Genomic DNA, 227,222 nt, shown 5'->3' with positions numbered 1-227,222 from the left:
GGCAGCAGGACGACCAACTGCTGCGCGTCCGCCGGGAGTTCGAGCGTCTCGCGGAGCAGGTGGAGTGCGCAGCCGGACGGGTGGTCGAGGCGGAGGGTCCCCCGTCGCGGAACCACGTGCCGGTTCAGGCGACGCGTGAAGTCGGGTCCGGCGGCGGACGCGAGTTCCGTGGTGAACCACTCGTAGTTCCCCACGGTCGGTCCGAGCCACAGGTCGAAGGCCTGCTCGTCCGCGACGTCGTCCCAGTCCGTGAAGAACGTCCGGGCGCGGGGATCGGTGAAGACGTAGCGCGTGAGGTTCGGTGTGTCGGCGTCGAGCAGTCCGGTCCCGCGTACCAGCGACTCGTAGCCGCTGGTGTGGGCGAGGACGTCCCCAAGTCGGTTGGTGACCAGGGCGATTCCGGGTTCGAGGAGCCGGAGCGTCCGCAGGATGGACGGACGGACCTCGCGGAGCGGTGGCCCGGGTCGCGTGTGGGCGGAGCACTCGCCGCCGGTGATCTTGGTGAGGTGGCGGAGATGGTCGCGCTCCGACGGGTCGAGGCCGAGCGCGTCGGCCAGGGCGTGCACCACCGCCACCGAGGGATTGCGGTCACGGCCCTGCTCGATGCGGGTCAGGTACTCGACACTGATGCCGGCGCGCGCCGCGAGATCCGAGCGCCGCAGCCCCGGTGACCGGCGACGGCCGCGATCGGGCAGCCCCAGCGACTCGGGCTGAACGCTGTCCCGCTTGGTCCGGATGAAATCCCCCAACGGCGAACCCATGGGGGGAGTTTACGGCGCTGCCCGCTCGTCGCGGAGTGCTCGGAGTGGCCCTGCGGGGGCCAGCCTGAGCACGGTCTGGCTGGGAGCGCGAAGCCGTCCGATCGTGGTGGGCATGGAGAACAGACCTCAGCTGGTGATCATCGTCGGAAGTGTGCGGGAAGGACGGTTCGGCCCGGTCGTGGCCTCGTGGGTGGCCCAACAGGCCGCTCTGCACGGTGTTTTCGAGGTGGAGGTCGTCGATCTGGCCGAGACCGACGTCCCGTTGGCGCTGCCCGCGGCCTCGCCGAAGCACGCCGGTGACGACTACCCGCGCCCGGCCGGGATGGCTGCGCTGACGTCGGCGCTGACGAACGCCGACGCGTTCGTCGTGGTGACGCCGGAGTACAACCACAGCTATCCGGCATCGCTGAAGGCGGCCATCGACTGGCACTTCACGCAGTGGGCGGCCAAGCCGGTGGCCTTCGTCAGCTACGGCGGTGCCGCGGGCGGCCGGCACGCGGTGCTGCACCTGGAGAACGTGCTGACCGAGCTGCACGCGGTGACGGTCCGCGACGGTCTCGCCTTCCCGAACTACTTCACCTCGTGGCAGGACGGCCGTCCGCTCGATCCCGCATCCGCCGGCTACGCCCGGACCGTGCTCGACCAGCTGGCCTGGTGGGCGGTCGCCCTCCGGTCGGCGCGCGAGGCGGTTCCCTATCCGGGGTGAGGTGTCTCGGCCCTCGCCTCAGGTGCCGGATCGCTCGGCTGCGCCGCGGCCGCCAGGCTGGGCTGGAGGCGGCGGGCCGCGTTGAGGTGGTCGGCGGTCCAGATGATGCGGACCGCCGTCGCCGTGGCGTGTCCGTCGTCGCCGCGCAGATCGCGGCGCAGGGAGTGGACCAGGCGTGCCTCCTCGTCGGGGTCGCGGGACAGCGGCGCGGGCACGGCGGTGTGCCGGCCGAGTCCCGCGGCCAGGTCCCGGTACCAGTCGGCCAACCGGCCGACCGTGTCGAGCAGCGTGAGCCGGGCCTCGGAGCGATCGGGTTCCATCCGCTCCTCTCCGCCGTTGCGCTGCCACAGTTCCAGTACCGCGTCCGAGGCGAGCCGCAGTCCTACGACCCCGGTGACCAGGGTGGTCATGTCGGACAGGCGCACCGGCTTGGCGCCTCGTTCGGCGAGGTAGCTGCGGAAGGCGTCGTCGAGCCGGCGGGCCGCGGCGGCCGCCTGCCGGCCCGCCTCCACCGGGGCGTCGGTCGGAATGCAGCCGATGCTGCAACGGCTCGCCGCGTACTCCACCGTGTCGGCCAGGTAGCGCGCACTTTCGGTGTACGCCGCCGACAGCGCCCGGTCGACGGCGGCCGCGGCGCCCCGCGGCCAGAAGAAGAGGCCCACCAGGACGCTCACCCCGCAGCCGAGGGCGATGTCCTCGATCCGCAGCAGCACGATGTGCCAGTCGGGGTTCTGGCCGATGTTGAACAGGATGACGAGGGTGACGGTGAAGGCCGCCTGCCCCGCCGCAAACGAGATGGCGGCGGGGGCGATACCCGCGATGAGCACGGCGACGGGGAGCAGGAACCAGAGCACGGTGCTGTGGTGCCCGATGAGCTGGAGCAGCCCGGTCCCGATGAGCGAACCGACCAGCGTGCCGCCCAGCGCCCGGAGCGCGTTCTGCCCGGTGTTGAGCGCGTTGGAACGCAGCACCGACAGGGTTCCCAGCAGGATCCAGAACGAGTGCTGGACACCCGTCGCGTTCGCCAGGGCCACGGCGATACCGAGGCCGAGGGCGCCCCGGAGGCTGTTGTGCAGCCAGACCGAGCGCGGTTCCAGGTGTGCGGCGGCGCGCTCGACGGCGGACGCCAGCGGCTGTGTCAGTGCGCCGGGTTCCGTGCCCAGCAGCCGCTGGGGCCAGCTGCGGCGCTCGGCGGCCGCGGACAGGTCCACGTTGCCGGCGATCTGGAGGGTGGCGAACCCCAGTTCCTGGGCGCGGAAGGACAGGTCGAGGGTGGCGATGAAGGCGCTGACCTCCGACTCCGTGCCGGGTTTCGGCCGGTGCACGGGCAGTCGCTGGGTGGCGCGGGCTTCCATGCCGTCCATGGCCTTACGCAGGTTCGCCAGGGCGGCACGGAGCGCGTCGGGCGCGTCGCGCGGGGCGTCGAGGATGTCGGCGGCCTCGTCCAGGGCGGTGGCCGCCGCACGCCGTACGGCATGCGCGTCGGCGTCGCAGGCCTGGGGGTCCGCCGATGGGGGGCCGCTGTCGGCCACGATGGCGCTCAGCCAGGTCAGCTCGTCGACCAGCCGGACCAGTGCGCGGGAGCCTGCGGACAGGCCGGTGGGGCGGTAGAGCGTGGCGTCGAAGGCGGTGCGCAGGTCGGCCGCCGCCTCTGCGGCCTGGCCTGCGGTGACCGCGCACTGCCGGACGGTGGGCGCGTCCGGACCGCCGGCCAGCCAGGAGGCGTCGGTACGCAATTGCGCCGCGGCCGCGCGGCAGACCCGGGCGGCGGGTGCGCTGAGCGGGTCCGCGGCGGGCCGGGGCCACAGCAAGGAGATCGCGAGCATGGCGGCCGCCGCCGCGAGGCCCGCTCCGGCGAGCCGGTCGGGCAGCTGTGACAGCGGGGCGGGCGAGGTCACCGGGAGGATGAAGGCCAGCAGCAGCGCGGTCGTCGCGCCCGCGAGAACGGAGCTGACCACACCGGAGAACAGCACCAGGAAACCCACCACGACCATGGCGGTGACCGCGAGCCAGGTCGCCCGGGACGCCAGCGTGCCGAGGCAGATGAGCACCGCCCAGGCCACCGCCAGGCCCACGTGAGCCCGCAGGCGCTGCACCATCGGGCCGGTGAACTCCACCAGCAGGAGCATGGAGAACGAGCCGAACGCCGCGTAGGTCGCCATCGTCGAGGACTTCAGAACCTGACTGCACAGGGCGAACAGGGCGGGCATCACCAGCGCGGTACGAGCGGCCCTGCGCGTCGCCGCGAGCCCCGGATCATGGTCGCGCAACCAGGTGGGGATCCGCCCGGCCAGGGCGCGCCACGGTTTCTCCATACGCCTGCGCACCTCCGGTCGGCACAGCACCCACACACCCCGCCGATCACGAGTATCCGCCATTCGCGGTTCCCGCACACTGCGCTCTCGCACCGGATCGAGTCCGGTCGCCGGATCTCGGACCGCGGCAGGTCGGTCACGGTTCGATGACGAAGGCTCGTGGGGTGTGCGCTGGGCGGAGGTCCGGGGCGTGGGGGTGGTGGGACGGCGGTCGGGCTCGCTCCGCAGGCGCCGACCAGGCCGTCCGGCCTTCCCTCCGAGACAGAAGTGAGGACCAACCAGCCATGCAACAAAGGAAGTTGGCGTACGGCGCTGCCGGCATCGCCGCCGCAGGACTGTGCGCCGTGCTCGCCACGACGGCACTCGCCTCGCCCGGCCACGGAACCACGGCACAGGCCAAGCCGCAGACCACGCATCAGTCGCAGACGACGGCCAAGGAGTCCGCCGAAAAGGCGAAGGCGTCCTCCAGTGCCGGGACCAAGTCCCGGATGTCGGAGGAGAATCGGCTCCTCCTGAACATACAGAGGGAGATCAAGGTCACGACCGGCAACCCGACCGCCGCCCAGGTCGTCGAGGCCGACAGGTTGGTCGGGCAGTTGAAGGCGAAGGGCAAGGCCACCGCCGCGCAACTCGCCTGGCTGTCGCTGACTCCCGGTCAGAAGCGTGTGGAGGCCGCACCGGTGGGCGCGAACTGAGTGAAACGCGCAAGCGGCGGTGACCGAGGACAGCAGACCGGCGTGACGGACTTCGAGGAGTTCTACGAGTCGTCGTACGCGCGACTGGTCGGTCAGCTGTTCTCGGTCACCGGCAGCCTCGAACAGGCCGAGGACGTCGTGCAGGAGGCGTTCATCCGGGCCCTGGACCGCTGGCCCCGGATCCAGGCCTACGACGTGCCGGAGCTGTGGGTACGCCGGGTCGCGATCAACCTCGCGGTGAGCGAGATCCGGCGGTTGCGCCGACGCGCCGCGGCCCTGCTGCGCCTGGGTGCCCAGCGCCCGCAGCCCCAACTCACGCCGCAGACCGCCGAAGTCGCCGAGTTGCTGCTCCGGGTCCCGGTGAACCAGCGCCCCGTGCTGCTGCTCCACGACGTACTGGATCTGCCGATCGACCAGGTCGCCGGGCAACTGGGGCTGCCGGTGAGCACCGTGCGCGGCCGGCTCGCCCGCGCCCGCGCGAACCTCGCCCGCCATCTCGCCGCCGATCCGGAAGGAGCTCTGTCCCACCATGGCCGACGCTGAACCCGCGTCCGAGCACGGTCTCCGCCACCTCGTCGAGGAGGGCACCCGGGCCGCGCGGCGGCCCCCTCTCTCGGACCTACGGCGCCGCGCCCGCCGCCGCCGTACGTTCCGCGAGGTCGCGACGGTCACCGCCGTAGCGGCCGCGGTCGTGGCCGTCTTCCCTCTGGTGGCCTCCGTCGACCGTTCCGGAACCAGCACTCCCGGTCCGACGGCACCCCACTCAGCCTCCCCCAGGTCCCTGATCGCCACCCCGACCGAGACCGTGCCCGGCGGCACCATCACCCTGACCGGCACGGGCTGCGCTCCTGGGAAGTCGGTGTCCTTCGGGATCCGTTGGGACCGCGGTGCGAAGTTGAGCCTCTCGATGGAGGAACGGAAGACATCACCGGGACAACCACAGACGACAGCCACGGCTGCCGGGACACATCAACTGGCCTCGGTCGACGCGCTCGCCACCGGCTCCTTCGAGGCCAGGGTCAGGATCCCGACCAGCCCTGTGATCAACAAGCCCACGCTGTGGGCCAGTTGCGGGACCTCGACTTCGTCCCGCCAGCTCACCCAGTACGTCTCGATCGTCGTCCGCGACCCCAACTAGCCCCTATCGGCTCCCACTTGCGCCCGCTGCGGCGAGGAGGGCGACTGTCTCGGGATGGGAACCTCTGCGCGCCCAGTCCAGGGGCGACCAGCCCGTACCGTGGTCTTCCCGAACGTTCGGATCGGCGCCGCGGGCCAGCAACTCGCGCACGGTGTCGGTGTGCCCCCAACACGCGGCCGCGCACAACGGCGTGCCCTCCGCGCCGGTTCCGCCGCTCTCGGTGTCGGGAGAGGCACCGGCCGACAGGAGCAGCCCGGCGATCGAGGCTTGTCCGTTGACCGAGGCCACGTAGAGAGGGGTGGTGCCTTCACTGTCGGCCCGTTCCGGGTCGGCTCCCGCACGCAGTACCGCGGTCACAACGGCGGTGTCCCCACGCTGAATTGCTCCGAAGAGACGCCTGGAGAGCTTCTTCCGCCGCCGCTGGTTCATGGCCCGAGACTAGGGTCGGCCGCGCGCCCGGGCCACTCATATCCGCGGCGCTTCACCTCGCACGGCGGACGGGGTGATGATGGCGGCCATGACACTGTCGACGGCGTTCACGAAGTTGTTCGGTGTGCACCACCCGATCGCGTCGGCGCCAATGGGCGGATCGGCCGGCGGTGCGCTGACCGCGGCCGTCTCTCGCGGTGGCGGACTGGGGCTGCTGGGCAGCGGCAACGGTGAACGTGCCTGGCTGGCCCGCGAGTTGGCCATCGTCGCCGAGCACACCACGAAGCCGTGGGGCATCGGCTTCCTCACCTGGCAGATCGATGTCGGCGCGGTCGAGCACGCGCTGGAACACCAACCCGCCGCGGTGATGCTGTCGTTCGGGGACCCGAGCCCGTTCGCCGAACGCGTCCGCCGGGCCGGCACCGCGTTGATCATCCAGGTCACCGATCTGGAAGAGGCGAGGCGCGCGGTCGACCTGGGCGCCGACGTCATCGTGGCGCAGGGATCCGAGAGCGGCGGACACGGAGCCCGGCACGGCCGTTCGACGCTGCCGTTCGTGCCGGTCGTCGTGGATCTGGCGGCACCCGTACCCGTGCTCGCGGCGGGCGGGATCGCCGACGGCCGGGGTGTGGCCGCCGCGCTCGCCCTCGGGGCCGCCGGGGCGCTCATCGGCACCCGCTTCCAGGCCACGGCCGAAGCCCTGATCACCCCGGCGATCGCCACAGCCATCGTCCAGGGGCACGCCGAGGACACCGAGCGCAACCGCGTCCTCGACATCGCCCGGGGTTCCAGCTGGCCGTCGCAATACACCGCCCGCACGCTCGGCCATCCCTTCCTCGACGCATGGCGCGGCCGGGAGGCCGAACTCGCCGCCGACCCCGACGCCGGACGGGACTACCAACTCGCCCTGTCCCGGGGCGAGATACCCGCGCTGCCCATCTGGGCCGGCGAGGCGGTCGACCTCATCGACGACCTGCCGTCCGCCGCCGACCTCGTCAACACCCTTGCCACGCAGGCCGAGGACGCACTCGCCCGCGCGGGCAGGGGTTGAGGGGCGACGGGTGAGGACATTCCTGGTCGCCGTCGCATCCGGCGCACTCCGCCTCTACGCGGGTTACCGAACTCACCGCGCAGACACGGCAGTTGATGGCACTTCAGGTATGCGGGCGAGGATCTGGATGCCCGTCGACTCATGTCCGTTCATCGTGGGCACCGCGATGGTCCGGGTCGCGAGGGTTTCGAAGCCGCTCAGCAGGGTGGTGAGCCATGCGCGGGAGTGGTGGCGACACACGGCACCATCGCCGGTCTTGAACACGCCGTAGCGGTCGTAGCGGCGGCGGTTGCGTTCGTCGTCCTGGAGGAGCAGGTCACTGAGGTAGAGGATTCCGCCGGGCTTGAGGACGCGGTGCAACTCGGCGATCAGGCGGAGTTGGGCCTCGTCGGCGGGGACGCAGGTCAGCACGGCGAAGAGCAGCACCGCGTCGAAAGCCGCGTGCGGGGAGGGCCACGCCGGGGGCGCGTCCAGGGTGGTGAAGTGGAGGGTGGGGTGCAGGTTTCGGGCTCGTTCGATCATGGCCGGTGAGGTGTCGGCGCCCGTCAGGTCGGCGAAGCCGTGCTGTTGGAGTTCCGCCATGGTGCGGCCGTAGCCGCATCCGTAGTCGAGAATCGCGGCGCGTCTGCTGAGCCCCTCCAGCCAGGGCGGATGGAGGGGATGGGTGAAGGTCTTCGTTGCCGCGGCCGCGTCCCAGTAGGAAATCTGACTGTCCGGGTCTGACACGACGTATGCCTTTCTGGGCGGCCCGCCCCGCGCATGGTCCGTCCAGAGCGCGTGGCGTCATCCCGTCAGACGCCGGCGAGCAGACCGGCCAGCGGTGCCGGGACGTGTTCGGGGTCGAGGGCCTCGGTGAGGACGCGGCCGTAGTGGATTTTGCGGCCCTTCTTCGTGCCGAGGAAGCGTCTGAACTGCTGCCGCGGGTCACGGCCTCGCTGGGCGGGCTGGCGCAGGAAGGTGGTCAGGGCGCGCTGGTCGCCCTCGGCGCGGACGAGTTCCTCGACCCGGGTCACACCCAGGACGCGGATCAGCTCGTCCTCCAGGTCCACAGCGCAGACGAAGAAGCTCTGCTCGCCCGCGCCGGCGCGGGCGAAACCCCGGGCGTAGTAGGGGCGTTCCGCCTCGTCGCACAGTCCCGTGAGGCGGAGGCCGAGTCCGGGCGGGCCGAGGAGCCGGGCGTAGTGCCCGACGCTCATCGCGCCGCCGATCGACAGGACGCAGACCCCTTCGGCGGCCAGGTCCCGGCCGCGGCTCGCCGCCAGCGCGTTGACTGCGGCGACGTCGCTGGGTCCTTCGAGCAGGACGGCCGTCCGGACGGGCAGCCTTGCGGCCAGTTCGCGCGCGGAGTCGCCGGGACCGCCCGTCGCCCATGCGGTGACCGCGTCCCGGAACGCCTCCATGTCAGTCATGACACGAGTCTCGGTCCGTCCCGCCCGCATCGCGAGGGAATTAACGGCGGGACGTCGATCTCAGTCCTCGCCCGCGCCCAGCACATACAACCCCGGAAGGTTCACCACGATCGCCTCCTGCGTGCTGCGTGCGATCACCACCACGGCCTCGTCCGCGGGGTCCGGGTTCTCCTCCCGGTGCGGTACGAACGGCGGGACGAAGATGTAGTCCCCGGGCGAGGTACGCAGACGTACCTCTTCGGGTTCGAGGCCTGTGTCGTCGAGGAAGACGAACTCGGGGTGTCCGCTCACCACGTAGATGGCGGTCTCGGACTCACCGTGGTGATGGTCGGAGGACGACGTCGAGGGTGCCACGTGGGTCTGGCCCATCCAGAGTTTCTCGGAGCCGACGGTCTTCCCGCTCACCGCGGCGAATCTGCGCATGCCGCCGCTCTGCGCCGTGTCGCCGTCGAGGGCGTCGGCGCGGACGTGGTGCAGGCGGCTGCGCAGGGGGGCGGTGGACTGCCCTGCGGCGTCGTGGAGATGGGGGTGGAAACCTTCGCCGGGGGTTGTCAGCGGCTCGCTCATGGTGGGGGACGCTAGAGCCGCCCGGAAAAGGATGTCAAGAGGTGTCCATTGTCCTTCACCTGCGGCAATGTTCCCGCAATGTATGAGGAGAGGTGGGAGGGGAAGCGGCGGAAACCCTCGTCGCGGGGCCCGCGTCGGGCATTATGTGCGTATGCATATCTCCGCGAAGGCGGACTACGCCACGCGGGCTCTGCTGGAGCTCGCCCGCGAACCTGCCCGTCCGCTCACGTGCGAGGCGATCGCCTCCTCGCAGCAGATCCCGTTCCGGTTCCTGAAGTCCGTGGTGGGCGAGTTGCGCAGAGCCGGCCTGGTCCGCAGCCAGCGTGGCTGCGAAGGCGGGTACTGGCTGGGCCGGCCCGCCGACGAGATCACGCTCCTGGATGTCTCCCGGGCCGTGGACGGCGAGCTGATCACCCTGCGCGGTGAACCGCTGGCCGGACTCGACTACCCCGGCCCCGCCTCCGGTCTGCCCGGGGTGTGGCGCCGGATCGAGGCCGAGGCCGCCGCCGTCCTGAGCGGCACGAACCTGGCCACCCTGCTGCCCGCCGACGCCGGACAACAGCACGCGCCGGACGGGCAGTTGACCCGCCAGGGAGCCGCATGACGGGCCCGGACCAGCACCCCGCCCAGGCCGCCGAGGTCCTCGAAGTCGTCGAGTACACCGACCCCTTGTGTCCCTGGGCCTGGGGATCCGAGCCCGTCTTCCGCCGGTTGCGCGCGGCCTTCGCGGGACAGGTCCGCTGGCGCCGCGCGTACTGCATCCTCTTCGACCACGACGACGACCCCGCACCCGACCCCGCCGCGGAAACCGCCTGGTACGCGCGCTACGTCGAGGACATCAGCGCCCACACCCACGCCCCGCGGGCACGTCGCCTGAGCCGCGTGGCCGCGAGTTCCTGGCCGGCCTCCCTGGTCGCCAAGGCGGCCGAGGCGCAGGGTGCCGACGTGGCGGACCGGGTGCTACGGCGGCTGCGGGAGAGCGTGTTCGTGCTCGGCGAGCCCGCGGACACCTCCGGGTCGGCGCTGTCGGTGGTGTCCGGCGTACCCGGTCTCGACGTTGGTCGGCTCGCTGCCGACGCGGCGTCGGCCGACGTACTGGAGAGCGTGCGGGCCGACCGTGCCGAGGCGCGCAGACCGGTCGAGGACGTGCTGTCGGTGCGTGCCGACGGCTCGCCCCATCCCGGTGCCGCCAAGGAGACTCCGGACGGTCAACTCCGGTACGCGCTGCCGACGTTGCTCCTGCGCACCGCCGCCGGACATCGCGCCGTACCCGGCTGGCGGCCGTACGAGGAGTACGTCTCCGCCGTCGCCGAACTCAGTCCCTCGCTGCTCCCCGCGCCCACGGCGCTGGACCCGGCGGAGGCGCTCGTGCGGTACCGGACCCTGACCGAACCCGAGCGCACGTCGTTGACCGACGGCGGCCTGTGGCCCCCGGCCGGTGCCGTCCGGGTCGACACCGGCAACGGGCCGCTGTGGCTGCACCCGGAGGAGGCCGCGGCACATCCCGCCGTGACCCCCGCCCCTTCCTCCCGCCCCTGACAGGCCTCTGATCAGCGGTCAGGGACCGTCCCGCCCAATGAGACACCAATTGGTGTCCATTGACAGCCTCGGACGGCTGGCCCCAGGATGTGCAGCATGCTCACGACGCACCCCGGTGTGGTGTGCCGCTACGTGGACCTGCGGCGCACCTGCAGCGCTCTCTGTCGCTGACCCGCCGACCCCGGCCCACAGGCGCCTGACCCCGCTCCCGTAGCCACCGGCATTCCGCCGACTCGCCGCCCAGCGCCGTCTCTTCGCGCCCCCTCGCGTCTCCTCGCCTCCTCTGCCTCCCTCCGTGTCCCGGGCCCTCCCCCGCGATCCGCCGACGCCTCCTGCCCTGGGCCCGGCATGCCCCCGTGCGCATCGAAGCCGCACCGGCATGTCCGCCGCCCCGGTCTCCGCGGTGTCCGGCCCCCGGGTGTGCCGCCCTCGCTCCCTTTCCGCTGCCCCGGCGCGGCCGGGAGCCCTCGAAGAAAGAAACGAAGATGTCCGGACGACTCACGCCCCGCAGCCGTCGGGCGGCCTTCCGCCCCGGCAGACTGCGCGCCGCCGCCCTGGGTACCGCCCTCGCCACCGTGCTCGTCCCCGCCCTCAGCGCCTGCGGCGGCGACGCCTCGACGGCCGGCGGCAGCGCCACGCTGAAGTGGGCCTCCTCCTACTTCCCCGCCCACTGGGACCCGGTCGTCAGCGGCAGCGGCGCCCAGTTCCGCGAACTCGCCCTGGTCTACGCCTCGTTGACCCGTACGGATGCGACCGGCAAGGCCGTGCCCGACCTGGCCAAGAGCTGGGAGTACAACGCCAAGGGCGACCAGATCACCTTCCACCTGCGCTCCGGCCTCAAGTTCAGCGACGGTACGCCGGTCGACGCGGCCGCTGTGAAGGCCGCCATCGTGCGCGCCCAGAAGCAGAAGAACTCGGCGCTCTTCGGCGACCTCACCTCCATCAAGTCGGTGGACGCCGACGGTCTGGACGCGGTGCTCCACCTCAGCCAGGTCGACTATCAGATCCCCCAACTCCTCGGCGAGCGCGTGCTCCAGATCGCCAGTCCGAAGGCGGCCGCGTCCCCGACGAAGCTGGACCAGAGCCCGGTCGGCGCGGGCCCGTTCATCGTCACGCAGCTCGTCCCGGGCACCAAGGTCCTGCTGAAGAAGAACCCGGACTACTGGGACGCCAAGGACATCCACATCGACAACGTGGAGCTGACCTCGGCCCCCGACGCGGCGACGGTCGTCTCCGGACTCCAGACCGGCGTCTACAACTTCGCCGACATCACCCCCAGCCAGGCCGAGGCCGCGAAGAAGGCCGGGCTCGACGTCTTCGTCCAGCCCGGCTTCAACGCCAACAACATCAGCCTCAACGTCAACAAGGCGCCGTTCAACAACGCCAAGGTCGTCGACGCGGTCCGCTACGCGATCAACCGCCAGGAGTTCGTGGACAAGCTGACCTTCGGCTACGGCTCGGCGACCAACCAGCCCTTCCCCAAGGGCTATGTGGCCTACGACCCGCAGTCCGCGAACGACTACGCCTACGACCCGGCCAAGTCGAAGCAGCTGCTGTCCGAAGCCGGTTACAAGGCGGGCCAGATCAAGCTGGACCTCGTCATCCCGGCCGAGGATCCCCAAGCGGAAATCGTCCAGGCGCAGTTGGCGAAGGTCGGCATCACCGTCGACATCAAGGTGGACAAGAACTGGGCCACCCCGTTCTTCGCGAAGAACCTGACGCTCTCCATCTACGGGACGACGGGGCGCGACTCCGCCGCGCAGACCCTCACCGCGCACTTCGGTCCCAACGGCCCGCTCAACCTCAGCTCGCCGTACGAGCCTTCGGGCTTCGAGGCGGCCATCGCCAAGGTGCGCCAGACCCCGCTGGACTCGCCCGACTACGCGAAGGTCCTCCAGGCGGCGACCCGGGCCGGCCTGCAGAGCAAGGCGCTGGTCTTCACGTACTCCTCGCCCAACCTCATCGCGAAGAGCAAGTCCATCTCCGCCCTGCCCAAGAACCCGGCCCACATCGACTGGACCGGCGTGACCATCGGCGCGAACTGACGCTCCCTCAACACCCGTTCCACAAAACGTCATTGCAGGTCACTACAGGTCACTACAGAGAGGGGGCAAGCCATGACGACGACGGAGGCACCGGCCACACCACCCGACGTCCGTCACCGGGTCGCCACGACCGGGACGCGGCACACCGCGGGCCGCGTCCTGGTCACCCTCGCCCGGTCGATCGCGATCTTCGTGCCCGTGTTCCTGGTCGCGACGTTCGTGACGTTCGCGCTGCGGTCGCTGAGCGGGCTCAGCCCGGCGCGGATCCAGCTGGGCGAGGAAGCAACTCCCGAGGCGGTAGCGAGAGTTGAAGCACACTGGGGCCTCAACCGGCCCTTCCTCGTCCAGTACGTGGACTGGCTGGGCGGGGTCCTGCACGGGCAGCTCGGCACCAGCTGGACCAACGGCGCCGACATCTCCACCCTGATCGGCCTCGGCCTGGGTGTGAGTCTGTCGGTAGCCATCTTCGCGCTGATCATCGGCGTGGTCGCGGGCTTCGGCCTCGGCACGCTCGCCGCGCTGCGCCGTACGACCTGGATCGACCGCGCGATCACGGGGTTCGTCACCGTGATCTCGGTGATGCCGGCCTTCGTCGTCGGCATCGTGCTGGTGGCGATGTTCGCGGTCGGGCTGCATGTGTTCCCGTCCGCCGGTTACGTCCCGGCGGCGCAGGGGGTCGGGCCCTGGCTCGCCCATATCACCCTGCCCGCCGTCGCGTTGAGCTTCGACGTCATCGCCGACGTCGCCCGTCAGCTCCGTACGAGTCTCATCGCGGCCTATCGCGAGAACTACGTGACGGGCGCGGTCGTACGGGGACTCAGCCCACGCCGGATCTTCTTCGGGCATGTGCTGCGCAACGGCCTCGGCCCGGCGCTCGCGACGCTCGGCCTGAAGTTCCCCACGCTGGTCGGCGCCTCCGTCGTCACCGAGTGGATCTTCGGACTCCAGGGCTTCGGCCGGTTCGCGAACGACTCCGCGCAGGCCGGTGACGTACCAGCCGTGCAGGGGGTCCTGGTCGTGTCGATCGTCCTGGTCGTCGTCTTCAACCTGATCGTCAACCTGGTGCTGGCGCGTGTGACGCCGGCGTCCCAGCGGGGGGTGTGACCATGGTGCGCCGCGTGCTCTCCCTGACGTCCGGCCGGATCGCCCTGGTGATCCTGACCGTGATCGCCCTGCTCGCCGTCCTCGGGCCGCTCATCGCGCCCGACAACCCGCTGGCCACCAGCACCGACACCCTCGCCGACGCGTCGGGCGCGCACTGGCTCGGCACCGACTACCTCGGCCGCGATGTGCTCAGCCGGTTGCTCGACGGGTCCCGGGTCAGCGTCCTCGGCTCCCTCGAAGTCGCCCTCACGGCACTGGGAGTCGGGGCCATTCCCGGCATCCTCTCGGTGTACTTCGGCCGGGTCTTCGAGTGGGTCACCCTCCGGCTGACCGACACGCTGGTCGCCCTGCCGTTCCTGCTGTTCGCCGTCGCCGTGGTCGCACTGCTGGGCAACGGGATCACGCAGGCGATGCTGGTCACGGGGGTGCTGGTGTCCCCGCTGTTCTACCGGGTGGCCCGCGCCGCCACGCTGGCGGTGGCCCGATCGCCGTACGTCGAGGCCGCGTTGATCTCCGGGGCGTCGATCGGCTGGGTCGTCCGCCGGCACGTCTGGGTCAAGGTGCTGCCGCCGATCGCGGTGGCCCTCGCGCAGACCATCGGCGTCGGCTTCGTCATCGTCTCGACGCTGACCTTCCTGGGGATCGGCGTCCAGCCGCCCGCGCCCACCTGGGGCGGCCTGCTCGCCTCGGACCTCGGCTATCTCACCCAGAAGCCGTGGGCGCCGGTGGTCCCCGCCCTGCTGATCATGGTCACCGTCTGGGCCTGCAACCTCCTCGCCGACGCCATCCGTGACGTCTCCGGCGAGGCGGGCCGCGCCCTCGTCAACAACCGCAAGGCGCGCGCCAATCGCCAGGCCGAGACCGACTCCGACCTCGCCCACGTTCACGCCGGAGGTGCGTGATGGCCAGTCTCTCCACGAAGGTCCTGACCCAACCCGCGGCCTCGAACGCGCCGGAACCCGTCCGCCCGGTGGCCGTCCCGTCGACGCCCGTGCTGTCCGTACGCGACGTGCGCATCAGCGACCGGGCCGCCGGCCAGGAGATCGTCCACGGCGTCGACTTCACGCTCACACCGGGCAAGGCCGTCGGCATCGTCGGCGAGTCCGGCAGCGGCAAGACCCTCACCTGCCGGGCCACCCTGGGCATCCTGCCCGCGCACTTCGAGGTGACCGGCGGCTCGATCGAGATCGACGGCCAGGACATCTCCGGCCTCTCGTCGGCGCAGTGGACGGCACTTCGCGGCGCCACGATCAGCGCGGTCTTCCAGGACCCGGCGTCGTACCTCAACCCCTCGATCCGCGTCGGCGCCCAGATCGCCGAGGTCCTCAAGGTCAAGAAGGGCCTGAAGCGACGCGAGGCACGCCGCCAGGCGATCGACCTGCTCCACGCGGTGCAGCTGCGCGACCCGGAGCTGGTCTACACCCAGTACACCTACGAACTCTCCGGAGGCATGCTCCAACGCGTCCTCATCGCCGCCGCGATCGCCGCCGACCCGCGCATCCTCATCGCCGACGAGGCCACGACCGCGCTCGACGTCACCGTCCAGGCGGAGATCCTCGACCTGCTGGCCGACCTGCGCGAACGCACCGGCCTCGCCCTCGTCCTGGTCTCGCACGACCTGGCCGTCGTCGCCCAGCTCTGCGACGAGGTCCTCGTCATGCGGCAGGGCGAGGTGGTCGAACAGGGCCCGACGCACGAGGTGTTGCACAACCCGCGGCACGAGTACACCCGGCTGCTGATCGCCGAGCACGAGCAGTACGGCCTGGACAAGTTCCTCGCCGCGGAAGCCGTGGAGCCCGCTGTGAACAAGGCCGAGGAGAACTCATGAGCGGCCAGCCCGCCGGACCCGTCCTCGAGGTCACCGACCTCGAAGTGCACTACGGCCTGCGCCGCCGCCGGCGCCGTGCCCTGCACGATGTCTCCCTGAGCATCGCCCCGGGCGAGACCGTCGGCATCATCGGCGAGACCGGCTCCGGCAAGTCGACGCTCGCGCGGACCGTACTCGGCCTGGTGCGCGCCTCGTCCGGGTCGATCGTGATCGACGGCGAGGAGGTGAGCGCGTACGGCCATCGACAGTGGCGCGCGCTGCGGCGCCGGGGCGTGATCCAGTACGTCTTCCAGGACCCGCTGCGCAGTCTCGACCCGGACGTGACGGTCGAGGCGTCCCTGGCCGAACCCCTGCTCATCCAGGGCGTGTCCAGGCAGGAGGCGGCGACCCGGGTGCGCGCGTTCCTCGACCGGGTACGGCTCTCCGCCGAGCTACTCGACCGGCTGTCCGGCGAGTTGTCGGGCGGCCAGCGTCAACGGGTCGCCGTGGCACGGGCGTTGGTCACCGAGCCGCGGCTCGTCATCCTCGACGAACCGGTCAGCGCGCTCGACTCCGCCAACCGCGTGCAGATCCTCCAGATCCTCAAGGAACTCCGCGCCGACGGCGTCGCCCTCGTCTTCATCTCCCACGACCTCGGATCCGTCGCCGGGGTCGCCGACCGCATCGCCGTGCTGTACCAGGGCGAGTTGGTCGAGGTCGGCGCCACCGCCGACGTCATCAACGAGCCCCAACACCCGTACACGCGCCTGCTCGTCCGCTCCGCGCCCACTCTGCACAGCGCGGCACCGGACCGGGCCGAACGCGAAGCACTGCGCGCCCTCCTGCACGCCTGACACACCCTCAGCTCCCCCTGAACTCCCCTGAACTTCCGCTGACAGAACAGGAACAGCCATGTCCCGCACGCTCCACCTCGCCCTGCACCCCTACGGTGTCGGCGGTCCCGGCCAGCACGGTCTGTGGAAGGACCCGCGCGTCGCGAAGAACGCCAGCATCGACATCAACTACTACATCCGGCTGGCGCAGGCGGCCGAACACGCCCTGTTCGACGCCCTGTTCATCGTCGACAGCCAGTTCATCAACTCCACCTACCCGGCGCACTACCTCAACCGCCTGGAACCGCTGACCCTGTTGTCGGCCGTCGCCACCCACACCAAGCACCTCGGCCTGGTGGGCACGGCGAGCTCGACGTACAACTCGCCCTTCAACCTCGCCCGCCGCTTCGCCTCGCTCGACCACATCAGCGGCGGCCGGGCCGGCTGGAACGTGGTCACCAGCTTCGACACCGGCACCGCACGGAACTTCGGCCTCGACGAGCACCTCGACTACGCCACCCGCTACGGCCGTGCCCTGGAGTTCGTGCAGGTCGCCCGGGGGCTGTGGGACTCCTACGAGGACGACGCGTTCCCGGCCGACGTCGAGCGGGGCGTGTTCCTCGACCCGGCCAAGCTGCACGAACTCGACCACGCGGGCGAGCACTTCAAGATCGCGGGCCCGCTGAACCTCTCCCGCTCCCCGCAGGGCCAGCCGGTGATCTTCCAGGCCGGGGTGTCCGAGGAGGGCCGTGATCTCGCCGCGCAGGTCGCCGAGGGCATCTTCGCGCCCGGGGGCACCCTGGAGTCGGCGAGCGACTACTACGCCGACGTCAAGAAGCGCGCGGCTGCCTACGGCCGTGACCCCGAGCACGTCAAGATCCTCATCCACGGCGGCCCGGTCGTCGCCGGCACCGACGAGGCGGCCCGCCGTCGCGAGCGGGAGATCTTCGAGGAGGACGACGACTTCGCCCGCAACCTCGCGCTGCTGGGCCGGTCCTTCGGGGCGTACGACTTCAGCGTGCACGACCTGGACGCGCCCTTCCCGGACGTCGCCCACCTCGCCGAGAAGGGCGGACGCACGGGCGCCACGCAGCTCATCGCGCGGGCCAAGGCCGAGAACCTGACCCTGCGTCAAGTCGCCGAGTCCGTCAACCAGTTCCGACAGTCGCCGTTCGTCGGGGACCCGCGGACGGTGGCCGACACCATCCAGCAGTGGTTCGACGCGCGCGCCCTCGACGGCTTCAACCTCGCCTTCCGCACCGAGGAGGAGCTGAACTACTTCGTCGACAGCGTCGTCCCGCTCCTGCAGAAGCGCGGCCTGTTCCGCACCGAATACACGTCCGACACCCTGCGCGGCAACCTCGGGCTGCCGATCCCGGCCAACCGCCACTCCCGCGAGCGCCAGCTCGTGAACGACTGAGGGCCGCGCGATGACCGAACTGACAGAGGCCTCGCGATGACCGAACTGTCGGCGACGGGGGGCCGCGACGTCCACACCGTCCGCTTCCCCGCCGCCGCTCCCCCGGCGAGCGTCGACGTCCTCGTCGTCGGCGCCGGCCCGGTCGGCCTGGCGGCGGCCGTGGAACTGACCTCGCGGGGCGTCGAGGTCGGCGTCGTGGAGCGCGCCCCGGCCGCGACGCTGGTGCGGGCCGGCGCGATGGGCCACACCCCGCGTGTCGTGGAGCATCTGCGGCGCTGGGGACTGCTCCAGCGCGTCCGGGACGCGTGGACGTACCCGCCGGAATGGCACCGGGGAACCCGGCTGGTCACCTCGCTCGCCGGGCACGAGCTGGTGCCGGTGCCCGCCCCGTCGTTCACCGACAGGGGAAGCGCCGCCGGGCACTCGGCGGACGAGGCGCTGCGCCGCCCGCAGACCGTCTTCCAGCAGGTGTTCCTCGACCACCTGACGGAACAGGGCGTCAGCGTGTCCGGCGGCTGGGAGCTGGCCGGTCTGCGCGAGGACGCGGACGGCGTCGACGCGGAGGTGGTGGAGGTCGGCTCCGGCCGCTCACGGACCATCCGTGCCGCCTACGTCCTGGGCACCGACGGAGGCAGCAGCACCACCCGCCACCTGGCCGGCATCTCCCGTACGGGCGAGCACGCCACCGAGAAGCGGCTGCGCCTCATCGTCCGCACCGGCGACCTCGCGGACCGGATCGGACCCGCCCCGAGCGCGACGAACATCGTCGTCAACGCCCGCGCCTCCGGCTTCCTGGCCGCCGTGAGCGCGCGGGAGTGGCGGGTGTACGCCGGACCGTACCCGCTCGAACACGAGCCCACCGAGGGTGAGTTGCTGGACGTCGGGCGGGCGGCGTTCGGCCTGGACATCGACCTTGAGCTGGTGTCCGCGACGACCTTCTACCACGCCACCCGGATCGCGGAGACGTTCCGCCGCGGCCGGGTCCTCCTCGCCGGTGACGCCGCCCATGTCCGCACGCCCGGCGGCAACTTGGGCGAGGGGATCGGCGATGTCGTCAACCTGGGCTGGAAGTTGGCGGCGGTGCTCGGCGGCCAGGCCCCGCCGAGTCTGCTCGACTCCTACGACCAGGAGCGCCGCCCGCACAACTGGCGTGTCGCCGAGCACGCGTTGGAGCGCGCGCGGCGCACCCAGGCCACCCTCGCCGAGATCCGGGCCGGCGGCATTCCCGACGACGCGGACCTCGGCGAGGACGCGGTACGGCGGCGGGCAGAGATCGGCGCGCGGCTGCGCCGGGACCGCTTCGGCAGCGACGGGGTGGCCTTCGACGAGCGGTACAACGCCTCGGCGGTCATCCGGTACGAACCCGGCCAGCTCGACGACGAACAGCCCTGGCGCGCCGACGTGTACGAGGACGACCCGCGACCGGGCCACCGCGCCCCGGACGGTCCCGTCGACCCGAGCGGCGGCACGCTCTACGACCGTCTCGGCACCTCGTTCGGCCTGCTCGTCCTCACCGAGGACCGGACCGTCGAGCGGGCCTTCGTCGCCGAAGCCGCCGCGCGTGGGCTGCCGTTCACGATCGTCCATCTCACCGACCCGGCGGCGCAGGCGGTGTACGGCACGGCCAACGTCCTGATCCGCCCCGACCAGCACGTCGTCTGGCGCGGCACCCGGCTGCCCGACGCGGGCGCCGCCGCCGTGCTCGACCAGGTGCTGGGGCACGCCGGGGCGGCGGCCGAACCCGCACCGGTTCCCGTCACCACCGCCGCCTGACACCGAAAGGCCATCACCCCATGACGAGCGAGAGACCACGCTTCCGGCTCGGTTTCCTCACCCACGTCCAGGGCCGCGACGACGACATCGCCCGCACCTACCGCAACGCCCAGGAACTCTTCGTCGTGGCCGACGAGTTGGGCTTCGACGTCGGCTGGGTCGCCCAGCACCACGTCCCCGGCGGCGGGGGCGGACTGTCCTCGCCGTGGACGTTCCTCGCCCACGCGGCGGCCCGCACCACCCGCATCCGGCTCGGCACCGCGATCACCGTCCTGCCGCTGGAGGACCCGGTCCGGCTCGCCGAGGACATAGCCACCGTCGACACGCTCAGCGGCGGCCGGGTGGAGTTCGGCGCGGGCAGCGGATCGAGCGAGGTGGAGTACGCGGCCTTCGGCAAGGACGTGGCCCACAAGCGCCAACTCACCAGCGAGAACCTCGACATCGTGCGCCGGGCCCTGGACCGCCGCGAGGTGGGCACGCCCGGCTTCCGCATCCAGCCCCGGCCCGGCGACTTCACCACCCGTGTCTGGCAAGGGGTGTTCAGCGCGCAGGGCGCCGAGTACGCGGCGCAGGGTGGCTCGAACCTGCTCCTCAACCGGGCGGCCTACGGCTTCGACGCCCCCACCGACGAGGTCCAACGCCCTTGGGCGGACGCCTACTTGGCCGCCTGGGAGCAACCGCACCGGCCACGCATCGGCCTCTCGCGCTTCGTGTTCCCAGCCAAGGACCGGCGCACCGCGCTCGCGGCGATCGGCGACGACGTCCACGGGGCCGCACAGCGCATGGCGGAGCACGGCGCCTTCCCCAAGGGCCTCGACCAGGACGATGCACTGCGCCGCTTCCACTCCTTCTACGGCCATCCCGACGAGATCGTCGCGGCGCTCGGGCAGGAGCGGGTGCTGCCCGTCGCGACGGACCTGATCACCCAGTTCAACCCCGCCGTCCCCGACCACGACGCCGCCGTCCGCGCCCTCGAACTCATCGCGACCGAAGTGGCACCCGCGCTGGGCTGGAAGCCCGCGCGGGCGGCCGAACCCGCATCCGCAGGAGTGTGACATGACCCAGTACAGCGACTACTTCGGCCCCGAGGGCCTCCTCGTCCGGGGCACGGTCCTCGTCGTCCCCGGCCGCGGCGAGACCCGGGCGACCTACGCCCGCTTCGGCAGGCGCCTCGCCTCCGACGCCTACCGGGTCCGCGTGATCGACGCCCCCGACCTCGACAGCGAGGATCTGACCGCTCTCGCCGCCCGCATCACCACCGCCGCCGAGGACACGACCGCCGAGGACGGTGTCGTGCGGCCCCTGATCCTCGTCGGAGCCGACTCGGGCGCCGCCGCCGTGGCCGCACTGCTCGGCCAGGAAACAGTCACCCGGCCCGACGCCGTGATCCTCGCGGGCCTTCCCGACCGCGCCCCCGCCGTCACCGCCACCGCTGGCACCTGGGACGAGGAACTCGACGTCCGCACCTCCTGCCCCGCCCACCGGGGCCTCCTCACCCAGGACGCCGAGGTGCGGCGCGGCTCGCTCGACGACGCGGTCCCGGAGGCCGTGCTCACCGCCGCCTACGACAGTGCGGCCGCCGTGCCGGTGCTGCTGCTCGTGGGCGACTCCGACCCGCTCGCGGACCACGAGGCGCTCGCGCACACCGCCAAGTCCCTTACCCGGGCCAGGCTTTCGGTCGTGCACGGCGCTCACCACGACGTCCTCAACGACCTCCAGCACCGGTCGGTGGCCGCCGAGGTCGTCACCTTCCTGGAGACCCTGCGCAACGAACTGCGGCCGCTGATCACGGTGCGGTCGAGCGCCTGGTGAGCACGCCTGCGCCCACCCGGTACTCCGTCTGAACCCGACCTCGAAAGGTCCCGTCATGGCCTCGATCCTGTCCGTCTCCGGCAGCCCCTCCCCCACCTCCCGCACCACCCGACTCCTGCGTCACCTGGACGACCGGCTCCGTCTCCAGGGCCATGACGTGACCCCGCTGGAGGTGCGCACCCTGCCCGCGCAGGCACTGCTGGGCGCCGACTTCGGGCATCCGGCGATCGCCGCCGCCACGGCGCTGTTCGAGCAGGCGGACGGAGTGGTGATCGGCACGCCGGTCTACAAGGCCGCCTACTCGGGCCTGCTGAAGTCGCTGCTCGACCTGCTCCCGCAGTACGCGCTGACCGGCAAGACGGTTCTGCCGCTGGCCACCGGCGGCAGCACGGCCCATGTCCTGGCGATCGACTACGCGTTGCGTCCGGTGCTGAGTTCCATGGGGCCCTCGCACATCGTGCCGGGCTGGTTCACCCTCGACAAGGACATCACGGTCGGCGAGGACGGCACCCTGACCGTGGCACCCGCCACCGCCACCGCGCTGGAACAGGTCACGGACCTCTTCTCCAGCGCGCTGGGCGGCCGTACGGCGGTGCTCGCGTCCACCGCGTGATCCGTACCGGGGGCCGGCGTGGTTGTGGCAGTCGTGTTTCAACTCCCCACGTCACGCTGGTTCCCGGGCACCGGCTGTGGTTCTCTCACTGCATGACCGTGCTCGTGACCCGCCGCCACGTCGACTACGTGCGTGTCACCACCACGGCGTGTTCCACCGTGAGCTGACGTCCCGCTCCCCTCTCTCCTCCTCGCCGCACCCCGCTGTCCGCCGCCCCGCCCGGGCGCGGTGCACAGCCCTGCGGTCCTCGACCGCGCACGCACCCCGCACACGTACGCCGCACCAAGGGAGAACCATGAGCCAGCCCATCGACTCCGTCACCGGGGGTCACACGCCCGAGGACGAACCCGCAGGTCCCGACACCTCGGCCTGGTCGTTCGAGACCAAGCAGGTCCACGCCGGTGCCGCGCCGGACCCGACGACGGGGGCGCGGGCGACGCCGATCTACCAGACCAGCTCGTTCGTCTTCCGCGACACCCAGCACGCCGCCGACCTGTTCTCGCTGGCCGAGCCCGGCAACATCTACACCCGCATCCACAACCCCACCCAGGACGTCTTCGAGCAGCGCGTCGCCGCCCTGGAGGGTGGAGTCGCCGCGGTGGCCCTCGCCTCCGGACAGGCCGCGGAGACCCTCGCGATCCTGACCCTGGCGTCCGCGGGCGACCACCTCGTCTCCAGCACCTCCCTGTACGGCGGCACGTACAACCTGTTCCGCCACACGCTGCCGAAGTTCGGCATCGAGGTGTCCTTCGTCGACGACCCGGACGACCTCGACGCCTGGCGGGCCGCGATCCGCCCGAACACGAAGGCCCTGTTCGCGGAGACGCTCGGCAACCCGCGCGGCAACGTCCTCGACGTACGGGGCGTGGCGGACGTCGCGCACGAGGCGGGCGTCCCGTTGATCGTCGACAACACCGTGCCAACTCCCTACCTCTTGCGCCCGATCGAGCACGGCGCCGACATCGTCGTCCACTCGGCGACGAAGTTCCTCGGCGGGCACGGCACCACGATCGGCGGTGTCGTGGTCGACGGCGGCACCTTCGACTTCGGGGCACACGCCGAACGCTTCCCCGACTTCAGCGAGCCGGACCCCAGTTACCACGGCCTGCGGTACTGGCCGGCGCTCGGCCCCGGCGCGTTCGCCATCAAGCTGCGCGTGCAGCTGCTGCGCGACCTCGGCCCGGCGATCGCACCGCACTCCGCGTTCCTGCTCCTCCAGGGCGTGGAGACGCTGAGCCTGCGCATCGAGCGGCACTCGTCCAACGCGCAGGCCCTGGCGGAGTGGCTGGAGCAGCGCGACGAGGTGGCCGCCGTCCACTACCCGGGACTCGAGTCCAACCGCTGGTACGAGGCGGGGCAGCGCTATCTTCCGCGCGGTGCCGGTGCGGTGCTGGCCTTCGAACTGCGGGACGGGGTCGAGGCCGGCAAGCGGTTCGTGGACGCCGTCGAACTCTTCAGCCATCTCGCCAACATCGGTGACGTACGCAGCCTCATCATCCACCCCGCGTCGACGACCCACAGTCAGCTGGACGAGGCCCAGTTGGCGGCGACCGGCACCTCGCCGGGGCTGGTGCGGCTGTCGGTCGGCATCGAGAACCTCGCCGATCTGAAGGCCGACCTGGAGGCGGGGTTCCGCGCGGCCAAGGGCGCGTCCTGAGCACCGTACCGACGCCGTCACCGGTCCCTCTCCCGCCGGCCTCCGGGGCCTGGCGGGAGGGGGACCCGCCCGGGCGCCGCAAGTGGCACACCCGGGAGAAGCCCCTCGCCCTGGAGGCGGGCGGTGAACTGCCCGGCGTACGGCTGGCGTTCGAGACCTGGGGACGTCTCGCACCCGACCGCTCGAACGCCGTGCTGGTGCTGCACGCGCTCACCGGCGACAGCCATGTCGCCGGACCCGCCGGGCCGGGTCACCCCACCGCCGGCTGGTGGGACGCGCTCGTCGGACCGGGCCAAGTCCTCGACACGGAACGCTGGTTCGTCGTCGCACCGAACGTCCTCGGCGGCTGCCAGGGCAGTACCGGACCGTCCTCAATCGGCCCCGGCGGCCGGAGTTGGGGCGGGAGCTTCCCCTTCCTGACCCAGCGCGACCAGATCGCCGTAGAAGTCGGCCTGGCGGACGAACTCGGCGTCGAGCGCTGGGCGTTGGTGATCGGCGGCTCCATGGGTGGCATGCGCGCGCTGGAGTGGGCCGTGACGTATCCGGAGCGGACGGACGCGCTCCTGCTGCTCGCCACCACCGCCGCGGCGAGTGCCGAGCAGATCGCGTGGGCCGACATCCAGCTCCACGCGATCCGTTCGGACCCGCACTGGCACGGCGGCGACTACCACGGCACCGGCCGGGGTCCCCACGAGGGACTCGGCCTGGCCCGCCGCGTGGCCCATGTCACCTACCGCAGTGAACCGGAGTTGGCGGTCCGCTTCGGCCGTACGGCGCAGGGTGCGGAGGACCCGTGGAACGGCGGCCGGTACCAGGTCGCGTCGTATCTCGACCATCACGCCGCCAAGTTGGTGCGCCGTTTCGACGCGGGCAGCTATGTCACCCTCTCCGAGGCCATGAACAGCCACGACATCGGCCGCGACCGCGGAGGCACGCGTGCCGCGCTGCGCCGGGTGACCGCGCGGACACTGGTCGCCGGAGTCGACTCCGACCGGCTCTATCCGCCGTACCAGCAGGCCGAGTTGGCGGCGGGGATCCCGGCCGCGGACCGGCTCCGGGTGATCGAGTCGCCGTACGGCCACGACGGGTTCCTGATCGAGACGGAGCAGGTGGCCGCGCTCGTGCGTGAACTCCTGCGCTAGCGGCCCGAGTTCACAACCGCCCTACCGCCGACGCCACGGCAACGCCTCCTGGTCGTCCCCGGCGGCCTCCTCGCGGTGGAGCGCCGCGTTGATCGCCTCGCCGATCTCCGCGAACTGGCGTACCTGCTCGGGAGTGAGCGCGTCGAAGACCGCGCGGCGTACGGCCTCGACGTGGCCGGGGGCCGCGCGTTCCAGGAACTCGCGTCCCTGCGCGGTGAGCACGGCGAGTTGGCTGCGCCGGTTCTCGGGGTCCTCGTGGCGGTCCAGGTAACCGGTCTCCTGGAGGCGGGTCACGGCGTGGGTGAGCCGGCTGCGGGTGATCTTGAGGCGCTCGGCCAGCTCCGACATGGTCAGCCTGCCCTGCGGAATCGAGGAGAGGTGGGCCAGCAGGATGTAGTCGGCGTGCGTCATCCCCGCGTCGCGCCGCAGCTGACGGTTCAGGTGGTCGGACAGGAGCGTGGAGAACTCGACGTAGGCGAGCCAGGCCCGCATCTCCTCGGCATCCAGCCAGCGTGGAGTCGTGGTCATGGTCGCACTGTAGTCACCGCCGTTTGAACCTTCACACCGCCCGGCCGGGCGAACTCGCGCTGATCCAGTCGGTGACCTGCCGCACGTACTCCCGATACCCGGACCGCGCGGCGGACACGACCGCGGCGACCTCCCCGGGCTCCGCGTCCAGACACAGCTGCACCAGGACGTGGTGCGGTCCGTCGGCCGGCGCGAGGGCGGCCGCCAGTTCGGCGTCGATCAGCCCGGCCCGCTCCGCCGCGCCGAACGAGGCAGCGGGTGTCCTCGGCGGCGCTTCGCTCAACACCCCTTCGCAGACATGCCGGTTGATGGCGAAGGCGAGGTCGTCCAGAAGGGCCAGGACGCGCTCGACGGCCAGTCCGGTGCCCGGGTCGTCCGCCAGGCGCGCGCTGTCCAGCCGTCCGAGCGACTCGAGTTGGACGACCGACTTGCGCATCGTGATCAGCCGGTGCCCGATCGCCGCCCGGTCCACGCTCACCGGCGCCGTCCCCGCACTCGATGTGGTCATCAGCGCAGCGTGCCACTCCGGAGCCGGGACCACGCGGCCGATTCCGTCTGGTGGGACACGCGATGGACGACCGCGGAGGGCGGCGGGACAGTCGTTCCCCGTGGCCAACCGGGCCGATCAGGACAAGGGGGTGCCGAGTGCGATCGTTGAGTGACCTCTTCCGCAACTTCATGCAGCTCGGATACGTGACCGACGACATCGACGCCGCGGCCGCGTTCCTGGAGTCGAGGCTGGGGACGGTCGAGTGCGTCAAGCACTTCAAATCGTCGCTCGGCGGCGGCCTGCCGCCCACCGGTGCCGGCGACCCGCGCGGCACCTTCGTCGTGGTGGACGGGGTGCCCGCCGACGAGTGGGTCATCGACGTCGCCCTGGTCAACGCCGGTCCGACCAACCTGGAGATCATCCGCCCGGTCGGCGGCATGGTCGACCTCTATCGCGGCGCCGTCAGGCCCGGGGAGCCGGCGACGCTGCATCATCTGGGCTTCCGCGTCGACGACTTCGACGAGGCCTCCGCGATCGTCGCCGCGAGCGGCAGGTCGTGGAAGCAGTACGGGGACAGCGGTGCCATCCGCTTCGGGTACCTCGACATGACGGCCGAGCTGGGGCACTTCGTCGAGGTCATGGAGCTCGACGAGGCGGCCGCCCAGGGGTTCGCGCACCTTGAGGCGGCGTCGAACGCAAACCGTGACTGAGTGCACTGTTCTCCTTCGGTACGGCCCGCTTCCGCATCAGCCGACCGTGTCCGCCCGATGCCCGACACTTCACGAGAGGGACCCTCATGAGCGGCGAAGGCACAGCTGATTCCTACGACGTCATCGTCGTCGGCTCGGGCGCGGGGCTGGTCGGCGCGTACGCCGCGGCCTCCCGTGGGCTGCGCACACTGGTGATCGAGAAGACGGAGTACGTCGGCGGGACCACGGCCTATTCGGGCGCCGGGATCTGGCTGCCCGGCAACGCGGCCGAGCAGCGCGCCGGTGTCGAGGACGGCCCCGACGTCGCCCGCCCCTACCTCGACGCGATCGTCGGCGACGACTCGCCGGCCGCGCTGCGGGAGGCCTTCCTCCAGGCCGGTCCCGTCCTGATCGACGAGTTGGAGAAGAACCCGCGGTTCGGCCGGTTCTTCTGGCAGGGCGTGCCCGACTACTTCGCGGGCCGCCCCGGGAGCCTGCCCCAGGGCCGCACGGTCTTCCCCGAGAACCTCGACCGGTCCGAACTCGGCGACCTGGAACCGCTGGTGCGCAGGCCGCTGTGGACGGAGCGCTGGGGAGTGGAGGTCCCGTCGGAGATGATCGGCGGGCAGGCCCTCATCGGCCGCGCCCTGCTCGCGTTCATGGAGACAGGCAACGGAACCGTGCGCACGAACACCCCGCTGGAGCACCTGATCGTCGAGGACGGCGCCGTCGTCGGCGTCGAGGCCCTGAGCGAGGGCGAGCCGGTGACCTTCCGTGCCGGGCGGGGCGTCCTGCTAGCCGCCGGCGGTTACGAGCGGAACGGCGCGCTGCGTGAGCGGTTCCAGCCCGGGGTCACCGACGAGTGGACCCAGGGCTGCGAGGGCAACACCGGCGACGCCCTCACCGCGGGCATCGACATCGGCGCCGCGACCGACCTGCTCGACGAGTCGTGGTTCGCGCCGGGCCTCGTCGTACCCGACACGCGCCCGGTGTTCTACACGTCGGTGTGGAGCGGCATCTGGGTCAACTCCGCCGGACAGCGCTACCTCAACGAACGTCTCCCCTACGACCGCGCCGGCCACGAGATGCTCAAGGCGCACCGGTCCTCGCACGTGTCGCACCTGCCCACGCACTGGGTGTTCGACCAGCGCCAGCTCGACAACAAGCGGGCGTTCGCGGGGCTGCCGGTCGCGCCGCAGGTGCCCGGCTGGTTCGACGTGGAGAAGTTCCTCGCCGCCGGTGTGCTGAAGCGGGCCGACACGCTGGAGGAGCTGGCGGAGCTGATCGGCCTGCCCGCGGGTGCGCTCACCGAGAGCGTCGAGCAGTTCAACGGGTACGCGCGCAACGGCAAGGACGAGCAGTTCGGCCGCGGTGAGGATCCCTGGGACCTGATGATCACGCACATGGCGGGGGCCCACACCGACGGGCCCAACCCCTGCCTGGGCGTGATCGACAAGCCGCCGTTCTACGCGGCCACGATCGTGCTGTCCGACCTGGGGACCAAGGGGGGCCTGAAGACGGACGAGCACGCGCGCGTGCTGCGGCCTGACGGTTCGGTGATCTCCGGTCTGTACGCGTCGGGGAACACGATGGCGCCGATGTCCGGCCGGATCTACCCGGGCGCGGGCGGTCCCGTGGGTTCGTCGATGGCGTTCTCCTACATCGCCGCCGTCGACATGGCCGACGCGAGCCGATAGGCCCGGCCCTCCTCAACTCCCTCTCGGAGCAAGGCTCTTCGAGAGGGAGTCGGGCGTTCAGGCGGACTCGGTCGAGTGACCGGGGAACAGGGACAGCGCGGGGTCCAGGGCGACGGCGGCGTTGTTGACCGCGGTCGCCACCTCGCCGAAGCCGACGGACATCAGGCGGACCTTGCCGGGGTACGCGGTGACGTCGCCGGCCGCGTAGACCCGGTCGACGGTGGTACGCATCCTGGTGTCGACGACGATCGTGCGCCGCTCCAGTTCGACGCCCCAGTCGGCGAGTGGTCCGAGGTTGCTGATGAAGCCGAGGGCGGCCACGACCGCGTCCACCTTCAGCACCCGGGCCTCCTCCTCCCCGTCGACCCGCAGGTGCGCCTGGCGCAGCAGGTCGTCCCCGGTGAGGGTCGCCACCTGCGCGTTGGTGACGATGTCGACTCCGCAGGCGTGCAGTTCGCGCACGCTCGCCGCGTGGGCCCGGAACGCACCGCGCCGGTGCACGAGGGTCACCGAGCGGGCGATCGGGTGCAGGGCGAGGGCCCAGTCGACCGCGCTGTCCCCGCCGCCGACGACAAGGACGTCGCGGTCGGCGTGCTCGGCCGGGTCCGGGACGAAGTAGCTCAGCCCGCGCCCGAGGAACTCCTCCCCGGCCGGGAGGGTGCGCGGGGTGAACGTGCCGATCCCGGCGGTCAGTACGACCGCTCCGGCGTCGACGGTGGTGCCGTCGGAGAGGGTGACCTGGGGGCGTCCCTCGGGTGTGTGGGTGAGGTCGACGGCCTGGCGGCCGAGGAGGTAGGCCGGGTCGAACGCGTCGGCCTGGTCCTTGAGGGCGGTGACGACGTCGCGGCCCCGGGTGCCGGGGACGGCGGCGATGTCGCGGATCTCCTTCTCCGGGTAGAGCGCGGTGATCTGGCCGCCGCACTGCGGCAACGCGTCGACCAGGACGGTCCGCAGTCCGCGGAAGCCCGCGCAGTAGGCGCCGTAGAGCCCGATCGGGCCGGCTCCGACGATGAGGATGTCTGTGGTCACGGTCTCGGCCACGGGCCGGCCTCCTGGGGAGAGTGGATCGGGGCGTGCCGCGGGGGCGGTCGGCCGGCTGAGTGTAGGGCCGGTCCGAGCAGGGCTGTTGGCGCAGGTCCCGGCTGATGGGACGGGCGGTGGACGGCCCCGGACGCCGAGTGGAGAGTCGTTCTCACCGCCACCGCGATGACGGCACGGCGTCCACGGGGACGAGGAGGGTGACACGCGTGAGCGATGAGGTGCGGGTGTGGATCGATCAGAAACTGTGCACGGGTGACGGTCTGTGCACCCAGTACGCCCCCGATGTCTTCGAGTTCGGCGACGACGGACTGGCCTACGTCAAGAACGGCGAGGACGGGGAGCTGCTGACGCCCGAGGGCGCGCAGGCCGATGTGGCGGAACGGTTGCGCCTCGATGTGATCGACGCCGCCGACGAGTGCCCGGGCAACTGCATCCACGTGGTGCGGCGCGCCGACGGGACGGAGGTCGCCGGCCCCGACGCCGGCTGACGTCACCTTGCGGCCGTCTGGAGCCGTACACGCATGTCGAGTGGAGGAGTGGTTGTCGGTGTCTGCAGTGGTTGAGCCCCGAGTGGACCGTCGAGTGCCCTGGTTCGAGGGCGATGTGCCCGCCGAGAAGGTGCCGGAGAAGTACCGGCTTTCGCGTGCGTTCGTGCCCAAGGGCCGTTATCTGGACGCCGAGTTCCTCAAGCTGGAACTGGAGAAGGTGTTCACGCGCGCGTGGTTGCTGGCCTGCCGCCTTGAAGAACTGCCGGGTGTCGGGTGTTTCGTCGAGTACGAGATCGGTGGTCATTCGATCCTGGTCGTGCGGGAGGGCAAGGACTCGATCCGCGCCTATTTCAACGCGTGCCGGCATCGCGGTACGCGGCTGGCGCGGGGCCGGGGGCGGGTCGGTTCGCTCATCTGCCCCTTCCACGGCTGGCGTTGGAACCTGGACGGTTCGATCAGGCTGGTGCTCGACCGTGAGGAGTTCGTGCCGCGCTCCGACGACGACCTGGGCCTGGTGCAGGTACGGGCGGAGCAGTGGGGCGGGTTCGTGTTCATCAACATGGACCCCGACGCGCAACCGCTCCTCGAATACCTCGACCCGATCCCGCGGATCTTCGCACCGTTCCAGTTCGAGAACATGCGCTACCGGTGGCACAAGAGCGTGCTGCTGCCGTGCAACTGGAAGACAGCGCTGGACGGATTCCTCGAGGCCTATCACGTGGCTGGGACGCATCCGCAGCTCTACCGCTTCGACAAGTCGAACACGAACATCGCCTCGATGAAGGAACTCGAGAACCGGATGTGGGCTCCCACGACGGTGTACGAGCGGCACGCCCACTATTCGAGCGTCGGCCCGAAGAAGAAGGACACCGCCAAGGACCCGGCCAACCGGGGCACGGGGGGCGTGACCGACGAACGGCTCTCCGTGGCGCTGAGCGTGCAGTACATCGCCGACGACATGCGCGGCCTGGAGAACGAGCGGAGCTGGCGGGCCGCGGAGGCGCTGAAGACGGCGGAGGTGCCGGAGGGGATGACCGCCGGTCAGTACTACCTCCAGCTGTACAAGGAGTTGTCGCTCGCGGAGGGCTACGACTGGCCGGACATCACGCCCCAGCAGTGGGCGGAGGCCGGTACGGCGTGGAACGTGTTCCCGAACACGATCCTGCTGCCCAACCAGGGTTCGGTGTTCGGCTACCGGGCGCGGCCGAACGGCCTGGACCCGGACAGCTGCCTGTTCGAGATCTTCAGCCTGGACCAGGTCCCCGTCGCCGACTACGACAAGAAGCGGGACTTCCAGCCCCAGTTCTTCGAGGACTTCCGTGAGGCCGACCTCGGCGAGATCTTCACGCAGGACCTGATGAACGCCAAGGAGGTGACCGTGGGCATGCACTCCCCCAGCTTCGACGGGCACCGGCTGAGCGAGGAGCAGGAGATGACCGTCTACAACCACCACCGGGTCGCCGACCGGTTCCTCTGGACCGACTGACCCGTCCGATCCGTGGTCCCGGCCCCCAGGGGCCGGGACACGATCATGTCGAGGGCCTACCGCCGGACCCAGCCGACGTCGTGCCAGTACGTCTCCAGCTCCCGCACCGGCTTGGGCCAGGTCTCGATGTAGGTGACGCCCTCGGGTCCCGCCGTCATCGTGTACGGCGTGCCGGCCCGGCTGAGGAAGACGTCCCCCGGGCCGACCCGCACAGTCTGCGGCTCGCCCGACTCGTAGTGCTCGATGTGGTACTCGCCGGCGAAGACGAAGAGCATCTCGTCGACGTTGTGGTGGTGCCGGGGCACCGTGAAGTCCGGGCGTACGCGCAGCGGGTTGCGGTTGAAGTGCGGTACGTCGATGGGTTTGGTGGTCACCCACATCGCCCCGTCGAACGTCGCCGCGAAGTCCACGGGCGCGTCCCGCAGCAGGCCGCCGTCGTTCCAGAAGTACTGGGGATGGCCCTGCTGCTCCAGGCCCATCGGAACCCAGTCCGCGTCTTCCACCAGATCACCGAATGTAAGAGTCACGCGGCGACCGTACGCACGCCCGGATGCGGTGTCGTGGAGAGGTTCCGCTCATCGGGATTCACGTATGACACCTCCCGGCCCGGTCCCCACTATCGGGGCATGGGAATCGAGTTCTTCAATCTGCTGTCGGACGAGGGCTGGATCGAGCTGCCGGTCGACCAGTCCGCTCCCACGTATCTGTGGCACGAGGGCGGTCTCCTGGCCGACGCTCCGGTCGACATGGAGCAGACCTTCAAAGGGAACATGTGGTGGTCGACGAAGGTGGACCCGTCGTTCAACCTGAACGGCCTGCGGTGCGCACCGGGCTTCGCGGTCCCCCGCCACCACCACAACCTCGACGAGTTGATCATCGTCTTCGGCGGCGCGTTCCATGTCGCCTGGGGCAAGGACGGGGAGGAGGGCAGCCGGACCGTCGGTCCGGGCGAGTTCTGGATCAGCGAGGCCGGAACCCCCTACCTCATGACGGCCGGTCCCGAGGGCGTCACCTACGTCGAGACCTGGCCGGAGCCGATGGCGAACCTCGAGACCTACTGGCACGACGCGGGCTGGGTCCATCGCGGTCACTGACAGCACACCCGCCTATTTCGGCCCCTCATTCCTGGCGCGATGCCGGAAGAGGGGCCGACTGCTTGGACAAGTCCCGTACGACCCATTCCAGCAGGCTTGAATTACGGATACTCTTCTTGCCAGCGGCCGCTGCTCACGAGGATGGGCCGCCCCTCTCCCCTTCATCGGAGCAAGGTCCCTCTCGTCGCCGGTCGTGAAGTCCTCGGCATGCCGACCGGCATGGTCTGCCGCGGCGCGCCCGGCCTTCGTGCCGTTCGGCCCCCGCTCGCGGCTCTCTCTTCACTTTCTCGGACGGCGGCGCCGCCGCGGCTTCGGCCCACGGCGCGGCCGGTCGCTGATCGCAGCGAGTGCCGGGCACTCGCCGACACGTTGGGACGCAGACATGATCGAGTCGGTCGGACGAGCCTTCTCCTCACCCCGGTCACGAGCGTCGGTCGCGCTGGTGTCGACCGCGGTCCTGCTCGCGGGATGCGGCAGCGGCGGTGACAGCACGACCGCCGCCGCGGGCAGCACGAAGATACCGGCCGCGCTGGCCGGCGCCTTCCCCGGGAAGAAGGCCACCGGCGCGCCGGTCAGGATCGGCCTCATCACCAACGAGGGCGGCTCCGCGATCAGCCAGCCCGAGACCAGGGAAGCCGCCCAGGCCGCCATGAAGTACGCCAACGCCGACCTCGGCGGAATCGCCGGCAGGCCGATCGAGTTCGTGATCTGCAAGACCAAGGAGGAACCGGCGACCGCGCGGGACTGCGCGAACCAAATGGTCGAGCAGAAGGTCGACGCGGTCGTCCTGACCAGCAGCGGCCTCGGCGACTCCATGGTGCCGATCGTCACCCAGGCCGGCATCCCCTGGACGACCGCCATCGCCGCCAGCAACTCCGAGGGCACCACCGCCAACGCCTTCTCCTGGACCGGCGGTTTCCCGACGACCATGACGTCGATGGCCGCGTACGCCAAGGACAAGGGGTACAAGAAGGTCGCCGCGTTCGTGATCGACGCGCCGGCCGCGGTGAGCGGCATCGAGGCCATCGGCAAACCTGTCTTCGCCAGAGCCGGGGTCGGCCTGCAGATCGTGACGGTGGCCGCGGGCACACCGGACGCGTCTCCGCAGGTGAGCGCCGCGCTACAGAACAAGCCCGATGCCGTCGCCGTCGTAGCGGATCCGACGGTGTGCACCTCGGTGCTCCAGGCGATGGGCACGCTCGGCGCCGGCATCGCCCGGATGACCGTCCAGTCGTGTGTGTCCCCCGAGGTCGTCTCGGCCGTGGGCGCGGGCATGGACGGCGTGCAGGTCTTCAGCAGTTTCGACGTGGCAAGCGACGACCTCGAAGCCCAGCTCTACCGCCAGGTGATGAAGGAGTACAGCCCCGGCACCTCGGCCACGGGATACGCGGCGATCGGCTACCAGGGCGTGCTCGCCCTGGTGCGCGCCCTGCACGGCCTGACGGGCACGGTCACCCCGAAGACGATCACCGCCGCGCTGCACTCGGCGAAGAACATCGTCCTCCCCGCCGGCCACGGCATCACCTTCACCTGCGACGCCAAGGCGGTACCGGGGCTGCCGTCGGCCTGCTCGGCCAAGGAGGTCACCGGCACGGTGTCCGACGGGAAGTTGGGACAGATGCGGGTCGTCGATCCCAGCCCGTTGTTCGCACGGTAGACGCGGCAGCCGGAAGGGACGGTCTCACCGATGAGCCAGTACGTCGTGTTTCTGTTGCTGGGACTGGGAAGCGGTGCGGTGTTCGGCGCGCTCGCGCTGGCACTCGTGCTCACCTTCCGCAGTTCCGGGATCGTCAACTTCGCCACCGGGGCGGTCGCGTTGTACAGCGCGTACACCTACGCGTTCCTGCGCCAGGGCGAGTTGCTGGTGCCGCTGCCGGGCGTGGACAAGAAGATCGGGCTCGGCGGTCCGCTCGGCCTCTTCCCCGCGGTGGTCATCTCCCTTGTCCTGGCTGCCCTGTTGGGGGTCGCGCTGTACGGGCTGGTGTTCCGGCCGCTGCGGACCGCGCCGCCGGTGGCGAAGGCCGTCGCCTCGATCGGGGTGATGCTGGTGATCCAGGCCGTGCTCGCCGCGTCGGTGGGTACGGGGGCGGTGTCGGTCAGGGCCATCCTGCCCAACGACCCGGTGTCCTGGGGCGGTTCACTCATCCCCGGCGACCGGCTGTGGTTCGCGGCGGTGATCGTCGTACTGACCGTCGTCCTGGCGCTGGTGTTCCGGCTGACCCGGTTCGGTCTGACGGCCCGGGCGGCGGCGGAGTCGGAGAAGGGCGCGCTGGTCAGCGGGTTGTCGCCGGAGCGGATCGCGGTGGCGAACTGGGCGCTCAGCTCGGCCGTCGCCGGTCTGTCCGGCATCCTGATCGCGCCCATCGTGCCGTTGGTCCCGGTCTCCTACACGCTGTTCATCGTGCCGGCCCTGGCGGCGGCCCTGGTCGGCAACTTCACGGCGCTGATCCCGGCCGTGGGAGCCGGTCTGGTCATCGGGATGCTCCAGTCGGAACTGCAGTTCCTGCAAGGGAAATGGTCGTGGCTGCCCCAGGCCGGGCTGGCCCAACTGGTGCCGCTGGCCGTCATCCTGGCCTACCTCGTGGTCCGCGGCCGGCCGCTGCCCACCCGTGGCTCGCTGATCCAACAAGCCTTGGGCCGGGCGCCACGGCCCGACCGCGTCCTGATCCCGGCCGTCGTGAGTACGGCCCTCGGTGTCATCGTCCTCTTCGCCACCACCGGAAGCATCCGCGCGGCGGTGATCACCTCGCTGACCCTGGCGGTGATCTCGCTGTCGCTGGTGGTCGTCACCGGGTTCGCCGGGCAGATCTCGCTGGCGCAGCTGACCCTGGCCGGGGTCGGCGCGTTCAGCCTGAGCAGGCTGAGCGTCGAATGGGGTGTCCCCTTTCCGTTCGCCCCGTTGCTGGCGGCCTTGGCGGCGACGGTGATCGGGGTGGTGATCGGGCTGCCCGCGCTGCGGATCCGCGGCCTGCCGGCGGCGGTGGTCACGGTCGCGCTCGCGGTGGCCCTGGAGGCCTTCTGGTTCCGCAACACCCAGTTCAACGGCGGCCTGGGCGGCTCGAAGGTGCCCTCGCCCCGCCTGTTCGGGATCGACCTGGGGATCGGATCGGGCGACGACTATCCGCGCATCCCGTTCGCGTTGCTGTGTCTGGTGGTGCTGCTGGTCGTCGGCCTGGGTGTGGCACGGCTGCGCCGCAGCAGGCTCGGCGCCGCGATGCTCGCCGTGCGCGCCAACGAGCGGTCGGCCGCGGCCGCGGGGATCGACGTGGCCCGTACGAAGATCGTGGCCTTCGCGATCGGGGCGTTCGTCGCCGGGCTCGGCGGCGCCCTGCTCGGCTACCAACAGACCGTCGCCGACGCCGAGATGTTCACCGCGATCGGCGGTCTCGGCCTGTTCGCGACCGCTTACCTGGCCGGCATCACCTCGTTGTCCGGCGGTCTGGTCGCGGGGGTGATGGGCGCCGGCGGTCTGCTGCCCGTCCTCCTGGACCGGGCCCTGTCGATCGGCGAGTGGTACGACGTGATCATGGGCGTCGGTCTCGTCCTCACCGTGATCACGAACCCCGAGGGCGTCGTCGGCCCGGCGCACGAACTGACGGCCCGGCTACGGCGCGGACGCCGCCCGGCCACCGCCGACGACGCGGACACCGACGGTCTCACCGAGACCGCGCCGGCCGCTCGCCCACCGGTCCCCGATCCGGGCGAGGTGGTCCTCGCGGTGCGCGATGTGGGGGTGCGCTACGGCGGTGTGGTGGCCGTGGACGCGGTCTCCTTCGAGGTGCGCTCGGGCGAGATCGTGGGCGTGATCGGCCCGAACGGTGCCGGGAAGACCACCCTCCTCGACGCGATCAGCGGGTATAGCCGCAGTACGGGAACAGTCGAGTTCGACGGCCGGGTGATCTCGTCGCTGAGGCCGCACCAGCGGGGCCGGGCGGGCCTCGGGCGCACCTTCCAGGGCATCGAGCTCTACGAGGACCTCAGCGTGGAGGAGAACGTCCTGGTCGGGGAGGCGGCGGCCCTGCACGGCGGCGACCATGTCGGCACCGTGCAAGGGGTGGAGCTGCGGAACCGCCTGTTCGAGACGCTGCACCTGAGCCGCTTCCGGGCCCAGCCGGCGCGCGAACTGTCCCAGGGCAGACGGCAGTTGGTGTCCATCGCGCGCGCCCTGGCAGGACGGCCCCGGATGCTGCTGCTCGACGAGCCCGCGGCCGGCCTGGACAGCACCGAGAGCCGCTGGCTGGGCGACCGACTGCGAGCCGTACGGGCCGACGGCGTGACGGTCCTGCTCATCGACCACGACATGGGGCTGGTGCTCGACGTGTGCGACCGCATCGTCGTCCTGGACATCGGAAAGGTCATCGCGGACGGAACTCCCGCCGAGATCAAGGCAGATCCACGGGTCGCCACCGCCTACCTCGGTGCGACGCACGTCGATACGGACCAGGTACGCGGGGAGGTCGTCCAGTGACCAGGCAGGAACTGCTGACGTGCGAGGGCGTGGACGCGGGCTACTCCAAGGGACGCCCGGTGGTGCGCGGCTTCGACCTCACACTGCTCCCCGGCGAGGTCACCGCCCTGCTGGGACCCAACGGAGCTGGAAAGACAACCCTGTTGATGACCCTCGCCGGACTGCTGCCTCGCCTCGACGGGTCCGTAACGCTCGACGGCCGGGCGATCCGTAGCAGGCGGGCGCGTGAGGCCGCCCGACGGGGACTGGTCCTCGTACCCGACGACCGGTCGCTGTTCACCCAGCTCACCGTGCGGGACAACCTGACGCTCGCCCGGCGGCGTCGCGGCAGCACCGTGGACCAAGTGCTCGACTTCTTCCCGGCACTGGGAAAACGGCTGAAGGTCGCGGCCGGGATGCTCTCCGGCGGGGAGCAGCAGATGCTGGCGCTGGGCCGGGCCATGATCCAGGACCCCCGGGTGCTGCTCGTCGACGAGTTGAGCATGGGGCTGGCCCCGGTGATCGTCGAGGAACTGCTGCCGGTCGTCCGGCGGATCGCCGAGGACAGGGGCACGGCGGTCGTGCTGGTCGAGCAGCATGTCCGGCTGGCCCTCGACGTGGCGGACCGGGCGGTGGTCCTGGTGCACGGGGAAACGGTGTTGAGCGGGTCCGCCGCGAGGCTCGCGGCCGATCCCGGTCTGCTGGAGCGCGCCTACCTCGGCGAGCAGGCGCCGGACCCTGTCCCGTGACCGTCCTCCTGATCTCCCTGATCGGGACGACGAGGATGCCTGCGGAACCGTCCCGCCGCCTCACGCCCCGGTGCCGAGCCGGTGAGGACGGCTGTCACCACTTCCGTTCGGGACCGCAGTCCCGTGCGGGCGAACAGCCGGGACAGCCGGTTGGCGACCGCGTCCTCGGTGAGCCGCAGCACCGTGGCGATCTGCCGGTTGGTCAGGCCTTCAGCGATCAGGGTCGCGAGCAACTGCTCGCTCTCGACGGTGGCTTGCCGCCGGCCGGGCACGCTGATCCCGGCCGCGCGCAGGGCGGCCCGGGTGTGGAACCGCTCCAGTACGGCACCGCTCTCACCGAAGAGTTCGTACGCCTCGCGCAGCAGTGCGGGTGGGCCGCCGCCCGCGCCGACGGCGGCGACGAGGGTCACCGCCGTCTCGAACGGCTGGCTGCGCGAGCGGGCCAGTACGACGGCCTCCCGCGCGTTCTCCCCGGCGGTGACGGGACGGTCCGGCCGCAGGACCCGGGCCGATGCCGTGAGATACCTGAGCCGGGTCCGTCCGGAGCCCGTCCGGTCGGAGATCCGTTCCAGGCGTTGAAGGCAGGTGACCGCCTCGGCCGTGCACCCCGATGCCGCGAGCAACTCGACGAGGGAGGCCCAGAGTTCGTCGGTACCGGCGATCTGCCCGTGCGCCTCCGCCGCCTCCAGTCCGCGCCGCAGCGTCTTCTCGGCGCCGGCCGGATCACCGAGGGTCCGCAGCAGCTCCGCTTCGCATGCGTCCAGTGAGTACTCCGGCGGGCCCTCCCCCTCGGCGCGCACGCTGTCGATCAGGCGGCGGGCGCTCGTGACGCGGCCCCGGGCGAGGAGGATCGCCGCGGTCCGCGCGGGAACCACGTAGTGGTCGATCGCCGCCGTGTGGATCCCGTTGTTCGCCAGCATCCAGCGGGCCGGTTCCAGCGCCTCGTCCCACTCGCCCCGGAGGTGGTGCCGGAGGAACTGGCTGTGCCGGGGCAGGAGTTGAGGGGCCAGGCCCTGAGCCGCGAGGAGGGTCTCGCCCGCGTGCAGGTCGCCGCCGTTGAGCAACTCGTCGAACTTCGCGACGGTCAGTGTGTACGCGTGGTCGGGGCCGATGTGCGGCGCTTCCGGAAGGGCCAGTGAGCGTCTGAACCGCTCCGGCCGGCCCAGCGCCAGTTCCGCCGCGGCCCGGAAACTGCCGGGGTTGGCGGCGGCACGGACGTCGGTGTTCCATACCGGTTCGGTCCGTACCAAGAGGTCCAGCGCCTCACGCCATCTCGCCAGCAGACACAGGGCCAGCGCCCGGCCGGTGGTGGCGGCCAGGAGCGGCAATCGCAGTTCGTCCCACCTCTGTTCCGTGGCCAGTCGCGAAAGTGCCCGCCAGTCAAGGTCGTTGGCCGTCGCCACGGTGAACAGGGTGGCGGTCTCCTGGAGTTCGAGCCGACCGAGAATGTCCGGGCGGTCGCGCAGGATCGACTCGGCGATGGTCCGCGCGGTCCGGAAGTCCCCGGCGAAGTAGGCGGCGACGGCGTACCGCTGAAGGGCCGGGACCCGGTCGGCGGGACGCTCGACAAGGTGGCCTGCCGCCTGGCACCAACGGAGCACTCCCCTGCCCTCGGAGTCGGGATGCAGACGCTCCGCCGCGGCCGTCAACTCCCTTACCGCACGGCCCCGTTCGACCAGAGTCCCCGCTTCCGCGATCCGATCCGCCCGGTAGGCCACCACGTCCGCCTCGTCGAGCCCGACGATCGTCGGCGGTCTCGCCCCCGCGTCCTCGTCCGCCCACAGTGTCTCCACGGCGGACGCCGACAGCCGACTGCGCTCCAACGGCCCGAGCCGCTCGCGGAGCGCATGCGCCACCAGCGGAACCCCGAACGTCCACCCTCGTGCCGTACCGCCGTCGGCCCCGGGCAACTCCTCGACGATCCCCGCACCGGCCAAGTCCCCTACGGCGGCCCGGACTTCGCTGACGGACAGCCCGACCGACCCCGCGATCAGCGCCACGACCCGCGCGCCGAGGGGCCACAGGACACTGAGGGCGCCCGCCACCGTGCGGCACGGTTCGCCCAGCACGTCCAGCGCCCGGATGAACCGGTCGCCGTCCGACAGCACCGGCGTCGGCGCCCGCGCCCCGACGAAGGCATGGCCGTCCGCGACCTTGATCGCCCCTTGCCGTGTCCACCCGGTGAGCAGGGCGTCGACCGCCCCGGGCAGCCCGTGGGTAAGGGCGCGCACGCGCCGGACGAGACCGGTGTCCGGGGTCGCCCCCAACCGCCGCGCCACCATGGCGACGGTCTGCTCGACCCCGAGGCGCGTCAGCACGATCGCGCGAGCCCCCTGAGCGGCGGCCAGCGCATCCACGGTTCGACCGACACGGTCCCGCCATAAGACCTGGCTCTCGTCTACGACCCTCCCGGCACCGGATGCACTTCCGCCGCACCCCACGGCCGAGGCCAACAGCCGCACACCGGACGCCACCCCGGTGAAGTCCGTCCCGCCGAGCAGGGCCAGCGATTCGGCGTCGGCGTACTGAAGGTCGTCCAGCACCACGACCACCGACACGGCCCGCGCCAGAGCGGCGCGCAGCAGTACGGCCATCACCGCCCCGTCGCGCCGCCCGGCCGCACGCAACGCCTCCGCGGGCCGACGCTCCTCCAGCACCATGACGAGCCGCAGCGCCAACAGAAAGGGCCGCGCACCGTCACCGGGAACGCAGCTCACGGAGCGCACCAACTCCCCGTCCCTGCGCAGTCGTTGGGCGATCGCGTTCATGAACACCGTGCGCCCGGAGCCCCGTTCACCCCGGACCAGGACAAGTCGCGGCCCGTCCTTGTCCGCCAGCAGACCGTGCCCCTCGTCCAACTCCCGCTCGCGACCGACCGGACAATCACCGACAGCCGTCCCACCGCGCACCAGCCACGGCTTCCCGGACGGAACGGTCATGGTCCACCGCACTCTCTTCATCGACCTGACCCGGGTGTTCCTGGCGCCCCCGGTCGGCCTCGTGTTCGAAAACCGACCCCACATCCACATTATGATCACATTCACATGACCGTTTCCGTCACACGGCCGACCCCGCACACCATCACCAACTCACCTGCTCCCGTTGGCAGTTCACGCTCGGAACACCGACCCCTGAAAGGAGTGGACGTGCAGGAAGGAGACCCCGTCATCGGCAGGGACAGCGAACTCCGCAACATGACACGGACGTTGCTGTCCACCGGCGCCTCGGCCCGCACCCTCCTGGTCGTCGGTGCACCGGGGACGGGCAAGACCACCCTGCTGGAACAGGCCAGGCGAGCGGCGGCCGAGGAAGGCACCCATGTCCTACGGCTGCGCTGTCACGACGGGGAGAGCGCGCCCGGCGCGGAGGCGCTGGCCGACGGCGTCCATGCGGTGCTCACCAGGTTCCACGACCGCCGCAGCCCGGTCCGGGTCGGCGCCGTCCGCCGGATCCGGCTCCAATCCACCGGCCAGGAAGGCGAGTTGGCGCTGCTGTCCGTCCTGAGTGAGATCCTCACCGACGCGGCGGCCCGTATCCCCTTCGCGGTGGTGGTCGACGACGTCGACCGGATGCCGCACCCCACGGCGTCCGCCCTCGGCCTGCTGCTGCGCGTCTTCCGCCCGGCCGGCGTACCGATGGTGATGGCCGGCCGACCGGTCCGCCCCACCGCCGACGGTGCCTCCCCGCTGACGGCCGCTGCCGACCGGCTGCTCGAACTCCCGCCGCTGCGCCCCGCGGACATCGAGGCCCTCGTCGTACGGCGGCTCGGCCGCCCGGTAGAGCCGGCCCTCGTGACGGCGGTGCTGGCCGCGCTGGGCCCCATGGCGGGCACCCCCGCGGCCGTACTGTCCGTGCTCGACGCGCTGGACGAGCACGGCGACCTCCTGGAACTCGACGGCCATGTGTGCCTGACCGAACCGGAGCGCGCACTCCGTCTCACCACGGACACAACGGAGTTGAGCCGGCTCTGCTGGCCCGGCTCCCCGCCGGACAGCGACGGTCTGGACGCCGCGGCGGCGGTGGCCCGCAGTGTCGAACACGCCGAGGTGCGGCTGGACGATCTGCTCCGGCTGAAGCCGGGGGGACCGCGCCGGGCCGGTCTCGTCGACCGCGCGGTCACCCCGCTGGTCAGGGACGGGACGCTGACCGTGGACAAGGACGGCCGGATCGCGTTCGCCGTGCCGGCGCTCGCAGCGGCGCTGCGCACCCTGCCCACCCGCCATGACGTGTCGTCGCTGCACGCCCTGATCACCCGGTCGTTGACGGACCGGCTCGGCGCGGAGACGGCGGGCAGCTGTTACCCCCGGCTGGCCGAACATGTGGCGGCCGCCGGGGCCGAGTTGGACGACACCCTCGCGGTGGACGTGCTGCTCGCGGCGGCCCGTGCGGACGCCAGGTCGGACTGGCCCCGATCGGTGCGCGCCTACGCGTCCGCGCTGCGGCGCCTGCCGCCGTACGACCACCGGACACCCCAAGTGCTGCGCGAGTCCGCCGAGTTGAGCCTGCGCCACGCCGACCACACCAGTGCGCTCGCGCTGGGCGAACCGCTGCTCGCCCACCTGACCGCGGCACCGGCCGGGGCGCGCGACCGGGGCTCGCTGGACTTCGTGGCCGAGGTGTGGGCTCTGGCGGCGCTGCACGAACACCGGTCGCCACACCTCGACGCCGTCCGGAATCCGGCCCCCGCCATAGCCGAACTCGCTGAACTGGCCGGGCCGTTCGGGCTCGAACCCACGCCGTCCCGGCCACGGCGTGAGACGCACCGGGCGGCGGCCGCCGGGGCGCCGAAGGGATCCGGGCCGCTGCCGTCCGGCCCGGAACTACGGCTGCTGGCAGCCGCCGCGGGCAGCCACGACGGACTCTCGGCCGCTCTGCGCACCCTGCCACCCGATGCGGACGGCACCCCGGACCTGGACGGGCTGCGGAACGCTGCCGTCCACGCGGACCTGGCCGGTGCCCTGGCCGCCGTGCTCGGTGACCGGTACACCGGGGCGGGGAACAGCACCGCCGCCTGGTACCACGCCATGGTCCGCGACTACCTCGACGGCGACTGGGACCAGGCGCTGGTTTCCGCCCGCCGGATCGAGGCGCACGGCCGGACCCGCGGAACGACGGCGGGCGCCGCACAGCCCGCCCGGGCACTGGCGGCCGAAATCCATTGCACGCGCGGGGAGTTGGACCTCGCCCGGTTCTGGATCGAGCTGATTCCCGAGGCCGTGTCCCACCCGTTGGTCGCCTGGGCCAGGCTGGGCGTGCGGTACTGGTCGGGCCGGCGGGAGGAGGCGCTGGCGGCGGCCCTCAGGGACGTACGACGGGCTCGCGAGCAGGATCTGCACGCGGGCACGGAGAAGGTGCTGCTGCGCTATATGTCCTTCGCCCTGGTGGCGGGCCTGCCCCAGGCCATGCCCCAGGCGCTGGACGAACTGGAGGCGCTGCACGCGATGGTGGGTTCTCCCACGACGCGCGAGGCGGTGCTCATCGGGCGCGGGCTGGTGCACGGCGACGCGGACAGCGCGCTGGCGGCCCTGCGGTCGGTACGCGCACGGGGCGACGCCTACTTGGGTCTGCTCTGCTGTCTGTGCCTCATGGAGATCGGCGACGAGTCCGGTCCGTGGCTGGCCGAGGCCTCACGGATCGCGCAGTCGCTGGGGATCGGGCGCGCCACCCGTACGACGCTCGGGCACATGACGCGGCGGCGGACCTTCGGACTGCCGAGGACGCGTCCGGCCAGGGACGGGTTCGGTGAGGAGGACGTCCGGCTGGCCACGATGGTCAGCGACGGGGCGACCAACCGGCAGATCGCGGCCCGGCTCGCATGGAGCGAGAAGACCGTGGAGCGGCGGCTCAGCGGGCTCTTCCGCCGTACCGGGTGCCGCTCCCGGGTGGAACTGGCCGCGGCCTGGCTGGACGGCAGCCTCGCCCGCCGCGTTCCGCTGCCGGACGGCACGCCCGCCAGGGCCGGCGGTCCCGTGCCGGGCCCGGGCCGAGCGCGGCGGCCGTGACGGAGGTGGCTGCGGGCCGCCGGCCCAAGGGCGTTGTCCGCCGGGTCAGTTGAGACGGGCGGCGTGCGTGTCGACGGGTACACCGAGGCGGCCGGTGAGCAGGGAGCCGTCGGGTTTCACCTGGAGGTTCCACTCCAGGGCGGGGATGTAGCCGAGCACCAGCAGCGCGTCGGTCCCGCGCAGCGGAGTGTCGCCCCAGCGCTCGTTGCGGTACTGGGCGGCGGTGACCACGAAGAGCCGCCGGGCGTGGCTCCCGGAGTTTGCCGCACTCCGGTCCCTGCCCATGTGCAGGGTCTCCAGGGCCGACGGTCCCCTGCGCTGTCCGGGCAGCTTGCTCTCCCCCACGGCCAGTGCCTCGCCCCGGGTGGCCGCGGTGTGCAGGCGGGCCGATCGCGCGCCCAGCCCGTCGGTCACGGAGGGAGTGGCCGCCGAGCCCACCAGGACGACCGTGGCGAGGGTCCCGACCGGCCCCGAGACCACCTCGGAGATGAGCGCCTGCGCCAGGAGCAGGACATCGTTGTCGTCCCCGGTCAGGGCGATCGGCCCGCTCAGCCGCGAGAGGTCGACCAGCATGCGCTCGCCTCTGTGGAGGCCGAGTGTGACCGTCAGGGAGTACGGATGCGTGGACCCGTCGCCTCCGTCGCCCCCTCGCCGGAGCCTCGCCGTGTCCACGGACCACTCCTTCCCGGAGATGTCCGCGGTCCAGGGCGCGGGCGCGTCGTCGTCCGCCTCGGCGAGCCGCAGGGTCAGCCGCTCCCCCGAGTGGACGACGACGTTGATGTCCGGCAGCGGGCGCCCGCCCTGCTGACGCCCCGCGGCCACGGCCCGCAAGCCCACCGCGACCGTTTCGAGCACCTTGCGGCTGGCGCCCGACAGCGCTGAACGGGCCTGCCCCGAGGAGGAGTTGCGCCTCCGCCGGAAGAGCACGACCCCGAGCAGGAACAGGCCGAGCCCCACGCACAGGGCAATGGACGCGATCATGCGGCCACCTTTGTTGCTAGAAGTTGTCAGAGACAGACACCGGCCCATGGGGGCGCCGGCCGTCGGCGTTCCACGCCGACGGCGAAGCGGACCGATGTCCGAAGGGCGCGAGAACGCGCTTCCCCCGGCATCGTCGCGCGCCCCCCGTTTCCGGTGAAAGGCGAAACCGCCAACCTTGCCGGTCCGTACAGGGAGTTGGGGGAGATCATCCGCCCCGGACCGTCGTCACGTCGGGGACGCCCCGGCGACTCGCGCCAGGTTTCCCTCCCGCTCGCGCGCGACGGGCCGTTGGCGCGGATACGCGGTCCCGGCCGGTGTCACCATCGTCCTCCCGCACCACATGAACGACCGCGATCGCGAGTTGGGGGGCACATGCCTCAGCAAGTCCTCGGCGAGAGCCTGCGCGTGGCGATCCACGCCCCCGCCCCCTTGATCCGCGCCGGACTGTCCGGCTTCGTCGCCATGGAGCCGCGGCTGCGCGAGGTGCCGCGGGACAGGATCCGGGAGGCCGACGCGATCGTGGTCGCCGTGGACGTGGCGGACGCCTCCGTCCTGGACCTGCTCCCCAGCCTGAGCGACCACCCGGGCGCACGCTTCCTGGTGGTCGTCAGCGAGCGCTGGCAGGCCGACGTATCGACGGCCCGGCACCGGGGCGTTCGCGCCGTGGTCTGGTGGGACTTCTGCAGCCCGGACGTCTTCGTCCGCACGGTACGCGCCGTGGCGGGCGAGGACGGAAACGCGGCACCTGCCACCCGGGCCGTCGCCCCTGCCCGGAACCGGGCTCCCCTGAGCACGCGCGAGGTGGCCGTCCTGCGCCTGATCGCCGAGGGAAGACAGTGCGACGAGATCGCGACGGAACTCTCCTACTCCGAGCGCACCGTGCGATACATCCTCTACGGCGCGATGAAGCGCCTGCGGGCCCGCAACCGCGCCCACGCCGTCTCGTACGCCATACGGGCCGGACTGATCTGAACCGCCGTAACATCGGCCTCCTGCACCGGAGTTGACGGAGGAGACACCGATGAACCTGGGCAGCCACCTCACTCAGCGCCTCCTGCGTCTTCCCCCGCCCCTCACCCGTGACGTGGCCGTCGACCACGATCTCCGGGTGCCGATGCGGGACGGGGCCGTCCTGCTGGCCGACCGCTGGAGGCCGAGGTCCGGTGGCGACGGGCTGCCGACCGTGCTCCTGCGGATCCCCTACGGCAGGGCGGGCGTGGCCGCGGGGCCGATGGTCCGGCCGCTGGCCGAGCGCGGATTCCAGGTGCTCATCCAGAGCACACGCGGGACCTTCGGCTCCGGCGGCACCTTCGACCCGATGCGCGGCGAGCGCGAGGACGGGCTCGACACCGTGGACTGGGTGATCGGGCAGCCCTGGTTCGGCGAGTCGATGGTGCTGTACGGCATGAGCTACCTCGGCTTCGTCCAGTGGGCCATGGCCGACCAACTCCCGCCGCAGGTAAGGGCGATGATCCCGGCGGTGTCGGAATCGGCGCTCAGCCTGGAGTTCCTCCGCGAGGACGGGTTCTCCCTGGAGACACCGTTCGGCTGGGGCGTCATGGTCGCCGGACAGGAGCGCCGGTGGGCGATACCGCGCCAGCTCCTGGAGGCGAGGCGGGTGCGCCGCGCCATGTCGACACTGCCGCTCGGCGAGGCCGACCTCGCCGCCATGGGGCAGCGGTCCGCCTACATCCAGGACGTCCTCGCCCACGACGCCGGCGCCCCGCGATGGGCGCGGCTGGACCACAGTCACCGGGTGGCCGGTGTCGCCGTACCGGTGAGTTCCGTCGGTGGCTGGTACGACATCTGCCTGCCCGGCCAACTCCGGGACCACCAGGCCCTCCAGGCGGCCGGGCGGCAGGCGCGGCTCACCGTCGGCCCGTGGACGCACACCGCCCGGGGTGTGGGTGTCACGGCGGTCGGCGAGACCCTCGGTTTCGGTCTCGCCCACGCCCGCGGCGAGCGGCCGGCGGAGCACGCCCCGGTCCGCCTGTTCGTCATGGGCGCGGAGACCTGGCGCGACTTCCCCTCCTGGCCGCCGCCCGGATACACACCGCGGCGCTTCCACCTCCACCCGGGCGGCGCCCTGTCCACCGACGAGCCGGGCGAGTCCGCGCCGGACGGCTATCGCTACGACCCGGCGGACCCGACTCCGGCCGTCGGCGGGGTGCGCCTGGCCCTCGGTGTGAGGGGCGGCCCCGTCGACAACACCGGACTCGAAGCCCGGCCGGACGTCCTGACCTACACAACTGCCGTACTGGACAAGGACGTCGAGGTGATCGGCGAGGTCGGCGCCGAGATCTGGTTCCGCTCCAGCCTGCCGTTCGCGGACGTGTTCGTCCGGCTGTGCGACGTGGACGCCAAGGACCGCTCGACCAACGTGTGCGACGGCCTGGTCGGTCTGACCGGCGCCGACCGGACCTCCCGCGCGACGGTACGGCTGTGGCCGACGGCCCACCGCTTCCGGCGCGGTCACCGCATCCGGGTCCAGGTGTCCAGCGGTGCCTTCCCCCGCTACAACCGCAATCCGGGCACCGGCGAACCCAGGGCGACAGCCACGACTCTCCGCGCCGGGAACCAGGAGGTGTTCCACGACCCGGAACACCCGTCCGCGATACTCCTGCCGGTCCGCCAGGCGATACGGAAAACGGCTCGGCCGAGTGAGAGATCGATAATGGACTAGACATGAGTGGACTAGACAATTAAGCCGCTTCAACTCCCCCGTGATGCCGCTGAATACGGCATCACAAGACCCGGCCGGTCTCGGCGCAAATTGCCCCACCGAGACCGGGCCGACATGGCGACTACCCAAATGTCATATGCCTCAAGGCGTTTATACCTCCAAGGTGGACTCGAGGCGCTTGAGGTTATGCCTCGCGAGCGCCAGATTGCTGCGCTCACGGTCCAGCGCGAGATACAGGAAGAGCGAGCCGCGTGTGCTCGCCAGCGGCCGGATCAGGTGGTACTGCTGGCCGAGGGTGATCAGGATGTCCTCGATGCGGTCGTCCACGTTGATGGCCTTCAGCGTGCGCTGCTTGGCCCGTACGACCTCGGTGTTGCCCGCCCCCGCGACCTCCAGGTCGAGATGCGGCCCGCCGCCCAGCGCCCCCAGCGTCATGCCGCTCTCGTAGTCGACCAGGGACACCCCCAGGGCCCCGTCGATAGTCATCGCTTCCTTGAGCGTCGCCTCAATGTTCACGTGGTGCCTCGTTCCCCTCACCCCGGCGAGATTCGGCATCTCGCCACGAAAACGGTCTCAATGCGAACCGTGCGGGTAACAGACAACACCATCTTTGGTCAGAGTTGCGATAGTTGGCAAATAAAGTAGTCTGCTCGCCGGAGTGACTGAAGGGGGGACCTTTGTCATCGCTCGACGCCGTACTGGGCCGCGCCCTGACCACGCCCGGCATCAGCGGAGCCGCGGTACTCGATGCCGTCACCGGCCTCTCCTATGCGGAGTCGGGGGATATGAGTGCCAGTCAGGACTCCTGCGAAATAGCGGAATTGGCCCGCACCCGTCTCATTCGGGCAGGCGCGTCAGGGGAGTTGGAGAGCGTCATCGTGACGACCTCCACCCGGCATCTCGTGACGATCCAACTCCCGCGGCAGGGCGACCCCTTGCTGCTGTGCGCGACCGTCGACCGCGACCGCACAAACCTCAGCTCGGCGCTGCGCGAACTGAGGCTGCACGCCGACGAGTTGCTGGCATGACGGAAGGCACCGAGGAACCGCTCGCCGACTCTCGCAACGTTCCCGCCCTGTTGGCGGCACTCCGGAACCGACGGCGCTCCTGCACCGTGGTCGTGACCGGCACCCCCGGCGGCTCCATCCACGTGCGCAACGGCCTCGTGGTGGCCATGGAGACCCCTGGCGCACCCGGCATCGAGGGACTGCTGCTCAGGTCGGGCCGCATCGGCGAACAGGCGTGGTCGGCGGTCCGCGCCTCCGACACCACCCATGAACGCCTCGCCGCCGAACTCGTGGGCCGCGGACTCGTCGGCGCCGGAGAGCTGGAGGTCATCAGCCTCGGCGCGCTCTTCGACGCCGCGTTCGCGCTCTCCCTCGCCGTACCCGACAGCTGGGAAGTCACCGCCCCCGTACCGGTGTTGTACCGCAACGCCGGCGTCACCCCCGAGCGGCTCCTCGGCGAAGTGTCCCGACGTATCAACTCCCTTGCCACAGAACCCGGTTCGGTCGCCGCTCTCGCCCGCACCCGGATGCGGCCGGCGTCCACCGCACACCTCCCCGAACCCGCCGACAGGCTCCCGGCCCGGCACCGAGCCGTCCTGGCCGCCGCGGACGGACGCCGGACGGCGAGGGACATCGCCTTCGCCCTCGGCCGGGGTCTCTTCGCCGTCATGATCGACCTACGACACCTGCTGGACCTCGGCCTCGTCCGACCGCACACCCCCTCGCCGAACGGCAGGCCGAGCACGGCGGCGCGCATCGCACCGTCCGCCGTCGCCCCCTCCGCCCCCGACTCCGCGTCGCTCCCGCGTCGCCTCCCCGGCCGGAACTCCGCGCCGGCCCACCGTCCCCACGACTGAACCGCCTCCCGCAGCCACGTCCCCACCGGGCTCCCCTCCTGCCTCGTTCTCCCACCGCCTGCACGCAAACAGGAAGAAGACGCCATGAGCGACCCCGTGACCGACCTCCTCATCGCCCTGCGGGACAACGTGATGGGAGTGACCGAGACCACGCTGGCCACCAGTGACGGGCTCGTCGTGGCGAGCGACACGACCAAGACCCACCCCGAGTCCATGGCCGCGGTCGCGGCGGCGACCCTCGCCCTCGGCCACCGCCTCGCCGATCAGGGCGGCACCGGCCACCTCCGCGAGATCAGCGCCACATGCAGCACGGGCCACGTGATCGTGACGGCCGTAGGAGAGCGGGCGCTGCTGGCCGTGGTCGCGGACGACGGTCTGGACCAGGCGGCGTTCCGCCGGGAGATCCCGGCCGTCGCGGCGGAACTGCGGCGGCATCTGGACGAGGACGTGTAGCCGGGCTGGTCGAATGCGCCGGTTCCCGATCGACGTGAGAGTGGAAGCAGCAGTACCTCCACGACTCAGGAGCACCATCGTGACCGTGACCGCGGATCTGGCCGTCTCCCTCGACGGCTACATCGCCGGCACCGGCGTGACCATCGACAACCCGGGCGGCGACGGCGCCGAGCCGCTCTTCGAGTGGATCCACAATCTGGCGAGCTGGCGGGAGCGCCAGGGCATGACCGGTGGGGAGGAGAACCGCGACTCCGAGTTGATGCGGGAGTGGTTCGACGCGACCGGGGCGGTCGTGATGGGCCGGATGATGTACGACACGGGTGAGGAGTTCTGGGGCGCCGACCCGCCCTTCCGGACCCCGGTCTTCGTCCTGACCCACCGCCCTCGGCCGACCCTGGTCAAGGAGGGCGGCACCACCTTCACGTTCGTCACGGACGGCATCCACAGCGCCCTCGACCGGGCGAAGGCCGTCGCCGGGGACCGGAACGTCGACATCGCGGGCGGTGCGAGCACGGTGCGGCAGTACCTCGGGGCGGGGCTCATCGACGAACTCCAGCTCCATGTGGTGCCCGCTCTCCTCGGCGCGGGCCTGCGGCTCTTCGAAGGCCCGGGCGCGGGACCGCAGCGCGTCGAGCCGGTCAGGGTGGTCGAGACTCCGCTCGCCACGCATCTGAAGTACCGCTTCGGCAAGGCCGGAGAATGACCCCTGATGGGAGGGGTGTCACTCGACCGTCTCCTCCAACGCGATCGGGTCGCCCACCCGGACCGTCCCGGCCTCCAGTACGTCCAGGTACACGCCGAGGCACGAGAGCCGGCCGAGGTCGAAGACCGGGATGCGGTGCTCCCGGGCGACCGCGCACATGAGGCCGGGGTCCGGCGGGAGTTCGTCGTGGCCGAGGGTGGGGATCACGCAGCGCGGTGTGGGCACGAGCACGCGGAACAGCGCCTCCCCCACGCGCAGGCGTGACCCCACCCAGCCGTCCTCCGGAAAGCCGGGCCCGCCAAGGGAGTTGACGACCAGGTTCGGCCGGAAGCGACGCGCGTCGAAGTCCCCGGAGGGATACACACTGCGCATCCGGTCCAGAGCGGCCGTGGTGACGAGGTGAACCTGGCCGAAGTCGAAGAACGTCCCCGGCGCGACCCCGCCCGTCGTGATGCTCTCCCCGGTCGCGTCTACGGTCGCCGACTCCCGTACGACGTCCGGGACTCCGCCCTCGTACGCGGGCACGGCGCGCTCCAGTCGGCTGTGCTCCGGTACGACGCCGGAGACGGACACCTGCCGGCCCAGCAGCTTGGACAACTCCGCGTCCAGGTCGGGGTCTTCGACCGCCAGGGCGGTGCCGTCCGGCAGGACGACCCGGACCACGCCGGAGTCGTCGAGGCGGCTGCGGCAGCGCAGCAACTCGCCCCACTTGCGCGGGTGTTTGGCGCTGCCCACCGCGCCCGTGCCGTCGAGGACGGCGTACACCCGGTCCCCGGAGAGCCCGTTCTCCGTGACCGCCACGGCGATCACGGCCTCGCCCAGCATCGACTTCACCGGATACCGGTACAGCGCTGTCACAGTCCCCATGGATCAACTATCGCCGAACCAACTGCCGTCAGAGGGTGAGCAGTTCCTCGTAGAAACCGCCGAACTCCCGCTCCCGGTCGATGAGATGGATCTCCAGGATCCAGTGGCAGGTACGGCCGGTCTTGTCGGTGCGGCGCATGGGGGTGTCGTTCTCGGGGGTGACGTACGACTCGACGTGCGCGCCCTCGATCGTCTCGTGCGGGAACTCGCCGACCAGGTGCCCCGCGTGCCAACCGCCCAGCTCCCAACCGGCCTTGTCGGCGAGGCGGGCGACCTCGGTGTACAGGCGGGCGCCGGTGATGTCCGGGGTGTTCTCGAAGAAGCGCCGGCCGGCCGCGAACACCTTGGGCAGGTCCTCGCGCAGCCGGTGCTTGACCGGGTCGTCGCCCAGGACGAAGGTCCGGCCGAAGTCGGCCTCGTACTCCTCGAAGATCGGCCCGAAGTCGGCGAACACGATGTCGTCCGCGCCGATCACCCGGTCCGGCGGGTTCTCCTTGTACGGCGCGAGCGTGTTCGGCCCCGAGCGCACGATCCGCTTGTGCCAGTGCCGGGTCGTACCGAACAACTCGTTCGCGAGGTCGCGAACCCGGTCGCTGACGGCCCGCTCCCCCTCACCGGGCGCCACGAGCCCACGCTCCTCGACCTCCGAGAAGAGCAGCGCGGCCTTGGCCTGGGCATCGAGCAGGCGTGCGGCCCGCGTGGGTTCGTCATCAGCCATGGGGCGAACCTAGCCAGCTAGATCGTTGTCGGCAATGTGATTCTCCACGGCGGGCTCGCTCCACTCGGTGATGCGTGACGCGCGGGCCAGGAAGTGGTGCGGGGCGTCCTCGTAGCGGGACAGGTCCCAGCCGGCCGTGCACAGGGCGGGGCGGAGGTTCTCCTCGGCGAGCGGGTCGTCCGGGTCGAGGGCGCGGCCGTGGCGGGCGGCCCGTTCGGCGCGGCCGGAGGGGTGGAACAGGAGCAGGGTGCCGCCTGCGGCGGTGACTCGGGCCCATTCGCGCAGGGCCGTCGCCGGGTCGGGTACGTGGTTGATCAGGCCCGCGCTGAAGACCGCGTCCACGGCTCCGGTCGGCAGGGGCAGCCGGCAGGCGTCAGCCAGGAGCAGGCACCCGTCCGTGTCGCGGCCTTCGCGGAGCGCGGCGGTGAGCATCGCGGGGGTGACGTCGATGCCGACGACGAGGCCCGCGTCGCCGACCTGTGCACGCAGGGCGGGCAAGGCTCGGCCGGTGCCGCAGCCCAGGTCCAACACCCGCTGTCCGGGCCGGAGTTCCATCCGCTCGACGGCGGCCGCGTACCGGGGGCCGTCGTCCGCGAACCGTTCCTCCCAGGTGGCCGCCCGCCGGGTGAAGAAGGCGCGGGTCGCCGTCAGTTCGGCGCGGGTCGCGACGAAGGCGGCGAAGCGCTGGAACACGCCGTCGCGGTGGCGGGCCAGTACGGCGAGTTCGGCGGGCGCGTTCTGCACGACTCCGGGAGCGGTGGCCGCTTCCTCCGGGAACGCCTCGGCGAAGGCACCGACCGCCGCCTCGTCCACCTCCAGATGGAACTGCATGCCCCACGCCGAACCGCCGACCCGGAACGCCTGCACCGGGTACTGGTCGCAGGAGGCCAGCAGCGTGGCCCCCACCGGCAGGTCCATCGTGTCGCCGTGCCAGTGCAGCACCCGCAGCCGCTCGGGAACGGCACCGAACAGGGCATCGGCGCGCGCGGCCTCCGTCGTCCGTACGGCGGCCCAGCCGACCTGCGTCCCGTTGCCGGGCCGGGCGACACCACCGGCCGCGACGGCCAGCAACTGCGCGCCGAGGCACACGCCCAGCACCGGCACCTCGGCCTCCAACGCGGCGCGCAGCAGGGCGAGTTCGGCGCCACGACTGGGGAAGTCCTCGTAGGCGGCCATCGCCCCGCCCATCACCACCAGGCCCACCAGACCGTCGGCCGTGTCCGGCACCGGGTCGCCCGCCCAGGTCCGGCAGACCCGGGTCGGCAGCCCAGCGGCCTCGATCGCGGTGCCGATGGCGTAGGGGCCTTCCTGCGGTGCGTGCTCCACGATCTGGATCACGGGCCACCACCTCCCGCACGACCGTACCCGGACGGCGGCGGGACCGAAACGCGGATGCGAGGGAACAGGTCGAGGTCACCTCGTATCTGCCAGCTGATTCTCCTCATCGCCCCGGCATGCGCGCATCCCACCTACAGAACCGCCGGATGCCGATGCCCGCCGTCACTGTTCGCGGGTTCCTCGGATTTGCGAGGACGAAGCAAACTCGCAGGTGGCGGATGCGACGGGGTCTGTGACGGGTACGGCGGAAGCGGCTAGCTTGTGGACGCACAGTCGGTGATAAATCCGGCAATCCAGACCTTCCCTCTTCTCTGTGAGGCGTTCCGTCATGAGCTTGAGCATCCGCAACCAGATTCCCGGCACCGTCACGGCCGTCACCTCCGGCGCGGTGATGGCGACCGTGAAGGTGCGCCTCGACGGCGGCCAGGACCTCACCGCGGCGATCACGCTGGAGGCCGTGAAGGACCTGGGGCTCGCCGAGGGTACGGCCGTGCGCGCCATGATGAAGTCGACCGAGGTGGCGCTCGCCACGAGCCGGGTGGAGGGGGTGTCCATCCGCAACCAGCTGCCCGGCACGGTCAGCGATGTCGCCACCGGCGGGGCGATGGCCGTCGTCAAGGTCACCGTCGACGGGGGCGAGCTGACCGCGGCGATCACGAAGGACGCGGTCGGCGACCTGGGCCTGCGGACCGGTTCGCCGGTCGTCGCGCTGATCAAGTCGACCGAGGTGTCGCTGGCGACCGTCTGACGCGGGGACTCCACGGTTCGGCGACGCGCTCACGCGCACCGGGACCCGGCGTCGGTCCCGTCGCGCGTGAGCGCCTACGCTGCTCGGGGAAGGTAGCCGTAACCAGGAGACCAGCGGAGAAGGGGCGTCACCCGTGGCAAGCGACCGACACAGTACGGCCGAGGCCGCCGCCGACGATTCCCGTCCCGTTCCGCCCGGCCAGCGTCATGTGCACGGCTGGCCGGTCTCGCACTACGGGCCCGTCCCCCGGTTCCGCCCCGAGCGCTGGAATCTGCGCGTCCATGGCGCCACGGCCGACGGTGCCGAGCGCATCTGGACGTTCGACGAGCTCGCGCCGCTGCCGCATGTCACGGTCCTAGCCGATCTGCACTGCGCGTCCGGTCCGACCTCCACCGACCACGAGTGGTACGGCATCCCCGCCGCCACCGTCCTGGAGCTGGTGCCGCCCGCGCCGGAGGTCACGCACGTCATGGCGTGGGCGGAGTACGGCTATTCCACGAACCTCCGCCTCGCCGATTTCACGGCCGCGCAGACCCTGCTGGCGACCCACCACAACGGCGAGCCCCTCACCGCCGAACACGGCTTCCCGCTGCGGCTGGTGGTGCCGCATCTGTACGGCTACAAGAGCCCCAAGTGGCTGCGCGCCATCGAGTACCTCACCGAGGACCGGCGCGGGTTCTGGGAGGAGCGCGGCTACCACAACATCGCCGATCCGTGGAAAGAGCAGCGCTACTCCTACCAGGAGCAGGACGACGAAGAGGCGCAGCCGCCCGGCCGTTAGGCCGAAACCCGCCACGCGGCTCGACAGGCACGACACGTAGCCTCGTCCGCATGGTTACGCATCGTTTTGTCGACGTGAACGGCATCCGTCTGCACATCGCCGAGCAGGGCGAAGGCCCCCTGGTGATCCTCCTGCACGGCTTCCCGGAGTCATGGCACTCCTGGCACCACCAGATCGGCGCGCTGGCCGACGCGGGTTTCCATGTGGTCGCCCCCGACCAGCGGGGGTACGGCAGCAGTGACCACCCGGACGAGGTCGACGCGTACACCATCTTCCATCTGGTCGGCGATGTCGTCGGTCTGATCCAGGAGTTGGGCGAGGAGAAGGCGTACGTCGTCGGGCACGACTGGGGTGCGCCGGTCGCGTGGCACACCGCGTTGCTGCGGCCGGACCTGGTGCTCGGGGTGGCCGGGCTGAGCGTGCCGCCGCCGTACCGGGGGACGCAGCGTCCGATGGCGATGATGCAGGAGATCTTCCAGGGCCGCTTCTACTGGAACTACTTCAACCAACCGGGCGTCGCCGACGCCGAGTTCGCGAGGGACACCCGCACCACGCTCCGCAAGTTCCTCTACTCCGCCTCTGCCTCGGCCTCCCCCTCCGGCGAGATCATGCAGCCGCTGGTCGACCCCGAGAAGGGCTGGCTCGCCGCCATGGAGGACCCCGAGGTACTTCCGGAGTGGCTCACCGAGGAGGATCTCGACACCCTGGCCGAGAGCTTCTCCAAGGGCTTCACCGGCGCCCTGAACTGGTACCGCAACCTCGACCGCAACTGGGACCTGACCGCGCCCTGGAACAACGCCGTCGTCACCCGCCCCGCCTTGTACATCTTCGGCGACCGCGACCTCGTCCCCGCGTTCCCGGGCGCCCGCGACATCATCGCCCAGCTCCCGAACTTCATGCCCAGCCTGGTCCGCCCGCCCATCGAGCTGTCGGACTGCGGCCACTGGACCCAGCAGGAACGCCCCGCCGAGGTGAACGCGGCGCTCATCGACTTCCTGACGACCTGCGAGCGCGATGCCGGCGGCGGGGCCTGACCGATCGTGATCGTCCGGGCCGAGTGACCTGATCGGAAGGTCGGGCGGGGAAACCCGCTCGACCCGGTCAGCTCCGCGAGGAGATCCTTCGGGAATGGAGTTCCTCTGCTATCACCGCGACCGGCCCGGTTCCCTCGACCTGCGCGACGAACTGCTGGAACGGCACTGGTCCTACATGGACCGGTACGCCAAGGAGATGATCGCCCGGGGCCCGACGCTCGCCGGCGACGGTGACACCCCCACCGGCAGCGTGCACATCCTCGACCTGCACGACCCGGCCGCCGCCCGCGCGTTCGCCTTCGACGAGCCGAACTATCAGGCGGGCGTGTACCGGGACGTCCTGCTGCGCCGGTGGCGCAACACGCTGGGCCGCACCATGTGGGACTTCCCCGGCGGCCGGACCGGCGGCAACCGCTACCTGGTGCTCGGCTTCGGCGCCGGGCAGGCCGTGGACCTGGCGGTGCCGCCCGGCCGGGACGACGAACTGATCGCGTACGGGCCCCTGTTGTCCGACGACGGCACCGCCTGGCTGGGCACGGCGGCGTTGCTCCGGGCACCGGACCCGGAGACGGCGCGCGCCGTGCTGACCCGGGACCGGTATGCCGACATCGAGGTGCACGACTGGCAGTTCGGCGGGCGTCCGGCCTGAGCCGCTGGACACCATCGCCGTCGCCGCATTCCGTCAGTTCATCAACTGACGCCTCGGTCATCGGAGTTCGCGCCTACGGTGTCCGCGGTCGGCTGAGTCCGCCGACCGCCAGCAGCTCCTCCCACGTCTCCAACGCCGTGGCCTCGGCGTCCGGCGCACCCAGCAGCCGGGCGCCCGCGGCGGCCATGGCCGTACCGTGCTCGGCCCACTTGTCGAGGTGGCCCTGGAGGACCGCCCGGTTTCCCGGGTCCGCGTCGGTCAGGAATGTCAGTAGGGCCCGGGTCCAGCGGGCCGCGCGGTGGGCGTCGCGGCCCAGGTCGTCGGTGATGAGGGAGTCGAGGGGGACACCGACGGTGTCGAGGCGGCGGGCCAGGCCGTGCAGGAGGACGGCGTCGGCGACCGGTTTGACCACGAGCTGGAAGGCGACCAGGGCCACGTCCCAGTCGTAGGCGACCAAGGCTTCCTCGGTGGCCCGACGGAACGGTTGCCAGTCCGGGTGGTGTTCCCAGGTCGTGCGTTCGGCGAGGCCGAAGGCGCGGTCGGGGTGGGTGCGGGCGAGTTGGGTGGTGCGGTAGGCGAGGAGCTGGACGCGGCGGAGCTGGTCGGCGGTCTGGAAGGCGGCGCAGGTGGCGATGTAGCTGCCGGGGGCGAGTTGCTGGAGGTAGGCGGAGAGCATCTGCTGGCCGTGGACGAGATAGCGGGCCGGGGTCACGGCCAGTGCCAGCAGGTCGAGTTGACGGGCCGTCAGGCGTTCGTCGTGCTGTTCCTTGTCGAAGCGTTCGAGCAGGCCCTCGACGTACGTCTCGCGGTCGTCCTGCATCGCGACATAGCTGCCGTACGTCACCCGGTCGGGATCGCGGAAGGCGTCCCAGTCGGGCACGGTCAGCGCCATGCCGTCGCGGTGCTCGCGCAGCCAGCGGTTGCCGTGCGCCTCGGGCGGGAGTTCCAGCGGGGTGGCGCCCATGGTGTGGTTCATGCCGTGGGTGAGAACCTCGTACTCGCCGGGCCGGCGGCCCAGGTCGCCGAAGGCGCTCCAGGTGCGCAGGCGGGTCGCGCGCTGCCGGTCACGCTGCTGTGCCATGGCTTCTCCAGACCTCGTCACTCGCTGTTGAACCACATGTATTCCTGCGACCGGGACCGCATCCGCCCTTTGAAGGAGGGCATCTCGATCTCCAGGGCGGAGAGTTGGAAGGTTCCGCCGAGGTGTTCCTCCAGGCTGCGCCGGGTCAGTCGGCACTCGTGCGGGGTGTGGACGCGGACGTAGTCGTCGCGGTCCACGACGTACACGTCCCGGTCGGGGTTGTCGTCGGACACCGCCTCGATGACGGCGTCCGCGAGCGGCCCGGAGCGCAGCACCGGGCCGACGAGGACGGGGTCGAGCGGGGCGTCGCCGTCGAGTTCGTAGACGGTCATGGGGTGGGTGCCTGCCTTTCGTCGGACGGGCGGCGGCTGACGTACACCTGGCCGTCGGCGATGCGGGTGGCGTGGCGTACGAGGCAGGAGCCGCGCGGGTTGACGCCCCGGCCGGTGCGCACGTCGAACTCCCAGAGGTGGAAGGCGCAGGTCAGGAGGGTGCCGTCGAGATCGCCCTCGGCGAGGGACTGCCGTTGGTGCGGGCAGGTGCTCCGGTAGGCGAGGTAGTCGCCCTCGACGCGGATCAGCAGGATCTCCGTGCCGTCGACCTCGAAGGGCTCCATCTCGCCGTCCCACAGGGCGTCTTGGGAAGCCACCGGCACATAGTCGGGGGCCTCCTCAGTCACGGAATCGCACGTCCAGCCATTGCAGGGGCAGCAGGGACAGTTCGCCGAGTGTCACGGACGGGTCGATCTTCCGGTCGTCGAGATACACGTCGTACGACGGGACGCCGGGCGGAGCCGCCACCCGTCGCCCGACGCTGTGCACGGCCACCTTCTCCGCGACGGTGTCCATGGTGTCGTCGGTGTCGACGGCCACCAGGTGCGGGATGAAGTCGCCGACCAGTCTGCCGACGATGGGGAACAGTGCCATGTGGGTGAATCCCCTTACGCGGTGGGGTCGTTGGCGTACTCGCGTGCCCAGCGGTAGCCGTCCGTGTCGTCGCCCATGACATCCGGAGTGAGGCCCATCCACGCGAGTGCGCCGGGCAGGTCCATGGGCTGGATGTCGCCGCCGATGAACCGGTCGACGACCGTGCGATGGCCCGCGTACCGCTCGGGTTCCTGCTCGAAGCACCACTTGGAGATCTCGCTGTCGAAGTGGTGGATACGGCCGTCGCGGACGAGGGAGACGGGGTTCAGCCGCTCACGCGACATCGCGGTGCCGAGGGGCAGTTGGGTGACGCTGCACAGCGCGGGGAGGGTCTCGGGGAGGGTGCGGTCGATGTGTCCGGCGTTGATGTTGCGGATGACCTCGTCCCACAGGACGCCCCAATTCTCCTCCCACTGGGGGTACTTGTCGTTCAGCCAGGCCCGCTCGTCCTTCGACACACCGGCGCTGGTGTTCCAGAAGAGGGTGGGCCGGTAGAACCACAGGCCGAGTTGCATCGCGTGCTGGCCGTTGTCGAGGGAGTGGAGGAAGTCGTCCCAGTACCACGGGCGCTTCAACCCGTAGTCCTCCAGCACCCGTTCGTGCTGGTCGACGATCCATTCCAGCATGAACTCCTTGTAGGACATCTTCCGTTTGTCGAGCGGCGTGTAGTAGTCCATCGCCGGTCCGGTGAGGGTCTGGAAGATCCGGGAGGCGCGCCAGAACGCCACGTCGACGATCCGCTGCGCGCGCTGCGGGTCGTGGGCCATCACCACTTCCAGGGTGGGGAAGCCCTGTTGGGCGTGGCGGGCCTCGTCGGTCTGGATGGAGGAGAGCAGGTTCGACCAGTTGACGTCGCCGGCGGCCATCGCGTCGGAGGCGAGGGCGACGAACTGGATGTTGCTGAAGCCGTGTTCGAGGGTCAGGTTGGAGGCGAGGCAGGCCTCCACACAGTCGGCGCCCAGCATGATGTCGTCGAAGAGGCTCTTCGCGGCGACGACCGCCCACTGGTTGGTGTGGTACGCCTTCTGCGCCCAGTCGAAGCGGGTGTCGTGTTTCAGCAGGGCGTGCGAGAAGCGCAGGCTGAGCTGGGTGTGCCGGGTCTCGTCGAGCAGTCCGAACACGCCGAGGTTGCGCCACTTCGGGGAGGGGGCGAAGCGGCAGAACCGGCTCTGCATGGTGACGGCCATGTACTCGACCATCGTGATCAGTCCCATGTGCATCTGCGAGGCGGCGACATGGGAGGCGGGCAACTGGTCGTAACTCCCGGCCCGCTGAAGGGCGTTGCTCACCGCCTTCACCCCGGACTCCTTCTCGCGCTGGACGCGCACGTAGTCCCGGTACGAGACACGGAACGGCTCCTCCCAGGCGTCCCACGCGTCCTCGGGGATGCCGTCGGCGCCGGTCCACTCCGGGGGAAAGGCGGCGGCACGGTCCACGTACGAGAAGGTCCAGTCGAGGTCGCGCGAGGTCTCGTACCAGTCGTCCTGGGTGAGAAGCATGCGGATCACATCCTGATGGATTGGTGCGCGGGCTGCCTCGTAGCCGCATTTTCCACCGGCATACCACCCGCTGCCAGCAGAACGGGGCACATGTCCGACAATCGCCCATGGCGCTGACGCTACGTCAGGAATGTTCAGCGCAGAGCTATTTGGAAACTCCCGCCGCCGTCACGACAACCTCCCGCGAGGGCCGCCCCGTTACCTGTGCGTGCACCCCAACCTTTCCACGACCTCATCCCACGAACGCCCTCCCCGGAGGCAGTTCGCCCTGTCGGCCCTCGTCGCGACCGCGGTCGCCGCCCTGCTGGTCGGCTGCTCCTCCTCGACGGATCCCACGGTCGCGAAGGCGGTGGGCGCGGACTCGACGGCGAACTCGGCGGCGGGGACGTCGAGTTCGGCGGGCCCTTCCGGGGAGAGCAAACCGGTCTACTCGTACAAGAAGGCCGTACGGGAGACCGTCTGGGTCGACACCGGGCGCGACGACGACCGCGACGGGAAGAGCGACCGGGTGGCCGTCGACATCGTGCGCCCCGCCGAACCCGCCGCCAAGGGCCGGAAGATACCGGTCATCATGGAGGCCAGCCCGTACTACTCCTGCTGCGGCCGCGGCAACGAGAGCCAGAAGAAGACCTACGACGCCAAGGGGCAGCCGGCCGGCTTCCCGCTCTTCTACGACAACTACTTCGTCCCGCGCGGCTACGCCTTCGTCGCCGTCGACCTCCCCGGCACGGGCCGTTCCGACGGCTGTACGGACGCCGGCGGCCCCATCGACATCCAGTCCACGAAGACGGTCGTCGACTGGCTCAACGGCCGCGCCCACGCCTACACCACGCACACCGGCACCACCCCCGCGAAGGCGGGCTGGACCAACGGCAACACGGGGATGATCGGCAAGAGTTGGGACGGCAGCATCGCCAACGGGGTCGCCGCGACCGGCGTGCGGGGCCTCAAGACGATCGTCCCGATCAGCTCCATCTCCTCCTGGTACGACGCCTACTTCTCCCAGGGAGCCGGGCTGGTCGGCAACGCGCCCACGCCCGGCGCGCTGATCCGCACCGTCGAGAACGATGCCACCGGCCTCCGCTGCGCAGCCGTGAACAAGCCGCTCGGCGACGCGGCCGCCAAGTCCGGTGACTGGTCGGCGATATGGGCCGAACGCGACTACGTGGCGGACGCGAAGAAGGTGACGGCGAGCGTCTTCGTCGTGCACGGCCAACAGGACCTCACCGTCCGCACCAAGAACGTCGGCCAGTGGTGGGACGCCCTCGCCAACAACGGCGTCGAGCGCAAGATCTGGCTCTCCCAGACCGGCCACGTCGACCCCTTCGACTACCGCCGTACGCAGTGGGTGGACACCCTGCACCACTGGTTCGACCACGCACTCCTCGGCTACGACAACGGGATCGACCGCGCGCCGATGGCCGACATCGAGCGGACCCCGGACCACTGGACCACGGACGCGGTCTGGCCGCCGAAGTCCACAACTCCCGTACGCCTCAACCCCGTTCAGGGCACACAGGCGGGCGTGGGCACGCTCAGCACGAAACCCGGAAGCGGCGGGACGGCGACCTTCACCGACGCCACCGCGAAGTCCGAACTCGACTGGGCCGCGCACATCGACCAGCCGACCGGCGAGAAGGCGGGCTTCGTCACCCAGCCCCTCACGAAACCACTGCGCGTGTCCGGCGCCTCGCAGGTGACCCTCACCGCCACCTCGACGACGGCGACCGCGAACCTGTCGGCGGTCCTCGTCGACCTTGGCCCGGCCACCATCCGGGCCTACGACACCGCCGGTCTGGGCGTCTCCACGGTCTCCGGAACGTCCTGCTGGGGAGCGAACTCGGCGCAGGACAGCGGCTGTTACAAGAAGACGGCCGCCAAGACGAAGCACGTCACGAGCACCGTCTTCAGCCGGGGCTGGGCGGCACTGGGCACCGCCGCCGACGCGCACAAGGTCCAGCCGCTCACACCCGGCAAGCCGTACAGCCTCACCCTCACGCTCGCGAGCGTCGACCACGTCGTCCCGGCCGGCCACCGGCTGGCCCTGATCGTCGCGGGCACCGACTGGGGCATCGCCAACCGCGCGGCCGACCGGCCGACGATCAGCGTCGATCTGGCGCACACGTCCCTAAGCCTGCCGGTCGTCGGTCAACCGGGCCTGCCCGCCGCGTAGTTCGCGAGGCAACGGACCCGGCGGAGGGCCGCCGCTCCGGGGATTCCCGCTGGGAGGTCCTGCCTCCCAGCAGAGAGGAAACCAGTCGTGGCACCGGCACCGTTCACCGACGCATGCTGGCTGTCCGATGAACCACAACCGTCCCGGACCGGGCCCCCTCACCGTCACCGTCCTCGTCTTCCCGGGCGTCCGGCTGCTCGACGCGACCGGCCCGATCGAGGTGTTCGCGTCGGCCAACGAGTTCGGCGGGCGCTACCGGGTGCTGCTGGAGACCGGAGGCGACTCCCTGCCGGTGGTGGCGCGGCGCACCGGGTTCGGCTCGGCCGAGTCGCTCCGGAGGGCGTTCGTACGGCAGTTGGGGGTGACGCCGGGTGCGTTCCGGACGAGCTTCCGGACGACCGGTACGGGCACGGACACCGACTTGAGTACGGCTGTCGCGAACACAGAACAGGACACGCACGCATGACCCCGAACGACCACCTCCAACTCGACTGCTTCAAGCCGGAACTCGTCGTCATCCCGTGCGGCAGCCGCAAACTGGACCGTCCCGCACGCGCCGCCGACCTGTACACCGGCTCGTACCACCGCGCATGCCGCCAGGCCGCCGACGCGCTGCGACCGGAGCGGCTGCTGATCCTCTCCGCGCGGTACGGCCTGCTCGACCTCGACGACGTGGTCGAGCCGTACGACACCCCGCACGGCGGGTCGGACGCCGTGACGTCCCAACTCGTCCTGGAACAGGCGACGTCGCGCGGCATCGTGCTCCTCGACCCGGTCGTCGCCCTCGGCGGCGCCCGGCACGTCGCCCTCGTCCACTCCGTCTGGCCGCACGCCCTCACCCCGCTGGCCGGAACCCGAGGCATGGGCGAACAGATGGCCCGCCTCGCGGCACTGCGCAAGGGCACGGTCAACTAGCCCGCTCAGCCATGGGAGTTGCTCAGCTCACGGGGCGCCGAAGGGGCGGTCCGGGTGACGGCGACATGGCGCAGGGATCCGCCGGCCACCACGATCCAGGCCAGCACGAGCAGCACGTAGAACACGACGGCCGGCCAGACGAACAACACCGAACCGGTGCGCGCGGCAAGGGAGTTGGTGGCGGTCACCAGCGCGCCGAACGGGAAGACGAACGACCACCAGGTGGGCGCGAACGGCAGCCCGGCGCGGATCGTCCGTGCGGTCAGGGCGGTGGCGAGCGCCAGCCACAGCAGGGCGAAGCCCCACACCAGGATTCCGCCCAGCAGGGCGAGGGCCTCGGCGCCCCGGGCGTAGAGCGCGGGCAGTGCGCTCGGTGCCGCCGTGGCGAGCGCGCCGAGCGCGGTCACCGAGCGCGGTCACCGCCTGGCCCAGGGCCCCGAGGCCGATCCACACCGTGGGCACCATGGCACCGGTGGGCGCGTCGTGGTGCACGAGGCGGCCGTAGAGGATGGTCAGGACGAGCAGGGCGGCGACGAGGCCGAGGCCGAGCATCGCGTAGCAGGCGAGGAGCAGGGCGAGCCGGAGTTGGCCGGGCGGGGTGTGCGGGACGAGGAGGGCGCCGGTCGCGGCGGAGACCATCGGGGGGACGATCGGCATCAGCCAGCCGCCGAACGCCGCGTCCGGCGCGAAGCGGTGCCGGGTGACCATCAGGTACGGCACCGTGCACGCGGTGGCGAGGCCGAGTGCGGTGCCGAGCGCCCACAGCACCCGGTCCACGTCCAGCGCGGCGTCGAGCCCGATCACCCGCCGGCCGAGCAGCAGTGCCCCCGCGCCGACCGTGAGCAGGGCCATCGGCGGTGCGCCGAAGAACTGCGCCACGACCGGATCCGCCGCGTGCGACCGCAGCGCCCGGTCCCGGAGGTACCCGACGGCCAGCAGGACCAGCAGCAGTACGGCGCCGGCCCAGACGACCGTGGCGGCGGTCAGCAGCCCGGGGAGGCTCCGCGGGAGGGTGACCGCCGCGTCGGCGACGATGCCGGTGCCCATCACGGCCGCGAACCAACTGGGGCTGAGGGACGGGCGGGTTGAGCTGGGGGCCGTGGGCGAGGATGTGGAGCGGATCATTGCGCCAACGTAGGTCGGGGTGGGGGCGGTGTTGCCGGTCGTGTCCTGATGCGAGGGGGACTTGGCGGATATCGAGGGGACGGCCGAGTCCGCAGGCCAGGTCGGCGTCTCCCGGTGGGTCCGGCCCGCGTGAACCGATCGGTCCCGGGTAGGAAACGGGCTCGGACGTGGCCGGACGAACGGTCACGCCGTGCACGAAGGGACGGTTGGGACATGGCGTTGGAACAGGCCGCCGAGGACGCGGTGGACGCGCTCGTCGTGAACGACGGGCGTGTGCTGCTGGTGGATGTGCAGGGTGGCTGGAGTCTGCCGTCCGGTGTTCCCGAGGAGGCCGAGACGGCGCAGGCCGCCGCCGCGCGGGCGGTGTACGAGCTCACCGGTTTCCTGGTGGACGGAACGAGCCTTCTGGAGTCCGGGTCCGGGGGTGCGGCGGCCGTGGTGTGCCAGCTGCTGAGCGACGATCCGTCGGGGGAGGCCCAGCTCACCGCGGGGCAGCTGCGCTGGGCGTCGTTCGCCGACGCCATCGCCGTCGGGCTGCCGGCGGCCGTGCGCACCTACCTGGAGGGCCATACCCCCGTGTAGGAAACACCGGCTCCCGTGCGTGGTACCACTGGTACCGTGGACGTCATGCCGAACACGCCGAAGGCCATGAACCTCCGCTTCCGAGACCCCCGGCAGCGCGCGGCCATCGAGGCCGCCGCCAAGCAGGCCGGGGTCAGCCTGCAGGAGTACATCCTCTCGGCCGCCTACGCTCGCGCGACGGCCGTCGAGGAGCGGTTCCTCGACGGCTTCAAGGAGTCGATGGCGCGCAGTGGCGCGGCGTTCGCGGCCGAGCCCGGCAGCGCTGATCCCAGCGCCGAGCAGCGGGCGGCCGAGGCGGACGCCCTTCGTGAACTCGAGCGCCAGGAGCAGGGGCACGTCGCGTGACCGAGCCCGAACCACCGCTCGCGCTCGACGTCACCTTCCTGCTGCACGCCGCCGAACTGCTCGACCGCGATCCCCAGGTCGACGACTACGGCCCGCTCTATGCCGCTGCCGCCCGGGTGGACGCCCGCGCGATGGAGCGCGACATCTACGGCTCCCTCCACCTCAAGGCGGCGGCGCTGCTGCAGACCCTGGCGAAGCTGCCGTGTCTGGAGCACTCCAACGAGGCCTTCGCCTGGCACGCCACCGAGGCCTATCTGATCCTCAACGGGCGTCGCCTCGACTACCCGCCCAAGGCGGCGGTGGCACTCGTCCGCGACACGGCGTCCGGGGAGCTGGGCCTGGCCCGGATCGCCCGTCAGCTCCGCGACTGGACCGCCGCCTGAGCACACGCGGCCTTCGGCTCTCAGGCCGTCGCCTTCCGGATGCGGGCGAGCAGGGTCCGTAGCTGCGCCCGGTCCTCCGCGTCCAGCTCGGCCGTCGCCTCCGCTAGCGCGAGGCCGTCGATCTCCTCCGCCTCGCGGTGGCACTCCCGGCCCTTGTCGGTGAGGCGCAGCAGGAAGGCGCGACGGTCGTGCGGATGGCGGACGCGCTCCACCAGTCCGTCGCGTTCCAGGCTGTCCACGATGCTGGTCGTGGTCCGGGCCGCGACGCCCGTCATCTCGCTCAAGTCCCGCATACGGAGGGGCTGTTCGGCGTGCGCGAGCATCCGCAGGGCGCGCAGCCTGGCGACCGAGGCACCGCCTGCACGCAGCCGGGTCTCGACGAACTGGCGCAGCTGGTGCGTCGTCTCGTAGAGCTCGTCGACCAGGATGTCGCTGCTGCCGTGCACTGCCATGGCGTTCCCCGTTCCGTGGTGAGGGCCGATTGTACGAGCCCCGGGCGGCTTCAATGAGCACTCACATAGTGAGTATGCTCAGCATGTGCTGCCGTTCCGACGCCCTCCCGTCCCCCTCGCCCCTCGTCTTCCCTCTCCGGACCTCCGCCGGCTCCGCCTCCGCCGCCCCGGCCAGCGTCTCGTCGTCCCCGTGATGTGCGTCTGCGTGACGTTCATAGCCATCGTCGACGGAGCGATCACGACCGTCGCGCTCCCGTCGATCGCGCGCCAGTTCCACCTGACGACGGCCGCCCTGGACGGGGTGGTCGTGGTCTATCCGGTCTGCCTGGCCATGGCCATCCCCGCCTCCGCCTGGCTGGTCGAACGGTTCGGCGCCAAGCGGGTGCTGCTCACCGCGCTCGGCGCCTTCCTCGTCTCGTCACTGCTGTGCGGCGCGGCGGCCGGCCTCGGTCAGCTCGTCGCCTCCCGCGCGGTGCAGGGCCTGTCCGCCGGAGTGCTCTTCCCGGCCGCGTCCTCGCTGCTCTTCAGCACCTTCAACTCCTGGGAACAGGTGCGGATCTCGCGGTACATGATCATCCCGCAGCAGATCGCCCCGGCCGCCGCGCCGATGCTCGGCGGCCTGCTGGTGGACCATCTGTCGTGGCGCTGGGTGTTCTACGTCAACCTGCCGCTGGGCCTGCCCGCGGTGGTGTTCGGGGCGCTGTTCCTCGCCGGGCACCGCGGCCACCGACCCGGCCGATTCGACCTCACCGGGCTGCTGTTGAGCGCGGCGGCCATGGGCGGCGTGATGTTCGGCGTCTGCGAGGGCCCCAACCGCGGTTGGTCCTCCCCCTCCGTCGTCACCGCCCTCGCGCTCGGCGCGGTGCTGCTCGCCGCCGCCATCGCCTTCGAACTGCGCGTCTCCGAACCGCTGTTGAAGCTACGGCTCTTCGCGGACCGGCTCTTCCGGGACACCAACCTGATCAATCTGGTGGGCCTGGTGCCGATCCTCGGCGCGATGTACCTCGGGCCGCTCTTCCTCCAGCAGGGGCAGGGCCGTTCCGCGCTGGAGTCCGGCACGAGCACCTTCCCCGAGGCGTTCGGTGTCCTGCTGACCGTCCAGGTCGCCGGGATCCTCTACTCCAGGGTGGGCCCCCGCGTCATCATCGGCTCGGGCCTGGCCATGGTGAGCGCGGTCCTCCTGCTCCTCGCCACCTGCGACCAGGACACCGGCCTGTGGACCTTCCGCGGCTACATGTTCCTGCTCGGCATCGGCATGGGCGGCGTCTTCATGCCGACCACGGTGGCCTCGCTGGCGACCCTCTCCCGCAAGGACCTGGCCCAGGCGTCCACGCTCAACACGGTCGTACGGCAGACCGGCGGCGCCTTCGCACCGGCGGCGGTGACCACGGCCCTGGTCCTGAGCACCCCGACGGCAGCCGCGGCGAATCCGCCCATCTCCGCCTACCAGCATGCCTACTTGACCCTGGCCGCCCTCGCCGCGGCGACCGCCGTCTTCGCCTTCACGATCCCCGACGGGGCGGCCCGTGCCGCCGCGCGAGGCACCACGGCGTCGGGCGGCGGAAAGGCTCCGGCTCCGCTACGACACCACGAGGAGGCGCACTGACCCGCATGGCCCCGGCCGCACCTCTCACGGACCGACCGGCGAAACCGACCAGGATTCCCTGGAGTTGAGCACGGCGGTCGTGCACCCGGCGAGCTCCTTGTACCCCTGCGACACAGCCGTCGCGCGCTCCACGGGCACCGGGCCGCCGATCTCCTCGGCCAGGGCGATGATCTTCTCGGGACCCAACTCGCGGTTGGCCAGCACCAGTTGGTTCAGCGGTTCGCGGCGCAGGCTCTCGTACCGCTCCAGAGCCCGTACCGGATCGTCGTGCCGCGAGAGTGCCCAGGCCAGGACACGCGCGTCGACGATCGACTGGGAGCCGCCGTTCATGCCCATGGGGTACATCGGGTGGGCGGCGTCGCCGACCAGGGTCACCCGGCCGAAACTCCAGCGCGGCAGCGGGTCCCGGTCCACCATCGGGTACTCGTGGATGTCGGTGGAGCCGCGGATCAGCTCGGGCAGGTCGACCCAGGGCAGCTCCCACCCGGCCAGCCCGGCCAGCGCCTCGTCCGTCGGGATCCGGCGGTTGAAGCGGTCGGGTCCCACGCCGGACTCCGGCCGGCGGATCTCCAGCACCCAGTTCATCAGCGTGGGTCCGCCCTCGACCGCCGGGTCGGCGACGGGGTAGGCGACGAACTTGTCCCCGGGCCGACCGCCGGCCACCACGATCGCCCGCCCGCCGAGGATGTGCGGGTACCGGCTCATGCCCCGCCACATCCGCACGCCGTTCCCGCGCAGCGGCCCCTCGCCGGGGTGGAGTTGGGCCCGTAGCCGGGAGTCGATGCCGTCGGCGCCGACGAGGACGTCGGCCTCGATCACGACGGGCGCACCGGTGTGCCGGTCCCTGAAGTGCGCTGCCACGCCTGGCTCTTGACGCTCGAACGGCTCTTGGTGCCCAGAGCGTTCACAGCGCTCGAAGCGTTCGAAGGCCATGCCGGTGCGGACCGCGTCGGGCCCGATGCGCGTGCGGACCGCGTCGAGTAGCAGCATCTGCAACTTGCCGCGGTGGACGGAGTATTGGGGCCACCGGTAACCGGCCGCCAGACCGAGCGGCTCCTCCCAGATCCGGCGCCCCTGACGGTCGCAGTAGACCAGCCGTTCCGGCGGCAGCGCGATGGCGTCCAGGGCGTCGCCGAGCCCGAGTTCGGTGAGTTCGCGTACGGCGTGGGGAAGCAGGTTGATGCCGACGCCGACCGCGTGCAGCTCGCGGGCGGACTCGCAGACGAGCGGAGTCAGCCCCGCGGCGTGCAGGCTCAGGGCGGTGACGAGACCGGCTACTCCGCCGCCCACCACGACGATCTTCACGTGTTCTCCCTTTACGTTCAGGGCCCTACGGCCGCGCCAACTCGGCCTGGCCAGTCGGCTGTTGGGCAGGCGCGAGAAGAACGTCTCTCAGCCGCGGACTCCGTCGCCAGCTTATCCGGAGGAATCACCTCCAGGTAAGATGATGTTGTTGCGCGGCGGCTTGATCCCGCTCGGAACAGCACCGTCCGTCACGGATCAGACGCCAGAGAGGGCACCCCGATGACTCACCGGAACAGCCGGGACCACTTACCGCGGAGCGTCACCGAGGCCGTCGCCCAGGCCCAACTCATCCATGTGGCACAGGAGGTGACCTCGGTCGTCGCGGCCCACGTCGAACAGACCGAGCAGCAGCGGACGTTGGCCGAGCCGAGCGCCAAGGCCCTGCGCGAGGCCGGGCTGTTCACCCTCGGTACGCCGCGCCGCTACGGCGGCCACGGCGCCGGTGTGCGCACGGCGGTCGACGTGTGTGCCGAGCTGGCCGCGGGATGCGCGTCGAGTTCCTGGCTCGTCGGCATCGCGTACGGGGCCGCGCTGTTCGCCTCCCAACTGCCCGACGCCGTCCGCACCGCGGTCTGGGAGGCGGAGCCCGATGCCCTGCTCTGCGGGGCCGCCAATCCGTCCGGTTCGGTCACGGCGGTACCCGGCGGCCTCGAACTCAGCGGACGGTGGCCGTGGATATCCGGCATCGACCATGCGGCCTGGGTGCTGCTGGGCATCGTCCGGGAGGACCGCGGCCGGCCGGAACGCGGACTGGCCCTGGTCCCCGCGTCCGAGCTGACCGTGGCGGACACCTGGCACATGGCCGGCATGCGCGGCACCGGGAGCCGGACCGCGCTGGCGCACCAACTCTTCGTCCCCGACGAGCAGTTCGTGTCGTTCGCCGAGATCGCCGACGGCATCGGCGTCCAGCGGCACCCGGGCGAGGCCCGGGTCGTCTTCCCGCTCTCCATCAATCTGCCGCTGGTCGGCACGGGCGTAGGCATCGCCCGCGGCGCTCTGGAACTGGTCGTCCGGGACCTCGCGGGCGGAAAGCGGTCGGTCTCGCCGCTGCACTCCCACACGGCGGAGGCGGCGCCCCACCAGCTGAACGTCGCCCAGGCCGCCACGCTGATCGACACCGCCAGACTGCACGTTCGGCGCGCGGCCGACGAGATCGACGAGGCCGCACGCGAGGGACGGCGCCCCGACCTGGAGACCCGGGCACGGCTGAGGATGGACGGCAGCCACGCGATGCGCTGCGCCCGCGACGCGGTCAGCCTCCTCCTCGACACGGCCGGCGCCGGCAGCTTCTCCGACGACTCACCGTTGCAACGCGCCTGGCGCGACATCGGGACGGCCTCCCGCCACGCGGCGCTGAGCGTCGAGACCAGCCGGGAACTCTACGGCCGCGTCCTGCTGGGCCGGTCCCTCCCCCACACCGACGTCGTCTGACCCCCGAACCGATATACCGACGTGCCGACATATCGGTGTACCGACGCACAGACGTCGTCCGATCCCGGCACCGCACAGCGAAGGAGACCCGAACCGGTGGGTGCACCCCGACCGTCAGCAGATCCGACCCGCCCGGCAGCGGACCGCAAGGTCGCCCTGGTGACCGGCGCCGCCCGCGGCATCGGTGCCGCCATCGCCGCCGAACTGCACCGCCGCGGCCTGCGCGTGGCGCTGCTGGACCAGGACGACACCGGCGCGCGGGCCCTGGCCAAGTCCCTTGATCCTGAAGGGGATTCGGCCATCGCGGTGCACGCCGACGTCAGCGACCCCGAGGGGACCGAGCGCGCCGTGCGGGCGGTGTCCTCGGCGTGGCACAGCCCCGACGTGCTGGTCAACAACGCGGCGCGGACGGCGCCCGGCTCCGTGTGGGACGTCGATCTCGACGAGTGGGACGCGCTCATGGCCACCAATCTGCGCAGCGTCCTCGTCCTCACCCGCCTCTGCGCACCGGCGATGCGGGAACGCGGCTGGGGCCGGGTCATCAACCTCGCGTCGCTCGCGGGGCAGCAGGGCGGACTGGTCGCCGGCCCGCACTACGCGGCGGCGAAAGCGGGCGTCCTGGTGCTGACCAAGGTCTTCGCCCAGGAACTCGCTCCCCACGGCGTCACCGTCAACGCCGTCGCTCCCGCGGCCGTACAGACGCCCGTGATGGACGATCTCCCCGCCGAGGCGTTGCGCCGCGCCGCCGACCGTATCCCCGTGGGCAGGTTCGGGCGGCCGGAGGAGGTGGCCTCCCTCGTGGGGCATCTGGCCGGGGAGGACACCGGATACATCACCGGCGCCACGCTCGACGTCAACGGCGGCTTGTTCATGAGATGACAATGGGGGCGAGCACAAAGTTCCGAGGTCGGAAGGGAGAGGCGTATGGACGGGGACGGGCTTCCTGTGTCGCGTCCGGCCGAGACGCTCATCGGCCGTGATCACGACCTCGGGCTGGTCCGGGGTTTCGTCGACGAGGCCTTGGTCGCCGGCGGGGCGCTGCTGCTGTCCGGGGACGCCGGGGTCGGCAAGACGGTGTTGCTGGACGCCGCGGCCCGACAGGCTCGCGGCGCGGGCGCGCGGGTCGTGCGTGCCGCCGGTGTGGAGTTCGAGAGCGCGATCAGTTTCGCGGGTCTCCACCAGGTCCTTCAGCCGCTGCTGTCCGGACTCGACCGCCTGACCGATCCGTACCGCACCGCCCTGAGCGTCGCGCTGGGCCTCGACCAGGGCACGCCGTCCGATCAACTGGTGCTGTCGAACGCGGCGTTGACCCTCCTCGTCCAAGCCGCCGAGCAGCGCCCCTTGCTGGTTGTCGTCGACGATCTCCCGTGGCTGGACCGCGCCAGCGCCGTGATCCTCGGCATCGTCGCCCGTCGCCTCGCTGGCAGCCGGGTCGGCTTCCTCGGCGCCTACCGGTCGGGGGAAGGAAGCTTCTTCGAACGCGGCGGAGTCCCCCATCACGACGTACGGCCCCTCGATACGACGGCCGCCGCGGCGCTGATCCAGGCGCACACCCCGACCCTGGCCCCGCGCGTACGCGAGCGCCTGCTGGCGGAGGCGCAGGGCAACCCGCTCGCCCTGCTGGAACTGCCCGACACGCTCACCGCCCCGCAGCGCTCCGGAGCCGCGGTGCCCGAGCTGCTGCCGCTGAGCCGCCGCCTCCAGGCCGTGTTCGCGTCCCGCGTCGAGACACTCCCCGCGTCGACCCGGCTGCTCCTCCTGTACGCGGTCCTGGACGGCACCGGCGACCTGCGGGTCCTCACGTCGGCCACGTCCGAGCGGACCGGCATGGAGGATCTGGCGCCCGCGGAGCGGGCCGGACTCGTGGACGCGACCACCGGCCGGCTGGTGTTCCGCCATCCCCTCACGCGCTCCGCCGTCGTGGAACTCACCACCAGCGAGCAGCGCCGCGAGGTGCATCGCGCTCTGGCGGAGTACTGGTCCGACCGCCCCGAGCGACGCGCCTGGCACCTCGCCCATGCCACGGTCGAGCCCACCGAGGAGGTCGCGAGCCTGCTGGAGGCGGTGGCGCGCGACAACGTGCGGCGCGGTGACGCGGGCGGTGCCATCGCCGCGCTGCTGCGCGCCGCGGAGTTGAGCCCGCGCGGCTACGAGCGCAGCCGCCGGATCGCGGAGGCGGCCTATCTCGGCGCGGATCTGACCGGCGATCTGCGCGATGTGCCCCGGCTCCTCGAAGAGGCCCGGCTGGCAGACGGCGGACGGGCGGGACCGTTGGTCGCCGCGGTCGCCGCCGCCCACCACATCCTCCTCAGCGGCGAGGGCGACCTGGACACCGCCCACCGGCTGCTCGTCGGCGCGATCGACATGCAGCACCAGCCGTACGACGCCGCCGATCCCACCATGATCGACGCGCTGTACACCCTCGCCTGGCTGTGCCAGAGCAGCCAGCGCACGGAACTGTGGAAGCCGCTGCAGCGGGCGCTCGGCCTGCTGAAACCGGGGATCCCGGACCAACTCGCCCTGACCCTCAGCACGATGGCCGACCCGGCGCGCACGGCACCGCCCGCGCTCGGCAGGCTCGACGAGGCAATCGCCTCCCTCGACCAGGAGGCCGACCCGGTCCGGATCATCCGGCTCGCCATGACGTCGCTGTACGTCGACCGGTTGCCCGCGTGCAGGACGGCGCTGCGGCGCGTGCTGCGCGACGGTCGGGACAACAGCTCGCTCACCGTGGAGATCCAGGGGCTGGTGTACCTGGGCCGGGACCATTTCGCGGCCGGTGAGTGGGACGAGCTGGAGGCGCAGGCCACGCAGGGCCGGGATCTGGGCGAGGCCCACAGCTACCAGCTGCTGTCGACGGAGTTCCTGTACCAACGCGCGCTGGTCGCCGCCGCCCGGGGCGACGAGACCGCCGTCAAGGCCCTCACGGACGAGATGACCCTGTGGGCGACACCGCGCGGTGTCGGCTCCTACCTGTCGTGCGCGTCGCATGCGCGGGCGCTCGCGGCGCTCGGCCAGGGCCGGTTCGAGGACGCCTACCGGCACGCGTGCGCCATCAGCCCCGCGGGGGAACTCGCCTCGCACGTTCCGCCGGCCCTGTTCGTCGTCATGGATCTCGTCGAGGCCGCCGTCAGAACGGGCCGCGCCTCGGAGGCAACGGCCCACGCGGCGGCGGCACTTGAGGCCGGCATCGCCGCGATCTCGCCCCGGCTGGCCCTGCTCGTGAAGGCGTCGGCGGCGATCGCGGCCGTGGACCAGGAAACGCTCGGTCTCTTCGAGGAGGCGCTCGCCGTGCCCGGCACCGAGCGCTGGCCGTTCGAGCTGGCCCGGGTCCGGCTCGCCTACGGCGAACGCCTGCGCCGGGTGAAGGCCACGACGGAGGCGCGCGCCCAACTCGCCGACGCCATCGAGACGTTCGAGCGGCTCGGTGCCCGCCCCTGGACAGCCCGGGCGGGCAACGAGCTGCGGGCGACCGGCCTGTCCGTGGGAACCGCCGGAGTCAGCGGACCGGCGTCACTGACACCCCAGCAACGGGAGATCGCCCTCCTCGCGGCGGCCGGTCTCACCAACAAGCAGATCGCCGAACGCCTCTTCCTCTCCCCGCGCACCGTCGCCGCCCACCTACGCCAGCTCTTCCCGAAGCTGGGCGTGGCCTCCCGCGCCGCGCTGCGCGACGCGCTGGCGGACCTGCCGCCCGACTAGAGCGGCGAGGGCGTTCAGAAGATGCCCTGCCCCGGAACCAGGATCCCCTTCGGGTCGTACGTCTTCCTGGCCTCGACGAACCGCTTCCACACCGGCCCGAAGTGCCGCTTCCAGTCGGCGTGTTGGAAGGGGATCGAGCCGACCGGGTACTGCGTGCCACCGGCCGCCTGGACCGTCTCGTACGCGGACCGGTTGGCGGCCAGCAGTCGTTGTACGGTCGCCGTGTCCTCGGGCGGCGCGGCGCGCAGGACCGCGAACAGGTAGGGCATCGGGTCGTCCGGCATGCGCAGCAGCGGGGCATGGAGGTGCTCGCGGAGCAGCGGGTACAGGAGGACGACACCGGGTCCGAGGTCGGCCGGGGTCAGCGCCTCCAGCAGCGCGCCGGCCACCTCGGCGGTCCTACGGCCCGGCATGACCAGGTTGAGCCACGGGTGGGCGTAGGCCCACAGCCCCGCTTCCTTCAGCGCGGCGACGGAGGCGGCGAGCCGGTCGAGGAAGTCGTAGTAGCCGAGGTCGGTGATCTGGGCGCCGGACGCGACGTAGCGCAGACCCCGCAGGAGGACGGTGTCGTCGGGGGTGTCCCCCACCGGCGGCCCGTAGGCGACGGCCTCGATGGCGAACTGGTTGAAGGCGCCGGCGGTGTCCGCGCCGACCTGGCCCTCCAGATAGGCGAACCGCCCCTCGGTGGCGAGGAGTTGCTGGTCGTCGAGGAAGGTCTGGAGGTCGTCGTACGGCAGAAGGTAGTGCCGTACGGTCTCCGGGGCCGGGACCAGGCGCAGGGTGGCGCCGACGATCACCGCGCACTGGCCCAGACCGGCGAGCACGGCGTGGAAGAGGCCCGGGTGGCGGGTCGGGGAGCAGCGGAGCAACTCCCCTGCTCCGGTGACGACTTCGAGTTCGAGGACGTTGTCGACCTGCGCGCCCTGCTGGTGGCTCTGGCCGCCCAGGCCGCCGACGGAGAGGGTGCCGCCGACGGAGAGTTCGAGGTAGTCGGTGAAGACGGGCGGGGTCAGACCGTGGGCAATGGCCGCCTTGGCGACGTCGCTCCACTTGGCGCCCGCGCCGACCGTGACGCGTGAACTCCCCGTCCGTACCGGGCCGATGGAGGCGAGCGGCTCGGTCTCGATGATCAGGCCGCCCTCGACCTGCGCCTGTCCGTTCGTCCCGTGGCCCTGTCCGCGCGGGGCCACCTTGAGTCCGTGCGCATCGCAGAACCGCACCATCGCGACGACGTCCCGCACGGAGCCGGGCCGCAGCACCGCGGCCGGACGCCGGTGCACGATGTGCCCGAAGTCGTCGGCGTCGGCGCCGAGCGAGGCGTCGTCGGTGAGGAGCGTCCCGTCCAGATGAGGGAGGCCGGTGAGCGGCCGGCCGGTGTCGGTCACCGCCCAGCTGCGGCTGAAGGGATCGAAGCCGATCACCACGGCTGAGCCTGCGACCAGGCCGCGCAGAGCGGTGCGTCGAGACGGGGTGCGGGGCATGTGGTCCTCCTGAGACCGTCCGTGAAACGATCAACGACGGCTCAGTCTAGGCACGTTGGGGCCCGGAGAAGGGTTCCGTCCCGGCGAGTTCCCCCACCGGTTCGGCGCCTCCCGCGACGGCCCGGCCTCGCTAGTCATCGCCCTGGCTGCCCGGGTTCAAGCCCCGGCGCCGCTTCTTGGCGGAGGCGCGCAGGAGTTCACTCGCGGTGAGGGTCACGGTCGCCACGACACGGGCCCAGCGGGGCCCGCCGCGCTCGGCCCAGACCACACATGCGCACCCGCCGACGACGAGGACCAGGACACCGAGCAGCACTACGACGATCATGTTTCCCACCCCGTGGTTCGTACGGTCCGATGACACGTACGTTCCCGGTCATCTTCTCAGGCGCGGACGCGTCGGCCCGGGTCACCCCTCCCGCATCCACGCCCGCGTGCCGAACGAGGCGCAGGCCCGTGAGGCCACGACGGCCGCCGCGCGCAGTGCCTCGGCGAAGCCCTGCGAGGTCAGGCGGTCCCCCGCGAGGTGGTAGGCGAGCGCCCCGTGCAGGACGTCACCCGCGCCCACCGTGTCCGCCACCTTCACCGACGGCACGTCCACCGCGCCTTCGCCGTCCGGACCCGCCCAGACAATGGGGTCGGCTCCCCCGCTCATCGCCGACCAGACGACCCCGTGTTCCCGCAGGAAGCTCAGCGTGTCGGCTGCCGTGCTCGTACCGGGTGGATGGAAGTCGGCCGAGCAGACGGCCACGTCGATGAACGGCAGCAGGTCCTGGGTGCCGGGCTTCCAACTGCCGCCGTCCAAAAGGGTCTTACGGCCGAGGGCACGCGCGGAGCGGGCCGCGGCGACGGCCAGTTCCGTGTGGTGGCCGTCGAACTCGACGAGGTCGCAGGCGGCCACCAGCGCGTCGAGGTCATCGGGCGGGGCTAGCCGGTGTGCCGTCGCGTTGGTCGAGGCGACGGCGCGTTCTCCGGTGGACGCGGTCACCAGGACGGAGGAGACGGCGGGCGGCTCCACCGAGTCGGCCGCCAGGTCGGAGACAGTCACGGCCAGCGCGTTCAGGTCGGCCGTCACCCCAACTCCCAGCGCGTGGGCGCCGATTGCGGTCAGGAGCGTGGCCGAGCCGCCCAAGTGGCCGAAGGCGACAGCCGCGTTGGCTGCCGGGCCGCCCGCGGCGACCACTTGCTCCCGAGCCGTGAGTTTCTCGTTCGAGCCCGGTGCGTGGTCCACGAGCTGGATAACGTCCAGGGTGCACAGTCCGACGAACAGTCCTGTGGGGCGTCCTCTCTTCACCGACAGCCTCCTCGCGCGATTTACTAACAATTGGTTGAGCAGTCCAGGCTGATAAATCTACTGTTAGTAACCATGAAGGTGAACAGCCCGAACGACACCACCCGGCTCGCGTCCGAGCTGCGGCTCGCCGTCGGCCGGCTGACGCGGCGCCTGCGTCAGGCGCACGCCGTGGGGGACGTGTCACTCTCCGGAGTCTCGGTCCTGGCCCGGCTCGCCCGCGACGGCTCCGAATCGCCGACGTCCCTCGCCGAGGCCGAGCGGGTGCGTCCGCAGGCGATGGCCAGCACCCTCGCGCTGCTCGAACAGCGCGGGCTGGTCCGCCGTAGCCCCGATCCCGCGGACGGGCGGCGGAGCATCCTGGCGATCACGGACGAGGGACGCTCCGTGCTGGCCGAGCGGCGCTCCGCGTCGGTCCACCGGCTCGGGGCCGTCCTGGACGAGTTCACCGCGGAGGAGCGCGCGACCCTCGCGTCGGCGCTGCCCCTCCTCGACCGACTGGCGGAGCGACTGTGACCGAGCGTGCGCACATACCCGGCGACGGACAGGGGAACGGGGGCGGACGGCCGTCGCTGCTGAGCACCGTGCGCTCGGGGCGTCGCAAGGACACTCCGCCGGGGCCGAACTACAAGTGGGTCGCGCTGTCGAACACCACGCTCGGCGTGCTCATCGCCACGATGGACGCCTCGATCGTGATCATCTCGCTGCCCGCGATCTTCCGCGGCATCGGCCTCGATCCGCTCGCGCCGGGCAACATCGGCTATCTGCTCTGGATGATCCTCGGCTATCTGCTGGTCTCGGCGGTGCTGGTCGTCGTACTCGGCCGACTCGGTGACATGTTCGGCCGGGTGAAGATCTACAACATCGGCTTCCTGATCTTCGCGTGTGCGTCCGTCGCGCTGTCCCTGGACCCGTTCCGCGCGGGGGCGGGGGCGATGTGGCTGATCCTGTGGCGCGTCGTGCAGGCCTTCGGCGGTTCGATGCTCACCGCCAACTCGGCCGCGATCCTCACCGACGCGTTCCCCGCCCGGCAGCGCGGAATGGCTCTCGGCATCAACCAGATCACCGCCCTGGCCGGCCAGTTCCTCGGTCTGCTCGCCGGTGGGCTGCTGGCCGTCGTCGACTGGCGCGCGGTGTTCTGGGTGAGCGTGCCGATCAGCATCACCGGCACGATCTGGTCGTACCTGAGCCTGCGCGAGACCTCGGCGGGCCGCCCCGGCCGCATCGACTGGCTGGGCAACCTCACCTTCGCGGCAGGCGCCGGCATCCTCCTCGCGGGCATCACCTACGGCATCCAGCCCTACGGCGGCAGCGCCACCGGCTGGGGAAACCCGTGGGTGCTCAGCGGCCTGATCGGCGGCGTCGTACTCCTGCTGATCTTCTGCTACGTCGAGACACACATCGCCGAACCGATGTTCAACCTGGCCCTGTTCAAGGTGCGTGCCTTCGCCGCGGGCAACCTGGCCGCGCTGCTCACCGCGATCGCGCGGGGCGGGCTGCAGTTCATGCTGATCATCTGGCTGCAGGGCATCTGGCTGCCGTTGCACGGCTACGACTACGAGGACACCCCGCTGTGGGCGGGCATCTTCATGCTGCCGCTCACCGTCGGCTTCCTCATCGCCGGACCCGTGTCCGGATGGCTGTCGGACCGGTTCGGCGCCCGGGCGTTCTCGACCATCGGGCTGATCGTCGTCGCGCTCTCCTTCCTCGGGCTGCTCGCGCTGCCCATCGACTTCGACTACGGCATGTTCGCGGCGCTGCTGCTGCTCAACGGGCTTGGCCAGGGCATGTTCTCCGCGCCGAACACGTCGTCCATCATGGGCAGCGTGCCGAGCGAGTACCGGGGTGTCGCCTCGGGCATGCGCTCCACCTTCCAGAACTCGGGCACCGCCCTGTCCATCGGCGTGTTCTTCTCCCTGATGGTGTCCGGGCTCGCGACCTCGCTGCCCAGGACGCTGAGCCACGGACTCCAGATACACGGGGTCCCGGCCGGCGCGGCCGAGCAGGCGGCGTCGCTGCCTCCGGTGAGCACGCTGTTCGCGACGTTCCTCGGCAACAACCCCATCCAGCACCTGCTCGCGTCCAACGGAACCCTCGACCACGTCACCGCCGCCCAGCGCGCCGTCCTGACCGGCCACACCTTCTTCCCCCAGCTGGTCTCGGGCCCGTTCCACCACGGCCTGACCATCGTCTTCAGCGTCGCCGCGGGCATGGCCCTGGTCTCCGCGGTCGCCTCGGCCCTGCGCGGCGGCCACCGGCCCGACCCGGAACCCGGACCGTCACCGGCGGACCTGCCACCGGCCCCGGCGGAGACGCCCGAGAGGTCGCAGGCGGGGCCGAACGGGGCGTCGTAGAAGCCGAGTTGGTACGACGCGCCCGGTCTGCCGGAGTGGTCAGCGGTTCAGGTGGGCGAGTACCAGGTTGGGGTCCTTTGCGGTGACGTAGGCCGCGCTCAGGACGTAGGCGGTGTCGCCGCGCAGGGCGATCGACGTGGGGTTCTGCAGGCCGTCGGCCGCGGTCAGGACCGTGGTGGGGCTGCCGTGCGGCTCGACGAGCACGACCTCGCTCGAACCGTTGAGGGTGGCCAGCAGCTGGTCGCCGCGACCGGTGAAGGCGAAGTCGTCGATCCCGGGCAGGCCGGTGACCTCGGTCCGAACCCTGCCCGCGCGTCCGTCCCGCAGGACGGGGATGCGCAGGACGGTGCCGCGGTCGAGGTTCGTGACCCAGAGCGCCCCGCCCCGGATCTTCAGGCCGTTGGCGCCGAGGAAACCGGTCGACGCCAGTTCGGGTGCGGTGGACCAGGCTGTGGGTGTGCCGCCGGAGACGGGCACCTTCCAGACGGTGCCGCGTACGGAGTCGGTGGCGTAGAGAGTGTGCGAACGGGCGTCCAGGGCAAGGCCGTTGGGCAGTCCGTCGGCGGGCAGCGCGGCGATCCGCTCCGGCGTGCCGCCGAGGCGCAGCCGCCATACGCCGGTGAGGTCGGCGGTGCCGGTGGCGTACAGGAAGTACAGGGTGCCGTCGTGGGCCCGGACGATGCCGGTGGTCAGGGCGAAGCCCAGGACGGGGGTGTGGACCCCGCCGTCCGCCGGTGCGGGGAGGGTGGCCAGGATCCGCGTGGTGCCGTCGGGCGAGAGGCGCGCGATCTGGCGGGCGGCGGCGAAGGTGACGTAGGCGCTGCCGTCCGGAGCGAGGACGACGTTCTCCGGCGTCTGCCCCTCGGCCAGGTCGAAGTGGCGCGCGATCCGGGCATCGCTCAGCGGCGCGGAGACGGCCGAGGCGGGAGCCGGGCCGAGCGTCACGGCGGCGGCCGCGACGACGGCGGCTGCGGACAGGGCGGACTTGGTGAGCTTCTTGAGCATGGGTCGGTTCCTTGGGGTGAGTCGGTTCTGTGGTCAGTGGTTTTCGGGCATACGGCAGCGACGTGCCGACGCGGTGATGCGGTGAGCGGGCGCGACGCCGTGAAGTGCGCCTGGTGGATGGGCCGTTGACGAGCGTGGGGGTCAGTCGATGGCGGCCCGGGCAGGGGTCCGCGCCGACTCGGCCGGTACGGCGGCCTGGGCCAGCAGGGTCAGTGCCGCCCGTGCGGACGAGCCCGCCGGGGTGGTGGCGACCACGACGCTGGTGCCGCGCCCGAGACCCAGGGTCTGCTGTACGACCGTCAGCGGGCCCACCAGAGGATGGCGCATCTCGTACGACGCGAGCATGTGCGACTTGACCCGGTGGTCGGCCCACATCGCGGCGAACTCGGGGCTCTTGGCGCTCAGTTCACCCACCAGCGCGTGCAGCGCCGCGTCGTCGGGGAACCGGCCCGCCACCAGACGCAGGTGCCCCACCACCGCCCGGGCCTTGCTCGGCCAGTCCGTGTACAGGTCGCGTGTGTGCGGGTCGAGGAACACCAGCCGGGCCATGTTCGGCCGCTGGGCCGGCCGGTCCGGGGCATCGGGGTCCACATGACCGGCGAACAGCGCGTGTCCCAGGCGGTTCCAGGCCAGCACGTCGCCGCATCGGCCCAGCAGGAGCGTGGGCGCGTCCCCCAGGACGTCCAGCAGTTGGGCGTGTTCTTCCGTCACCTGTTCCGGCGCGGGCCGCCGGCCCCGCGGGCGTTGCCTGCCCGCGCGGGCCAGGTCGTGCAGATAGCGCCGCTCGGGCTCGTCGAGCCGCAGGGCGAAGGCCAGCGCGTCCAGCACCTCGGGCGAGGCGCTCGGCGCCTGTCCCTGTTCCAGCCGCGTGTAGTACGAGACGCTCACCCCGGCGAGCAGCGCCAACTCCTCGCGCCGGAGCCCCGGCACGCGCCGCCGCTCCCCGTACGTGGCCACCCCGACATCCTCAGGACGGAGGTGGGAACGCCGAGCCTGCAGAAATTCCCCGAGCTGCGTTTTCCCTTTCACGAAACTCAGTATGGTCAGCGCTCGCGCCCGCAGCCTGACCCAACTCCGGGTAGGCAACGGCGGGTCCGGCTCGCCGAGCCGTTCGGCACGCGAGCCGCACCTGTCACTCCGCGTGAGGAGGATTGACATGGACTCTTTGTCGATTCGACAGTGTCCGTGTGACTTCCTCCGCGGTCCGGCCCGACGGACATCCGCTGCGCGTGCTGTGCGAATCCCTGCTGTCGCGCATCGAGGAGCTGAGCGTCGTCGTCACCGACGACATCAGGCGCGAACTCCCCTCGTACGCGGCGTTCCCGCTGGACGAGCAACGCCGGACCGTACGCAGCCGGCTCCTGGCCCTCCTGCGGGGTCTCGCCCTGGATGTGGATCCGACGGCCGAGCAACTGCTGGAGTTCCAGTCCGAGTCACGCAGGCGGGCTTACTACGGCCTGCCCGTCCAGGACGCGCTCGCGACCTTCCACATCGGCGCCCGTCGGCTGTGGGACGAACTGCGCGCCGCGGCGCGGGGTACGGCGGCCGAGGACACATCGGTCGAGCTGGTCGCGCCCCTGTGGGCGTGGGTGCAGTCGGTGAGCGGCGTCGTCGCGGACGCGTTCGCGGACGAGGCCGGGTCACGGTACGGGCGCGAGGCCGGTCTGCGGCAGCGCTTCCTCGAACTGCTCCGCACCGGCGGGGCACCCCGCGAGCACGCCGCCGAGATCGCCCGTGAACTCGGATTCGACCCCGACGGCGACTTCCGCGTCCTGTGCACATCTGCCGCCCCGTGGGCCGCGCAAGGACACCTCGGCCTGCTGCAACGTGCGGCACGGCAGCTTGCCGGAAATGTCTCCTGCGGCCTGAGCGGGCAGCTCATGGTCGCCGTCACCCAGCGGGTCGATCCGGGCGACCTGGCCACCCGCGTGATCAACCTGGCCGGCGACGACGCGCGCGTGGGTATCGGTCTCGACCGGTCCGGGCTCGACGGCGCGGAGATGAGCATCGCCGACGCGGAGCGCGCCCTCGCCGTGGCCGAACGCGGCGGCCGCGCCACGTCGTTCGAGGACGTCTGGCTCCAGGCGAGCCTCTTCGACAGCCGGGAGCGGCTGCACCCCCTGTTCACCGAGGTCCGCCGAGTCACCGGCGAACAACCCCAGTTGGCGGAGACGGTGATCGCCTTCGCCGACTCCGGGTCGTCGCTGGCCCGGGCCGCCACCGCCCTCGGGATCCACCCCAACACCGTGGCCTACCGGCTCGGCCAGTGGCACAAGCTCACCGGCGCCGATCCGCGCACCTTCGCCGGACTCCTCCGCTCGGTCGTCGGCATCACCGGCTGACGGCGACTGTGGATTCCACAGAAATCCGCCCCATGACTCCATGATCACGCCGAAGACCGTCAACCGGTCGCTTCCTACACTCCGTTACTGCGGACTGGAGAAATCCCAGAGCAAGGAAACGGACCAGGAATGACTCAGAAGCACCCAAGTTCCTACGTGATGGGAAATACGTCCCAGGAGGCGGACAGGCTCGGCATACAGGCTTCGCTGTACGACAGCCACACCGAACATCTGTTGAGAACGGCGGGCCTGCGGGAGGGAATGCGCGTTCTCGACGTCGGCTGCGGTACCGGCGAAGTGTCCCTGGCCGCCGCGCGCGTGGTCGGCTCAAGCGGTCGGGTTCTCGGCGTGGACATGGACCCCGGCGTCCTGGAACGTGCACGGGAGAACGCGGCCGCGTTGTCCCCCGGGAATGTCACCTTCGAGCAGGGCACACTCCCCGATCTCGACCTGTCCGAGCCTTTCGACGCCCTTGTGGGACGACTGATCCTGATTCATCTCGACGATCCGGTGGCGACGGTGAAGGGACTGACACGGTTGGTGCGGCACGGTGGCGTCGTCACGTTCCAGGACTTCAATATTTCGCGGACACGCGCCATACCCGCGGTACCCCTGGTGACGGAATCCGTGGAGTGGATCAGCGCGGCGCTCCGAGAAGGCCGCCGCGACCCCGACATGGGCGAGCAACTGGCCGAAGTACTACGGCTTTCCGGGCTGACCGACCCCAGTGTGGCGGTCGCCGTCCCCACCGGCGGCCCCGACTCGGCGGCGGTGACCCTCATCGCCGAATCGGCGCGCAGCCTCCTGCCGGTGATGGAGCGCGCCGGCATCGCCACGGCCGAAGAGGTCGACATCGACACCCTGCGGACCCGCATGGCCCGCGCGTGCACGGATGTGCGGGCGACGGTGTACGTCCCGGAACTCGTGGCCGCATGGGCCGAGGTGCGATAGGGCCTGCCTGTAGGGCAGTTCGGCATCCGTGATCCGCAGGCGTCCGCGGCGGCTCCCGGCGTACGGCCGCCCGGGACGGGGCCCGGACGACCGCAAGCGGTGTCGACGTCGGATCACCAGGACGTACGGCCCTGCGCCGGCTCGGCCGGCTCCCGCGCCGGGAACACGGAGTCGCCGCCGAACAGCGGGGCGGGCGCGGGCTCCGACGTCTCCGCCCCGGTCTCGCCGATCATCATGTCCGGGTCGAACATGACGATCACGGCGGCGACCAGGAGGACGAGAAGCGGACCGGCGAGCATGACGAGGAGGAACGCGACCAGGTCGGCGGAGGACTGCGAGGACCCGGCCACATTGGTGAGGTGGACGGAGACCGCGGCCATGCCGGTGTAGTGCATGCCGGTCACGGCGACACCCATCACCAGGCTCGCGCCGAGGCTCGCCCACAGCGCGTGGATGGAGACCGCCGCCCACAGCGCCGCGGTGGCGGCCGCGACGGCGATCACGATGGAGAGCGCCACGGTCACGGCGTCGTAGTGGAGGGTGCCGTTCGTGTGGATGGCGGCCATCCCCAGGTAGTGCATGGCCGCGACACCGAGCCCGGTGACCGCGCCGGCCACACCCAGGTTGAGCGGGGATCCGCCGCGGTACCCGACGAGGAACACCCCGACGGCGACGACGGCGATGGCCACGCCGAGGCTCAACAGCGTCTTCGTGGCGTCGTAGTTGACGAGCGCGCCCTCGACGCTGAAGCCGATCATGGCGATGAAGTGCATGGTCCATATGCCGCAGCCGATCGAGACGGCGCCGAGCGCCAGCCAGCGGGCTCTGTGCTGCGGGCGGCGCAGCGAACGGGTCGTGCAGCGCAGCCCGAGGGCCGCTCCCAGACACGCCATCAGATAGGCGGCGATGGGGGTCACCGCGCCGTAGTAGAAGTCGGAGACGGTGGCAGCGGCGGCTGTGACGGTCATGGACGGTTCCCTTCACGTACGTGACGGCAGGCGGCACCGCAGTCGCGGTGTGCCGGCACGGTGACGCGGCGCACGCTCCCGTCCGGCGGACCGCTGACGATTGCGGTTCCTGCCGGGCGCGGGCCTCCGGTCAGGAGGGGCGCGGGAACAAAGGGTGCGCTACGGCAGGGGCGCGCGCGGATCGACCACTCCCGCCCCTGCCGCACGTTCGTACCGGCTCGGCCGGGCGGACCTGCACGAGCGCGCGGACATCCTGCTGAGAAGCTCAGGACACGGGGAACCGAACGGTCGACTTCAAGCCACCAGGCCGAGTTGTGCATGATTCAATCACGCCACTGACACAATTCCTACACAACCTGGATGGGTGTTAGCCGAATCGATACTTCGCCACCACTGCCCACAAAGGCCACCACTACGGCGAGTTCGGCTGCCGCGCCCCCAACGCCCTTCGCGCAGGCCGGAGTTGGCGCGGAGGGTCTCTCCGGGGACAAAGGGTGTGTTCTCCAAGGAGACGACGGCGCCCATGACACCGCCGCCTTCAGGCCGACGCGCTCACGCCCCATGAACCGCGCATACCGGTCCGGCCGGTCCGGGTCCTCGGCGCCGGTGCACGCCTCGCTCCACGGCACGGCGGTCGCCACCCTGCGCTGAGGCCGCGGCGCTCAGGCACCGACGTACGCCGCCAGGTGCTCCCCGGTGAGCGTCGACCGGGCCTCGACCAGGTCGGCAGGCGTCCCCTCGAAGACGACCTTGCCGCCGTCATGGCCCGCGCCGGGGCCGAGGTCGATGATCCAGTCGGCGTGGGCCATGACCGCCTGGTGGTGCTCCACGACGATGACCGACTTGCCGGAGTCGACCAACCGGTCGAGCAGGCCGAGCAGTTGCTCGACGTCGGCGAGGTGGAGGCCGGCGGTGGGCTCGTCGAGGACGTAGACGCCGCCCTTCTCCGACATGTGGGTGGCCAGCTTGAGGCGCTGGCGTTCGCCGCCGGAGAGGGTGGTGAGGGGCTGGCCGAGGCTGAGGTAGCCGAGGCCGACGTCGGCGAGCCGGGTCAGGATCCGGTGCGCGGCCGGGGTGGCCGCCTCGCCCGCGCCGAAGAACTCCTCGGCCTCGGTCACCGACATCGCGAGCACCTCGCTGATGTCACGGCCGCCGAAGCGGTACTCCAGCACCGACGCGTCGAACCGCTTCCCCTCGCAGTCCTCGCAGGTCGTGGCCACGCCGGCCATCATCGCCAGGTCGGTGTAGATGACCCCGGCGCCGTTGCACGTGGGGCACGCGCCCTCGGAGTTGGCGCTGAACAGGGCCGGCTTCACGCCGTTGGCCTTGGCGAAGGCCTTGCGGATCGGTTCGAGGAGTCCGGTGTACGTCGCCGGGTTGCTCCGGCGCGATCCCCGGATGGCGCCCTGGTCGACGGAGACCACGTTCTCGCCGGCCGGGATCGACCCGTGCACGAGCGAGCTCTTGCCGGAGCCCGCGACACCGGTGATGACGGCAAGCACGCCGAGCGGGATGTCGACGTCGACGTCCCGGAGGTTGTTCGCCGCGGCACCCCGGATCTCCAGCACGCCGGTGGGCTTCCGTGTCGACTCCTTGAGCGAGGCCCGGTCGTCGAAGTGCCGGCCGGTGATGGTGCCGCCGGTGCGCAGACCCTCGACGGTGCCCTCGAAGCAGACGGTGCCGCCCGCCGTACCGGCGCCGGGGCCGAGGTCCACGATGTGGTCGGCGATCGCGATGGTCTCCGGCTTGTGCTCCACGACGAGCACGGTGTTGCCCTTGTCGCGCAGGCGCAGCAGCAGGTCGTTCATGCGCTGGATGTCGTGCGGGTGCAGTCCGATGGTGGGCTCGTCGAAGACGTACGTGACGTCGGTGAGCGAGGAGCCGAGGTGGCGGATCATCTTCACGCGCTGCGCCTCACCGCCCGACAGCGTGCCCGCCGGCCGGTTCAGCGAGAGATAGCCGAGACCGATCTCGACGAACGAGTCGAGGGCCTGCTGCAACGCGGTGAGCAGCGGCGCGACCGACGGCTCATCGAGGCCGCGCACCCAGTCCGCCAGATCGCTGATCTGCATCGCGCAGGCGTCGGCGATGCTGATGCCCTTGATCTTCGACGACCGGGCGCCCTCGTTGAGCCGGGTGCCGTCGCAGTCGGGGCAGGTGGTGAAGGTGACGGCCCGGTCCACGAACTCCCGGATGTGCGGCTGCATGCCCTCCCTGTCCTTGGCGAGCATCGACTTCTGGATGCGCGGGATCAGACCCTCGTAGGTCATGTTGATGCCCGCGATCTTCATCCGGGTCGGCTCGCGGTGCAGGAAGTCCTGCAGCTCCTTCTTCGTGAACCTGCGGATCGGCTTGTCGGCGTCGAAGAAACCCGACTCGCTGTAGAGCCGGGAGTTCCAGCCGCCGCCCGTGTAGCCGGGCACCGTGATCGCGCCCTCCGCAAGGGACTTGGAGTCGTCGTAGAGCTGGGTGAGGTCGAGGTCGGTGACCGAGCCGCGGCCCTCGCAGCGCGGGCACATGCCGCCGGTGATGCTGAAGCTGCGGCGCTCCTTCACCTTCTGTCCGCCGCGTTCCATGGTGACCGCGCCCGCGCCGCTGATCGAGGCGACGTTGAAGGAGAACGCCTTGGGCGAGCCGAGGTACGGCTTGCCGAGGCGGCTGAAGAGGATGCGGAGCATGGCGTTGGCGTCGGTGGCGGTGCCGACGGTGGAGCGGGGGTCGGCACCCAGCCGCTGCTGGTCGACGATGATCGCGGTGGTCAGCCCGTCGAGGACGTCGACCTCGGGGCGGGCGAGGGTCGGCATGAACCCCTGCACGAAGGCGCTGTACGTCTCGTTGATCAGCCGCTGTGACTCGGCGGCGATCGTGTCGAACACGAGCGAGCTCTTGCCCGAGCCGGAGACACCGGTGAACACCGTGAGCCGGCGTTTCGGGATCTCGATGCTGACGTCCTTGAGATTGTTCTCGCGCGCCCCGTGCACGCGGATCAGGTCGTGGCTGTCGGCAGCGTGCGGCGCGGACGACCGCGTGTCCGTCCTCGTGGCCTTGCTCATCGTGCCTTCCCTCCGTCTGTGCCGGGCCGCCGACAGTCGCTCGGCGGTCATCGCCCGGCTCGATCTAACCAAGCTTCGAGCGGTACGTCCGCTTCCGGCATCGATGCGCGGTGACGTCCATGGCGGTCACGCTACGGGCGATGCGTGGCCTCGCGCTTCTCGAATCCTGACCGGTCCGGTCGCCTCCTGCGCTGGTACACGTGCCGCAGATGACGGCCCAGCCCCATCACGGCCAGCGCGGCGACCAAGCCCGTCACACCCCGCCAGCCGAACCGGTCGTACGTGCGCACGCCGAGCCAGGAACCCGCGCTGCCGCCGAGGAACGCGCAGGTCATGTAGGCGGTGTTGATACGCGCCCGGGCCTCGGGCCGCAGCGCGAAGATGCGGGCCTGGTTGGCGACCTGGCCGGACTGGACGGCCACGTCGAGCAGCAGCATGCCCGCGGCCAGGACCAGCAGCCCGGTCGTGCCTCCCCGGTAGGCGGGCACGAGCACCGCCGCCGACGCGATCGTGCCGAGCATGGCGAGGAGGGTGACCGTGTCGGGACCCCTGCGGTCGGCGAGGCGCCCGGCGAGCGGCGTGCTGAACATGCTGGCCGCGCCGACCAGTCCGAGGACGCCCACCGTCTGGGCGCCCATGCCGTACGTCGGTCCGGTGACAAGGAGAGTGAGCGTGGTCCAGGCGGCGCTGAAGCCGGCGAAGACGGTGGCCTGGTAGAGGCAGGAGCGGCGGAGGTCGGGTTCGGCGCGCAGCAAGCTCAGGGGCGCGGCTATCAGGGACGGGTAGCTGTGGCGCGTGGACGGTGTGGTGACGGGGACGACCCGGGAGAGGATCGCGGCCAGGGCCAGGACGATCACCGCGGCCACGACGTACGGCGCCCGCCAGCCGAACCTCTCGCCGAGGGTGCCGCTGAAGGTGCGGGCCAGGAGGATGCCACCGATCAGGCCGCTGAGGAGGGTGCCGGTGACGGCTCCGCGGCGTTCGGCGGGTACGAGTCCGGCGGCCATCGGGATGATGATCTGCGGCACGACGGTCGTCACGCCGGTGACCGCGCTCGCGGCGACGAGCAGCGGGAGCGAGGGCGCGGCGCTCGCGGCGAGCAGTCCGGCGGCGGTGAGCACGAGCAGGGTGACGATCAGAGGGCGGTGCGGGAGCCGGTCGCCGAGGGGGACGAGGAGGAAGATGCCGGCCGCGTACCCGAACTGGGCCGCCGTGACGACGAGGGCGGCCGAGCCGGTGGAGACGCCCAGGTCGGCGGCGACGAGCGAGCTGATCGCCTGCGGGAAGTAGATGGTCGAGACGCCCACACCACAGGCGAGGGACAGAACGAGGATCACCCAGCGGGGCACGGACACACCTCACGTGAGAACCGGTTTGACTGGTTCGGGTGACGGTAGCAGGCGAGCCCGTCCCACGGCACCACTTAAACCGGTTCTACGGGAGTAGGGTGGACCCGTGCCAGCAACTCCCCGCTTCCGCCAGGGCGCCGGCCGCCCCTGCCTGGACTTCGTCCGCACCCTGCGCCACCGCGGCTCCCCCGGCGTGGTGGAGGAACTCCCGGACGCCGAGGCGTTGTTGGCGTGGGTGCGGCAGTGCGGTCCTTGTACTGACGCCACAGGGCAGCCCGATTCCGCGTACGCGCGTGAGCTGCGGGAGGCCGTCCACGCCCTGATCACCGCCGCGCGAGCCGACCGGACGCCCGACACCCACTCCCGCGACCTGGTCAACTCGGCCGCCGCGCACCCCGTCCCCGTGCCGAGCCTCGACCCGGCGGGACACCTCGCCTGGCGGGCCGACGACCCCGTCCGGGCCACCCTCGCCCTCGTCGCCCGCGACGCCCTGGACCTCGTCACCACCCCGTCGCTCACCCGCCTCCGCAACTGCGCCGGCCAGAACTGCGGCGCCCTGTTCCTGGACACCTCCCGCCCCGGAAACCGCCGTTGGTGCTCCATGGGCACCTGCGGAAACCGGGCCAAGAAGGAGACGCTGCGCGGCAGGACGGTCTGAAAAGGGGGTGGGAGAGAACTTGTTCACCTCCCCGCAACCGCCTTTGGGATCCACATCCTTAAAGTGTGGATCCTCATGGCAGATCCCCCCCAGACGATCCCCGCGCAGGCGAGCCCCCACTCCCGCAGGCGTTCATGATGCACTCCCGGAACGGATCACGCCCATGCGCCAGCCGCCCCACCCGCACCCCTCATGACCCGCCACGGCGTACGCAGGATCGTGCCCCTGCTGCTGGGCTGGGAGGAGCTCCCCAAGTCCGTCTCCGTGCACGGCGCCCCGTACGAGGAACGGCTGCGTGAACCCGTACCGGCCGTGCTCCTGGAGTGCGACGGCGGCTGGCTGCTGCTCGACACCGGCTTCAACACGGCACTGATCCGGGACCCGGCCCTGCGCCGCCGCTTCTACGGCTCCCCCAACTACCGGCCGATCCTGCCGGGCCCGGGCGAGCCCCTGGAGGAGGCACTCGACGCGGCCCGCATCCCGATGGACGCGATCCACGCCGTGGCCCTCAGCCATCTGCACGCCGACCACGCGGGCGGGCTCAAGCACTTCGCGGGGCGGGTGCCGGTGCACGTACAACGCGAGGAACTCGCCTACGGCCTGTCCGGGCGGCCGGAGGTCGAGCGGCACTCGATCTTCCGCGTCGACTTCGACGACCCGCGCATCGACTGGCAACAGGCCGACGGGGACGTCGAGTTGGCCCCCGGTGTGACCGCCGTACTGACCGCCGGGCACACCCCCGGGCACCAGAGTTTCGTCGTCGACCTCGCGGACGGCGGCGGCTTCGTGTTCGCCTTCGACGCCGCCGATCTCACCGAGAACATCGAGCACGAGCGCCCGATCGGCGCCTCGATCGGTGTCGACCCGGCGAGCACCCTCGAACCCATCCGCCGCCTCAAAAGCATCGCGACGGAACGCGGTTACGAGCTCATCCCCGGTCATGACCCCTTGGTCTGGCCGGAGTTGATCCGACGCATGGGCCGACCGAGCGCATAGCCGGCATCGACCGGCGCCAGACCCGCGGCCCGGTTCACACGCCTTTAACACCCGGGACACGAGAGGGACTCTGTGGCCCGTGAACATGTTTTTGGATCCAATCTCGACACTTTGAGATCCATTATTCGAGGATCGGTGCCCAAGGAGGCCCACATGCCGGACCAGTCAGCTGGATCGTCCTCACCCGGCTCCGCCCCGTCGACGGCGTCGCGCCGCACCATGCTCCGGGGCGCCGGGCTCCTCGGCGTGGGAGTCGGCTTCGGGCTCCCCGCCCTGCTCAGCGCCTGTGGTGCCGCGGCCGACGACGCCAAGGGAAGCAGCAAGGGCGGCACGCTGACCCTGGCCATCGACGCCACCAGCGCGGTCAACGACCCGTCGTTCTACACCTCGTTGGGCGACTGGATGGCCGTCGACTGCATCTGCCGGGGCCTGACCTTCATCTCCTTCGAGACGAACGAGCCCACCCCGGACCTGGCCAAGAGCTGGACGATCTCCGACGACCAGCTCACGTACACCTTCGCCCTGCGCGAGGGCGTCAAGTTCCACGACGGCACCACGCTCACCTCGGCGGACGTCCTGGCCAGCCTGGGGCGGCAGTTCGACGAGAAGGACAAGACGCTCCCCAAGGGCGCCACCCGCCCGCTGTCCGACCTCGGCGCGAACGTCGCCTCGCTGACCGCCCCGGACGACATGACCGTGAAGATGGTCCTCAAGAAGCCGGACCGCACCACCCTCGGCCAGCTCTCCGACATCGGCGGCCGCATCATCTCGAAGGCCGCGCTGAAGAAGTACGGCGCCGACATCGGCAAGCACCTCGTCGGCACCGGCCCGTTCGCCTTCTCCGCCGCCACCTCCGGCCAGTCGATCACCCTCACGGCCTTCGACGACTTCCGCCTGGGCAGACCGCCGGTCGACCGGCTGGTGCTGCGCCAGGTCCAGGACCCGTCGACCATCGTCAGTTCCCTGCTCAGCGGCGACATCTCGGCCACGCAGTTCACCCCGTACTCAGCCGCCGCGCAGCTGCGCAAGGACGACTCGGTGACGGTCTACAAGACGCCGTACAACGCCAACGCGATCCTGATGATCGACGCCCGCCGCGTCCCCGAACTCAAGGTCCGCCAGGCCATCAACCTCGCGATCGACCGCAAGTCCATCCTCGACCAGGCCTTCTACGGCGTCGGCGCGCTGCCCGGGGGCTACGCCATCCCGCCCGCGCAGAGCGGCTACGACACGAGCCTCGCCGACCTCAGCACGCAGGACACGGCCACGGCGAAGAAGCTCGTCGCCGAGGCGGGCGCGGGCGGCCGTCGTATCCGGCTCATGGCGGCGAGCGACTCCTGGCACCCGAAGGCCGCGCAGATCGTCGCCCAGAACCTGACCGACGTCGGCTTCAAGGTGGTCACCACCTCCGTCGACCCGGCCACCTATTTCACCCGGCTCCTCGACGGCAAGGACGACTACCACGACCTGATGATCTGGGAGCGCAACACCTACGTTCCGGACGCCAACGACATGGTCGGCGCCATGGCCAGCCCCACCGGTCTCTACGGCGCGACCATCACCGGCATGGACACGCTCAAGGACGCAGCCTCGCTCCAGGCGGAGCTGGACACGGCCAAGAACCTTCCCCTCGGCGCCCAGCGCACGGCCGCCTACACGAAGATCCAGCGCCGTTGGGCCGAGGACTACATGGTGCTGTCGATGCTGGCCTGCTTCGCCAACCTCGTGGTGAGCGGCTCAAAGGTGAAGCACATGAACACGGCGGCACTGGCCAACCACCGCTGTTACATGGAGAAGGCCAGTGTCTGACACCACGACCGCTCCACCACCCGTGGCGACCGTGGGGCCTTCTTCGTCCCCGTCCATCGGGCGGATGGTCCTCGCCGCCTGGCGTCGCCGCCGGTTGGCGCGGTCCTGGCCGGCCGTGCTGTCCTGGCTCGTCCTCCTCGCGCTGGTGCTGATCGCCGTCGCAGGACCCCTGTTCGTGCAGGCGGACCCGCTACGGCAGACGTCGTCGGCACTGCTGCCCATGGGGTCGTCCGGCCATCTGTTCGGCACGGACGACCTGGGCCGGGACGAGTTCGCCCGACTCGTGCACGGCGCCCGGCCGTTGCTGCTCGTGGCGTTCGCGGCGACCGCGCTCGCGGCGGTCGTCGGCACCGGGATCGGGCTCGTCGCCGGGTACTTGGGCGGTGTCGTGGAGCAGGTCCTGATGCGGATCGTGGACCTCGCGCTCGCGTTCCCGTCCATCCTGCTGGTGATCCTGCTCGTGGCGGCAGCGGGACCGGGCACGGTCAGCCTGGTCTTCGGCATCGGCGTGTCGCTCGCGCCCGGTCTGGCCCGACTCGCCCGCGCCCTGACGGCCCGTGAGGCGGCGCGTGACTACGTCGTCGCCTCCAAGCTGGGCGGCACCCGCACCCCGCGCATCCTCGCCCGCGAACTCCTCCCGAACATCGCGGGCCCGATGCTCGCGCAGGTCGTGATGACGCTGTCGATCGCGGCGGGTTTCGCCGCCGGTCTCTCCTACCTCGGCCTGGGCATCCAACCGCCGCAGCCCGACTGGGGCTACATGGTCCAGGCGGGACAGGAGTTCCTCTACACGGCACCCCGACTGGTCGTCCTGCCCGCGACGTTCACGCTCCTGTTCGTCGTCGCCTGCAACTTCGTCGGCGACGACCTGCGCGACGCCCTCGACGTACGGGGGCCGGCATGACCACCGCACTGCTCCCCCTCCCCCGCCCCAAGTGGGCAGCGGGAACAACCCTGTTGTTCCTACGACGGCTCGCGGTCATCCCCGTCGTCCTGTTCGCGCTGGCCAGCCTGGTGTTCCTCGCGATGCGCCTGCTCCCCGGCTCACCGGCGACCTCGCTCGCGGCCGGCGGCAACAACCTCTCGGCGTCCGAACTGGCCGCGAACGAGGCACGCGTCAACAAGGCACTCGGCCTCGACCGACCGCTCCTGGCCCAATACGGCAGCTTCCTCAACGACTTGGTACACCTACGGCTCGGCACCTCGTTCTACGGCTCCAACAGCATCCTGGGCCTCCTCGGCGACGCGCTCCCCGCCACCATCGAGCTGACGCTCGCGGCGATGACGATCGCGGTCCTGCTCGGGGTCGTCACCGGTGTCATCGCCGCGCTGCGCAAGGGGAGTTGGATCGACAACTCGACCCGGGCCGTGGCCACGGTGAGCTTCTCGCTGCCCTGGTTCGCGCTCGGTGTCCTCGGCATCGTGGTGTTCGGCGTGTGGCTGCGCTGGCTCCCGGTGCTCGGCCGACTGCCCAGCTCGCTGGACTACAACCCGACCACCAACTTCGTTCTCCTGGACGCGATTCTGCAGAACCGTCCCGAGCTGGTGTGGCCCTGGATCCAGCATCTGATCCTGCCCGCCGTCACGTTGGCGCTCTCGATGGCCGGGTTCATCACCCGCATCGTGCGCGCCTCCGTGCTGGAGGTCCTCGACGACGACTTCGTGCGCACCGCCCGGATGAAGGGCCTGAGCGAGGGCGTGGTGATCCGCCACCACGTTCTCCGCAACTCCTGGCTGCCCATCGTGACCGTCCTCGGGCTCCAGTTCGGCTCCCTGCTGGGCGGTTCGGTGATCACCGAGACGGTCTTCTCGTACGCCGGTGTCGGCCGCCTGCTCGTGCAGGGCGTCCTGCAACGCGACTACCCCGTCGTGCAGGGCGCCGCGCTAGCCATCGCTCTCCTCTTCACCCTGGTCAACCACGCGGTGGACCTGCTGTACACGGTCCTCGATCCGCGGCTACGGAAAGGATGACCCGCATGGACATCGTGCTGGTCCACGGCGCCGGCGGACGGCCGACGACCTGGTCGGCGGTGCAGCCCCTGCTGGCAGCCCGCGGCCACCGGCTGTTCACCGTCACCAACCCGATGACCTCCCTGGAGGACGATGTCGCCAACACGGCGGCTGTGTTGGAGGAGACAACGGGCCCGGTGCTGCTGGCCGGGCACTCCTACGGCGGCGCGGTCATCAGCAACGTCGGCCGCGACCCGCGGGTCAAAGGCCTTGTCTACATAGCCGCGTTCGGGCCGGACGAGGGCGAGACGGTCAACGGGATCGTCGAGCGGTACGAGGAGGCCGAGATCTCCAAGTACATGCGGCGCGGCCCGAACGGCGAGTGGAAGTCCGAGACGAGCGAGGCGTTCTGGGCGGAGATAGGCCCCGATCTCTCGCCGGAGCAGCGGGCCGTCGTGGAGGCGGAAGGACGCAAGGCCGACAACCTCATCTTCACGCAGCCCACCGGTGTACCGGCCTGGCGCACGCTGCCCAGTTGGTACCTGGTCGCGGACGACGACCGCACGCTCCGCCCCGAAATCCAGAACGACATGTCGGCCCGCATGAAGGCGACCGTCGAGCACGTGCCGGGCAGCCACTACACAACCCTGGTGTGGCCGGAGCGCGTCGCCGACCTGATCCACACGGCGACTCTGTCCGTGAGCTCTGGCTCATGACGTCCACGTCCGTGCTCGAAGTCCGGGATCTGCGCGTCCAGTTCGACGTGCCGGGCGGCCGACTGCCCGCCGTGGACGGCGTGGACCTGACCCTCCGCCAGGGCGAAGTCCTCGCGCTGGTGGGCGAGTCGGGATCCGGGAAGTCGGCGTTGTCGATGAGCCTGGTCGGCCTGAACCGCGGTCCGCGCACCCACATCAGCGGCGAGGCGACCTTCAAGGGCCGTGACCTGGTGGCCGCGTCGGAACGGGAGTTGCGCGGTGTGCGCGGCAAGGACATCGCGGTCGTCTTCCAGGACGCCCTGGCCGCGCTCAACCCGCTCCACCGGGCGGGCGCCCAGGTCTCCGAGATGATCCGTGCCCACCGTGATGTGACACGGGGTCAGGCGATGGACCGGGCGGTGGAGTTGCTCGGCGAGGTTGGTATCGCCGGCCCGGACCGCACGGCCCGCGCCTACCCCCACCAGCTCTCCGGGGGCATGCGCCAACGCGTGATGATCGCGATGGGCCTGGCCAACGACCCCGCCGTACTGATCGCCGACGAGCCCACCACCGCACTCGACGTCACGATCCAGGCCCAGGTACTCGCCGTCCTCAAACGCGTCCAGCGCGACCACGGCACCTCCGTGCTGCTGATCACCCATGACCTGGGAGTCGTGGCGGAGGTCGCCGACCGGGTGGCGGTGATGTACGCGGGCCGGATCGTGGAGCAGGGGTTGCGCGAGGAGGTGCTGTTCCACCCCCAACACCCCTACACCATGGGGTTGTTGGGCTCGGTGCCGCCGATCGACGGTCCTGTCGTACGACGGCTGCCGACCATCGCGGGCAGCCCGTTGACCGGGGTGGACCGGCCGGCCGGGTGCGCGTTCGCTCCCCGGTGCCCCTTCGTCCACGACGCGTGTTCCGAGCGGCCCGTGCTGCGGCAACGGCACGGCGAGGACGGCCACTTGGACGCCTGTGTTCTGCCCTCCCCCGCCCGTGCCACGGCCCGCTCCCAGGGAGGCATCGCATGACCGCCGCGCTCATCCAGGCCCGCGAGCTGCGTGTCGAGTACCCGGGCCGGGCCGGCGGTCGGGTCAGGGCGCTGCGGGACGTCGACCTCGACATCCTCCAGGGCGAGACCCTCGGTCTGGTCGGCGAGTCGGGGTGCGGCAAGTCCACGCTCGGCCGAGCCCTGTTGCGGGTGATCGAACCCGCCTCGGGCCGGATCGAGTTCGACGGTACCGACCTCACCCGGATGCGGGGGCGCCAACTGCGCCGGACCCGGGCCGAGTTGCAGATGGTGTTCCAGGACCCGTTCGGCTCGCTGAACCCGCGCCGCAGGATCGCCGACATCGTCGCCGAACCGCTGCTGCGGTCACGCGGCGCCACCCGAGCCGAGGCCACGAAGGCGGTGGCCGAACTCCTCGACCTCGTCGGTCTCGGCGCCGAGGCCGGCGCGCGCAGGCCGCACGAGTTCTCCGGCGGCCAGCGTCAACGCATCGGCATCGCACGGGCGTTGGCATCGTCACCGCAGTTCGTGGTGGCGGACGAGGCGGTCTCCGCCCTGGACGTGTCGATCCAGGCGCAGGTTCTGAACCTGCTCTCCGATCTGGTCCGCGACCGCGGCCTGACGATGCTGTTCATCTCGCACGACCTGGGCGTCGTACGGCACATCGCCGACCGTATCGCGGTCATGTACCTCGGCCAGATCATCGAAGTCGCCTCCCGTGACGCCTTCTTCGCCGCCCCCGCACACCCGTACAGCCGGGCCCTGCTGTCCTCCGTTCCTGTCCTACGGCCCGGCGAGACCCGTGAACAGCAGGTGCTGGAGGGCGAGTTGCCCGATCCGGCGAACCCGCCCGAGGGCTGTCTGTTCCGCACCCGGTGCCCGATCGCCACGGAGCGGTGCCGGACCAGCGCGCCCGAGTTGCGCGAGATCGCGCCGGGCCGCAGTGTGCGCTGCCATCTCCCCCTGGTCTCCAGCGAGCAGCACGTCGCGAGTAGCGAGTAAGGACGAACCGCCTTGATCATCGACGCGTACAACACCACTCAGGACGTCCGCGGCCGTTCCGACTACCTCACCGGCGCCCGCAAGGGCCAGGCCCCGCCGCCGTACAAACCCTTCGAGCCGCGCCGCATCCTCGACCGGATGGACGCGGCCGGGGTGGACATGGCGATGGTGTGCTCGCTCGCGCAGCGCATCGAGAACGACTTCATCGCCTCGCTGGTGACCTCGTACCCGGACCGGTTCTTCGGCTTCGGGCAGGTGATGCCGCAGGCCGACGACGCGCTGGACGAGATCGACCGGATGGCCGACGCGGGTCTGGTGGGGCTGAAGCTGCACCCGAGCCTGCACGGCTACCACGTCGCCGACCACGGCCTCCTCGACCCGGTCTTCGAGGCGTGCGCGCGGCGCGGGCTGCTGGTGCTGATCAACGCTCTCGACGACGCGTTCTGCGCGCCGCTGGCCATCGAGGAGATCGCCAAGGACCACCCCCAAGTGCCCACGATCATCGCGCACATGGGGGCCGTGTGGAACGTGCCCGAGGCGATCATCGTCGCCGAACGGCAGCCGCACGTGTACCTGGAGACGTCGGCGACGCTGATGAGCGACGTGAAGCGGGCCTACGCACGGCTCGGGCCGGAGAAGATCCTGATGGGCAGCGAGTGGCCCGGCTCCGACTTCGATCTGGAACGCATGAAGATCGCGAAGGCGGTCGAGGACGAGAAGGACCGGGCGCTGGTCGAGGGCGGCAACATGGCCCGGCTGTTGGGGCTGACGGTATGAGCGCCGTGAACGTGCGGCCCGTGTCCGTACCGGCGTCGATGAGCGAGGACGACGTCGAACTCCTCGCCGTCGCCCAGCACTTGCTGGCCAAGGTATGGCAGTCGGGCCGCCACGAGGTCGCGACCGCGCTCCGTACCGCGGACGGGCGGGTCCATACCGGGGTCCACGTGGAGGGCTCCTGCCGGCGCAGTTCGATCTGTGCCGAGGGGGTCGCCATGGGCACCGCGCGGGGCGCCCTGCCCGCCGGGGCGGAGCTGAACATCACGTCCGTGGTGTCGGTGCAGATCAAGCCGGCGGGGTGGTTCCGGATCATCGCGCCGTGCGGGGTGTGCCGCGAGCTGATCAGCGACTACTGCCCGGACGCCACCGTGTGGGTCACCACGGTCGACGGGGACAAGCCCGTCCCGTTGCGCGCCCTGGACCTGCTGCCGGAGAAGAGCCGACGCCGATGGTGAACGCCGTCGTTCCCGAGAAGGGTCCACGCCGATGACGAACGCCATCGGTCCCGAGGAGAGGAGAACCATGTCGTCCGTCTTCGTCACCGGTCCGTCCGGACGAACCGTCCCCACGGGCCTCGATGTCCCCGAACTGGCAGCCCAGTTGGGCGGTTCCGGATCGCCCGTGCTGTGGGAGGAGCTGACCTGGGCGGAGGCCGAGTCCACGGCCGCGGCCCAGGACGCCGTCATCATCCCCGTGGGCGCCACCGAGCAGCACGGCCCGCACCTCCCCCTCGCCGTGGACACCCGGATCTGCGAAGCGGTCGCCCTCGGCGTCTCCGCCCTGACCGGCGTGCCCGTCGTGCCGCCCCTGAGCTTCGGGGTGTCCGCGTCGCACGGCGACTTCGCCGGGACGGTGGCCCTGCGGCCGGAGACCATGATCTCCGTCGTCGAGGACGTCATCGACTCCCTCTACGCCTCCGGGGTACGGCAGTTCGTGCTGCTGAACGGGCACATCTGGAACAACGGCGCGCTCGATGTGTCGGCGGAGAAACTGAGAGTCCGTCATCGGGACGCTCGGGTAAGGGCGTTGGGGTACGTGACGATGTACCCGGGGCCCGAGGTGGACGGACATGTCACCTACGGCCGGGCGTTGATGCACGCCAACTTCTTCGAGACGTCCGTGATGCTGCACCTGGCGCCGGAGCTGGTCCGGATGGACCGGGCGACCTCGCACGTCGACGTCGACTCGTTCTGGGACTACCGCATGGACCAGGTCAGCGAGACCGGGGTCTGGGGCAGGGACGTGACCGACGCCAACTCCAAGCACGGCGAGGCGGAGTTCGACCGCTGCGTCCTGACCACAGCCCGGGCGGTGTCCACGGCGGTGCGCGAGCCGTGGCCCGACCCCACTCACCGTCCCGGACGCCAGGCGTGAAGGAGAGCAAGGTGGACCCCAGTATCGACATCCCGCACCTGCCGGACTGCGAGCCCATGCTCATCGGCGGGGAGTGGACCGCGGGCACCGGGACGGAACGCATCCCGGTGCTCGACCCCGCCACCCGGGAGCAGCTCACCACGGTCGCGCAGGCGGGCCCCACGGAGGTGTCGGCGGCGGTCGAGGCGGCCAACACCGCGCACCGCGACCGCCGTTGGCGCGGACTGCCGCCCCGGCAGCGCCGTGACGTCCTGCTGCGCCTCGCCGACCTGGTGGAGCGCGACGCCGAGAAACTGGCGGTGCTGGACACCCTGGACAACGGCAAGGCCATCGAACGCGCGCGTGGCGATGTGGAGTTGGGGCTGCAGGCCATCCGCCACTTCGCGGGCACTCCGCCCCGGCTGGAGGGCACCGTGCACGCGGCCGGTCCCGACCGGCATGTGTACAGCGTCCGCGAACCGGTGGGCGTGGTGGCGGCCGTACTGCCGTGGAACTTCCCCTTCATGATCGCGGCCTGGAAGCTCGCCCCGGCCCTGGCCGCCGGTTGCACGGTCGTGGTCAAGCCGGCCGAGCAGACCCCGCTCACCGCGCTGCGGCTGGCCGCGCTCTGTCTGGAGGCGGGCGTGCCCGAGGGCGTGGTCAACGTCCTTACGGGCGACGGGCGTACGGGTGCGGAGCTGGTCGCCCATCCCGGTGTCGCCAAGGTGTCCTTCACCGGGTCGACCGAGGTCGGGCGGCACATCATGGCCGCGGCGGCGCCGTCGTTGAAGCGGCTCACGCTCGAACTGGGCGGCAAGTCGCCCAACATCGTCTTCGCGGACGCCGATCTCGACGCGGCCGTGCCGAACGCCGTCCGCGCGGTGTTCGGGCACTCCGGGCAGATGTGCACGGCGGGCAGCAGGCTGCTGGTGGAGCGCACGATCGTCAAGGAGTTCCTGGACCGGCTGGTGCCGGCGGTGGAGGCGCTGCGGATCGGCCCGGGGTTGTCGGGCGGGATCAACATCGGTCCGCTGGTGTCGCAGGAGCAGTACGACCGCGTCACGGGTTACGTCGAACTCGGGCGCGCCGAGGGCGCCGAGGTGGCCGTGAGCGGTGAACTCCCGGACGTCCCCGGCTGGTTCGTGCCGCCGACGGTGTTCACGGAGGTCACCCCCGACATGAGGATCACCCGGGAGGAGATCTTCGGCCCGGTCGCCACGATCATGCCCTTCGACAGCGAGGAGGAGGCGATCGCGCTGGCCAACGACAGCGAGTACGGCCTCGCCGCCGGTGTCTGGACCGGCAGCCTGGCCCGCGCCCATCGCACCGCCGCCGCGCTGGAGGCCGGGACCGTGTGGGTCAACACGTACAACGAGTTCGACCCCGCCGTGGCCTTCGGCGGGATGAAGCAGTCAGGCCTCGGCAGGGACCTCGGCGACGCCGCCGTCGACGGGTTCACCGAGCTCAAGAGCGTGACGATCGCCCTGTGAGCGCGCCCGTGACGGCCGGAACGGCCGCCTCGCCCACGAACCCCGCGCCCCCGCGCCCCCTGAACGTCGCGGCCGAACGCGCCCGTACGCCCGGCTCGTTCACCGGCCACCACTTCAACTCGGCGGGCGCGGCCCTGCTCGCCAACGGCACCGTCGAGGCGGTCATCGACCACCTCCGCGCGGAGAGCCTGTCCGGCGGCTACGAGGCCGCGAAACACGCGGCTCCCGCCCTGGAGGCCGTCTACGCGCGTACCGCCGAACTCCTCGGCGCGCGGCTGGAGGAGGTCGCCCTCGTCGAGAGCGCGACGGCCGGCTGGCAGCGGGCCGTGTCGGCGCTCCGACTGCGGCCCGGCGACCGGGTGTTGGCCGCCCGCTCCAGCTACGTCAGCAGCGCCCTGCACCTGCTGTCGGTCGAACGCGACCACGGCGTCCAGGTGGAGCTGCTGCCCAACGGCCCTGACGGAGCGGTGGACTTGGAGGCCCTGGAGGCCGCGTTGCGCGCGGGACCGGCCGCGCTGGTGACGGCCGCGCATGTCCCGACCTCCTCCGGGCTGGTCGAACCCGCCGCCGCGATAGGCGCGTTGGCCGGTGCCCACGGGGTGCCCTACCTGCTGGACGCGACCCAGTCGCTCGGCCAACTGCCGGTGGACATGGGCGCCATCGGCTGCGACCTCCTCATCGGAACCGGCCGCAAGTTCCTGCGAGGCCCACGCGGCACGGGCCTGCTCGCGGTACGCCGCCCCCTCCTGGACCGGCTCGCCCCCGAGGCACCCGATGTCCGGGGCGCCCGCTGGACCGCCGAGCGCAGCTGGGAACTGGTCCCGGACGCCAAACGCTTCGAACTCTGGGAAGCCGCCCACGCGTTGCGCCTCGGCCTCGGCGCCGCCCTGTCCGACCTCGGCACCCTCGGCATCGACACCGTCGCCCGCCACCTGGCCACCCTCGCCACCTCACTCCGGGAACGCCTCTCCGCACTGCCGGGCGTCCACATCACCGACCCACCGGCCGCGGGCGGTGCCATCGTCACCTTCGTGGTCGACGGCCTGGACGCCTCCGAGGTACAACGTCAACTCACGTACCGCCGCGTCCACTTGATCGCGGTACCGGCGGGCCACGGCCGCTGGGACATGGACCACCGGGGGCTGACCAAGGTGGTCCGGGCCTCGGTCCACGTCTACAACGACGAGGACGATCTGGACGCCCTGGTGGAAGCCGTACGGGAGATCGTCTGCCTGCGGGGGCCCGGTACGGCGCCGACCATGGGGCAGCGGGACTCGGGAGCGGAGGCCACGGCGCCAGGGACCGATCCCGCAACGCCCACACCATCACTCGCGGCCACCGACCCGATCCCAGCCCTCACCCCGTACGCCCCACGCCCCAACTCCCGCTGCCACGACGCCATCGTGGTCGGCCTGGGCGTACACGGCAGCGCCGCCCTACGTCACCTCGCCGAGCGCGGACTCGACGTCCTCGGGCTCGAACAGTTCAGCCTGCACCACGACTTGGGTTCCTCTCACGGCGCGACCCGGATGATCCGCCGCGCCTACCCCCACCCCGACTGGGACGCTCTGGTCGACACCGCCTACCGGGCCTGGGCGGAGCTGGAGGGCGCCTCGAAGGCCCAACTGCTCGACATCACCGGCGGGTTGTACGCGGCGCCGAAGGACCGGCCCGATCCCCTGCGCGGCCCTGGTTGCCGTGAAGTCGACGCCGAGGAAGCGGCACGGATCTTCCCGGGACTCCGACTACCTTCCGGCTTCACAGCCGTACACGACCCGCGCGCCGGCATCATCGATGCGCAGGAGACACTGCGCGCCCAACTGACCCTCGCCGAGCGCTCGGGCGCGCACCTCCACGACCACGCCCCCGTCCTCGACTGGGAACCGGACGGCGACGAGGTCGTGGTCCGCACCGGCAAGGCCGTCCTGCGCACGCGGCGCCTGGTGCTGTGCACCGGTCCCTGGATGGCAGCCCAAGTTCCTTCCCTCGCACCGCATCTGACGGTCACTCGTATCGTCAACGCCTACTTCGCCGCCGACCCGGCGGGACCCCTCGGCGCCTCCGGCCTCGGCAGCTTCTCCGTCGACCTGCCGCAAGGCCTCCTGTACGGGTTCCCCGCGGCCGACGGCCGCGGCCTCAAGGCCGGCTTGGACAGCGGCCCGCCCTGGGACCCGCAGGCACCCCGCCCCGAAGCGACCGCCGACGAACTCGCCCTGCTCGCCAAGGCGGTGGCCCAAGTCCTGCCCGGTGCCGGACCGGTGACCGAGAGCCTGACGTGTCTCTACACGATGACCGCCGACCGGCGTTTCATCGTCGGCGAAGTGCCAGGCGCACCGCAGGTGTTGGTCGCGTCGGCGTGCTCCGGGCACGGGTTCAAGTTCGGGCCGGCGATCGGCGAGGCGCTGGCCGACCTCGTGTGCGGAATCGCCCGCCCGGACCTGGACTTCCTCTCCCCGGCCCGGCTGTTCCCCGGCGGCACCCCGTGAGGGCCCGCCGCTCAGCCGTGGAAGACGGTCTGGGAACGGCGCTCGTACCAGGCCGTCAGATGCTCGCCGGAACTGATGACGTGCTCGCGCATCAACGCGTCGGCATGGTCGGCGTCGTGCGCGGCCAACGCCTCGATCACCGCCTCGTGCTGACGGATGTTCAGCTGCCGGTGGCGTTCGTCGCCGGCGAGGGCGAGCGAGGACACGTTGCGCGGGAAACTCTCGTTGATCCGGTCGATCATCCGGGTCAGCCAGGGATTGTCGGCCGCTTCGCAGATGACCGTGTGGAAACAGTCGTTGGCGGCCGTGGTGGTGAGTCCGCCCGCGTCCCTCACCTCGTCCTCGGCCCGCGCCACCGCCTCGCAGAGCACCGCGTTGTGCTCGCGCAGCGCGGCGAGTCCGCGCTCGGTGATCCGGGAAGCGGCGCGCCGGGCGGCCATTCCCTCCAGCTCGGCCCGCACCTCGTAGGCCTGGCGCACCTCCCAGGGCGCGGGCACCCGCACCACCGCGCCGCGGTTCGGCTGCATCTCGATCAGCCCGCCGTTCTGCAGCTGGCGCAGCGCCTCGCGCACCGGTGTGCGGCTGACGCCGAACTCGGTGGCCAGCGCGGCTTGGCGCAGCGGTTTGCCGATCGCCAGCTCGCCGTTCATGATCCGCGCGCGGATGCGGGCCGCGATGTCGTCAACGAGGGGACTCTCGTCAGTCTCAGGCGTCATCGGAGTCGGTCAAACCCTTCTCGGGGGCGGTCGGGGGCTGCGCGGTGGTGGAGCAGTTTCCCATGCGGCCGAGGGCGACCTCAGCCACTCGACAGCTCGCTCATTTTTGGATCCACTTCCATGATATCCGCATCCAATAGGAGGGCCGCATGAATCTGGACTTCGCGAAGGCGATCGACGTGTCCGTTCCCATCCATCCCGGCATGCTCCACTGGGGCCGCCGCCCCGAGGTGGAGATCGTCGAGTCCCGAACCGCCGGCGATCCCTCCAACGTCAGCCGCTGGCGTATCGGCGCCCACACCGGCACCCACATCGACGCCCCGGCCCACTTCATCGACGGCGGCAAGACGGTGGACAGGCTCGACCTGACCGCCCTCAACGGAACCGCTCGGGTACTGGACCTCACCCACGTCAAGGAGCAGATCACCGCCGCCGACCTCGACGCGGCCGGCCTCGGCACCGAGGAACGCGTACTGCTGCGCACCAGCAACTCCGAGGGCGTCCTGCGCAGCCCCTGGAAGGCCCGCGAGTGGGTCGGACTGGCCCCGGACGGCGCGGAACGCCTCATCGAGGCCGGGGTGCGCACCGCGGGCATCGACTATCTGAGCATCGAGGCCGTCGCCTACACCACCCACTGGGAGACCCACCAACTCCTGTGCGCCGCCGAGGTGTTGATCCTGGAGGTCGTCGACCTCCTCCACGCACCGGCCGGGGTCTACGACATGCTCTCCCTCCCCCTGCCCCTCCAGGGTGCCGAAGCCGCCCCCTCCCGCACCGTGCTCCTCCCGAGGGACGCGGCATGACAGCCGGCTCCCCGCTGATCCTGGCCGCACCGCACCCGGCGGCGCTGGCGGCGGCCCGCCGCGCGGCCGGGCGAGGCGGCAACGCCGTGGACGCGGCGCTCGCGGCGGCCGCCGCCCTCACCGTCGTCTACCCCCACCAGTGTTCCCTGGGCGGTGACTTGATCGCGCTCGTGCACGCCCCCGGCGGTGCGGTGCGCGCGGTGGTCTCGGCGGGGGCCGCCGCACAGGCCGTAGACGTCGAGGCACTGCGCGCGGCCGACGAGCGGATGCCCGTGCAGGGGCCGCAGACGGTGACCGTGCCCGGTGTGGTGGCGGGCTGGGCCGCGCTGGCCGAGACCTACGGCACGCCAGGTGCCCTGGCCGAGGCGCTGCGGGACGCCGCCGACCTGGCCGAGGACGGAGCCACCGTGTCGGCGGGTCTGGCGCGCGCCATCCGTGAGCGGGCCCCGCAAATCGGCGCGGACCCCGGGCTCACCGCGTTACTGACCGGCCCCGACGGCGCACCCCTCGACGAGGGTGACCCGCTCCCCCAGCCCCAACTGGCCGCCGTACTACGGACACTGGCCGCCGATCCGTGGTCCTTCTACCGGGGCGCGGTCGCCGAGGCGTTGGCGAACGGCCTGCGCCGGGCCGGGAGTTCACTCACCGCGAGCGATCTCGCGGCCCATCAGGCGGAGAGCGTCGAGCCGTTGACGCTGGACGTGGCCGGAACCCGTTGGTGGACCGCGCCGCCGCCGAGCCAGGGGGCGAGCCTGCTGGCCGTACTGGAGACCGCTGCCTCGGTGGCGAAGCTGCCCGAGCCGGAGCGTACCGGCGCGCTGGCCGCTCGCTGCCAAGACGCCTCCGCAGCACGGGACTTGCTGCTCGGCGATCCGCTCGGCCCCTCGCCCATCGACCTGGACGGGCTGCTGCGCCCGGCTCCGCTCGCGGGTGCGCGACCGCCCGAGCCGTCCTTCCGGCCCGCCGGGGACACCGTCGCGATCACCGCCGTAGACGCGTCCGGGCTGGCCGTCTCGCTGATCCAGAGCGTCTACCAGACCTTCGGCTCCGGCATCTGCGAACCGGAGACGGGCATCGTCCTGCACAACCGCGGCTCGGCGTTCAGCCTGCTGCCCGGCCATCCGGCCCTCATCGGCCCTGGCCTACGGCCCCCGCACACCCTGTGCCCCGTACTCGGCCGGTCCACCGAACTGCTGCTCGCGGCCGGCTGCCAGGGCGGTCGGGCGCAGCCGCAGATCCTCGCCCAGACCGTGCCCGACCTGATGAACCCGGCCGTCGATCCGGCCGCCGTCCTCGACCGGCCGCGCTGGGTGGTCGGCGCCCGCGACATCGGCCACGAGACGCAGACCCTGTTGGCCGAGCCCGGGTCCGTCCCGGCGGGCGCGTTCCCGTCCTCGGTTCCGGTCGTCGTGGCGCCGGGCCGTACCGATCTGGCCGGTCACACCCAGGCCGTACGACTGTCCGTCGGCGGTCGGCTGGACGGCGCCTCCGATCCGCGCGCCGACGGCGGCACCACTTTGGAAGGAAACCCGCAGTGAGCACTCTCGCCCCCGAACCCGTACCGGCCGACGCACCCCACCCGCTGGACCCGCTCACCGTCACCGAACTGGCCACGGCCGTACGGGTGTTGAGAGCCGACACCCGGGTCCCCGACGACGCGCGCTTCTGGGGCGTGGCGCTGGACGAGGACCATGCCCGGCGGGCCGCGCCCGGGGACGCGCGGCGGGCCCGCGCGGTCGTGTTCTCCGCCTCCGCTCGTCATGCCTTCGAGGTCGATCTCGAACTCGGCGACAAGCCGCAGACCACCGCCTGGCGGGAGTTGGACGTACGCAGCCCGGGCTGTTCCTCCGAGGAGGCACGGCAAGCGGCTGCGGCCTGTCGGGCGGACCCGCGTTTCCGGGAGGCGCTGGCGCTGCGCGGAATCCACGACGTGTCGCTGGTGATGGTGGACCCGGAGTCGATCGGCGGCTTCGAGCCACCCGAGTACGCGGGGCGTCGGCTGACCTGGGGCAGCGTCTGGCACCGGACCTCCGAGGACGACAACGGTTACGCCCGTCCGGTGCAGGGCGTGGTGCCGATCATCGACATGGAGACCATGGAGATCCTGCACATCGAGGATCACGGGGTGGTGCCGCTGTCGGAGGAGTCGGGCGTGTTCGCGGCCGGGACGGTCGACGAGCGGCCGGGGCTGAAGCCGCTGGAGGTCGTCCAGCCGGAGGGGCCGAGTTTCACCGTCACCGGGCAGCGGATCGACTGGCAGGGGTGGTCCGTCCGGGTCGGCTTCAGCCATCGCGAGGGGCTCGTGCTGCACGACCTCGCCTTCGCCGCGGCCGGGAAGGGTCCGCGTCAGGTGATCCGGCGTGCGGCCGTCAACGAGATGTACGTCCCGTACTTCGACACGGCGTCCACCCAGTACCGGAAGAACTTCTTCGATTGGGGCGAGTACGGCGCGGGCCCGCTCACCAACTCCCTTGCCCTGGGCTGCGATTGCCTCGGTGTCATCCAGTACTTCGACGCGGCGGTGCTCGGCGGCGACGGCGTCCCCCGCCTCATCCCCAACGCGGTCTGTGTGCACGAGGAGGACGACGGCATCCTCTGGAAGCACCACGACGGCCGCACCGGCCGTACGGAGGTGCGCCGTTCGCGCCGGCTGATCATCTCGGCGTTCGCGACCGTCGCCAACTACGACTACGGCTTCTACTGGTCGCTGTACCAGGACGGTTCGGTGATGCTGGAGATCAAGATGACCGGCATCCTGTCCGCCACCGGCGTCGAGGAGGACGAGGCGACGCCGTACGCGCGCCGGGTCGCGCCGAACGTCGCGGTCACCAACCACCAGCACTTCTTCAGCGTCCGCCTCGACATGGCGGTCGACGGCGATCCCAACCGGCTGGTGGAGGTCACCGCCGAGCACGAGCCCGACCCCGTGCTCGACCCGTACGGCAACGCGGCCCGGACCGTGCTGCGTCCGATCCTCAGCGAGGCGGAGGGCGCCCGGCGCACCGATCCGTCCCGCGCGCTGCACTGGCGGGTGGAGAGCACCGAGTCCCGCAACCGGATGGGTGAACCGACCGCGTATCGCGTGCACTTGGAGAACACGGCGGTGCTGCCGGTGCGCGAGGACAGCGTGTGCGCGCGCCGAGCCCCGTTCGTGGGACGGCAGTTGTGGGCCACGGCCTACGACGCGGACCGGCGTTTCGTCGGCGGCGAGTACCCCAACCAGGCCGAACCGGGCGCGGACGGCGTGCACAAATGGCAGGAGGAGAACCGGTCGTTGGACGGCACGGACCTCGTGCTCTGGGCCACGGTCGGCTCGCACCACTTCCCACGTCCCGAGGAGTGGCCGGTGATGCCGGTCGCCAAGGCGCGGCTACGGCTGGAGCCGGACGGCTTCTTCGACCGCAACCCGGCGCTGGACGTACCCGCCCCCAACTCCTGCCACACGCCGAGCCCTTCGGCCCCGGACCACTGCTGCGGCTGACCGCGCCTCCCCTCCCCCGAAAGGCGACCCATGCGCGAGGAAGAGAACACACGGCTCACCCGGACCGGGCCCGGTACCCCGGCCGGTGAGTGGATGCGCCGCTACTGGCAGCCGATCGCCCTCAGCGAGGAACTCGACGGCGTACGGCCGCTGGTGGCGCCCAAGGTGATGGGCCAGAACCTGGTCCTGTTCCGCGACGAGCACGGCGAACTCGGTCTCGTCGACCGCGGCTGCCCACACCGCGGCGCCGACCTGGCGCTCGGCCGCCTGGAGGACGGCGGACTGCGCTGCTGCTTCCACGGGTGGCTGTTCGCCCGTGACGGCTCCTGTCTCGACACACCCGCCGAGCCCGTCGACAGTCCGCTCAAGTCCCGTGTCCGGCTGGGAAGTTACCCGGTCCGCGAGATCAACGGCATCATCTGGGGCTATCTCGGCCCCGGCGAACCGCCCCAACTCCCCGCCCTGGACTGCTTCCAGGCACCCGCCGACCACGCCTTCGCCTGGAAGGGCCTGCTGGAGTGCAACTGGCTCCAGGCCCTGGAGGTCGGCATCGACCCCGCCCACGCCTCCTACCTCCACCGCTTCTTCCAGGACGAGGACCCCGCCGACAGCTACGGCAAACAGTTCCGCGCCGCCTCCCAGGGCACCGACCTCCCGATGACGAAGATCCTGCGCGAGTACGGCCGCCCCGACATCGACGCGACCCGCACCCCGTACGGCATCCGCCTCACAGCCCGGCGCACGCTCGACGGCACGGACACCCAGGGCCGGCCGATGGACGGCAGCCGTACCCATGTCCGCATCACCCACCAGGTGTTCCCACACGCCTTCCACATCCCGCTGGACGCGGAGACGGCGATCACCCAGTGGCATGTGCCGATCGACGACAACTCCAGTTACTGGTATGCCCTGTTCACCAGCGTCGGCGGCCCGGTGGACCAGGCGGAGATGCGCCGGCAGCGGGTCGGCGCGGTCACCCTGCCCGACTACCGGCCGCGCTTCGGCCGCGCGAACGGCTACGGCTACGACCCGGCGGAACAGCGCACGACGACGTACACCGGGCTCGGCTTCGACATCAACGTGCACGACCAGTGGGCGGTGGAGGGTCAGGGGTCCGTCCAGGACCGCACCCGCGAGCATCTGGGCCGCTCCGACAAGGCCATCGTGATGTACCGCCGGATGCTCGGAGAGGCCATCAGCGCCGTCGAGCGCGGCGAGGACCCGCCGCTGGTGCTGCCCGCCGAGGAGGCGGGGCGGCTGCACGGGCCGGTCGCCCTCGACGGGATCGGCCCCACCGAGGGCTGGCTGGAGCACTGGACGGCCATCACCGACAAGCAGCGCGCCGACAGCAGTTGGGCGCGGCCGCTGGGAACGGACGGCTGAGCCGCGTGGGATTCATCGAACGGCACGGCCTGTGGAACGCCGAACAGGCCGCCGCCGCACGGGAGATGGGCGAGCGCGCCGAGAGCGGCGGGATGACGGTGGTCCGGCTGGTCTTCGCCGACCAGCACGGTCTGCTGCGCGGCAAGACCGTCACCATGGGCGAACTGCCCAACGTGCTGCGCGACGGGACCGGCATCGCCTCGTCCCTGCTCGCCAAGGACACCTCGGGTCGGACCGTGTTCCCGCTGTTCACCAAGGAGACGCCGCTCGGGCTGCCCGAACTGCGGGGCGCCGCCGACATGGTGATGGTGCCCGACCCGCTGACCTTCCGGATGCTCCCGTGGTCGCCGGGCACGGGCTGGCTGCTGTGCGACCTCCGCTTCACCACCGGCGCGCCGGTCCCGCTGTGCACGCGCGGACTGCTGCGCTCGGTCCTCGACCAGGCCGACGGGCTGACCTACCGCACCGGCCTGGAGGTGGAGTTCCACCTCTTCCGGCTCGACGATCCGCGCCTGGGCCCCGGCGACCAGGGCCAGCCCGGCGCCGCGCCCGAGGTCGGCATGCTCAACCACGGCTACCAGTACCTCAGCGAACTCCGCTACGACGAACTCGACCCGATCCTCGACATCCTGCGCTCAAACATCGAGGGCCTGGGCCTCCCGCTGCGCAGCCTGGAGGTGGAATTCGGCCCGAGCCAGGTCGAGTTGACGCTCCAACCCGCTGACGGCCTGGGCACGGCCGACGCGATGGTCCTGCTGCGCAGCGCCGTCAAACAGGTCGCCGCCCGCCACGGCCACCACGCCACCTTCATGTGCCGCCCCCATCTGCCCGGCGTCTTCTCCAGCGGCTGGCATCTGCACCAGAGCGTGCTGCGGGACGGGGTGGGTGTCTTCGCGCCGGAGGGCGGCGAACTCACCACGTCCGGGCCGCCGTTGTCGCCGTACGGGACGGCGTTTCTCGGCGGGCTGCTGCGGCACGCGCGGGCCACGAGTGCGTTCTCGACGCCAACACTCAATGGTTTCAAGCGTTTTCGGTCACTGTCGTTGGCACCGGACCGTGCGGTGTGGGGGCGCGACAACCGCGGGGCGATGGTGCGGGTGCTGGGTGACGGACCGTCATCGACCCGTCTGGAGAACCGGATCGGCGAACCGGCCGCCAATCCCTACCTCTACCTCGCCTCCCAACTCGCCGCCGGACTGGAGGGCGTGGCGGGCGGCCTGGAACCCGGACCGGCTGCCGACGAGCCCTACGCGGCCCGCGCCGAACCGCTCCCCCGCTCACTCGGCGAGGCCCTCGACGCGCTGGAGTCCGACCGCATGCTCGCCGACCGGCTTGGCAAGGACTTCGTGGCGTACTACACGAGCATCAAACGAGCCGAGATCGATCGCTTCAGCCAAGAGGTGACCGACTGGGAACAGCGGGAGTACTTCCGTGTCTTCTGACCTCGGCTCCCCCGGTGCCGCGACACAACGGCTCCTGGTCCGTCAGGCCCGCTGGATCGCCCACGACGTGCTGGAACTCCGGCTGACCAGACCCACCGGCGGCACCCTGCCGACCTGGGAGCCGGGCGCCCACGTGGAGTTGGCCCTGCCCTCGGGACTGCGTCGGACCTACTCGCTCTGCGGGGAGGTGACGGACACCGAGGCGTGGACGATCGCCGTGCACCGCGCGCCCGAGGGTCGCGGCGGCTCGCGGGAGATCCATGAAACCGGCCTGGTGGGGAGGGAGTTGGAGGTTCGAGGACCGGTCAACCGTTTCCCGCTGGTTCCCGCGCCGGGCTATCTGCTGCTGGCCGGCGGCATCGGCGTCACCCCGCTGCTGCCGATGGCCCGCGAACTCACCACTCGCGGCCTGCCCTGGCGGCTGCTCCTCGGCGCCCGCGACCGGTCCCGGCTCGTGTATGCGGAGGAGTTGGTGGCGTTGGGCGGCGACCGCGTGCTGCTCGTGCCGCAGGACGAGGCAGGCCTCCCGGACCTGGCCGCCGAACTCGCCGCCACCCCGCCCACGCACGCCGTCTACGCCTGCGGCCCCCAGCCGATGCTCGACGCGGTGACGACCCTGTGCCGTACGGCTGCCCCGGCGCGGTCACCGCACCTGGAACGCTTCATCGCGGCCACCGACGCGATCCCGGATCAACTGGACGTCACGAGCGGGGAGTTCGAGGTGGTCCTCAGCCGTTCCGGCCTACGGCTGACCGTGCCCGCCGACCGTACCGTGCTGGACGTCATCCGGGAGAAGCTCCCGGACGTGCCGTACTCCTGCGAGGAGGGCTACTGCGGTACCTGCGAGACACCGGTCACGGCCGGGGTCCCGGACCACCGCGACACGGTGATCGATCCGTCCGAACGCCCCACCGCCACCACGATGATGATCTGCGTGAGCCGCTGCGACTCCCCGGTGCTGGAGCTGGACCTCTAGGTGGCTCGCCCTCTCGCCAGGCGGTGCAGAAGGGCCCGGGGCCGGTACGGGATGACCTCGGCCAGGGAGATGGCGGTGCTGGTCCGGTCCACCCCGTCGATGGCGAGGATCGCTTTGGTGACGCGGTGCAGGTCCGCGGTGTCCTTGGCGACGACATGGGCGAGGAGGTCGGCGTCGCCGGTGGTGTAGTGCACCTCGATGACCTCGGGGAGGTCGAGCAGTCCCTCGTGGACGCTCTCGGGCTCGGCCTGGCTCACCGCGAGCGACATGAACGCCACCAGGCCGTACCCGAGGGCGGCGGGGTCGACGCGTCGGCTCACGGGTTTGAGTACGCCCTCGGCGGCCATCCTGCGCAGCCGCGCGTGAACGGTGTTCCGGGCCACGCCCAGCGTCTGAGCGAGGGCGAGGATCGTCGCGTCCGGGTCGTCGTCCAGGGCCAGGACGATCCGGGCGTCCAAGGAGTCCATCAGCGTCATGGTGAGCATTCTGCCACCAGATGGTCATTGAGCTGAGCATCTGTCGCAGCTCTCTGAGCTTGTATTGCGCTGATGCCCCGGCATGTGGTCAACCTGATGGGCCGTTCACACCTCCGCCCTGCTGAAGGACCGCCCGCCATGGCCTCGAAGACACCTCCTTCCGGCACCGGTAGTTCCTGGATCGTCATCGTCGTCGCCGGGATCGCCGCCGGGCTTCAGGTCTGGAAGGTCCCGCCGGCGCTCCCGTTCCTACGGCACGACCTCTCGCTGAGCCTCGTCCAGGCCGGGACCCTCCTCGGGATCGTCCAACTGGCCGGGATGCTCGGGGGACTTGCCGTCTCGCTGCTGGCCGAGCTGATCGGTGAGCGACGCTGTCTGAGCGCGGGGCTGGTGCTGCTGTTCATCGGTTCGGCGGGCGGTGGATTCGCCTGGTCGGCGGCGCCGCTCCTTGCCTCGCGGGCGGTCGAGGGGGCCGGTTTCATCCTGGTGGCGGTGACCGGCCCCGGGCTGATCCGGCGCATGGCACCGCCCGCCCGCTTCACCACGGCCATGGGGTTCTGGGGCGCCTACCAGGGCATCTCCACCTTCGCCGGGCTCATCGTCGGCGCGCTGGCCCTCCAGGTGATGCCCTGGCGGGCGTGGTGGTGGGGCATGGCCGTGATCGCGCTGCTGCCGTTGCCGTGGGTCCTGGCCCGGGTTCCCCGGGACGACGCGGGTGGTGTGCGGGGCGCGGCAAACGCCCTCGCCCGTATCGGCCGTACCGTCCGGGCACCGGCCCCCTGGACGGCCGGTCTCGTGTTCGCCTGCTACACCCTGCCGTGGATGGCGGTGGTCGGATTCCTGCCCACGATCTACCGCGACGGCGGGATGACGGGCAGTTGGCCGGGTGTGCTCAGTGCGGTGGTCGGTGCGGCGAACGCCGTCGGTTCGATCGCCACGGCGGCGCTCATGAAGCGCGGCCTGCCGACCCGCGCGCTCATCGTCCCCGCGTTCGTCCTCATGGCCGGCACGTCCGTGCTGGCGTTCGCCGTCGACTGGCACGCCCTCCCGGCAGGTACCGCTTGGCAGTTCGTGTGCGTCGCGGTCTTCTCGCTGACCGGCGGTGCGATACCGGCGGCCTTGCTCCGCATGATCGGTGAGCTGACGCCGGTCGGCGGTTCCGCTCCCGCCACCATGGGCCTGATCCAACAGCTCTTCAACGCGGGCAGTTTCGTCGGCCCCACCGCCGCCGCGTGGCTGGCCACCCGTACCGGTGACTGGCACTCCACCTGGTGGCTGACCTGTGCCTGCACGGCCGCGGGGATCGCCCTCAGCCGCCGTCTCAGGCCGCGAGCCGAAGCCCCCGTGACGAACTCGGCCACCGTGCCCAGCAGTTGAGCCCCATCCGCTACGGCAAGGGACCGTCCCCGACCCGCTCCCGCAACCCGGCGCGGACGGGATCGTCGTCAGGCAGGCCGAGTTCGGCGGTCAGGGCGAGCGCGCGGGTCCACACCTCGTGGGCCGCGCCGGACTGGCCCGCGCTGCGATGGCTGTCGCCGAGGCAGGTCAGACAGGCGGCCTCGCTGTGACGTTCCCCGGTGGCGTGGAACAACTGGGCCGCCTGCCGGTACCGGTCAACTGCCTGCTGATAGCCGCCCAGTTGGTGGTGGATGTAGCCGAGGCTGTCGGAGATGTGGGCCTGGCCGTCCACGTCACCGGCCGCCTGGGCGAGTTCGAGGGCCTGCTCACAGTGCGCGAGGGCGCGAAGGTGGTCGCCGAGGTGCGCCTGCCGCCAGCCGATGTGGTTCAGCGCGGCGGCCTGTCCCGCCCGGTCGCCCGCGGCCCGGTAGTGCTCCAGGCTCCGGTAGGCGTGTTCCAGGGCGAGTCCGGCGTTTCCCTGGACGCCCGACATCCGCGAGAGGTGCTGATGGGTGCGGGCCTGGCCAGCGTCGCTGCCGACCGCGGCGAAGAGTTCGAGGGCCCGCAGATAGTGCTCCCGGGCCGGTTCCGGGCACTTCAACCGGTCCAGGGCCAGGCCCAGTCCGCGATGGGCGCCCGCCCGGCCTGCCAGATCTCCCTGCCGCTCGGCCGCCGCCAGCGCGCGGTGCCCGGCGGTCAGCAGCGCCTGCCAGTATCCGTGCCGGTCCAGGAAGGTGGTCAGTACGGTGACCAGCCGCCACACGTGCGCGTCGAAGCCGGGCCGGGCCTGGCGCACCAGGGCCAGCAGCACCGGGTGTTCCGCGACGAGCCAGGCGAGCGCACCACCGTAGTCCTCGAACCCGACCGCGTTCGCGCCGGGTCTGGGCGCGGGCGACTCCACCGGATTGGGCTGCGGGGTCACCAGCACGTCGGCCGCCCGCGCGGAGTGCAGGTAGTGGTCCATCATCCGGTGCACCGCCGACCGGCGTTCCCACTCGTCGTCGTACGCGGTCACGAGTTCCCCGGCGTACACGCGCAGCAGATCGTGGAAGGCGTACCGCCCCGGGGCGTGCTCAACCAGCAAGTGGCCGCCGGTCAGTTCGGCCAGCAGCGGCCGGACGCGCTCGGGCGGTGTCCCGGCCAGCGCGGCGGCCGCGCGCTGGTCCAGGCCGGGTCCCGGGTGCAGTGCCAGCAGGCGGAACAGCCGGGCCGCGGCGGGGCTGAGCGCGCTGTAGGACCAGGAGAACACCGCCCGTACCTGGCTGGACTCCTCGCCGCCGTCCAGCGCGTCCAACCGGCCGCCCGCTTCCCGGAGTTCCTCCGCGAGTGTCCCCAGGGGGCGGTGCGGTTGCGCGGCGGCGCGGGCCGAGACCACGGCCAGCGCGAGGGGCAGTCCCGCGCACCAGGTGACGACGTCGGCGACCGCCGCCGGTTCGGCCGCGACCCGGCCCGCCCCGAGCCGTTCCGCGAGGACGTCCCGTGCGGCGGCCGGTGTCAGCGGGTCCACCGCGAGCAGGTGGGCGCCCTCGGTCGCGGCCAGCCCGGTCAGCCGGTTGCGGCTGGTCACCAGCGCCATGCAGCCGACGGCGCCCGGCAGCAGCGGGCGGACCTGCTCCTCGTCACGGGCGTTGTCGAGGACGACCATCATCCGACGCCCCGTCAACAGGCTGCGGTACAGCCCGACTTGGGCCTCAAGACCCGGCGGCACGCGCTCCGGCCGCACCCCGAGCGCGTCCAGGAACCCGCGTACGGCCTCGGTCGGCTGCACCACCGACCCCTGCGGGTCGAAGCCTCGCAGGTTCACATACAACTGCCCGTCGGGGAAGGCGCTTTCGACCCTCCGCGCCCAGTGCACGGCGAGGGCGGTCTTCCCCACGCCCGCCATGCCCGACACCGCCGAGATGACCACGGCGGCGGACTCTCCGTCGGCCGAGGCGAGGATCGCGGCGAGGCGCGCGAGTTCGCCGTCACGGCCGGTGAATCCCCTTATGGACATGGGGAGTTGAGCGGGTAGCTCGGTCTGTCGCAGTACCTCCGACGACTCGGTCCGCCGGGGCACCGCCGATGGCTGGGGCTGTCGTATCACCGCCGACGGTTCGGGGCGCGGGGCCGACGCTGGGCGGTGGCCGCGCAGGATGGACTGGTGGAGCTGGCGCAGGGCCGGTCCCGTGTCCGTGCCCAGCTCCTCGGCCAGGCGCTTGCGGACGGCGGCGTAGCAGTCCAGTGCCTCCGCGCTGCGGCCGGTCTCGTGCAGGGCCCGCATCAGGGCTTCGGCGAGGGGTTCCGCGAGCGGGTACTCGCCGAGCAGGCCGGTCAACGGGCCGATGAGGGACGCGGGTTCACCGTGGCGCAGTTCCGCGCGGGCCCAGCCGACGGCCGCGTCCTGGTGCTGGCGCCGCCAGGCCTCGCGCATGCGGGCCGCCCACTCGCCGTTCAGCCCGGACAGCGGCTCCCCGCGCCACAGGTCGAGTGCCTCGCGCAGCAGTACCGCCCGCGCGGCTTCGGCCGGTCCCGCCGCCCGCGCCTGGTCGGCCAACTGCCGGAACCGGTACACGTCCACCTGGTCCGGGCGGGCCTCCAGCAGGTATCCGCCGGAGCGGCGCACCACCAATAAGGGTTCGCGCGCGGTCTCGGCGGCCTGCTCGCACATCCGCCGTATCCGGGCGACATGGGCGTGCACCGCGCCACGCGCACCGTCCGGCGCATGCGGCCCCCAGACCCGCTCGATGACCACGTCGACGGCGACGGGCCGGCCGACGTCCACGGCCAACGCGGCCATCACGGTGCGGCGTTGGGGCGGGCCCACCTCCACCGCGCGCCCCTCCGCCGACAGTTCCACCGGCCCGAGCAACTGCACGTCCACCATGGTGTGCGCCTCCCCCTACACAAAGCCTCCTCCTTTTTTCCACAGACGTGTACGCGGCGCGACAAGCCTTCGACAAGGTTTCCCGTCACACACCGGTGCGAATCTGCTGGGGAACGGACGGGGCGCCGACCGCGTCCCGTCCGGGCATGACGGCAGGGCCGTCGCCTGGCGGCTGCGCAACAGGCAAACGGGGGCGAGACGTGTGATCACACAGGGAGTGATGGCACCTGGGACACGGGTGCCGGTACGGCGGCCGGAGACCTTACCTGCCGCCACGGGGAACGCCGGCGGACGGAGCGTGCTGGAGGGCGCCTTCGCGCTGCTGGAGGCGGTGGAGCGGGCCGTGGAGGCGGGACCGACGAGGCTCGCGGCCGACTGCGGGCTGCCCAAGACGACCGCGTACCGGCTGCTGGAACAGCTGGCGGACCTGGGCGCGGTCGAGCGGAACGGAGGGAGTTACCGGGTCGGCCCGCGGATGTTCCGCCTCGGACGCGCGTGGCAGCCGCATCCCCGGCTGCGCGCCGCCGCCCGGGAACCGATGCGGCGGCTGGCGCAGGTCACCGGGACGACGGTGGGCATCGCCGTGCTGTGGAAGGGCGAGACGCTGATGGTCGAGTGGTGTCCCGCCGACGCCCGACGGCTCGATCCGCTGGGGACCCGCATGACCTGGCCGTGGTTCACCGCGGCGGGCAAGGTCCTGGTGGCCACGGCCGCACCGGTGCCGCTGCTGGGGCCGCTGCCCGCGTCCTGGGCGCGGGACGCCGACGCGATACGGGAGCGCGGTGCCGCGTTCGACCGGGAGGAAGTGGTGACGGGTGTGTGCTGTGCGGCAGTTCCGCTGCTGGGGCTGCGCGGCACACCCGTCGCGGCCCTGTGCGTCCTCACCGACCCGGCCCACCACTTGGAACGGCTCGCGGAGACCGCGCGTCGCACGGGGCAGGTGATCAGCGCGGGGTTGCGGGGGCGGTGAGGGGCGGGGCAGTAGGGGGGCGATGAACCGACGGGGTCGGCGTCGTGCGGTACGGCGGTCGGGCGGGGACGGGCGCCGACCGCGCCGCCGACCCCGTCTTCGTCCTCGCCCGGCGCAAAACGGGGGCCGAGGTCGACACCCCCGAAAACCCCTGCACTCCCCATCGGTCACCGTCGTAGGCTGACGGCCGCTGTCTGACCAGGGAGGACACATGGGGATCCGAAGCCTGACCCGCACCGAAGCTGAGCGCCGGGCCGAACTGATCGCGGTCGAGCGGTACGACGTGGAGGTCGATCTGACCGCACTGCCCGACGGCCCGGAGGTCCGCTCCGTCTCCACCGTGGCGTTCACATGTCGCGAGCCGGGCGCGGAGACCTTCGTGGACTGTGCGGCACGGGTACTGAGCGCGACACTCAACGGGGTCGAACTCGCCCCCGCCGAGGACGGGCGGATCCAACTCCCCGGCCTCGCCGAGCACAACGTGCTGCGGGTGGAGAGCGTGCAGGCCGACACCACGGCCGGCGAGGGCGTGCACAAGGCGACGGACCCCGCCGACGGCGAGGTCTACGTGTGGATGAGCTTCGAACCGGACGAGGCCCGCTTCGTCTGGGCCTGCTTCGACCAGCCCGACCTCAAGGCCCCGCACGCCTTCACCGTCACGGCCCCGTCCGCGTGGACCGTCACCAGCAACTCCGGTGACGCGCGGGTCGAGGAGCTGGACGGGTCCCGCCGCTGGACCTTCCCGGACACGCCGCCCCTGTCCGTGTACAACACGGTCATCAACGCAGGCCCCTTCCACGAGGTCCGCCGCGAGGCCGACGGCCACAACTTGGGCCTGTACTCCCGCCGTTCACTCGCCGAGGTCCTCGACCGCGACGCCGACGAGATCTTCACCCTCACCCGCCAGGGCCTCGCCTTCTACGCCGAGGCCTTCGCGATGCCGTTCCCGCAGCGCCGCTACGACCAGGTGTTCATGCCCGAGTTCGGCGGGGCGATGGAGAACTACGGCTGTGTGACCTGGTCGGACGCGTTCCTGCGGCGGGCCGCGCCGACCCCGGCCGAACACGGGCTGCTGGCACGGGTGTTGCTGCACGAGATGGCGCACATGTGGTTCGGCAACATCGTCACCATGCGCTGGTGGGACGACCTGTGGCTGAACGAGGCGTTCGCGGAGTTCGCCTGCCACTGGGCGGCCGAGCGCGCCACCCGGCACACGGACGCGTGGGCGAGCCATCTGATGATCGGCAAGATCAGCGCGTACCTGTCCGACCAGGGTCCCGCCTCGCACCCGATCCACCAGCCCATCCACGACGTCGCCCAGGCCGCGTCGATCTTCGACAACATCACGTACCCCAAGGGCGCTTCCGTCCTCCAGCAGCTCAAGACGTACGTCGGCGAGGACCACTTCAGGACCGGCATGGCCGCCTACTTCGCCCGCCACGCCTGGGGCAACACCACGCTCCAGGACCTGATCGACTCCCTGTCCGAGGCCAGCGGCCGCGACCTCGACACCTGGCGCACCGCGTGGCTGGAGACGGCGGGCACCGACCGCTTCACCCTGGAGCGCGACGGCGACACGGTCACGCTGGTGGCTGCCGCCGACCCGCGTCCGCAGGTCCTGGCGGTGGGCGCCTACGACCGGAACGGCGACGCGCTGGAGCGCCGGGCGCTGGTACGGGTCGAGGTGACGGAGCCCCGCACCACCATCACGGGCCTTCCGCCCACCGCCGACGTCCTGTTGATCAACGACGACGACCTGACCTTCGCGACGACCCGCCCGGACCCCACGACCAGGGACGCCCTCTTCCGTACGGCTGCGCAGTTGCCGACGGCCATCTCCCGGGGCGTGGCCTCGGCCACCGTGTGGGACATGCTGACGACCGGCGAGGCCACGGCGGCGGAGGCCGGGCGGTGTCTCACCTCGGTGCTGGCGGCCGAGACGTCCGACGCGGTGATCGAGCCGTATCTGACCCTCGCCGCGAACGTGGCGGAGCTCTGGGCGCCGCCCGCCGAGCGCGCCGAGTTGTCGGCAGCGGTGGCTGCGGCCTGCCGCGACCTCGCCGGAGACCCCGGCCGCCGTCAGGTCGCGCTGCGCGGGCTGGCCCGTACCGCGACGACAGCGGACGATCTCGCCTGGCTGCGCCAACAGGCCGGTGACGACGTGGACCTGCACTGGCGCGCGCTGATCCGCGAGGCGGAACTGGGCGGCGACATCGCGGCGGAGTCCGACCGTCTCCTCACCCGCGACCCGGACCCCGACGCCTGGCTCCGCGCCCTCACCGTGCGGGCCGCCCTGCCCGACGCGGCGACGAAGGCGGAGGTCTGGCAGCAGCTGGTCGTGGACCGTACGGTCCCCGTCAACTCGGTCGGCCTGGTGGCGGCTGCCTTCTGGCGCCCGGGCCAGGACGAACTGCTGGCGCCCTACGCCGAGCGCTACCTGGAGGCGGTCCCCAAACTGCACCAGGGCGGAATGATCCTGGCGATGAGCTACACGCACCGCCTCTTCCCGCTGCACGGCATCGACCCGACATACATCGAGCGAGCCCGTGAGGCTTCCGGTGAGGCCGTTCCGGTGGTCCGCCTCACCCTCCTGGAGCGCTCGGACGAGGTGAGCCGGATGCTCCGCGCCCGGGGCACGTCGGCCTGAGGCTCAGCGGACCGTTCCACCGCCCAACCGGTCGGCCAGGCACGCGAGATAGAGGGCCATGGCCGTCCGGTACTCCCGCAGGGGGCGGCCGGTGATCTGCTCGATCTTGTTCATCCGGTAGACGACGGTGTTCCGGTGGATGTGCAGGGCCTCGGCGGTACGGACGAGGTTGAACCCGCTCTCGCACCAGGCGGTCACCGTGTCGCGGAGGGCGGGCCAGTCCGGCTGGGCGCGCAGTTCGGTGGCGGTGAGGTCCAGCAGGCGGTTGCGGGCCGCCTGGCTCACCGCCGTCACCACCTGGTGGACCCGCAGGTCGGTGATCAGGTGGACGGGCGTGGCCTCGGCGAAGCGGGCGCCGAGCCGCAGCGCGTCGCACGCGTCCTGGTAGGAGTCGTGCAACCCGCCGACGGAGGTGGCCGGTTCACCGATCCCGGCGCGGGCGACGAGCCCGTCCTGGGCGGCGATGAGATCGGTGACCCGCCGGCAGTCGGCGACGAGGGAGGTCGTGGAGCATCCGGCGGGGAGCCGGTGCAGGACGCCGATCCAGCCGGGCGCGGTGGCGGCGACGATGTCCTGGGGGTCGGCGAAGATCTCCCCCACGGTGCGCAGCAGTTCGGAGCGGACCAGGGCCATGTCCCGGGTCTGGGTGCCGCCCTGCCGGCGGGGCGCCGGGTGGGGCACGCTCACCTCGAAGGCGACGGCGACCCGCCGTAGGCGCAGGTCGAAGCCGAGTTCGGCGGCGCGGAACACGAGGAAGTCGCCCTCGACGACCTGGGGGTCGTAGGACGCGATGTCGGTGAGGAGTTTCTCGGCGGCCCGTTCGGCGAGCAGCCGGGAGCGGAGCATCACGGACTCCCGGAGCAGGATCTCCGTCTGGCGTTTGACGAGGAGTCCGAAGCGGCGGACCTGCGCGGGGGTGCCGGTGATGCCGACCGTGCCCACCGCCTGCCCGTTGGTGATCAGCGGGAGGGTCACCCCCGGTCGTACGCCGCGCAGTTGCTGTGCCTGGGAGGCGCTGTGCGTGGCTGGTTCCTTCGTACGGACGACGTCGACGGACGCCTCGTGGAAGCTGCCGACGCGGCTGCTGTCACCGCTGCCGATGACGATGCCCTCCGCGTCGGTGATCAGCACGTTGAAGCCGATGACGGCGGAGGTGTCCCCGGCGATCTCCTGGGCGAGTGACGGGCTGAGCACGGGGTTTCCTCCCGTCGCGGGCGAGCCGGATTGGACGCACCGTACAGGGGAGCGCATGAATCCGGCCACAACTTCGTACGGAGTGGACGATGACGTGCGGCGGGTTGATGCCTAGCGTTTGGGCCCAATCACTTCCCGCCGAGGGCACAGCGCGGTGAACGGCGGGTCTCTTCAGTGCCGATCCCTCAGTGCCGATACGGAAGGCCCGTGCCGATGATCCGTGTGCGCCCGCTTGTCGTCGCGTTGTCCGCGACGCTGATGCTGTCCACCGTCGCCGCCTGTGGTTCCGGGGGCGACGACGCCCCGAAGAACGTCTCCGCGAAGACCGCCGCCCTGGGCACGCTCACGCCCGGCGTCCTCAAGGTCGCCGTCCAGCCGTACGCGCCCTACACCACCGAGCGGGGCGGGAAGATCGTCGGCCTCGACGGCGACATCCTCACCTACGTGGCCAAGAAGCTCGGCCTCGAGATCAAGCCCCAGGTCACGGACTTCGCGGGCATGCTCGCCGGGGTCCAGTCCCGCCGCGTCGACATCACCGTCGGCGGTGTCGCCTGGTCAGCGGACCGGCAGAAACAGGGGCTGTTCACCGACCCGCCGTACTACTCGCCCCCGGCGATGGCCGTCCGCAGCGGCAAGACCTACAAGACGGTCGCCGACCTCAAGGGCCTGAACCTCGGCACGGTCGACGGCTATGTCTGGGTCAAGTCGATCCAGGCCGTGCCCGGCGCCAAGCTGCACGCCTACCCGGACGCCAACGGCGTCTTCGACGACCTCGGCGCCGGCCGGATCGACGTCGGCTTCCTGGACCCGCTGATCATCATCGCGGCGCAGAAGCAGCGCCCCGACCTGAAGATCGCCACCGAGTACCTGACCCCGCCGACCGCCGCCGAGGTGAAGGCGAAGCCGGCCTACCAGTACTTCGAGCCGTACCAGACGGGCTTCTACCTCCCCAAGAAGGCCACGAAGCTGGAGCGGGCGATCTCCGCGCAGATCGACGCGATGTACAAGAACGGCGAGTTGGCGAAGCTCGTCACCAAGTACGGCGGCGATCCCGAGCAGTTCCTCAAGCCCGCCGCCGACGTCGCCACCGCCCGACGCGGTGTGGACCGGCCGAACGACTGGACTCCGCCGTCCATCGGGAAGTGAGGAGCTGACATGTCGGGTCTCTTCCAAGTCCCCTGGTCCGACTACCGTTCCGACCTGATCGACGCGCTCTGGCGCACGGTCTCGTACACGGTGGTCAGCTTCACCGGCGCGGTCGTCCTGGGCCTGGTCGTGGCACTGCTCCGGCTCAGCAAGGCCTGGCCCGCGCGGGCCGTCGCCGCCGTCTACACGGAGATCTTCAAGAACGTCCCACTCCTCGCCATCATCTTCCTGACCTACTTCGGCCTGGCTTCGGCGGGCATCCGGCTGGACGTGTTCAGCGCCGGGTGCCTCAGCCTCGTCGTCTTCTACGCCGCGTATCTGTCCGAGATCTTCCGGTCCGCGATCAGCGGGGTGCACGAAGGGCAGACCGAGGCCGGTGAGGCGCTGGGGCTGGGCCGGGTGGGGATCTTCGTCCACATCGTGCTGCCGCAGGCGGTCCGGCAGGCGCTGGCCGGTACCAACACCATGCTGGTCGACCTGCTGAAGTCCACCTCGCTCCTGGTCACCGTGTCCGCCGCCGAGCTGATGTCGGAGGGACGGCTCATCACGTCCGCGACCTTCCGGGCGCTGGAGGTGTACCTGGTCATCTCGGCCATCTACTTCGCCCTGTGCTACCCGCTCTCCCAACTCCTCCTGCTGCTGGAGCGCAAGGTGCGCGCGGGCGTCCCGCTGTCCCCCTGGCGACGGCGCCGGGTGCGCACGGCGCGGGCGCTGCTCGCCGCCGAGCTCGGCACGGGGGCCGACCTGAAGGAGGCGGTCGTATGACCGAGCCCGTCACCACGGCGAAGTCCGCCCCAACTGCCCCTACGGAGGCGATCGTTCGGATCGAGGGGCTGAGCAAGTCCTTCGACGGACGGCTCGTGCTCGACGACGTGAGTCTCGAGGTCGACCGCGGCCGGATCGTCAGCGTCATCGGGCAGAGCGGCGGCGGCAAGACGACCCTGATGCGCTGCGTCAATCTGCTGGAGCGGCCCGACCGGGGCACGGTCGAGGTCGCCGGGGAGGTGGTGCACCGCGACGGCCGCATCGTCTGCCGCGACCTGCCCGGACTGCGCCGCACGGTCGGCATGGTCTTCCAGCGCTTCAACCTCTTCCCCCATCTCACGGCCGTGGAGAACATCGTGGTCGCCCAACGCAAGGCCGGCGTACCGGAGTCGGAGGCCCTGGAGCGGGCCGTCACTCTGCTGCGCCGGGTGGGGGTGGCCCATCGCGGCCTCGCCCTGCCCGACCGGCTCTCCGGCGGCGAGCAGCAACGGGTCGCCATCGCCCGGGCGTTGGCGCTCCGGCCCGAGGTGCTGCTCTTCGACGAACCCACCTCCTCCCTGGACCCGGAGGCCACCCGCGAGGTGCTCAGCGTGATGCGCGAACTGGCCGCCGACGGCATGACGATGCTGCTGGTCACCCATGAACTCCCCTTCGCCCGCGAGGTGTCGGACCACGTCGTCTTCGTCGACGGCGGCCGGATCGTGGAGGAGGGCCGCCCCCAACAGGTCATCGACCGACCCGAACAGGCCCGCACCCGCGAGTTCCTCGCCGCCTACGGATCGACGTCATGACCGGGAACGGCGGTCCGGTCGTCGTGGTCGGCGGCGGTGTCGTGGGCCTGTGCACGGCCTACTACCTGGCCGAGGCCGGCCTGGAGGTGGAGGTGGTCGAGCGGCGCGCGCTGGGGTCCGGTGCGTCCCGGGGCAACGCGGGCTGGGTCTGCCTCAGCCATTCGACACCGGTCCCGGCTCCGGGCGTGGTGCGCTACGCGCTCCGCTCCCTGGGCCGCCCGGACTCGCCCCTGTATCTACGGCCGCTGCCCGATCCGGCGTTCGTAAGGTGGCTGTGGCGGTTCTGGCGCAGCAGCACACCGGCCGCGTTCCGGCGCGGCTACACGGCGATCGCCGAGCTGAACCGCACCACGTTCGACCTCTTCGACGGACTGGGCGCGGCCGGGGTCGAGACCAGCCTCACCCGGCCCGGCATGGTGCACGCGTTCCTCTCCCCCGCCGAGGCCCGCCATCACCTCGCCGTCCAGCGGCAGATGGCGCACGGCCGCTATCCGTTGCCCGACGACGTGGTCACGGGCGACGAGGCCCGCCTCCTCGACCCGGCGCTGTCCGACCGGGTCCGCGCCGCCTATCTGGTCGAGGGCGAGGGCGTGGTCGATCCGGAGGCGTTCGCCCGTGCGCTGGGCGAGGCGCTCGCCGCGTCCGGCGTGAAGATCCACGAGAACACGGACGCGACCGGGTTCCGCACCGAGGGCAACCGCGTCACCGCCCTGCGCACGGCGACCGGCGAGATCCCCTGCTCGGCCGCCGTCATCGCGGCCGGCATGCGCTCCTCGGAGCTGCTCGGCTCGCTGGGCCATCCCCTGCCGCTCCAGGCGGGGAAGGGCTACAGCTTCTCCGTCGACCTGGACCCGGCGCCCCGGCACACGCTGTACTTCGGCGAGCGCAGGGCCGTCGCGTCACCGATCGGCCCCACCACCCGTATCGGCGGCACGATGGAGCTGAGCGGCAACAACAACCACCTCGACTGGCGTCGTATCGTCGCCGTCGCGCTCGCCAGCCGGCACTATCTGGGCCGCTGGTTTGACGACCCCGACGACCTGGTGAGCCTGATCCGGGACCCGTGGGTGGGCGGCCGGCCCTTCCTCCCCGACGGGCTCCCGGTCATCGACCGCGTCCCCGGGCACGACAACGCCTTCGCGGCGACGGGGCACGGCATGCTCGGCGTCACGCTGGGGCCCGTGACCGGACACCATCTCGCCGATTACGTGCGCACCGGGCGCCGCCCGGACGTGCTCACGCCGTTCCGCTTCGGCAGGGGGCCTTGGGAGAGGACCTAGTCCGCGGCCGGCGTCGGCGCGGGCTTGGACGGTTCCGGGTGCGGGCTGGACGGCGCCACCTGCAGCGGGCGGGCCGCCCAGGCGGGCAGGTGCCAGTTCCAGCCGCCGAACAGGGAGACGAGGGAGGGGACGAGCAGCATCCGCACGACGGTCGCGTCGAGCAGGATGCCGATGCCCAGGCCGGTCGCCAGCGTCTTGAGGTCGGTGCCCGGTCCCGAGGCCAGGGCGGCGAAGGCGAGGAAGAGGATGAGTGCGGCGCTGGTGACGAGCCGTCCGGTGCGGCCGATGCCCTCGACGACCGCGTCGTCGGTGGAGAGTCCGGCGTCGTACTCCTCCCGGATGCGGGAGAGGATGAACACCTCGTAGTCCATGGACAGTCCGAACAGGAACGCGAAGATCATGATCGGGATCCAGAACGTGACGGCCCCGGTCGCGGCGATCCCGAAGAGCGTGTTCGAGCCGTGGCCGTCCTGCCAGAACAGCACCATCAGGCCCAGGGTCGCCGCCAGTGAGATCAGGTTGAGCAGCACCGCCTTCAGCGGCAGCAGCAGGGAGCGGAAGGCGCGCACGAGCAGGACGTACGTCAGCAGCGCGATGATCGTGAGCATCAGCGGGAAGTTGCCGTAGACGGCGTGCAGGAAGTCGATCTGCGCCGCGCCGACGCCGGCGACACCGACGACTCCGGGCAGGTGCTCGGTGGCGGTCTTGACCCGTCGGACCACGTCGACGCTCTTCGAGTTCACCGTCTCGGTGTCCGGGATCACGACGACGATGCTCTGTCCGCCCCGGTTGCCCGCGGGCCCGGTCGGCACGAGCACGCTGGTCACCCCGTCGACCTTGGCCAGCTCGGCGGCGACGGGTTGCGCCCGGTCGGTGCTGACCAGGACCTCCATCGGGGTCAGCGCGCCGGTCGGGACACCGCCCCGCTCCAGGGTCTGCAGGGTCTCGTACGCGGGGCCGCTCTTGGCCAGTGACTCCGAGGAGGCGAGGCCGATCTTGATGCCGAGGAAGACACCGACGAGGACCGCGAGCGCGGCCAGTGCGGCGGCGGCCGCGATCCAGCGACGCCGTACGACGGCGGCGGTCCAGCGGCTCCAGAAACGGCTCGCCCGGTTCTCGTGCCGGATCTTTGGCCAGTCGACCTTCGGTCCGATGCCGCCGAGGATCGCGGGGGTCAGGGTGAGCGTCGTCAGTACGCTCGCGAGCGGGATGAGCGCGCCGCCGTAACCCATGCTGCGCAGGAACGGGACCGGCAGCACGACCAGGGAGAGCAGGCCGATGGCGACCGTGACGCCGCTGAACACGATCGCGTGCCCGGCGTGCTCCATCGCGACCACGACCGCCTCGTGGTTCTCCCGGCCTCGGTCGCGCTCCTCGCGCCAGCGGGTGACGAAGAGCAGCGAGTAGTCGATCGCCACACCCAGGCCGATCAGGGCGACCAGGAACTGCACGATGAACGACACGTCGGTCGCGTAGGTGAGCGGCAGCAGCATCACGAAGGTCGCGAGGATCGACACCGCGGCCACGAGCAGCGGCAGCAGGGCCAGGAAGGAGGCGAACACGAAGGCGAGGACGGCGAGTGCGCCGACGGCGCCGAGCAGCGTCTCGCCGAGTACTCCGGGTCCGCCCCCGTCGTCGCCGCCGGAGGCCAGCGGGTCCTCGCCGGTCACCCCGATCACCGCGCCGGCAGGCATGGCTTTCTCTGCCGCCGCGTGGATGGGATCGGTGAGCGGTTTCTGGCTGGGTGACGGGTTGAACCGGTAGAAGACCAGCGCGTAGGCGGTGCGGTCGTCCTTCGTCCGGAAGGCCTTGTCCCCGGTGTTCGCCTCGTCGATCAGCCGCACGCCCGGTACCGCCGTGCCTACGGCCGTGAAGACCTTCCCTACGTCCGTCTCGTGACCGGTGATCGTCTGCCCGGCCGGCAGGGTGACCGCGACCAGATAGGGGTTGGTGTCGCCGCCGCTGCCGAAGGCGTCCTCGATCTTGTGCGCGGTCACGGTGCCGGGCTGGCCGGGCAGGGAGAAGTCGATGGTCAGCCGGTCCGTGGTGCGACCGGCGAGCAGGATGCCGGCGATCAGCACCAGACCCCAGAACGCGACTACCGCCTTGCGATGCCGAAGAACGAATTCCGCCCACCGTCGCATGCCGGACCTTCCCCGGATCGTTGGTTGCGCGAGTCTAGTCCGCCGCTCAGTTACTCCGCTATTGGGGAGAAGCATCCGATTTGCGGTGATCCGGAGGCGCGGAATCCGCACCTGCCGCTCTCGGGAAGAAACGACGCCGAAGGAGGCGTTGCCCTACTGGATCACCATCGGACGTCTGAGAACGGAGCAGTCGAGGTGAGCGACGCGATAAACGCCGACACCCGCAACCGGGTCGAGGCCCCCACTCCGGCGCCCGACGTGCTGGAGCGGGTACGCCGGCACCGGCGTCACACCCTGGAACTGCTCACCGTCTGCGCCGTGGGACTGATCCCGTGGACGGTCCTGCTGGCGGTGACGCTGCCGTCCGGCTACGAGGTGCACCAGTGGCGTCTGACCTGGGTCGGCTTCGACGTCCTGCTCGTGGTCGCGATGGCGTCCACCGCGCTGCTCGGCTGGCGCCGGAACCGCGCCGTCATATTGGCGGCGCTCACCACGTCGGTCCTGCTGATCTGCGACGCGTGGTTCGACGTGTCCCTCGCCTTCGGCACGTCGGAGGTCTGGTGGTCGGCGGCGCTGGCACTGTTCGTCGAACTGCCCCTGGCCTTCTACCTGATACGCCGGGTGATGGGGATGATCTCGCTCGCCCATTGGCCGTCCGCCGAAACGTCAACGGGCGATCACAAATAGCTGACACCGCCCCCGAGCCGCGGTGAGGTTTTCGCAACTCCCCTTTGTTCCCGATGACTTCGTTCGGAAATCCGCAGGGCTGAAGTTTGTCGCCATGGAGAGCGGCGAGGTGGCAAGACCTCGGCGCGCGGCATGGAGGATGTCATGCCCGAGATGTATTTCGATGTGCGCTGGCCCGACGGTCTGACCCAGCGCTGCTATTCCCCCTCCACAATAGTCGAGGACTACTTCACCCCGGGCTCCGAATACGAGCTCGCCGAATTCGTCGAGCGCAGCCGCACGGCACTCGGTATCGCCGGGGAGCGCGTACGGGAGAAGTTCGGCTTCCACTGCACCGGCGCCTCCGGCCAACTCGCCCTGATAGAGCGGACGGCCGCGGCATACGGCGACATCACCGACGCCAAGGTCACGGTCGAGTCCCTCACCGGCGCCGACGGGAGCCCGCGATGAGCCCGACGGTACGGCTGGCCGGCGCGCACTACTCGGTGGCCGTGGTGGGCGGCGGCCAGGCGGGCCTCTCCGTCAGCCACGAACTCCGCGAACGCGGCATCGACCATGTCGTGATCGAGACCCACCGGGTCGGACACGAGTGGCGCGAACGCCGCTGGGACTCCTTCTGCCTGGTGACCCCCAACTGGCAGTGCAGGCTGCCCGGTTACCCCTACCAGGGCGACGACCCGGACGGCTTCATGATCCGCGACGACATCGTGCGGTACCTGGAGGGCTACGTAGCCCACTTCCGACCGCCGCTCGTCGAGGGCGTGACAGTCACCAGGCTGCGCCGCTCCCCGAGCGGAGTCTTCGAACTCGCCACCACCGAGGGCGACTTCACCGCCGACCAGGTGGTGATAGCCACCGGCCCGTACCACACCCCCTCCCTCCCACCGATGGCCCAACGCCTCCCCGACACCCTCACCCAGGTCCACTCCTCCCGGTACCGCAACGCCGCCCAACTCCCCCCGGGCGCCGTCCTGGTGGTCGGCACCGGACAGTCCGGCTGCCAGATAGCCGAGGACCTGCACCTCGCCGGACGCCAGGTGCACCTCGCCGTCGGCAGCGCACCGCGTGTCGCCCGTTTCTACCGCGGCCGCGACTGTGTGGCCTGGCTCGACGAGATGGGCCACTACGCGAAGAGCATCGACGACTTCGACGACGCCGGCGCGGTCCGGATGCGCGTCAACCACTACGTCACCGGGCGCGACGGAGGCCGCGACATCGACCTGCGCGCCTTCGCCCGCGACGGTATGCGGCTGTACGGCCGACTCACCGAAGTCGGCTCTACGGCACTGGAGTTCGCCGACGACCTCAAGGTGAACCTCGACCACGCGGACGCCGTGGCGGAGGGCATCAAGGACGCCATCGACGCCCACATCACCGCCCACAACATCGCGGCACCGGACGAACCTCGCTACATCCCCGTGTGGGAACCCGACGACCAACTCCGCGAACTCGACCTGAACCAGGCCGACATCACGTCCGTCATCTGGTCCACCGGGTTCCGCCGCGACCACCGCTGGATAGAGGCACCGGTCTTCGACGGCCGCGGCTACCCGATGCACTGGCGGGGTGCCACCAGCGTCCCCGGCCTGTACTTCCTCGGCCTGCCCTGGCAGCACTCGTGGGGGTCGGGACGCTTCGAAGCGGTGGGCAGGGACGCGGAGTTCCTCGCCAACCACATCGAGGCGTCCCGCCGCCTGGCCGACGTCTGCGGCACCCTCACCGGCGCCCCCACCGACCTCGCCTCCGCCCTCCCGATCGGCTGAGGAACGGGATATCCACCATGGTCTACGACGCACACCGCCACATCGGCGTCCTCCCCGCCTACCCCTTCTACGGCGGCCCGCCGGTCAACCCCGACACCACCGCCCGCGCCACCGTCAAGCAGCTCATCGCCGACCTGGACGCGGAGGGCACCGAACGCGCCCTGGTCATCCCGAACTACGGCGTTCCGGATCCCGCGATCGCCTTCTCCTTCAACGAGTTGGCGATCGAGGCCGCCCAGACCGACGACCGCATCCGCGCCGGGCTGTGGGTCTCCCCGCGCCCCGAGGACGAGCAACGCACGGCCCAGGCACTGGAGTTGGCGGGCGAGCGGGGCGTGAAGGCGCTCAAGCTGAGCTTCCTGCTCGGCGGCCGCCCCACCGACCCGGCCTGCCGCACTCACCTGGACCGCATCTTCGCCGAGGCGGCCCGCCACAACCTGGTCGTCCACGTCCACACCTCCCCCGGCGCCGCCTCCGACATCGACGAGGTCGGCCACCTGGTCGACTGGTACGCCGACCAAGTCCCCGTCCATCTCGTGCACTTCGGCGGCGGGATGAGCGGCCACATCAAGCTCGCCGGTTCCCGGTTCTTCGACTGGATCACCGCCGGCAAGCACGTCTACACCGACCTCTCCTGGGCCATCGGTTTCACTCCCCGCTGGCTGGCCCGGGAGATCGAGCGCCGCGGCATCGGCCACGACCGGGTGCTCTTCGCCAGCGACCAGCCGTGGGGCGACTTCACGGGCGAGTACGCCCGCCTCGCCGAAGCGACCGGCGGCGGCGAACTCGGCGACCTGGTCTTCCGGGACACCTTCGCCGCGCTCTACGACTGACCGACTCCCCTCTCAAGTCCGGTACGCACAAGGAGACAGCCATGTCCGAAACCGTCGAACTCAGCGAGATCGAGCAGCAGTCCCTCAACGAGATCCCCCACCCGTCCCTCCCGGACGGCACCAGCATCTACGGCGCGACGAAGGTGTTCCCCGACTACAAGGCCGAGGACGGCGAGACGTACTTCACGCTCGTCCACGGCATCGCCCACGAGTCGTCGGTCTCCTTCGTCGCCGTCCTCCAGGCGACCCGCGCCCTGCGCAAGGGCTTCGAGACGGCCATCTACTTCTACGGCCCCGGCTCCCTCAACTGCCTTGCCACACGCGGCTTCCCGACCACCGGCAACTCGGCCTTCCCCGGCGAGCACAACATCAACAACCAGCTCAAGACGTTCATCGCCGAGGGCGGCAAGGTGTTCTGCTGCCGCTTCGGCCTCTCCCTGCACGGCGCCCGCGAGGAGGACCTCATCGAGGGCGTCATCCCGACGCACCCGCTGGACGTCCAGGACGCGCTGATCCACTACGCGCGCAAGGGCGCCATCATCAACTCCACCTACCAGCTGTAAGGGGGCCACTGTGAGCGTTGGCACCGGATCGACGAGTACGGCGGTGGATGTGCGCATCCTGACCCGCGCCGAACTCGCCCTGCACGGCGTCGCGTTGGACGCCCCCGTACGGCGGCCCGACGGCGCGGGTCCGAGCGGCGACGGCCACGTCCTCGTCGACGGTGCCAACGCCGCACTGCCCACCAACCCGGCGAGCCCCTACCGCGTACGCGACGGCAAGGTCTGGCTCGGCGACGAGAACGGACAACTCACGGACACCGGGCTGGCGTTGACCGCCGTGAACCGCCCGAAGTTCTACGACCTCACCACCGCCGACGGCACCCCCTACGAGCACATCGCCCGCCTACACGGCGCCGACGTCCTCGCCACCACCGTCGTCCAGACCTGCATCCGCTACGCCGAGTCAGACCGCTGCCGCTTCTGCACCATCGAGGAGTCCCTGCGCTCGGGCGCGACGGTCGCCGCCAAGACACCCACGCAGCTCGCCGAAGTCGCCGAAGCGGCCGTGCGGTTGGACGGCATCAAGCAGATGGTGATGACCACGGGCACGACGACCGGTCCCGACCGGGGCGCGCGCAATCTCGTCCGCTCCGTGCGCGCCGTCCTCGAAGCGGTGCCCGACCTCCCCATCCAGGTGCAGTGCGAACCGCCCGGCGACCTCGTCTGGATCCGCGCACTGCACGACGCCGGCGCCACCACGATCGGCATCCATGTCGAGTCCCTCGACGACGAGGTGCGGCGGCGCTGGATGCCGGGCAAGTCGACGGTCCCGATGGCCGAGTACGAGGCCGCGTGGGACGAGGCGGTGCGGGTCTTCGGACGCAACCGCGTCTCCACCTATCTGCTCGTGGGACTCGGCGAGGACCCGGACGAACTCATCGCAGGTGCAGGCAAGTTGATCGACCGGGGCGTGTACCCGTTCGTCGTCCCGTTCCGCCCGATGGCCGGCACACTAGCCGCCCGCGACGGCATCCCGGCACCGAGCGCCGACCTCCTGACGTACGTCACCGAGGGCGTCGCGGCCAAACTGCGCGCCGCCGGGATGACCGGCGCCGACCAGAAGGCGGGCTGCGCGGCGTGCGGTGCGTGCAGTGTGCTGCAGTCGGCGGGCGGGTGATGGCCGTGTACCTCGACGGTTCCGCGGCACCCCTCGCGACGGACGGACCGGTCGACATCCTGGCGCTGCTCGGCGACCGGAGCACGCTCGCCCGCCGCCCCGCGTTCCACATAGAACAGGCCGCCGACCAAGCGGAGTTGGCCGCCTACCGACGCCTGCGCACGGAAATCTTCGTCCACGAACAGGGGCTCTTCACCGGCGACGACCTCGACGACCGTGACGCCGACACCCGTACCGTCGTGTTGGTCGCCCGGGCCCCGGACGGCACTGTCATCGGCGGGGTGCGGCTGGGCCCGGTCGACGGCGGCGCGGACCTCGGCTGGTGGCAGGGCGGTCGGCTGGTCGTCGCCCCGCAGGCGCGCGGCCCGCACGGAATCGGCGCGGCACTGGTCCGGGCAGCCTGCGCACGCGCCGAGGCGGAGGGCGTCCTGCGGTTCGACGCGACCGTGCAGGCCCGCAACGAGGTGCTCTTCCGCCGCCTCGGCTGGCAGTCGGTGCGGACCACGGAAGTCGCCGGTACGCCACACGTCCTGATGCGCTGGCCCATCACACGGATCGCGGCCCAAGTCGCGGCCACGAAAGCCGCGTTGGGCCCGCTGCTCGCGGAACTCCCCGCACTCCCCGGCTTCGTCGGTGACGACGGCGCGCCCGTCCCCGGCACCGATGTGATCGCCGCCTGCGACGCGATCGTGCCGTCGATGGTCGAACGGGACCCGGAGTGGGCGGGCTGGTGCGCGGTCCTCGTGAACGTCAACGACCTTGCGGCGATGGGTGCTTCACCGGTCGGGCTGCTGGACGCGGTGGGCGCACGCGATGCCGCGCACGCCGCACTGGTCCTCGCCGGACTGACCCGGGCGGCGCAGGCGTACGGCGTCCCGGTGCTCGGCGGTCACACCCAACTCGGCGTCCCCGCCGCCCTGTCGGTGACCGCGCTCGGCCGCACCGACCGGCCCGTGCCCGGCGGCGGAGGTCGCCCCGGACACGCCGTACGGGTCACGGCCGACCTCGGCGGCGACTGGCGCGCGGGCTACCGGGGCCGCCAGTGGGACTCGACGACCCATCGCCGTACGGCCGAACTCCGCACGATGACAAGGGCGGTGGCCGCCGCGCGACCGGCCGCCGCGAAGGACGTGTCGATGGCCGGGATCGCCGGGACACTGGGGATGCTGGCCGAGGCGAGCGGCTGCGGTGCGGTGCTCGACATGGCCGAAGTGCCACGCCCTGCGAACGCCTCGATGGGCGACTGGCTGACCTGTTTCCCGGGCTTCGCGATGCTCACCGCCGACGAGCCGTACGCGCCTGCGCTGCCCGCCGGGCCCGCAACGGGCGCCGTATGCGGGGAGTTGACCGCTGGGCAAGGGGTCGGGCTGCGCTGGCCCGACGGAGAGATCACCGAGGCGGTCGCCTCTACGGTGACCGGAATGGGGACGGCATGAGCACGCTGCGGATGGCGGCCGTGGCCGCCGAGTTCGGCCGCGACCTGGAAGAGGACTTCGCGATCGCGGAGCGGCTGATCAAGGAGGCCGGTGAGCAGGGGGTACGGCTCCTCGCGCTGCCGGAGGCATGCCTGGGCGGCTATCTGCTCAGCCTGGACGGCGACGCCGAACTCGACGAGGGCCCGCCCGCACTCGCCCTCGACGGCCCGGAGATCCGCCGACTGGCCGCTCTGGCCGGGGAGTTGACGGTCGTAGCGGGATATTGCGAGGCGGCCGGGGACGCCCGCTACAACAGCGTCGTCTGCGTCACCGGCGACGGCGTCCTCGGCAACCACCGCAAGGTCCACCAGCCGCTCAGCGAGGACGCGAGCTACGCCTCCGGGGACCGCTTCCACGCCTTCGACACACCGGTCGGTCGGCTCGGGATGATGATCTGCTACGACAAGGCGTTCCCGGAGTCGGCGCGGGCGTTGGCCCTGGACGGCGCCGAGATCGGGGTGTGCGTGTCGGCCTGGCCGGGTGCGCGCACGAAGGCGAGCGCCGATCTCGAACAGGACCGCTGGAAGCGGCGTTTCGACCTGTTCGACCGGGCTCGCGCGCTGGAGAACCAGATCGTGTGGCTGTCCGCGAACCAGTCGGGCACGTTCGGGTCGCTACGCTTCGTGGGCAGTGCCAAGGTCGTCGACCCGGGCGGCGAGATCCTCGCCGACACGGGCGTGACCGCCGGCATCGCCGTCGCCGAACTCGACGTCGTGCAGGCCCTGGAGACCGCCCGCCGGTCGATGGGACACCTGCGCGACCGGCGGCCCGAGACCTACGGACCAGCCCCGGGAGCAGTCACCGCATGAGCACCATCCGGATCGCGGCCGCGGCCGCCCACTTCGGCCGCGACCTGGAGTTCGACCTGGCCCGCGTCGCCAAACTCATCGACGACGCCCGCGGCAACGGCGCCGACCTGCTGGTCCTGCCGGACGCCACCCTCGGCGGCTACCTCGCCGACCTGCGCCACCCCGACCCCCAGACGCTCCCCCCGGCCCTCAAACCGGACGACCCGCTGATCCTCCAAGTCGCCCGTCTGGCCGCCGAGATGGTGGTGTGCGTCGGCTACTGCGAGGACGGCGGGACCGAGCGCTACAACGCCGCCGTCTGCGTCAGCGGCGACGGCGTCCTCGGCCGGCACCGCAAGGTCCACCTCCCGGCGGGCGAGGTCGCCGCGTACACGGCGGGGGACCGCTTCGACGCCTTCGACACCCCGGTCGGCCGCCTGGGCATGCTGATCGACTACGACAAGACCTTCCCCGAGTCGGCCCGTTCGCTGGCCCTGGACGGCGCCGAGATCCTCGCCTGCCTCTCCGCGTGGCCCACCAGCATCACCAACCGCGCCCCGCGCATGGCCCAGGACCGCCAGGCCCGCCTCTTCGACCTCTACGACCAGTCCCGCGCCGCCGAGAACCAGGTCGTCCTGGCCTCCTCCAACCAGACCGGCGCGATGGGCGGCATGCGCTTCCTCGGCCAGGCCAAGGTGGTCGGCCCGGGCGGCGACATCCTCGCCCGCACCTGGTCCAAGGCCGGTCTCGCGGTCGCCGAGATCGACGTCGCCGCCGAGACCGACCGCGCCCGCCGCGTCCTGCGCCACCTCGACGAGCGCCGCCCCGACGCCTACCGGGAGTCCCGTACGTGAAGATCGCCCTGCTCAGCTACTCCACCAAGCCGCGCGGCGGGGTCGTGCACACCCTCGCCCTCGCGGAGGCCCTCGCGGCACTGGGCGAGGACGTCACGGTGTGGACCCTGGGCCGGGGCGGCGACGCGGGCTTCTTCCGCCCGGTGCACCCGGCGGTCCGCGTCCAGATCGTCCCGTTCCCCGACGGCCCGCCCACGGAGACGGTCGGCGAACGCATCCTCCGCTCCATCGCCACCCTCCGCACCGCCTTCGACCCCACGCCCTACGACGTCGTCCACGCCCAGGACTGCATCAGCGCCAACGCGGCCGGCCGCTGCGTCCGCACGGTCCACCACCTCGACCACTTCACCACCCCCGAACTGGCCGCCTGCCACGAGCGCGCGATCGTCGACCCGTACGCGCACGTCTGCGTATCGGCAGCCGTCGCCGGGGAGTTGGCGGCCGGCTGGGGCATCAATGCGCAGGTCATCCCCAACGGCGTGGCCTACGACCGTTTCGCCGCCACCGACCCGGCCGCGCAAGCGAGTTGGCGCTCCCGTCTCGGCCCGTACGTCCTCACCGTCGGCGGCATCGAACCCCGCAAGGGCTCACTGGACCTCCTGGAGGCCTACGCCCTCCTGCGCGCCGCCCGTCCCGACGTCCGCCTGGTCATCGCGGGCGGCGAGACGCTCTTCGACTACCGCGACTACCGGTCGGCCTGGGAGGCGCGGGCCGCCGAACTCGCCGTAGAACCGGTGGTGTTGGGGCAGGTGGGCGAGGACGAGTTGCCGTCGCTGGTCGCGGCGGCGGACGCGTTCGCGTTCCCGTCCCTCAAGGAAGGCTTCGGTCTCGCGGCCATGGAGGCGCTGGCGGCGGGAGTTCCGTTGGTCGTGCGGGATCTGCCCGTACTGCGTGAGGTGTTCGGCGGCGCCGCTCAATTCGCCGCCACGCCACAGGAGTTGGCCGCCGAACTCGGCCGCGTCCTGGCCACCGGGGACCCGGGCCGCACCGCCGCCGGGCGTGCCCTCGCCGCCCGCCACACCTGGGACGCGGCGGCCCGTAGCCACCTAGGCTTCTACCGCTCCCTCGGCCAACTCGCGTAGGCAGCACGTCATCCCAGGTTCGCCAGCCAGGCCGTCGTGTCGTCGGGGCGGGCGAACCGGTGTGCGGTGAGCGGGGCGAAGCGGGGATCGCTGATCCGGCGTTCGATCTCGCTGCGCCGGCTCGTGTGCTGGGACCAGGCCCACCAGACCGGGTGTTCCCGGCTCAGCCAGCCCGCCCAGGTCTCCCTGTTGCCGCCGAAGACACTCTCGCGGGTGACCGTGCGCCGGAGCGAGCGGCGCAGGACGCGCGGCATGATCACGCGTCTCGCGTAGTCCAGCCAGAGCACCGTGTCGGCCTTCTCCCAGAGCAGATCACGGACTTCGGGCGAGCCGATCGAGTCGATGATCCAGCGGGGTTCGGAGGTGAGACGCAGGACGTCGTCGGTCAGGCCTTCGTTGACGGTCCAGTCGGGGCCGCTGAAGTAGAGGGCGTCCATCTCGTGGTACGGCACGCCTAGCCGCTCGCCCACGGCCCGCGCGAGCGTCGACTTGCCCGCGCCTGTCACTCCGACCACCAAGATCCGCTCCATCCAGGCACCTTAACTACGATGTGCCGAGCCCACCGATCATTAACAGGAGCCCCGCCATGAGCAGTCCGCGGCACGCCCACGCCTCCCTCGACGGGCTGGTGATGGGAGACGCCTTCGGCGACGGCTGGTTCACCCGGTCCGACGAGGACGCCGAGGAGCTGTGGGCCGCGCGGGAACTGCGCCCCGCGCCGTGGTTGTGGACGGACGACTCGGCCATGGCGTTCGTCCTGTTCGCCCATCTGATGACTCATGGCGAGGTCCAACCGGACGCGTTGGCACGGGAGTTCGCCGCCGAGTACGAGCGCGACCCGAGTCGGGGCTACGGCCCTTCCATGCACGGCATCCTGCGCCGCATCGGCGACGGCGAGGACTGGCAGGCGGTCACCACCGGGCAGTTCGGCGGGCAGGGGTCCTACGGGAACGGTGCCGCGATGCGGGTCGCGCCGCTGGGGGCCTGGTTCCGGGACGACCTCGTGGCCGCCGCCGAGCAGGCCCGGCTGTCCGCGCTGACCACGCACGCGCACCCGGAGGCCGTCGCGGGAGCGGTGGCCGTGGCGGTCGCCGCCGCGCTGGCGGCCGCCGGTGCGGATCAACAGGCCCTGCCACGCGCCGAGTTCCTGCGGGAGGTCGCCTCGCTCGTGCCGGAGAGCGATGTCCGCTCCGGGCTGCTGGTCGCCGCGAACTTCTCCGGGCGGACGTCGGTACGGCACGCGGCGTCGGTGCTGGGCTCGGGAACACTCATCTCCGCACCGGACACCGTGCCGTTCGCCCTGTGGTGCGCGGCGGGTCAACTGGACGATCTGCCCGAGGCGTTGTGGCAGACCGTCGCCGGGTGGGGCGACCGGGACACGACCTGCGCGATCGCGGGCGGTGTCGTCGCGGCCCGCACCGGCACGGCCGGCATCCCGTCCGCGTGGCGGGAGGCGTGCGAGGCGATCCCCGGCTGGAGCGGCTGGGCCGAGCAGGTCAGTCCGTCCCGGTGACCCGGCGTCGGCCGGTGACCTTGGAGGCAGGGAGAGGGCCCGCTTTCGAGGTGCCGGTGAAGGCATCGCCCTCGACGGTGACGGCGAAGGTCAGGTTCAGGCGCAACGGCTTGGTGACCGCCTGCTTCCAGGTGATGCGGTCGCCGTCGACGACGATGTCGCGGAGGGGGACCTCCTCGCCCGCGCCGTGCGCGACTCCGGTGAACTCGTCGCCCTCGCGGGTCAGTTCGACGACGGGCTTGATGCGGCCGACGGGTGTGGCGATGGTCAGGTCCCAGACGCCTTCGATGGGCATGAGTGGTTCTTTCTTATGGTGGGCGGCGATTACGGGGCGGCTGGCGTCGGACCCTCGGCCCGCCAGGTGGTGCCCCGGCGTTCGTGCGCGAACAGTTCCTCCACGGCATGGGCGATCCGCGGACCGATCTCCCGCTCCAGCAGGTAGAGGCCCAGGTCAAGGCCGGAGGTGACGCCGGCGCCGGTCACCAGGTCGCCGTCGTCGACGACGCGGGCGTGGACGGCGTTCACACCCGTGGCTTCGAGCATGTCCAGGCCCAGGTGATGGGTGGTGGCGTTGCGGCCCTCGATCAGCCCGGCCATGGCCAGCACCAGCGAGCCGCCGCACACCGCGGCCATGGTGATCCGCGGGTTGTCCATGGCGGCCTTCAGCAGACCGGGCAGTTCGGTGCTCAGAGTGCGGCCGAGCAGGACGGGGATGAACTCGTCCTGCCGCCACGCCGGTTCACCGCCGGCGTCGATGTCGGGCACCTCGCCCGGCTCCCCCACCCGCCCGGAAGCACCCGGCACGAGAACGAGGCCGGAGCGGGCCGGGTCGAGGGTTCCGGTGGCCCGCAGCATCAGGCCACCGGTACCGCTGACGACGTCCCGAGGCCCTTCGGCCGAGACGAGTTCCAAGGTGACCGCGCCACCGGACGCGGCACCACCGGCGTACAGGACCTCATAGGGAGCGACGACATCGAGCGGGTCGAAGCCGTCGAACAGAACAATCTGGACGTGCATGTGGCGTCTTCCGTGGGAGGGGATGCCGGCGTTCGCCGGCCTCTCCCTCGACCGTAGAAGCGGGTACGGAAGGCAACCAGAGGACTCAGTGACAGGGTCCGACGGGATCCCGCCACCCGTCGAGAGGCGAGTCGCCCGTCACCCTCCCGAACCGACGGCAGCGTCTTCGCAGGCCGGCTCGATACGCAGCTCAACTGCCGTGATCGCAAAGGCGAGTGGCCCCGGCAGCAGCAGGGCGAGCAGCGGCAACATCCACACGAACGCGACGCACAGCCCGACCGCCGTCGCGATCAGCGCGCAGCCCACCGGATCTGTGACTGACCGGGTCACGGCCCTGCTCAGGGCCGGGCGCCAGCCGCGCGCCACCTCCGGATCGCCCGCGGCGCGCAGGCCCACAACGAGTCCCGCCACTGCCACAGCGGTCAGCGCCCACGACATCGGACGGGCTCCCGGGAGACCCGCCCCCGCGAGCGCGAGGTCGAGGACGACCAAGGTCACCGCCGCGAACACCGTCACGCCCGCCAGCAGCACACGGCGCGGTCCATGGGCGCGGAACTCACCGACATACTCCCCCATGCTCGCCGGCCGGTCCTCGCGGATCGACCGGCGCAGGACCGCGCAGGCCGCGGCGAACGCCGTAGGAGCCGTGATCAGGGGGAGGGAGGCGACCGCCGCCGCCAGGCCGACGGCGAGCATGTCGGCGAAGAGGGTGAAGCGGGGGCCGAACACCTCACCGGGTTCCCGGCGTTGGGGTGCGAGGGAACTCATCGGCTCAGCCCTTCAGTCCGGAGGTCGCCATGCCCTCGACCAAGTAGCGCTGGAAGGCGAAGAAGAACAGCACGATGGGCACGATCGAGATCACCGACATCGCGAACATCGGGCCGTAGGCGGAGGTGCTGGACTGGTCGACGAAGTTGCGCAGGGCCAGGGTGATCGTGAACTTCTCCGGGTCGAAGAGGTAGATCAGCTGGGTGAAGAAGTCGTTCCAGCTCCAGATGAAGGTGAAGATCGCGGTGGTGATCAGGGCCGGGCGGGTCAGCGGCAGGACCACCGACCAGAAGATGCGGAACGGTCCACAGCCGTCGATGCGGGCGGCCTCGTCCAGCTCTCGCGGCAGGCCGCGCACGAACTGGACGATGAGGAAGACGAAAAAGGCCTCCGTGGCAAGGAACTTGGGCAGGATCAGCGGCCAATAGGTGTCCACCATGCCGAGTTTGTTGAAGATGATGTACTGCGGGATCAGTACGGCGTGGTGCGGCAGCATCAACGTGGCGATCATGAAGCCGAACATCGGGCCCCGCATCCGGAACCGCAGCCGGGCGAAGGCGTAGGCGGCGAGGGAGCAGGAGACGACGTTCCCGATCACCGAACCGACGCTGATCAGCAGGGAGTTGAGAAGCAGGCGGGTGATCGAGACGCCGCTGATTCCGTCCAGGGCGGTGGTGTAGTTCGACCACTCGAGGTGGCTCGGCAGCAGTTTGAGGCTGGTGAGGACCTCGTTCGCCGGCTTCAGCGAGGTGGCGAGGAGCCACACCAACGGGTAGAGCAGGACGAGGAGTACGGCCACCAGGCCGAGGTGTTTCGCGATCGCGGCGGTGCGGGTGCGGCCGACGTCGGTCTTGAGTGCGGCGGCACTCTTCAAGTCGGGCACGGTCGTGGCCATCAGGCCCCCTCGTTGGCGTAGAAGACCCAGGAGCGTGAGGTCCTGAAGAGGACGAGCGTGACCGCGCCGATGGCCAGGAGCAGGACCCAGGCCATGGCGGAGGCGTAGCCCATGTGCGAGGCGGTGAAGCCCCGTTCGTAGAGGTAGAGCGTGTAGAACTCGGTCGAGTCGGCCGGTCCGCCGTTGCCGCCGCTGATGGCGAAGGCGGGGGTGAAGACCTGGAAGGACTGGATGGTCTCCAGGACGAGGTTGAAGAAGACCACCGGGGACAGCATGGGCAGCGTCACGGACACGAACCGGCGCCATCGTCCCGCGCCGTCGAGTGCGGCGGCCTCGTACAGGTCGACCGGGATCTGCTGCAGCCCGGCCAGGAAGATGACCATCGGGGCGCCGAACTGCCAGGCGGAGAGCAGCGCGACGACGAACACCGCGAGGTGCGGGTCCGAGACCCAGCCGCCGGTGTGGATGCCGATGGAGGACAGCAGTTCGTCGACCGTGCCGCCGTCGTTGTAGAGCGCCCGCCACACCAGCGCGACCGCCATGCTCGCGCCGAGCAGCGAAGGGGCGTAGAAGGCCGAGCGGTAAAAGCCTTTGGCCTTGCGGGTGTTGCTGAGCAGCAGTGCGACGCCGAGGGCGATGGCGAGTTTGAGGGGGACGGCGACCACGACGTAGAGGAGCGTGGTGCCCACCGAGCGCCAGTACCTCGGGTCCGCGGTGAACATGTCGCTGTAGTTGCGCAGTCCGACCCACTTGGGCGGGTCGAAGAGGTTGTAGTCGGTGAACGAGAGATAGAGGGACACGGCCATGGGGGCGAGTGTCAGGAGGACGACTCCGAGGATCCACGGCGAGAGGAAGATGTAGGCGGGGCCGCTGCGTTGACCGCGCTTGCGGTGTTCCGGTGGTGGCGCGGTGGCGGGTGCGGTGCGGGGCGGTGGGGTCGCCGTGGTGGTCATCGCAGCTCCCGCTTCGCCTCGGCGACGTACTCCTCGGCGGCGCCGCGCGGGCTCTCCATGCCGTAGGAGACGCGCTGGTAGTCGCGGGTGAAGGAGACCTGGAGGACGACGTCGCCGCGGGGCGGTGCCATGGGTGGGGCCGAGGTGCCGTGGGCGGCGATCGTGCGGCCGTAGTCGTAGACCTCTTTCTCCGGGCCGGTCAGGCCCTTGCCTATCTCCTCGGCGATCTTCTCGTTGGGGGGTGTGGAGCGGGTGACGCCGAGGATCTCGCCGGCGGCGGGGTCGTTGAGCAGGAAGTCGATCAACTCGGCCGCCTCCTTGGGGTGTTGGGTCCCGGCGCCCGCGCCGATGAGCATGGTCGGCTTGAAGTACTGGCCCACCTTGCCGTCGGTCGTGGGGACGGGCGCGAAGTGGACCTGGTCGCCGAGCAGGGGCGGGTAGCCGAGGAAGGGGGCGTCCCAGTTGAAGTCGGTCGCCGCGATACCGCGTCCCATCGGGGTGTCCTCGACGGCGCCGCCGACCTGGGCGGTGTCCCTGGCCTGCGACACGATGCCCGCGCGGCGCAGCTTGTCGGTGAAGGTCCAGAAGTCGGTCAAGTCGTCGGCGGTGAAGCCGAGTCGGTGCTCGGAGGCGTACAACTCCTTGCCCCTGCCGCGCAACCAGGTCTCGAAGGCGTCCTCGTTGACCCCGAGGTCCGAAAGGCCGGTGTAGGCATGCCCGTTGGGGCCCTTCATACCGAGCGCGGTGATCTTCTTGCCCGCCTCGGCCCAGTCGTCCCAGGTCCAGCCCGGTTGAGGTGTCGCGACTCCGGCCTTCTTGAAGACGGCGGCGTCGTAGACGATGCCGGTCGTTCCCTTGCCCATCGGTAGGGCGTACTGCTTGCCGTCGTAGACGCCAGTGCGGGTCAGGGTCCTGTCGAAGTCGGCCGTCCGGAGCGTGCCGTTCCTGACGTAGGGGCCGAGGTCGAGGAGGGTCCCGCTGCCCGCGTACTGGGATATCTGGCGGTAGTCGAGCTGGGCCACATCCGGGAGGTCGCCGCCCGCCGCCTGGGTGGCGAGCTTCTGCACGTACGCCGGGTAGCCGGCGAAGGAGGTGCGGACCGTGATGTTCGGGTGGCGCTTCTCGAAGAGGGCCACGGCGGCGTTGGTGCGTTGCGCACGGTCGTCGTTGCCCCACCAGGCGAAGGTGAGTGTCACTTTGCCGCCCGCCGCCGTGCTCGCTCCGGCGCCGTCGGAACAGCCGGCGAGGAGGGGGGCGAACAGGGCGCCCGCGGCGGCGCCGAGGACAGCTCGTCTCCGGAAACTGGGTGGCGTCATGGCGATGCCTCCTGAGTGGAGCGTGGACATCGTTGTCTGAGGTCAGGAGTTGTTGCACCGTCCGGCAGAAGGTGGGGGGAACGGACGGACGGCAGGGCACGGGAGCACGACCGATCGGGCCGCGTCGGATGAACGGCGGGGGTATGGCAAGCGCTTTCGCCTGCAGAGAACGTAGGTCCCGTCCGTCCGGTCGGTCAACGGTCCTGCACCATGTTTGTTCGGACATGGGGCGCGCGTGCGCAGGTCGGTACGGTGAGGTGCCGCGCGCCCCCGCCCACCCCTAGGCGGGACCGACCGCCGCGGGCAGGGCCTGCCGGGCCACCTCGACGAGCCGCTCCCGCACCAGCTCCATGCACAGCCGCATGTTCTTGTCCGCGATGACGTTGTCCGGGACGCGGCACGCGAACTGCAGTCCCTCGTGGACCCGGGTCACCCACGCGCACACCTGGTCGCCGTACGACACCCGGATCAGTCCGTACGCCTTCAGCTCCTGCCAGCGTTCCGAACCGGGCAGGGGGCGCGAGTCGACGTAGGAGACGATCGAGTACAGGTCGGGGGACGTGGGCCGGAAGTCGGCGCCCAGCAGGCGCAGGACGCGGGCGATGGGCATGCGGGCGTGCGGGCGGTTCTCGCGGAGGGTGGCGCGGACCATGCGCAGGGCGTGGTCGAAGTCGGTGGCGTGCTGCACGGGGATCTCGATCGGGGCGCCGCCCACGTACCAGCCGACCGAGTCGGCCCAGCGGGACTTGGCGCGGGTGTGGAAGGGGACGACGGTGCGGTACACGTCGAGGCCGCTGATCTCGCGGGCGGCCAGTGCGACGGCCGCGAGGATGCCGACGAGGCTTCCGCCGTAGGGGCGGCAGTACGCCTCGAAGGCCGCCGCGTCCTTGTCGTCGACGAGCATCTCCTGGAGGAACTTCTGGGTGGGCAGCGGCCCTTCGGGGTCGAGGCCGAGGTCGACGGGGAAGTTCGGCAGCTTGCCGTCGCAGCGGGCGATGAACTCGCGCCAGCGGGAGACGACGGTGTGGGTGTCGTCGATCTGGTCGGCGTCCGTGCGCTCGCCCGCGCAGAAGTCGATGTAACTGGCGACGGGCGCCGACTCGACGGCCTTCCCGGCGAGGCCGGCCGCGTACAGCTCATGGACCTCGCCCGCGATGCGGTGGAGGGAGTAGGCGTCGACATTGCTGTGGTCGAAGGCGAGGTAGACGCTCGTGCCGTCGTCGCGGACGACCGCCGCGAAGAGGAAGTTGGGCCAGGTGAGCGCGTCGGCCGTCACATCGAAACGGTCCTGCAGGTACCGGGTGAGCGTCACCGCGTCCGCGAACTCCCCCACGTCCTCGCGGTGCAGGGCCACGGCGTCGGCGTCCAGGGTGAAGCGGCGCATCTCGTCACCGGCCCACCGGAAGCCGCTGCGCAGCGTCTCGTGCCGGAGCATCCAGGACCGCAACGCGCCCTGGAGCACGTCGAGTTCGATCCGCCCCGGCATGTCGAAGGCGGTGCCGAGCCAGGTCGGCACGAACAGCCCGTCCTCGCGCACCGAGCGCGCCGTCCGGATGTGGGACTCCTGCACGTACGCCGGTGGCCGCGCGTCGTCCGGGAGGGCCCGCGCCGCTCCTACGGCCGCCGGGTGCAGCGTCCACTCGACGAGTCGTCCGGGCCGGATCTCGCACCGTTGAAGGTCACTCATGCGCACAGGGCTCTCCGTTCGCCTGCCCACGGGAGGCCGCCGGGCACCACTGTCGATCCACGCCTCCATGCCGCTCGGGCACCGCTCACTGCATGAGGAGATCAACGATCGGATATTCGGAAAGCAACGCCGTGAACAGGCTTTCTGATCAGTCCATTTCAGCCCGTGCGGTGGAGCTGCGCGGCGAGGTGGTGTTGCAGCGGTTGTCCTACGGCTTCCAGGTCGTGGGTGAAGGTGAGGGTGGCGTCGTCGGTCAGGGTGTAGCGGCGGCGGGTGGCGGTGACGTTCTTGGCGGTGGGGGTGAGGGCGATCTGGTGGGTGGTGAGGTCGATCGTGCCGGCGGTGGCGGTTCCGACGAGGATCTCCGCGATGCCGGTGGGCTGGGTGATGAGTGCCTCGATCCGGGCATCGGGCTGGAGGCGCCACCAGCCGCTTTCGCGGGCTGCCGGGCGGAGTGGTGCGCCTTCGGCGTCGAGGATCCAGGCTCGGGCCTCGTAGTGCAGGAAGGGACGACCGTCGTGGGTGAAGGTGACGTCCTGGGCGTAGGTGAAGTCGCCGTCGATGGTGGGGTATTCGCCCTTGCCTTGGCCGTGCCAGTTGCCCAGGAGGGCGAGGACGGGTTCGAGCAGCGGGTGAGGGGCGGGGGGCGGGTTGGACACGGAGGTGCTCCTGGGGTTGATGTGAGTGTCGGGGCGCAGCCTAGGCGCTCCGCGCGAAGTGCCCCGATATGCCGTCGTTCTCGTGCCGCGCCGTTGGGGCTGGGCGCGCAGTTCCCCGCGCCCCTTCAGGGGCGCTGTCGTTGACCCGGGATCCTGTGGCTACGAAGTTTTTGCTAACTCGCGGGGACCCCATGAACCGGGTCCCACCTGCGCGGAGTCCCCTTTGTCCAGCTGAACTCGTGGACGGTAATCGTGAGTTCACCCGGCCTCTCTTCCTCCGCGTTCTACGCGCGTGGTGTCATGCACCTGCCCGCCACCCCCCACGTGGGCATCAACTCGACTAGGAGTCACGCATGTTGAGGACGTTCCTCGGCCGCGCGGGTGTCGCGCTGGCCGCCGGCGCCACCCTGTTCGTCACGGCTGTCCCCGCCAACGCCGCGACGTACACGGCCTTCGCCTTCTCGCAGGCCGGTACCACTCAGCCGACCATCTACGACTTCATCAACTCGGCCACCACCTCGCTCGACATGACGATGTACGAGCTGGAGGACACCACGGCCGTCAACGACCTGATCGCCCTGGAGAAGAAGGGCGTCACCGTGCGGGTGGTCCTGGACCGCGCGCACCAGTCCGCCAACAGCTCGGCGTACACGGCGCTGACGAACGCGGGCGTGGGTGTCGTGTGGTCGCCGTCCAGCTTCGTCTACACGCACCAGAAGACGATCACCGTGGACGCCACCAAGTCGCTCGTCCTGACCGGCAATCTGACCTCGCAGTACTACTCGACCGGCCGCGACTACGGCGTCTTCACCGACGACACCCGTGATGTCGCCGCGATCGAGAAGGTGTTCAACGCGGACTACGCCGGCACCTCGATCACCCCGACCGACGGCGACCACCTGCTCTGGTCCCCCACCGACTCCCGCGCCCGGCTGCTGACCGTGATCAACGCGGCCACCACGACGCTGGACGTCGAGGAGTTGGAGTTCAGCGACAGCACGGTGGTCAACGCGATCGTGGCCAGGGCGAAGGCGGGTGTGACCGTGCGGGTGGTGCTGGAGACGCCGGGCGACTACTCCAGCGAGGTGTCCGCGATCAAGGCGGCGGGCGGCACGGTCGTCGGATACTCCGACCCCAACGGGTTCTACATCCACGCCAAGGCCATGGTCGCCGACTACGGCCTGTCCACCCAGGAGGTGGAGGCCGGTTCGATGAACATCAGCAGCAACTCCCTGTCCAACAACCGGGAGTTGGGCATCATCCTCACCGGCACAGGAGTCGCCCAGTCCGTCGCCACGACCATCGAGACCACGTTCAAGAGCGACTACGCGGGCGGTACCGCCGCCTAGAGCCCATCGGTCGACTCCGGGGTCGGGGGCCTCGGAGTCTGCCGTACGGCGCGCAGGGCCAGGGCGAGTTCGGTGATTCCACGGGGGTCGGTCAGGGAGCGGCCCGTGCGTTCGGTGATGCGGCGCAGGCGGGCGCGGACGGTGTTCGGGTGGACGTAGAGCCGCTTGGCCGCCTCCTCGGCGGAGCCGCCGCAGGCGAACCAGACGTCCAACGTGTCCAGCAGCAGGGCGCGTTCGTCGGCGGGCAGGGCCTCGACGGGGCCCAGGACCTTGGTGGCGACGCGGGCCATGACGTCGGGTGCGCCCGCTGTCGCGACCGCGAGGGGTGAGTCGTCGAAGACGGTCACCGCGCTGCTCTCCGCGTCGCCGCCGCGCATCGCGACCTTGGCGAAGCGCAGGGCGTCGCCGGTGCGGTTCAGGTCGTCGTAGGAGGGGCTCACGCCCACGCGTCGCTCCGCGTGGGCGCGCAACACCTCGACCAGGTCGGGCAGATCGCGCGGGGTGCGCAGGTGCACGATGCCGAGCTGGAGGTCGGGGCGCAGGCGCCAGGCGGAGCGGATGCCGCGCCGGGTCAGGAGGTCCGCGATGTCCGGCAGGGCCTGGCGGCCGATCCGTGGCACCTCGGCGGCGACCACGGTGAACGGTCCCCCGCGCGGCACGCGCAGCACCTCCGCGGCGGACCACACGGCGTCGGCGTCCATGCTCCTGCCCTCCAGGAGTGCCTCCACCAGCGCCGAGCGTTCCTGCTCGCCCGCGAGGAGGCGTTGAGCCACCGCGTCGTGGTACCCGGAGACCATGGCCTCGGTGATGCCGTCCTGGATCTCCCACATGGCGGTGGCGGCCGCGACCAGAACGTCGTTGCCCACCAAGGCAGTTGTGGTGGCCTCGGCTACGACCGACTCCCAGAAGTACCTGACGCCGACGCGGTAGGCCGCCATCACGGTGGGCAGCGGCACGTTCTGCCGGGCGCGCCGGCGGCCGATGTCGGCGGCAGCCTCCGTGTCCAGCGGTACCTGCCCGGTGAGCGCCTGGAGCGCGTTGCTCACATGGGTCCGGCAGGCCTCCTCCAGGTCCTCCTCGGGCACCGCGTCGTAGTGGTACTCCCGTGAGCCGGCGCGGATCCGTGCCGCCATCTCCTTCGCCAGTTCCCCGACGCGTTCGAGCAGCACGGTCGCCAGGGCTCTGATCTCCTTGTCGACCAATGTCTTCTCCGGCTCACTGATCAGAAGGGTTCGTTCTACGGTACAGCCGGACCCGCGGCCCGCGCCGTGGCTCCGGGTGTCATCGCCTCCAGGGCGGCGCGGAGCGCGGCGCGTGAGGTGATGCCGAGTTTGGGGTACAGCCGGTGCAGATGGGAGCCGACCGTGCGGTGGGAGAGGAACAGCCGCTCGCCGATCTGCCGGTTGGTGAGGCCCACGGCCGCCAGTTCCGCGATCTGCCGTTCCTGCACGGTCAGCGTCGCGGCCGGTGCGGCGGGCCCGCTGGGGGTGACGACGCCGGTGGCGCGCAGTTCGTTGCGGGCCCGCTGGGCCATGGCCTTGGCGCCGATCCGGTCGAAGGTCTCGAGGGCGGCGCTCAGATGGCGGCGGGCGTGGTGGTCGCGGGTGCGGCGCAGCCACTGTCCGTAGGCGAGCTGGATGCGCGCGTGCTCCCACGGCCACCGGGCCGCGTGGGGCAGGGCGAGGGCGGCCTTGAACAGGGGACCGGCGTCGTCCTCGTCGGCGGCCACGGCCTCGGCTCCGGCGCAGAGCAGCGCGGTGCGCGAGGAGATCCGGTGGATGCCCGCCGTCCGCGCGGCCGCGACATGCTCGCGGGCCTCGTCTGCGCGGCCGGTGCGGACGGCCGCCTCGACCAGGTTCAGGACCTGCCACCGGCCCGGGATGCCGGTGCCCGGTGCGCCGGAGGGATCGATCCGGCCCGCCTGGACGTGGGCCTCCTCGTAGTCGCCCTGGCCCATGGCCGCGAGGTTGCGGGCCGAGTGGGCGTAGGCCTCCATCACCTCGATGCCTCGGGGTGCGGCCCAGGTCGTGGTCTCCTCGCTGCGGGTCCGGGCGAGGTCCGCGTCACCGCACAGCGCCGCGCCCGATGCCAGCAGGGCCCGGATCTGCCGCTCCCAGAAGCGGTAGCCGTGGGCCGCCGCCAGGTCCAGCCCCTCCTGGGCCAGGCTCTCGGCCTCGTCCCATCGGCCGTGGACGTAGGAGTCGTGGCAGAGCAGCATCAGCGCGGGGACGGCCATGGCGACCGCACCGCCGTCGCGTTCGCGTTCGATCATGCGGGAGACCAGGTACCGGTGGTCCGACAGGGCGTCCATCGCGACCGCCGCGAGCGCCAGGGGGATGAGTTCCCAGGGTGCCGCGTCGGCTGGCAGCGCCGCGAAGGCGTCGGCGAGGCCCTTGCGCAACGCGTCGGAGGCGGTGGTGGGGTGGACGTACGCCTCGTAGCAGAGTCTGATCGCGGTCATCGCGGTCGGTTCGAACCGGTCCAGCGCGGTCTTGAGGAGCCGCCACGGCTCGGGGCGGTGGGTGTGGACGCTGACGAGGAGCAGCGCGTACAGGATTCCGCTGTGGTCCCAGTCGTCCTCCGTGGCGGCGGCGGCGTTGTCGTCGAGGGCCCGGGCCAGCAGGCGGTGCGCGGCATCGATGTCACCCTCGTCGTGGGTGAGCAGCTGGGCGGTGGCCGCGAAGGCGAGTCCGCCCGGTGGGTCGGCGGCCCGTCCGGCATCCGCCAACAGCCTTGGTACGTCGTCGAGTTGGCCGGTGAAGGTCGCGAAGTAAGCGGCCTCGACCAGTCGGCGGGAGCGGTCGTCCGGGTGCGGGCTGAGTTCACCGGCCCGCACGAGCGCCGATACGGCGGCGGACGCGGCGCCGCGCCGCCGGTCGGAGACGGCCGGCTCGCCGTGCCGCCAGGCGGGCAGGGCCGCCTCGTCCAGCGCCCGGGCCAGCGCCTCGTCCGGTCCGGTCGTGGCCTCGGCCAGGTGCCACGCCCGGCGCTCGGGTACGTCGGTCAGGGCCGCGGCCAGGGCGAGATGGGCGCGACGGCGTTCGCCGGGGCACGCCAGGTGCACGATCGCGGCGCGGGTCAGCCGATGACGAAAGGTGATGCGGCCGACGCGCGCGTCGACCTGGAGCAGGCCGGCTTCCCGCGCCGGGGCGAGGGCATCGGAGCCGTCGGCTTCCCCCGCGGCCCGCCGGATCACGGCCCGGCCGATCCCGGGATCAACTGCGGCCATGAGAAGGGCGGTTCGGGTCGGCGCGGGGAGCCCTTCGACGGCGGAGGCGAAGGCCGCCTCCAGTCGCCCGGACAGGGGCAGGAGCGCCGGGAGCGGGAGGTGGCCCGAGCGCTGCCGGACGCTCAGCTCTTTCGGCAACTCCCGCAGCGCCAACGGGTTTCCCGCGGCCTCGGCCAGCATCCGCAGCCGTACCGACGGCCCCAGCTCGGGCCACCGGCCGTCCAGTAACTCGACCGCCTCCGCATCGTCCAACGGCTCGATCTCCCGTACGGACAGGTCGAGTTGGTCGCAGAAGCTGTCCGCGCCGGTCCGTGCGGCGGCCAGGAACACGATCGGATGGTCGCTGATCCTGCGGACGACGAAACCCAGCGCGGCCGCACTGGCCCGGTCGATCCACGGCACGTCGTCGGCGACCATCAACAAGGGCCGCTCCACGGCGACTTCACCGAGCAGCGCGAGCACCGCGGTCCCGGCGGCCAACGGATCGGGCGACGGTCCGGGCGCGAGCCCGAAGATCCGGTCGACGACATCACGATGGTGCCGGGCAAGCCGCTCGGCGTCCCGGCGCAGCGGATAGAGCAGTTGATGCAGCGCCGAGTAGGTCATCCCGGCCTCGAACTCCACGGCGGAGGACCGCAGTACACGCGTGCCGTCCGCTACGGCCCGTGCCGCGGCGGCGTCGAGCAGCGCGGTCTTCCCCACCCCCGGGCCGCCGCGCAGCAGCAGGCCGGGTCCCCCGTCCCGCCCGGCCGACAGCGCGTCCAACAGCCGCGACTCGGCCGCGCGACCGACCAGGTCCGCTCCAGGCCGTGAGGTCACCGACTTCCCTCCGTCAAGTTGCTTGCCTAAAGAAATATATCCAGTCGGCGCGAGGGAATACGCGTACTCTCCCCTCTACAACAAGATCGTCGCTGATCCAGTGACAGGGGTCGATGTTCCCGGTCACAGCATTCCGAGCCGACGACAGTGACCGCCCACACGGCCGCCTCGCCGTCGCGCCGGAACCGTCGCGCGACGACGGAGCGGAAGGCGAAAACGCTCCGTACCGGCCCGCCAAAAACAGCAGGCCGTGGGTGGTGTCCCACGACCCGCTGCCCCGGCCGTCCGGCCGTCCGCCCCACCCGCGGGCGCGTCAGAGGCCGACGGCTACTGCGCGGCCTCGGCCGCTTCGTCAGCCTCGACCCGCGCCAGCACCGCGTCCAGCGTGGCGTACTCCGCCTCCTCCACGGCCGCGATCGCGAACTCGACGGCGTCGGCCGCGTAGTCCTCGGCCTCGTCTGCGGCATGGCCCAGCCGCTTCGCGTCGCGCTCGGCCTTGCGGTCCTCCAGTTTCGTGCGGACCGAGCCCACGTGGTCCTGCCAGGAGGTCTGGACCTGGTTCCAGCTTCCGGTGACGTTGGCCTTGGCCCGCTGGCCGCTCGACTGCAGCCGCTGCGCGCCCTGTTCGGCCTTGTCCTTCGCGTCGGCCACCGCGGCGGACAGCTTCTGCCGGTCCTCCGCGACACTCGCGGCCACGGTGCGCTGGGCATCCTGGGCCTTCTGGGACAGCTCGGCGAGCCGGCCGGCGGGGCCGTCCGAGGTGGCGTTCTTCTGCGGCGTCGGGTCCGACATGGTGATCCCTTCCTTGACGGATACGTCCTGCTCGATGACGCGAGGTACCGGGGTACACGCCTCAACTGCCCGTCACTCTTCCGTCGCGCCGTCCCGGCCCGCTTGGGTCAATCGACTCAATGGACGGCGTACGGATGCGCAATGCCGCCTCGCCCGCAGTCAGTTGACCCAAGGAACGCGCCCGGCCCGTCCCTACGCTGACGGACGTCTCTCGTGAGCAGCGGATCAAGGAGTGCCCGTGCCCCCTGGAACCAATGGGTTGGACATACGACTGCCGAACGAGCAGGCCGTGCTCGCGCGCATGCGCGGAACCCAGGACCGGATCGCCGACGCGATCACCACCTTCGCCGGAACCATGCGGTTCGTGTACCTCCACGCGCTGTGGTTCGCGGTCTGGATCACCTTCAACGAGGGCCTGTTCGGCCCGTCCGCGGTCTGGGACCCCTACCCGTTCGGACTGCTCACGATGATCGTCAGCCTGGAGGCGATCTTCCTGTCGACCTTCGTGATGGTGAGCCAGAACCGACAGGCGATCCGCGAGAAGGTCCGCGCCGACCTCGACTTCGAGACCAACATCCGCTCCGAGGTGTGGTCGGCCCACATGGGCCATGTCCTCGGGATCAGCGCCGAGCAGGTCGAGCAGGACGTACGGTCACTCCTCGCCCAGAACCGGGCGAAGATGAACGACTCCGAGCCGATACCGACCGCCCATCGGTCAATCGACTGAAGCCGTGACGCAGCCCCGGCGACGACGATGATCCGCACCGGATCGACCCGTCACCGGGAGGAAGCGTCATGATCCCTCGCCATCGCCCGTTCGCCGCCTACTGGGACTGGCAGCAGCACGCCCTCTGCCGGGGCATGGACAGTTCCGTCTTCTTCTCCCCGCCCGGCGAACGCGGCACCGCGAAGCGGGCGCGGGAGAAGAAGGCCCGCGCCGTGTGCGGGAGTTGCCCCGTGATCGAGGTCTGCGCCCGCATCGCGATGAACGGCCCCGAGTCCTACGGCGTGTGGGGCGGCATGTCGGAAGGAGAACGCAGCGCGCTGCTACGGCCGCCCCGTGCGCCCAGGCGGAGGCGCAAGTGACTCCGGCCCCGCGTCACAGGACCGCCGGACCGTCCTGACCGGCCGGCCTCAACAGCGGGGCCAGCTCGCTGCGCGAGGTGATCCCGAGCTTGGGGAAGGCCCGGTACAGATGCGCGGCGACCGTGCGGTGGGACAGGTACAGCCGTTCCGCGATCTCCCGGTTGGAGAGCCCTTCCGCGGCCAGCCGCGCGATCAACGTCTCCTGGGGCGACAGGAGTTCGGCGATGGACGGAAGCGGGTTGTCGGCTCCGTGCGCCGCGTTGTGCCCCGCCCAGTCGCAGGCGCCGACGAGGTCGAAGGCGGTCCGTGCCGAGTGCAGCAGCGCGCGGGACCGGGCGGCCTGGCGGTGGCGTCGCAGCCACTGTCCGTACGCGTGCTCCGTCCGCGCCTCGACCAGGGGCCAGCGGGAGAGGTCCTGGTCCAACGCGGCCTGGTAGAGCTCCTCGGCCGCCGTACCGGGGGCCAACACGGCGCGCACGTAGGGCAGTTGGACGTGCAGCAGCGGGGCCGGAGTCACCCGCGCGGCTTCCTCCACGGCCGCGAGGACACGCACGGCCTCCTCACGGTCGCCGCCCCGGTCCGCGGCCACGACGAACGGCGTCAACGCGGCGAAGCCCTGCCACCGCAGGCCCTCGGGCGGCAGGTCGAGCAGCGGCCGCAACTCGTCGTACGCCTCGGTGTACCGCCCCTCCGCCAGCCGCGCCAGCCCACGCGCCAGCCGTAGCGCCGGGACGAGATCAGGGCGCTGCCACGCGGCCACCGTGTCGGCCAACTCCTGTGCCCGTGCGACCTGTCCGCGCAGTGCGGCGGCGATCGCGTCCGTGGCGGCGAGGGCGGCGACCATGGCCGGCTGTCGGATCCCGGCGACGATCCGCCGTGCCTCTTCGGTGAGTTGAGCGGCACGCGGCCAGTCACCGAGCAACAGCAGGTCGGCGGCTTCGGTGAGGAGGGTCTCCGCGAGCAGGCCGAGCCGGCCCTGTTCACGGAGGATCGGTGCCGCCCGGCCGAGCAGGTCGACCGCGCGGACCGGATCCCCGATCTCGTGCGCGGCCATGCCGAGCAGCCGCAGTCCGTCGGCGTCGGGGCGGTCCCCGACCGTCTCGCGCGAGGGCAGCCGATCGGTCAACTCCCGGCCGTGGCGTACGGGTTCGGTGAGGGCCAGGGTCGCGAGGTGGCGTGGGTCGTTCGTGAGGGTGACGGGCTGGGTGGCCTCGACGACGCCGGCCCGCGCGGCAGGGTCGGCCGCGGTGCGGTGAACGTGGAGTGCCGCGCTCAGCAGAAGGTCGAGGGCGAGGTCGGGGTCGCAGGCCGACAACTCGCCGATGTCCGGAGGCCCTTGGGTCCGTGCCGGGCCCGGTTGCGGCTCCGCGTCCGAGAGGTCCCGCAGCCACCAGGCCTTCGCCCGGTCCGAGGCGCCGAGTCGCTGATGTTCCGCGGCCTCGATCAGCGAGTGGGTCAGGCGGATACGCCCGAGCCCGTACGCGTGCTCGGCCGCGGCCAGCAACCGGTGGCCCCGGGTGACCGAGTCCGTGGTGAGCTGTGCCGAGCGTTCAAGGGCCCAGATGGCCGCGACGACTCCGTGCCGTCGGAGCAACGAGGCGTGGGCGTCGGCCAGTTCGTCCGCCAGCTCGTCGTCGGGGCCGTTGACGGACTGGGCGCGATGCCAGGTGCGCCGGTCCGGGTCCTCGGTCAGCACCTGCGCCAGGGCCGCGTCGGCGGCCTGTCGGCGGGCCTGCGGCTCCGCGCCCAGCACCGCGAAACGGACCACGGGATGAGAGAAGCGCAGGGTCGTCCGGTCGAGGCGTACGAACGAGGCCGCGATCGCGCCGTCGAGGACGTCCACCGCGACCGCGCGCCCGGCGAGGACGGAGGCCGCCGCCAGGATCTCCGAGAGGTCTCCGACCTGGTCGACGGCCGCGACCAGCAGGGCGTCCCGTGTCCGGTCCGGCAGGTCGCCGAGGTCGGCCGCGAACGCCGTCTCCAGGGCGGAGTTCACCGGCAGGTGGGCCCAGGATCCCGGAGGCCCCAACGGGCGCCATGCCATGGGGAGTTCGACCAGGGCGAGCGGGTTTCCGAGCGCCTCGCCGAGGATGCGTTCGCGGACGGCGGGTGCCAGTGCGGCCGCGTGGCGAGCGAGCAGTCGTCGCGCCGCGGGCTCGTCCAGGACCGGCACGTCCAGTACGGGCACGCCCGGCAGGGGGCGTCCGGGGCGGAGGGCCGCAAGGACGACGATCGGGTTGTCGTCGACCCTGCGGGCCAGGAACGCCAGGACGTCCCGGGTGGGCCCGTCGAGTCGTTGCGCGTCGTCGGCGATCAGCACCACGGGCTGCTCGGCCGCAGCCGCCGTGAGCAGGTTGAACGCGGCCAGGGCCACCCGCAGGGTCTCCGGCGACGGTCCGGAACCGCCGTCGAACGCCGACCGCAGGATGCCGCACTGTCCCGCCGGCAGGGACTCGGCCGTGCCGAGCACCGGCCGCAGCAACGCGTGCAGACCGCTGAAGGGCGCGTCGTCGGAGTCCCCGGCCACCTCCAGCAGCCGCCATCCCGCCGACCGGGCACGTTCCGCCACGGCCCGCAGCAACGCGGACTTGCCGACGCCCGGACCGCCTTCCAGCGCCAGGGCGCCACCGGCGGCGGGCAGCCTGCCCAGCAGGTCGTGCAGGACCCTCACCTGCTGGTCGCGGCCGAGGAGCCCGGCTTCGTACACGCGTCTCCCCAGACTTCCAGGACATTCCACGTCTTCACCAGCGGAATCGTAGGAGAACCCCCGCGGCAGGGCTTCGGTCATGTGACCGCGCCCTGAACTGCAAGGCGACGCCGTCCGGTCCGTCCAGCGTACGGCTCCCTGGTACGCCGACTCGTCACACGTAACCCCGCCGCTGCACGAAGCTCAGGGCCAGGGCACCCAGCGGGACGTTCAGCCAGAACGTCAGCAGCCGGTACACGAGCACCGCCGAAGTGGCCGCCCCCGCCTCCACACCGAGCGCCGTCAGCCCCGCGATGAGCCCCGCCTCCAGCGCCCCGAGCCCGCCCGGTACCGGAGCCGCGTTGGCGATCAGCCGAGCCGCCATGTACGCGGCACCGACCTGGATGAAAGGCAGATCGGCGCCGAGCGCGTGCAGGCTCATCGCCAGGCCGACGACCTGGATGAGGGGCAGGCCCAGCGCGCCGACGACACCCACGACGACCTTGGCCGGTTCGGTGGCGAGCCCGGCGACGGTCGATCCGGCCGCGCGCAGGAACGGCCACACCTTGTCGCGCAGGAAGCGGCGGCCGGGCGGGGTGAAGCCGAGCAGGCCCCCGGCGGCGAGCACCAGGGCGACGGCCCACAGCGCGTACCGCCCGGCGGACAGATCCAGATGGACTCCCGCGTGGCCACGCCCCGCCCAGGCGAAGAACACGGCGGCGACAACGGTGTTGGAGAGCGCGCCGGCCAGGCTCTGCAGCCCGACGGAGGCCGTGGCGGCCCCGGTCTCGATCCCCGTCTTCTGCAGATAGCGCAGGTTGAGCGCCATGCCGCCGACATTGCTCGGGGTGATCCGGTTCAGGAACGAACTCGCGAACTGCACCTGGTAGGTGGGGCCGAACGGCAACCGGTCCGGGATGGTGCCCAGCTGCAGACAGGTCGAGAACGCCTGCGAGACAAAGGTGATGGGCAACACCGCGAGCAACCACCACCAGTTGGCGTCACGCAGCGCGTCGACAGCTGCCGGTGCGTTGGCCAACTGCGGGAGCACCAGGTGGAGTACGAGGAACGCGCCCGCCAGTCCCAGGACGCTCTTCCACGTGAATCGTGCCAGATGCGCGAGCGGAACTTCCTTGGCACCAGTGGCAGTTGAGACCTCGGCGGCGAGATCACGCAGCAGACTTGGCCGACCTCCGGCACGCAGCGTCCGCCGTCCGGTCTGCTCCCTGGCCGCCCGTGCACGGGCCTGGTCGTAGCGGGCGACCGCCTGCCGTGCGGGTCCCATCAGCGCGAGCGGCTGGAGGTACGGCAGCGCGGTCGCGAGCAGTTCCGGCCCGAGGCCGGCCAGCGCGCACGCGGTGGCACGCCCGGGGCCGATCCGTACGGCGGTCGTGGCCAGCAGTTCGGCGATGTCGGCGCCGAGCATGTCGGGCGGGGCGTTGAGTCGGCCGCGCGCGAACGCGGAGAGGCGGCTCTCACCGCCCGGTTCGACGCGGATGTGCTCGGGGCGCAACTCCCCGTGTCCCAGCCGGTGTTCCTGGAGTCGGGCCACGGAGGTCCACGCCCCGACGAGAAGCTGATCGGTCAACTCCCCGTCCGGCACAGCAGACAGCGCACGGGAGTCGTGCTCGACGGTCGCCACCAGCGCGCCGCCCCCGGCCACCGGGTACGCCATCACCGGTTCGTCCACCCGGGCGCCGGTGCGGGCCGCGAAGACGAGCATCAGCAGCTCGTGTTCGGCGGCTCCGAGCGGCAACTGGGCGGTGGCGTCGGCCGGATGGCGCAGGAGCGTGCGCCGGGCGAGCCGGTGGAAGAGGTCACGGTTGTGGTCCTCGGCGGCGAGCACGCGCACCGCCAGCCGTGAACCGGCGGTGGTCACGGCGCCGTAGACCGTCCCCTCCCCCAAGTGCTGTTCCTCCGGCGGCAGTTCACGCAGCGTGCCGACCGAGATCCCGGAGTCGGCGAGGGCGTCGGCGACCGCCTGTATCGCCGGACGGTCGGCGGGGGCCCCGGCCAGCAGGAGTACGGCCGACCCGGCGGCGCCGCCCACGGCGAGTGCGGCGACGGCGTCCAGCGGAACGATCGCGGCGGCCGCGACACTCAGCGCGCCGCAGGCGACGGCCAGGAACCACAGCGCCCGCCGCTGACGCGCCCCGAGCCACGGCCCCGCCGCGACGACCGCCGCCGCGCAGGCCGCGAGGTACACAGCCGACGGCCAGCCCGCCCGCACCAAGCCGTCCCGGCCGTCCAGCACCTCCGGCCACGCGTCCGGTCTCCCCCGCGCCAACGCCAGATGCGTGAGCGCCCACGCGCCCAGCGCACCCAGCGCCGCCGCGGGCAGGACCCGTAGAACGGGCTCGGCCCGCCGCCGTACGCACCACAACACCCCCGCGGCGACGGGTGCGAGGAGGGCGACGGCCTGGACCGTTCCAACGAGGGCGTCCCGCAGGGCCGGGGGCAGTGCGGTCGCCGTGGTGAGGAGGCCCTGCTGGGCCGCGCGGACGAAGTCGCGGGTCGCGACGGCCAGGAGCACCGCCACGAGGAGTACGGCCAGGGCCACCAGCAGGCGCCACAGATCGACGGCCCGCCGGACGGCCCGCCGCGGCGGCTCCTCGATCACCGGAACCGGGGTCGGCGGGCCGTCACGGCCGTCGGTCCCACTGATCACGTCGGCTCCTTCTCGACAGGCCGTAGGCCGGGAGGCACCGATGCTCGCACTCCAACTCGCCCCGCGCATCGGTCAGATGACCGCACGGGTTTCTGTGCCGACGGTATGGGAGTAAGGAAGTAGCGGATGCAGTCGTATGACAGATCGCGTCGGGGAGGCCCGACTCTAGCCTTCCTGGCGAACCCCGGCCTCGGGCGAAGAACGAGGCGACACCCTCGTATCTGGAAGGTGACCATGTTCACTTCACCCAACGTGCTCCTCTGGCGCGGTCTGCTGGCCGTCGCCCTCGGCGCGGTCTCCGTCGCCTGGCCCGGCATCACCATCAATGCCTTCGTCATCCTGTTCGCCGTGTACGCGTTCCTGACCGCCGCGACGGACAGCGCCCGCGCCTTCGCCGGCGACAGGGTTGGACCGGTCCTCGGCTGGCTGCTGCTCGCCGGGCTCTCGCTGGCGGGCGGCGTGGTCGCGCTGGCATGGCCCGGTATCACGGCGCTCGCGCTCACGATCTGGATCGCCGCGTGGGCACTGACCACCGGCGCCATGGAAATAGCCCTCGCCTTCCAGCGCGACGAGACGGCGGGAGAGCGCACCCTGTACCTCCTGACCGGCGCGGTATCGATCGTATTCGCGTTCTCCCTGTTCGTCCGCCCGGACATCGGCGCGGTCTCCCTCGCCACCGTCTTCGGCCTGTTCAGCCTCGTCTACGGCGTCTCGGCGGTCTTCGCCTCCTTCGAGGAACGGCGCCGCCGGCACACGGCGAGCGAGCGGGAGCCGGTCCGCGCCTGAGCCTCCGGCGACGGACACCCGCGTGGCGCCGACCGGCCGGCCCGGTGGAAACGGCGCCACGCGGTACCGGACGGGAGGGGATCGACCGTGCTACAACCACTCCCCTTCCGGCACTTTCCTTGTGTCCATTTCCTTGCTTGACAAAGCATATATCGCGCCCGGCATACTCGATGGCGATCGATCCAGCGGTTCGCACGACGGAAGGCCCGCATGAACCTCGGCATCGCCATCGCGGATTTCACCCGGCCCGGCGGCCCGGCAGGCATCGCCCGCCATGTGGGGCAACTCGCCCGCACAGCAGATGAGTTCGGCTTCACCCGCATCGCCGTCATGGACCACCTCTTCCAGATCGGCATCGTGGGCACCTCCGAGCGGGAGATGCTGGAGGCGTACACCACGCTGGGCTACCTGGCCGCGTCCACCGAACGCGCCGAACTCCTCGCCCTGGTGACCTCGGTCGGCTATCGCGAGCCCGGCCTGCTCGCCAAGATGGTCACCACCCTCGACGTCCTCTCCGAGGGCCGCGCCGCCCTGGGCATCGGCGTCGGCGCCGGCTTCAACGTCGCCGAGGCGCGCGGACTCGGGCTGCCCTTCCCGCCGGTCGCGGAGCGGTTCGAGCGACTGGAGGAGACGCTGCGGATCTGTCTGCAGATGTGGAGCGAGGACGAGAAGCCGTTCGAGGGCCGGTACTACCGACTGGAGCGCACCCTCAACTCCCCCGCCTCCGTGCGGCGTCCGCACCCACCGATCCTGATCGGCGGCTCCGGCGAGCGGAAGACACTCCGGCTCGTCGCGGAGTACGCGGACGCCTGCAACCTCTTCCACGGACCCGACCTCCAGCACAAACTCGACGTCCTCCGCAGGCACTGCGACGACGTCGGGCGCGACTACGACGAGATCGAGAAGACGGTCCTGCTCCCGCTCGACCCCGGCACGCGCGGCGGGAACGTCCACGCCCTGCTCACGGAGTTGCGGCGACTGGACCACCTCGGCTTCGACCACGTCATTGGACCGGTCCGGGGAGCCGATCAGCTCGCCGCGCTGCGACTGCTGGGCGAGCGCGTCGCACCGGAGATCACGAACACCTGAAGGTCTCACCAGGCGTGCAGCAAGGTCGGCGTAGAACCATTTTACTTGCTTGCGACAGCATATAGATATGAGGAGAAGTCCATGAGCACCACGAGCGAACACCCCGAACGCGAAGCCGACGACGGCGTGGACGTCGTGATCGTCGGCGGAGGTTCCGCCGGTGCCGTACTCGCCGCGAGGCTCAGCGCGGATCCGCGGCGCACGGTGCTGTTGATCGAGGCAGGACCGGACTACCCCCAAGGCCGCGTCCCCGAGGGGCTGTTGACCCCGCATGTCCTGGCCGACCCGGACCACGACTGGGGTTACACCGCACGTGCCACCGACCTCGCCCCGAGCATTCCCGCGCCGCGCGGCCGGACCATGGGAGGCAGTTCGGCGGTGAACGCGGGGGTGGCGATCCGGGCGCGCGCCGCGGACTTCGCGGCCTGGGGCGAGCGGTACGGGATCAAGGGCTGGTCGTACGACGAAGTCCTCCCCACGTTCCGGGAGATGGAGAACACGCCCACCGGGGACGACAGTTACCACGGCCGCAGCGGGCCCTTCCCCGTCCGGCAGTGGACGTACGACCAACTCACCTCCTCGCTGCGGGCGTTCGTGGACGGCGCGGCGAATCTGGGGTTCCGGCGGAACGACGACTTCAACGGCGCCCAGCAGGACGGTACCGGCGGCTACCCGGTGAACATCGTCGACGGGGTGCGCCAGAACTCCGCGCTGGTGTACCTGACGCCACAGGTGCGCAGCCGCCCCAATCTGACCGTGCTGAGTGACGTCACGGTCGACAAGGTGCTCGTCGAGGGCGGCGCGGCGCGGGGTGTCGTGAGCGCGTCGGGGTCGGTCTTCCGGGCGGGTGAGGTGGTGCTCTCCGCGGGGAGTTACGGCAGCCCGGCCATCCTGCTGCGCTCGGGTGTCGGTCCGGCCGAGGAGCTGCGGGCGCTGGGTATCGACGTGGTCGCCGATCTCCCGGTCGGCCGCAGGTTGCAGGATCACCCCTTCTTCCACGCGCTGTTCGCCCTCACGCCCGAGCACCAGACCCTGACGTCGGCCTTCGCGGCGCATCTGTGGCTGGCCTCACCCGAGGCCCGGACCGGCGAGCTGGACCTCGGCATCGTCGCGACCCATCTCCCGGACGGCTCCTTCAGCCCGACCGGCGGGGCGATCCTCCTGGCCACTGCGGTGACCCGCCCCGAGTCGCGCGGTTCGGTGCGGCTGGCGAGTCGCGATCCCCATGACGCCCCGGTGATCGACAACAACTATCTCGCGACGCCCCGGGACCGCAGCCGCATGCTGGAAGGCGTGCAGCTCGTACGCCGATTGGCGAGCACCGCGCCGTTCGCGGACGCCGTGGCGTTCGAGCTCGTACCGGGTGAATCAGTGGGCACCGGCGAGGAGTTGGAGGCGGCGATCGCGGCCGGGATCTCGACCTACGGCCACCCGACCTCGACCGCGCCGATGGGCGGGCCCGGGGACGAGTGGGCCGTCGTCGACGAATCGGGCGCGGTGCACGGGCTGACCGGGTTGCGGGTGGTCGACGCCTCGATCATGCCCGAGGTCCCCTCGACGGTGACCAACGCGACGACGATCATGATCGCGGAGCACATCGCCCGGCGCGTGTACGGGAGTTGAGGCCGATCGGCGTCGCGTCACGCGGAAGGTCCCGGACACGAGAGATGTGTCCGGGACCTTCCGCGTGCACTGCGGCCGCTCCGTATCTCAGTCGAACTTCCCGACCACCGTCTCGAACTGCCGCACCATGGCCGACAGCGACCGGCCGTCGAGATGGTCCATCACGCGCTTGCGGGCACTCGCGAGGTGTATCGGATAGGCAGCCTCGAGCCGCTTCAGCCCCTCCGGGGTGAGCGTCGCGACATTCCCGCGCGCGTCGCCCTCGTAGCGCCGCTTCACGACTTGGCCGCGGCTCTGCAGCGCGTCCACGACGCGGGTGATGCGGCTCGCCGACAGGGCGGTGGCCGCCGCGAGATCCGCCATGCGGAGTTCCTGGTTCTCGGCCTCGGACAGGCTCATCAGGACGACGTACTCGGTGAGCGTCAGTCCCGTCGCCCGCAGCAGATCGTCGTCCAGCGAGCGCGGCAGCGCGACGATGACCCGCATCAGGGCGCGCCAGAAACGCTCTTCCTGCGCGGTCAGGGGATCCTCGGCAGCGGTCATCCGTGCAGATTAGCGTGCTCAAGCAAAGAACCTCAAGCAAGGAAGCTTGAGCCATGACACCTCACGGACGCCGCCCGTCCTCCCGCTACACGCCCAGCCGGCGCACGTCGGTCACGCTGTACGACATCGAGGCGCGGAAACCGGCACCGGTGCGCACGGGAGCCAGGTCGGCCAGTTCCTCGCCGCGGGCCGCGAACAGGGTGAGGTCGCCTGTACCGGTCCAAACATCGGCGAGCCGGCGGTCGTCGAACTCGGCCATGACCAGTTCGTGCACGGCGGGCTTGTCGTACTCGCCGGCGACCAGGCTCGGGAAGTGCCGGAGGTTGACGGTGGGGCGGGCGAACAGCGCGGCCGGGTCGGGCGCCGGCTGCTGGAGCGTGACCGTGGCCTCCGCGAGGGTGTGACCGGCCGCCGACAGGGAGGCGCCGAAGCGGCCGCCCGCGGCGAGGGTGGGAGAGGCGCTTCCGGGTGCCGCGAAGACACGGGTCTGGTGGACCGAGCCCAGCTTCTTCGGGAAGCCCTGCACCCAACCCCGGGCCAGGGCAAGGTCGTTGTCGACGTAGATGTACGGGCACCACGACACGGGCTCGCCCTGCCAGTGGGCGTCCACGAGCACCATGAACTCGCGGTACTGGCTGCGCACCGGGTCGAGGTACTCGTCGTGCCCGGCGGAGAACTGCCAGTCGACGAACAGCGCCACCGCGCGCCCGTCGGAGTCCGGGTCCGGGGTCAGCCCCTCGGGAAGGGTCGCCTCGGCGGCGGTTGGATCGGTCCAGAACTCCACGCCGACGATGTCGCCGGCGTAGTGCCACGGTGGGGCGGAGGCGAGGTTCGCCTCTCCGCGCGGTGACAGCGGGTAGGTGTAGCCCTGGAGCATGGGGGTGCCTCCTCAGCGGAAGATCGGTCCGGAACGGCACCATGTTTCGCCACGGCACCCCGCCCCGGCTTGCGTCATGTGACTGCATCTCCGTACACGGAAGTCGCCTCGCGGCCCTCCGCCACCGCCTCCAGCTCCCCGGCCAGCCGCTGCACCAGGGCGGGGTCGAGCTGGTCCAGGACACGTCGGCGCGCACTGGACAGATGGGCCGGGTAGGCGCCCAGCAGCCGTTGCCGACCGGCTTCCGTGAGGACGGCCACGCTCCCCCGCGCGTCCGTCGCGTGCGGCCGCTTGACGACCAGGCCCTGTCCCCGGAGCGTCTCCACGAGCCGACTCACGCGGCTCGCGGACAGGGCCGTGGCGGCGGCCAGATCGGTCATGCGCATACGGTCACCGTCCGCCTCGGAGAGCTGTATCAGCACGATGTACTGGCTGAGCGACAGGCCCGTCGACCGCAGGAGATCCTCGTCGAGCGCCCGGGGCAGCGCCACGAGCAGTCTCTGCAGGGAGCGCCACAGGCGTTCCTCCGCGCTGCTCAGCGGTTCCGGCACGGGAGCCATTCCCTTTCCCTCCCTCCTGAGGCCGTGGGAACACTCAAGCACAACCATTACTTGCTTGACAAAGCATTTTAGGACGAGTGAAGATACTTGCCAGAGCAAGGATTAGCGCATCCGTTGGACCGTTCCACGCGACGGCAAACGAGAGGAACTACCCATGTCCCCCAAGATCGCAGTCATCTACTACTCGTCGACCGGCACCGTGCACGAGCTGGCCGAGTCCGTGGCGGAGGGCGCCCGTAAGGAGGGTGCGGAGGTACGACTCCTGCGCGTGTCCGAGCTCGCCCCCGAGGAGGCCATCGCCGCCAATGACGCGTGGTCGGCGCATGCCGCGGCCACCAAGGACATCCCGGTGGCGACCGGCGCCGACATCGAGTGGGCCGACGCCGTGATCTTCGGCAGCCCGACCCGGTTCGGCAACATCGCCAGCCAGCTGAAGCAGTTCATCGACACGCTCGGCGGGCTGTGGGCGCAGGGCGAGCTGGCGGACAAGATCTACAGCGGCTTCACGGCCACCGCCACGGCACACGGCGGCCAGGAGTCCACGCTGCTCGCCCTCTACAACTCCGTCCACCACTTCGGCGGCATCATCGTCACCCCGGGCTACACCGACCCGGTGAAGTTCGCCGACGGCAACCCGTACGGCACCAGCCATGTCAACGGCCAGGGAGCCCTCCCCGTCGACGACACGGCCCGAGCCGCCGCCGTGTATCAGGGCAAGCGCGTGGCCGCGGTCACCGCGCGGTTCAAGGACGCGTGACGGAAGGGGAGTTGGAGGCGGACGGCGATGTTCGGGCCTTCGTCGTTCAGGCCTCGCCCCGTCGCGCCAACCACTCCCGCTCCTCCCCCGGTTCGGGCAGGACCTGACCACCCTCCACGGCGGACCGGGCCGGGCTGTCCTGGATCACCACCATGACGTGGCTCTCCTCAACTCCGGTGCTGCGTACGGCCGCTGCGGACAACTCCAGCGCCAGTCGCGTCGTGCCTTCCTGCGGATGTCCCCGCCTCGCCCAGCCCGTGATGATCAGGGGCGTGCCCGGTACCCCGCCGGCGAAGACGTCCTCCGCCGGCGGCTCGGCGAAGATCACGTTGACGTAGGCCGGCGGCACATGGTTGATCGCCGCGTGGATCCGGGTGATCTCGGCCGCCAGCGCAGCCTTCGACTCACGGGTGAGGGTTCCCTGTGCCGCGGTGCAGGTGTAGACGGGCATGTCGGCTCCTCATGGTTCGGGGCGCGTCCAACGGGTGACACCGGCATCACGGTCGCTCCTGCCATGCAGTCATGGCTTCCGCCATCCGACGGAAGCCATGACTGCACCTGTCAACCAGCGTGATTTCGGGGGCAGTTACCCCTCCCCCGATCGAGCCCGGCACGCCTTGACACACTTCCCCTCCGACGCAATCCTTGCCGACGAAAGCAACAACTTCGGGTGGGAGACCGCGATGACCACAAGCACCCCGGACGACAAAGGCGGCCCGCTGCGGGCGGTACTGGAAGGCACCGCGTTCCAGGCGGATCCGCACGCGGTGCTCCGGCAGTTGACGGACTCCGGGGCCGCGCACCGCTGCGAACCGGACGGCGCTCCCCCGCAGTTGCTGATCACGGGCTACGACGCGGCACGCCAAGTGCTCACCGATCCCCGCGTGTCCAAGCGGAGCGAACGCGCGGGGCTGGAGCCGGGCTGGCTGATGAGCGGTGTCCGGGACGAGGTCGGGATCGACTACATGCTGACCGTGGACCCACCCGACCACACCCGCCTGCGCAAACTGGTGACCCGCGCCTTCACTCCCCAGCAGATCGAGTCCCTACGGCCCCGCGCGCAGGAGCTCGCGGGCCGGTTCGCGGACGACGTACTCGCCCTGGATACACCAGAGTTGGTGGACGGCTTCGCGGCCCGCGTCCCCATCGCCGTGATCTGCGAACTGCTCGGCGTGCCGCTGGACGACTGGGACAGGTTCCGCTGGGCCTCGGAGCAGATCGTGTCCCCGGTCGCGGGCAGTGACCGGGAGGAGGCGTACGTCTGGATGAGCGGGTATCTGGCGGAGCTGATCGCGGCCAAGCGGGCCGACCCCGGCCAGGACCTGCTGAGCGCGCTGGCCAACGACACCGTCGAGGACCGGCTCACCGACCCGGTGTTGGTCGGCATGGCCTTCCTCCTGCTGATCGCCGGGTACGAGACGACCGCCAACCTCATCGGGGCCGCACTCCTCGGACTCGCCCGACAGCCGGACCTGTTCAAGGCGTTGAAGGCCGATCCCTCCCTCGTGCCCACGGCGGTCGAGGAGTTCCTCCGGCTGGACGGGCCGGTGCTCACGGCGACCGAGCGCTTCGCCACCGAGGAGATGCGGGTGGGTGAAGTGCCGGTGCGCCGGGGCGACATGCTGCTGGTGTCCCTCGCCGCGGCCGACCGGGACCCGGCCCGTTTCGAGCAACCGGACGCCTTCCGCCTCGGCCGCCCCGCCAGCCATGTCGCCTTCGGGCACGGCGTCCACCACTGCCTCGGAGCGCCGTTGGCCAGGATGGAGGCCACGGTCGCGATCACCGCGATGCTGGAGCGTGTCGAGAGTCTGGAACTGGCCGTGGACGCGGCCGACTTGGAGTGGACGCCGGGCCTGTTGATGCACGGGGTGCGACGGCTTCCCGTGTCGGCCGTGATCTCCGGTAGCTCGAACTCACGGTGATGCAGACCGACTTCAGTCCTGGCGACGGACCTCGATGAGGAGCGCCTGCTGGGGGTTGAGGGTGGGCATGGGCAGACCGGCGGTGGCCAGCACCGCGCCCGGCAGCGTGAGCCAGTCCTCCTGCGCGGCCGTCAACCACGCGGGCGACGCGATCTGGTGGAAGGAGGGCAGGCCCAGCTCGGTACGCACCCGGAGCTGGTAGCGGGCGTCGGGGCTCAGACCGGGAAAACGCGTCCGGCCGGACTGCCCTTCGGCCGAAGTGGCCACCCTCGCCCAGGAGTACAGCGCCCTTGAACCGTCGTGGGCCACGACTCCGTGCAGTATCCGGGCCTCGTCCTCCAGGTCGGCACGTACCGTACGACCGCTGTGCAGCAGTGGGCGCAGTTCGCGGTAGAGGGCGGTCCAGGCGGTCAGTCTGGTCAGCTCCTCCTCCGAGCACTCGGCGAGATCCTGCTCGATGCCCGCGTGGCCGAAGAGGGCGGTGGTCAGGCGGAACGTGTCGGAGGTGACGCGGCCGGTGGTGTGGCTGCGGGCGGCGCCGACGTGGGTACCGACGAGTTCGGGCGGGAGGAGTTGGACGGTCCAGCTCTGGATCGACTGGCGTTCCACGGGGTCGTTGCAGTCCGAGGGCCACACGCGGTCGGTGCGGTCGAGTACGCCCAGGTCGACCCGGCCGCCGCCGCTCGCGCAGCTCTCGATCTCAAGGCCGGGGTGCCGTTGCTTGACGGCGTCCAGCAGCCGGTACAGCGCCTCGACCTGGGCGTGGCCCGCGGGCCGGTCGCCCAACGCGCTGACGGCTTCCAGGAGTTCGCGGTTGTGGTCCCACTTGAGGAAGGCGATGTCGTAGCTTCCGACGAGCGCGTCCAGTGACTTCAGCAGGTAGTCGAAGACCTCGGGGCGGGAGAGGTCCAGGACGTGCTGATGGCGGGCGGTCGGGCCAAGGCCTGCGGCGGGACCGAGGATCCAGTCGGGGTGGGTGCGGGCCAGGTGGGAGTCGAGGTTGACCATCTCGGGCTCGATCCAGAGCCCGAAGTCCATGCCCAGCGACCGGACATGGTCGGCGAGCGGGCTGAGCCCGTCGGGCCAGACCGTCGGGTCCGCGAGCCAGTCGCCGAGCCCCGCGGTGTCGGCGCGACGCCCGCTGAACCAGCCGTCGTCGAGGACGAACCGCTCGACCCCCACCGCGGCGGCCCGCTCGGCCAGGGCTCGCAGCCGACCCAAGTCGTGGTCGAAGTAGACCCCTTCCCAGCTGTTGAGCACCAAGGGGCGAGGGCCGCGCGGGTGTTGGGGTCGTGCGCGCAGGTGGCGGTGGAAGCGGTCGGCGATGCCGTCCAGGCCGTTCGGTGACCAGGCGAAGTGGCAGCGGGGAGTGCGGTAGGTGTCGCCGGGTGCCAGACGGATCTCGCCCGCGCGGAGGAGTTCGCCACCGCCCAGCGCGGAGGCGTGAACGCCTGCTCCTTCCGGGAGTTGCTCGACCAAGTAGCGCTGGTCACCGCTCCATGCCACGTGTACGGCCCACACCTCACCGGTGCCGAATCCGAATCCGGGTACGCCCACCGTCATGAGGTGCGGCGAGTCGACGCCGGGTTTTCCGCGTCGTACGTCGCGCACATGGGCGCCGTGGTGCAAGGGGTGGCGTTGCGGGGAGCGTTCGCGGCTCCACTTGCCGGTGAAGTCCAGGATCTCGGTGGCCCGGCGCGGCAGGGGCAGCAGGGTCAGGGCGCCGGCGAGGTCGTAGGGCGTCGAAGCGGCGCTGTCCGCGCGGGAGATGACGGCGTCGGCGGTGAGGATGCCGTAGGGGTCGAGGGTGTAGGTGAGGGTGATGTCCAGTGCGGAGGGCGCGTCGGTGAAGTGCAGTTCGAGTACGCCGCCGCCATCCGGGTCCGTGTGGTGGGTGGACCCGGTGAGGGTGGGGCGGGGTGCGGTGGCGGTGCCTGCCTGGTGGCCGTGGTGGGCCGGGGTGCCGGACCAGCCGTCGGCCTCGGTGGGCCAGACGGTGAACCGGCGTGGGATGTCGGGGGCGTTGTTGAGGATCGCGGGTTCGGCGGTCAGGCTCAGGGCGGTCAGGTCGTCGGGGGTGAGGTCGCCCAGGTCGGCTCCCCAGTGCAGGACGCGGGGCACCGGTTCGGTGAGTTCCACGGCGAGGCAGGTGCCGGCCGCGCGCAGGCTGACGATGCGCGAGGGGGTCGCGGGCATGCAGTCTCTTTTCGGGGAGGGCGGCGGGACGCGCCGTCAGGGCCATGTCCCGCCGGGGAGACGGCTGTTACTTCTGGGTGAGGATGCTCTTGGTCTTGGACTGCATGTCGGCGAAGACGCTGTCGTTCTTCTGTCCGCCGAAGTAGCCCTCGATCAGCGGCTCGATCGCGTCCTGCAGGGCGGCGCCGTTGCGGAAGTCCGGTGACGGGTAGAGCTCCTTGTTCTTGAGCATGTCGGTGAAGACCGAGAGGTCGACGCCCTGTGCCTTGAGGGCCTTGGCGGAGGCGTCCATCGAGGCGGGGATGGACGGGAAGAAGGTGCCGGTCGCCGACGCCTTGGTCTGGCAGGCCTCGGAGCCCATGTAGGAGACCCACTTCCAGGCCAGGTCGGGGTTCTTGGTGCCCGCCCAGATGGTGTTGCCGTTGGAGTTGCTGAAGACGGCACGGGTCTTGTTGTCGGGGCCGAGGACCGTGGGGGCGATGCCGACCTTGATGTCGGGGATCTTGGCGAAGGTGGACGCCGTCCACGAACCGCCGGTCTCCATCGCGACCTTGCCCGAGGAGAGCAGGTCGACGTCGGACACGGTGTTGGTGAACGTGCCGATCTTGGGGGCGTATCCCTTCGCGACCAGCGTGCGGATCCAGTCCATGGTCTTCACCAGGCGCGGGTCGTCGTAGTTCAACTGGGTCGGCCAGTTGGCCTTGTTGCCGAGTCGCCAGCCCGTGGTGGAGACGAAGGAGCTCCAAGTCGTCTGGCCCAGAAAGTCCTTGGCGGCCAGCTGACCGAAGCCGTACGTCTTGATGTTCGCCTTGTCGAATCCAGGCTGGTCACCGCGTCGGCCCTTGGAGTCGACGGTCAGGTGGGCGATCATCTTGCCGATCGTGCCGCCGTTGTCGGGGTTCCAGTTGAGGCTCTGGACGTCCTTGGTGGTGTAGCCGGCCTTGGTGAGCATGTCGGTGTTGTAGTAGAGGCCGGTGGCGGCCCAGTCCAGGGGCAGGCCGTACTGGTGGCCGTCGGTGTACTTCCACGAGTCGACGCCGACGGAGAACCTCGACAGGTCGAACTTGTCCTTCTTGATGTAGTCGTCCAGTGACAGGAGTTGGTGCTGGTCGGCATACTGCGGGAAGAACTGGACGCTGTTCTGGAACGCGTCGGGAGCCTTGCCGGCCACGAAACCGGCGGTGAGCTTGGTGAAGTAGTCGGTGACGCCGTACTGGGAGATCTTCACCGTGACGCCCGGGTTGGCCTTCTCGAAGTCCGTGGCGCAGACCTTGTACGCGGCGGCCTGTTTGTCGTCCCAGGTCCACCAGTTCAGGGTCGAAGAACCGGAGCTGCTACTGGAGTTGGAGGAGCAGGCGGACACGAGGGCCGTCAGGGTGAGCGCGGCTCCGAGTGCCACGGCCTTGCGAACTCTCATGGTTCCTTCTTTCACTGGTCTCTAGAGGCTTTCGCCGGTCACTGGAGGCATTCGCTGCCGAACTGGAGGCTCTCGCTGGTCACTTGAGGCCGGAGAAGCCGATGGAGTTGACGATGCGTTTGCCGAAGGCGAGGAAGAGCAGCAGCATCGGCAGCGCCGCGATGAGGGCGGCGGCCATCAACCCGGCCCAGTCCGGGGCGGCTTGGGGCGAGGACTGCTTGAAGACGCCGAGGGCGAGGGTGAGGGGCTGGACGCTCTGGTCGTTGGCGATCAGCAGCGGCCAGAAGTAGTCGTTCCAGGCGTTGACGAACATCAGCAGCGAGACGGTGGCGATCGGCGCGGACGTCATCGGCAGGATGATCCGGAAGAAGATCCGCAGCGGGCCGGCGCCGTCGATGATGGCGGCCTCCTCGACCTCACTGCTGAGGCCGAGCATGAACTGCCGCAGGAAGAACAGCGTGAAGGCCTGGAAGAGGCCGCCGGGGAGGATGAGTCCGGCAAAGGTGTCGGTGAGCCCGAGGTCCTTCACGAGGACGAAGTTGGGCAGCAGGGTGAACACACTGGGCACCATCAGGGCGCTGATCAGGATGTTGAACACCAGGTCGCGTCCCCGCCAGTGCAGCCGGGAGAACGCGTAGGCGGCGGCCGCCGAGATCAGCACGATCATCGCCGTCTGCACGGACGCGTAGATCACCGAGTTGCGCAGGTAGAGCGCGAAGTCGAGGGAGGCGCCGGAGCCGCCCTGCGCCTGGGCCGACGCGGTGGACGCGATGCCCAGGGCCCGCTCGAAAGCGCCCCAGGTGAAGCCGACCGGCAGCAGCGAGGACGGGTGGGTCGCCAGTTTGTAGTTGTTGGACAGCGCGGTGCGCAGGATCCAGTAGAACGGGAAGAGCGTGACGAGGACGATGACGCCGAGGTAGACCCAGGCGACGGCCCTGCCGGGTGAGAACCCGCGGGCGGTGTTCCGCGTCGGGCGGCGCGGGGCGGCCGCCGGGCCGGGTGCGATGGTGACAGCCATGAGGGCGGCCTCCTTCAGTTCAGGTCGGATTCGTTGGCGCGGGCGAGCCGCAGCTGGGTGAAGGTGACCGCGATGAGCAGGGCGAACAGGGCGAGCGACATGGTGGCGGCGTAGCCGAAGTCGAACTGCCGGAAGGCCTTGTCGTAGATGTACATCTGCAGCACGTTCGAGGCGTTGGCCGGGCCGCCCTTGGTGGTGACCTGCACGATGTCGAACACCTGGAAGGAGTTGATCACCGTCAGGACGACCACCATGACGAGGATCGGCCGCAACAGGGGCACCGTGAGCCGGCGGAACATCTGCGCCTCGCTCGCGCCGTCGACCCGGCCCGCCTCGTAGATGGTCGAGGGGATGGTCTGCAGGCCGGCGAAGATCAACAGGGCGTAGTAGCCCATCCACTTCCAGACGCTGATCGCGGCGAGGGAGGGGATCGCCCAACCACCGCTCCCGAAGAACAGGATGGAGTGGCCGGTCAGGTGTTTGAGGGCGATGTTGACGATGCCGAGGGCCGGGTCGAGCATCCACTGCCACACCAGGGCGGCGATGACGTTGGAGATCAGGAACGGCAGCAGGATCACCCCGCGCAGGACCGACGACCGGGTCACCCGGTGCAGCACGACCGCGGTCACGAGGGAGATCGCCGTGCCGAAGACGACGGACAGCAGGACGAAATAGACGGTGACGAGGAGCGAGTGCCAGAAGACGTCGTCCCCGAACAGCTCCCGGAAGTTGGCCAGTCCGACCCACTGCGGCGGGCTCAGGACGTGGAAGTCGGTGAAGCTGAGGTAGATGCCGCGCAGGGTCGGATAGGCGTAGAAGGTCGCGAAGCCGACGACGGCGGGCAGGATGAGCAGCAGGGCCACCGGCAGATCCCGGCGGCGCGCCGCCGCCGACCTGGTGGCGGTCGCGCGCCGTGTCTTCCTGGTCGGGCCCTTGCCCGGTGAGGCGGCCGTGGTGGCCACCGCGCCCGGCTCACCGGACCGCGGTTTCACCGGCGTTGCGTGGTTGCCCTGTGATGTGACCACCACAGCACCCTCCTTCGTGCGGGTACGGATTCGTGCGGTACGAACTGACGGGTCAGACGGTGATCTTGTCGATGTCGGGCGCGTAGTCGGTGGCGTTGCCGAAGCGGAGGGTGTTGTCACCTGCCTTCAGCGGCACCGGGACGGTGAGCGACTGCGGGGCGCCCCAGTTGTTGTCGTTGGTGCCGGGCACCGGGATCTGGAGCGTGGTGTCGCCAACGGCCAGGTCGATGACGCGACTTGAGTCGCCGTCCACGTAGTCCAGCTTCAGCAGATACGTGCCGTCCTTCGGCGCGCTGACGTGGTTGATCGCCACCTCACCACCGCCGAGATTGCCGACCTTCTGCCCGCCGGAGCAGCCGTCGCAGCCCGCGACGACGGCGTTACCGGTGAGCGTGTTGCCGGAGGCCTCGGCCTCGTAGGCGGTCGGACCGCCGGACGCGGGCGTGGTGACGCCAACTGCCTTGCTGGGAGCCGAGGTTCGGCCCTTGGCATCGCGGGCGACGACCGTGAAGGTGTGGGCGTTCGCCGCGCTCAGTCCCGTGACGGTGGCTGCGCTACCGGTGCTGGTGGTGACCGGTCGGCCGTCTGCGTAGACGGTGTACCGGGTGACGGGCGAAGCGCCGGTGTTCACCTTGTCCCAGGCCAGTGAGACGCTCGTCGCGGTGGCGGCGGTGCCGTGCACGCCCAGCGGAGTACCGGGGTTGGCGCCTTGCCGGTTCGGCGTGAAGGTGAACAGCCGCGAGCCGTGCGCCGGCAGACTCTCCGTCAGATGCCCGGAGACACGGCCGAGGTTCTTGTGCTGCCACAGGTCACGGACCGAGGCAGCACCGCTGATGCCCAAGTCGGCGAAGTCCGCGGTGACATCGGCGGCCTGGGAGCCCAGGTTGAAGAGCGCGACGGTGTAACTGCCGTCGGGATTACGGGCGTACCAGGTCTGCTGGTTCGTGGTCTGACTCACCGGCCGCGCCGGATGACCTGCTTGGTCTACGGCGATGACCTCGTCGTTGGTGAGCAACTTCAGCCCGTACGCGTCGAGTTTGGTGAGGTCGTCACCCGAGTAGAGCGGCGCCGACTCGATGGCCCACAGGGTCGCGTAGCTCTGCCGCTCGGCCTCGGTGAGACCGTCCATGGCGCCGACTCCGACGTTCAGGGAGTCGAGGTTGTTCCAGTGCCCGGGCCCGGCGTCGTCGATCCACTGCACAATGTCGTTCCAGCGCACCTTCAGGGAGTTGTCCCAGGTCACCAGCGTGTCGCAGTAGCACTCGACGTCGGTGTCGATGCGCCAGCCGTTGGAGTTGGCCTTCCAGGTCGCCGCCTGGGTGTGGCTCAGTGACCAGGACAGTGTCAACTGGACGGGACGGCCTGTCTGTTGGAGCGCGGTGTGCCAGGCCTTCACGTCCGGGGTGTTGTCGTGGTCGGTGCCTCCCTGCGCCGAGCCAGGGCCCACGCCGTCGACCTTGAGGAAGTCCACGCCCCAGCCCGCCAGTTGGTCGGCGAGGGAGTCGATGTACTTCTGCGCGCAGGGGTTGGTGAAGTCCATCTTGTACGCGGAGTTCCACCCGTTGGTCTTGCGCAGGTCGGGATAGACGACGTCCGAGGTGGTGCAGCCGGGGGCGTTGTGGACCGCGGTCGTCCCGTCGCCGTACGCGGCGGGGTCGAGACCAACTGCCAGGTAGAGCCCGAACTTGAGGCCTTTGTGGTGGAGGTAGTCGCCCAGGGACTTCATGCCGTGCGGGAAGGTGGTGGCGTTCGGCTTCGGGCGGGCGTACTGGTCAAAGCCGTTCACCCACCCCGCGTCCACGTTGATGTACTCGTAGCCATGGGACTTGAGCTTCGAGGCGACCACGTCGGCCTGCTGCTTGACGTGCGCCTCGGTGAGCCAGCTGACCCCGCCGTAGCCGGGATAACTGGTGGCCTCCAGGCTCCAACTGCTCCAGCCCATGTACGGCTTGGCGGCGAGGGCAGCCTGCTGGTGGCCCGCGCTCGTCGGCGCCGGGGAGGAGTCCGTCGCCGACGCGGCGGTGGGTGCCGCGAGGGACACCACGAGTGCGGTGGCGGCCAGGACGGGCAGGTGCCGGAGGCGCGCACCGCCCGTACGGAGTCTGTGGCGTACGGCGGATACGGGTCCTGCTGGACGAGCCATGTGTTTACTCCATCTCGGCGCGAAAAGGCACGGCGGGGTCCTGGGAAGGACCGGAAGGTGCCCCTTGCACGGTCAGCCGCATGGGGAATTGGTGAGTGGGCGTTCTGATCCGCCCAAGTGGCCGTAAGGCGACGCCTGTTGGAGAGCGCAGCCCGCGATGACGTACGCGGCCGGTCGAGGAGGAGACCGGCCGCCACCTGCGTCGGCGGACGTCCCATCCACCTGTCGTGAGGTGCCGCGAATGTAGCCAGGCTTTTCTTCCAGCGTCAACATATTGCGCAGCGCGAATCATCGACATTCGTGGAAGGAATGGACCGGGATTCGGGCGATGAGCGAGGAAGACGGACGCAGAACGCCGCGATCCTTCTTCTTTCTTCTTTTCCAATGGAAATGTATGGTCACCGCATGACGCTCGCCGATCAGCCACCCGCGGCCGCTCTGCTCTTCCAGACCCTCCTCGCCCACGGCCCGCTCACCCGCGCCGAGATCGGGCGCCGTACCGGCCTGTCTCCGGGCGCGGTCACGAAGGTCGCCACTCCCCTGCTGACCGACGGCTGGATCAACGAGCTGGGCCGCTCGACCGAGCGCACCCAGGGCCGGCCGGCCACGCTCATCGCGGTACGGGGCGAGCGCGCACGCTTCGTGGGCGTGAAGATCACCGGTGACGAACTCATCGGCACACTCACCGACTTGACCGCACGGCCACTCGCCACCGCGCGGGCCGTACTCGGTTCACGCGACGTCGGTACGGTCGTCCTGGCCGTCGCCCGGCTGGTCGACCAGCTGAACGCGAAGGCGGCGCCGCACGCGCCGGGCGCGCTTCACGGCATCGGCGTCACGATCTCCGGGGACGTCGACGGTCACACCGGGACCGTGCAGTACTCCCCCTTCCTGAACTGGCGCCGCGTGCCGCTGGCCCAACTCGTGGAGACGGCAACGGACTTGCCGACCGTCATCGAGAACGACGTCCGCGCCCTGACCGTCGCGGAACAGTGGTTCGGCGTCGGGGTCGGGCTGTCGTCCTTCGCCCTGGTCACCGTCGGCGCGGGCATCGGCTGCGGCATCTCCATCGGCGGCCGGGTCGTCTCCGGCGCGCACGGCGTCTCGGGGGAGGTCGGCCACCTTCCCGTGGGCGGCACCGACCGGGTGTGCACCTGCGGCAACACTGGCTGCGTGGAAGCCGTCGCCTCCACCCAGGCGATCACGGAACAGGCCCGCCGGGCGACGGGCGACCCGGCGCTGACGATGGACGGCGCGGTCCGCCTCGCCCATGCGGGCAACGCCGACGTCCGCGCGGTCTTCGCCCGGGCCGGCCACGCCCTGGGCCTGGCCCTGGCCTCCGTGGCCAACCTCATCGGCCCGGAACGCATCATCATCTCCGGTGAGGGCGTGGCCACTTACGACCTCTACGAGGAGCAGATCCGCACCACCTTCGCCGCCCGGGCATTCGGCGCCGCGGCCGACTGCGACCTCGTCGTCCGCCCCCTCCCCTTCGAGGAATGGGCCCGCGGAGGCGCCGCCGTCGCGGCGCAGCACGTCTTCGCGCCCGCCAAGTAGCCCTGCGGGCCGCCCCTTTCACACCGTCCTGAAGGTGAACGCCATGCTGAAAGCCTCCTCCGACCAAACCTTCCGCGAGGTCCGCGTCCCACCCGGAACCCTCCGCTACGACCGCCCCGCCACCCGCTGGTTCGAGGCCCTCCCCATCGGCAACGGCCGTCTGGGCGGCATGATCTACGGCGGCACCGACCGGGAGCGAATACAGCTCTCCGAATCAACGGCATGGTCGGGCGGCCCCTCCACGACAGACCTGAACCCGACCGCCCGACAGCAGGTCCCGCGCATCCGCGAACTCCTCTTCGCGGGAGACCACGCCGAGGCGCAACGGATCGCGGCCGAGCATCTTCCGGGCAGGGCACTGTCGTTCGGCACCAACCTGCCCCTCCCCGAAGTCCAACTCGCCTTCCCCGACGGGGCTCCGGCCCAGGACTACCGGCGGACCCTGGACCTGGACACCGGCCTCGTCACCGTCACCTACACGCACGACGAAGTCCGCTTCACCCGCGAGGTGTTCGCCACCAACCCCCATGGCCTGATCGCGATCCGCCTCACCGCGGACCGTCCCGGATCGCTCGCCTTCACCCTCTCGATCCGGGACGGCACACTCCCCGGCGCCACGACCGCCACGAACTCGTCCGTCACCTTCAACGGCCACGCATACGAGAGCCTCCACAGCGACGGCCGCCAAGGCGTAGCGCTCGAAATCCGCGCCCACCTGGAAGCCGAGGGCGGCACCGCGCACCGCACGGAAGACACGCTTCGCCTGGAAGGCGCCGACAGCGCGGTCGTCTACGTCGTCGTAGGAACCGACTGGGCGGGAGCGAACCCGCGAGCGAGCGCGGAATCGCTGCTGTCCGCAGGCCTGTCGGCCGGCTACGAGTCGGTCCGGGCAGCACACATCGCGGACCACCAGACGCTGATGCGACGGGTCTCCCTCGACCTCGGTTCGGCGTCACCCGACCTCACCGCTCTGCCCACCGACGCCCGCCGCGAACGGCTCGCCTCCGGGAAGGCCGACGACGAACTCATCGCGCTCTACTTCCAGTTCGGCCGGTACCTGACGATGGCCGGCTCCCGGGCCAACTCCCCTTTGCCGCTTACCTTGCAGGGGCTCTGGAACGACGGTCTGGCGAGCAGCGCGCCCTGGACGAACGACTTCCACCTCGACATCAACACCCAACAGAACTACTGGGCAGTCGAGTCGACCAATCTGGCCGAGTGCCACGAGCCGTTGTTCCGGCTGTTGGAGAACCTGGCGGACCAAGGCCGGGCAACCGCAAAGGAGTTGTACGGCGCGCCGGGCTGGGTCGCGCACACGGTGACCAACGCGTGGGGGTACACGGCACCCGGTTCCGGCATCGGCTGGGGCTTGAACGTGACCGGCGGGGCCTGGCTCGCCCTGCAGGTGTGGGAGCACTTCGAGTACGGCCGGGACGAGACGTTCCTCCGGGAGCGCGCGTATCCGGTCCTGCGCGGGGCCGCCGAGTTCCTCCTCGGCTACGCGGTCGAGGAGCCGGAGCAGGGCCTGCTCGTCACCGGGCCGTCGGAGTCCCCGGAGAACTGGTATCTCGCGCCCGACGGCAGCCGGTGTTCGGTGTCCATGGGGGCGACCGCGGACCGGGTGTTCATGGAGGCCGTGCTGCGGATCTGCGCGGAGAGTGCCGAACTGCTCGGTGTGGACGCCGAGTTGAGGACCAGGATCGCCGCCGCGCGCCGTCGGCTGCCACCGTTGCGGATCGGGCGGCACGGTCAGGTGATGGAGTGGCTGCACGACTACGACGAGGCCGAGCCGAGCCACCGGCACACCTCCCATCTCAGCGCGCTGTTCCCGGAACGCCAGATCACCCCGCGCGGCACACCGGACCTCGCACGCGCCGCCGAGGTCACCATCGAACGCAGGCAACAGGCGCCCGGCTGGGAACAGACCGAGTGGGTCGAGGCCGACTTCACCGTCTACTACGCCCGTCTCCTCAACGGCGACGCGGCCCTGAAGCACCTCACCAGCCTGATCGCGGACGCCAGTGAGGCGAACCTGATGACGTACTCCGCCGGCGGGGTGGCCGGCGCGGCGCAGAACATCTACTCCTTCGACGGCAACTCCGGCGGCACGGCGGGAGTCGCCGAGATGCTGCTCCAGTCGGACGGCCGGGACGTAGAACTCCTGCCCGCGCTGCCCGCCGACTGGCCGGACGGAAGCGTGTGCGGACTGCGGGCCCGGGGCGGTCTCACCGTGGATGTCCGTTGGCGCGACGGGAAGTTGGCCGCCGCTTCGATCCGGGCGTCACGGGCCGCGGACGTACGGGTGCGCTACGGCGCCGATCTCCTCGAAGTCCGGCTCGCCGAGGGAGAGACGCTTGCCCTCGGTGTCGGCTGAGGGCAAGCGTCGGTGACCGGGTCACTGGGCGATCTGGCCGCCGTCGACGAGGAGGGTCTGGCCGGTCATGGCGGTCGCGTCGAGGGCGACGAACGTGACGGCGGCCGCGATCTCCTCGGCCTCCAGCAGGCGGCCCATCGGGATCTGGTCGATCCACTGCGTCATCCGCCGCGGATCGTCCATCCCGACCGTGTCGAGGATGGGGGTGCGGGTCCGGCCCGGCGCGACGGCGTTGACCCGCACCCCGTACTGCGCCCACTCGACCGCGAGGGACCGCGCGAGCTGGGAGACGCCGGCTTTCGCGACGTCGTAGGCGACGTGGTACTCGGGGTTCGAGCCGATGAAGGCGGCGATGGAGGAGATGTTCACGATCGAACCGGACCCCCCGCGCACGAAGTGGTGGCCGAACTCTCGGCAGGCCACGAAGGTGCCGGTCAGGTCGACGTCGAGGACGCGGTGCCACACCTCGTCCGTCACGTCGAGGGCGTCGTCCTCGTGGGCGATGCCCGCGTTGTTGACCAGGACGTCGACGCGGTCGAAGCGTCGTACGACCTCCCCCGCCACGCCCGCCACGGCCCGGGCGTCGGAGACGTCCAGGGGCAGGAACTCGCCGCCGACCTCCTTCGCGACGGCGGTGCCGGTCTCGGTGTTGCGGTCGGTGACGACGACCCGTACGCCACGGGCGGCGAGGGCCACGGCGATGGCGCGCCCGATTCCCTGGCCCGCGCCGGTGACGACGGCCACGCGCTCCTCGGTGTGCCTCAGGGGCGACTCGGACATCTCGTTCCTTCCGTCGGTGGAGGGGCGGGGGTCTCAGAGGGTCCTGGCCGAACCCGCGCCGGGGATCTGCCAGCGGACACGCGCGGCCGGGTCGATCGCGGTCGAGGCACCCGGTCCGTGCGGACGCTCCATGAGTCCCTCGCGTACGACGCTGCGCTCGACGAAGGCCTCCTGCGTCCAGGGGATGAACTCGATGAGGGGCGGCACCTCCGAGAGGACGGTGCCCACCAGGTGCTGGTGCACCTGCATCATGTCGCCGGCGTGCGGTGCGAACCGCAGGCCCCGTGCCGCCGCGTGCGCCGCGATCTGGAGGAACTCGGTGACACCGCCGACCCGGGTGACGTCGGCCTGGACGACGCGGATGGCGTCGGCGGCCATGAAGGAGGCGAACTGGTGGTACGAGTAGATGCTTTCACCGGCCGCCACGTCCAGCCGGGTCGACGACTGGAGACGGGCGTGGGCCTGGAGATCGTCGGCATGGACCGGCTCCTCGACCCAGTCCATCGCCGCCTCTTCCAGGACCGGCATGATCTGGTTCGCCGTCGACAGGTCCCAGCGCTGGTTGGCGTCGCACATCAGCGTCACGTCGTCGCCGAGCGCCCGCCGGACCGCGCGCACGCGCCGGGCGTCCTCGCGCCAGTCGGAACGCCCCACCTTGATCTTCACCCGGGACCAGCCGTGGTCGACCAACGAGGTGAGATCCCGGACCAGTTCGGCGTCGGTGAGGTTGAGCCAGCCGCCGTCGGTGTTGTACGCCTCGACGCTCTCCTGGGTGCCGCCGAGGAGGCGCCACAGGGGCATCCCGGCCCGCTGTGCGGCGAGGTCCCACAGGGCGATGTCGACCATCGCGAGCGCCATGTGGACGACGCCGGCCCGGCCGATCCAGTGCGTGGGCAGCCAGTACAGGCGCTTCCAGGTGCCCAGGATGTCCTCGGACGAGGTGTCCAGGAGGGCGTCGGCATAGTAGGAGAGGATCACGTCGGAGAGGAGTTCGGGAGCGCAGTGGACGCCGGAGATCCCCGTCCCGACCAGGCCATCGGCGGTGCGGATCTCGACCACGGGCACCGTCCAGTGCGCCATGGCGGCCGTGGAGTCGGCGATGGGCCGCTTCAGGGGCACGGCGAGGGCATAGGTCTCCACAGAGGTGATCACGGCACCGTCGTCGCCGCGCAGAAGGTCCGCTCCGTGCGCGGACAGCAGCCCGCGGGCGGTGCCGAAAGAAGTCTGATCGGTCATTGTTCAAGTCGGCCATGGCCGCCGGAACTCGTCAACAGCGAAATACGAATACACATGATCTGCCGCGCAGATGACATGGCGTCAGCGGGAATTCCGGACCGGCGGTGGTCCGGCCGCGAGGAGAGGAGGTTCGGTCAATGACGCTCGAACTGGCCTGGTTGCGTACCTGGGTCGAGGTCGTGGATACCGGCGGTTTCACCAGAGCGGCCGAAAAGCTGCATCTGTCGCAGCCTCGCGTCTCGGCGCACATCGCGAATCTGGAACGCGAACTCGGCTGTCTGCTCATCGAACGCCGTATCCGGCCGCTCACCCTCACCGACGACGGGCGCGCTCTGCTGGCCCGGGCACGGTCGGTTCTCGCCGCCGCCGATGAATTGGTCACCGCGCGCCAGACCGACCGGGGCGACATCTCCGGAACCGTCACGGTCGCGAGTTTCGCCAGCGGGAGTTCCGAATTCCTCCCTGCGGTCATCACCGCGCTGCAGAAGGAGCATCCGCGGATCCGGGTGGCGGTCCTGGACGGGGACGCGGGCTTCATCGAGGCGGCGCTGTCCGAGCGCCGGGTCTCGGTGGCGCTGCGCCCGGTCCGGCCCGAGCCGCACGACCACGGCTTCACCATGCGTTCGTTGTGGCGGGAACCCTTCGTCATGCTCGCCCCGACCGGTCATCCGCTGCTGAAGAAGAGCGAGATCGAACTCGCGGACTTCGCCGACCAACGCGTCATCACGATCGGCGATCCGCTCGCCAATACGGTCGTCGGATACGAGGCCGAGGTCGAATTGAGCATCAAGGATCTGGTCGCACCGTCCGGAACCGTCTCCCATCAGCCGACCACGCTCGGTGCGATGGTCCGCGCCGGACACGGAATCGGCATCATCAACTATCTCGGTGCGGTGATGATCCTGCGCGAGGGAATGGAGATGCGCCCCATCCAGCATCTCAACCGCTTTCGGGACGTGGGAATCTGGTGGCACTCGGAACGACCTCTGGGCTCGGCTGCCCAGGCATTCATCCGAGCGGTCGTAAAGGCACCGAGGCCCGAAGGCACGACCGCCGTTCCACCGGTGTGACGCGGCCCGGATCCATTCGCGGAACGAATGCCCCACATCCGTTAATCAGCGTTGACGATCACGGGCGAACGGGGCCAGGTTGAGGGAAAACGAATGGAGTCGCGATGGCCGATGTCCGCACGTACGCGAATCTCGAAGTGGCGGTGCGCAGTGACACCTCGGACGTGGGTGAGGGACCAGTGTTCGATCCCCGCACCGGGCATCTCCTCTGGGTCGACATCTACGGCCGCAAGATTTTTCAAGACAACCTGTCCACAGATCGACAGTCCGTCACCGATGTCGGCACGATGATCGGGGCGGTAGCACCGCGCGCGACTGACGACGGTTTCGCCGTCGCGGTGGCGGACGGGTTCGGCTACGTCACCGACGACGGGCTGACCCTGGTCGACCCGGTCCTCCCTGAGCCGAACCTGCGCATGAACGACGGCAAGGTGGACTCCCACGGCAGGTTCTGGGCCGGCAGCAACGACATGGAGTTCGCCCCGGGCCAGGGCCGACTGCACCGGTGGGACGGTGACGGCCCGAGCGTCGTCGTCGCGGATGGCCTCGTACTCCCGAACGGCCTTGGCTGGAACGCCGAGGACACCGTCATGTACCTCGCCGACAGTTACGCCAACTTCCTGTACCGCGCGGACTTCCACGCCGAGCCGGGAGAACTCGGCCGCCTGGAGGTGCTGACCAAGACCGAGGGAGTCGGCGTACCCGACGGCCTCGCCGTCGACGTGGAGGGGTGCTTCTGGGTGGCCATGCACGGCGGACGCGAGGTCCGGCGCTACGACCCGACGGGCCGCGTCGTGGGACTGGTCCCGGTGCCCGTGCTCCAGCCGACGAGTTGTGCCTTCGGCGCGGACGGCCGCCTGTTCATCACCTCCGCACGAAACGGCCTGTCCGCCGAGGAGTTGGCCAACTCCCCGCTGTCCGGCTCGGTGTTCGTCGTCGAGACGGGGACGGAGGGGGTTCCTGTCCGGCCGTTCCGCGCCTGACCCGGCTCCCCTGCCGACCCAACTCCCCTTGGGACACCGCGTATTCGTATTGCGGATGACGGACCATCGATAACCGTCTTTCCCCTGCGGGGTGTTGGCGTCCTACGGTCGATCACGTGAACCGTGAACGTCGTGACGCAGTGGAACCGGAACCGGCGGCAACCGTCAGGCCGTTGGTGCCGCGTCCCGGCGTGGACGACATAGGGCTGCTCCTCAGCGACGTGCCGGAGGGAACGCCCCTCGAACTTCCCGACGGCACGACACCGGCCACCGAGGACATCGCCGCCGGACACAAGGTCGCGCTGCACGACATCGCCGAGGGCGCACCGGTCCGCAAGTACGGCGAGGTCATCGGCGTGGCCCTGGCCGACATCCCGGCGGGCGGCCACGTCCACGTGCACAACCTGGGAATCGGCCGCTGGGAGGAGCCGACCGCGAGCCCGTCGCCAAGGCGCACCCCGCCGACTCAGGTCTCCCCCACCCGCGAGCACTTCCTCGGATACCGCCGGCCGGACGGACGCGCGGCCACCCGGAACTACCTCGTCGTCGTCCCGACCGTGAACTGCTCCGCCACGGTGGCCCGGATGATCGCCCTGCGCGCCGACGCCCTGCACAAGGGAACACCGGGCCTCGACGGCGTCATCGCGCTCCCGCACGACCTCGGCTGCGGAATGGCGGAGGGCACTACCGGGGACGCGATCCTGCGCCGCACCCTGCGCGGCTATCTCGGCCACCCCAATGTCGCGGGCGCCCTCCTGATCAGCCTCGGCTGCGAGGTGAACCAGCCGGAGAACATCCTTGGCGGCAGTGTCGACGCGGAGACCCTCGCCATCCAGCAACTCGGCGGCACCGCGGCCACGTTGAACGCGGCGCTCGACCGCATCGCGGACCTGGTCTCCCGCATCACCCGGACACACCGCGTCCCGATCCCCCTCGCCGAACTCACCCTCGGCCTCCAGTGCGGCGGCAGCGACGCCTACTCCGGGCTGACCGCCAACCCCACACTCGGCGTGGCGGCAGATCTCCTCGTCGCGGCCGGCGGCAAGGTCGTGCTCGGCGAGACCCCGGAGATCTACGGCGCCCACCACCTCCTACGGGACAGGGCATCGACCCCGGAGGCGGCGGCCCGTATCGACCAACTCATCGCCTGGTGGCAGGAGTACACGGCCGCCAACGGCGCGACCCTCGACAACAACCCGTCGCGCGGCAACCGGGCCGGCGGCATCACGACCATCTGGGAGAAGTCCCTCGGCGCCGTACTCAAGTCCGGGACCACCCCGCTGAACGACGTGGTCGGATACGCGGAGCCGGTCACCGCACCGGGCCTCACCTTCATGGACACCCCCGGCTACGACCCGGTGTCGGCCACCGGCATGGTCGCCGGCGGCGCCAACCTGCTCGCCTTCACCACCGGCCGCGGCTCGCTGTTCGGCTCCCGTCCCGTCCCCTCCCTCAAGATCAGCACCACCAGCGGGCTGTACGACCGGATGCGCGGAGACATCGACTTCGACGCCGGGCCCGCGATGAGCCACACCGGTCAACTCACGTACGGCACTGCCCTGTTCGAGGCCCTCGTGGACATGGCCTCCGGCACCGAGAGCAAGTCCGAGGCGCTCGGTTTCGGCACGGAGGAGATCGTCCCCTGGCGCATGGGAGCGGTTCTGTGACGGTCAGCCGCGCTCTCGGTACAGGTCGCGCAGCAGGGCGATCTCGGCTCCGTGGTGCAGCACTTCCTGGTTGACCCACCACACGACGTCGATGAACGGCTCCTCCGCGTCGCTGCCGTGCGGATAGGTGCAGTACCCCACGGTGTCGAGCGCGGCCTCGCCCGCACCCACCAATGCCTTCCGCCAGGCACCCACACCGACGTCGAAGGCATCGACCCCACCGACGGCGTCGCCGCTGACGGCGTAGTCGTCCCGGGTCAAGGTGCGGCTGCCGGCCGTGTGGTCGGCCCGGATGGTCAGCAGCTCGGCGAGATGGCTCAGCCGCCACGCGATGGTGGTGAAGGGCGGCGGCCAAGGGTGTGGGTAGGCAGCGGCATCGCGTCCCCAATCACCCTGTCCCGTCAGGGCAGTTGCCCGCGCTCCCGGGCCGTCCGTCCGGCGCCGCACCGACCAGCAGTCCGGCACCGGCTCCCACAAGTACTCCGCGTCGGTCATGGGCCCGACCCGGGTGTCCGTCCCGTCGCCGCTGTCCATGACGGGCCCTGTCATCCGGCCGGAGAGGCGCTCGCAGGCGAAGTCGAACTGGTCGAGCAGCGGAACCAGCCGGGGTGGGATCACTGGACACTCCTGAGGCAAGCCGGTCGGGCTTCGGTACGGCGGTCCGCCGACCCGGCAACCTAACAGCGTCCCTGCCCTGGCGCCTCTCAATTACGGGGTACGGGCGCGCAGTCGGCGCAGCATCCGGGCGTCCTCGAACCCGACCGACCGCGCGGCCGCGTCGACCGTGGCGCCGTGGCTGATGAGGTGCTCGGCGCGTTCGAGGCGCAGGGTCTGCTGGTAGCGCAGCGGGGTGAGCCCGGTGGCCCGGCCGAAGAGGCGGGTCAGGGTGCGCTCGCTGACGCCGACCGCCGAGGCGAGGGCGGGCAGCGGAAGCGCCTCGTCGAAGCGCGTGTCGATGAGGTCCTGGGCGCGGTGCACCGTGTCGTCGAGGTGGGAGCGGTGCCGGAGCATCGCGCTGGTCTGCGGTTCGTGGCCGTTGCGGCGGGCGTAGACGACCATGTCCCGGGCGATCTGCGCGGCCACGGCGGGGCCGTGCCGGGTGGCGACGATGTGCAGGGCGAGGTCGATCCCGCTGGCGATCCCGGCCGAGGTGATGACCCGGTCGTCGGTGGTGAACAGGACGTCGCGGACGACCGTCGCCTTCGGGTGGCGCAGGGCGAGTTCGTCCTGGACGTCGTGGTGGGTGGTGCAGTGGCGGCCGTCGAGGAGCCCGGCCCGGCCGAGCGCGTCGGCACCGGCGCAGACGCTGGCCACCGTCCCGCCCCGGGCGTGATGGTCCCGGAGCGCCCGCAGCGTCGTAGCGCCGATGGCGGGTGCGTCGGCCAGGGTTACGGCACGCCATCCCGGCACCACGATCAGGTCCTCGGGGCCAAGCTCGGGCCAGTCGATCCCGGCCGTCAGCGGCAGCCCCTGGGCGCTGGCGACCTGGGGCTGCTCGGCGACGTAGGAGAGCGTGTAGGGGTGCCCGAAGTCGGCCGCCGTGGAGAAGACCTGCGCGGGGCCGGCCAGGTCCAGCAGGTGGACTCCGGGGACCAGGAAGAAGACGACGTGGCTCACGATCCGGTCATCATGCCTGATGTGCGGCGGCGGCTTCCAGTTCGTCGACCGTCGCGATGGTGGCGAAGCGGCCGGCGAGGGCGTATTCCGTGCGGCGGATGATCTCGTCGGCCGGGAGGGTGCGGGGGTCGGCGAGGAGTTCGGCGACCGTCTGGTCGGCGGGGGCGTCGCGGTGCGGGATGGGGTTGGTGGCGGTCGCGTCGGTGACGAAGGTGACCCGGTAGCCGAAGTCGCTCGCGACGCGGGTGGTGGTCTCGACGCACTGCTCGGTGCGGATGCCGCAGACGGTGAGCTCGCGGACGCCGTGTTCGGTGAGGAGTTGCTGAAGGTTGGTGGTGGTGAAGGCGTTGTGCGAGGTCTTGTGGAGGAGCGGTTCGCCCTCCGCGCGCTCCAGTCCGTCGATGAGCCGCACGTGGCCGAGGGCCGGGTCGAAGACGTCGCCGCTGCCGGGCTCGGAGTGCAGCACCCACACCACGAGGTCACCGGCCCGGCGGGCGAGCTGGACCAGACGGTTCGCCTGGTCGGCGATCTTCGGGTCGGAGATGGTCTCCCACAGCGGGCGGGCGCGGAAGGATTCCTGGATGTCGATGACGATCAGTGCTCGGGTCATGTCCCCAGACTGCGCTGTCCGGGCGGGGTGACGACAGGCCGCATCGGGTCCGGGACCGGACCGATCCGGTCACCGCGAGGCGGCCTGCCGCACCCTCCCGGTCACCTCAGCTCGACGAGCAGGTCGCCGCCCTCCACCTGCTGGATGCGGTTGATGGCGAGGCGGGAGACCCGGCCGGACTTGGGCGCGGTGATCGACGCCTCCATCTTCATGGCCTCGATCGTGGCGACGGTGGCACCGGCCTCCACCTCGTCGCCCTCCTCGACCGAGAGGGTGACCACGCCCGCGAACGGGGCAGCCACATGGCCGGAGTTGGCGCGGTCGGCCTTCTCGGTGACGGGGACGTCGGAGGCGGCGGCGGTGTCGCGGACCTGGATCGGCCGGAGTTGCCCGTTCAGCGCGGACATCACCGTGCGCAGCCCGCGTTCGTCGGCCTCGCCCACGGCCTCCAGCTCGATCAGGAGTCGGACACCGGGCTCCAGGTCGACCGCGTACTCCTTGCCGGGCCGGATGCCGTAGAAGAAGTCCTTGCTGTCGAGGACGCTGGTGTCGCCGTAGGTCTGGCGGTGGGTCTCGAACTCGCGGGTCGGGCCGGGGAACAGCAGGCGGTTGAGGGTGGCGCGGCGGTCCTTGTCGAGGGCCGTGCGGTCCTCGGGGCTCAGGTCCTGGACGGGCTTGGGGGCGGCGCGGCCCTGGAGTGCCTTGGTGCGGAACGGCTCGGGCCAGCCGCCGGGCGGGGTGCCCAACTCGCCGCGCAGGAAGCCGATCACGGAGTCCGGGATGTCGTAGCGGTCGGGGGACGCCTCGAAGTCGGCGGGGCTGACCCCGGCGCCGACCAGGTGCAGGGCGAGGTCGCCGACGACCTTCGAGGACGGGGTGACCTTCACCAGGTGGCCGAGGATGCGGTCGGCGGCGGCGTACATCGCCTCGATGTCCTCGAAGCGGTCGCCGAGGCCGAGCGCGATGGCCTGGGTGCGCAGGTTGGAGAGCTGGCCGCCGGGGATCTCGTGGTGGTAGACGCGGCCGGTGGGTGAGGCGAGGCCCGCCTCGAAGGGGGCGTAGATCTTGCGGACGCTCTCCCAGTACGGCTCGAGGTCGCCGATGGCCTGGAGGTCGAGGCCGGTGGGGCGCTCGGAGTAGTCCGTCGCGGCGACGATCGCCGACAGGGACGGCTGCGAGGTCGTACCCGCCATGGAGGCCACCGCGCCGTCGACGGCGTCCGCGCCCGCCTGGATCGCGGCGAGGTAAGTGGCGAGCTGGCCGCCCGCCGTGTCGTGCGTGTGCAGGTGGACCGGCAGCCCGAACTCGCGGCGCAGCGCCGATACGAGGGTCGCGGCGGCCGGGGCGCGCAGCAGGCCAGCCATGTCCTTGACGGCCAGGACGTGTGCGCCCGCTTCTACGATCTGTTCGGCCAGGCGGAGGTAGTAATCGAGCGTGTAGAGGCGCTCGTTGGGGTCGGACAGGTCCGAGGTGTAGCAGAGGGCGACCTCGGCGATCGACGTTCCGGTGGCGCGTACGGCGTCGATGGCCGGGCGCATCTGGCCCACGTCGTTGAGCGCGTCGAAGATGCGGAAGATGTCGATACCGGTGGCGGCGGCCTCCTGGACGAAGGCGTCGGTCACCTGGGTCGGATACGGCGTGTAGCCGACGGTGTTGCGGCCGCGCAGCAGCATCTGGAGGCAGATGTTGGGGACGGCCTCGCGCAGGGCGGCCAGCCGGTCCCAGGGGTCCTCGGCGAGGAAGCGCAGCGCCACGTCGTAGGTGGCGCCGCCCCAGCACTCCAGGGAGAGGAGTTGGGGCACGGTGTGGGCGACGACCGGGGCGACCGCGAGGAGGTCCTTGGTGCGGACGCGGGTGGCGAGGAGGGACTGGTGGGCGTCGCGGAAGGTGGTGTCGGTGACGCCGATCGTGGGCGACTCGCGCAGGTGGCGGGCGAAGCCCTCGGGGCCGAGTTCGGCGAGCAACTGCCGTGAACCGGCCGGAGGTTCGGTGTTCGGGACCGGCGGCAGCTTGGTGGTGGGGTCGATCAGGTCGGGACGTTCACCGTGCGGCTTGTTGACCGTGACGTCGGCCAGGTAGGTGAGCAACTTGGTGCCGCGGTCCGCCGATTGACGGGCCGTCAGGAGCTGTGGGCGCTGCTCGATGAACGAGGTGGTGATCCGCCCCGCCTGGAAGTCCGGGTCGTCCAACACCGCTTGCAGGAAGGGGATGTTGGTGGCCACACCGCGGATGCGGAACTCGGCGACAGCGCGCCGCGCGCGGTTGACGGCGGTGGTGAAGTCCCGGCCCCGGCAGGTTAGTTTGACCAGCATGGAGTCGAAGTGCGCGCTGATCTCCGTACCCGCGTGGGTGGTTCCGCCGTCGAGCCGGATGCCGGAGCCGCCGGGCGAACGGTAGGCGCTGATCCGGCCGGTGTCCGGGCGGAAGCCGTTGGCGGGGTCCTCGGTGGTGATACGGCACTGCAGCGCGGCACCATGCAGGGTGACCGTCTCCTGAGACAGGCCCAGGTCGGCGAGGGTCTCCCCCGAGGCGATCCGCAACTGCGCCTGCACGAGGTCGACGTCGGTGACCTCCTCGGTGACCGTGTGCTCCACCTGGATGCGCGGGTTCATCTCGATGAAGACGTGCTTGCCGGCCGGGTCGAGGAGGAACTCGACGGTGCCCGCGTTGCGGTAGCCGATCTCGCGGGCGAAGCGGACGGCGTCGGCGCAGATGCGGTCGCGCAGGGCGGGGTCGAGGTTGGGCGCGGGGGCCAGCTCGACGACCTTCTGGTGCCGGCGTTGCAGCGAGCAGTCGCGCTCGAAGAGGTGGATGACGTTGCCCTCGCCGTCGGCGAGGATCTGCACCTCGATGTGCCGGGGGTCGACGACGGCCTTCTCCAGGAACACCGTGGCGTCACCGAAGGCGGACATGGCCTCGCGCGCTGCGGCCTCGATGGACTCGCGCAGGGTCGCGGGGTCCTCGACGCGGCGCATACCGCGTCCGCCGCCGCCGGCGACCGCCTTCACGAACACCGGGAAGCCGATCTCCTCGGCGGCGCGGACCAGTTCGTCGACGTCGGTGGAGGGAGCCGAGGAGCCGAGCACCGGTACGCCGGCCGCGCGGGCGGCGGCGATCGCGGTGGCCTTGTTGCCGGTCATCTCCAGGATGTGGGCGCTGGGGCCGACGAAGGTGATGCCCGCCTCCTCGCAGGCGCGGGCGAGTTCGGGGTTCTCGGAGAGGAACCCGTAGCCCGGATAGACCGCGTCCGCTCCCGCCCGCTGGGCCGCGCGGACGATCTCCTCGACGGAGAGATACGCGCGGACCGGATGACCGGGCTCGCCGATCTCGTAGGCCTCGTCGGCCTTGAGCCGGTGCAGCGAATTACGGTCCTCGTGCGGGAAGACCGCGACCGTTCGCGCACCCAGCTCATAGCCGGCGCGGAACGCCCTGATCGCGATCTCTCCACGGTTGGCGACCAGCACCTTGCGGAACATTCCCGATCCCTTCAGCCTGCCGATGACGTGCACCATGGTGTCGGCGCCGCCCGTATAACGCCATGTGAGCCGGGACACTAGTCGCAAACGTGTCGCGCCGAGCGGTCCGCCGGGCCGACGGTAAAGAAATCGTATGGTCTAGTCCAAAGTGAGCTTTGGTCCAGTCCAATCCATTGACGTGACCGCGACAGCGCCAGAAGCTGGGCGCCTCCCCCATCCCCACCGGAGGCACAACGTGACACGTCTTCGTGCATGTCTGGTCGCGGCGGCCGCCGTGACGACCGCCGCCGCGGGCACGACCGCGCTGGTCGCGACCAACGCCCAGGGCGCCACCAACGCGGCCACCGCGCTCAGCAACCGCTGGTACGCCGCGGCCCCCTATCTGATGCCGACGGACAACAACCCGCCGGACGCGGGCGCCATCATGGACGCCACCGGCCTCAAGGCCTTCCAGCTCGCCTTCGTCCTCGCCCCCAACGGCGGCGGCTGCACCCCCACCTGGGGCGGCACCTCACCGGTCTCCTCGGACACCGCCGTCCAGTCGGTCATCAACACGATCCGCGCCAAGGGCGGCGACGTCTCCGTCTCCATCGGCGGCTACGGCGGCACCAAGCTCGGCCAGGCCTGCGCCGACCCGGCCTCGACGGCGGCGGCGTACCAGCAGGTGATCACCAAGTACGGCCTGCACGCGATCGACTTCGACCTGGAGGAGCCGGAGTACGAGAACACCGCGGCCATCCACAACGAGATCGGCGCGGCCAAGATCCTCCAGCAGAACAACGCGGGCCTGTACGTCTCTGTCACCACGGCCGGTACGGCGGACGGTACGGGCTGGTTCGGCAAGCAGATGTTGCTGGAGGCGAAGTCGCAGGGCTTCACGCCGAACAACTTCTCCATCATGCCGTTCGACGGCGGCTTCAACGGCGCGGCCTCGCAGACCAGCGCGCTCACCAACTTCAACTCCATCCTGCAGTCCACGTTCGGCTGGGACCAGGCGACCGCGTACGCCCACGAGGGCTTCTCGGGCATGAACGGCCGCAGCGACACCGGCGAGTACTTCACCCAGGCGGACTTCCAGACCGTCCTGAACTACGCCACCAGCCACAACATGGACCGCTTCACGTTCTGGTCCCTCAACCGCGACCGCCAGTGCAGTCCGGTCGACAACGGCGGTACGACGTCCGGGACTTGCTCCAGCGTGGCGCAGAACGCCTGGGACTTCGCCAAGTACTCGGTGCAGTTCGCGGGCGTGACCCCGCCGACCTCGACACCCACGCCGACCCCGACTCCGACACCCACCCCCGGCGGTACGTGCAAGACGGCGTGGAGTTCCACGGCCGTCTACACGCAGGGCAACGAGGTGTCGTACGGCAACCACAACTGGGTGGCCAAGTGGTGGACCCAGAACGAGGTGCCCGGTGCCTCCCAGTGGGGCCCCTGGCAGGACGAGGGCTCCTGCTGATCCGGCGGGATCAGTAGGACATGGGCTGCGACGTCAAGTAGGCCTTGAGTAGGCGTACTTGGCGTCGCTGTCCGCTGCCGTCAGAGGATGTTGACCGCTCGCGCCACCACCAGGACGACGATCGACACGGAGACCGTGGACTGGCCCATCATCAGCATCTTGGCCCAGCGGGAGAGCGGCATCACGTCGGTCGGGCTGAAGGCGGTGGAGTTGGTGAAGGCCAGGTACAGGTAGTCCAGGAACACCGGTTCCCAGTCCGGCGGCGCGGTCTCCGGGCTCTGCATCTGCACGAAGAGGAAGTCGGCGTACTGGTGGTGCCCCATGACCCGCGCCATCGGACCGCCGCGGTCCCACTCCCAGTACCAGAGGGCGAACACGATGACGTTCGTCAGCCAGATGGCGCCGCCGGTCAGCAGCAGCGGCCCGGCGCCCAGCCCCTCGGTGCCCTTGACCAGGCCCACCACCAGCCGGGCCGCCGACCAGCTGTTGGCCAGGCTGATCACGCCCGTCAGGACCAGGCTCGGCCAGCGCAGCCACCGGGTGCCGGGCTCGATCCGCCGGGGATTGGCGACGAACAGGCCGACCATCAGGGCGAGTTCGAGAGCTGGCAGCAGCCAGTACGGCTGGAAGGCGAGCCGGTGCGGCAGCATCAGCTGCAGGGCGAACGCCACCAGGATCACGGCGGACACCGCCCACCGTGTCTCCCCGCGCGTCACCCGGCGCCACGCGGGCTCCACATCGCGCCGGCTGTCCTCCAGGAGCCGCTCGATCCTGGCCAAGCGGCTCTCGGAGTCGTCTCTACCGTCCGTACCGTCCGTCATGGCACTGATTGTCCCCGGTGAGCAGTCCATCGGATGACGCGCCCCACCCGAGTCGCCCGCGGATGTTCCCAGTTGGCCGTGGTCACCCCCGCAGCGGTTCCGCCAGCCGCCCCAACAGCCCGGCGACCAGCGCGGTCTGGGCCGGAACGGTGTCCGGGTAGATGAACTCGCCCTGCGCATGCGCCCCGTCGCCGACCGCCCCCATGCCGCACAGCACCGGCAGCCCGAGCGCGGCGACGAAGTTGGCGTCACTGGCCCCGCCGACGGCGGCGTCGGGCAGATGGCCGCGACCCTGCTCACGGGCGACCTCACGAGCCATGTCGAGCAGTGGCGCGGAGGCCGCGTTGAGGGTCATCGGGGGCCGGTTCCAGGCGTGGTCGATGTCGATGCGGACGCGCGGGTCGCTGACCTCGATGGCGTCCAACTCCTCGTCCACCCGGGCCTGTTCGGCCGCGCTGCTGACCCGGATGTCGACCCCGGCGGTGGCCTGCCCGGCGACGACGTTGATGGCCGAACCGCCCTTGAACAGCCCGGTGTTGATCGTGGTCCCCTTGTCCGGCGCGGCGACCTTCGCCGCGGCCACCACGAACTCGGACAGCGCGGTGATCGCACTCGCCCCGTCCTGCGGCGCGAGCCCGGCGTGCGATTCGACGCCGGTGGCGGTGACGTGGAAGATCCCGGTGCCCTTGCGGGCGGTCTTCACCGCGCCGTGGGCACTCGGCTCCAGCACCAGCGTGACGTCCACCTTCTGCGCGACCTCCTCGATCACCGGCCGCGAGGACAGGGACCCGATCTCCTCGTCGCCGTTGAAGAGAAAGGTGACGGCGGGCAGCGGCACACTGCTCTCCCGGGCCAGCTTCAGCGCCCAAATCCCTTGCGCCAGACCGGTCTTCATGTCGAAGATGCCGGGCCCGCTCAGCTTCTCCCGCCCGTCCTCGCCCAACGCCGGCTGCTCCCATCCGGCGAGGGTCCCGGTCGGCCACACGGTGTCGTAGTGCCCGACGAGCGCGACATGCCCGGGGCCGGTGCCGCCGTAGGTCAGCGTGAAGGTGTCACCGCACTCGCCCCCGGGGTGACGCTCCTCGTGGTCGGGCGGGCCGAGCCGCTGGACGGTCAGCTCGCGCAGCAGGTCCAGGCCGCTCGCGAGGCCGGGGAGGTCGTAGCTGCCGGTCTCGTGGCGGACGAGGGTCAGGATGTCCTCGACGATCTGCGAAGAGACCTCCTGGGCGCGGGTGGTGAGGGCGGCGGGTGCGGGTGACGCGGTCATGATCTGCCTTCTCGTACGACGGTGGGGACGCGGGTTCAGCTGATGCCGAGCGGGATGCCCAGCAGGTACCAGGCCACGAAGAACGCGACCCAGACCACCCACACGACGGCGGCGATCGGGATCGTGAAGGAGGCCAGGGTGCCGATGCCGGCGGACTTGCGGTACTGCTGGATGAAGCCCAGGGCCATGACGAAGTAGGGGCTCATCGGGGTCACGCAGTTGGTGACAGAGTCGGCGACGCGGTAGACGGCCTGGGTGGTCTCGGGCTCGATGCCGATGAGCATCAGCATGGGGACGAGGACCGGCGCGGCCAGGGCCCAGAGCGCGGAGCCGCTGGTGATGACGAGGTTCATGAAGGTGATCAGTACGGCGATGCCGACCAGCACGGTCCAGCCGTGCAGGTGCAGGTCGCGCAGGGTCTCGGCGCCCTTGATCGCGAGGATGTCGCCGATGTTCGTCCACTTGAAGTAGGCGAGGAACTGGGCGATCGCGAAGAACAGGACGAGGATGGGCGCCATCGAGCGGGTGCCGTCGACCATCGCGCCGATGCTGTCGCGGGCGGCGGTGAAGGTGCCGGTCATCCGGCCGTAGACGGTGCCGAGCACGGCGAAGAAGACGCCGAGGACGAGCGCCATGCCGCCGATCAGCGGGGAGTTGACGATGCCGCCGCCCTCGCCGCGCAGGGGTGAGGACGAGGGGATCATCGCCGCCGCGAGGAACGCGAGGAAGCCGACGGCGACCAGGCCGGTGGTGCGCAGGGCACGCCGCTGCCGGTCGGTGACCTCGATCTCCGCCAGCTCTTCGGCGCCCAGCGCGGCGACCGGCTCGTCGGGTTCCAGGTCGGAGCGGCGGGCGAGGACCTTGTCGACGACGAGGGTGATCACCAGCGCGACCAGGACGGACGAGCCGAGCCCGAAGAAGTAGTTGGCGACCGGCGTGACGACGTAGTGCGCGTCGATGGTGTGGGCGGCGGCCGTGGAGATCCCGGACAGCAGGACGTCGGTGGTGGTGAGCGACGGTGAGGCGTCGTACCCGGCGGCGATCGAGACATAGGCGACGACACAGCCGAGGACCGGGCTGCGGCCGGCCGCGCGGAAGACCAGGGCGCCGAGCGGGATGAGCGTGACGTAGGCGGCGTCACCGGCGACATGGCTGACCATGGCCGTCATCGACAGGGCGAAGGTGAGGTACTTGCCCGGGACGCGCGCGACCATGCGGCGCAGCAGGGCGGAGAACAGTCCGCTCTTCTCGGCGACGGCGATGCCGAACATCACGGTGAGGATGGTGGCCAGCGGTGGGAAGGCCGCGTAGTTGTCGACGGCTCCCTCGACGGCCATGGTGAGGCCGTCCTTGCTGAGCAGGTTCTGCACCTTGATGGTGTCGCGCGTGCCGGGGTGCAGGGCGCTGAGGCCGGCCGCGGACAGGACGGCGCTGAGGACGGCGACGATTCCCGCGAGGATCCAGAACAGCCAGAAGGGGTTGGGGAGTCTGTTGCCGACCTTCTCGATCGCCGTCAGGCCACGGAACGCGGTGCGCAGGACTCTCGACTGCGGCTCGGTGGACGGGGGCTGAGGTTGAGCGGAGGTGACACTCATCGGTACCTCTTGGCGCGATGGGGGGATGTTCCTGCGAACAATGGCACTCAGATGAGAGATTCTCTATATCTTGGAAGTAACAGTGGGATTAAACAGCACCTTAGAGTGAGGCCATGACCCGTCCTCTCCTCGACGAGCTCGACCGGCGCCTCATCGGCGCGCTGCACCTGGCGCCCCGGGCCACCTGGGACGACATCGGCGAGATCCTGGCCGCCGACGCCAGCACGCTCAAACGCCGTTACGACCGCTTGCACGAGGCACGCATGGTGCGCGTGATCGGGCAGGCCGACTGGGGCGTCCACTCCACGGCGATGCCCGTCCACGTCTTCCTGGACATCACCGGCGAGAGTCCCCTCGCGGTCCTGCACCGGCTCCGTGACCTGCCCCACCTCCAGCTGCTGGCGCAGATCTCGGGCGACTACCCGCTCTACGCCGTCGTGCACGCCCCGTCCGAGGCGGCGACCAGCGAGGCGATCGACCGGATGTTCTCCGTGCCCGGCGTCCGACGCGTCAACGCCCTGCCCGCGCTCAGCACGCTGCGCCGGGGCATCACCTGGGACCCGCAGTTCCTCACCGACACCGAGCGCGCCGACCTGCTGAAGCTCACCGGCTCCCGCCCCGAGGGCACCGCGACCGCGACACCCCCGGCGAAGCCGCTCAGCGAGGCCGAGCGGAGTGTCGTGGCCCAACTGCTGCAGGACAGCCGCGCCTCCGCCGCGAGCATCGCCCGCACCGCGGACCTGGCCACCTCCACCGCGCACCGCGTGGTCCGCCGGGTCCTGGACGAGGGCTGGGTCAAGCCGCGGTTGGAGATCGTGTCGGAGTGGCTGGGCTTCCAGACCGCGTTCATCCTCCGGCTGCGAGTGGCACCGGGGGCGACCCCCGAAGTGATGCGCGGCATCGACCAGTTGCCCCAGACGCGGCTCGCCGCGCACGTCGCCAGCGACATGTCCGTCCTCGCCACCGGCCTGGTCACCGACCGCGCCGCGCTGGCGCTCTTCGTCGACGACGAACTGGCCAGGATCCCCGGCCTGTTGGGCGTCAGCGTCGCCGTGATGCTCGCCGAACCCCGCCGCTACTGGCTGGACCGCGACCTGACCACCGGACTCGGTGCGTTCCACGCACCCACACTGCTCTGAGCAGGCGGCGGGCGCCCCGGCACCGAGGTACCGGGACGCCCGCCGCCCTCAACTCGCAGTCCCCGTAGGGTCATCCGGTGCCGAAGGCCCCCGTGCTGTACGCGCACTCCGTGTAGATGTAGCCCGACCTGAGCTTCGCCGTGTCCGAGGCCGGCGTCGCGGTCGAACTGTCGGGACGGTGCACGAAGTACGTCGTCCCGGTCGGCAGACTGATCGTCTTCTGCGGGTAGTTCTTGCCGGAGCTGCACGGCTTGAACCCCTTGAGCAGGGTGGTGGTGAGGGAGTACGACGTGCAGCTCCCGCAGCCCTTGAGCGTGAAGCTGCCGGTCACCGGCCCGGTGTACAGGACCGTGATGTCGTCCGGGCTGTCGTTCTTGACCGTGACGGAGATGCTGCCGCCGGACGCGGTCGTCGGGAGCTTCTTGCCGGCGGCCGGTACCGTCTTCGCCACCTCGGCGGCGATCGCGATCTTCTTGGCCCGGGCCCGGTTCTTGTCGTGCGTGTTGTTCTTCACGAAGTCGTTCATCGTGGTGAGCGCCGAGTCGAAGTCGCCGTCCTTGTACTGGTAGACGCCGCACTGATAGGCACCGGAGTCGGCGTGGCTGCTCGCCTGCTGCGCGTCCGCGCTCAACGCGTCGGCCACACCAGCCTGGCCGCCCTGAAGGCTCCCGATCTGGCTGGAGAGACTCTCCAACTCATTCACGGCCGTGCAGGGTTGGCTACCGGTGACGCCCTTCACCCCGGTGGCGACGGCCGACTTGACGGCGGGCTCGACCTGACCCGCCTGCGACGACTGCGGGAACGTGGCCAGCAGATCGCCGAAGTTCGTGGACCAGTCCGCGCGTTGGGCGGCGAGACCGGTGGAGCCGCACTCGTACAGGGAGGTGGCCAGCCGGTCGTCGGGCCAGGTGGTGAGGGTGCCCAGTTCCTTCTTGCTAATGGTGCCGGGGACGGTCCGCAGATACTTCAACTGGGGTATCGCGTCACAGTAGTTCTTCTGCGCGTAGGCGCCGGCGACCGTCGTGTAGAACGTCTTCAGCCGGTCGGGCACGCGCTTGGCCGCCCGCGAACCGGAGTGGTCGGTGCTGAGATCGTCGTAGGCGACCAGCGCCTGGCGGTAGTGGGGTTCGGCCGCCGAGAACGGCAACCTCCCCGAGTCCGCGACGAGTTGGTCGGCCGTGTCCAGCCGGTCGAGGAGCATCTGCTGGGTCGCCTCGTCGCGGGCGTTGTCGTAGAGGACGACTCCCCCGGCGGGTACGGCGAGCAGGACCAGGCCGAGCACGACCGCGACGGGCGTGGGCGAGGGCCAGGCCAGGCGGGTGCGCAGGCCCACCAACGCGCCGTGGACGGCAGCGAGTACGAGGAACACGACGTACAGCGTGACGGCGACGCCCGGGACGCCGTCCGGGTCGGCGGGCAGCGCGACCAGCAGCAGCACGATGGTCGCGACCCAGCACACGGCCATGAGCAGCCAGCGGCGCATCAGCGCGTAACCGAGCCCGAGACCACTGAGGTTGAGGAGGCCGACCGCGACGGATCTGAGTCGGTCCGGCGGGGCGGGCGGTGGGGACGACGGCATCGGCGGCACGACGAACCCCTGGACAGACCCGTACTGATTCTCGGACATGATGTTCCCCCCGTTCAACAATGCCCCCGTTACCGTGACTTGTCAGTGTACGGTCGGGTTCAGCGTCAGGACAGTGGGGTCCTCGTGGCCCCTCCGCCACGCAGCACGCGGGACAGTCCCAGCGCCGCCGTCCGTACGGCCGGGGCGAGTTGGGCGGGCCGGAAGCGGGTGCGCGGCACCGCGACCGAGAGCGCGGCGACCGCGGTGTCGCCGGCGAACACCGGGGCCGCGATGCAGCTCACCTCCAGCGCGGCCTCCTGCTCCTCGTAGGAGAGGCCGGAGACCTGGATCTTCTCCAGGGTCATACGCAGCCGGGCCGGGTCGGTGATCGAGTGCGGGGTGAGGCTCGGCAGCGGGCGGGACAGCACCTCCTCGGTCAACTCGGCGCCGGAGAAGGCGAGTAGGGCCTTTCCGACGGCCGTGCAGGTGAGGGGCAGGCTGCCGCCGATGCGGGAGGGCAGCCGCAGGGCCTCGTGGCCGTGGATGCGTTCGAGGTAGACCACCTCCATGCCCTCGCGGACGCCGAGGTGGATGGTCTCGCGGGTGGCCTCGAAGAGGTCCTGGAGGAAGGGCAGCGCCGTCTCGCGCAGATCGCGCCGGTGCGGCACCAGCGAGCCCAGCTCGAAGAGCTTCGCGCCGAGCAGATAGCGCGGGCCCGAGCGCTCCAGCCAGCCCAGCCGGACGAGGTCGGCGGCCAGCCGGTGGACCGTGGGTTTGGGCAGTCCGGTGTGCTCGGAAAGTTCCGACAGGCGGTACGGTCCGCCGCTCGGACTGAAGCAGTCCAGGATGAGCGCGGCCTTCTCCAGCATGCTGCCGCTCGCGTTGTTCCGTGTCACGGAACAAACATTGTCCCTTCGCGGGGATGCTGTCTATACCGGGATACGTACTACCCGCACCTCTCGCCCAGACCAGCACCGCTCCCCCCGGAGGTAACCCGTGCCCACCGTGCCCGACGGCGCCCATCCGGACCCCGTGTCCCCGGCCGTGGTCAAGGCCGCCGACCTGCTGGCGGAGGCCACCCGTACCGGGGTCGCCTGCCCGCCGGTGCGCGACCTGCTCGACGGCGGCGGCCTGGAGACCGCCTACGCCGTGCAGCAGCTGAACGTCCGGCGCGGTGTGGACGCCGGCCGCCGGATCGTCGGCCGCAAGATCGGCCTGACCTCCCCCGCCGTCCAGCGCCAACTCGGCGTGGACCAGCCGGACTTCGGCGCGCTGTTCGCGGACATGGCGGTGCCGGACGGCGGCGAGGTGCCCCTGGGCCGACTGCTCCAGCCGAAGGTGGAGGCCGAGGTCGCGCTCGTCCTCGGCCGGGATCTGCCGGAGCGCGAGTGCACGATCGTCGACGTGCTGCGCGCGGTGGACTTCGCGCTGCCCGCGCTGGAGATCGTCGACAGCCGGGTGCGGAACTGGGAGATCTCCCTCGTCGACACCGTCGCCGACAACGCGTCCTGCGGTCTGTACGTCCTGGGTGCCACGCCCGTACCGCTGACCGCCGTGGACCTGCGCGCGGTCACGATGACCATGACCCGGGGCGGCGAGACCGTCTCCGAGGGCACCGGCGCCGACTGCCTCGGCAGCCCCCTCACCGCCGCCGTCTGGCTCGCCTCGGCGCTCGCCGAGCGGGGCGACCCGCTGCGCGCGGGCGACCTCGTGCTGACCGGCGCCCTCGGCCCGATGACCCCGGCCGCCCCGGGCGCCGCCTTCGAGGCGCACATCTCGGACCTGGGCTCGGTACGGGTCCGCTTCGCGCAGGAAGCCGCGGAAGGGGACGCCAAGTGACGACGAAGGTCGCCATCATCGGCTCCGGCAACATAGGCACCGACCTCCTGATCAAGGTCCTGCGCCTGTCGGAGACCCTGGAGATCGCCGCCCTGGCCGGCATCGACCCCGACTCCGACGGCCTGGCCCGCGCCCGCCGCCTCAAGGTCGCCACGACCCACGAGGGTGTCGAAGGACTGGTCGCCCTGGACGAGTTCGCCGACGTCGACATCGTCTTCGACGCCACCTCGGCCGGCGCCCACCGCCACCACGAGGAGGTGCTACGGCCCCTGGGCCGCACCCTCGTCGATCTCACCCCGGCCGCCCTCGGCCCGTACGTCGTCCCGCCGGTCAACGGCGACGCCCACCTCGACGCCCCGAACGTCAACATGGTCACCTGCGGCGGCCAGGCCACGATCCCGATCGTCGCCGCCGTGGGCGCGGTCTCCCCGGTCCACTACGGCGAGATCGTCGCGTCCATCGCCTCGCGCTCGGCGGGCCCGGGCACCCGCGCGAACATCGACGAGTTCACCGAGACCACGTCTTCCGCCGTCGAGAAGGTCGGCGGCGCGGCGCGCGGCAAGGCAATCATCGTCCTCAACCCCGCCGAACCACCGCTGATCATGCGGGACACCGTGCACTGCCTGGTCTCCGACTGCGCGACCGAGGCGGTCACGGCGTCCGTCGAGGAGATGGTCGGCCGCGTCCAGGCGTACGTGCCGGGCTACCGGCTCAAGCAGAAGGTGCAGTACGACACGGTGGCCGCCGACGACCCGCTGCGCACCCTCGCGCCGGGCGCGGGCGAGCTGCTGAAGGTGTCGGTGTTCCTGGAGGTCGAGGGCGCCGCCCACTACCTCCCCGCCTACGCCGGGAACCTCGACATCATGACCTCGGCCGCGCTGCGCACCGCGGAACGCATGGCCGGCCGCATCGGCAAGGAGGCAGCGAAGTGACCCCGTCCCTCTACGTCCAGGACGTCACACTCCGGGACGGCATGCACGCCGTACGGCACCGCTACACCGTCGGCCAGGCCAGCGCGATCGCCGCCGCCCTGGACGCGGCCGGAGTGGCGGCGATCGAGATCGCGCACGGCGACGGGCTGTCGGGCTCCAGCATCAACTACGGCGTCGGCGCCCACACCGACTGGGAGTGGATCGAGGCCGTCACCGGCGCCGTACAACAGGCCATCCCCACAACGCTGTTGCTGCCCGGCATCGGAACGGTCCACGACCTCAAGCAGGCCCACGCGCTGGGCATCCGCTCGGTGCGGGTCGCCACGCACTGCACCGAGGCCGACATCTCCGCCCAACACATCAACGCGGCGCGGGAGTTGGGCATGGACGTCGCCGGGTTCCTGATGATGTCCCACATGGCCGAGCCCGCCGAACTCGCCCGCCAGGCCAAGCTGATGGAGTCCTACGGCGCGCACTGCGTCTATGTCACCGACTCCGGGGGCCGGTTGACGATGGACGGGGTCCGCGACCGCTTCCGCGCGTACCGCGAAGTCCTCGCCCCGGAGACCGAGTTGGGCATCCACGCGCACCACAACCTCGCCCTCGGCGTGGCCAACACGGTCGTCGCGGTGGAGGGCGGCGCGATCCGCGTCGACGCCTCCCTCGCGGGCCAGGGCGCCGGTGCGGGCAACTGTCCGCTGGAGGCGTTCGTCGCGGTCGCCGACCTTATGGGCTGGAAGCACGGCTGCGACCTGTTCCCGCTCATGGACGCGGCCGACGATCTCGTACGACCACTACAGGACCGCGAGGTACGGGTGGACCGCGAGACGCTCAGCCTCGGCTACGCGGGCGTGTACTCCAGCTTCCTGCGCCACGCCGAGACCGCGGCCGCGCGCTACGGCCTCGACACGCGGAGCATCCTGGTCGAGGCCGGGCGGCGGGCGATGGTCGGCGGCCAGGAGGACATGATCACCGACATCGCGCTGGACCTCGTGGCGCAGGCCGAAAGCTGATCCGCGTCAGGGGCTGATGTCCATGCTCTGCGTGCCGATGACCGACAGCAGCCGCAGGGCGCTCTCGGACGGTGTGCCGGGGACGGTCGTGTAGATCACGACCCGTTGGTCGCGGTCGCTGATGTCGAGCACGTCGCAGTTGACGGTGACCGGGCCGACCATCGGGTGCTGGAAGGTCTTGCAGAAGGTGGGCGCGGCGGCCACGTCGTGGGAGTTCCACAGTTCACCGAACTCCTCGCTCCCGGCGAGGAGTTCGGCCACCAGCTCGGTCAGCTCCGGGTCGTCGGGGTAGCGGGCGGCGGTGGCCCGCAGGTCGCGGGCGGCCCGACGGGCGAACTCGTCGGCGTCCGACACTCCGTACAGCCGTCGCCCCTCCGGACGCGGCCCGAGAAAGACCCGGCGCACCAGATTGCGGTCGCGCCGGGGAAGCGCCGAGAAGTCCTCCATGAGGGCGGCCGCGAGATCGTTCCAGGCGATCACCTCGTACGTCGCGGACAACACGAACGCCGCGGCCTGCGGCAGCCGGTGCACCAGGTCGAGGATGCTCTGCCGCACCTCGCGCGAGGGACCGGGCGGCGGGCCCGGCGGCACGCCCGCCAGGTGGTGGAGGTGGTCGCGCTCGGCGTCCGTCAGCCGCAGGGCGCGGGCCAGTCCGGCCAGTACCTCGCGCGACGGGTGCGGGCCGCGTGCCTGCTCCAGCCGGGTGTAGTACTCGGTCGAGATGAACGCCAGCTGCGCCGCCTCCTCGCGGCGCAGCCCCGGAGTACGGCGGCGCGGTCCCGCGGGCAGCCCCACCTCGGCGGGGGTGATCCGCTCCCGCCTGCTGCGCAGGAAGTCACCAAGTTCTCGTCGATCCACTCCTCCAGTGTGTACGCACACCGACGGGTCCAGCCAGGTACTGCCGGTGCCTGGATCAGCCCAGCGGACCGGCGCAGGCTCACTGCCATGACCAACACACCCACTTCCCCCTCCCTCGGCCTGCTCACCGACAAGGTCGCCTTCGTCACCGGCGCCGGGCGCGGCATCGGCGCGGCGGCGGCACGGCTGTTCGCCCGAGAAGGCGCTCAGGTACTGCTCGCGGCCCGGACGGAGGCCCAGCTGAAGTCAGTCACCGAGGACATCCGCGCGGCCGGCGGAACCGCGGACTACGTAGTGTGCGACCTGGCCGACGCGACCAGTGTCCGCGCGGCCGTCGCCCGGACCGTCGACCTGTACGGCCGCCTCGACGTGGCTTTCAACAACGGCGCGACGATCCAACGCCCGGGCCCGATGGACGAGTTGCCGGAGAGCGACTTCGACCACGTCTACGACGTGAACCTCAAAGGTGTCTGGCTCGCCATGGTCGCCCAGGTCGCCGCGATCCGCGCCACTTCGGGAACCGGCGCCATCGTCAACAACTCCTCCGTCGGCAGCCTGATGGGCAACCCCGAGCTCCCCGCCTACGGCGCGATGAAGCGCGCGGTCAACAGCCTCACCGAGTCGGCGGCCGTCACCTACGGCCCGGAGGGCATCCGGGTCAACGCCATCGCGCCGGGCGGCACGCTGACCGAGATGATCCGGACCTGGGAAGCGGACTCTCCCGGTCTCCTGGAACGCATCACACACACTCCGCTGGGGCGCATGGCCGAACCCGACGAGATCGCCCAGGCGGCGGCCTGGCTGCTCAGCGACCGCGCGTCCTTCGTGACCGGCACGGTCCTGCGGGTCGACGGCGGCGCCCGGGCCTGAGAGTCCGCCTCCGCTAGACAGCGGGCTCCCGGCGGTTGTGGCGGCGGATGATCAGCCACGTTATCCAGCCGACGCCGATGATGAACCCGAAGCTGATGATCCGGTAGAGCACGACCGTCGCGATCGCGGTGCTGGTCGCGACGCCACCCGTGACCAGTCCGAGGACCAGCGCGCTGTCGATGAGGCCGAGGCCGCCCGGGATGATCGTGAGGGTCCCGGCGGCCATGCCCGCGCAGAAGGCGAGCAGCAGTTGCGCGCTGCTGATCTGGGTGTCGCTGATGGCGTGGAAGCACAGCCACAGACAGCCCGCGTCCAGCAGCCAGTTGAGCACAGCGAAGACGGCGGCGGCGACCGCGTGCCAGGGTTCGAGCCGTGCCGTACGGAGCTGCTCGACGAAACCGCGGATGCGGTCCAGGCCCTGGGTCTCCGGAAGGTGCCGCAGCCGGTTGACCCGGGCCAGCGCGGCGCGGGTGGCCGGTTCGACCTTCTCGGGGTGGCGGGTGATGCGCCGGATGCCGACGGTGAGGAGCAGCACGGCCAGGCCGAGGGTGACGAGGCTGTGCCACTGCAGGCTGCCGTCGGAGGCGATCGCGGAGATCGCGGTGACGACGGCCAGGGCCGCCGCGGAGAGCAGGCCGGACAGCGCGATGCACCAGGAGGCGACGGCCGGGGTGGCGCCGAAGCGGCGCATCTGCTGGTAGTTGAAGTGCGTGGAGAAGGCCGGGCCGCCGGGCAGGGTGACGCTCAGCGAGTGGGCGGCATAGGCGAGGGCGACGTGCTTTTGGATCGGCACGATCACCCCGGCCGAGCGCAGCAGTCGGCGTTGCATGCGCGCGTAGCAGCCCATGGCGGCCACTTCGGCGACGAGCGCGACGGCGAACCAGTTCAGCCGGGGTGCGCGCAGCTGCGACAGCGCGGAGGCCAACGACGGCCAGCCCAGCGCCAGTTCGGTGGTGAACAGGGCGAGCAGGACCGTGATCACCACCGGGCGCAGCCAGCGTCGGGTGCGATGCGGGGCAGCGTCGGCCGGTTCGGTGGCGGTGGTGTCCGGAGCGTGCACAGGCAGGACCGTCGATTTCGTGAAGTGAGCTTCAGCCGTCGGCGTTGCCGGCACCGCTCAATGCGGGGACGGCGTCCTCCGAGGAGACGAGGGAGCGGGCGCCGAGGCGGAACTGTGCCAGTTTATCCACGATGGTCCGGCCGACCGGCGTGTGCCCCCAGATGCTGATGCCCTGGTGGGTACCGGGCTCCCAGGTCGCCTCGTCCACGACGACGGGATTCCAGCCGACCTCCCACTCGAAACCCGACGGAGTACGGGCGTAGTACGACAGCTCCCTGTCGTTGGTGTGCTGCCCGACGGACAGCGCCATGTCGAAGCCGAGTTCGCACACGCGCTGGTAGCTCCGGGCGAGGTCGTCGAGCCCGGCCGCCTGGATGTTGAGGTGCTGGACGCGGGTGCGGACGGGGTCGACGGGCAGCCCGCGCACGGCGGCGATCGCGACGGAGTGGTGCCGCTCGTTGACCCGCAGAAAGCGGATCTTGAGCTTGACGCCGCTGATGGTCTCCTCGATGTAGTCCGTCAGCCGGGCGTCGAAGACGGTGTCGAAGTACCCCCGCACCTGGGCGGGCTTGGTGGACGTGATCGCGACATGGCCCATCCCGGAGTCACCGGTCACGAACCCGGAGGCCAGCATGCGCAACGGCTCGGCGGACCGCACCGGAGTGGTGTAGATCTCCTGCACGATGCCCTTGGGCCCGGGAAAACGCACGAACCGCTCGACTCCACGCAGCGCCGCCTCCTCGGCGCTACCCACGACGACCGGGACGCCGTGGGCCCGCACCCGGGCCTCGATCCGCTCGAAGGCGGCATGGTCGTCGACATGCCACCCGGTCGCCACGACGTCCTCGGCCGGCCCGCGCCGCACCAGGAACCGGCACTCCTGCTCGTCGAGACGGAACCGCATCAGCCCGGTGTCGAGGTCGTCACGGTGCATCCCGATGGCGTCGGTGCCGAAGCGGCGCCAGTCGGCGAGGCGCTCGGTCTCGATGACGATGTAGCCGAGATGGACCGAGCCGAACACAGAGGCGGTGCCGGGCCCGTTCATCGCCGCCCCGCCAGGAAGTCCGCGCACACCCGGTTGAACAGCTCGGCACGCTCCCACTGCACCCAGTGCCCGGTGTTGGCCACCTGATAGAGGTCGCAGTTGGGCATCCTGTCGGCCAACAGGGCGCCCCCGGAAGGCCTGTTGACCTTGTCCGCCGCACCCCACAGCACCAGCGTCGGCACAGGCAGCCGCGGCAGCCGCCGATCCCGGGTGAAGTCCATCTTCCACAGCGTGCGCAGGGCATCCCGCCCGGACGGCCGCCGCAACGGCGGGGCGGCGACCACCTCGGGATCGATGCTGGCCGCGTAGCGCGCGTCGATGAGGGCGTCCGGCACATCGGCCGCGTTGAAGACGAGGTAGGTGCGGATGAACTTCTCCAGCTTCAGCCGCGAAGGCCCCTCCCTGGAGTAGTAGTTGAGCAGGCTGTTGAGCCCAGGAGTGGGCAGGGCACGGGTGGTACCGACACCGCCGGGGCCCATCAGCACCATGCGGTCGACCCGCTCCGGGGTGTCCAGGGCCAGCCGCAGCGCGCAGGCACCGCCGTAGGAGTTGCCGACCAAGTGGGCCTTGTCCAGACCGAGTTGGTCCATCAGCCCACGGATACCGTCCGCCAGGTACCCGAACGGGTCGGAGCCGTCGATGCCCTTGGTACTGCGACCGTAGCCGGGCAGATCGGGCACGATGACCCGGTACTCCTTGGCCAACTCCTCGATGTTGCGGGAGTAGTTGGTGACACCCGAGGCGCCGGGTCCGCCACCGTGCAGCAGCAGTACGGACGGCCCCTCCCCCAGCTCCGCGACGAAGATCTTCTTGCCGGCGATGTCGAGCAGTGACTCCTGCATCGAGGGAAGGGGAGGCGCTGCGGTGCGCTTGGTCATGCTGGATTCCTCACTGCGTGGTCGAGGCGGTCGTGCACCGCACCGGGGCGAATCCGGCGGGTGGCGGCGGGAGTTGGGCCCCGGCGCGGGCGGCGGCATAGACGTACGCGTCCGGGCGCAGGGCGAGCGTGGCCGCCCGGTGCCTGGTCAGCCAGGGCAGCAGCACGCCGTCGCTGTCGACGAGGGTGTCCTCGGCGGGACGGGATCCGGCGGGCGTGACGGTCAGCGAGGGAACGCCCAGGCGAACCCAGGCGGGTTGGGGCGTGGGCGGTCCGGCGTGCAGGAGCAGCCAGCGGCCGCCGAGCACGTCGTCCAGGCGGACGCGCTCCCCGTCCGGTCCGGTCACCCAGGGCTGCGGGAGCTGATGCCCGGAGGCCTTGGTGCGCGGGTGGGCCTGGAGGCCGTCGGCGTAGTGGGCGACGGGTATCCAGTTGGAGTCCTGCAGCCACTTGCCGAAGCCCCGTATCCGGTTGAGCGGGCGCAGTACCGCGTCGCGCAACCGGGCTGCCGCAGGCCGCCGTTCGGTGATGATCCGGCCGACGAACACCGCCCGCCGGGTCACCTCCTTGACGTGCGGCTTGCGTTCGGCCTCGTAGGAGTCGAGGGCCGTGTCGGGCAGTTCGCCGCGCAGTACGGCGGCCAGTTTCCAGCACAGGTTGGCCGCGTCGCGGACGCCTGCGGCCATGCCCTGGCCGATCCACGGGGGCATCGCGTGGGCGGCGTCACCGGCGAGGAAGACGCGGCCCACGCGGAAGCGGGCGGCGAAGCGCACATGGTGGCTGTAGACGGTGGCCCGCAGGACCTTGACGTTGTCCCGGCCGATCCCGTAGCGGGACACCAGGTCGTACACCGCGTCGTCGGTGGTCAGCCGGCGTTCGTCGTCGCCCGGGAGGATCGGGAACTCCCAGCGGTGATGGCCCAGCGGTGTCGGGCAGTCCACGGCGGGCCGCGCCGGATCGCAGCGGAAGCGCAGCCGGTCGTGGTCCGGCCACGGCTCGAGCATCTCGGTGTCGATGACGACCCAGCGGTCCTCGTACGTCCGTCCCTCGTAGCCCACGTTGAGCTGCGCGCGGGTGAGGCTGGAGCCGCCGTCGGCGGCGATGACGTAGGAGGCATGCAGACGTCGTACGGAGTCGTCGGCGGCGAGCACCGTCAACTCCACACTCTCCGGCCCCTGTTGGACCCGCAGGCACTCGTGGCGGAGCAGGATCTCCACGTTCGGGTAGCGGTCGGCGCCGTTGCGCAGGACGCGTTCCAGGGCTGGCTGGTAGATGAACATCTGCGGTGGGTGGCCGTGGCCGCGCGGGGTCGGGTGCGCGGTGAGGAAGGGGCGGCCGCGGGCGTCGACGAAGTCGACGGGGCGTTCGGGGAGCATGTCGAGCTTGAGCCGTTCCGCCAGGCCGACGCGCTGCCAGATGCGGACGACCTCCTCGTCGGTGGAGATGGCCCGGGCCCGGGTGAAGATCTCGGCGTCGCGCTCCAGCACGACGACCCGCAGGCCCAGCGCGCCCAGGAGGTTCGCGGCGGTGACTCCCGTGGGGCCGTAGCCGATCACCGCCACGTCGTAGGCGCCGTCCTCGGCGCGGGGTCGAACTCCGCTCACCGGGCGGCCACTTCGTCGCCCCTGCCGTACCGGTTCTTGAAGAGTTCCTTCGCGCTCCCGGAGTTGATCGCGTCGAGCTGGCCGGGCTCGAAGCCGTCGTAGCCGTCGAGGAGGGAGTCGAGGATTCCGCCGCTCTCCTCGGGGGCGAAGGGGAAGTCGCTGCCGTAGAGGATGTGTCCGGGTCCCGCGAAGGCCAGCAGGGAAGGGAGGGCGGCCGGGGTGGAGGACAGCGCGGTGTCGAAGTAGAAGCGCTGGAGGTCGGTGAGGATGCCGAGGGGGGTGGTGCCGGGGTTGAACTGGGCGCCGGCGGTGAACCGCCAGGCGGCGTACGGCAGGAAGCCGCCCGCGTGGGAGAGGATCACCTTCATCCGGGTGTGCCGGCTCATCACGCCGTTGAGCGTCATGTGCACCGCGGTGCGGGTGGTGTCGAAGGGGAAGTCCAGCAGCGGGCTGGGCATGCCTTCGAGCATGGGTATCGGCGGTGCGGTGGGGTGGACGAAGACCACGGCGGCGCGGGCATCCAACTCGGCCCAGAGCGGCTCGAATTCCTTGTCGCCGAGGTAGCGGCCGTAGACGTTGGACATCAACACCATGCCATCCGCGCGCAGTTCGTCCAGTGCGTACGCCGTCTCGGCGAGCGCGCCGTCCACGTCGGGCAGGGGCACGCTGGCGAAGAAGCCGAAGCGGTCGGGGTGGTCCTTGGCCAGTTCCGCGCTGTATTCGTTGACAGTTCGGGTGATCGCGCGGGACTCCGTGTCGTCGCCGAAGTGGGTGCCCGGTGAGCTGATGGAGAGGATGCCGGTGGCTATGGACCGGCGGTCCATCATCGCGAGCGCGCTCTCCGCGTCCCAGGCCGGCGTGGGCCAGCCGCCGGCCGTCATCTCGTGACGGTCCATCAACTTCCGGTAGGCGGGCGGGAGGAGGTGCTGGTGGACGTCGATGCGGTACGGGGTGGACATGTTCTCTCGCTTCCTCGTCTTCGGGCGGGCCCGCCAACGGGCGGTGCGTGTCGAGGAGTTCAGACGGAGTCGGCGTGCTCCTGCTCGCGGCCGGTCTCCGTCGCCGTCTCCTCCGACTCGGGCGCGTTGGTGGCTCGGCGGCCCGGCAGGACCGCGAGGACGATCAGCGTGCCGGCGGCCATGATGATCCCGCCGACCAGGCTGGTCTGGGCAACGCCGTGGGCGAAGGCCTCGTGCACGGCGTCGACCAGGGCCTGTGCCTGCTGCGGTCCGGCGGAGGGCGTCTTCGCGATCTGCTGGGCGACCGCCAGGCCGCCGCCGACCGAGTCCTTGGCGGTGTCCAGCGCGGCGGCGGGGAGGTGGCCGCCGACCAGGTCGGTCAGCTTGTCCTTGTAGGTGGTGCCCAGCAGCGAGCCGAGGATGGCGATACCGAGGGAGCCGCCCAATTCCAGCGCGGTGTCGTTGGCACCGCCGCCGACACCCAGCTCGTTCTCCGGGAAGGAACCCATGATCGTGTCCGTGGCCGGGGACACGCTGAGCCCGATCGCGAAGCCCAGCAGCATCATCGTGGGCAGGAAGTCGCCGTAGGTGGAGGCCTTGTCGACCTGGGTGAGCAGGAGGACGCCGACGGTGCCGAGCACCATGCCGGTCACGACCATCGGCTTCATGCCCAGCTTGGGAGTCAGCCGCCCGGTGACCACGGCGCCGAGGAACACGGCACCCGCCAGCGGCAGCAGTCGTACGCCCGTCTCCAACGCGTCGTAGCCGAGGACGAATTGGAGGAACTGCGTGGCGTAGTAGATCGCGCCGAACGTGCCGAAGAAGAAGAACAGCACCGCCATCATCGAGCCGCTGAAGGACCGCTGTGCGAACTTGCGGACGTCGAGCATGGGGTGCGGGTGGCGCAACTCCCAGGCCACGAAGGCGGGTAGACCGATCGCGGCGACGACGGCCGCGGTGACCGGACCCGCGCCCCAGCCGAAGTGCGGGCCCTCGATGATCGCGTAGACCAGGCTGCCGACCGAGACGATGGAGAGCAGACCGCCCACGTAGTCGATGCGGCCCATCCCCTCCGCCTTGGACGGCGGGACGAGGACGAGGGCGCCGACGACCGCGGCGAGGGCGATGGGCACGTTGATCAGGAACGTCGAACCCCAGGCGTGGTCCTCCAGGAGCCAGCCCGCGACCAGCGGGCCGACGGCGATGGCCAGGCCCGAGGTGGCGGTCCAGGCCGTGATGGCCCGCGCCCGCTCACGCTTCGGGAAGATCGCGACCAGCAGGGACAGCGTGGCCGGCATGACCACGGCCGCACCCACACCCATGACCGCGCGGGCCGCGATGACCAGCCCGGTCTCGTGGACCAGGCTGCCCATCACCGATCCCCCGGCGAAGATCACCAGGCCGGTGAGGAGCGCGCCACGACGGCTGTACTTGTCGCCGATCGCGCCCAGCACGAGCATCAGCGCGGCGTACGGGACGGTGTAGCCGTCGATGACCCACTGCAGATCACTGCTGCTCAGGCCCAGGTCCGTGGTCATGTCGGGGGCGGCCACGATCAGCGAGGTGTTCGCCATGACGACGATCAGCAGGCTCAGACAGAGCACGATCAGGGCGGACCAGCGCCGTGTGTACGGCCCGGTCATCTTGTCGACGGGGGTGGTGACGAAGAGCGGCATCGCAGACTCCAGGACGGCATTAATTGCTCACTGATGTGCAGACTATTTTATTGCTCAGCGATGTGCAACTATGCCGGGACGAACCAGCCCCGCCAGGAGGTGCCAAAGTGACCGGCCGCAGCAGCGCCAAGGCGCACGCCACCCGCGCCCGCATCCTGGAAGCGGCCCGGCGGGAACTGGGCCGCGACCCCGACAGCAGCCTCGGGGACATCGCGGAGGCGGCCGGCGTCGCGCGGCGCACCCTCTACGAGCACTTCGCCGGTCGGGCCGCGCTCGTCCAGGGCCTGGCGGCGGACGCCGGGGAGGCGGTACGGCGTGCGAGTGCCCTCGCCCGGGCGCCGACGCCGGACGCCGTGACCGCACTGGCCCGCGTCGTCCTCACGCTCTGGCCGGTCGGCGACCGCTACCGCATGCTCATCGCCCTCGCCCACCGCGACCTCGGCCCCGACCGGGTCGGCGCGCTGCTCGGCCCGGCCCGTGACGCGGTCACCGGGATCCTCGCCCGCGGTCAGCGGCAGGGCGTCTTCCACGCCACCGTCCCGCCGGGCCCGCTCGGCAGAGCCCTTGAGGCACATGTGCTGGCGCTGCTGGACAGCGTCAACTCCGGCCTCTGGACCGACGACGGCACAGCCACCACCACCTCGGCCCTGATCGCCATGGGCGTCGGACCCGACCTCGCGACCACCACGGTTCACCGCCTGCGGCCGTCCCCTTGAATCCCGTCACATCCCGCGCTGAAGGAGACCCATGCACCCGTACGACTACGCCGACGCCACGTTCGCCGCGTACGAGCCCGGTGACGCCCGCCCGCCCCGGCGGAACCGCCGACCGGTCGTCATCGCCCTCGGCGCGCTGCTCGCGCTGGTCCTCGTGCCCGTCGCCGGTGACCGCTTCGCGGCAGCCCGGGTGGAGTCCCGTACGGCCAAGGCGTTCCAGGAGGGCATGCACACTCCCTCGGCGCCGGAGGTCCATGTGCGGGGCTTCCCCGTGCTGACGCAGCTGGCCGCCGGCACCCTGCGGGACGTGGACATCACCGCGCACGACATACCGGCGAGCGGTACCACCGGCCCGCTGCCGGTGAGCGAACTCTCCCTGCGACTGCAGGAGTTGAAGAGGTCCGACGACGACACGGAGGCACTGGCCCGCTCGGCGGAGGCGACCGCCCTGTTGTCCTACGCGGACGTGTCCGACGCCCTGGGGCTGGAGATCTCGCGGGGCGCCCGTCCCGACCAGGTCCGCGCGAGCGTCCTGCTGCCCACCGGCGACGACATCACCGTGGCGACGACCGTCTCGGTGCTGTCAGGCAACCGCATCTCCTTCAAGGACTTCCAGGTCACGGGCGGTCTGCTCCCCGAGGTGGGGCGAGTCGCGCTCAGCAGGGTTTTCGAGCGGCCCATCCAGCTGCGCAACATCCCTCAGGGCCTGCACCTGCGCTCCGTCACCGCGACGGAGAGCGGGCTGACCGCCCGGCTGTCGGGCAAGTCGGTCACCTTCAGGTCCGACGACGGCTCGCGGGGCGATGCGGTGGAGGGCGACTCGTCGTACGGGAACGCCTGAGGCTCAGTCGTCCGCGACGGCGCCGTCCCCCGGCGCGATCTCGTCCACCACGACCCGCGCCTGCTTCTCCGGCACACCGGCCGCGATGAGCGAGGCGACCGCCACATGGGTCCCGTCGTCCTCCAACTCCCCGGAGTTGACCTCTTCGAGCAGGGCGATCGCCATGGCTTCGAGTCCGGCGCTCAGCGCGACGGCCGGCAGCTGGGTGTGGAAGACGCCGTCGCGCTGGCCGCGGTCCAGGATGGCGGTGGCCGCGCCGCGGGCCGGTGACAGGATCTCGGTGACACGCTCCACGCCCAGGTCGCGCCGGGCCAGCGCCAGGAGGAGCCGGTAGCGGTCGCCCACGGTCCACATCGACAGCACGAAGCGCGCGTACGCCCGCTCGGCCGGCTCCGCACCGGACGGCGCCGAATCGGCGGGCAGCGCTGCCCGCAGGGCCTCCGACGCCTCCTCGGCCAGCGCCTCCAGCAATGCCTCCCGGCCGGGGAAGTGCCCGAACAGCGTGCGCCGTACGACGCCGGAGGCGCGGGCGATCTCCTCCAGGGTGATGTCGGGGTTCAGTCCGAGTTCCCGGCGGGCCGTGGCCAGGATGCGTTCCCGGTTGGAGCGCGCGTTGCTTCGCTGGGGGACACGGGCCGGGGGCTTGGTCACGGACAACCTCGGTGAAGTGCGGGAGCTACGGAGCGGGGCGAGCGGTACGTCCAGTCTGGCACGCACCCTCGCCCCCTTGGCGGCACGGCACCACAGGCACCCGCCTCCAGCTGCCCTTCCCGCCCGCTGTCCGTCGATCAGTAGTAGGCGCGAAGGTAGCGGTCGAGCCGGGAGCGGGCGTTGTCCACGCTCAGGCCGAGCGCCTTGCCGAGCGCCTCGCCCGGCACGTCGTCGGCCTGCGCCCCGTACGCCGCCTCCTTGCCGACCCGGGCGGCCAGGCGCTCCAGGATGGCCACGGCCTTCAGCGCGGCGACCGGCGCCGCGTCCGAGAGCGCGTCGAGGCGTTCCTCCAACTGCTCGATCAGCTCGGAGAGTTCCTCCGGCAACGGGACCGTCCGGCGTTCGACCGCGTGGATGTGTTCCCACCACTCGTCGTACGCGCCGGAGGTGTCCAGGTCGTCGAGGTCGTGGTCCTCGACCTGGTCCCAGTCGATGGGATGGCCGTCCCCGCGCCAGCCGCACGCGCAGGAGGCCCGCCAGGCAGCCGCCTTGGGCCGGCCCAGCCAGCCGTTGTAGGCCCACCACTCACGTGTCTCGAACATGGAACTGCCGCTGCCCACATCCAGATACACGGACTTCGGCTCACTGCCGTCGGCGAGGACCGCCCCCACGATGCCCTCGTGGGACTCCCCGAACTCCTCACTCCGCCACGCCACAACTCCCCCTTCCGGCAACCCCGCGACGGCCGGGCGGGCACCTGAGGTGCCGGCCCGGCCACAGTACGAGAGTGCCGCAGAACGGACATCCGGGGAGGGTGAAATCACCCAACAGCCCGGATTGTTGGGCCGGATCGCCCGTCAGGCGACCGCGGGGTCGAGCAGCCCCGCGCGCAGGCGGCGGAGCATCCGGCTGATGAGCCGGGACACGTGCATCTGGGAGACGCCGAGTTCCTCGCCGATCTCGGCCTGGGTGCGCTCCTCGACGTAGCGCATGTGGATGATCTTCCGCTCGCGCTCGTCGAGTTCGGCGATGAGGGGGGCCAAGGAGCTGAGGTCGTCGACCAGTTCGAGACCCGGGTCGTCCGAGCCGATGACGTCGGCCAGCACGGTCTCGCCCTCGGCGCCCGCGTCGGAGCTGAGCGCGGCGTCGAGCGAGGAGGAGGTGTAGCCGTTGGACGCCTTGCGGGCCTCGATGACCTCTTCCTCGGTCAGGCACATCAGCTCGGACAGCTCACGTGTGGTCGGCGTACGGCCGAGGCGGGACCGCAGTTCCTCGGTCGCCTTGGCCAGCTCGACGCGGGCCTCCTGCAGCCGTCGCGGCACGTGGACGGCCCAACTGGTGTCGCGGAAGAAGCGCTTGATCTCGCCGACGATGTAGGGGACGGCGAACGAGGTGAACTCCACCTGGCGGGTGAGCTCGAACCGGTCGATCGCCTTGATGAGTCCGATCGTGCCGACCTGGACGATGTCCTCCATCTCGTTGTTGCTACGGCTGCGGAAGCGCGCGGCCGCGTAGCGCACGAGGGAGAGGTTCATCTCGATCAGGGTGTTGCGCACGTACTGGTGCTCGTGGGTGCCCTCCTCCAGCGAGGCCAGCCGGTCGAAGAACTGGCGCGACAGCTCACGCGCGTCCTTCGGGCTCACCTTCGACGGCTCGGCGATCAGCGGAAGAGCCTCCCCCGTCATCGGGAACGCCTCTCCGGCCGTCGTCCGCCGTCCCGCCGTGGCCGGTGCCTCCGCTGCCGTCACGGCTGCCATAACGCCCACCCCATTCGTCCGAAGAAACTGTCGACAAGAGGCCCCTGCCCCGGTTCTCGCGACTCATTCCCCCTCATCCGGCCAAATCCGGGGCGCGCGCCTCGTTTTCCGCGGCCGAAGTGCCCGCGGCCTACGCGTTCTTGGAGCCGACGCCCGCGTAGACCCAGTACTCGGAGGGGTTTTCGGGGATCTCGTCCGCCGGGTCCGGGCGCCACAGGGGGACATAGGTCAGGCCGGGCGCGACGAGGTCGAAGCCGTCGAACAGGCCGAGGATCTCGTCGTAGGAACGGGCGGTGACGGGCGAAGTCGCCCTGGAGCTGTACAACTTGCCCACGGCGGCGGCCGTGTCCGGGCGGTCCTCGTTGGTGGCGTGGCTCATCGCCAGCCAGCTGCCGTCGGGCAGTTCGTCGCGGAAGGCGGCGACGATGCCGGCCGGGTCCTCCGCGGGCGAGACGAAGTGCAGGATCGTGATCATCAGGACGGCGACGGGCTGCTCGAAGTCGATCAACTTCCGTACCTGCGGCGAGGACAGGACGTCGGCCGGTCTGCGGATGTCGCCGTCGACGATGTCCGCGTCCGGGTTGTCGGCGAGCAGGGAGGTGCTGTGGGCGACGGCCACCGGGTCGTTGTCCACGTAGACCACGCGGGCTCCGGGGCTGGCGGCCTGCGCTACCTCGTGGACGTTGCCCTGGGTGGGGATGCCCGAGCCGAGGTCGATGAACTGCCGTACGCCGGAGTCGACCAGGAAGCGCACGGCCCGGCCGAGGAAGTCGCGGTTGGCGCGGGCCAGGGTGCGCACCTGGGGGTCGATCGCGGTGAAGGCCGCCAACGCCTCGCGGTCTATGGCGAAATTGTGTTCACCGCCCAGCATCGCGTCGTACATTCGGGCGACACTCGCCTTGCGAGGATCGATCCCCTGCGGCAGACCTGCGCTGTCCTGCACCACAACTCCCTTTCGCCCCAGGTTCCTTGACGCGTCATCATATAGTTGCCGAGGAAAACACGGCAGACCGCTTGCCCCCACGCCACGCGGCCGGTCCCCACCCGGAAAGGCACGACCCTGCGGAACCAACCGCGCAGTCACCACGGTGACGCACCCTCTGCCGGGCCCCCACGCCGCAGGCAGGCCTTCGCCCCCGCCGCGGACGTGATCGGCTCGGAGCTCGACCTGCGGCTGACCGGCAGCCATGTCGTGCACGCGCTGACGCCCGGGTTCTGCGACGCGGCGTCGGTGTATCTGCTGGAGCGGTGGGTGCTGGAGGAGAACGCGTATCCCGCCGTGGATCCGCCGCAGATAGAGGCGCGCCGGCTGGCGGTGCGGGTGGGCACGGAGGCGCCCGAGAGCTGGGACGGGGTGCTGCCGGTCGGCGAGGTGGTCGTCTTCCCGCGCGAGACCCCGTACGCACGCGCCCTCGCCAGCGGGCACTCGCAGGTCCTCGACGGAGTGGACAAGCACACCTCCGAGCGGCTGCTGGCCTCCGCGGGCGGCGACGCGCGGCGCATAGACGACCTGCTGGAGACGGCGTCCTTCCTCGTCGTCCCGCTCCAACTGCGGGGCGCCACCGTCGGGTTCATCGCGTGCACGCGCGGCCCGGACCGGGACCCGTTCCTGCCCGGCGAGGCCGTGGCCGTCGAGTCACTGGCGGCGCGGGCCAGTGTGGCGCTGGACAACGCGCGCCGCTACGAACGCGAGCGCCGCACCGCGCTGGCCATCCGCAACAGCCTGCTCCCCGACCCGGCCCAGGCGTTCCACGGCTGCCGCATCGCGCACGGCTATCTCCCGGCCGGCCAGGGCAACATCATCGGCGGCGACTGGTTCGACGTCCTGCCCCGCCCCGGCGGTCGGGTCGGCCTGGTCGTCGGCGACGCGATGGGCCACGGCCCCGAGTCCGCCGTCGCGATGATCCAGCTGCGTACCGCCGTGCGCACGCTGGCCCGCCTCGACATGGAACCGGCCGAACTCATGCGCAGGCTGGACGAGTTGGCCTACGACACCCCGGGCGCGTCCTTCGCGACCTGCATCTACGCCGAGTGGGACGCCCGGGCGCACTCCTGCACGCTGGTCGGCGCCGGCCACCCGCCGCCGCTGCTGCGCGGCCCGCACGGACCGGCCCTGCCGGTCACGCTCGCCAGCGCCGGACTGCCGCTGGGGCTCGGCACGGGCAACTACGAGGCCACGGTGCTGACCATCGACGAACCGGCCCTACTGCTGTTGTACAGCGACGGGTTGGTCGAGTCGCGGCACGCCGACATCGACCAGGAGATCGCCGGTCTCGCCCAAGCCCTGGACACGGCGGCCGCCGAGCCCACGCCGGACGGCGGACCGGAGACGTTCCCCTCGCTGTGCGAACGGCTGCTGCGGGCCCCGTCCGCGACGCCCGGGGCGGACGACCGCACCCTGCTGCTGGCCGAGTTGACGCCCGCGACCACCTGAACAGGCCGCGGGCGTCCTCGCCCCCTCCGCGTGTCCGGCGTCAGTAGCCGGTGGACAGTGTGGCCCACACGGCTTTTCCGCCGGTGAGCGCCGACCGGTCGACCCCCCAAGTGTCCGCGATGGCCTGCACGATGAACAGTCCGCGCCCGCTCTCGTCGTCGACGCACGGCTCGCAGCGGGCGAGATCACTGCCCGTGTAGTCGTGGTCGTGGACCTCGATGCGCAGACTACGGTCGGTGACGAGACCGACACCGCAGAGGAGTCTCGCGCTGGGTGTGTGGCACACCCCGTTGGTGGCCAGCTCGGAGATGAGCAGGACCGCGTCGTCGCGTACGCCCTCGGGCAGCTGCCACTTGGCGAGTTGCGCGCCCATGGCGTGCCGGGCGGTCCGGACGCCGGAGCGGTGCGCGGGAAGTTCCAGCCAGTGCGCCAGGTCCGGGCTGACGACGTCTAAGAGCTGCGGGGAGGGAGTCGTGTGGGGGGACACGGTGGTTCGCCTTCCATCGGGGGCGGGCGCAGGCGGGAGACGCACGGCATCAGCAACAGGCCTGCCGTGGATGGGGTGTTCCAGCCTGAGGCCGAGGTCGCTCACACAAGTAACTATGCCCATAGCTCAGTTCAAGCTGCAACCGACTCCCTGATAATTTCAGAACGTCGGTTTCTGTCTGGCGACATCACCAAGTCGCTGTCAGACTAATGCCGGTGACAGTCCCTCAGGAGGTTGGGCGTGAGCGAAGGTCGGTCGAGCACCGGCGCGGGTGCACCCACGGTTCTGCGCATGATCCTCGGCCGGCGGCTGCAGGAGCGGCGACAGGACGCGGGCGTGTCCCTGGAGAACGCCGCCAAGGCCCTGCGGGTGACCTCCCTGACGATCCGCCGTCTGGAGAAGGCCGAGGTCGGCCTCAAACCGCTCTATGTCGAGAAGCTGCTGGAGACCTACGGCGCCGACCGCCAGGAGATCGAGGAGTTCGTCGCTCTCGCGGACCGCGCCAACGAGCCCGGCTGGTGGCACGCCTACCGCGATGTGCTGCCGGGCTGGTTCACCGCCTACGTGAGCCTGGAGACCGGCGCCAAGACCCTCCGTACCTATGAGCCGCACTACGTCACGGGACTCCTCCAGACGTACGACTACGCGCGAGGCGTGCTGAGCGGCGGCTTCCCGAACGACAACGACGAAGACCTTGAACGGCGGGTGCAGTTACGCCTGCGCCGCCAGAGTCTGCTGGAGAGGCCGGACTCGCCCACGCTGTGGGCGGTGCTGGAAGAAGCCGTGCTCCACCGGGTGGTGGGCGGTCCCGCGGTCATGCGGGACCAGATAGACCGGCTCCTCGAGGTCTCGGAACTGGACCACGTCAGTGTCGACATCGTCCCGTTCTCGGCGGGTGCCCACGTCGGGGCGTGCGCACCCTTCACCTATTTCCGGTTCCAGGAACCGGAGCTGCCCGACATCGTCTACAGCGAGATCCTCTCCGCCTCCATGTATCTGGACCAACGGTCCGATGTCGTGGCCCATCTGGAGGCGCACAACAGGATGTCGCTGCTGACCTCGTCCGCGGACAGCAAGGCGCTCTTGAACCGCATGCGCAAGGAGTACTCATGACCACCACGGACGACAAGGTCTACAACGGGATGCCCGCGTCGAACCTCGGCGAGCAGGGCTGGGAATGCCCCTGGAGCGGTCCCAACGGAGGTCAGTGCGTGGAGACCAAGCAACTGGCCGACGGGCGCGTCGCGTTGCGCCAGTCGACCGATCCCGCCGGACCCGCTCTGATCTACACGCCCCAGGAGATGGCCGCGTTCGTCGACGGGGTCAAGCGGGGCCTGGCCGACCATCTGATGGCAGGCTGAACCAGACCACGGGCGTGGGGAATTGGAGCCGGCCCGGCTGCGACCTGCCCGAGACGCCGACGTACACCACTTGAGAGGGAGAGCATGACCAACGCCCACGCCGCGCGGGACATCGACACCAGCAGGCCGCACTCCGCCCGCATGTACGACTACTACCTGGGCGGCAAGGACCACTTCGAGGTCGACAGGCAGGCGGCCGAATCCGTCTCGAAGATCTTCACCGGCGTCTTCGTCGCCGGCCGGGAGAACCGCGGGTTCATGCACCGGGCCACCCGTGTGCTCGCCCGGGAGCACGGCATCCGCCAGTGGCTCGACATCGGCACGGGCATCCCCACCGAGCCGAACCTGCACCAGGTCGCCCAGTCCGTGGTGCCCGAGGCCCGGGTGGTCTACGCCGACAACGACCCGCTGGTCCTGAAGTACGCCGAGCGCCTGATGCGCAGCACCCAGCAGGGGCGCACCGCGTACGTCCAGGCGGACGTGAACGACCCCGACACGCTCCTCAACTCGCCCGAAGTCGCCGAGATACTCGACTTCGGCCAGCCGGTCGCGCTGTCGCTGAACGCGCTGCTGCACTTCGTCACCGACGAGCAGGACCCGTACGGGATCGTGGACCGGCTGCTGTCGGTCCTGCCCTCGGGCAGCGCGCTGGCCATCAGCCACGTCACCGCGGACTTCGACCCCGAGCCCTGGGCGAAGGTCACCGCGATCTACGAGGAGGGCGGGACACCGGTGCAGGTCCGCACGCGTGACGAGGTCGCGCGTTTCTTCACCGGGCTCGACCTGCTCGACCCGGGCATCGCCGTGGCGTACCGCTGGCGCCCCGACCCGCTGACCGAGGAGTGGTCCGAGGACCAGGCGCCCACGGACGCCAAGGTCAGCCTGTGGACCGGGGTGGCCATCAAGCCGTAGCCCCGCCGCGGGACGCGGGCGACGTTACGTGCGGGAAACCTTGACGACGGCGGTGCCGGATGCCACGATTCCGGCGCCGCCATGTTTGCGTAAACATCTCAACGGGCCGGCTCGGCCGGCAGATCCGGCCGACGATTCCGACGCAGCATGTTTACGCAAACACCGCGTCGCGGCCGGTGGAGGAAGGGGGACAGGAGGCTCCCGGCGAGCAGGGCCCACCGTGCCCGTACTCCCCCAACACCACTGAACTCACCGGGACTTGGGACGACGAGCCGACGTCATCCGTTCCGCCCGGTATCTGTTCCGACGGCCGCTCAGCCGCGCGCAGGCCTCGCCATGCGCGGAGTCGCCATTCCTGAAAGGGCAAGTCGATGCGCACCATCCCCGCCAGAACCCGTCTGCGGGCCACCTTCGTGGCCGTCGCGATCGCCGCGGTCACCGGCACCACGCTGGCCGGCAGCCCCGCCTCCGCCGCGCCGAGCACGAACACCTCGCAGTTCAAGGGCGTCAACTGGGCCGACCCGCGCGACAATTACGCCGACGACCCGGTCGTCCTGTCCGGCCTGTCGCTCTCCGACAGCTACGCCCAGACGTACGCCAAGGCGACCCGGGTGATCGCGGCCTTCCGCGCCAACCTCGGCGCCAACACGGTGCGGCTGCCCATCAACCCGTACACGGTGAACGGCAGTTACTGGAAGTCGTACCGCGGAGTGATCGACGCGGCGACGGCGCAGGGGTTCAAGGTCATCGTCTCGTACTGGGAGGGGACGGGCGCCAACAAGGACGGCTTCATCGACGACCCGGCGACGTACTGGCCCATGTGGGACACCGTGGTCAAGGCCTACAAGCACAACGAGCGGGTCTACTTCGAGCCGATGAACGAGCCGCACGGCTACACCGACGCCGAGTGGGCCGACCTCGCCGCCAAGTGGCTGGACACCTACCGCACGGTGCCGCGCAACCGCGTCTTCGTCAGCGGCGCCGGCTACAACGACCACGTCACCACGGTCTGCGCCGACCCGCGCCTCAAGGGCACGTATCTCTCGCTGCACCACTACGGGTTCTGGAAGGACTACGCAACCTACGACCAGTGGGTGAGCGACCTCAAGGAGCGCCTCGGCGACTGCGCGAACCGCACCGTGGCCGACGAGTTCGGCGCCCCGATGACCACGGGCCTGAACTACGACGTGCCGACGCCCGCCGACAATTCGGTCAACTTCATCCAGGCCGACACCGACACGTTCCGCAAGCTCGGCATGGGCTCGGTGTACTGGCCCGGCCTGCGCACCGACGACACGTACTCGATCCAGAAGCTCATCGGCGACGCGGCCCGCCCCTGGCTGGTCACCACGAACCAGTCCGGCGCCGACCGGCTGGCGTGGGCGTGGGGCCGCGGCAAGCCCGTGAAGTCCTGAACCACCGCTCCGATCCGATGCCCTGATCCGTGCCTCCCCCCGCAACGGGGCACGGATCAGGGCGCGTTGGGCATGGGCCTCGGCGACGGTCAGGCATCTCCCGCCCTGGCGCCGGAGACCTGACGCATTTCCGAGATCCTGCCGTCGGCGATGGAGAAGACCGCGATCACACGGAATTCCTGCCGCCCGGTGTCTCCATCGCCCGCCGCACCTTCACGATGCCGCCCGCGGATCAGGATGTCGTACTCGATGACGACTTCGTCCCCCGACTCCAGGTACGTGTAGTACGGCTCCCGGATCTCCACCTCTTCGTATTGCTGGGGATAGATCCCGAAGTGCTTCCGGAGCTCGTCGATACCGGCCGCCCTGACGTGACCGCAGGTGATGATGCGCGCGTCAGCCGCCCAGAACCGGTGAATGTCGTCGAGGGTGCCGGCATTCCCGGCGTCACTCAGACCGGATATCCACGTGAACATGCCGTGGAAGAAATCCCGATGGCGCACAGTCGCGTTCATTGCCCGGAATGATCCTTTCGCACCCAAAATAACCTTGGTCGACGACCAAGACCGTACCGCGCCACTTGGTCACCACACAAGGGACCCGCCCGGAGTTGACATCTTGGTCACTGACCAAGTTCACTTGTCGTGTTGGTCAGCGAACAAGAGCATGCACTCCAGGAGGACGATCATGGCGAAGACGTGGTTCATCACCGGAGCCTCGAAGGGATTCGGCCGGGAATGGGCGGAAGCCGCGCTCGAACGGGGCGACCGGGTCGCCGCGACCAGCCGTTCCGCGGCCGCCTTCGACGACCTGGTCGAGAAGTACGGCGACGCGGTGCTGCCGCTGCGCGTCGATGTCGCCGACCGCGCGGCCGCGTTCGAGGCCGTGCAGCGGGCGGTCGACACGTTCGGCGAGCTCGACGTCGTCGTCAACAACGCGGGCTACGGCCTCTTCGGCATGGTCGAGGAGGTGACCGAGCAGCAGGCCCGGGACCAGATCGAGATCAACGTGTTCGGCGCGCTCTGGGTCACCCAGGCGGTGCTCCCCCATCTCCGCGCCCGCGGCTCCGGCCACATCATCCAGGTGTCGTCCGTCGCCGGCGTCACCTCACTGCCCGGACTCGGCCTCTACCACGCCTCCAAGTTCGCCCTGGAAGGCTTCACCGCGAGCCTCGCCGCCGAGGTGAAGGACTTCGGCATCAAGGTCACCCTGGTCGAGCCGGCCGGCTACGCCACCGAATGGGCGGGACCCTCCGCGGTGCAGACCGAGCACCTTCCGGCCTACGACGATTTCCGCGCGGCCATGAGCGGAATTTCCTCCCGGCGAGGCGACCCGAGCGCGACTCGGGCGGCGATCCTCACCGTGGTCGACGCGGAACAGCCGCCCCTGCGGATCTTCTTCGGTCAAGGTCCACTGGAGAGGATCACCAAGGAGTACCAGGCACGGCTCGACGAGTGGCGGAACTGGGACGAGGTCTCCAAAAACGCGTTCGGCTCCTGAGGCGCGACGGCACATCGTCGATCAGAGGGCGGCGAGCGCTACGGCACCCCGACGCACCGTCAACTCGCGTTGCGCGGACGCGGTTTGGTCGTCGGGGCCGACTGGAGGATCTGCTCGATTCCGAAGTCGAAGCGCTCGCTGTAGTCGAAGGAGACGTAGTCCTCCAGCACCGAGTGGAGGCCCGGGAAATGCCGCTCGTCCACCGTTTCCCGGAGGCGGTCGTGGAAAGCGGCCGGTGTCGCCTGCTCCTCCTGGACGAGTCCGAGCGTGAAATAGAAAAGGCTCCACGACGTCCACGCGGCCGACTTGCGTGTGGGGCAGCCCTCGAAGAGGAGCGTCACCACCCGCTCGGAAAAGGCCAACGTGTTCGGTTCGACGGGAAAGGTACCGGCGACCAGCAGGGCGCCGTCCCGGTGTCCGAGCATCGCCTGCCGCAACCGCCCGAGCAGTTCGGCCACTTGCTCACGCCAGTCTCCGCGCAGGTTCTCCAGGTCGACCTCGCCCAGGATGGATTCCGCCATCAGACCGAGCAGCCGGTCCTTGGTCCGGATGTGCCACATCACCGTGTTCATCCGGACGTTGAGCTCGGCCGCCACCGCGCGGGCGGAGAGTTTGGCGAAGCCGTCCCGTTGCAGGACGACGAATGCGGCCTCGACAACACGGTCGAGTGTGATGCCGACCTTGGTCGGGGCGGCGCCTGGCGTCTTGGTCACCGATCGATGCTACCCGGGCCGGCGCGACCGCTCACAAGGTCGCGACCACCTCGATCTCGACCAGATAGCCCTCGGCGAAGAGAGTCTCCACGCCCACGCAGGTACTCGCGGGCGGCGTCTGTCCCGCTCCCCGGGAACCGGCGATGAGCCCGATCAACTGCTCCGCGTTGTCGGTGTCGTACCCGACGAGATGGATCGTCTCCTTGATGATTTTGCCGCGGCTCGAACCGCCGGCCGCCAGGACCGCGTCGATGTTCTCGTAGGCCTTGGTGAATTGTGCCGCCAGATCGCCTCGACCGACGAGTTCCCCCTTGGCGTCCCACGCGACCTGCCCGGACGTGTAGATCAGTCCGAGCTCGGGAATGGCGAGGCCGTGGGAGATCACGCCGGTGAGGGGCGGGAGTTCGGCAGGATTCAGCGCAATGGGTGACGACATCGTGAGCCTTCCCTATTTCTCCTGGAATGACCGACGTGCACCCTGCGCGTTCACGCACTCCTCAGCGCGAGTCCGCCGAGTTGCGACGTGACGACGCCGGAATGGGGTGCCGCATCGGAACAGTCGCCGCTGTTGATGCGATCAGGACGGTCGCGACGGCATCGTCCTTGTTGGTGAGACGATGCTCCTTCGACGAATCGAAGTGCACCGAATCCCCGGTGTCGAGTTGAAGCGATACGCCCGAAATATCGAGAGTGATCGCCCCTGCCAACACGTGCAGCCATTCTTCGCCGACGTGCCGGGCGGTCTTGGTGTTCTTGCCGGGTGTCAATTCGACCCGGATGACGGACATGGTTTCCCGCGGCCCGCTCAGGACGGTGTAACGGCCGTCCTGCCCGTCGCGCGTCATCGCCGCGTCGGCACGCACCAGATGGAAGTCGTCCTGATCGGGTTCCTGGACCAACTCACTGATGGATACGCCGTAAACGCGCGCGATCTGCAGCAGGGCACCGATGGACGGCTTGCGCACGCCCTTCTCCAGGCGCGAGAGATGCGCCGAGGAAATGCCGGTCTGTTCGGCCAGTGTCGTCAGGGTGATGCCCCGCTCGCCCCGCATGTCCTTGAGGCGTTGGGCAACCCAGAGATCAGTGTCCTCGATCGGCATTCCCGCACACTAACATGCCCCTGAGGCAATAGACCGGGCCTGCCAGGTACATCCGACGGCCTCCGCCTACACGAGGTTGAGCAGTTCCCGCTCGAGAATGTGCGGGCTCGTGAGCAGGCCGACATGGGTGATGTCGCGCAATGCCAGGACCCGGAATCCCCGTTTCTCCGCCGAGGCGGCGATATCGGTGAAGAGGGCCTGATCGGCACAGTAGATGTAGGTGACCGCCTTGCCCGCCAGAGCGTCTTCACTGCCGGGACCGAGCGGTTCCTCGTGGGTGAGGCGCGGCATCGGGGTCATCCTGCTCGACAGCCATGCCGCCGCCTCGTCGTCCGCCCCGAGCAACCCGGGGTCGAGCGCCGCCACCTCCCACTCAGTCGGACCCGGCGACTCGGAGAACGCCTTCTCCAGCCACGGCAGCATCGTGAACGCCGACTCGCCGGTCACGGGGGCGAACGCGTCCGCGTACACCACCTGCCCGACCCGGTCCGGGGCGAGCGCGGCCGCGCCCGTGATCACCATCCCGCCGTAGCTGTGCCCGACGAGGATCGCGTCCACCACCCCTTCGGATTCCAGGAGTTCGGCGATTTCCCGGGCGTGGACACCCAGGCCGACGTCCGGCGCGGAGAGCCCGCTCCGCTCGGAGAGGCCGGTTAGCGTGGGCGTGAGAACCGTGTGCCCGGCGCTCTCCAACAGGGGGCGCAACCGGTCCCAACACCAGCCGCCACCCCACGAACCGTGCACGAGTACGAACGTAGCCATAGCCCGCTCCTCCTGAGATCCCAGAGCCCCTCGGTCTCCCCACAGAGTCACGGTCCAGCCCCACCCACGTCAACCTCATGGGCAAATTAAGTTGCCTATCAGGCCAGATAGATGAAGCAGCGCGGCAACCGTCACAGCAGCGCGAGCCCCGGTTCGTGCAGGATCTGCGCGGTATTCGCCAGCAGCTCGGAGCCCTGCCGGCCGTCCATGAGCCGATGGTCGAAGGAGAGCGCGAGCTGAGTGACCCAGCGCGGTTCGATGCGTTCGTTTCCGTCGCCGTCCTGGACGATCCAGGGCATACGGCGGACCGCTCCGACGGCGAGGATGGCGGCCTCCCCCGGGTTGAGGATCGGCGTTCCGGTGTCCACGCCGAACACCCCCACGTTGGTCAGCGTGACGGTGCCGCCGGTCATGTCCTGAGGGGAAGTGCGGCCGGCGCGGGCGGTCGCGGTGAGGTCCGCCAGCGCCTGGGCCAGGTCCAGCAACGGCATCCGGTCCGCGCCCTTGACGTTCGGCACGACCAGACCACGGTCCGTAGCCGCCGCCACACCGAGATTGACGTAGTGCTTCAGGACGATCTCCTGCGCCGCCTCGTCCCAACTGCTGTTCGCCTCAGGGGTCTTGGCCAGCGCGATCAGGAAAGCCCGGGCGAAGAACAGCAGCGGAGTGACCCGCACATCACGGAACTCCCTGCGCCCGGCGACGAGTTCACGAAGCCGCATGGTGGCGGTGACGTCGACGGTGATGAACTCGGTGACATGCGGTGCGGTGAACGCGGAGGCGACCATGGCGGCGGCCGTGTGCTTGCGAACTCCCTTGATCGGTATACGTGTTTCGGAACCCCGAGTGGTCTCGGGAGCCGGAGCCGACAGCGTCTCCGGGACTGCGCGCCGGACGTCTTCGCGGGTGATGGTGTTCCCGGGGCCGGTGGGGGCGACGGTCGTCAGGTCGACCCCGAGATCCTTGGCGAGCTTACGGACCGGCGGTTTGGCCGCCGGCCGAGCTGCGGCAGGGGCCGGGGCACTGACCTCAACGCTCTCCGCACGCAGACGCTGCACATGGTGCGCGGGACGCCTCCTGCGACGACCGGCACCGGCGCCCTGCGGACCGTAACCGACCAGCAGTGCGGCCTGTTCCGCCTCTGGCTGCTGCGGCACAGCCCCGCCGTCCGGTTCTCCCGGTGCGCCGGTGTCGATCGTGATGAGCGGCCTGCCGACCGGAAGCAGGTCCCCCACCTCCGCGTGGAGGGCGCTGACCACGCCCGCGTAGGGCGAGGGAAGTTCGACGGCGGCCTTGGCCGTCTCCACCTCGACGATGATCTGGTTGACCTCGACGACGTCGCCGGGCTGTACCGACCAGGCGAGGATCTCCGCCTCCGTCAGCCCCTCGCCGACGTCGGGGAGCAAGAACTGCTGCGGGCTCGTCACGACGGCGCCCCTCCTAGTAACTCAGGCTGCGGTCAAGGGCGTTGAGGATCCGGTCGACACCGGGCAGCCAGTCCGACTCCAACCGGCTGGGCGGGTACGGGGTGTCGTATCCCGTGACCCGTACGACGGGTGCTTCGAGGAAGTGGAACTCCTCGTCCTGCAGCCGCGCGGCGACCTCCGCCCCGAACCCGTGCGAGAAGGCGGCCTCATGGGCGACGACGGCTCGCCCCGTGCGGCGCACGGACGCGCGGACGGTCGTGACGTCCCACGGAGACAGGCTGCGCAGATCTACGACCTCCACGCTGCGGCCCTCCTCAGCCGCGATGTCGGCCGCCTCCAGGGCGACCGGCACGGTCGGGCCGTAGGCGATCAGCGTCACGTCCGTCCCCTCGCGGCGGATGACGGCCTGCTCCAGCGGGAGGGCCGACGCCGGGATGACCTCTCCCTTGGTCCAGTAGTGCCGCTTGGGTTCGAGGAACACCACGGGGTCGTCCTCGGCGACGGCCTGCTGAATCATGTGGAAGGCGTCGTTCGGGGTGGCGCAGGTGACCACCTTCAGCCCGGCCGTGTGGGCGAAGTACGTCTCCGGTGACTCCGAGTGGTGCTCGATCGAGCCGATGCCGCCGCCGTAGGGGATGCGGATCACGACGGGCAGGGAGATGCGGCCCGCCGAGCGGTGCCGGAGCTTGGCGAGTTGGGTGATGATCTGGTTCGCGGCCGGGTAGACGAAGCCGTCGAACTGGATCTCGCAGACGGGCCGGTAGCCGCGCATCGCGAGGCCGATCGCCGCTCCGACGATGCCTGCCTCGCCCAGCGGGGTGTCGACCACTCTCAGGTCGCCGAACTCCTTCCGCAGTCCGTCCGTCACGCGGAACACACCGCCGAGCCGGCCGATGTCCTCGCCCATGAGCAGGACTTGGGGATCGTCGGCCACGGCTTGGCGCAGGCCGTCGTTGAGGGCTTTCACCATGGAGATGGTCATGTCCGCTCTCCGTCCTGCGCGCCGGTGGAGACGAACTCCATGTGCTCGCGCAGCTGTTGGCGCAGATCGGCGGGCATCCGCGCGTAGGTGTGCTCGAAGGGCGAGGACGCGTCGGGATCGGCCAACTCGCGGCATCCGGCGCGCAGTTGCTCAGCCAGGTCCCGCTCGCGCTGTTCGAGGTCGGTGAAGTACTCGTCGGTTACGGCACCCGCCGACTGGAGATGAGCACGCAGCCGTTCCAGCGGGTCCCGGGCCGTCCAGTCCTCGGTCTCCTCGGCGGCCCGGTAACG

207 protein-coding genes and 1 pseudogene (2 of these 208 running past the window's edge) are annotated in these 227,222 nt (G+C 70.8%); 116 read left to right on the top strand and 92 right to left on the bottom strand.

Annotated features, from left to right (window positions below; all coding sequences use genetic code 11):
• Positions 1-761: the 5' portion of a helix-turn-helix domain-containing protein gene (locus tag OO69_RS08690; protein ID WP_033279859.1), read on the bottom strand. It extends 76 nt beyond the left edge of the window; only the first 761 of its 837 coding nucleotides appear in the window; it begins with the start codon at positions 759-761; its stop codon lies off the left edge, out of view.
• 112 nt (positions 762-873) lie between these two features.
• On the opposite strand from OO69_RS08690, the gene OO69_RS08685 reads away from it, so the two are divergent.
• Positions 874-1,467, top strand: a complete 594-nt coding sequence (locus OO69_RS08685; protein ID WP_051800857.1) for an NADPH-dependent FMN reductase — start codon at positions 874-876, stop codon at positions 1,465-1,467.
• Here the strand turns inward: OO69_RS08685 and OO69_RS08680 are convergent.
• Positions 1,455-3,782: an FUSC family protein gene (locus OO69_RS08680; RefSeq protein WP_051800856.1), complete on the bottom strand. Its 2,328-nt coding sequence runs from the start codon at positions 3,780-3,782 to the stop codon at positions 1,455-1,457. The genes OO69_RS08685 and OO69_RS08680 overlap by 13 nt on opposite strands.
• A gap of 284 nt (positions 3,783-4,066) precedes the next feature.
• Here OO69_RS08680 and OO69_RS08675 point away from each other — a divergent pair, with 284 nt between their 5' ends.
• The 3 genes from OO69_RS08675 to OO69_RS08665 are packed head-to-tail and all read left to right on the top strand — an operon-like array spanning position 4,067 to position 5,615.
• Positions 4,067-4,477 (top strand): hypothetical protein, encoded by a 411-nt coding sequence (locus OO69_RS08675; protein ID WP_158713358.1) that lies wholly within the window; start codon positions 4,067-4,069, stop codon positions 4,475-4,477.
• Between the two features lie 42 nt (positions 4,478-4,519).
• Complete coding sequence (locus OO69_RS08670) at positions 4,520-5,020, top strand: sigma-70 family RNA polymerase sigma factor (RefSeq protein ID WP_033279857.1); 501 nt, start codon at positions 4,520-4,522, stop codon at positions 5,018-5,020.
• Entirely contained in the window at positions 5,007-5,615 is a 609-nt protein-coding gene (locus OO69_RS08665; protein WP_033279856.1) for a hypothetical protein, read from the top strand. The genes OO69_RS08670 and OO69_RS08665 overlap by 14 nt, the downstream gene beginning before the upstream one ends.
• A 3-nt stretch (positions 5,616-5,618) precedes the next feature.
• Here the strand turns inward: OO69_RS08665 and OO69_RS08660 are convergent, their stop codons facing one another.
• Positions 5,619-6,044, bottom strand: a complete 426-nt coding sequence (locus OO69_RS08660) for an ankyrin repeat domain-containing protein (RefSeq protein WP_033279855.1) — start codon at positions 6,042-6,044, stop codon at positions 5,619-5,621.
• An 88-nt stretch (positions 6,045-6,132) separates the two neighbouring features.
• On the opposite strand from OO69_RS08660, the gene OO69_RS08655 reads away from it, so the two are divergent.
• Positions 6,133-7,095, top strand: a complete 963-nt coding sequence (locus OO69_RS08655; protein WP_033279952.1) for an NAD(P)H-dependent flavin oxidoreductase — start codon at positions 6,133-6,135, stop codon at positions 7,093-7,095.
• A gap of 72 nt (positions 7,096-7,167) precedes the next feature.
• On the opposite strand, the gene OO69_RS08650 is transcribed toward OO69_RS08655, so the two are convergent.
• The 3 genes from OO69_RS08650 to OO69_RS08640 form a co-directional block, all read right to left on the bottom strand.
• On the bottom strand, positions 7,168-7,821 hold the full coding sequence (locus OO69_RS08650; protein WP_033279854.1) for a class I SAM-dependent methyltransferase: 654 nt from the start codon (positions 7,819-7,821) through the stop codon (positions 7,168-7,170).
• Between the two features lie 65 nt (positions 7,822-7,886).
• Entirely contained in the window at positions 7,887-8,504 is a 618-nt protein-coding gene (locus OO69_RS08645) for a TOPRIM nucleotidyl transferase/hydrolase domain-containing protein (protein WP_033279853.1), read from the bottom strand.
• 60 nt (positions 8,505-8,564) lie between these two features.
• Positions 8,565-9,071 (bottom strand): cupin domain-containing protein, encoded by a 507-nt coding sequence (locus OO69_RS08640; RefSeq protein ID WP_033279852.1) that lies wholly within the window; start codon positions 9,069-9,071, stop codon positions 8,565-8,567.
• Between the two features lie 151 nt (positions 9,072-9,222).
• Between OO69_RS08640 and OO69_RS08635 the strand changes: the two genes are divergently transcribed.
• From OO69_RS08635 to metX, 14 genes are all read left to right on the top strand, one after another.
• Positions 9,223-9,675, top strand: coding sequence for an RrF2 family transcriptional regulator (locus OO69_RS08635; RefSeq protein WP_033279851.1), 453 nt, complete (start codon positions 9,223-9,225; stop codon positions 9,673-9,675).
• Positions 9,672-10,610, top strand: a complete 939-nt coding sequence (locus OO69_RS08630) for a DsbA family oxidoreductase (protein WP_033279850.1) — start codon at positions 9,672-9,674, stop codon at positions 10,608-10,610. The genes OO69_RS08635 and OO69_RS08630 overlap by 4 nt, the downstream gene beginning before the upstream one ends.
• A 485-nt stretch (positions 10,611-11,095) precedes the next feature.
• A complete protein-coding gene (locus OO69_RS08625; RefSeq protein WP_033279849.1) occupies positions 11,096-12,655 on the top strand; it encodes an ABC transporter substrate-binding protein in 1,560 nt (519 codons plus the stop codon).
• Positions 12,656-12,727: 72 nt separating this feature from the next.
• Entirely contained in the window at positions 12,728-13,759 is a 1,032-nt protein-coding gene (locus tag OO69_RS08620) for an ABC transporter permease (RefSeq protein ID WP_033279848.1), read from the top strand.
• 2 nt (positions 13,760-13,761) lie between these two features.
• Positions 13,762-14,661, top strand: a complete 900-nt coding sequence (locus OO69_RS08615) for an ABC transporter permease (RefSeq protein ID WP_033279847.1) — start codon at positions 13,762-13,764, stop codon at positions 14,659-14,661.
• Positions 14,661-15,587 carry an ABC transporter ATP-binding protein gene (locus tag OO69_RS08610; protein WP_033279846.1) on the top strand — a complete coding sequence of 309 codons (927 nt, stop codon included), beginning with the start codon at positions 14,661-14,663 and terminating at the stop codon, positions 15,585-15,587. Before OO69_RS08615 ends, OO69_RS08610 begins: the two co-directional genes overlap by 1 nt.
• Complete coding sequence (locus OO69_RS08605) at positions 15,584-16,420, top strand: ABC transporter ATP-binding protein (RefSeq protein WP_033279845.1); 837 nt, start codon at positions 15,584-15,586, stop codon at positions 16,418-16,420. Before OO69_RS08610 ends, OO69_RS08605 begins: the two co-directional genes overlap by 4 nt.
• Before the next feature lie 58 nt (positions 16,421-16,478).
• Entirely contained in the window at positions 16,479-17,819 is a 1,341-nt protein-coding gene (locus tag OO69_RS08600) for an LLM class flavin-dependent oxidoreductase (RefSeq protein ID WP_033279844.1), read from the top strand.
• A 36-nt stretch (positions 17,820-17,855) separates the two neighbouring features.
• Positions 17,856-19,592 (top strand): FAD-dependent monooxygenase, encoded by a 1,737-nt coding sequence (locus tag OO69_RS08595; protein ID WP_051800855.1) that lies wholly within the window; start codon positions 17,856-17,858, stop codon positions 19,590-19,592.
• A gap of 20 nt (positions 19,593-19,612) precedes the next feature.
• Positions 19,613-20,647, top strand: coding sequence for an LLM class flavin-dependent oxidoreductase (locus OO69_RS08590; RefSeq protein ID WP_033279843.1), 1,035 nt, complete (start codon positions 19,613-19,615; stop codon positions 20,645-20,647).
• A 1-nt stretch (position 20,648) separates the two neighbouring features.
• The gene (locus OO69_RS08585; RefSeq protein WP_033279842.1) at positions 20,649-21,404 is read left to right on the top strand and encodes an alpha/beta hydrolase; all 756 of its coding nucleotides are present in this window, start codon (positions 20,649-20,651) and stop codon (positions 21,402-21,404) included.
• Positions 21,405-21,459: 55 nt separating this feature from the next.
• On the top strand, positions 21,460-22,017 hold the full coding sequence (gene ssuE / locus OO69_RS08580; protein ID WP_033279841.1) for an NADPH-dependent FMN reductase: 558 nt from the start codon (positions 21,460-21,462) through the stop codon (positions 22,015-22,017).
• Between the two features lie 295 nt (positions 22,018-22,312).
• Positions 22,313-23,674: a bifunctional o-acetylhomoserine/o-acetylserine sulfhydrylase gene (locus OO69_RS08575; RefSeq protein WP_078652339.1), complete on the top strand. Its 1,362-nt coding sequence runs from the start codon at positions 22,313-22,315 to the stop codon at positions 23,672-23,674.
• The gene (metX, locus tag OO69_RS08570) at positions 23,671-24,816 is read left to right on the top strand and encodes a homoserine O-acetyltransferase MetX (protein ID WP_078652338.1); all 1,146 of its coding nucleotides are present in this window, start codon (positions 23,671-23,673) and stop codon (positions 24,814-24,816) included. The genes OO69_RS08575 and metX overlap by 4 nt, the downstream gene beginning before the upstream one ends.
• A 21-nt stretch (positions 24,817-24,837) precedes the next feature.
• Here metX and OO69_RS08565 read toward each other — a convergent pair whose 3' ends face one another.
• Together OO69_RS08565 and OO69_RS08560 are read right to left on the bottom strand one after the other, a co-directional pair.
• Positions 24,838-25,344 (bottom strand): MarR family winged helix-turn-helix transcriptional regulator, encoded by a 507-nt coding sequence (locus OO69_RS08565; protein WP_033279839.1) that lies wholly within the window; start codon positions 25,342-25,344, stop codon positions 24,838-24,840.
• Between the two features lie 31 nt (positions 25,345-25,375).
• The gene (locus OO69_RS08560) at positions 25,376-25,852 is read right to left on the bottom strand and encodes a hypothetical protein (protein WP_234444378.1); all 477 of its coding nucleotides are present in this window, start codon (positions 25,850-25,852) and stop codon (positions 25,376-25,378) included.
• A gap of 137 nt (positions 25,853-25,989) precedes the next feature.
• On the opposite strand from OO69_RS08560, the gene OO69_RS08555 reads away from it, so the two are divergent.
• Positions 25,990-26,544 carry a VOC family protein gene (locus tag OO69_RS08555; RefSeq protein ID WP_234444377.1) on the top strand — a complete coding sequence of 185 codons (555 nt, stop codon included), beginning with the start codon at positions 25,990-25,992 and terminating at the stop codon, positions 26,542-26,544.
• 86 nt (positions 26,545-26,630) lie between these two features.
• Positions 26,631-28,220: an FAD-dependent oxidoreductase gene (locus OO69_RS08550; RefSeq protein WP_033279838.1), complete on the top strand. Its 1,590-nt coding sequence runs from the start codon at positions 26,631-26,633 to the stop codon at positions 28,218-28,220.
• Between the two features lie 57 nt (positions 28,221-28,277).
• Here the strand turns inward: OO69_RS08550 and OO69_RS08545 are convergent, their stop codons facing one another.
• Positions 28,278-29,261, bottom strand: a complete 984-nt coding sequence (locus OO69_RS08545) for an NAD(P)/FAD-dependent oxidoreductase (protein ID WP_033279837.1) — start codon at positions 29,259-29,261, stop codon at positions 28,278-28,280.
• A 206-nt stretch (positions 29,262-29,467) separates the two neighbouring features.
• On the opposite strand from OO69_RS08545, the gene OO69_RS08540 reads away from it, so the two are divergent.
• Positions 29,468-29,749, top strand: coding sequence for a ferredoxin (locus tag OO69_RS08540; protein WP_199810904.1), 282 nt, complete (start codon positions 29,468-29,470; stop codon positions 29,747-29,749).
• 58 nt (positions 29,750-29,807) lie between these two features.
• Positions 29,808-31,235 (top strand): aromatic ring-hydroxylating oxygenase subunit alpha, encoded by a 1,428-nt coding sequence (locus OO69_RS08535; protein ID WP_234444376.1) that lies wholly within the window; start codon positions 29,808-29,810, stop codon positions 31,233-31,235.
• A 56-nt stretch (positions 31,236-31,291) separates the two neighbouring features.
• On the opposite strand, the gene OO69_RS08530 is transcribed toward OO69_RS08535, so the two are convergent.
• A complete protein-coding gene (locus tag OO69_RS08530; RefSeq protein ID WP_234444375.1) occupies positions 31,292-31,762 on the bottom strand; it encodes a cupin domain-containing protein in 471 nt (156 codons plus the stop codon).
• A gap of 99 nt (positions 31,763-31,861) precedes the next feature.
• Here OO69_RS08530 and OO69_RS08525 point away from each other — a divergent pair, with 99 nt between their 5' ends.
• From OO69_RS08525 to OO69_RS08510, 4 genes are all read left to right on the top strand, one after another.
• A complete protein-coding gene (locus tag OO69_RS08525; protein ID WP_033279834.1) occupies positions 31,862-32,329 on the top strand; it encodes a hypothetical protein in 468 nt (155 codons plus the stop codon).
• Between the two features lie 382 nt (positions 32,330-32,711).
• A complete protein-coding gene (locus OO69_RS08520) occupies positions 32,712-33,986 on the top strand; it encodes an ABC transporter substrate-binding protein (RefSeq protein ID WP_106970982.1) in 1,275 nt (424 codons plus the stop codon).
• 30 nt (positions 33,987-34,016) lie between these two features.
• A complete protein-coding gene (locus OO69_RS08515) occupies positions 34,017-36,797 on the top strand; it encodes a branched-chain amino acid ABC transporter permease/ATP-binding protein (protein ID WP_033279833.1) in 2,781 nt (926 codons plus the stop codon).
• Positions 36,794-37,525, top strand: a complete 732-nt coding sequence (locus OO69_RS08510) for an ABC transporter ATP-binding protein (RefSeq protein WP_033279832.1) — start codon at positions 36,794-36,796, stop codon at positions 37,523-37,525. Before OO69_RS08515 ends, OO69_RS08510 begins: the two co-directional genes overlap by 4 nt.
• Here OO69_RS08510 and OO69_RS08505 read toward each other — a convergent pair.
• Positions 37,489-40,464: an AAA family ATPase gene (locus tag OO69_RS08505; RefSeq protein WP_078652337.1), complete on the bottom strand. Its 2,976-nt coding sequence runs from the start codon at positions 40,462-40,464 to the stop codon at positions 37,489-37,491. The genes OO69_RS08510 and OO69_RS08505 overlap by 37 nt on opposite strands.
• 207 nt (positions 40,465-40,671) lie before the next feature.
• Between OO69_RS08505 and OO69_RS08500 the strand changes: the two genes are divergently transcribed.
• Complete coding sequence (locus OO69_RS08500) at positions 40,672-43,527, top strand: helix-turn-helix transcriptional regulator (RefSeq protein ID WP_051800853.1); 2,856 nt, start codon at positions 40,672-40,674, stop codon at positions 43,525-43,527.
• A 45-nt stretch (positions 43,528-43,572) separates the two neighbouring features.
• On the opposite strand, the gene OO69_RS08495 is transcribed toward OO69_RS08500, so the two are convergent.
• A complete protein-coding gene (locus OO69_RS08495; RefSeq protein ID WP_033279831.1) occupies positions 43,573-44,508 on the bottom strand; it encodes a hypothetical protein in 936 nt (311 codons plus the stop codon).
• 372 nt (positions 44,509-44,880) lie between these two features.
• Between OO69_RS08495 and OO69_RS08490 the strand changes: the two genes are divergently transcribed.
• Positions 44,881-45,480 (top strand): helix-turn-helix transcriptional regulator, encoded by a 600-nt coding sequence (locus OO69_RS08490; RefSeq protein WP_033279830.1) that lies wholly within the window; start codon positions 44,881-44,883, stop codon positions 45,478-45,480.
• 49 nt (positions 45,481-45,529) lie between these two features.
• A complete protein-coding gene (locus OO69_RS08485) occupies positions 45,530-47,191 on the top strand; it encodes a CocE/NonD family hydrolase (RefSeq protein WP_051800852.1) in 1,662 nt (553 codons plus the stop codon).
• Between the two features lie 150 nt (positions 47,192-47,341).
• Here the strand turns inward: OO69_RS08485 and OO69_RS08480 are convergent, their stop codons facing one another.
• Complete coding sequence (locus tag OO69_RS08480) at positions 47,342-47,707, bottom strand: hypothetical protein (RefSeq protein ID WP_033279829.1); 366 nt, start codon at positions 47,705-47,707, stop codon at positions 47,342-47,344.
• Between the two features lie 161 nt (positions 47,708-47,868).
• Here OO69_RS08480 and OO69_RS08475 point away from each other — a divergent pair, with 161 nt between their 5' ends.
• The 4 genes from OO69_RS08475 (at position 47,869) to OO69_RS08460 (ending at position 50,211) form a co-directional block, all read left to right on the top strand.
• Positions 47,869-48,219, top strand: a complete 351-nt coding sequence (locus tag OO69_RS08475) for a hypothetical protein (RefSeq protein WP_051800851.1) — start codon at positions 47,869-47,871, stop codon at positions 48,217-48,219.
• Positions 48,216-49,055, top strand: coding sequence for a hypothetical protein (locus OO69_RS08470; protein ID WP_033279828.1), 840 nt, complete (start codon positions 48,216-48,218; stop codon positions 49,053-49,055). Before OO69_RS08475 ends, OO69_RS08470 begins: the two co-directional genes overlap by 4 nt.
• Positions 49,056-49,139: 84 nt before the next feature.
• Positions 49,140-49,508, top strand: a complete 369-nt coding sequence (locus tag OO69_RS08465; RefSeq protein ID WP_033279827.1) for a roadblock/LC7 domain-containing protein — start codon at positions 49,140-49,142, stop codon at positions 49,506-49,508.
• Between the two features lie 79 nt (positions 49,509-49,587).
• Positions 49,588-50,211: a dihydrofolate reductase family protein gene (locus tag OO69_RS08460; protein WP_033279826.1), complete on the top strand. Its 624-nt coding sequence runs from the start codon at positions 49,588-49,590 to the stop codon at positions 50,209-50,211.
• An 18-nt stretch (positions 50,212-50,229) separates the two neighbouring features.
• On the opposite strand, the gene OO69_RS08455 is transcribed toward OO69_RS08460, so the two are convergent.
• The 3 genes from OO69_RS08455 to OO69_RS49775 are packed head-to-tail and all read right to left on the bottom strand — an operon-like array spanning position 50,230 to position 53,134.
• Positions 50,230-51,078, bottom strand: a complete 849-nt coding sequence (locus tag OO69_RS08455) for an MOSC domain-containing protein (protein ID WP_033279825.1) — start codon at positions 51,076-51,078, stop codon at positions 50,230-50,232.
• Positions 51,079-51,106: 28 nt separating this feature from the next.
• The gene (locus tag OO69_RS08450) at positions 51,107-51,796 is read right to left on the bottom strand and encodes a M24 family metallopeptidase (protein ID WP_033279824.1); all 690 of its coding nucleotides are present in this window, start codon (positions 51,794-51,796) and stop codon (positions 51,107-51,109) included.
• Positions 51,797-51,805: 9 nt separating this feature from the next.
• The gene (locus OO69_RS49775) at positions 51,806-53,134 is read right to left on the bottom strand and encodes a methyltransferase domain-containing protein (protein WP_063744418.1); all 1,329 of its coding nucleotides are present in this window, start codon (positions 53,132-53,134) and stop codon (positions 51,806-51,808) included.
• Between the two features lie 328 nt (positions 53,135-53,462).
• On the opposite strand from OO69_RS49775, the gene OO69_RS08440 reads away from it, so the two are divergent.
• From OO69_RS08440 to OO69_RS08425, 4 genes are all read left to right on the top strand, one after another.
• Entirely contained in the window at positions 53,463-53,882 is a 420-nt protein-coding gene (locus OO69_RS08440) for a TOBE domain-containing protein (protein ID WP_033279823.1), read from the top strand.
• 133 nt (positions 53,883-54,015) lie between these two features.
• Positions 54,016-54,663, top strand: coding sequence for a molybdopterin-dependent oxidoreductase (locus OO69_RS08435; RefSeq protein WP_033279822.1), 648 nt, complete (start codon positions 54,016-54,018; stop codon positions 54,661-54,663).
• A gap of 50 nt (positions 54,664-54,713) precedes the next feature.
• Entirely contained in the window at positions 54,714-55,697 is a 984-nt protein-coding gene (locus OO69_RS08430; protein ID WP_033279821.1) for an alpha/beta fold hydrolase, read from the top strand.
• Between the two features lie 94 nt (positions 55,698-55,791).
• A complete protein-coding gene (locus tag OO69_RS08425; RefSeq protein ID WP_033279820.1) occupies positions 55,792-56,346 on the top strand; it encodes a YciI family protein in 555 nt (184 codons plus the stop codon).
• 73 nt (positions 56,347-56,419) lie between these two features.
• On the opposite strand, the gene OO69_RS08420 is transcribed toward OO69_RS08425, so the two are convergent.
• Genes OO69_RS08420 through OO69_RS08400 form a run of 5 tightly spaced genes read right to left on the bottom strand, consistent with a single transcriptional unit; the run spans position 56,420 to position 59,852 of the window.
• Positions 56,420-57,427, bottom strand: a complete 1,008-nt coding sequence (locus tag OO69_RS08420; protein ID WP_033279819.1) for a toluene hydroxylase — start codon at positions 57,425-57,427, stop codon at positions 56,420-56,422.
• A gap of 17 nt (positions 57,428-57,444) precedes the next feature.
• On the bottom strand, positions 57,445-57,759 hold the full coding sequence (locus tag OO69_RS08415) for an MmoB/DmpM family protein (protein ID WP_033279818.1): 315 nt from the start codon (positions 57,757-57,759) through the stop codon (positions 57,445-57,447).
• Positions 57,756-58,076 (bottom strand): Rieske 2Fe-2S domain-containing protein, encoded by a 321-nt coding sequence (locus OO69_RS08410; protein ID WP_234444374.1) that lies wholly within the window; start codon positions 58,074-58,076, stop codon positions 57,756-57,758. The genes OO69_RS08415 and OO69_RS08410 overlap by 4 nt, the downstream gene beginning before the upstream one ends.
• A 22-nt stretch (positions 58,077-58,098) precedes the next feature.
• Positions 58,099-58,353: a toluene-4-monooxygenase system B family protein gene (locus OO69_RS08405; protein ID WP_033279816.1), complete on the bottom strand. Its 255-nt coding sequence runs from the start codon at positions 58,351-58,353 to the stop codon at positions 58,099-58,101.
• 14 nt (positions 58,354-58,367) lie between these two features.
• A complete protein-coding gene (locus tag OO69_RS08400) occupies positions 58,368-59,852 on the bottom strand; it encodes a toluene monooxygenase (protein ID WP_033279815.1) in 1,485 nt (494 codons plus the stop codon).
• 304 nt (positions 59,853-60,156) lie between these two features.
• Between OO69_RS08400 and OO69_RS08395 the strand changes: the two genes are divergently transcribed.
• The 3 genes from OO69_RS08395 to OO69_RS08385 all read left to right on the top strand — a co-directional run bounded on the left by OO69_RS08395 (position 60,157) and on the right by OO69_RS08385 (position 62,940).
• Positions 60,157-62,025 carry a Xaa-Pro dipeptidyl-peptidase gene (locus tag OO69_RS08395; RefSeq protein WP_420707857.1) on the top strand — a complete coding sequence of 623 codons (1,869 nt, stop codon included), beginning with the start codon at positions 60,157-60,159 and terminating at the stop codon, positions 62,023-62,025.
• A 127-nt stretch (positions 62,026-62,152) separates the two neighbouring features.
• Positions 62,153-62,491, top strand: a complete 339-nt coding sequence (locus tag OO69_RS52445; RefSeq protein WP_033279814.1) for a helix-turn-helix domain-containing protein — start codon at positions 62,153-62,155, stop codon at positions 62,489-62,491.
• Positions 62,488-62,940, top strand: coding sequence for a DUF6884 domain-containing protein (locus OO69_RS08385; protein WP_033279813.1), 453 nt, complete (start codon positions 62,488-62,490; stop codon positions 62,938-62,940). Before OO69_RS52445 ends, OO69_RS08385 begins: the two co-directional genes overlap by 4 nt.
• Positions 62,941-62,945: 5 nt before the next feature.
• On the opposite strand, the gene OO69_RS53495 is transcribed toward OO69_RS08385, so the two are convergent.
• Positions 62,946-63,347, bottom strand: coding sequence for a hypothetical protein (locus OO69_RS53495; protein WP_267885194.1), 402 nt, complete (start codon positions 63,345-63,347; stop codon positions 62,946-62,948).
• 82 nt (positions 63,348-63,429) lie between these two features.
• A pseudogene (locus OO69_RS53490) lies at positions 63,430-63,987 on the bottom strand (C4-dicarboxylate ABC transporter); the annotation flags it as partial.
• A gap of 291 nt (positions 63,988-64,278) precedes the next feature.
• On the opposite strand from OO69_RS53490, the gene OO69_RS08375 reads away from it, so the two are divergent.
• Genes OO69_RS08375 through OO69_RS08365 form a run of 3 tightly spaced genes read left to right on the top strand, consistent with a single transcriptional unit; the run spans position 64,279 to position 65,375 of the window.
• On the top strand, positions 64,279-64,647 hold the full coding sequence (locus OO69_RS08375; protein ID WP_033279812.1) for an NUDIX domain-containing protein: 369 nt from the start codon (positions 64,279-64,281) through the stop codon (positions 64,645-64,647).
• 45 nt (positions 64,648-64,692) lie between these two features.
• Positions 64,693-64,992 carry a DUF1778 domain-containing protein gene (locus OO69_RS08370; RefSeq protein WP_234444373.1) on the top strand — a complete coding sequence of 100 codons (300 nt, stop codon included), beginning with the start codon at positions 64,693-64,695 and terminating at the stop codon, positions 64,990-64,992.
• Complete coding sequence (locus tag OO69_RS08365) at positions 64,989-65,375, top strand: toxin Fic (RefSeq protein WP_033279811.1); 387 nt, start codon at positions 64,989-64,991, stop codon at positions 65,373-65,375. Before OO69_RS08370 ends, OO69_RS08365 begins: the two co-directional genes overlap by 4 nt.
• A 20-nt stretch (positions 65,376-65,395) precedes the next feature.
• Here the strand turns inward: OO69_RS08365 and OO69_RS08360 are convergent, their stop codons facing one another.
• Positions 65,396-65,827, bottom strand: coding sequence for a MarR family winged helix-turn-helix transcriptional regulator (locus OO69_RS08360; protein WP_033279810.1), 432 nt, complete (start codon positions 65,825-65,827; stop codon positions 65,396-65,398).
• A 193-nt stretch (positions 65,828-66,020) separates the two neighbouring features.
• Between OO69_RS08360 and OO69_RS08355 the strand changes: the two genes are divergently transcribed.
• Positions 66,021-67,433: a DHA2 family efflux MFS transporter permease subunit gene (locus OO69_RS08355; RefSeq protein ID WP_051800848.1), complete on the top strand. Its 1,413-nt coding sequence runs from the start codon at positions 66,021-66,023 to the stop codon at positions 67,431-67,433.
• 24 nt (positions 67,434-67,457) lie between these two features.
• Here OO69_RS08355 and OO69_RS08350 read toward each other — a convergent pair whose 3' ends face one another.
• Positions 67,458-68,738 carry an FAD-dependent monooxygenase gene (locus OO69_RS08350; protein ID WP_078652333.1) on the bottom strand — a complete coding sequence of 427 codons (1,281 nt, stop codon included), beginning with the start codon at positions 68,736-68,738 and terminating at the stop codon, positions 67,458-67,460.
• Between the two features lie 219 nt (positions 68,739-68,957).
• Between OO69_RS08350 and OO69_RS08345 the strand changes: the two genes are divergently transcribed.
• From OO69_RS08345 to OO69_RS08335, 3 genes are all read left to right on the top strand, one after another.
• Entirely contained in the window at positions 68,958-70,169 is a 1,212-nt protein-coding gene (locus OO69_RS08345) for an acyl-CoA dehydrogenase family protein (RefSeq protein ID WP_033279808.1), read from the top strand.
• A 96-nt stretch (positions 70,170-70,265) separates the two neighbouring features.
• Positions 70,266-71,048 (top strand): SDR family oxidoreductase, encoded by a 783-nt coding sequence (locus OO69_RS08340; protein ID WP_033279807.1) that lies wholly within the window; start codon positions 70,266-70,268, stop codon positions 71,046-71,048.
• A 45-nt stretch (positions 71,049-71,093) separates the two neighbouring features.
• Positions 71,094-73,871 carry an ATP-binding protein gene (locus OO69_RS08335; RefSeq protein WP_033279806.1) on the top strand — a complete coding sequence of 926 codons (2,778 nt, stop codon included), beginning with the start codon at positions 71,094-71,096 and terminating at the stop codon, positions 73,869-73,871.
• 14 nt (positions 73,872-73,885) lie between these two features.
• Here OO69_RS08335 and OO69_RS08330 read toward each other — a convergent pair whose 3' ends face one another.
• From OO69_RS08330 to OO69_RS08320, 3 genes are all read right to left on the bottom strand, one after another.
• Entirely contained in the window at positions 73,886-75,352 is a 1,467-nt protein-coding gene (locus OO69_RS08330; protein WP_033279805.1) for an FAD-binding protein, read from the bottom strand.
• A gap of 130 nt (positions 75,353-75,482) precedes the next feature.
• Positions 75,483-75,677 carry a hypothetical protein gene (locus OO69_RS08325; RefSeq protein WP_199810903.1) on the bottom strand — a complete coding sequence of 65 codons (195 nt, stop codon included), beginning with the start codon at positions 75,675-75,677 and terminating at the stop codon, positions 75,483-75,485.
• An 81-nt stretch (positions 75,678-75,758) separates the two neighbouring features.
• Positions 75,759-76,643: a PfkB family carbohydrate kinase gene (locus OO69_RS08320; RefSeq protein WP_033279804.1), complete on the bottom strand. Its 885-nt coding sequence runs from the start codon at positions 76,641-76,643 to the stop codon at positions 75,759-75,761.
• Between the two features lie 72 nt (positions 76,644-76,715).
• On the opposite strand from OO69_RS08320, the gene OO69_RS08315 reads away from it, so the two are divergent.
• Together OO69_RS08315 and OO69_RS08310 are read left to right on the top strand one after the other, a co-directional pair.
• Positions 76,716-77,156: a MarR family winged helix-turn-helix transcriptional regulator gene (locus tag OO69_RS08315; RefSeq protein WP_033279803.1), complete on the top strand. Its 441-nt coding sequence runs from the start codon at positions 76,716-76,718 to the stop codon at positions 77,154-77,156.
• A complete protein-coding gene (locus tag OO69_RS08310) occupies positions 77,153-78,994 on the top strand; it encodes an MFS transporter (RefSeq protein WP_199810902.1) in 1,842 nt (613 codons plus the stop codon). Before OO69_RS08315 ends, OO69_RS08310 begins: the two co-directional genes overlap by 4 nt.
• A 39-nt stretch (positions 78,995-79,033) precedes the next feature.
• Here OO69_RS08310 and OO69_RS08305 read toward each other — a convergent pair whose 3' ends face one another.
• Entirely contained in the window at positions 79,034-79,999 is a 966-nt protein-coding gene (locus OO69_RS08305) for an SMP-30/gluconolactonase/LRE family protein (RefSeq protein ID WP_033279802.1), read from the bottom strand.
• A 141-nt stretch (positions 80,000-80,140) separates the two neighbouring features.
• Positions 80,141-81,028: a helix-turn-helix domain-containing protein gene (locus OO69_RS08300; RefSeq protein WP_033279801.1), complete on the bottom strand. Its 888-nt coding sequence runs from the start codon at positions 81,026-81,028 to the stop codon at positions 80,141-80,143.
• Positions 81,029-81,186: 158 nt separating this feature from the next.
• Here OO69_RS08300 and OO69_RS08295 point away from each other — a divergent pair, with 158 nt between their 5' ends.
• Complete coding sequence (locus OO69_RS08295) at positions 81,187-82,341, top strand: PucR family transcriptional regulator (protein WP_033279800.1); 1,155 nt, start codon at positions 81,187-81,189, stop codon at positions 82,339-82,341.
• A gap of 129 nt (positions 82,342-82,470) precedes the next feature.
• Positions 82,471-83,292 (top strand): class I SAM-dependent methyltransferase, encoded by an 822-nt coding sequence (locus tag OO69_RS08290; RefSeq protein ID WP_033279799.1) that lies wholly within the window; start codon positions 82,471-82,473, stop codon positions 83,290-83,292.
• 113 nt (positions 83,293-83,405) lie between these two features.
• Here the strand turns inward: OO69_RS08290 and OO69_RS08285 are convergent, their stop codons facing one another.
• The 3 genes from OO69_RS08285 to OO69_RS08275 form a co-directional block, all read right to left on the bottom strand.
• Positions 83,406-84,260, bottom strand: a complete 855-nt coding sequence (locus tag OO69_RS08285) for an MHYT domain-containing protein (protein WP_033279798.1) — start codon at positions 84,258-84,260, stop codon at positions 83,406-83,408.
• A 662-nt stretch (positions 84,261-84,922) separates the two neighbouring features.
• Positions 84,923-87,313 (bottom strand): ATP-binding cassette domain-containing protein, encoded by a 2,391-nt coding sequence (locus tag OO69_RS08280; RefSeq protein ID WP_033279797.1) that lies wholly within the window; start codon positions 87,311-87,313, stop codon positions 84,923-84,925.
• A gap of 131 nt (positions 87,314-87,444) precedes the next feature.
• Positions 87,445-88,668 carry an MFS transporter gene (locus OO69_RS08275; RefSeq protein ID WP_033279796.1) on the bottom strand — a complete coding sequence of 408 codons (1,224 nt, stop codon included), beginning with the start codon at positions 88,666-88,668 and terminating at the stop codon, positions 87,445-87,447.
• Between the two features lie 100 nt (positions 88,669-88,768).
• Between OO69_RS08275 and OO69_RS08270 the strand changes: the two genes are divergently transcribed.
• The 13 genes from OO69_RS08270 (at position 88,769) to solA (ending at position 102,887) form a co-directional block, all read left to right on the top strand.
• Positions 88,769-89,320 carry a CGNR zinc finger domain-containing protein gene (locus tag OO69_RS08270; RefSeq protein WP_033279795.1) on the top strand — a complete coding sequence of 184 codons (552 nt, stop codon included), beginning with the start codon at positions 88,769-88,771 and terminating at the stop codon, positions 89,318-89,320.
• 192 nt (positions 89,321-89,512) lie between these two features.
• Entirely contained in the window at positions 89,513-90,316 is an 804-nt protein-coding gene (locus tag OO69_RS08265) for an N-acyl homoserine lactonase family protein (RefSeq protein WP_033279794.1), read from the top strand.
• Positions 90,317-90,469: 153 nt separating this feature from the next.
• Positions 90,470-92,125 (top strand): ABC transporter substrate-binding protein, encoded by a 1,656-nt coding sequence (locus OO69_RS08260; RefSeq protein ID WP_033279793.1) that lies wholly within the window; start codon positions 90,470-90,472, stop codon positions 92,123-92,125.
• Positions 92,118-93,029: an ABC transporter permease gene (locus tag OO69_RS08255; RefSeq protein WP_234444372.1), complete on the top strand. Its 912-nt coding sequence runs from the start codon at positions 92,118-92,120 to the stop codon at positions 93,027-93,029. The genes OO69_RS08260 and OO69_RS08255 overlap by 8 nt, the downstream gene beginning before the upstream one ends.
• Positions 93,026-94,096, top strand: a complete 1,071-nt coding sequence (locus tag OO69_RS08250) for an ABC transporter permease (protein WP_234444371.1) — start codon at positions 93,026-93,028, stop codon at positions 94,094-94,096. The genes OO69_RS08255 and OO69_RS08250 overlap by 4 nt, the downstream gene beginning before the upstream one ends.
• A gap of 5 nt (positions 94,097-94,101) precedes the next feature.
• Positions 94,102-94,791, top strand: coding sequence for an alpha/beta hydrolase (locus tag OO69_RS08245; protein ID WP_033279792.1), 690 nt, complete (start codon positions 94,102-94,104; stop codon positions 94,789-94,791).
• Entirely contained in the window at positions 94,788-95,801 is a 1,014-nt protein-coding gene (locus OO69_RS08240; RefSeq protein WP_033279791.1) for an ABC transporter ATP-binding protein, read from the top strand. Before OO69_RS08245 ends, OO69_RS08240 begins: the two co-directional genes overlap by 4 nt.
• Positions 95,798-96,781, top strand: a complete 984-nt coding sequence (locus tag OO69_RS08235; RefSeq protein ID WP_033279790.1) for an ABC transporter ATP-binding protein — start codon at positions 95,798-95,800, stop codon at positions 96,779-96,781. The genes OO69_RS08240 and OO69_RS08235 overlap by 4 nt, the downstream gene beginning before the upstream one ends.
• Positions 96,782-96,793: 12 nt before the next feature.
• On the top strand, positions 96,794-97,558 hold the full coding sequence (locus tag OO69_RS08230) for an amidohydrolase family protein (protein ID WP_033279789.1): 765 nt from the start codon (positions 96,794-96,796) through the stop codon (positions 97,556-97,558).
• A complete protein-coding gene (locus OO69_RS08225) occupies positions 97,555-98,013 on the top strand; it encodes a cytidine deaminase (RefSeq protein WP_033279788.1) in 459 nt (152 codons plus the stop codon). The genes OO69_RS08230 and OO69_RS08225 overlap by 4 nt, the downstream gene beginning before the upstream one ends.
• A 67-nt stretch (positions 98,014-98,080) precedes the next feature.
• Positions 98,081-98,932, top strand: coding sequence for a creatininase family protein (locus OO69_RS08220; RefSeq protein WP_078652331.1), 852 nt, complete (start codon positions 98,081-98,083; stop codon positions 98,930-98,932).
• Between the two features lie 11 nt (positions 98,933-98,943).
• Complete coding sequence (locus OO69_RS08215; protein ID WP_234444370.1) at positions 98,944-100,401, top strand: aldehyde dehydrogenase family protein; 1,458 nt, start codon at positions 98,944-98,946, stop codon at positions 100,399-100,401.
• Positions 100,398-102,887 (top strand): N-methyl-L-tryptophan oxidase, encoded by a 2,490-nt coding sequence (gene solA, locus OO69_RS08210; protein ID WP_033279787.1) that lies wholly within the window; start codon positions 100,398-100,400, stop codon positions 102,885-102,887. The genes OO69_RS08215 and solA overlap by 4 nt, the downstream gene beginning before the upstream one ends.
• An 11-nt stretch (positions 102,888-102,898) precedes the next feature.
• Here solA and OO69_RS08205 read toward each other — a convergent pair whose 3' ends face one another.
• Positions 102,899-103,603: a GntR family transcriptional regulator gene (locus OO69_RS08205; protein WP_033279786.1), complete on the bottom strand. Its 705-nt coding sequence runs from the start codon at positions 103,601-103,603 to the stop codon at positions 102,899-102,901.
• A 149-nt stretch (positions 103,604-103,752) separates the two neighbouring features.
• On the opposite strand from OO69_RS08205, the gene OO69_RS08200 reads away from it, so the two are divergent.
• From OO69_RS08200 to OO69_RS08175, 6 genes are read left to right on the top strand one after another with little or no spacing between them, the layout of a single operon-like run.
• Positions 103,753-104,406 (top strand): cyclase family protein, encoded by a 654-nt coding sequence (locus OO69_RS08200; protein WP_033279785.1) that lies wholly within the window; start codon positions 103,753-103,755, stop codon positions 104,404-104,406.
• The gene (locus OO69_RS08195; protein ID WP_033279784.1) at positions 104,403-105,944 is read left to right on the top strand and encodes a gamma-glutamyltransferase; all 1,542 of its coding nucleotides are present in this window, start codon (positions 104,403-104,405) and stop codon (positions 105,942-105,944) included. Before OO69_RS08200 ends, OO69_RS08195 begins: the two co-directional genes overlap by 4 nt.
• Positions 105,941-107,887 (top strand): primary-amine oxidase, encoded by a 1,947-nt coding sequence (locus tag OO69_RS08190; protein WP_033279783.1) that lies wholly within the window; start codon positions 105,941-105,943, stop codon positions 107,885-107,887. Before OO69_RS08195 ends, OO69_RS08190 begins: the two co-directional genes overlap by 4 nt.
• 30 nt (positions 107,888-107,917) lie before the next feature.
• Positions 107,918-109,270: an aromatic ring-hydroxylating dioxygenase subunit alpha gene (locus OO69_RS08185; protein ID WP_033279782.1), complete on the top strand. Its 1,353-nt coding sequence runs from the start codon at positions 107,918-107,920 to the stop codon at positions 109,268-109,270.
• Positions 109,271-109,275: 5 nt separating this feature from the next.
• Positions 109,276-110,712, top strand: a complete 1,437-nt coding sequence (locus OO69_RS08180) for a glutamine synthetase family protein (protein WP_033279781.1) — start codon at positions 109,276-109,278, stop codon at positions 110,710-110,712.
• Positions 110,702-111,688 (top strand): PDR/VanB family oxidoreductase, encoded by a 987-nt coding sequence (locus tag OO69_RS08175; protein ID WP_033279780.1) that lies wholly within the window; start codon positions 110,702-110,704, stop codon positions 111,686-111,688. Before OO69_RS08180 ends, OO69_RS08175 begins: the two co-directional genes overlap by 11 nt.
• Here OO69_RS08175 and OO69_RS08170 read toward each other — a convergent pair.
• Positions 111,685-112,164, bottom strand: coding sequence for an Lrp/AsnC family transcriptional regulator (locus OO69_RS08170; RefSeq protein ID WP_033279931.1), 480 nt, complete (start codon positions 112,162-112,164; stop codon positions 111,685-111,687). The genes OO69_RS08175 and OO69_RS08170 overlap by 4 nt on opposite strands.
• 138 nt (positions 112,165-112,302) lie before the next feature.
• On the opposite strand from OO69_RS08170, the gene OO69_RS08165 reads away from it, so the two are divergent.
• Positions 112,303-113,541: a CynX/NimT family MFS transporter gene (locus OO69_RS08165; RefSeq protein WP_051800845.1), complete on the top strand. Its 1,239-nt coding sequence runs from the start codon at positions 112,303-112,305 to the stop codon at positions 113,539-113,541.
• 10 nt (positions 113,542-113,551) lie between these two features.
• On the opposite strand, the gene OO69_RS08160 is transcribed toward OO69_RS08165, so the two are convergent.
• Positions 113,552-116,428: an AfsR/SARP family transcriptional regulator gene (locus OO69_RS08160; RefSeq protein WP_051800844.1), complete on the bottom strand. Its 2,877-nt coding sequence runs from the start codon at positions 116,426-116,428 to the stop codon at positions 113,552-113,554.
• A gap of 220 nt (positions 116,429-116,648) precedes the next feature.
• Here OO69_RS08160 and OO69_RS08155 point away from each other — a divergent pair, with 220 nt between their 5' ends.
• Together OO69_RS08155 and pepN are read left to right on the top strand one after the other, a co-directional pair.
• Complete coding sequence (locus OO69_RS08155; protein WP_234444369.1) at positions 116,649-117,398, top strand: IclR family transcriptional regulator; 750 nt, start codon at positions 116,649-116,651, stop codon at positions 117,396-117,398.
• A gap of 211 nt (positions 117,399-117,609) precedes the next feature.
• Positions 117,610-120,045 carry an aminopeptidase N gene (gene pepN, locus OO69_RS08150; protein WP_033279778.1) on the top strand — a complete coding sequence of 812 codons (2,436 nt, stop codon included), beginning with the start codon at positions 117,610-117,612 and terminating at the stop codon, positions 120,043-120,045.
• 3 nt (positions 120,046-120,048) lie between these two features.
• Here the strand turns inward: pepN and OO69_RS08145 are convergent, their stop codons facing one another.
• Positions 120,049-121,239, bottom strand: a complete 1,191-nt coding sequence (locus OO69_RS08145) for a CdaR family transcriptional regulator (RefSeq protein ID WP_033279777.1) — start codon at positions 121,237-121,239, stop codon at positions 120,049-120,051.
• A gap of 213 nt (positions 121,240-121,452) precedes the next feature.
• On the opposite strand from OO69_RS08145, the gene OO69_RS08140 reads away from it, so the two are divergent.
• From OO69_RS08140 to OO69_RS08125, 4 genes are read left to right on the top strand one after another with little or no spacing between them, the layout of a single operon-like run.
• The gene (locus OO69_RS08140) at positions 121,453-122,385 is read left to right on the top strand and encodes a substrate-binding periplasmic protein (protein WP_033279776.1); all 933 of its coding nucleotides are present in this window, start codon (positions 121,453-121,455) and stop codon (positions 122,383-122,385) included.
• 9 nt (positions 122,386-122,394) lie between these two features.
• Positions 122,395-123,150, top strand: coding sequence for an amino acid ABC transporter permease (locus tag OO69_RS08135; RefSeq protein ID WP_033279775.1), 756 nt, complete (start codon positions 122,395-122,397; stop codon positions 123,148-123,150).
• Entirely contained in the window at positions 123,147-123,941 is a 795-nt protein-coding gene (locus OO69_RS08130; RefSeq protein ID WP_051800842.1) for an amino acid ABC transporter ATP-binding protein, read from the top strand. Before OO69_RS08135 ends, OO69_RS08130 begins: the two co-directional genes overlap by 4 nt.
• Positions 123,938-125,221: an NAD(P)/FAD-dependent oxidoreductase gene (locus OO69_RS08125; protein WP_078652328.1), complete on the top strand. Its 1,284-nt coding sequence runs from the start codon at positions 123,938-123,940 to the stop codon at positions 125,219-125,221. Before OO69_RS08130 ends, OO69_RS08125 begins: the two co-directional genes overlap by 4 nt.
• Here the strand turns inward: OO69_RS08125 and OO69_RS08120 are convergent.
• Positions 125,218-127,365 carry an MMPL family transporter gene (locus tag OO69_RS08120; protein ID WP_033279774.1) on the bottom strand — a complete coding sequence of 716 codons (2,148 nt, stop codon included), beginning with the start codon at positions 127,363-127,365 and terminating at the stop codon, positions 125,218-125,220. The two genes, OO69_RS08125 and OO69_RS08120, sit on opposite strands and share 4 nt — an antisense overlap.
• Before the next feature lie 195 nt (positions 127,366-127,560).
• On the opposite strand from OO69_RS08120, the gene OO69_RS08115 reads away from it, so the two are divergent.
• From OO69_RS08115 to OO69_RS08070, 10 genes are all read left to right on the top strand, one after another.
• Positions 127,561-128,052: a hypothetical protein gene (locus OO69_RS08115; RefSeq protein WP_033279773.1), complete on the top strand. Its 492-nt coding sequence runs from the start codon at positions 127,561-127,563 to the stop codon at positions 128,050-128,052.
• A 144-nt stretch (positions 128,053-128,196) separates the two neighbouring features.
• Entirely contained in the window at positions 128,197-128,502 is a 306-nt protein-coding gene (locus tag OO69_RS08110) for an MSMEG_0570 family nitrogen starvation response protein (RefSeq protein WP_033279926.1), read from the top strand.
• Positions 128,499-129,815 (top strand): MSMEG_0569 family flavin-dependent oxidoreductase, encoded by a 1,317-nt coding sequence (locus OO69_RS08105; protein ID WP_033279772.1) that lies wholly within the window; start codon positions 128,499-128,501, stop codon positions 129,813-129,815. Before OO69_RS08110 ends, OO69_RS08105 begins: the two co-directional genes overlap by 4 nt.
• Before the next feature lie 17 nt (positions 129,816-129,832).
• Positions 129,833-130,648 carry an amidohydrolase family protein gene (locus tag OO69_RS08100; protein WP_033279771.1) on the top strand — a complete coding sequence of 272 codons (816 nt, stop codon included), beginning with the start codon at positions 129,833-129,835 and terminating at the stop codon, positions 130,646-130,648.
• A gap of 41 nt (positions 130,649-130,689) precedes the next feature.
• Positions 130,690-131,211, top strand: coding sequence for an MSMEG_0572/Sll0783 family nitrogen starvation response protein (locus OO69_RS08095; protein WP_033279770.1), 522 nt, complete (start codon positions 130,690-130,692; stop codon positions 131,209-131,211).
• A gap of 10 nt (positions 131,212-131,221) precedes the next feature.
• Entirely contained in the window at positions 131,222-132,328 is a 1,107-nt protein-coding gene (locus OO69_RS08090) for an MSMEG_0568 family radical SAM protein (RefSeq protein ID WP_234444368.1), read from the top strand.
• Positions 132,298-133,764, top strand: a complete 1,467-nt coding sequence (locus OO69_RS08085) for an MSMEG_0567/sll0787 family protein (RefSeq protein ID WP_234444367.1) — start codon at positions 132,298-132,300, stop codon at positions 133,762-133,764. The genes OO69_RS08090 and OO69_RS08085 overlap by 31 nt, the downstream gene beginning before the upstream one ends.
• Positions 133,761-134,612, top strand: a complete 852-nt coding sequence (locus OO69_RS08080; RefSeq protein WP_033279769.1) for a carbon-nitrogen hydrolase family protein — start codon at positions 133,761-133,763, stop codon at positions 134,610-134,612. Before OO69_RS08085 ends, OO69_RS08080 begins: the two co-directional genes overlap by 4 nt.
• Entirely contained in the window at positions 134,609-135,445 is an 837-nt protein-coding gene (locus tag OO69_RS08075; protein WP_033279768.1) for a carbon-nitrogen hydrolase family protein, read from the top strand. The genes OO69_RS08080 and OO69_RS08075 overlap by 4 nt, the downstream gene beginning before the upstream one ends.
• Positions 135,442-136,527 (top strand): MSMEG_0565 family glycosyltransferase, encoded by a 1,086-nt coding sequence (locus tag OO69_RS08070; protein WP_033279767.1) that lies wholly within the window; start codon positions 135,442-135,444, stop codon positions 136,525-136,527. Before OO69_RS08075 ends, OO69_RS08070 begins: the two co-directional genes overlap by 4 nt.
• Positions 136,528-136,535: 8 nt before the next feature.
• Here OO69_RS08070 and OO69_RS08065 read toward each other — a convergent pair whose 3' ends face one another.
• Entirely contained in the window at positions 136,536-137,057 is a 522-nt protein-coding gene (locus OO69_RS08065) for an AAA family ATPase (protein ID WP_033279766.1), read from the bottom strand.
• Positions 137,058-137,113: 56 nt separating this feature from the next.
• Here OO69_RS08065 and OO69_RS08060 point away from each other — a divergent pair, with 56 nt between their 5' ends.
• The gene (locus OO69_RS08060) at positions 137,114-138,040 is read left to right on the top strand and encodes an ADP-ribosylglycohydrolase family protein (RefSeq protein ID WP_033279765.1); all 927 of its coding nucleotides are present in this window, start codon (positions 137,114-137,116) and stop codon (positions 138,038-138,040) included.
• Here OO69_RS08060 and OO69_RS08055 read toward each other — a convergent pair.
• The 8 genes from OO69_RS08055 to OO69_RS08020 all read right to left on the bottom strand — a co-directional run bounded on the left by OO69_RS08055 (position 138,024) and on the right by OO69_RS08020 (position 145,335).
• Entirely contained in the window at positions 138,024-138,335 is a 312-nt protein-coding gene (locus tag OO69_RS08055; protein WP_033279764.1) for a hypothetical protein, read from the bottom strand. The genes OO69_RS08060 and OO69_RS08055 overlap by 17 nt on opposite strands.
• Positions 138,336-138,364: 29 nt before the next feature.
• Positions 138,365-139,057: a DJ-1/PfpI family protein gene (locus tag OO69_RS08050; RefSeq protein WP_033279763.1), complete on the bottom strand. Its 693-nt coding sequence runs from the start codon at positions 139,055-139,057 to the stop codon at positions 138,365-138,367.
• 138 nt (positions 139,058-139,195) lie between these two features.
• Positions 139,196-139,825 (bottom strand): hypothetical protein, encoded by a 630-nt coding sequence (locus OO69_RS08045; RefSeq protein WP_033279762.1) that lies wholly within the window; start codon positions 139,823-139,825, stop codon positions 139,196-139,198.
• 4 nt (positions 139,826-139,829) lie between these two features.
• Positions 139,830-140,720: a carbohydrate ABC transporter permease gene (locus OO69_RS08040; protein WP_033279761.1), complete on the bottom strand. Its 891-nt coding sequence runs from the start codon at positions 140,718-140,720 to the stop codon at positions 139,830-139,832.
• Positions 140,720-141,673 (bottom strand): carbohydrate ABC transporter permease, encoded by a 954-nt coding sequence (locus OO69_RS08035; RefSeq protein ID WP_033279760.1) that lies wholly within the window; start codon positions 141,671-141,673, stop codon positions 140,720-140,722. The genes OO69_RS08040 and OO69_RS08035 overlap by 1 nt, the downstream gene beginning before the upstream one ends.
• Positions 141,670-142,989 carry an ABC transporter substrate-binding protein gene (locus tag OO69_RS08030; protein WP_033279759.1) on the bottom strand — a complete coding sequence of 440 codons (1,320 nt, stop codon included), beginning with the start codon at positions 142,987-142,989 and terminating at the stop codon, positions 141,670-141,672. The genes OO69_RS08035 and OO69_RS08030 overlap by 4 nt, the downstream gene beginning before the upstream one ends.
• A 280-nt stretch (positions 142,990-143,269) precedes the next feature.
• On the bottom strand, positions 143,270-144,676 hold the full coding sequence (locus OO69_RS08025; RefSeq protein ID WP_033279758.1) for a condensation domain-containing protein: 1,407 nt from the start codon (positions 144,674-144,676) through the stop codon (positions 143,270-143,272).
• Positions 144,677-144,834: 158 nt separating this feature from the next.
• Positions 144,835-145,335: an FABP family protein gene (locus OO69_RS08020; protein WP_234444366.1), complete on the bottom strand. Its 501-nt coding sequence runs from the start codon at positions 145,333-145,335 to the stop codon at positions 144,835-144,837.
• A 353-nt stretch (positions 145,336-145,688) separates the two neighbouring features.
• On the opposite strand from OO69_RS08020, the gene OO69_RS08015 reads away from it, so the two are divergent.
• Positions 145,689-146,684: a phospholipase D-like domain-containing protein gene (locus tag OO69_RS08015; protein WP_033279756.1), complete on the top strand. Its 996-nt coding sequence runs from the start codon at positions 145,689-145,691 to the stop codon at positions 146,682-146,684.
• On the opposite strand, the gene OO69_RS53695 is transcribed toward OO69_RS08015, so the two are convergent.
• The 3 genes from OO69_RS53695 to OO69_RS08000 all read right to left on the bottom strand — a co-directional run bounded on the left by OO69_RS53695 (position 146,681) and on the right by OO69_RS08000 (position 151,524).
• On the bottom strand, positions 146,681-147,886 hold the full coding sequence (locus OO69_RS53695; RefSeq protein ID WP_033279755.1) for a PucR family transcriptional regulator: 1,206 nt from the start codon (positions 147,884-147,886) through the stop codon (positions 146,681-146,683). The genes OO69_RS08015 and OO69_RS53695 overlap by 4 nt on opposite strands.
• Positions 147,887-147,921: 35 nt before the next feature.
• Positions 147,922-150,732 carry an AAA family ATPase gene (locus OO69_RS08005; RefSeq protein ID WP_051800840.1) on the bottom strand — a complete coding sequence of 937 codons (2,811 nt, stop codon included), beginning with the start codon at positions 150,730-150,732 and terminating at the stop codon, positions 147,922-147,924.
• A gap of 327 nt (positions 150,733-151,059) precedes the next feature.
• Entirely contained in the window at positions 151,060-151,524 is a 465-nt protein-coding gene (locus OO69_RS08000; protein ID WP_051800839.1) for a hypothetical protein, read from the bottom strand.
• A gap of 259 nt (positions 151,525-151,783) precedes the next feature.
• Here OO69_RS08000 and OO69_RS07995 point away from each other — a divergent pair, with 259 nt between their 5' ends.
• Positions 151,784-152,251: a DUF1003 domain-containing protein gene (locus OO69_RS07995; RefSeq protein ID WP_033279754.1), complete on the top strand. Its 468-nt coding sequence runs from the start codon at positions 151,784-151,786 to the stop codon at positions 152,249-152,251.
• A 68-nt stretch (positions 152,252-152,319) separates the two neighbouring features.
• Complete coding sequence (locus OO69_RS07990; RefSeq protein ID WP_033279753.1) at positions 152,320-152,610, top strand: WhiB family transcriptional regulator; 291 nt, start codon at positions 152,320-152,322, stop codon at positions 152,608-152,610.
• Between the two features lie 13 nt (positions 152,611-152,623).
• Here OO69_RS07990 and OO69_RS07985 read toward each other — a convergent pair whose 3' ends face one another.
• Together OO69_RS07985 and OO69_RS07980 are read right to left on the bottom strand one after the other, a co-directional pair.
• On the bottom strand, positions 152,624-155,317 hold the full coding sequence (locus OO69_RS07985) for an AAA family ATPase (RefSeq protein ID WP_033279752.1): 2,694 nt from the start codon (positions 155,315-155,317) through the stop codon (positions 152,624-152,626).
• A 154-nt stretch (positions 155,318-155,471) separates the two neighbouring features.
• Positions 155,472-157,964: a lysylphosphatidylglycerol synthase transmembrane domain-containing protein gene (locus tag OO69_RS07980; RefSeq protein WP_033279751.1), complete on the bottom strand. Its 2,493-nt coding sequence runs from the start codon at positions 157,962-157,964 to the stop codon at positions 155,472-155,474.
• 234 nt (positions 157,965-158,198) lie between these two features.
• On the opposite strand from OO69_RS07980, the gene OO69_RS07975 reads away from it, so the two are divergent.
• From OO69_RS07975 to OO69_RS07965, 3 genes are all read left to right on the top strand, one after another.
• Entirely contained in the window at positions 158,199-158,750 is a 552-nt protein-coding gene (locus OO69_RS07975; RefSeq protein WP_033279750.1) for an HdeD family acid-resistance protein, read from the top strand.
• Between the two features lie 210 nt (positions 158,751-158,960).
• Positions 158,961-159,839, top strand: a complete 879-nt coding sequence (locus tag OO69_RS07970) for an LLM class F420-dependent oxidoreductase (RefSeq protein ID WP_033279749.1) — start codon at positions 158,961-158,963, stop codon at positions 159,837-159,839.
• 81 nt (positions 159,840-159,920) lie between these two features.
• Entirely contained in the window at positions 159,921-161,462 is a 1,542-nt protein-coding gene (locus tag OO69_RS07965; RefSeq protein WP_051800838.1) for a GMC family oxidoreductase, read from the top strand.
• Positions 161,463-161,549: 87 nt separating this feature from the next.
• On the opposite strand, the gene OO69_RS07960 is transcribed toward OO69_RS07965, so the two are convergent.
• The 3 genes from OO69_RS07960 to OO69_RS07950 all read right to left on the bottom strand — a co-directional run bounded on the left by OO69_RS07960 (position 161,550) and on the right by OO69_RS07950 (position 163,442).
• Complete coding sequence (locus tag OO69_RS07960) at positions 161,550-162,005, bottom strand: MarR family winged helix-turn-helix transcriptional regulator (protein WP_033279748.1); 456 nt, start codon at positions 162,003-162,005, stop codon at positions 161,550-161,552.
• Between the two features lie 85 nt (positions 162,006-162,090).
• Positions 162,091-162,882: an acetoacetate decarboxylase family protein gene (locus OO69_RS07955; RefSeq protein ID WP_033279747.1), complete on the bottom strand. Its 792-nt coding sequence runs from the start codon at positions 162,880-162,882 to the stop codon at positions 162,091-162,093.
• Between the two features lie 74 nt (positions 162,883-162,956).
• A complete protein-coding gene (locus OO69_RS07950) occupies positions 162,957-163,442 on the bottom strand; it encodes a MarR family winged helix-turn-helix transcriptional regulator (RefSeq protein WP_033279746.1) in 486 nt (161 codons plus the stop codon).
• A gap of 154 nt (positions 163,443-163,596) precedes the next feature.
• Here OO69_RS07950 and wrbA point away from each other — a divergent pair, with 154 nt between their 5' ends.
• Positions 163,597-164,199: an NAD(P)H:quinone oxidoreductase gene (wrbA, locus tag OO69_RS07945; protein ID WP_033279745.1), complete on the top strand. Its 603-nt coding sequence runs from the start codon at positions 163,597-163,599 to the stop codon at positions 164,197-164,199.
• Between the two features lie 46 nt (positions 164,200-164,245).
• On the opposite strand, the gene OO69_RS07940 is transcribed toward wrbA, so the two are convergent.
• Positions 164,246-164,650 carry a tautomerase family protein gene (locus OO69_RS07940; protein ID WP_033279744.1) on the bottom strand — a complete coding sequence of 135 codons (405 nt, stop codon included), beginning with the start codon at positions 164,648-164,650 and terminating at the stop codon, positions 164,246-164,248.
• Between the two features lie 232 nt (positions 164,651-164,882).
• Here OO69_RS07940 and OO69_RS07935 point away from each other — a divergent pair, with 232 nt between their 5' ends.
• Positions 164,883-166,121, top strand: coding sequence for a cytochrome P450 family protein (locus OO69_RS07935; RefSeq protein ID WP_051800869.1), 1,239 nt, complete (start codon positions 164,883-164,885; stop codon positions 166,119-166,121).
• 12 nt (positions 166,122-166,133) lie between these two features.
• On the opposite strand, the gene OO69_RS07930 is transcribed toward OO69_RS07935, so the two are convergent.
• The 5 genes from OO69_RS07930 to OO69_RS07910 form a co-directional block, all read right to left on the bottom strand.
• Positions 166,134-168,317 (bottom strand): alpha-galactosidase, encoded by a 2,184-nt coding sequence (locus OO69_RS07930; RefSeq protein WP_033279743.1) that lies wholly within the window; start codon positions 168,315-168,317, stop codon positions 166,134-166,136.
• A gap of 67 nt (positions 168,318-168,384) precedes the next feature.
• Positions 168,385-169,734, bottom strand: a complete 1,350-nt coding sequence (locus OO69_RS07925) for an ABC transporter substrate-binding protein (RefSeq protein ID WP_033279742.1) — start codon at positions 169,732-169,734, stop codon at positions 168,385-168,387.
• A gap of 79 nt (positions 169,735-169,813) precedes the next feature.
• A complete protein-coding gene (locus tag OO69_RS07920; RefSeq protein WP_033279741.1) occupies positions 169,814-170,752 on the bottom strand; it encodes a carbohydrate ABC transporter permease in 939 nt (312 codons plus the stop codon).
• A 14-nt stretch (positions 170,753-170,766) separates the two neighbouring features.
• Positions 170,767-171,780: a carbohydrate ABC transporter permease gene (locus OO69_RS07915; protein ID WP_033279740.1), complete on the bottom strand. Its 1,014-nt coding sequence runs from the start codon at positions 171,778-171,780 to the stop codon at positions 170,767-170,769.
• Positions 171,781-171,829: 49 nt separating this feature from the next.
• Positions 171,830-173,920: a fibronectin type III domain-containing protein gene (locus tag OO69_RS07910; protein WP_033279739.1), complete on the bottom strand. Its 2,091-nt coding sequence runs from the start codon at positions 173,918-173,920 to the stop codon at positions 171,830-171,832.
• Between the two features lie 405 nt (positions 173,921-174,325).
• Between OO69_RS07910 and OO69_RS07905 the strand changes: the two genes are divergently transcribed.
• Positions 174,326-175,477: an ROK family transcriptional regulator gene (locus tag OO69_RS07905; RefSeq protein WP_033279738.1), complete on the top strand. Its 1,152-nt coding sequence runs from the start codon at positions 174,326-174,328 to the stop codon at positions 175,475-175,477.
• A gap of 43 nt (positions 175,478-175,520) precedes the next feature.
• Complete coding sequence (locus tag OO69_RS07900; RefSeq protein WP_033279737.1) at positions 175,521-177,851, top strand: glycosyl hydrolase family 95 catalytic domain-containing protein; 2,331 nt, start codon at positions 175,521-175,523, stop codon at positions 177,849-177,851.
• A gap of 21 nt (positions 177,852-177,872) precedes the next feature.
• Here OO69_RS07900 and OO69_RS07895 read toward each other — a convergent pair whose 3' ends face one another.
• Together OO69_RS07895 and OO69_RS07890 are read right to left on the bottom strand one after the other, a co-directional pair.
• A complete protein-coding gene (locus tag OO69_RS07895) occupies positions 177,873-178,631 on the bottom strand; it encodes an SDR family NAD(P)-dependent oxidoreductase (RefSeq protein ID WP_033279736.1) in 759 nt (252 codons plus the stop codon).
• A gap of 33 nt (positions 178,632-178,664) precedes the next feature.
• Positions 178,665-179,867 carry a mandelate racemase/muconate lactonizing enzyme family protein gene (locus tag OO69_RS07890; RefSeq protein WP_051800837.1) on the bottom strand — a complete coding sequence of 401 codons (1,203 nt, stop codon included), beginning with the start codon at positions 179,865-179,867 and terminating at the stop codon, positions 178,665-178,667.
• Positions 179,868-180,004: 137 nt separating this feature from the next.
• On the opposite strand from OO69_RS07890, the gene OO69_RS07885 reads away from it, so the two are divergent.
• The 3 genes from OO69_RS07885 (at position 180,005) to OO69_RS07875 (ending at position 183,587) form a co-directional block, all read left to right on the top strand.
• A complete protein-coding gene (locus OO69_RS07885; protein ID WP_033279735.1) occupies positions 180,005-180,937 on the top strand; it encodes a LysR family transcriptional regulator in 933 nt (310 codons plus the stop codon).
• A gap of 104 nt (positions 180,938-181,041) precedes the next feature.
• Entirely contained in the window at positions 181,042-181,920 is an 879-nt protein-coding gene (locus tag OO69_RS07880; protein ID WP_033279734.1) for an SMP-30/gluconolactonase/LRE family protein, read from the top strand.
• Between the two features lie 116 nt (positions 181,921-182,036).
• Positions 182,037-183,587: a UxaA family hydrolase gene (locus tag OO69_RS07875; protein WP_051800836.1), complete on the top strand. Its 1,551-nt coding sequence runs from the start codon at positions 182,037-182,039 to the stop codon at positions 183,585-183,587.
• A 3-nt stretch (positions 183,588-183,590) separates the two neighbouring features.
• Here OO69_RS07875 and OO69_RS07870 read toward each other — a convergent pair whose 3' ends face one another.
• From OO69_RS07870 to OO69_RS07855, 4 genes are all read right to left on the bottom strand, one after another.
• Complete coding sequence (locus OO69_RS07870) at positions 183,591-184,205, bottom strand: DinB family protein (protein WP_033279732.1); 615 nt, start codon at positions 184,203-184,205, stop codon at positions 183,591-183,593.
• Positions 184,206-184,295: 90 nt separating this feature from the next.
• A complete protein-coding gene (locus tag OO69_RS07865; protein ID WP_033279731.1) occupies positions 184,296-185,204 on the bottom strand; it encodes a GlxA family transcriptional regulator in 909 nt (302 codons plus the stop codon).
• 10 nt (positions 185,205-185,214) lie between these two features.
• Entirely contained in the window at positions 185,215-185,814 is a 600-nt protein-coding gene (locus OO69_RS07860; RefSeq protein ID WP_033279730.1) for an isochorismatase family protein, read from the bottom strand.
• A gap of 101 nt (positions 185,815-185,915) precedes the next feature.
• The gene (locus tag OO69_RS07855) at positions 185,916-189,290 is read right to left on the bottom strand and encodes a pyruvate carboxylase (RefSeq protein ID WP_033279729.1); all 3,375 of its coding nucleotides are present in this window, start codon (positions 189,288-189,290) and stop codon (positions 185,916-185,918) included.
• A 235-nt stretch (positions 189,291-189,525) separates the two neighbouring features.
• On the opposite strand from OO69_RS07855, the gene OO69_RS07850 reads away from it, so the two are divergent.
• A complete protein-coding gene (locus OO69_RS07850; protein WP_051800835.1) occupies positions 189,526-190,752 on the top strand; it encodes a chitinase in 1,227 nt (408 codons plus the stop codon).
• Between the two features lie 80 nt (positions 190,753-190,832).
• On the opposite strand, the gene OO69_RS07845 is transcribed toward OO69_RS07850, so the two are convergent.
• From OO69_RS07845 to OO69_RS07835, 3 genes are all read right to left on the bottom strand, one after another.
• Entirely contained in the window at positions 190,833-191,573 is a 741-nt protein-coding gene (locus OO69_RS07845; RefSeq protein WP_033279728.1) for a hypothetical protein, read from the bottom strand.
• Positions 191,574-191,655: 82 nt separating this feature from the next.
• Complete coding sequence (locus OO69_RS07840; RefSeq protein WP_033279727.1) at positions 191,656-192,840, bottom strand: M20 family metallopeptidase; 1,185 nt, start codon at positions 192,838-192,840, stop codon at positions 191,656-191,658.
• Positions 192,841-192,875: 35 nt separating this feature from the next.
• Complete coding sequence (locus OO69_RS07835) at positions 192,876-194,435, bottom strand: AbgT family transporter (protein WP_033279726.1); 1,560 nt, start codon at positions 194,433-194,435, stop codon at positions 192,876-192,878.
• A gap of 113 nt (positions 194,436-194,548) precedes the next feature.
• Here OO69_RS07835 and OO69_RS07830 point away from each other — a divergent pair, with 113 nt between their 5' ends.
• Positions 194,549-195,574, top strand: coding sequence for an Lrp/AsnC family transcriptional regulator (locus tag OO69_RS07830; protein WP_033279725.1), 1,026 nt, complete (start codon positions 194,549-194,551; stop codon positions 195,572-195,574).
• A 70-nt stretch (positions 195,575-195,644) separates the two neighbouring features.
• On the opposite strand, the gene OO69_RS07825 is transcribed toward OO69_RS07830, so the two are convergent.
• Entirely contained in the window at positions 195,645-197,201 is a 1,557-nt protein-coding gene (locus OO69_RS07825) for a hypothetical protein (protein WP_051800834.1), read from the bottom strand.
• Positions 197,202-197,266: 65 nt separating this feature from the next.
• Complete coding sequence (locus tag OO69_RS07820; RefSeq protein ID WP_033279724.1) at positions 197,267-198,010, bottom strand: IclR family transcriptional regulator; 744 nt, start codon at positions 198,008-198,010, stop codon at positions 197,267-197,269.
• A gap of 127 nt (positions 198,011-198,137) precedes the next feature.
• Here OO69_RS07820 and mhpD point away from each other — a divergent pair, with 127 nt between their 5' ends.
• From mhpD to dmpG, 3 genes are read left to right on the top strand one after another with little or no spacing between them, the layout of a single operon-like run.
• Positions 198,138-198,980, top strand: a complete 843-nt coding sequence (gene mhpD, locus OO69_RS07815) for a 2-keto-4-pentenoate hydratase (protein WP_199810901.1) — start codon at positions 198,138-198,140, stop codon at positions 198,978-198,980.
• Positions 198,977-199,912, top strand: coding sequence for an acetaldehyde dehydrogenase (acetylating) (locus OO69_RS07810; protein ID WP_033279723.1), 936 nt, complete (start codon positions 198,977-198,979; stop codon positions 199,910-199,912). Before mhpD ends, OO69_RS07810 begins: the two co-directional genes overlap by 4 nt.
• Positions 199,909-200,925, top strand: coding sequence for a 4-hydroxy-2-oxovalerate aldolase (gene dmpG / locus OO69_RS07805; RefSeq protein ID WP_033279722.1), 1,017 nt, complete (start codon positions 199,909-199,911; stop codon positions 200,923-200,925). Before OO69_RS07810 ends, dmpG begins: the two co-directional genes overlap by 4 nt.
• Positions 200,926-200,931: 6 nt before the next feature.
• Here the strand turns inward: dmpG and OO69_RS07800 are convergent, their stop codons facing one another.
• On the bottom strand, positions 200,932-201,783 hold the full coding sequence (locus OO69_RS07800) for a helix-turn-helix transcriptional regulator (RefSeq protein ID WP_033279721.1): 852 nt from the start codon (positions 201,781-201,783) through the stop codon (positions 200,932-200,934).
• An 87-nt stretch (positions 201,784-201,870) separates the two neighbouring features.
• Between OO69_RS07800 and OO69_RS07795 the strand changes: the two genes are divergently transcribed.
• Positions 201,871-202,653 carry an SDR family NAD(P)-dependent oxidoreductase gene (locus tag OO69_RS07795; protein ID WP_033279720.1) on the top strand — a complete coding sequence of 261 codons (783 nt, stop codon included), beginning with the start codon at positions 201,871-201,873 and terminating at the stop codon, positions 202,651-202,653.
• 13 nt (positions 202,654-202,666) lie between these two features.
• Here the strand turns inward: OO69_RS07795 and OO69_RS07790 are convergent, their stop codons facing one another.
• From OO69_RS07790 to OO69_RS07765, 6 genes are read right to left on the bottom strand one after another with little or no spacing between them, the layout of a single operon-like run.
• Positions 202,667-203,713 carry a lysylphosphatidylglycerol synthase transmembrane domain-containing protein gene (locus OO69_RS07790; RefSeq protein ID WP_033279719.1) on the bottom strand — a complete coding sequence of 349 codons (1,047 nt, stop codon included), beginning with the start codon at positions 203,711-203,713 and terminating at the stop codon, positions 202,667-202,669.
• A gap of 31 nt (positions 203,714-203,744) precedes the next feature.
• Entirely contained in the window at positions 203,745-204,758 is a 1,014-nt protein-coding gene (locus OO69_RS07785; RefSeq protein WP_033279718.1) for a VOC family protein, read from the bottom strand.
• Positions 204,755-205,636: an alpha/beta fold hydrolase gene (locus tag OO69_RS07780; RefSeq protein ID WP_033279717.1), complete on the bottom strand. Its 882-nt coding sequence runs from the start codon at positions 205,634-205,636 to the stop codon at positions 204,755-204,757. The genes OO69_RS07785 and OO69_RS07780 overlap by 4 nt, the downstream gene beginning before the upstream one ends.
• Positions 205,637-205,646: 10 nt before the next feature.
• Entirely contained in the window at positions 205,647-207,239 is a 1,593-nt protein-coding gene (locus OO69_RS07775; protein WP_033279716.1) for a bifunctional 3-(3-hydroxy-phenyl)propionate/3-hydroxycinnamic acid hydroxylase, read from the bottom strand.
• Positions 207,236-208,198 carry an amidohydrolase family protein gene (locus OO69_RS07770; RefSeq protein ID WP_051800833.1) on the bottom strand — a complete coding sequence of 321 codons (963 nt, stop codon included), beginning with the start codon at positions 208,196-208,198 and terminating at the stop codon, positions 207,236-207,238. The genes OO69_RS07775 and OO69_RS07770 overlap by 4 nt, the downstream gene beginning before the upstream one ends.
• A gap of 59 nt (positions 208,199-208,257) precedes the next feature.
• Positions 208,258-209,874 (bottom strand): MFS transporter, encoded by a 1,617-nt coding sequence (locus OO69_RS07765; protein ID WP_033279715.1) that lies wholly within the window; start codon positions 209,872-209,874, stop codon positions 208,258-208,260.
• Positions 209,875-209,981: 107 nt separating this feature from the next.
• On the opposite strand from OO69_RS07765, the gene OO69_RS07760 reads away from it, so the two are divergent.
• A complete protein-coding gene (locus tag OO69_RS07760) occupies positions 209,982-210,590 on the top strand; it encodes a TetR/AcrR family transcriptional regulator (protein ID WP_033279714.1) in 609 nt (202 codons plus the stop codon).
• Between the two features lie 31 nt (positions 210,591-210,621).
• Positions 210,622-211,431 carry a DUF2993 domain-containing protein gene (locus OO69_RS07755; RefSeq protein WP_033279713.1) on the top strand — a complete coding sequence of 270 codons (810 nt, stop codon included), beginning with the start codon at positions 210,622-210,624 and terminating at the stop codon, positions 211,429-211,431.
• 3 nt (positions 211,432-211,434) lie between these two features.
• Here OO69_RS07755 and OO69_RS07750 read toward each other — a convergent pair whose 3' ends face one another.
• From OO69_RS07750 to OO69_RS07735, 4 genes are all read right to left on the bottom strand, one after another.
• Positions 211,435-212,082 (bottom strand): TetR/AcrR family transcriptional regulator, encoded by a 648-nt coding sequence (locus tag OO69_RS07750; protein WP_033279712.1) that lies wholly within the window; start codon positions 212,080-212,082, stop codon positions 211,435-211,437.
• A gap of 137 nt (positions 212,083-212,219) precedes the next feature.
• On the bottom strand, positions 212,220-212,798 hold the full coding sequence (locus tag OO69_RS07745; RefSeq protein WP_033279711.1) for a hypothetical protein: 579 nt from the start codon (positions 212,796-212,798) through the stop codon (positions 212,220-212,222).
• 141 nt (positions 212,799-212,939) lie between these two features.
• Complete coding sequence (locus tag OO69_RS07740; protein ID WP_420707856.1) at positions 212,940-213,839, bottom strand: SigB/SigF/SigG family RNA polymerase sigma factor; 900 nt, start codon at positions 213,837-213,839, stop codon at positions 212,940-212,942.
• Between the two features lie 130 nt (positions 213,840-213,969).
• On the bottom strand, positions 213,970-214,782 hold the full coding sequence (locus OO69_RS07735) for an SAM-dependent methyltransferase (protein WP_033279914.1): 813 nt from the start codon (positions 214,780-214,782) through the stop codon (positions 213,970-213,972).
• A 204-nt stretch (positions 214,783-214,986) separates the two neighbouring features.
• On the opposite strand from OO69_RS07735, the gene OO69_RS07730 reads away from it, so the two are divergent.
• Entirely contained in the window at positions 214,987-216,273 is a 1,287-nt protein-coding gene (locus OO69_RS07730; protein WP_234444365.1) for a PP2C family protein-serine/threonine phosphatase, read from the top strand.
• 40 nt (positions 216,274-216,313) lie between these two features.
• Here the strand turns inward: OO69_RS07730 and OO69_RS07725 are convergent, their stop codons facing one another.
• A complete protein-coding gene (locus OO69_RS07725) occupies positions 216,314-216,760 on the bottom strand; it encodes an ATP-binding protein (RefSeq protein WP_051800832.1) in 447 nt (148 codons plus the stop codon).
• Positions 216,761-217,000: 240 nt separating this feature from the next.
• On the opposite strand from OO69_RS07725, the gene OO69_RS07720 reads away from it, so the two are divergent.
• From OO69_RS07720 to OO69_RS07705, 4 genes are all read left to right on the top strand, one after another.
• Positions 217,001-217,873 carry a helix-turn-helix domain-containing protein gene (locus OO69_RS07720; RefSeq protein ID WP_033279708.1) on the top strand — a complete coding sequence of 291 codons (873 nt, stop codon included), beginning with the start codon at positions 217,001-217,003 and terminating at the stop codon, positions 217,871-217,873.
• Complete coding sequence (locus OO69_RS07715; protein ID WP_033279707.1) at positions 217,870-218,121, top strand: DUF397 domain-containing protein; 252 nt, start codon at positions 217,870-217,872, stop codon at positions 218,119-218,121. The genes OO69_RS07720 and OO69_RS07715 overlap by 4 nt, the downstream gene beginning before the upstream one ends.
• 84 nt (positions 218,122-218,205) lie before the next feature.
• A complete protein-coding gene (locus OO69_RS07710) occupies positions 218,206-219,033 on the top strand; it encodes an SAM-dependent methyltransferase (RefSeq protein WP_033279706.1) in 828 nt (275 codons plus the stop codon).
• Between the two features lie 371 nt (positions 219,034-219,404).
• Positions 219,405-220,448 (top strand): glycoside hydrolase family 5 protein, encoded by a 1,044-nt coding sequence (locus OO69_RS07705; protein ID WP_033279705.1) that lies wholly within the window; start codon positions 219,405-219,407, stop codon positions 220,446-220,448.
• A gap of 89 nt (positions 220,449-220,537) precedes the next feature.
• Here the strand turns inward: OO69_RS07705 and OO69_RS07700 are convergent, their stop codons facing one another.
• Positions 220,538-220,963, bottom strand: coding sequence for a nuclear transport factor 2 family protein (locus OO69_RS07700; RefSeq protein WP_033279704.1), 426 nt, complete (start codon positions 220,961-220,963; stop codon positions 220,538-220,540).
• A gap of 172 nt (positions 220,964-221,135) precedes the next feature.
• On the opposite strand from OO69_RS07700, the gene OO69_RS07695 reads away from it, so the two are divergent.
• Entirely contained in the window at positions 221,136-221,948 is an 813-nt protein-coding gene (locus OO69_RS07695; protein ID WP_033279703.1) for an SDR family NAD(P)-dependent oxidoreductase, read from the top strand.
• Between the two features lie 59 nt (positions 221,949-222,007).
• Here the strand turns inward: OO69_RS07695 and OO69_RS07690 are convergent, their stop codons facing one another.
• The 7 genes from OO69_RS07690 to OO69_RS07660 all read right to left on the bottom strand — a co-directional run.
• On the bottom strand, positions 222,008-222,661 hold the full coding sequence (locus OO69_RS07690; RefSeq protein ID WP_033279702.1) for a TetR/AcrR family transcriptional regulator: 654 nt from the start codon (positions 222,659-222,661) through the stop codon (positions 222,008-222,010).
• Positions 222,662-222,692: 31 nt separating this feature from the next.
• Positions 222,693-223,097 (bottom strand): RidA family protein, encoded by a 405-nt coding sequence (locus OO69_RS07685; RefSeq protein ID WP_033279701.1) that lies wholly within the window; start codon positions 223,095-223,097, stop codon positions 222,693-222,695.
• A 61-nt stretch (positions 223,098-223,158) separates the two neighbouring features.
• A complete protein-coding gene (locus OO69_RS07680) occupies positions 223,159-223,761 on the bottom strand; it encodes a helix-turn-helix domain-containing protein (RefSeq protein ID WP_033279700.1) in 603 nt (200 codons plus the stop codon).
• A 66-nt stretch (positions 223,762-223,827) separates the two neighbouring features.
• Entirely contained in the window at positions 223,828-224,523 is a 696-nt protein-coding gene (locus OO69_RS07675) for an alpha/beta hydrolase (RefSeq protein WP_033279699.1), read from the bottom strand.
• A gap of 131 nt (positions 224,524-224,654) precedes the next feature.
• Positions 224,655-225,950 carry a dihydrolipoamide acetyltransferase family protein gene (locus OO69_RS07670; protein ID WP_033279698.1) on the bottom strand — a complete coding sequence of 432 codons (1,296 nt, stop codon included), beginning with the start codon at positions 225,948-225,950 and terminating at the stop codon, positions 224,655-224,657.
• A 13-nt stretch (positions 225,951-225,963) separates the two neighbouring features.
• On the bottom strand, positions 225,964-226,932 hold the full coding sequence (locus tag OO69_RS07665; protein ID WP_033279697.1) for an alpha-ketoacid dehydrogenase subunit beta: 969 nt from the start codon (positions 226,930-226,932) through the stop codon (positions 225,964-225,966).
• On the bottom strand, positions 226,929-227,222 hold the end of the coding sequence (locus OO69_RS07660) for a thiamine pyrophosphate-dependent dehydrogenase E1 component subunit alpha (RefSeq protein ID WP_051800831.1). The gene runs 846 nt beyond the window's last position; only the last 294 of its 1,140 coding nucleotides appear in the window; its start codon lies off the right edge, out of view — the gene reads right to left on this strand; the stop codon is at positions 226,929-226,931. Before OO69_RS07660 ends, OO69_RS07665 begins: the two co-directional genes overlap by 4 nt.

The organism is Streptomyces sp. NRRL F-525, from assembly GCF_000716605.1.
In the GTDB taxonomy this organism is placed as follows: Bacteria; Actinomycetota; Actinomycetes; order Streptomycetales; family Streptomycetaceae; genus Streptomyces.
Note: the sequence above shows the minus strand (reverse complement) of the source record. Positions and strands in the feature narration are given on the sequence as shown.

Excerpts from the sequence above, each read along its gene's own strand:
- OO69_RS08685 (WP_051800857.1), top strand. The coding sequence starts at position 874 with ATGGAGAACAGACCTCAGCTGGTGATCATCGTCGGAAGTGTGCGGGAA.
- OO69_RS08680 (WP_051800856.1), bottom strand. The coding sequence starts at position 3,782 with ATGGAGAAACCGTGGCGCGCCCTGGCCGGGCGGATCCCCACCTGGTTG.
- OO69_RS08675 (WP_158713358.1), top strand. The coding sequence starts at position 4,067 with ATGCAACAAAGGAAGTTGGCGTACGGCGCTGCCGGCATCGCCGCCGCA.
- OO69_RS08665 (WP_033279856.1), top strand. The coding sequence starts at position 5,007 with ATGGCCGACGCTGAACCCGCGTCCGAGCACGGTCTCCGCCACCTCGTC.
- OO69_RS08660 (WP_033279855.1), bottom strand. The coding sequence starts at position 6,044 with ATGAACCAGCGGCGGCGGAAGAAGCTCTCCAGGCGTCTCTTCGGAGCA.
- OO69_RS08655 (WP_033279952.1), top strand. The coding sequence starts at position 6,133 with ATGACACTGTCGACGGCGTTCACGAAGTTGTTCGGTGTGCACCACCCG.
- OO69_RS08645 (WP_033279853.1), bottom strand. The coding sequence starts at position 8,504 with ATGACTGACATGGAGGCGTTCCGGGACGCGGTCACCGCATGGGCGACG.
- OO69_RS08640 (WP_033279852.1), bottom strand. The coding sequence starts at position 9,071 with ATGAGCGAGCCGCTGACAACCCCCGGCGAAGGTTTCCACCCCCATCTC.
- OO69_RS08635 (WP_033279851.1), top strand. The coding sequence starts at position 9,223 with ATGCATATCTCCGCGAAGGCGGACTACGCCACGCGGGCTCTGCTGGAG.
- OO69_RS08630 (WP_033279850.1), top strand. The coding sequence starts at position 9,672 with ATGACGGGCCCGGACCAGCACCCCGCCCAGGCCGCCGAGGTCCTCGAA.
- OO69_RS08625 (WP_033279849.1), top strand. The coding sequence starts at position 11,096 with ATGTCCGGACGACTCACGCCCCGCAGCCGTCGGGCGGCCTTCCGCCCC.
- OO69_RS08620 (WP_033279848.1), top strand. The coding sequence starts at position 12,728 with ATGACGACGACGGAGGCACCGGCCACACCACCCGACGTCCGTCACCGG.
- OO69_RS08615 (WP_033279847.1), top strand. The coding sequence starts at position 13,762 with ATGGTGCGCCGCGTGCTCTCCCTGACGTCCGGCCGGATCGCCCTGGTG.
- OO69_RS08610 (WP_033279846.1), top strand. The coding sequence starts at position 14,661 with ATGGCCAGTCTCTCCACGAAGGTCCTGACCCAACCCGCGGCCTCGAAC.
- OO69_RS08605 (WP_033279845.1), top strand. The coding sequence starts at position 15,584 with ATGAGCGGCCAGCCCGCCGGACCCGTCCTCGAGGTCACCGACCTCGAA.
- OO69_RS08600 (WP_033279844.1), top strand. The coding sequence starts at position 16,479 with ATGTCCCGCACGCTCCACCTCGCCCTGCACCCCTACGGTGTCGGCGGT.
- OO69_RS08595 (WP_051800855.1), top strand. The coding sequence starts at position 17,856 with ATGACCGAACTGTCGGCGACGGGGGGCCGCGACGTCCACACCGTCCGC.
- OO69_RS08590 (WP_033279843.1), top strand. The coding sequence starts at position 19,613 with ATGACGAGCGAGAGACCACGCTTCCGGCTCGGTTTCCTCACCCACGTC.
- OO69_RS08585 (WP_033279842.1), top strand. The coding sequence starts at position 20,649 with ATGACCCAGTACAGCGACTACTTCGGCCCCGAGGGCCTCCTCGTCCGG.
- ssuE (WP_033279841.1), top strand. The coding sequence starts at position 21,460 with ATGGCCTCGATCCTGTCCGTCTCCGGCAGCCCCTCCCCCACCTCCCGC.
- OO69_RS08575 (WP_078652339.1), top strand. The coding sequence starts at position 22,313 with ATGAGCCAGCCCATCGACTCCGTCACCGGGGGTCACACGCCCGAGGAC.
- OO69_RS08565 (WP_033279839.1), bottom strand. The coding sequence starts at position 25,344 with ATGACCACGACTCCACGCTGGCTGGATGCCGAGGAGATGCGGGCCTGG.
- OO69_RS08560 (WP_234444378.1), bottom strand. The coding sequence starts at position 25,852 with ATGACCACATCGAGTGCGGGGACGGCGCCGGTGAGCGTGGACCGGGCG.
- OO69_RS08550 (WP_033279838.1), top strand. The coding sequence starts at position 26,631 with ATGAGCGGCGAAGGCACAGCTGATTCCTACGACGTCATCGTCGTCGGC.
- OO69_RS08525 (WP_033279834.1), top strand. The coding sequence starts at position 31,862 with ATGGGAATCGAGTTCTTCAATCTGCTGTCGGACGAGGGCTGGATCGAG.
- OO69_RS08520 (WP_106970982.1), top strand. The coding sequence starts at position 32,712 with ATGATCGAGTCGGTCGGACGAGCCTTCTCCTCACCCCGGTCACGAGCG.
- OO69_RS08515 (WP_033279833.1), top strand. The coding sequence starts at position 34,017 with ATGAGCCAGTACGTCGTGTTTCTGTTGCTGGGACTGGGAAGCGGTGCG.
- OO69_RS08505 (WP_078652337.1), bottom strand. The coding sequence starts at position 40,464 with ATGACCGTTCCGTCCGGGAAGCCGTGGCTGGTGCGCGGTGGGACGGCT.
- OO69_RS08495 (WP_033279831.1), bottom strand. The coding sequence starts at position 44,508 with ATGATCGCGTCCATTGCCCTGTGCGTGGGGCTCGGCCTGTTCCTGCTC.
- OO69_RS08490 (WP_033279830.1), top strand. The coding sequence starts at position 44,881 with ATGCCTCAGCAAGTCCTCGGCGAGAGCCTGCGCGTGGCGATCCACGCC.
- OO69_RS08485 (WP_051800852.1), top strand. The coding sequence starts at position 45,530 with ATGAACCTGGGCAGCCACCTCACTCAGCGCCTCCTGCGTCTTCCCCCG.
- OO69_RS08470 (WP_033279828.1), top strand. The coding sequence starts at position 48,216 with ATGACGGAAGGCACCGAGGAACCGCTCGCCGACTCTCGCAACGTTCCC.
- OO69_RS08465 (WP_033279827.1), top strand. The coding sequence starts at position 49,140 with ATGAGCGACCCCGTGACCGACCTCCTCATCGCCCTGCGGGACAACGTG.
- OO69_RS08455 (WP_033279825.1), bottom strand. The coding sequence starts at position 51,078 with ATGGGGACTGTGACAGCGCTGTACCGGTATCCGGTGAAGTCGATGCTG.
- OO69_RS08450 (WP_033279824.1), bottom strand. The coding sequence starts at position 51,796 with ATGGCTGATGACGAACCCACGCGGGCCGCACGCCTGCTCGATGCCCAG.
- OO69_RS08440 (WP_033279823.1), top strand. The coding sequence starts at position 53,463 with ATGAGCTTGAGCATCCGCAACCAGATTCCCGGCACCGTCACGGCCGTC.
- OO69_RS08430 (WP_033279821.1), top strand. The coding sequence starts at position 54,714 with ATGGTTACGCATCGTTTTGTCGACGTGAACGGCATCCGTCTGCACATC.
- OO69_RS08425 (WP_033279820.1), top strand. The coding sequence starts at position 55,792 with ATGGAGTTCCTCTGCTATCACCGCGACCGGCCCGGTTCCCTCGACCTG.
- OO69_RS08420 (WP_033279819.1), bottom strand. The coding sequence starts at position 57,427 with ATGGCACAGCAGCGTGACCGGCAGCGCGCGACCCGCCTGCGCACCTGG.
- OO69_RS08415 (WP_033279818.1), bottom strand. The coding sequence starts at position 57,759 with ATGACCGTCTACGAACTCGACGGCGACGCCCCGCTCGACCCCGTCCTC.
- OO69_RS08405 (WP_033279816.1), bottom strand. The coding sequence starts at position 58,353 with ATGGCACTGTTCCCCATCGTCGGCAGACTGGTCGGCGACTTCATCCCG.
- OO69_RS08400 (WP_033279815.1), bottom strand. The coding sequence starts at position 59,852 with ATGCTTCTCACCCAGGACGACTGGTACGAGACCTCGCGCGACCTCGAC.
- OO69_RS52445 (WP_033279814.1), top strand. The coding sequence starts at position 62,153 with ATGAACCACAACCGTCCCGGACCGGGCCCCCTCACCGTCACCGTCCTC.
- OO69_RS08385 (WP_033279813.1), top strand. The coding sequence starts at position 62,488 with ATGACCCCGAACGACCACCTCCAACTCGACTGCTTCAAGCCGGAACTC.
- OO69_RS08375 (WP_033279812.1), top strand. The coding sequence starts at position 64,279 with ATGGCGTTGGAACAGGCCGCCGAGGACGCGGTGGACGCGCTCGTCGTG.
- OO69_RS08370 (WP_234444373.1), top strand. The coding sequence starts at position 64,693 with ATGCCGAACACGCCGAAGGCCATGAACCTCCGCTTCCGAGACCCCCGG.
- OO69_RS08360 (WP_033279810.1), bottom strand. The coding sequence starts at position 65,827 with ATGGCAGTGCACGGCAGCAGCGACATCCTGGTCGACGAGCTCTACGAG.
- OO69_RS08355 (WP_051800848.1), top strand. The coding sequence starts at position 66,021 with ATGTGCGTCTGCGTGACGTTCATAGCCATCGTCGACGGAGCGATCACG.
- OO69_RS08345 (WP_033279808.1), top strand. The coding sequence starts at position 68,958 with ATGACTCACCGGAACAGCCGGGACCACTTACCGCGGAGCGTCACCGAG.
- OO69_RS08335 (WP_033279806.1), top strand. The coding sequence starts at position 71,094 with ATGGACGGGGACGGGCTTCCTGTGTCGCGTCCGGCCGAGACGCTCATC.
- OO69_RS08330 (WP_033279805.1), bottom strand. The coding sequence starts at position 75,352 with ATGCCCCGCACCCCGTCTCGACGCACCGCTCTGCGCGGCCTGGTCGCA.
- OO69_RS08325 (WP_199810903.1), bottom strand. The coding sequence starts at position 75,677 with ATGATCGTCGTAGTGCTGCTCGGTGTCCTGGTCCTCGTCGTCGGCGGG.
- OO69_RS08315 (WP_033279803.1), top strand. The coding sequence starts at position 76,716 with ATGAAGGTGAACAGCCCGAACGACACCACCCGGCTCGCGTCCGAGCTG.
- OO69_RS08305 (WP_033279802.1), bottom strand. The coding sequence starts at position 79,999 with ATGCTCAAGAAGCTCACCAAGTCCGCCCTGTCCGCAGCCGCCGTCGTC.
- OO69_RS08290 (WP_033279799.1), top strand. The coding sequence starts at position 82,471 with ATGACTCAGAAGCACCCAAGTTCCTACGTGATGGGAAATACGTCCCAG.
- OO69_RS08285 (WP_033279798.1), bottom strand. The coding sequence starts at position 84,260 with ATGACCGTCACAGCCGCCGCTGCCACCGTCTCCGACTTCTACTACGGC.
- OO69_RS08280 (WP_033279797.1), bottom strand. The coding sequence starts at position 87,313 with ATGAGCAAGGCCACGAGGACGGACACGCGGTCGTCCGCGCCGCACGCT.
- OO69_RS08265 (WP_033279794.1), top strand. The coding sequence starts at position 89,513 with ATGACCCGCCACGGCGTACGCAGGATCGTGCCCCTGCTGCTGGGCTGG.
- OO69_RS08260 (WP_033279793.1), top strand. The coding sequence starts at position 90,470 with ATGCCGGACCAGTCAGCTGGATCGTCCTCACCCGGCTCCGCCCCGTCG.
- OO69_RS08250 (WP_234444371.1), top strand. The coding sequence starts at position 93,026 with ATGACCACCGCACTGCTCCCCCTCCCCCGCCCCAAGTGGGCAGCGGGA.
- OO69_RS08245 (WP_033279792.1), top strand. The coding sequence starts at position 94,102 with ATGGACATCGTGCTGGTCCACGGCGCCGGCGGACGGCCGACGACCTGG.
- OO69_RS08240 (WP_033279791.1), top strand. The coding sequence starts at position 94,788 with ATGACGTCCACGTCCGTGCTCGAAGTCCGGGATCTGCGCGTCCAGTTC.
- OO69_RS08235 (WP_033279790.1), top strand. The coding sequence starts at position 95,798 with ATGACCGCCGCGCTCATCCAGGCCCGCGAGCTGCGTGTCGAGTACCCG.
- OO69_RS08225 (WP_033279788.1), top strand. The coding sequence starts at position 97,555 with ATGAGCGCCGTGAACGTGCGGCCCGTGTCCGTACCGGCGTCGATGAGC.
- OO69_RS08220 (WP_078652331.1), top strand. The coding sequence starts at position 98,081 with ATGTCGTCCGTCTTCGTCACCGGTCCGTCCGGACGAACCGTCCCCACG.
- OO69_RS08205 (WP_033279786.1), bottom strand. The coding sequence starts at position 103,603 with ATGACGCCTGAGACTGACGAGAGTCCCCTCGTTGACGACATCGCGGCC.
- OO69_RS08200 (WP_033279785.1), top strand. The coding sequence starts at position 103,753 with ATGAATCTGGACTTCGCGAAGGCGATCGACGTGTCCGTTCCCATCCAT.
- OO69_RS08195 (WP_033279784.1), top strand. The coding sequence starts at position 104,403 with ATGACAGCCGGCTCCCCGCTGATCCTGGCCGCACCGCACCCGGCGGCG.
- OO69_RS08185 (WP_033279782.1), top strand. The coding sequence starts at position 107,918 with ATGCGCGAGGAAGAGAACACACGGCTCACCCGGACCGGGCCCGGTACC.
- OO69_RS08170 (WP_033279931.1), bottom strand. The coding sequence starts at position 112,164 with ATGACGCTGATGGACTCCTTGGACGCCCGGATCGTCCTGGCCCTGGAC.
- OO69_RS08165 (WP_051800845.1), top strand. The coding sequence starts at position 112,303 with ATGGCCTCGAAGACACCTCCTTCCGGCACCGGTAGTTCCTGGATCGTC.
- OO69_RS08160 (WP_051800844.1), bottom strand. The coding sequence starts at position 116,428 with ATGGTGGACGTGCAGTTGCTCGGGCCGGTGGAACTGTCGGCGGAGGGG.
- OO69_RS08155 (WP_234444369.1), top strand. The coding sequence starts at position 116,649 with ATGGCACCTGGGACACGGGTGCCGGTACGGCGGCCGGAGACCTTACCT.
- pepN (WP_033279778.1), top strand. The coding sequence starts at position 117,610 with ATGGGGATCCGAAGCCTGACCCGCACCGAAGCTGAGCGCCGGGCCGAA.
- OO69_RS08140 (WP_033279776.1), top strand. The coding sequence starts at position 121,453 with ATGATCCGTGTGCGCCCGCTTGTCGTCGCGTTGTCCGCGACGCTGATG.
- OO69_RS08135 (WP_033279775.1), top strand. The coding sequence starts at position 122,395 with ATGTCGGGTCTCTTCCAAGTCCCCTGGTCCGACTACCGTTCCGACCTG.
- OO69_RS08130 (WP_051800842.1), top strand. The coding sequence starts at position 123,147 with ATGACCGAGCCCGTCACCACGGCGAAGTCCGCCCCAACTGCCCCTACG.
- OO69_RS08125 (WP_078652328.1), top strand. The coding sequence starts at position 123,938 with ATGACCGGGAACGGCGGTCCGGTCGTCGTGGTCGGCGGCGGTGTCGTG.
- OO69_RS08120 (WP_033279774.1), bottom strand. The coding sequence starts at position 127,365 with ATGCGACGGTGGGCGGAATTCGTTCTTCGGCATCGCAAGGCGGTAGTC.
- OO69_RS08110 (WP_033279926.1), top strand. The coding sequence starts at position 128,197 with ATGCCCGAGATGTATTTCGATGTGCGCTGGCCCGACGGTCTGACCCAG.
- OO69_RS08105 (WP_033279772.1), top strand. The coding sequence starts at position 128,499 with ATGAGCCCGACGGTACGGCTGGCCGGCGCGCACTACTCGGTGGCCGTG.
- OO69_RS08100 (WP_033279771.1), top strand. The coding sequence starts at position 129,833 with ATGGTCTACGACGCACACCGCCACATCGGCGTCCTCCCCGCCTACCCC.
- OO69_RS08095 (WP_033279770.1), top strand. The coding sequence starts at position 130,690 with ATGTCCGAAACCGTCGAACTCAGCGAGATCGAGCAGCAGTCCCTCAAC.
- OO69_RS08080 (WP_033279769.1), top strand. The coding sequence starts at position 133,761 with ATGAGCACGCTGCGGATGGCGGCCGTGGCCGCCGAGTTCGGCCGCGAC.
- OO69_RS08075 (WP_033279768.1), top strand. The coding sequence starts at position 134,609 with ATGAGCACCATCCGGATCGCGGCCGCGGCCGCCCACTTCGGCCGCGAC.
- OO69_RS08065 (WP_033279766.1), bottom strand. The coding sequence starts at position 137,057 with ATGGAGCGGATCTTGGTGGTCGGAGTGACAGGCGCGGGCAAGTCGACG.
- OO69_RS08060 (WP_033279765.1), top strand. The coding sequence starts at position 137,114 with ATGAGCAGTCCGCGGCACGCCCACGCCTCCCTCGACGGGCTGGTGATG.
- OO69_RS08055 (WP_033279764.1), bottom strand. The coding sequence starts at position 138,335 with ATGCCCATCGAAGGCGTCTGGGACCTGACCATCGCCACACCCGTCGGC.
- OO69_RS08050 (WP_033279763.1), bottom strand. The coding sequence starts at position 139,057 with ATGCACGTCCAGATTGTTCTGTTCGACGGCTTCGACCCGCTCGATGTC.
- OO69_RS08045 (WP_033279762.1), bottom strand. The coding sequence starts at position 139,825 with ATGAGTTCCCTCGCACCCCAACGCCGGGAACCCGGTGAGGTGTTCGGC.
- OO69_RS08040 (WP_033279761.1), bottom strand. The coding sequence starts at position 140,720 with ATGGCCACGACCGTGCCCGACTTGAAGAGTGCCGCCGCACTCAAGACC.
- OO69_RS08035 (WP_033279760.1), bottom strand. The coding sequence starts at position 141,673 with ATGACCACCACGGCGACCCCACCGCCCCGCACCGCACCCGCCACCGCG.
- OO69_RS08030 (WP_033279759.1), bottom strand. The coding sequence starts at position 142,989 with ATGACGCCACCCAGTTTCCGGAGACGAGCTGTCCTCGGCGCCGCCGCG.
- OO69_RS08025 (WP_033279758.1), bottom strand. The coding sequence starts at position 144,676 with ATGAGTGACCTTCAACGGTGCGAGATCCGGCCCGGACGACTCGTCGAG.
- OO69_RS08015 (WP_033279756.1), top strand. The coding sequence starts at position 145,689 with ATGTTGAGGACGTTCCTCGGCCGCGCGGGTGTCGCGCTGGCCGCCGGC.
- OO69_RS08000 (WP_051800839.1), bottom strand. The coding sequence starts at position 151,524 with ATGTCGGACCCGACGCCGCAGAAGAACGCCACCTCGGACGGCCCCGCC.
- OO69_RS07990 (WP_033279753.1), top strand. The coding sequence starts at position 152,320 with ATGATCCCTCGCCATCGCCCGTTCGCCGCCTACTGGGACTGGCAGCAG.
- OO69_RS07975 (WP_033279750.1), top strand. The coding sequence starts at position 158,199 with ATGTTCACTTCACCCAACGTGCTCCTCTGGCGCGGTCTGCTGGCCGTC.
- OO69_RS07970 (WP_033279749.1), top strand. The coding sequence starts at position 158,961 with ATGAACCTCGGCATCGCCATCGCGGATTTCACCCGGCCCGGCGGCCCG.
- OO69_RS07965 (WP_051800838.1), top strand. The coding sequence starts at position 159,921 with ATGAGCACCACGAGCGAACACCCCGAACGCGAAGCCGACGACGGCGTG.
- OO69_RS07960 (WP_033279748.1), bottom strand. The coding sequence starts at position 162,005 with ATGACCGCTGCCGAGGATCCCCTGACCGCGCAGGAAGAGCGTTTCTGG.
- OO69_RS07955 (WP_033279747.1), bottom strand. The coding sequence starts at position 162,882 with ATGCTCCAGGGCTACACCTACCCGCTGTCACCGCGCGGAGAGGCGAAC.
- OO69_RS07950 (WP_033279746.1), bottom strand. The coding sequence starts at position 163,442 with ATGGCTCCCGTGCCGGAACCGCTGAGCAGCGCGGAGGAACGCCTGTGG.
- wrbA (WP_033279745.1), top strand. The coding sequence starts at position 163,597 with ATGTCCCCCAAGATCGCAGTCATCTACTACTCGTCGACCGGCACCGTG.
- OO69_RS07940 (WP_033279744.1), bottom strand. The coding sequence starts at position 164,650 with ATGCCCGTCTACACCTGCACCGCGGCACAGGGAACCCTCACCCGTGAG.
- OO69_RS07935 (WP_051800869.1), top strand. The coding sequence starts at position 164,883 with ATGACCACAAGCACCCCGGACGACAAAGGCGGCCCGCTGCGGGCGGTA.
- OO69_RS07930 (WP_033279743.1), bottom strand. The coding sequence starts at position 168,317 with ATGCCCGCGACCCCCTCGCGCATCGTCAGCCTGCGCGCGGCCGGCACC.
- OO69_RS07925 (WP_033279742.1), bottom strand. The coding sequence starts at position 169,734 with ATGAGAGTTCGCAAGGCCGTGGCACTCGGAGCCGCGCTCACCCTGACG.
- OO69_RS07920 (WP_033279741.1), bottom strand. The coding sequence starts at position 170,752 with ATGGCTGTCACCATCGCACCCGGCCCGGCGGCCGCCCCGCGCCGCCCG.
- OO69_RS07910 (WP_033279739.1), bottom strand. The coding sequence starts at position 173,920 with ATGGCTCGTCCAGCAGGACCCGTATCCGCCGTACGCCACAGACTCCGT.
- OO69_RS07905 (WP_033279738.1), top strand. The coding sequence starts at position 174,326 with ATGACGCTCGCCGATCAGCCACCCGCGGCCGCTCTGCTCTTCCAGACC.
- OO69_RS07900 (WP_033279737.1), top strand. The coding sequence starts at position 175,521 with ATGCTGAAAGCCTCCTCCGACCAAACCTTCCGCGAGGTCCGCGTCCCA.
- OO69_RS07895 (WP_033279736.1), bottom strand. The coding sequence starts at position 178,631 with ATGTCCGAGTCGCCCCTGAGGCACACCGAGGAGCGCGTGGCCGTCGTC.
- OO69_RS07890 (WP_051800837.1), bottom strand. The coding sequence starts at position 179,867 with ATGACCGATCAGACTTCTTTCGGCACCGCCCGCGGGCTGCTGTCCGCG.
- OO69_RS07885 (WP_033279735.1), top strand. The coding sequence starts at position 180,005 with ATGACGCTCGAACTGGCCTGGTTGCGTACCTGGGTCGAGGTCGTGGAT.
- OO69_RS07880 (WP_033279734.1), top strand. The coding sequence starts at position 181,042 with ATGGCCGATGTCCGCACGTACGCGAATCTCGAAGTGGCGGTGCGCAGT.
- OO69_RS07860 (WP_033279730.1), bottom strand. The coding sequence starts at position 185,814 with ATGACCCGAGCACTGATCGTCATCGACATCCAGGAATCCTTCCGCGCC.
- OO69_RS07855 (WP_033279729.1), bottom strand. The coding sequence starts at position 189,290 with ATGTTCCGCAAGGTGCTGGTCGCCAACCGTGGAGAGATCGCGATCAGG.
- OO69_RS07845 (WP_033279728.1), bottom strand. The coding sequence starts at position 191,573 with ATGACGGACGGTACGGACGGTAGAGACGACTCCGAGAGCCGCTTGGCC.
- OO69_RS07840 (WP_033279727.1), bottom strand. The coding sequence starts at position 192,840 with ATGACCGCGTCACCCGCACCCGCCGCCCTCACCACCCGCGCCCAGGAG.
- OO69_RS07835 (WP_033279726.1), bottom strand. The coding sequence starts at position 194,435 with ATGAGTGTCACCTCCGCTCAACCTCAGCCCCCGTCCACCGAGCCGCAG.
- OO69_RS07830 (WP_033279725.1), top strand. The coding sequence starts at position 194,549 with ATGACCCGTCCTCTCCTCGACGAGCTCGACCGGCGCCTCATCGGCGCG.
- OO69_RS07825 (WP_051800834.1), bottom strand. The coding sequence starts at position 197,201 with ATGTCCGAGAATCAGTACGGGTCTGTCCAGGGGTTCGTCGTGCCGCCG.
- OO69_RS07820 (WP_033279724.1), bottom strand. The coding sequence starts at position 198,010 with ATGCTGGAGAAGGCCGCGCTCATCCTGGACTGCTTCAGTCCGAGCGGC.
- OO69_RS07795 (WP_033279720.1), top strand. The coding sequence starts at position 201,871 with ATGACCAACACACCCACTTCCCCCTCCCTCGGCCTGCTCACCGACAAG.
- OO69_RS07785 (WP_033279718.1), bottom strand. The coding sequence starts at position 204,758 with ATGAACGGGCCCGGCACCGCCTCTGTGTTCGGCTCGGTCCATCTCGGC.
- OO69_RS07780 (WP_033279717.1), bottom strand. The coding sequence starts at position 205,636 with ATGACCAAGCGCACCGCAGCGCCTCCCCTTCCCTCGATGCAGGAGTCA.
- OO69_RS07770 (WP_051800833.1), bottom strand. The coding sequence starts at position 208,198 with ATGTCCACCCCGTACCGCATCGACGTCCACCAGCACCTCCTCCCGCCC.
- OO69_RS07765 (WP_033279715.1), bottom strand. The coding sequence starts at position 209,874 with ATGCCGCTCTTCGTCACCACCCCCGTCGACAAGATGACCGGGCCGTAC.
- OO69_RS07755 (WP_033279713.1), top strand. The coding sequence starts at position 210,622 with ATGCACCCGTACGACTACGCCGACGCCACGTTCGCCGCGTACGAGCCC.
- OO69_RS07740 (WP_420707856.1), bottom strand. The coding sequence starts at position 213,839 with ATGGCAGCCGTGACGGCAGCGGAGGCACCGGCCACGGCGGGACGGCGG.
- OO69_RS07715 (WP_033279707.1), top strand. The coding sequence starts at position 217,870 with ATGACCACCACGGACGACAAGGTCTACAACGGGATGCCCGCGTCGAAC.
- OO69_RS07710 (WP_033279706.1), top strand. The coding sequence starts at position 218,206 with ATGACCAACGCCCACGCCGCGCGGGACATCGACACCAGCAGGCCGCAC.
- OO69_RS07705 (WP_033279705.1), top strand. The coding sequence starts at position 219,405 with ATGCGCACCATCCCCGCCAGAACCCGTCTGCGGGCCACCTTCGTGGCC.
- OO69_RS07700 (WP_033279704.1), bottom strand. The coding sequence starts at position 220,963 with ATGAACGCGACTGTGCGCCATCGGGATTTCTTCCACGGCATGTTCACG.
- OO69_RS07695 (WP_033279703.1), top strand. The coding sequence starts at position 221,136 with ATGGCGAAGACGTGGTTCATCACCGGAGCCTCGAAGGGATTCGGCCGG.
- OO69_RS07685 (WP_033279701.1), bottom strand. The coding sequence starts at position 223,097 with ATGTCGTCACCCATTGCGCTGAATCCTGCCGAACTCCCGCCCCTCACC.
- OO69_RS07680 (WP_033279700.1), bottom strand. The coding sequence starts at position 223,761 with ATGCCGATCGAGGACACTGATCTCTGGGTTGCCCAACGCCTCAAGGAC.
- OO69_RS07675 (WP_033279699.1), bottom strand. The coding sequence starts at position 224,523 with ATGGCTACGTTCGTACTCGTGCACGGTTCGTGGGGTGGCGGCTGGTGT.
- OO69_RS07665 (WP_033279697.1), bottom strand. The coding sequence starts at position 226,932 with ATGACCATCTCCATGGTGAAAGCCCTCAACGACGGCCTGCGCCAAGCC.